The organism is Rhizobium sp. KDH_Rht_773_N, assembly GCF_052946295.1.
Window position 1 is genome coordinate 669,184 of sequence record NZ_CM129525.1, and the last position, 216,812, is coordinate 885,995.

At 64.0% G+C, this 216,812-nt stretch carries 227 protein-coding genes, 2 tRNA genes and 2 pseudogenes (2 of these 231 only partly in view); 104 read left to right on the top strand and 127 right to left on the bottom strand.

Annotation, left to right across the window (positions count from 1 at the left end):
• Window positions 1–1,142, top strand: partial view of a 3-oxo-tetronate kinase gene (otnK, locus tag ACU8HS_RS03475; protein WP_112705422.1) — the 3' portion only. It extends 121 nt beyond the left edge of the window; the window shows 1,142 of its 1,263 coding nt (coding positions 122–1,263); the start codon falls outside the window, past its left edge; it ends in the stop codon at window positions 1,140–1,142.
• The gene (gene otnC / locus ACU8HS_RS03480) at window positions 1,135–1,770 is read left to right on the top strand and encodes a 3-oxo-tetronate 4-phosphate decarboxylase (protein ID WP_113413643.1); all 636 of its coding nucleotides are present in this window, start codon (window positions 1,135–1,137) and stop codon (window positions 1,768–1,770) included. The genes otnK and otnC overlap by 8 nt, the downstream gene beginning before the upstream one ends.
• 38 nt (window positions 1,771–1,808) lie before the next feature.
• On the opposite strand, the gene ACU8HS_RS03485 is transcribed toward otnC, so the two are convergent.
• Window positions 1,809–2,618 (bottom strand): endonuclease/exonuclease/phosphatase family protein, encoded by an 810-nt coding sequence (locus ACU8HS_RS03485; protein WP_447015408.1) that lies wholly within the window; start codon window positions 2,616–2,618, stop codon window positions 1,809–1,811.
• Between the two features lie 58 nt (window positions 2,619–2,676).
• A complete protein-coding gene (locus tag ACU8HS_RS03490) occupies window positions 2,677–3,591 on the bottom strand; it encodes an SDR family oxidoreductase (protein WP_112568687.1) in 915 nt (304 codons plus the stop codon).
• Between the two features lie 98 nt (window positions 3,592–3,689).
• On the opposite strand from ACU8HS_RS03490, the gene ACU8HS_RS03495 reads away from it, so the two are divergent.
• On the top strand, window positions 3,690–4,259 hold the full coding sequence (locus tag ACU8HS_RS03495) for a TetR family transcriptional regulator (protein ID WP_447015409.1): 570 nt from the start codon (window positions 3,690–3,692) through the stop codon (window positions 4,257–4,259).
• Between the two features lie 126 nt (window positions 4,260–4,385).
• Window positions 4,386–5,894 carry a mechanosensitive ion channel family protein gene (locus ACU8HS_RS03500; RefSeq protein ID WP_113500519.1) on the top strand — a complete coding sequence of 503 codons (1,509 nt, stop codon included), beginning with the start codon at window positions 4,386–4,388 and terminating at the stop codon, window positions 5,892–5,894.
• Window positions 5,895–5,897: 3 nt separating this feature from the next.
• On the opposite strand, the gene ACU8HS_RS03505 is transcribed toward ACU8HS_RS03500, so the two are convergent.
• Window positions 5,898–6,383, bottom strand: a complete 486-nt coding sequence (locus tag ACU8HS_RS03505; RefSeq protein WP_112568681.1) for a YcgN family cysteine cluster protein — start codon at window positions 6,381–6,383, stop codon at window positions 5,898–5,900.
• A 190-nt stretch (window positions 6,384–6,573) separates the two neighbouring features.
• Between ACU8HS_RS03505 and ACU8HS_RS03510 the strand changes: the two genes are divergently transcribed.
• On the top strand, window positions 6,574–8,757 hold the full coding sequence (locus ACU8HS_RS03510; protein WP_112756526.1) for a PBP1A family penicillin-binding protein: 2,184 nt from the start codon (window positions 6,574–6,576) through the stop codon (window positions 8,755–8,757).
• Between the two features lie 13 nt (window positions 8,758–8,770).
• Here ACU8HS_RS03510 and ACU8HS_RS03515 read toward each other — a convergent pair.
• Both ACU8HS_RS03515 and ACU8HS_RS03520 read right to left on the bottom strand, forming a co-directional pair.
• Window positions 8,771–9,090, bottom strand: a pseudogene (locus ACU8HS_RS03515) (HigA family addiction module antitoxin).
• On the bottom strand, window positions 9,062–9,346 hold the full coding sequence (locus ACU8HS_RS03520; RefSeq protein WP_447015410.1) for a type II toxin-antitoxin system RelE/ParE family toxin: 285 nt from the start codon (window positions 9,344–9,346) through the stop codon (window positions 9,062–9,064). Before ACU8HS_RS03520 ends, ACU8HS_RS03515 begins: the two are co-directional and overlap by 29 nt.
• 150 nt (window positions 9,347–9,496) lie before the next feature.
• Between ACU8HS_RS03520 and ACU8HS_RS03525 the strand changes: the two genes are divergently transcribed.
• Together ACU8HS_RS03525 and ACU8HS_RS03530 are read left to right on the top strand one after the other, a co-directional pair.
• The gene (locus tag ACU8HS_RS03525) at window positions 9,497–10,084 is read left to right on the top strand and encodes a DUF1214 domain-containing protein (RefSeq protein WP_112568780.1); all 588 of its coding nucleotides are present in this window, start codon (window positions 9,497–9,499) and stop codon (window positions 10,082–10,084) included.
• Entirely contained in the window at window positions 10,077–10,625 is a 549-nt protein-coding gene (locus tag ACU8HS_RS03530) for a DUF1254 domain-containing protein (RefSeq protein ID WP_112568673.1), read from the top strand. The genes ACU8HS_RS03525 and ACU8HS_RS03530 overlap by 8 nt, the downstream gene beginning before the upstream one ends.
• A gap of 82 nt (window positions 10,626–10,707) precedes the next feature.
• On the opposite strand, the gene ACU8HS_RS03535 is transcribed toward ACU8HS_RS03530, so the two are convergent.
• Entirely contained in the window at window positions 10,708–11,106 is a 399-nt protein-coding gene (locus tag ACU8HS_RS03535; protein ID WP_112568671.1) for a VOC family protein, read from the bottom strand.
• Window positions 11,107–11,197: 91 nt separating this feature from the next.
• Between ACU8HS_RS03535 and ACU8HS_RS03540 the strand changes: the two genes are divergently transcribed.
• Complete coding sequence (locus tag ACU8HS_RS03540) at window positions 11,198–11,920, top strand: helix-turn-helix transcriptional regulator (RefSeq protein WP_112568669.1); 723 nt, start codon at window positions 11,198–11,200, stop codon at window positions 11,918–11,920.
• A gap of 118 nt (window positions 11,921–12,038) precedes the next feature.
• Here the strand turns inward: ACU8HS_RS03540 and ACU8HS_RS03545 are convergent, their stop codons facing one another.
• The gene (locus ACU8HS_RS03545; RefSeq protein WP_447015411.1) at window positions 12,039–12,458 is read right to left on the bottom strand and encodes a winged helix-turn-helix transcriptional regulator; all 420 of its coding nucleotides are present in this window, start codon (window positions 12,456–12,458) and stop codon (window positions 12,039–12,041) included.
• 110 nt (window positions 12,459–12,568) lie between these two features.
• Between ACU8HS_RS03545 and ACU8HS_RS03550 the strand changes: the two genes are divergently transcribed.
• From ACU8HS_RS03550 to ACU8HS_RS03560, 3 genes are all read left to right on the top strand, one after another.
• Window positions 12,569–12,721: an NmrA family NAD(P)-binding protein gene (locus ACU8HS_RS03550; RefSeq protein WP_447015412.1), complete on the top strand. Its 153-nt coding sequence runs from the start codon at window positions 12,569–12,571 to the stop codon at window positions 12,719–12,721.
• A 38-nt stretch (window positions 12,722–12,759) separates the two neighbouring features.
• Window positions 12,760–13,526, top strand: a protein-coding gene (locus tag ACU8HS_RS03555) for an IS5 family transposase (RefSeq protein WP_447014811.1) whose coding sequence is annotated in 2 segments (ribosomal slippage) — window positions 12,760–13,084 and window positions 13,084–13,526 — 768 coding nt in all. Because the reading frame shifts where the segments join, the coding sequence is not laid out codon by codon here.
• Window positions 13,465–14,298: an NmrA family NAD(P)-binding protein gene (locus ACU8HS_RS03560; protein WP_447015413.1), complete on the top strand. Its 834-nt coding sequence runs from the start codon at window positions 13,465–13,467 to the stop codon at window positions 14,296–14,298. Before ACU8HS_RS03555 ends, ACU8HS_RS03560 begins: the two co-directional genes overlap by 62 nt.
• Window positions 14,299–14,386: 88 nt before the next feature.
• Here ACU8HS_RS03560 and ACU8HS_RS03565 read toward each other — a convergent pair whose 3' ends face one another.
• Window positions 14,387–14,557, bottom strand: coding sequence for a hypothetical protein (locus ACU8HS_RS03565; RefSeq protein ID WP_377313153.1), 171 nt, complete (start codon window positions 14,555–14,557; stop codon window positions 14,387–14,389).
• 543 nt (window positions 14,558–15,100) lie between these two features.
• On the opposite strand from ACU8HS_RS03565, the gene ACU8HS_RS03570 reads away from it, so the two are divergent.
• Complete coding sequence (locus tag ACU8HS_RS03570) at window positions 15,101–15,307, top strand: hypothetical protein (protein WP_112568663.1); 207 nt, start codon at window positions 15,101–15,103, stop codon at window positions 15,305–15,307.
• Window positions 15,308–15,565: 258 nt separating this feature from the next.
• Entirely contained in the window at window positions 15,566–16,609 is a 1,044-nt protein-coding gene (locus ACU8HS_RS03575; protein ID WP_113500524.1) for a DUF2336 domain-containing protein, read from the top strand.
• Between the two features lie 73 nt (window positions 16,610–16,682).
• Here the strand turns inward: ACU8HS_RS03575 and ACU8HS_RS03580 are convergent, their stop codons facing one another.
• Window positions 16,683–17,603 (bottom strand): AraC family transcriptional regulator, encoded by a 921-nt coding sequence (locus ACU8HS_RS03580; protein WP_112756540.1) that lies wholly within the window; start codon window positions 17,601–17,603, stop codon window positions 16,683–16,685.
• 104 nt (window positions 17,604–17,707) lie between these two features.
• On the opposite strand from ACU8HS_RS03580, the gene ACU8HS_RS03585 reads away from it, so the two are divergent.
• Window positions 17,708–18,679 carry an oxidoreductase gene (locus tag ACU8HS_RS03585; protein WP_447015414.1) on the top strand — a complete coding sequence of 324 codons (972 nt, stop codon included), beginning with the start codon at window positions 17,708–17,710 and terminating at the stop codon, window positions 18,677–18,679.
• Here the strand turns inward: ACU8HS_RS03585 and ACU8HS_RS03590 are convergent.
• From ACU8HS_RS03590 to ACU8HS_RS03600, 3 genes are all read right to left on the bottom strand, one after another.
• On the bottom strand, window positions 18,666–20,288 hold the full coding sequence (locus ACU8HS_RS03590; protein ID WP_447015415.1) for an ABC-F family ATP-binding cassette domain-containing protein: 1,623 nt from the start codon (window positions 20,286–20,288) through the stop codon (window positions 18,666–18,668). The two genes, ACU8HS_RS03585 and ACU8HS_RS03590, sit on opposite strands and share 14 nt — an antisense overlap.
• Before the next feature lie 122 nt (window positions 20,289–20,410).
• On the bottom strand, window positions 20,411–20,749 hold the full coding sequence (locus ACU8HS_RS03595) for a DUF1491 family protein (protein ID WP_113413632.1): 339 nt from the start codon (window positions 20,747–20,749) through the stop codon (window positions 20,411–20,413).
• Window positions 20,750–20,786: 37 nt separating this feature from the next.
• The gene (locus tag ACU8HS_RS03600; RefSeq protein WP_447015416.1) at window positions 20,787–22,235 is read right to left on the bottom strand and encodes a methyl-accepting chemotaxis protein; all 1,449 of its coding nucleotides are present in this window, start codon (window positions 22,233–22,235) and stop codon (window positions 20,787–20,789) included.
• Window positions 22,236–22,564: 329 nt separating this feature from the next.
• On the opposite strand from ACU8HS_RS03600, the gene ACU8HS_RS03605 reads away from it, so the two are divergent.
• Window positions 22,565–23,494, top strand: coding sequence for a calcium-binding protein (locus tag ACU8HS_RS03605; protein ID WP_447015417.1), 930 nt, complete (start codon window positions 22,565–22,567; stop codon window positions 23,492–23,494).
• Window positions 23,495–23,550: 56 nt separating this feature from the next.
• On the opposite strand, the gene ACU8HS_RS03610 is transcribed toward ACU8HS_RS03605, so the two are convergent.
• Complete coding sequence (locus ACU8HS_RS03610; RefSeq protein ID WP_447015418.1) at window positions 23,551–24,525, bottom strand: oxidoreductase; 975 nt, start codon at window positions 24,523–24,525, stop codon at window positions 23,551–23,553.
• Between the two features lie 55 nt (window positions 24,526–24,580).
• Here ACU8HS_RS03610 and ACU8HS_RS03615 point away from each other — a divergent pair, with 55 nt between their 5' ends.
• Window positions 24,581–25,648, top strand: a complete 1,068-nt coding sequence (locus tag ACU8HS_RS03615) for an AraC family transcriptional regulator (protein ID WP_447015419.1) — start codon at window positions 24,581–24,583, stop codon at window positions 25,646–25,648.
• A gap of 72 nt (window positions 25,649–25,720) precedes the next feature.
• Here the strand turns inward: ACU8HS_RS03615 and ACU8HS_RS03620 are convergent, their stop codons facing one another.
• Entirely contained in the window at window positions 25,721–26,674 is a 954-nt protein-coding gene (locus ACU8HS_RS03620; RefSeq protein WP_112756553.1) for a peptidoglycan-binding domain-containing protein, read from the bottom strand.
• A complete protein-coding gene (locus tag ACU8HS_RS03625) occupies window positions 26,646–28,184 on the bottom strand; it encodes a sensor histidine kinase (RefSeq protein WP_112756555.1) in 1,539 nt (512 codons plus the stop codon). Before ACU8HS_RS03625 ends, ACU8HS_RS03620 begins: the two co-directional genes overlap by 29 nt.
• A gap of 450 nt (window positions 28,185–28,634) precedes the next feature.
• Here ACU8HS_RS03625 and ACU8HS_RS03630 point away from each other — a divergent pair, with 450 nt between their 5' ends.
• Both ACU8HS_RS03630 and ACU8HS_RS03635 read left to right on the top strand, forming a co-directional pair.
• Window positions 28,635–29,165, top strand: coding sequence for a DUF5330 domain-containing protein (locus tag ACU8HS_RS03630; RefSeq protein ID WP_112756763.1), 531 nt, complete (start codon window positions 28,635–28,637; stop codon window positions 29,163–29,165).
• A 209-nt stretch (window positions 29,166–29,374) separates the two neighbouring features.
• Window positions 29,375–29,797, top strand: coding sequence for a SufE family protein (locus tag ACU8HS_RS03635; protein ID WP_112568643.1), 423 nt, complete (start codon window positions 29,375–29,377; stop codon window positions 29,795–29,797).
• Window positions 29,798–29,886: 89 nt separating this feature from the next.
• Here ACU8HS_RS03635 and ACU8HS_RS03640 read toward each other — a convergent pair whose 3' ends face one another.
• From ACU8HS_RS03640 to ACU8HS_RS03685, 10 genes are all read right to left on the bottom strand, one after another.
• Window positions 29,887–30,312, bottom strand: coding sequence for a YciI family protein (locus ACU8HS_RS03640; protein WP_112568641.1), 426 nt, complete (start codon window positions 30,310–30,312; stop codon window positions 29,887–29,889).
• 385 nt (window positions 30,313–30,697) lie between these two features.
• A complete protein-coding gene (locus ACU8HS_RS03645; RefSeq protein WP_112568639.1) occupies window positions 30,698–31,129 on the bottom strand; it encodes a MucR family transcriptional regulator in 432 nt (143 codons plus the stop codon).
• A 437-nt stretch (window positions 31,130–31,566) separates the two neighbouring features.
• A complete protein-coding gene (mnhG, locus tag ACU8HS_RS03650; RefSeq protein WP_112568776.1) occupies window positions 31,567–31,899 on the bottom strand; it encodes a monovalent cation/H(+) antiporter subunit G in 333 nt (110 codons plus the stop codon).
• Window positions 31,900–31,901: 2 nt separating this feature from the next.
• Window positions 31,902–32,213 (bottom strand): cation:proton antiporter, encoded by a 312-nt coding sequence (locus ACU8HS_RS03655; RefSeq protein WP_112568637.1) that lies wholly within the window; start codon window positions 32,211–32,213, stop codon window positions 31,902–31,904.
• Window positions 32,210–32,689 (bottom strand): Na+/H+ antiporter subunit E, encoded by a 480-nt coding sequence (locus ACU8HS_RS03660; RefSeq protein ID WP_112568635.1) that lies wholly within the window; start codon window positions 32,687–32,689, stop codon window positions 32,210–32,212. The genes ACU8HS_RS03655 and ACU8HS_RS03660 overlap by 4 nt, the downstream gene beginning before the upstream one ends.
• Window positions 32,686–34,233 carry a Na+/H+ antiporter subunit D gene (locus ACU8HS_RS03665; protein ID WP_112756557.1) on the bottom strand — a complete coding sequence of 516 codons (1,548 nt, stop codon included), beginning with the start codon at window positions 34,231–34,233 and terminating at the stop codon, window positions 32,686–32,688. Before ACU8HS_RS03665 ends, ACU8HS_RS03660 begins: the two co-directional genes overlap by 4 nt.
• A 40-nt stretch (window positions 34,234–34,273) precedes the next feature.
• The gene (locus ACU8HS_RS03670; protein ID WP_112568631.1) at window positions 34,274–34,651 is read right to left on the bottom strand and encodes a Na+/H+ antiporter subunit C; all 378 of its coding nucleotides are present in this window, start codon (window positions 34,649–34,651) and stop codon (window positions 34,274–34,276) included.
• Window positions 34,651–35,070, bottom strand: a complete 420-nt coding sequence (locus ACU8HS_RS03675) for a Na+/H+ antiporter subunit B (protein ID WP_112756559.1) — start codon at window positions 35,068–35,070, stop codon at window positions 34,651–34,653. Before ACU8HS_RS03675 ends, ACU8HS_RS03670 begins: the two co-directional genes overlap by 1 nt.
• Before the next feature lie 184 nt (window positions 35,071–35,254).
• Window positions 35,255–37,612: a putative monovalent cation/H+ antiporter subunit A gene (locus ACU8HS_RS03680; RefSeq protein WP_112756561.1), complete on the bottom strand. Its 2,358-nt coding sequence runs from the start codon at window positions 37,610–37,612 to the stop codon at window positions 35,255–35,257.
• A gap of 122 nt (window positions 37,613–37,734) precedes the next feature.
• A complete protein-coding gene (locus ACU8HS_RS03685; protein ID WP_112756563.1) occupies window positions 37,735–37,938 on the bottom strand; it encodes a hypothetical protein in 204 nt (67 codons plus the stop codon).
• 215 nt (window positions 37,939–38,153) lie between these two features.
• Here ACU8HS_RS03685 and msrB point away from each other — a divergent pair, with 215 nt between their 5' ends.
• On the top strand, window positions 38,154–38,567 hold the full coding sequence (gene msrB, locus ACU8HS_RS03690; protein ID WP_112705446.1) for a peptide-methionine (R)-S-oxide reductase MsrB: 414 nt from the start codon (window positions 38,154–38,156) through the stop codon (window positions 38,565–38,567).
• A gap of 45 nt (window positions 38,568–38,612) precedes the next feature.
• On the opposite strand, the gene ACU8HS_RS03695 is transcribed toward msrB, so the two are convergent.
• The 6 genes from ACU8HS_RS03695 to ACU8HS_RS03720 all read right to left on the bottom strand — a co-directional run bounded on the left by ACU8HS_RS03695 (window position 38,613) and on the right by ACU8HS_RS03720 (window position 42,643).
• Window positions 38,613–39,680 carry an FAD-dependent oxidoreductase gene (locus ACU8HS_RS03695; protein WP_112756565.1) on the bottom strand — a complete coding sequence of 356 codons (1,068 nt, stop codon included), beginning with the start codon at window positions 39,678–39,680 and terminating at the stop codon, window positions 38,613–38,615.
• An 18-nt stretch (window positions 39,681–39,698) separates the two neighbouring features.
• Complete coding sequence (locus ACU8HS_RS03700) at window positions 39,699–40,397, bottom strand: pentapeptide repeat-containing protein (RefSeq protein WP_112705448.1); 699 nt, start codon at window positions 40,395–40,397, stop codon at window positions 39,699–39,701.
• Between the two features lie 105 nt (window positions 40,398–40,502).
• Window positions 40,503–41,012 (bottom strand): GNAT family N-acetyltransferase, encoded by a 510-nt coding sequence (locus ACU8HS_RS03705; protein ID WP_112568616.1) that lies wholly within the window; start codon window positions 41,010–41,012, stop codon window positions 40,503–40,505.
• Window positions 41,013–41,111: 99 nt separating this feature from the next.
• Window positions 41,112–41,780 carry a PAQR family membrane homeostasis protein TrhA gene (gene trhA / locus ACU8HS_RS03710; RefSeq protein ID WP_112568614.1) on the bottom strand — a complete coding sequence of 223 codons (669 nt, stop codon included), beginning with the start codon at window positions 41,778–41,780 and terminating at the stop codon, window positions 41,112–41,114.
• A gap of 120 nt (window positions 41,781–41,900) precedes the next feature.
• Window positions 41,901–42,221, bottom strand: coding sequence for a TraR/DksA family transcriptional regulator (locus ACU8HS_RS03715; RefSeq protein ID WP_112568612.1), 321 nt, complete (start codon window positions 42,219–42,221; stop codon window positions 41,901–41,903).
• 11 nt (window positions 42,222–42,232) lie between these two features.
• Window positions 42,233–42,643 (bottom strand): universal stress protein, encoded by a 411-nt coding sequence (locus ACU8HS_RS03720; protein WP_112568610.1) that lies wholly within the window; start codon window positions 42,641–42,643, stop codon window positions 42,233–42,235.
• A gap of 198 nt (window positions 42,644–42,841) precedes the next feature.
• Here ACU8HS_RS03720 and ACU8HS_RS03725 point away from each other — a divergent pair, with 198 nt between their 5' ends.
• Both ACU8HS_RS03725 and ACU8HS_RS03730 read left to right on the top strand, forming a co-directional pair.
• Window positions 42,842–43,822: a VOC family protein gene (locus ACU8HS_RS03725; protein ID WP_447015420.1), complete on the top strand. Its 981-nt coding sequence runs from the start codon at window positions 42,842–42,844 to the stop codon at window positions 43,820–43,822.
• A gap of 246 nt (window positions 43,823–44,068) precedes the next feature.
• On the top strand, window positions 44,069–46,891 hold the full coding sequence (locus ACU8HS_RS03730) for a phospholipase D-like domain-containing protein (RefSeq protein WP_447015421.1): 2,823 nt from the start codon (window positions 44,069–44,071) through the stop codon (window positions 46,889–46,891).
• Window positions 46,892–46,969: 78 nt separating this feature from the next.
• On the opposite strand, the gene ACU8HS_RS03735 is transcribed toward ACU8HS_RS03730, so the two are convergent.
• Window positions 46,970–48,043: an aldo/keto reductase gene (locus ACU8HS_RS03735; RefSeq protein WP_447015422.1), complete on the bottom strand. Its 1,074-nt coding sequence runs from the start codon at window positions 48,041–48,043 to the stop codon at window positions 46,970–46,972.
• A gap of 96 nt (window positions 48,044–48,139) precedes the next feature.
• Here ACU8HS_RS03735 and ACU8HS_RS03740 point away from each other — a divergent pair, with 96 nt between their 5' ends.
• Window positions 48,140–49,042, top strand: a complete 903-nt coding sequence (locus ACU8HS_RS03740) for a LysR family transcriptional regulator (RefSeq protein ID WP_447015423.1) — start codon at window positions 48,140–48,142, stop codon at window positions 49,040–49,042.
• Here ACU8HS_RS03740 and ACU8HS_RS03745 read toward each other — a convergent pair.
• Window positions 49,014–49,274, bottom strand: a complete 261-nt coding sequence (locus ACU8HS_RS03745; protein ID WP_112568601.1) for a LysR family transcriptional regulator — start codon at window positions 49,272–49,274, stop codon at window positions 49,014–49,016. The two genes, ACU8HS_RS03740 and ACU8HS_RS03745, sit on opposite strands and share 29 nt — an antisense overlap.
• 142 nt (window positions 49,275–49,416) lie before the next feature.
• Between ACU8HS_RS03745 and ACU8HS_RS03750 the strand changes: the two genes are divergently transcribed.
• The 3 genes from ACU8HS_RS03750 to ACU8HS_RS03760 all read left to right on the top strand — a co-directional run bounded on the left by ACU8HS_RS03750 (window position 49,417) and on the right by ACU8HS_RS03760 (window position 51,568).
• The gene (locus tag ACU8HS_RS03750; protein ID WP_447015424.1) at window positions 49,417–49,875 is read left to right on the top strand and encodes a MarR family winged helix-turn-helix transcriptional regulator; all 459 of its coding nucleotides are present in this window, start codon (window positions 49,417–49,419) and stop codon (window positions 49,873–49,875) included.
• Between the two features lie 41 nt (window positions 49,876–49,916).
• Window positions 49,917–50,321 carry a DUF1398 family protein gene (locus ACU8HS_RS03755; RefSeq protein ID WP_112568599.1) on the top strand — a complete coding sequence of 135 codons (405 nt, stop codon included), beginning with the start codon at window positions 49,917–49,919 and terminating at the stop codon, window positions 50,319–50,321.
• An 80-nt stretch (window positions 50,322–50,401) separates the two neighbouring features.
• A complete protein-coding gene (locus ACU8HS_RS03760; RefSeq protein ID WP_112568597.1) occupies window positions 50,402–51,568 on the top strand; it encodes an AI-2E family transporter in 1,167 nt (388 codons plus the stop codon).
• 36 nt (window positions 51,569–51,604) lie between these two features.
• On the opposite strand, the gene ACU8HS_RS03765 is transcribed toward ACU8HS_RS03760, so the two are convergent.
• On the bottom strand, window positions 51,605–52,390 hold the full coding sequence (locus ACU8HS_RS03765) for a polysaccharide deacetylase family protein (RefSeq protein ID WP_112568595.1): 786 nt from the start codon (window positions 52,388–52,390) through the stop codon (window positions 51,605–51,607).
• Window positions 52,391–52,540: 150 nt separating this feature from the next.
• Window positions 52,541–52,933 (bottom strand): DUF930 domain-containing protein, encoded by a 393-nt coding sequence (locus ACU8HS_RS03770; RefSeq protein WP_112568593.1) that lies wholly within the window; start codon window positions 52,931–52,933, stop codon window positions 52,541–52,543.
• Between the two features lie 232 nt (window positions 52,934–53,165).
• Between ACU8HS_RS03770 and ACU8HS_RS03775 the strand changes: the two genes are divergently transcribed.
• Both ACU8HS_RS03775 and ACU8HS_RS03780 read left to right on the top strand, forming a co-directional pair.
• Window positions 53,166–55,274, top strand: coding sequence for a S9 family peptidase (locus ACU8HS_RS03775; RefSeq protein ID WP_447015425.1), 2,109 nt, complete (start codon window positions 53,166–53,168; stop codon window positions 55,272–55,274).
• 51 nt (window positions 55,275–55,325) lie between these two features.
• Window positions 55,326–55,850, top strand: a complete 525-nt coding sequence (locus tag ACU8HS_RS03780) for a DUF1697 domain-containing protein (RefSeq protein WP_447015426.1) — start codon at window positions 55,326–55,328, stop codon at window positions 55,848–55,850.
• Here the strand turns inward: ACU8HS_RS03780 and ACU8HS_RS03785 are convergent.
• Window positions 55,847–56,524 carry a TetR/AcrR family transcriptional regulator gene (locus tag ACU8HS_RS03785; RefSeq protein ID WP_112568587.1) on the bottom strand — a complete coding sequence of 226 codons (678 nt, stop codon included), beginning with the start codon at window positions 56,522–56,524 and terminating at the stop codon, window positions 55,847–55,849. The two genes, ACU8HS_RS03780 and ACU8HS_RS03785, sit on opposite strands and share 4 nt — an antisense overlap.
• Before the next feature lie 219 nt (window positions 56,525–56,743).
• On the opposite strand from ACU8HS_RS03785, the gene ACU8HS_RS03790 reads away from it, so the two are divergent.
• Together ACU8HS_RS03790 and ACU8HS_RS03795 are read left to right on the top strand one after the other, a co-directional pair.
• On the top strand, window positions 56,744–57,691 hold the full coding sequence (locus tag ACU8HS_RS03790; protein WP_113500544.1) for a homocysteine S-methyltransferase family protein: 948 nt from the start codon (window positions 56,744–56,746) through the stop codon (window positions 57,689–57,691).
• Window positions 57,692–57,709: 18 nt separating this feature from the next.
• The gene (locus tag ACU8HS_RS03795; protein ID WP_447015427.1) at window positions 57,710–57,949 is read left to right on the top strand and encodes a hypothetical protein; all 240 of its coding nucleotides are present in this window, start codon (window positions 57,710–57,712) and stop codon (window positions 57,947–57,949) included.
• A gap of 15 nt (window positions 57,950–57,964) precedes the next feature.
• Here ACU8HS_RS03795 and ACU8HS_RS03800 read toward each other — a convergent pair whose 3' ends face one another.
• Window positions 57,965–59,419, bottom strand: a complete 1,455-nt coding sequence (locus ACU8HS_RS03800) for an MDR family MFS transporter (protein WP_112568585.1) — start codon at window positions 59,417–59,419, stop codon at window positions 57,965–57,967.
• A gap of 257 nt (window positions 59,420–59,676) precedes the next feature.
• On the opposite strand from ACU8HS_RS03800, the gene ACU8HS_RS03805 reads away from it, so the two are divergent.
• The 4 genes from ACU8HS_RS03805 to ACU8HS_RS03820 all read left to right on the top strand — a co-directional run bounded on the left by ACU8HS_RS03805 (window position 59,677) and on the right by ACU8HS_RS03820 (window position 64,799).
• Window positions 59,677–61,179, top strand: a complete 1,503-nt coding sequence (locus ACU8HS_RS03805) for a protein adenylyltransferase SelO (protein ID WP_447015428.1) — start codon at window positions 59,677–59,679, stop codon at window positions 61,177–61,179.
• A gap of 34 nt (window positions 61,180–61,213) precedes the next feature.
• Window positions 61,214–61,759 (top strand): glutathione peroxidase, encoded by a 546-nt coding sequence (locus ACU8HS_RS03810; RefSeq protein ID WP_447015429.1) that lies wholly within the window; start codon window positions 61,214–61,216, stop codon window positions 61,757–61,759.
• A gap of 121 nt (window positions 61,760–61,880) precedes the next feature.
• Window positions 61,881–64,220, top strand: a complete 2,340-nt coding sequence (locus tag ACU8HS_RS03815; RefSeq protein WP_447015430.1) for a glucose/quinate/shikimate family membrane-bound PQQ-dependent dehydrogenase — start codon at window positions 61,881–61,883, stop codon at window positions 64,218–64,220.
• Window positions 64,221–64,295: 75 nt separating this feature from the next.
• A complete protein-coding gene (locus ACU8HS_RS03820) occupies window positions 64,296–64,799 on the top strand; it encodes a hypothetical protein (RefSeq protein WP_447015431.1) in 504 nt (167 codons plus the stop codon).
• Window positions 64,800–64,895: 96 nt separating this feature from the next.
• Here the strand turns inward: ACU8HS_RS03820 and bla are convergent, their stop codons facing one another.
• From bla to dmeR, 3 genes are all read right to left on the bottom strand, one after another.
• Entirely contained in the window at window positions 64,896–65,780 is an 885-nt protein-coding gene (gene bla, locus ACU8HS_RS03825) for a class A beta-lactamase (RefSeq protein ID WP_112757949.1), read from the bottom strand.
• Between the two features lie 71 nt (window positions 65,781–65,851).
• Entirely contained in the window at window positions 65,852–66,808 is a 957-nt protein-coding gene (dmeF, locus tag ACU8HS_RS03830; RefSeq protein ID WP_112568573.1) for a CDF family Co(II)/Ni(II) efflux transporter DmeF, read from the bottom strand.
• Between the two features lie 23 nt (window positions 66,809–66,831).
• A complete protein-coding gene (gene dmeR / locus ACU8HS_RS03835; RefSeq protein WP_112568571.1) occupies window positions 66,832–67,104 on the bottom strand; it encodes a Ni(II)/Co(II)-sensing transcriptional repressor DmeR in 273 nt (90 codons plus the stop codon).
• 324 nt (window positions 67,105–67,428) lie between these two features.
• On the opposite strand from dmeR, the gene ACU8HS_RS03840 reads away from it, so the two are divergent.
• Both ACU8HS_RS03840 and ACU8HS_RS03845 read left to right on the top strand, forming a co-directional pair.
• Window positions 67,429–67,923 carry a GNAT family N-acetyltransferase gene (locus tag ACU8HS_RS03840; RefSeq protein WP_112568768.1) on the top strand — a complete coding sequence of 165 codons (495 nt, stop codon included), beginning with the start codon at window positions 67,429–67,431 and terminating at the stop codon, window positions 67,921–67,923.
• Window positions 67,924–67,963: 40 nt separating this feature from the next.
• Window positions 67,964–68,542, top strand: a complete 579-nt coding sequence (locus ACU8HS_RS03845) for a type 1 glutamine amidotransferase family protein (RefSeq protein ID WP_447015432.1) — start codon at window positions 67,964–67,966, stop codon at window positions 68,540–68,542.
• Between the two features lie 19 nt (window positions 68,543–68,561).
• On the opposite strand, the gene ACU8HS_RS03850 is transcribed toward ACU8HS_RS03845, so the two are convergent.
• From ACU8HS_RS03850 to ACU8HS_RS03865, 4 genes are all read right to left on the bottom strand, one after another.
• Window positions 68,562–68,840 carry a hypothetical protein gene (locus ACU8HS_RS03850; protein ID WP_447015433.1) on the bottom strand — a complete coding sequence of 93 codons (279 nt, stop codon included), beginning with the start codon at window positions 68,838–68,840 and terminating at the stop codon, window positions 68,562–68,564.
• Window positions 68,841–68,878: 38 nt separating this feature from the next.
• Window positions 68,879–69,793 carry a cytochrome c gene (locus tag ACU8HS_RS03855; protein ID WP_447015434.1) on the bottom strand — a complete coding sequence of 305 codons (915 nt, stop codon included), beginning with the start codon at window positions 69,791–69,793 and terminating at the stop codon, window positions 68,879–68,881.
• Between the two features lie 142 nt (window positions 69,794–69,935).
• Window positions 69,936–70,376: a cytochrome c gene (locus ACU8HS_RS03860; protein ID WP_112568563.1), complete on the bottom strand. Its 441-nt coding sequence runs from the start codon at window positions 70,374–70,376 to the stop codon at window positions 69,936–69,938.
• Window positions 70,377–70,508: 132 nt separating this feature from the next.
• Window positions 70,509–71,144, bottom strand: coding sequence for a LysE family translocator (locus ACU8HS_RS03865; RefSeq protein WP_112568561.1), 636 nt, complete (start codon window positions 71,142–71,144; stop codon window positions 70,509–70,511).
• Between the two features lie 127 nt (window positions 71,145–71,271).
• Here ACU8HS_RS03865 and ACU8HS_RS03870 point away from each other — a divergent pair, with 127 nt between their 5' ends.
• Window positions 71,272–71,973 carry a helix-turn-helix transcriptional regulator gene (locus ACU8HS_RS03870; RefSeq protein WP_112568559.1) on the top strand — a complete coding sequence of 234 codons (702 nt, stop codon included), beginning with the start codon at window positions 71,272–71,274 and terminating at the stop codon, window positions 71,971–71,973.
• A gap of 35 nt (window positions 71,974–72,008) precedes the next feature.
• On the opposite strand, the gene ACU8HS_RS03875 is transcribed toward ACU8HS_RS03870, so the two are convergent.
• The gene (locus ACU8HS_RS03875) at window positions 72,009–72,779 is read right to left on the bottom strand and encodes an SDR family NAD(P)-dependent oxidoreductase (RefSeq protein WP_447015435.1); all 771 of its coding nucleotides are present in this window, start codon (window positions 72,777–72,779) and stop codon (window positions 72,009–72,011) included.
• Window positions 72,780–72,944: 165 nt separating this feature from the next.
• Here ACU8HS_RS03875 and ACU8HS_RS03880 point away from each other — a divergent pair, with 165 nt between their 5' ends.
• Window positions 72,945–73,859 (top strand): AraC family transcriptional regulator N-terminal domain-containing protein, encoded by a 915-nt coding sequence (locus tag ACU8HS_RS03880; protein ID WP_447015436.1) that lies wholly within the window; start codon window positions 72,945–72,947, stop codon window positions 73,857–73,859.
• Here ACU8HS_RS03880 and ACU8HS_RS03885 read toward each other — a convergent pair.
• The 5 genes from ACU8HS_RS03885 to ACU8HS_RS03905 all read right to left on the bottom strand — a co-directional run bounded on the left by ACU8HS_RS03885 (window position 73,856) and on the right by ACU8HS_RS03905 (window position 76,532).
• Complete coding sequence (locus tag ACU8HS_RS03885; RefSeq protein ID WP_112704192.1) at window positions 73,856–74,701, bottom strand: metallophosphoesterase; 846 nt, start codon at window positions 74,699–74,701, stop codon at window positions 73,856–73,858. The genes ACU8HS_RS03880 and ACU8HS_RS03885 overlap by 4 nt on opposite strands.
• Window positions 74,702–74,775: 74 nt before the next feature.
• The gene (locus ACU8HS_RS03890) at window positions 74,776–74,997 is read right to left on the bottom strand and encodes a hypothetical protein (protein WP_112756602.1); all 222 of its coding nucleotides are present in this window, start codon (window positions 74,995–74,997) and stop codon (window positions 74,776–74,778) included.
• Between the two features lie 41 nt (window positions 74,998–75,038).
• A complete protein-coding gene (locus tag ACU8HS_RS03895) occupies window positions 75,039–75,443 on the bottom strand; it encodes an SRPBCC family protein (protein ID WP_112704193.1) in 405 nt (134 codons plus the stop codon).
• A complete protein-coding gene (locus tag ACU8HS_RS03900; RefSeq protein WP_447015437.1) occupies window positions 75,440–75,763 on the bottom strand; it encodes an ArsR/SmtB family transcription factor in 324 nt (107 codons plus the stop codon). Before ACU8HS_RS03900 ends, ACU8HS_RS03895 begins: the two co-directional genes overlap by 4 nt.
• A gap of 166 nt (window positions 75,764–75,929) precedes the next feature.
• Complete coding sequence (locus tag ACU8HS_RS03905; RefSeq protein ID WP_112704194.1) at window positions 75,930–76,532, bottom strand: superoxide dismutase; 603 nt, start codon at window positions 76,530–76,532, stop codon at window positions 75,930–75,932.
• A gap of 505 nt (window positions 76,533–77,037) precedes the next feature.
• Here ACU8HS_RS03905 and ACU8HS_RS03910 point away from each other — a divergent pair.
• The 3 genes from ACU8HS_RS03910 to ACU8HS_RS03920 all read left to right on the top strand — a co-directional run bounded on the left by ACU8HS_RS03910 (window position 77,038) and on the right by ACU8HS_RS03920 (window position 80,949).
• On the top strand, window positions 77,038–78,585 hold the full coding sequence (locus ACU8HS_RS03910) for a hypothetical protein (RefSeq protein WP_447015438.1): 1,548 nt from the start codon (window positions 77,038–77,040) through the stop codon (window positions 78,583–78,585).
• Window positions 78,586–78,716: 131 nt separating this feature from the next.
• A complete protein-coding gene (locus ACU8HS_RS03915; RefSeq protein ID WP_447015439.1) occupies window positions 78,717–79,403 on the top strand; it encodes a class I SAM-dependent methyltransferase in 687 nt (228 codons plus the stop codon).
• 316 nt (window positions 79,404–79,719) lie between these two features.
• On the top strand, window positions 79,720–80,949 hold the full coding sequence (locus ACU8HS_RS03920; protein WP_112568540.1) for an MFS transporter: 1,230 nt from the start codon (window positions 79,720–79,722) through the stop codon (window positions 80,947–80,949).
• A gap of 4 nt (window positions 80,950–80,953) precedes the next feature.
• Here the strand turns inward: ACU8HS_RS03920 and ACU8HS_RS03925 are convergent.
• Window positions 80,954–81,373: pseudogene (locus ACU8HS_RS03925) on the bottom strand (TetR family transcriptional regulator C-terminal domain-containing protein); the annotation flags it as partial.
• 40 nt (window positions 81,374–81,413) lie between these two features.
• The gene (locus tag ACU8HS_RS03930) at window positions 81,414–82,316 is read right to left on the bottom strand and encodes a LysR family transcriptional regulator (RefSeq protein ID WP_113414424.1); all 903 of its coding nucleotides are present in this window, start codon (window positions 82,314–82,316) and stop codon (window positions 81,414–81,416) included.
• Between the two features lie 137 nt (window positions 82,317–82,453).
• Here ACU8HS_RS03930 and ACU8HS_RS03935 point away from each other — a divergent pair, with 137 nt between their 5' ends.
• From ACU8HS_RS03935 to ACU8HS_RS03945, 3 genes are all read left to right on the top strand, one after another.
• Entirely contained in the window at window positions 82,454–83,659 is a 1,206-nt protein-coding gene (locus ACU8HS_RS03935; protein ID WP_112568532.1) for an HlyD family secretion protein, read from the top strand.
• Window positions 83,660–83,735: 76 nt separating this feature from the next.
• Window positions 83,736–85,358: an MDR family MFS transporter gene (locus tag ACU8HS_RS03940; protein ID WP_447015440.1), complete on the top strand. Its 1,623-nt coding sequence runs from the start codon at window positions 83,736–83,738 to the stop codon at window positions 85,356–85,358.
• 29 nt (window positions 85,359–85,387) lie between these two features.
• Window positions 85,388–86,614 carry an adenylate/guanylate cyclase domain-containing protein gene (locus ACU8HS_RS03945; protein ID WP_447015441.1) on the top strand — a complete coding sequence of 409 codons (1,227 nt, stop codon included), beginning with the start codon at window positions 85,388–85,390 and terminating at the stop codon, window positions 86,612–86,614.
• A 12-nt stretch (window positions 86,615–86,626) separates the two neighbouring features.
• On the opposite strand, the gene ACU8HS_RS03950 is transcribed toward ACU8HS_RS03945, so the two are convergent.
• On the bottom strand, window positions 86,627–87,514 hold the full coding sequence (locus ACU8HS_RS03950) for a branched-chain amino acid aminotransferase (RefSeq protein WP_112568526.1): 888 nt from the start codon (window positions 87,512–87,514) through the stop codon (window positions 86,627–86,629).
• A gap of 250 nt (window positions 87,515–87,764) precedes the next feature.
• On the opposite strand from ACU8HS_RS03950, the gene ACU8HS_RS03955 reads away from it, so the two are divergent.
• Window positions 87,765–88,805 carry a zinc-dependent alcohol dehydrogenase family protein gene (locus ACU8HS_RS03955; RefSeq protein WP_447015442.1) on the top strand — a complete coding sequence of 347 codons (1,041 nt, stop codon included), beginning with the start codon at window positions 87,765–87,767 and terminating at the stop codon, window positions 88,803–88,805.
• 160 nt (window positions 88,806–88,965) lie between these two features.
• On the top strand, window positions 88,966–89,892 hold the full coding sequence (locus tag ACU8HS_RS03960) for an adenylate/guanylate cyclase domain-containing protein (protein ID WP_113414475.1): 927 nt from the start codon (window positions 88,966–88,968) through the stop codon (window positions 89,890–89,892).
• 39 nt (window positions 89,893–89,931) lie between these two features.
• On the opposite strand, the gene ACU8HS_RS03965 is transcribed toward ACU8HS_RS03960, so the two are convergent.
• A complete protein-coding gene (locus tag ACU8HS_RS03965; RefSeq protein WP_112568522.1) occupies window positions 89,932–90,750 on the bottom strand; it encodes a sugar phosphate isomerase/epimerase family protein in 819 nt (272 codons plus the stop codon).
• A gap of 273 nt (window positions 90,751–91,023) precedes the next feature.
• On the opposite strand from ACU8HS_RS03965, the gene ACU8HS_RS03970 reads away from it, so the two are divergent.
• The 4 genes from ACU8HS_RS03970 (at window position 91,024) to zwf (ending at window position 95,216) form a co-directional block, all read left to right on the top strand.
• Complete coding sequence (locus ACU8HS_RS03970; RefSeq protein ID WP_112568764.1) at window positions 91,024–91,488, top strand: cupin domain-containing protein; 465 nt, start codon at window positions 91,024–91,026, stop codon at window positions 91,486–91,488.
• Between the two features lie 360 nt (window positions 91,489–91,848).
• On the top strand, window positions 91,849–92,619 hold the full coding sequence (tam, locus tag ACU8HS_RS03975) for a trans-aconitate 2-methyltransferase (RefSeq protein ID WP_447015443.1): 771 nt from the start codon (window positions 91,849–91,851) through the stop codon (window positions 92,617–92,619).
• 210 nt (window positions 92,620–92,829) lie between these two features.
• Window positions 92,830–93,555: a hypothetical protein gene (locus tag ACU8HS_RS03980; protein ID WP_112568518.1), complete on the top strand. Its 726-nt coding sequence runs from the start codon at window positions 92,830–92,832 to the stop codon at window positions 93,553–93,555.
• Window positions 93,556–93,707: 152 nt separating this feature from the next.
• A complete protein-coding gene (gene zwf, locus ACU8HS_RS03985) occupies window positions 93,708–95,216 on the top strand; it encodes a glucose-6-phosphate dehydrogenase (protein WP_447015444.1) in 1,509 nt (502 codons plus the stop codon).
• A 34-nt stretch (window positions 95,217–95,250) separates the two neighbouring features.
• On the opposite strand, the gene ACU8HS_RS03990 is transcribed toward zwf, so the two are convergent.
• From ACU8HS_RS03990 to ACU8HS_RS04005, 4 genes are all read right to left on the bottom strand, one after another.
• Window positions 95,251–95,541, bottom strand: a complete 291-nt coding sequence (locus ACU8HS_RS03990) for a hypothetical protein (protein ID WP_112568762.1) — start codon at window positions 95,539–95,541, stop codon at window positions 95,251–95,253.
• A gap of 161 nt (window positions 95,542–95,702) precedes the next feature.
• Window positions 95,703–97,883, bottom strand: a complete 2,181-nt coding sequence (locus ACU8HS_RS03995; protein WP_447015445.1) for a TonB-dependent receptor family protein — start codon at window positions 97,881–97,883, stop codon at window positions 95,703–95,705.
• Between the two features lie 350 nt (window positions 97,884–98,233).
• Entirely contained in the window at window positions 98,234–99,112 is an 879-nt protein-coding gene (locus tag ACU8HS_RS04000) for a MurR/RpiR family transcriptional regulator (protein ID WP_447015446.1), read from the bottom strand.
• A 109-nt stretch (window positions 99,113–99,221) separates the two neighbouring features.
• Window positions 99,222–99,617 carry a hypothetical protein gene (locus ACU8HS_RS04005; RefSeq protein WP_112704206.1) on the bottom strand — a complete coding sequence of 132 codons (396 nt, stop codon included), beginning with the start codon at window positions 99,615–99,617 and terminating at the stop codon, window positions 99,222–99,224.
• A 227-nt stretch (window positions 99,618–99,844) separates the two neighbouring features.
• Between ACU8HS_RS04005 and ACU8HS_RS04010 the strand changes: the two genes are divergently transcribed.
• Window positions 99,845–101,407 (top strand): helicase HerA-like C-terminal domain-containing protein, encoded by a 1,563-nt coding sequence (locus ACU8HS_RS04010; protein WP_112757969.1) that lies wholly within the window; start codon window positions 99,845–99,847, stop codon window positions 101,405–101,407.
• A gap of 111 nt (window positions 101,408–101,518) precedes the next feature.
• Here ACU8HS_RS04010 and ACU8HS_RS04015 read toward each other — a convergent pair whose 3' ends face one another.
• Together ACU8HS_RS04015 and ACU8HS_RS04020 are read right to left on the bottom strand one after the other, a co-directional pair.
• Window positions 101,519–101,821, bottom strand: coding sequence for an alkylphosphonate utilization protein (locus tag ACU8HS_RS04015; RefSeq protein ID WP_112568508.1), 303 nt, complete (start codon window positions 101,819–101,821; stop codon window positions 101,519–101,521).
• Window positions 101,822–101,931: 110 nt separating this feature from the next.
• Window positions 101,932–102,435: a GNAT family N-acetyltransferase gene (locus ACU8HS_RS04020; RefSeq protein WP_112757970.1), complete on the bottom strand. Its 504-nt coding sequence runs from the start codon at window positions 102,433–102,435 to the stop codon at window positions 101,932–101,934.
• A 379-nt stretch (window positions 102,436–102,814) separates the two neighbouring features.
• On the opposite strand from ACU8HS_RS04020, the gene ACU8HS_RS04025 reads away from it, so the two are divergent.
• Window positions 102,815–104,332: an ABC-F family ATP-binding cassette domain-containing protein gene (locus ACU8HS_RS04025; protein ID WP_447015447.1), complete on the top strand. Its 1,518-nt coding sequence runs from the start codon at window positions 102,815–102,817 to the stop codon at window positions 104,330–104,332.
• 206 nt (window positions 104,333–104,538) lie between these two features.
• On the opposite strand, the gene ACU8HS_RS04030 is transcribed toward ACU8HS_RS04025, so the two are convergent.
• The 3 genes from ACU8HS_RS04030 to ACU8HS_RS04040 form a co-directional block, all read right to left on the bottom strand.
• The gene (locus ACU8HS_RS04030; protein WP_447015448.1) at window positions 104,539–105,315 is read right to left on the bottom strand and encodes a VOC family protein; all 777 of its coding nucleotides are present in this window, start codon (window positions 105,313–105,315) and stop codon (window positions 104,539–104,541) included.
• A 112-nt stretch (window positions 105,316–105,427) separates the two neighbouring features.
• A complete protein-coding gene (locus ACU8HS_RS04035; RefSeq protein ID WP_112756639.1) occupies window positions 105,428–105,892 on the bottom strand; it encodes a DUF1579 domain-containing protein in 465 nt (154 codons plus the stop codon).
• Window positions 105,893–105,978: 86 nt separating this feature from the next.
• Window positions 105,979–106,707: a DUF899 domain-containing protein gene (locus tag ACU8HS_RS04040; protein WP_112568760.1), complete on the bottom strand. Its 729-nt coding sequence runs from the start codon at window positions 106,705–106,707 to the stop codon at window positions 105,979–105,981.
• Window positions 106,708–106,811: 104 nt separating this feature from the next.
• Here ACU8HS_RS04040 and ACU8HS_RS04045 point away from each other — a divergent pair, with 104 nt between their 5' ends.
• Window positions 106,812–107,258: a MarR family winged helix-turn-helix transcriptional regulator gene (locus tag ACU8HS_RS04045; protein WP_112704213.1), complete on the top strand. Its 447-nt coding sequence runs from the start codon at window positions 106,812–106,814 to the stop codon at window positions 107,256–107,258.
• A 101-nt stretch (window positions 107,259–107,359) separates the two neighbouring features.
• Here the strand turns inward: ACU8HS_RS04045 and ACU8HS_RS04050 are convergent, their stop codons facing one another.
• Window positions 107,360–108,904, bottom strand: a complete 1,545-nt coding sequence (locus ACU8HS_RS04050; protein ID WP_112704214.1) for an acid phosphatase — start codon at window positions 108,902–108,904, stop codon at window positions 107,360–107,362.
• A 211-nt stretch (window positions 108,905–109,115) separates the two neighbouring features.
• On the opposite strand from ACU8HS_RS04050, the gene ACU8HS_RS04055 reads away from it, so the two are divergent.
• A complete protein-coding gene (locus ACU8HS_RS04055) occupies window positions 109,116–110,414 on the top strand; it encodes a cytochrome-c peroxidase (protein ID WP_447015449.1) in 1,299 nt (432 codons plus the stop codon).
• Between the two features lie 60 nt (window positions 110,415–110,474).
• Here ACU8HS_RS04055 and ACU8HS_RS04060 read toward each other — a convergent pair whose 3' ends face one another.
• Window positions 110,475–110,897 carry an organic hydroperoxide resistance protein gene (locus tag ACU8HS_RS04060; RefSeq protein ID WP_007818814.1) on the bottom strand — a complete coding sequence of 141 codons (423 nt, stop codon included), beginning with the start codon at window positions 110,895–110,897 and terminating at the stop codon, window positions 110,475–110,477.
• A gap of 128 nt (window positions 110,898–111,025) precedes the next feature.
• Here ACU8HS_RS04060 and ACU8HS_RS04065 point away from each other — a divergent pair, with 128 nt between their 5' ends.
• Entirely contained in the window at window positions 111,026–111,502 is a 477-nt protein-coding gene (locus tag ACU8HS_RS04065) for a MarR family winged helix-turn-helix transcriptional regulator (RefSeq protein WP_112568491.1), read from the top strand.
• Between the two features lie 63 nt (window positions 111,503–111,565).
• On the opposite strand, the gene ACU8HS_RS04070 is transcribed toward ACU8HS_RS04065, so the two are convergent.
• Complete coding sequence (locus ACU8HS_RS04070; protein WP_447015450.1) at window positions 111,566–112,966, bottom strand: MFS transporter; 1,401 nt, start codon at window positions 112,964–112,966, stop codon at window positions 111,566–111,568.
• Window positions 112,967–113,089: 123 nt separating this feature from the next.
• Here ACU8HS_RS04070 and ACU8HS_RS04075 point away from each other — a divergent pair, with 123 nt between their 5' ends.
• Window positions 113,090–114,052 (top strand): LysR family transcriptional regulator, encoded by a 963-nt coding sequence (locus tag ACU8HS_RS04075; RefSeq protein WP_112704219.1) that lies wholly within the window; start codon window positions 113,090–113,092, stop codon window positions 114,050–114,052.
• A gap of 278 nt (window positions 114,053–114,330) precedes the next feature.
• Here ACU8HS_RS04075 and ACU8HS_RS04080 read toward each other — a convergent pair whose 3' ends face one another.
• From ACU8HS_RS04080 to ACU8HS_RS04100, 5 genes are all read right to left on the bottom strand, one after another.
• Window positions 114,331–115,056 carry a L,D-transpeptidase gene (locus ACU8HS_RS04080; RefSeq protein ID WP_112568485.1) on the bottom strand — a complete coding sequence of 242 codons (726 nt, stop codon included), beginning with the start codon at window positions 115,054–115,056 and terminating at the stop codon, window positions 114,331–114,333.
• Between the two features lie 277 nt (window positions 115,057–115,333).
• Window positions 115,334–116,146: a L,D-transpeptidase gene (locus ACU8HS_RS04085; protein WP_112568483.1), complete on the bottom strand. Its 813-nt coding sequence runs from the start codon at window positions 116,144–116,146 to the stop codon at window positions 115,334–115,336.
• 112 nt (window positions 116,147–116,258) lie between these two features.
• The gene (locus ACU8HS_RS04090; RefSeq protein ID WP_112568481.1) at window positions 116,259–117,182 is read right to left on the bottom strand and encodes an alpha/beta hydrolase family protein; all 924 of its coding nucleotides are present in this window, start codon (window positions 117,180–117,182) and stop codon (window positions 116,259–116,261) included.
• Window positions 117,183–117,296: 114 nt separating this feature from the next.
• Window positions 117,297–118,922, bottom strand: a complete 1,626-nt coding sequence (locus tag ACU8HS_RS04095) for a cisplatin damage response ATP-dependent DNA ligase (RefSeq protein WP_447015451.1) — start codon at window positions 118,920–118,922, stop codon at window positions 117,297–117,299.
• Window positions 118,923–119,028: 106 nt separating this feature from the next.
• A complete protein-coding gene (locus ACU8HS_RS04100) occupies window positions 119,029–120,039 on the bottom strand; it encodes a ligase-associated DNA damage response exonuclease (RefSeq protein WP_447015452.1) in 1,011 nt (336 codons plus the stop codon).
• 140 nt (window positions 120,040–120,179) lie between these two features.
• On the opposite strand from ACU8HS_RS04100, the gene ACU8HS_RS04105 reads away from it, so the two are divergent.
• On the top strand, window positions 120,180–120,776 hold the full coding sequence (locus ACU8HS_RS04105; RefSeq protein ID WP_112568477.1) for a DUF922 domain-containing protein: 597 nt from the start codon (window positions 120,180–120,182) through the stop codon (window positions 120,774–120,776).
• A gap of 5 nt (window positions 120,777–120,781) precedes the next feature.
• Here the strand turns inward: ACU8HS_RS04105 and ACU8HS_RS04110 are convergent, their stop codons facing one another.
• Window positions 120,782–121,348: a dienelactone hydrolase family protein gene (locus ACU8HS_RS04110; protein ID WP_113414441.1), complete on the bottom strand. Its 567-nt coding sequence runs from the start codon at window positions 121,346–121,348 to the stop codon at window positions 120,782–120,784.
• Window positions 121,349–121,486: 138 nt separating this feature from the next.
• On the opposite strand from ACU8HS_RS04110, the gene ACU8HS_RS04115 reads away from it, so the two are divergent.
• The gene (locus ACU8HS_RS04115; protein WP_447015878.1) at window positions 121,487–122,458 is read left to right on the top strand and encodes a glycerophosphodiester phosphodiesterase family protein; all 972 of its coding nucleotides are present in this window, start codon (window positions 121,487–121,489) and stop codon (window positions 122,456–122,458) included.
• On the opposite strand, the gene ACU8HS_RS04120 is transcribed toward ACU8HS_RS04115, so the two are convergent.
• Window positions 122,459–124,756 (bottom strand): putative bifunctional diguanylate cyclase/phosphodiesterase, encoded by a 2,298-nt coding sequence (locus ACU8HS_RS04120; RefSeq protein WP_447015453.1) that lies wholly within the window; start codon window positions 124,754–124,756, stop codon window positions 122,459–122,461.
• Between the two features lie 223 nt (window positions 124,757–124,979).
• On the opposite strand from ACU8HS_RS04120, the gene ACU8HS_RS04125 reads away from it, so the two are divergent.
• Together ACU8HS_RS04125 and ACU8HS_RS04130 are read left to right on the top strand one after the other, a co-directional pair.
• Window positions 124,980–126,362 (top strand): TIGR03808 family TAT-translocated repetitive protein, encoded by a 1,383-nt coding sequence (locus tag ACU8HS_RS04125; RefSeq protein ID WP_447015454.1) that lies wholly within the window; start codon window positions 124,980–124,982, stop codon window positions 126,360–126,362.
• Between the two features lie 95 nt (window positions 126,363–126,457).
• Complete coding sequence (locus tag ACU8HS_RS04130) at window positions 126,458–127,123, top strand: glutathione S-transferase family protein (RefSeq protein ID WP_112568469.1); 666 nt, start codon at window positions 126,458–126,460, stop codon at window positions 127,121–127,123.
• 2 nt (window positions 127,124–127,125) lie between these two features.
• Here the strand turns inward: ACU8HS_RS04130 and ACU8HS_RS04135 are convergent, their stop codons facing one another.
• Window positions 127,126–128,022 (bottom strand): LysR substrate-binding domain-containing protein, encoded by an 897-nt coding sequence (locus tag ACU8HS_RS04135; RefSeq protein ID WP_447015455.1) that lies wholly within the window; start codon window positions 128,020–128,022, stop codon window positions 127,126–127,128.
• Between the two features lie 191 nt (window positions 128,023–128,213).
• Here ACU8HS_RS04135 and ACU8HS_RS04140 point away from each other — a divergent pair, with 191 nt between their 5' ends.
• Window positions 128,214–128,387 (top strand): hypothetical protein, encoded by a 174-nt coding sequence (locus tag ACU8HS_RS04140; protein ID WP_447015456.1) that lies wholly within the window; start codon window positions 128,214–128,216, stop codon window positions 128,385–128,387.
• Between the two features lie 43 nt (window positions 128,388–128,430).
• Complete coding sequence (locus ACU8HS_RS04145; protein ID WP_112568463.1) at window positions 128,431–128,790, top strand: MmcQ/YjbR family DNA-binding protein; 360 nt, start codon at window positions 128,431–128,433, stop codon at window positions 128,788–128,790.
• Here the strand turns inward: ACU8HS_RS04145 and ACU8HS_RS04150 are convergent.
• Together ACU8HS_RS04150 and ACU8HS_RS04155 are read right to left on the bottom strand one after the other, a co-directional pair.
• Window positions 128,787–129,407 carry a glutathione S-transferase family protein gene (locus ACU8HS_RS04150; protein ID WP_112757978.1) on the bottom strand — a complete coding sequence of 207 codons (621 nt, stop codon included), beginning with the start codon at window positions 129,405–129,407 and terminating at the stop codon, window positions 128,787–128,789. The genes ACU8HS_RS04145 and ACU8HS_RS04150 overlap by 4 nt on opposite strands.
• 89 nt (window positions 129,408–129,496) lie before the next feature.
• The gene (locus ACU8HS_RS04155) at window positions 129,497–129,853 is read right to left on the bottom strand and encodes a DUF4406 domain-containing protein (protein WP_112568754.1); all 357 of its coding nucleotides are present in this window, start codon (window positions 129,851–129,853) and stop codon (window positions 129,497–129,499) included.
• Between the two features lie 123 nt (window positions 129,854–129,976).
• On the opposite strand from ACU8HS_RS04155, the gene ACU8HS_RS04160 reads away from it, so the two are divergent.
• A complete protein-coding gene (locus ACU8HS_RS04160) occupies window positions 129,977–130,732 on the top strand; it encodes a DeoR/GlpR family DNA-binding transcription regulator (protein ID WP_112568459.1) in 756 nt (251 codons plus the stop codon).
• Here the strand turns inward: ACU8HS_RS04160 and ACU8HS_RS04165 are convergent.
• Both ACU8HS_RS04165 and ACU8HS_RS04170 read right to left on the bottom strand, forming a co-directional pair.
• Complete coding sequence (locus tag ACU8HS_RS04165) at window positions 130,707–131,444, bottom strand: hypothetical protein (RefSeq protein ID WP_113498750.1); 738 nt, start codon at window positions 131,442–131,444, stop codon at window positions 130,707–130,709. The genes ACU8HS_RS04160 and ACU8HS_RS04165 overlap by 26 nt on opposite strands.
• Before the next feature lie 148 nt (window positions 131,445–131,592).
• Window positions 131,593–132,597 (bottom strand): asparaginase, encoded by a 1,005-nt coding sequence (locus ACU8HS_RS04170; protein ID WP_447015457.1) that lies wholly within the window; start codon window positions 132,595–132,597, stop codon window positions 131,593–131,595.
• A 196-nt stretch (window positions 132,598–132,793) separates the two neighbouring features.
• Here ACU8HS_RS04170 and ACU8HS_RS04175 point away from each other — a divergent pair, with 196 nt between their 5' ends.
• The gene (locus ACU8HS_RS04175; RefSeq protein ID WP_112568456.1) at window positions 132,794–134,005 is read left to right on the top strand and encodes an MFS transporter; all 1,212 of its coding nucleotides are present in this window, start codon (window positions 132,794–132,796) and stop codon (window positions 134,003–134,005) included.
• A gap of 15 nt (window positions 134,006–134,020) precedes the next feature.
• On the opposite strand, the gene ACU8HS_RS04180 is transcribed toward ACU8HS_RS04175, so the two are convergent.
• Window positions 134,021–134,644, bottom strand: coding sequence for a helix-turn-helix transcriptional regulator (locus ACU8HS_RS04180; RefSeq protein ID WP_112756662.1), 624 nt, complete (start codon window positions 134,642–134,644; stop codon window positions 134,021–134,023).
• Window positions 134,645–134,745: 101 nt separating this feature from the next.
• Here ACU8HS_RS04180 and ACU8HS_RS04185 point away from each other — a divergent pair, with 101 nt between their 5' ends.
• Window positions 134,746–136,203, top strand: a complete 1,458-nt coding sequence (locus ACU8HS_RS04185; RefSeq protein ID WP_447015458.1) for an MFS transporter — start codon at window positions 134,746–134,748, stop codon at window positions 136,201–136,203.
• A 10-nt stretch (window positions 136,204–136,213) separates the two neighbouring features.
• On the opposite strand, the gene ACU8HS_RS04190 is transcribed toward ACU8HS_RS04185, so the two are convergent.
• From ACU8HS_RS04190 to ACU8HS_RS04205, 4 genes are all read right to left on the bottom strand, one after another.
• Entirely contained in the window at window positions 136,214–137,209 is a 996-nt protein-coding gene (locus ACU8HS_RS04190; RefSeq protein ID WP_447015459.1) for an NAD(P)H-quinone oxidoreductase, read from the bottom strand.
• Between the two features lie 78 nt (window positions 137,210–137,287).
• Window positions 137,288–139,093 carry a GGDEF domain-containing protein gene (locus tag ACU8HS_RS04195; RefSeq protein WP_112568449.1) on the bottom strand — a complete coding sequence of 602 codons (1,806 nt, stop codon included), beginning with the start codon at window positions 139,091–139,093 and terminating at the stop codon, window positions 137,288–137,290.
• Between the two features lie 153 nt (window positions 139,094–139,246).
• The gene (locus ACU8HS_RS04200) at window positions 139,247–139,489 is read right to left on the bottom strand and encodes a ribbon-helix-helix domain-containing protein (protein ID WP_112568447.1); all 243 of its coding nucleotides are present in this window, start codon (window positions 139,487–139,489) and stop codon (window positions 139,247–139,249) included.
• A gap of 203 nt (window positions 139,490–139,692) precedes the next feature.
• Complete coding sequence (locus tag ACU8HS_RS04205; RefSeq protein WP_112568445.1) at window positions 139,693–140,241, bottom strand: HdeD family acid-resistance protein; 549 nt, start codon at window positions 140,239–140,241, stop codon at window positions 139,693–139,695.
• 155 nt (window positions 140,242–140,396) lie between these two features.
• On the opposite strand from ACU8HS_RS04205, the gene betI reads away from it, so the two are divergent.
• The 3 genes from betI to betA are packed head-to-tail and all read left to right on the top strand — an operon-like array spanning window position 140,397 to window position 144,188.
• Window positions 140,397–141,023, top strand: a complete 627-nt coding sequence (gene betI / locus ACU8HS_RS04210) for a transcriptional regulator BetI (RefSeq protein WP_113414446.1) — start codon at window positions 140,397–140,399, stop codon at window positions 141,021–141,023.
• A complete protein-coding gene (betB, locus tag ACU8HS_RS04215) occupies window positions 141,020–142,483 on the top strand; it encodes a betaine-aldehyde dehydrogenase (protein WP_112757986.1) in 1,464 nt (487 codons plus the stop codon). Before betI ends, betB begins: the two co-directional genes overlap by 4 nt.
• Before the next feature lie 52 nt (window positions 142,484–142,535).
• The gene (betA, locus tag ACU8HS_RS04220) at window positions 142,536–144,188 is read left to right on the top strand and encodes a choline dehydrogenase (RefSeq protein WP_113414447.1); all 1,653 of its coding nucleotides are present in this window, start codon (window positions 142,536–142,538) and stop codon (window positions 144,186–144,188) included.
• A gap of 213 nt (window positions 144,189–144,401) precedes the next feature.
• Here the strand turns inward: betA and ACU8HS_RS04225 are convergent, their stop codons facing one another.
• From ACU8HS_RS04225 to ACU8HS_RS04235, 3 genes are all read right to left on the bottom strand, one after another.
• Entirely contained in the window at window positions 144,402–144,872 is a 471-nt protein-coding gene (locus ACU8HS_RS04225; protein ID WP_113414448.1) for a DUF6644 family protein, read from the bottom strand.
• A gap of 10 nt (window positions 144,873–144,882) precedes the next feature.
• Window positions 144,883–145,269, bottom strand: a complete 387-nt coding sequence (locus ACU8HS_RS04230; protein ID WP_112568436.1) for a DUF6152 family protein — start codon at window positions 145,267–145,269, stop codon at window positions 144,883–144,885.
• A 101-nt stretch (window positions 145,270–145,370) separates the two neighbouring features.
• Entirely contained in the window at window positions 145,371–145,817 is a 447-nt protein-coding gene (locus ACU8HS_RS04235; RefSeq protein ID WP_112568433.1) for an RrF2 family transcriptional regulator, read from the bottom strand.
• Window positions 145,818–146,237: 420 nt separating this feature from the next.
• Between ACU8HS_RS04235 and ACU8HS_RS04240 the strand changes: the two genes are divergently transcribed.
• The 3 genes from ACU8HS_RS04240 to cysN are packed head-to-tail and all read left to right on the top strand — an operon-like array spanning window position 146,238 to window position 149,438.
• Complete coding sequence (locus ACU8HS_RS04240) at window positions 146,238–146,981, top strand: phosphoadenylyl-sulfate reductase (protein WP_113414449.1); 744 nt, start codon at window positions 146,238–146,240, stop codon at window positions 146,979–146,981.
• 17 nt (window positions 146,982–146,998) lie between these two features.
• A complete protein-coding gene (gene cysD / locus ACU8HS_RS04245; RefSeq protein WP_112568429.1) occupies window positions 146,999–147,952 on the top strand; it encodes a sulfate adenylyltransferase subunit CysD in 954 nt (317 codons plus the stop codon).
• 1 nt (window position 147,953) lies between these two features.
• Complete coding sequence (cysN, locus tag ACU8HS_RS04250) at window positions 147,954–149,438, top strand: sulfate adenylyltransferase subunit CysN (RefSeq protein WP_112704256.1); 1,485 nt, start codon at window positions 147,954–147,956, stop codon at window positions 149,436–149,438.
• A gap of 51 nt (window positions 149,439–149,489) precedes the next feature.
• Here the strand turns inward: cysN and ACU8HS_RS04255 are convergent, their stop codons facing one another.
• Window positions 149,490–150,542 carry a LacI family DNA-binding transcriptional regulator gene (locus tag ACU8HS_RS04255; protein ID WP_447015460.1) on the bottom strand — a complete coding sequence of 351 codons (1,053 nt, stop codon included), beginning with the start codon at window positions 150,540–150,542 and terminating at the stop codon, window positions 149,490–149,492.
• Window positions 150,543–151,061: 519 nt separating this feature from the next.
• Between ACU8HS_RS04255 and ACU8HS_RS04260 the strand changes: the two genes are divergently transcribed.
• Window positions 151,062–152,561 carry a DegQ family serine endoprotease gene (locus ACU8HS_RS04260; protein ID WP_447015461.1) on the top strand — a complete coding sequence of 500 codons (1,500 nt, stop codon included), beginning with the start codon at window positions 151,062–151,064 and terminating at the stop codon, window positions 152,559–152,561.
• A 161-nt stretch (window positions 152,562–152,722) separates the two neighbouring features.
• Here ACU8HS_RS04260 and pdxR read toward each other — a convergent pair whose 3' ends face one another.
• Window positions 152,723–154,129, bottom strand: a complete 1,407-nt coding sequence (pdxR, locus tag ACU8HS_RS04265) for a MocR-like pyridoxine biosynthesis transcription factor PdxR (RefSeq protein ID WP_447015462.1) — start codon at window positions 154,127–154,129, stop codon at window positions 152,723–152,725.
• 133 nt (window positions 154,130–154,262) lie between these two features.
• On the opposite strand from pdxR, the gene ACU8HS_RS04270 reads away from it, so the two are divergent.
• Together ACU8HS_RS04270 and yghU are read left to right on the top strand one after the other, a co-directional pair.
• Window positions 154,263–154,928 (top strand): GNAT family N-acetyltransferase, encoded by a 666-nt coding sequence (locus ACU8HS_RS04270; protein ID WP_447015463.1) that lies wholly within the window; start codon window positions 154,263–154,265, stop codon window positions 154,926–154,928.
• Window positions 154,929–155,076: 148 nt separating this feature from the next.
• Window positions 155,077–155,955, top strand: coding sequence for a glutathione-dependent disulfide-bond oxidoreductase (gene yghU, locus ACU8HS_RS04275; RefSeq protein ID WP_112756681.1), 879 nt, complete (start codon window positions 155,077–155,079; stop codon window positions 155,953–155,955).
• 336 nt (window positions 155,956–156,291) lie between these two features.
• Here yghU and ACU8HS_RS04280 read toward each other — a convergent pair whose 3' ends face one another.
• Both ACU8HS_RS04280 and ACU8HS_RS04285 read right to left on the bottom strand, forming a co-directional pair.
• The gene (locus tag ACU8HS_RS04280) at window positions 156,292–156,477 is read right to left on the bottom strand and encodes a hypothetical protein (protein ID WP_112568417.1); all 186 of its coding nucleotides are present in this window, start codon (window positions 156,475–156,477) and stop codon (window positions 156,292–156,294) included.
• 212 nt (window positions 156,478–156,689) lie between these two features.
• Window positions 156,690–156,766: transfer RNA gene (locus ACU8HS_RS04285), tRNA-Pro, on the bottom strand.
• Window positions 156,767–157,027: 261 nt separating this feature from the next.
• On the opposite strand from ACU8HS_RS04285, the gene ACU8HS_RS04290 reads away from it, so the two are divergent.
• Window positions 157,028–157,438: a hypothetical protein gene (locus tag ACU8HS_RS04290; protein ID WP_112568413.1), complete on the top strand. Its 411-nt coding sequence runs from the start codon at window positions 157,028–157,030 to the stop codon at window positions 157,436–157,438.
• A gap of 369 nt (window positions 157,439–157,807) precedes the next feature.
• On the opposite strand, the gene ACU8HS_RS04295 is transcribed toward ACU8HS_RS04290, so the two are convergent.
• Window positions 157,808–157,882 (bottom strand) — tRNA-Gln (locus ACU8HS_RS04295).
• A gap of 159 nt (window positions 157,883–158,041) precedes the next feature.
• On the opposite strand from ACU8HS_RS04295, the gene ACU8HS_RS04300 reads away from it, so the two are divergent.
• From ACU8HS_RS04300 to ACU8HS_RS04310, 3 genes are read left to right on the top strand one after another with little or no spacing between them, the layout of a single operon-like run.
• Window positions 158,042–158,338, top strand: a complete 297-nt coding sequence (locus ACU8HS_RS04300) for a cupin domain-containing protein (RefSeq protein ID WP_447015464.1) — start codon at window positions 158,042–158,044, stop codon at window positions 158,336–158,338.
• Between the two features lie 2 nt (window positions 158,339–158,340).
• Window positions 158,341–159,255 carry an MBL fold metallo-hydrolase gene (locus tag ACU8HS_RS04305; protein ID WP_447015465.1) on the top strand — a complete coding sequence of 305 codons (915 nt, stop codon included), beginning with the start codon at window positions 158,341–158,343 and terminating at the stop codon, window positions 159,253–159,255.
• 2 nt (window positions 159,256–159,257) lie between these two features.
• A complete protein-coding gene (locus ACU8HS_RS04310) occupies window positions 159,258–159,716 on the top strand; it encodes a thiol-disulfide oxidoreductase DCC family protein (protein WP_447015466.1) in 459 nt (152 codons plus the stop codon).
• Window positions 159,717–159,894: 178 nt separating this feature from the next.
• Here ACU8HS_RS04310 and ACU8HS_RS04315 read toward each other — a convergent pair whose 3' ends face one another.
• Window positions 159,895–160,800 (bottom strand): DUF1499 domain-containing protein, encoded by a 906-nt coding sequence (locus ACU8HS_RS04315; protein ID WP_112704270.1) that lies wholly within the window; start codon window positions 160,798–160,800, stop codon window positions 159,895–159,897.
• A 226-nt stretch (window positions 160,801–161,026) separates the two neighbouring features.
• On the opposite strand from ACU8HS_RS04315, the gene ACU8HS_RS04320 reads away from it, so the two are divergent.
• The gene (locus tag ACU8HS_RS04320; RefSeq protein WP_112704272.1) at window positions 161,027–161,416 is read left to right on the top strand and encodes a hypothetical protein; all 390 of its coding nucleotides are present in this window, start codon (window positions 161,027–161,029) and stop codon (window positions 161,414–161,416) included.
• A gap of 140 nt (window positions 161,417–161,556) precedes the next feature.
• Here the strand turns inward: ACU8HS_RS04320 and ACU8HS_RS04325 are convergent, their stop codons facing one another.
• Window positions 161,557–161,802: a hypothetical protein gene (locus ACU8HS_RS04325; RefSeq protein ID WP_447015467.1), complete on the bottom strand. Its 246-nt coding sequence runs from the start codon at window positions 161,800–161,802 to the stop codon at window positions 161,557–161,559.
• Window positions 161,803–162,049: 247 nt separating this feature from the next.
• On the opposite strand from ACU8HS_RS04325, the gene ACU8HS_RS04330 reads away from it, so the two are divergent.
• The gene (locus tag ACU8HS_RS04330; RefSeq protein WP_447015468.1) at window positions 162,050–162,325 is read left to right on the top strand and encodes a hypothetical protein; all 276 of its coding nucleotides are present in this window, start codon (window positions 162,050–162,052) and stop codon (window positions 162,323–162,325) included.
• Here the strand turns inward: ACU8HS_RS04330 and ppdK are convergent.
• From ppdK to ACU8HS_RS04360, 6 genes are all read right to left on the bottom strand, one after another.
• Window positions 162,319–164,985: a pyruvate, phosphate dikinase gene (ppdK, locus tag ACU8HS_RS04335; protein ID WP_447015469.1), complete on the bottom strand. Its 2,667-nt coding sequence runs from the start codon at window positions 164,983–164,985 to the stop codon at window positions 162,319–162,321. The two genes, ACU8HS_RS04330 and ppdK, sit on opposite strands and share 7 nt — an antisense overlap.
• A 599-nt stretch (window positions 164,986–165,584) precedes the next feature.
• The gene (locus ACU8HS_RS04340; protein WP_447015470.1) at window positions 165,585–169,043 is read right to left on the bottom strand and encodes a chromosome segregation SMC family protein; all 3,459 of its coding nucleotides are present in this window, start codon (window positions 169,041–169,043) and stop codon (window positions 165,585–165,587) included.
• 78 nt (window positions 169,044–169,121) lie between these two features.
• Window positions 169,122–169,814 (bottom strand): DsbA family protein, encoded by a 693-nt coding sequence (locus ACU8HS_RS04345; protein WP_112568391.1) that lies wholly within the window; start codon window positions 169,812–169,814, stop codon window positions 169,122–169,124.
• Between the two features lie 137 nt (window positions 169,815–169,951).
• Window positions 169,952–170,251, bottom strand: a complete 300-nt coding sequence (locus ACU8HS_RS04350) for a type II toxin-antitoxin system RelE/ParE family toxin (protein WP_112704280.1) — start codon at window positions 170,249–170,251, stop codon at window positions 169,952–169,954.
• Window positions 170,241–170,516: a type II toxin-antitoxin system ParD family antitoxin gene (locus ACU8HS_RS04355; protein ID WP_112758228.1), complete on the bottom strand. Its 276-nt coding sequence runs from the start codon at window positions 170,514–170,516 to the stop codon at window positions 170,241–170,243. The genes ACU8HS_RS04350 and ACU8HS_RS04355 overlap by 11 nt, the downstream gene beginning before the upstream one ends.
• Window positions 170,517–170,585: 69 nt before the next feature.
• Window positions 170,586–171,074: a DUF721 domain-containing protein gene (locus ACU8HS_RS04360; protein ID WP_112704284.1), complete on the bottom strand. Its 489-nt coding sequence runs from the start codon at window positions 171,072–171,074 to the stop codon at window positions 170,586–170,588.
• Window positions 171,075–171,171: 97 nt separating this feature from the next.
• On the opposite strand from ACU8HS_RS04360, the gene mutY reads away from it, so the two are divergent.
• From mutY to ACU8HS_RS04375, 3 genes are read left to right on the top strand one after another with little or no spacing between them, the layout of a single operon-like run.
• A complete protein-coding gene (gene mutY, locus ACU8HS_RS04365) occupies window positions 171,172–172,263 on the top strand; it encodes an A/G-specific adenine glycosylase (protein WP_447015471.1) in 1,092 nt (363 codons plus the stop codon).
• A gap of 2 nt (window positions 172,264–172,265) precedes the next feature.
• Window positions 172,266–172,880, top strand: coding sequence for an HAD family hydrolase (locus ACU8HS_RS04370; protein ID WP_113414458.1), 615 nt, complete (start codon window positions 172,266–172,268; stop codon window positions 172,878–172,880).
• A gap of 3 nt (window positions 172,881–172,883) precedes the next feature.
• The gene (locus ACU8HS_RS04375) at window positions 172,884–173,249 is read left to right on the top strand and encodes a nuclear transport factor 2 family protein (protein WP_112704292.1); all 366 of its coding nucleotides are present in this window, start codon (window positions 172,884–172,886) and stop codon (window positions 173,247–173,249) included.
• Between the two features lie 175 nt (window positions 173,250–173,424).
• Here ACU8HS_RS04375 and ACU8HS_RS04380 read toward each other — a convergent pair whose 3' ends face one another.
• From ACU8HS_RS04380 to ACU8HS_RS04390, 3 genes are all read right to left on the bottom strand, one after another.
• Entirely contained in the window at window positions 173,425–174,555 is a 1,131-nt protein-coding gene (locus ACU8HS_RS04380) for a DNA methyltransferase (RefSeq protein ID WP_447015472.1), read from the bottom strand.
• Between the two features lie 149 nt (window positions 174,556–174,704).
• Entirely contained in the window at window positions 174,705–175,064 is a 360-nt protein-coding gene (locus tag ACU8HS_RS04385; RefSeq protein ID WP_113414460.1) for an antibiotic biosynthesis monooxygenase family protein, read from the bottom strand.
• On the bottom strand, window positions 175,061–175,390 hold the full coding sequence (locus tag ACU8HS_RS04390; protein WP_113414461.1) for an NIPSNAP family protein: 330 nt from the start codon (window positions 175,388–175,390) through the stop codon (window positions 175,061–175,063). Before ACU8HS_RS04390 ends, ACU8HS_RS04385 begins: the two co-directional genes overlap by 4 nt.
• A 72-nt stretch (window positions 175,391–175,462) precedes the next feature.
• Here ACU8HS_RS04390 and ACU8HS_RS04395 point away from each other — a divergent pair, with 72 nt between their 5' ends.
• Window positions 175,463–176,149 carry an ArsR/SmtB family transcription factor gene (locus ACU8HS_RS04395; RefSeq protein ID WP_113414462.1) on the top strand — a complete coding sequence of 229 codons (687 nt, stop codon included), beginning with the start codon at window positions 175,463–175,465 and terminating at the stop codon, window positions 176,147–176,149.
• Here the strand turns inward: ACU8HS_RS04395 and ACU8HS_RS04400 are convergent.
• The 3 genes from ACU8HS_RS04400 to ACU8HS_RS04410 form a co-directional block, all read right to left on the bottom strand.
• Window positions 176,146–176,571 carry a DUF1284 domain-containing protein gene (locus ACU8HS_RS04400; protein ID WP_112568746.1) on the bottom strand — a complete coding sequence of 142 codons (426 nt, stop codon included), beginning with the start codon at window positions 176,569–176,571 and terminating at the stop codon, window positions 176,146–176,148. The two genes, ACU8HS_RS04395 and ACU8HS_RS04400, sit on opposite strands and share 4 nt — an antisense overlap.
• 4 nt (window positions 176,572–176,575) lie before the next feature.
• The gene (locus ACU8HS_RS04405; RefSeq protein WP_112758433.1) at window positions 176,576–177,157 is read right to left on the bottom strand and encodes a biotin transporter BioY; all 582 of its coding nucleotides are present in this window, start codon (window positions 177,155–177,157) and stop codon (window positions 176,576–176,578) included.
• A 192-nt stretch (window positions 177,158–177,349) separates the two neighbouring features.
• Window positions 177,350–178,021: a GntR family transcriptional regulator gene (locus ACU8HS_RS04410; RefSeq protein WP_112568367.1), complete on the bottom strand. Its 672-nt coding sequence runs from the start codon at window positions 178,019–178,021 to the stop codon at window positions 177,350–177,352.
• A gap of 160 nt (window positions 178,022–178,181) precedes the next feature.
• Here ACU8HS_RS04410 and ACU8HS_RS04415 point away from each other — a divergent pair, with 160 nt between their 5' ends.
• Window positions 178,182–178,871 carry an HAD-IA family hydrolase gene (locus ACU8HS_RS04415; protein ID WP_447015473.1) on the top strand — a complete coding sequence of 230 codons (690 nt, stop codon included), beginning with the start codon at window positions 178,182–178,184 and terminating at the stop codon, window positions 178,869–178,871.
• 256 nt (window positions 178,872–179,127) lie between these two features.
• Here the strand turns inward: ACU8HS_RS04415 and ACU8HS_RS04420 are convergent, their stop codons facing one another.
• Complete coding sequence (locus tag ACU8HS_RS04420) at window positions 179,128–179,805, bottom strand: hypothetical protein (protein WP_447015879.1); 678 nt, start codon at window positions 179,803–179,805, stop codon at window positions 179,128–179,130.
• Window positions 179,806–180,070: 265 nt separating this feature from the next.
• Here ACU8HS_RS04420 and thrC point away from each other — a divergent pair, with 265 nt between their 5' ends.
• From thrC to ACU8HS_RS04445, 5 genes are all read left to right on the top strand, one after another.
• Window positions 180,071–181,471: a threonine synthase gene (gene thrC / locus ACU8HS_RS04425; protein WP_112568361.1), complete on the top strand. Its 1,401-nt coding sequence runs from the start codon at window positions 180,071–180,073 to the stop codon at window positions 181,469–181,471.
• Between the two features lie 27 nt (window positions 181,472–181,498).
• Window positions 181,499–182,797 carry a M16 family metallopeptidase gene (locus ACU8HS_RS04430; RefSeq protein ID WP_112568359.1) on the top strand — a complete coding sequence of 433 codons (1,299 nt, stop codon included), beginning with the start codon at window positions 181,499–181,501 and terminating at the stop codon, window positions 182,795–182,797.
• 27 nt (window positions 182,798–182,824) lie between these two features.
• Window positions 182,825–183,439: a GNAT family N-acetyltransferase gene (locus tag ACU8HS_RS04435; protein WP_112568357.1), complete on the top strand. Its 615-nt coding sequence runs from the start codon at window positions 182,825–182,827 to the stop codon at window positions 183,437–183,439.
• Entirely contained in the window at window positions 183,436–186,348 is a 2,913-nt protein-coding gene (locus ACU8HS_RS04440; RefSeq protein WP_112568355.1) for an EAL domain-containing protein, read from the top strand. The genes ACU8HS_RS04435 and ACU8HS_RS04440 overlap by 4 nt, the downstream gene beginning before the upstream one ends.
• A 114-nt stretch (window positions 186,349–186,462) precedes the next feature.
• Window positions 186,463–186,771 carry a Dabb family protein gene (locus ACU8HS_RS04445; RefSeq protein ID WP_112568353.1) on the top strand — a complete coding sequence of 103 codons (309 nt, stop codon included), beginning with the start codon at window positions 186,463–186,465 and terminating at the stop codon, window positions 186,769–186,771.
• A gap of 11 nt (window positions 186,772–186,782) precedes the next feature.
• Here ACU8HS_RS04445 and ACU8HS_RS04450 read toward each other — a convergent pair whose 3' ends face one another.
• From ACU8HS_RS04450 to ACU8HS_RS04465, 4 genes are read right to left on the bottom strand one after another with little or no spacing between them, the layout of a single operon-like run.
• The gene (locus ACU8HS_RS04450) at window positions 186,783–187,682 is read right to left on the bottom strand and encodes a metal ABC transporter substrate-binding protein (protein WP_112758219.1); all 900 of its coding nucleotides are present in this window, start codon (window positions 187,680–187,682) and stop codon (window positions 186,783–186,785) included.
• A gap of 15 nt (window positions 187,683–187,697) precedes the next feature.
• On the bottom strand, window positions 187,698–188,570 hold the full coding sequence (locus ACU8HS_RS04455; protein ID WP_447015474.1) for a metal ABC transporter permease: 873 nt from the start codon (window positions 188,568–188,570) through the stop codon (window positions 187,698–187,700).
• The gene (locus ACU8HS_RS04460) at window positions 188,567–189,307 is read right to left on the bottom strand and encodes a metal ABC transporter ATP-binding protein (protein WP_447015475.1); all 741 of its coding nucleotides are present in this window, start codon (window positions 189,305–189,307) and stop codon (window positions 188,567–188,569) included. Before ACU8HS_RS04460 ends, ACU8HS_RS04455 begins: the two co-directional genes overlap by 4 nt.
• Window positions 189,304–189,432 (bottom strand): hypothetical protein, encoded by a 129-nt coding sequence (locus ACU8HS_RS04465; protein WP_377313229.1) that lies wholly within the window; start codon window positions 189,430–189,432, stop codon window positions 189,304–189,306. Before ACU8HS_RS04465 ends, ACU8HS_RS04460 begins: the two co-directional genes overlap by 4 nt.
• A gap of 132 nt (window positions 189,433–189,564) precedes the next feature.
• Here ACU8HS_RS04465 and ACU8HS_RS04470 point away from each other — a divergent pair, with 132 nt between their 5' ends.
• Together ACU8HS_RS04470 and ACU8HS_RS04475 are read left to right on the top strand one after the other, a co-directional pair.
• Window positions 189,565–189,810: a type II toxin-antitoxin system ParD family antitoxin gene (locus ACU8HS_RS04470; protein WP_112568345.1), complete on the top strand. Its 246-nt coding sequence runs from the start codon at window positions 189,565–189,567 to the stop codon at window positions 189,808–189,810.
• Window positions 189,811–189,812: 2 nt separating this feature from the next.
• Window positions 189,813–190,121, top strand: a complete 309-nt coding sequence (locus ACU8HS_RS04475; protein ID WP_112568343.1) for a type II toxin-antitoxin system RelE/ParE family toxin — start codon at window positions 189,813–189,815, stop codon at window positions 190,119–190,121.
• Window positions 190,122–190,171: 50 nt separating this feature from the next.
• Here the strand turns inward: ACU8HS_RS04475 and ACU8HS_RS04480 are convergent, their stop codons facing one another.
• Both ACU8HS_RS04480 and ACU8HS_RS04485 read right to left on the bottom strand, forming a co-directional pair.
• Window positions 190,172–190,657, bottom strand: coding sequence for a peroxiredoxin (locus ACU8HS_RS04480; protein ID WP_112568341.1), 486 nt, complete (start codon window positions 190,655–190,657; stop codon window positions 190,172–190,174).
• Between the two features lie 70 nt (window positions 190,658–190,727).
• Window positions 190,728–191,567, bottom strand: a complete 840-nt coding sequence (locus tag ACU8HS_RS04485) for a protein-disulfide reductase DsbD domain-containing protein (RefSeq protein ID WP_447015476.1) — start codon at window positions 191,565–191,567, stop codon at window positions 190,728–190,730.
• Window positions 191,568–191,708: 141 nt separating this feature from the next.
• On the opposite strand from ACU8HS_RS04485, the gene ACU8HS_RS04490 reads away from it, so the two are divergent.
• The 3 genes from ACU8HS_RS04490 to ACU8HS_RS04500 all read left to right on the top strand — a co-directional run bounded on the left by ACU8HS_RS04490 (window position 191,709) and on the right by ACU8HS_RS04500 (window position 193,757).
• Window positions 191,709–192,314 (top strand): YqgE/AlgH family protein, encoded by a 606-nt coding sequence (locus ACU8HS_RS04490; RefSeq protein ID WP_112568337.1) that lies wholly within the window; start codon window positions 191,709–191,711, stop codon window positions 192,312–192,314.
• A gap of 89 nt (window positions 192,315–192,403) precedes the next feature.
• On the top strand, window positions 192,404–192,595 hold the full coding sequence (locus tag ACU8HS_RS04495) for a CsbD family protein (protein WP_112568335.1): 192 nt from the start codon (window positions 192,404–192,406) through the stop codon (window positions 192,593–192,595).
• Between the two features lie 85 nt (window positions 192,596–192,680).
• The gene (locus tag ACU8HS_RS04500) at window positions 192,681–193,757 is read left to right on the top strand and encodes a zinc-binding metallopeptidase family protein (RefSeq protein WP_377313232.1); all 1,077 of its coding nucleotides are present in this window, start codon (window positions 192,681–192,683) and stop codon (window positions 193,755–193,757) included.
• On the opposite strand, the gene rnhA is transcribed toward ACU8HS_RS04500, so the two are convergent.
• The 5 genes from rnhA to ACU8HS_RS04525 form a co-directional block, all read right to left on the bottom strand.
• Window positions 193,758–194,210, bottom strand: coding sequence for a ribonuclease HI (gene rnhA, locus ACU8HS_RS04505; protein ID WP_447015477.1), 453 nt, complete (start codon window positions 194,208–194,210; stop codon window positions 193,758–193,760). It abuts the gene before it with no gap.
• Window positions 194,207–195,172: a homoserine kinase gene (locus ACU8HS_RS04510; protein ID WP_447015478.1), complete on the bottom strand. Its 966-nt coding sequence runs from the start codon at window positions 195,170–195,172 to the stop codon at window positions 194,207–194,209. Before ACU8HS_RS04510 ends, rnhA begins: the two co-directional genes overlap by 4 nt.
• 58 nt (window positions 195,173–195,230) lie before the next feature.
• Window positions 195,231–196,235 carry a 4-hydroxy-3-methylbut-2-enyl diphosphate reductase gene (ispH, locus tag ACU8HS_RS04515; protein ID WP_112568327.1) on the bottom strand — a complete coding sequence of 335 codons (1,005 nt, stop codon included), beginning with the start codon at window positions 196,233–196,235 and terminating at the stop codon, window positions 195,231–195,233.
• A 61-nt stretch (window positions 196,236–196,296) separates the two neighbouring features.
• Window positions 196,297–197,049 (bottom strand): SURF1 family protein, encoded by a 753-nt coding sequence (locus tag ACU8HS_RS04520; RefSeq protein ID WP_112568325.1) that lies wholly within the window; start codon window positions 197,047–197,049, stop codon window positions 196,297–196,299.
• Entirely contained in the window at window positions 197,042–197,422 is a 381-nt protein-coding gene (locus ACU8HS_RS04525; protein WP_112704307.1) for a DUF983 domain-containing protein, read from the bottom strand. The genes ACU8HS_RS04520 and ACU8HS_RS04525 overlap by 8 nt, the downstream gene beginning before the upstream one ends.
• Before the next feature lie 126 nt (window positions 197,423–197,548).
• On the opposite strand from ACU8HS_RS04525, the gene ACU8HS_RS04530 reads away from it, so the two are divergent.
• Window positions 197,549–198,190, top strand: a complete 642-nt coding sequence (locus tag ACU8HS_RS04530; protein WP_447015479.1) for a chloramphenicol phosphotransferase CPT family protein — start codon at window positions 197,549–197,551, stop codon at window positions 198,188–198,190.
• 78 nt (window positions 198,191–198,268) lie between these two features.
• Here the strand turns inward: ACU8HS_RS04530 and ACU8HS_RS04535 are convergent, their stop codons facing one another.
• From ACU8HS_RS04535 to coxB, 6 genes are all read right to left on the bottom strand, one after another.
• On the bottom strand, window positions 198,269–199,147 hold the full coding sequence (locus ACU8HS_RS04535) for a cytochrome c oxidase subunit 3 (protein ID WP_112704309.1): 879 nt from the start codon (window positions 199,145–199,147) through the stop codon (window positions 198,269–198,271).
• A 57-nt stretch (window positions 199,148–199,204) separates the two neighbouring features.
• Window positions 199,205–199,810, bottom strand: a complete 606-nt coding sequence (locus ACU8HS_RS04540; protein ID WP_112568317.1) for a cytochrome c oxidase assembly protein — start codon at window positions 199,808–199,810, stop codon at window positions 199,205–199,207.
• Window positions 199,811–199,814: 4 nt separating this feature from the next.
• On the bottom strand, window positions 199,815–199,952 hold the full coding sequence (locus ACU8HS_RS04545) for a hypothetical protein (protein ID WP_377313235.1): 138 nt from the start codon (window positions 199,950–199,952) through the stop codon (window positions 199,815–199,817).
• On the bottom strand, window positions 199,952–200,908 hold the full coding sequence (locus ACU8HS_RS04550; protein ID WP_112568744.1) for a heme o synthase: 957 nt from the start codon (window positions 200,906–200,908) through the stop codon (window positions 199,952–199,954). The genes ACU8HS_RS04545 and ACU8HS_RS04550 overlap by 1 nt, the downstream gene beginning before the upstream one ends.
• Window positions 200,909–200,972: 64 nt before the next feature.
• Entirely contained in the window at window positions 200,973–202,676 is a 1,704-nt protein-coding gene (gene ctaD / locus ACU8HS_RS04555) for a cytochrome c oxidase subunit I (RefSeq protein ID WP_112758205.1), read from the bottom strand.
• Between the two features lie 16 nt (window positions 202,677–202,692).
• A complete protein-coding gene (gene coxB / locus ACU8HS_RS04560; protein ID WP_113414469.1) occupies window positions 202,693–203,586 on the bottom strand; it encodes a cytochrome c oxidase subunit II in 894 nt (297 codons plus the stop codon).
• Window positions 203,587–203,899: 313 nt separating this feature from the next.
• Here coxB and ACU8HS_RS04565 point away from each other — a divergent pair, with 313 nt between their 5' ends.
• The 3 genes from ACU8HS_RS04565 (at window position 203,900) to ACU8HS_RS04575 (ending at window position 206,570) form a co-directional block, all read left to right on the top strand.
• Entirely contained in the window at window positions 203,900–204,565 is a 666-nt protein-coding gene (locus ACU8HS_RS04565; protein ID WP_447015480.1) for an invasion associated locus B family protein, read from the top strand.
• Window positions 204,566–204,645: 80 nt separating this feature from the next.
• Window positions 204,646–206,061 carry a metalloprotease TldD gene (gene tldD, locus ACU8HS_RS04570; protein ID WP_447015481.1) on the top strand — a complete coding sequence of 472 codons (1,416 nt, stop codon included), beginning with the start codon at window positions 204,646–204,648 and terminating at the stop codon, window positions 206,059–206,061.
• An 11-nt stretch (window positions 206,062–206,072) separates the two neighbouring features.
• Complete coding sequence (locus ACU8HS_RS04575) at window positions 206,073–206,570, top strand: GNAT family N-acetyltransferase (protein ID WP_112758201.1); 498 nt, start codon at window positions 206,073–206,075, stop codon at window positions 206,568–206,570.
• 110 nt (window positions 206,571–206,680) lie between these two features.
• Here the strand turns inward: ACU8HS_RS04575 and ACU8HS_RS04580 are convergent, their stop codons facing one another.
• The gene (locus ACU8HS_RS04580) at window positions 206,681–206,986 is read right to left on the bottom strand and encodes a pyrophosphatase (protein ID WP_112573390.1); all 306 of its coding nucleotides are present in this window, start codon (window positions 206,984–206,986) and stop codon (window positions 206,681–206,683) included.
• Between the two features lie 62 nt (window positions 206,987–207,048).
• Complete coding sequence (locus ACU8HS_RS04585) at window positions 207,049–208,335, bottom strand: D-alanyl-D-alanine carboxypeptidase family protein (RefSeq protein ID WP_112573388.1); 1,287 nt, start codon at window positions 208,333–208,335, stop codon at window positions 207,049–207,051.
• A gap of 232 nt (window positions 208,336–208,567) precedes the next feature.
• Between ACU8HS_RS04585 and ACU8HS_RS04590 the strand changes: the two genes are divergently transcribed.
• On the top strand, window positions 208,568–209,602 hold the full coding sequence (locus ACU8HS_RS04590; RefSeq protein ID WP_112758199.1) for a polysaccharide deacetylase family protein: 1,035 nt from the start codon (window positions 208,568–208,570) through the stop codon (window positions 209,600–209,602).
• Window positions 209,603–209,607: 5 nt separating this feature from the next.
• Here ACU8HS_RS04590 and pdxH read toward each other — a convergent pair whose 3' ends face one another.
• The gene (gene pdxH / locus ACU8HS_RS04595; protein ID WP_112573383.1) at window positions 209,608–210,228 is read right to left on the bottom strand and encodes a pyridoxamine 5'-phosphate oxidase; all 621 of its coding nucleotides are present in this window, start codon (window positions 210,226–210,228) and stop codon (window positions 209,608–209,610) included.
• 63 nt (window positions 210,229–210,291) lie between these two features.
• On the opposite strand from pdxH, the gene ACU8HS_RS04600 reads away from it, so the two are divergent.
• The 4 genes from ACU8HS_RS04600 (at window position 210,292) to ACU8HS_RS04615 (ending at window position 213,820) form a co-directional block, all read left to right on the top strand.
• Window positions 210,292–210,750: an RT0821/Lpp0805 family surface protein gene (locus tag ACU8HS_RS04600; protein ID WP_112758198.1), complete on the top strand. Its 459-nt coding sequence runs from the start codon at window positions 210,292–210,294 to the stop codon at window positions 210,748–210,750.
• Between the two features lie 294 nt (window positions 210,751–211,044).
• On the top strand, window positions 211,045–212,259 hold the full coding sequence (locus tag ACU8HS_RS04605; protein ID WP_112758196.1) for a DnaJ C-terminal domain-containing protein: 1,215 nt from the start codon (window positions 211,045–211,047) through the stop codon (window positions 212,257–212,259).
• Window positions 212,260–212,381: 122 nt separating this feature from the next.
• Entirely contained in the window at window positions 212,382–213,200 is an 819-nt protein-coding gene (fabI, locus tag ACU8HS_RS04610; RefSeq protein WP_112758194.1) for an enoyl-ACP reductase FabI, read from the top strand.
• Between the two features lie 29 nt (window positions 213,201–213,229).
• Window positions 213,230–213,820: a histidine phosphatase family protein gene (locus tag ACU8HS_RS04615; protein ID WP_112758192.1), complete on the top strand. Its 591-nt coding sequence runs from the start codon at window positions 213,230–213,232 to the stop codon at window positions 213,818–213,820.
• A gap of 14 nt (window positions 213,821–213,834) precedes the next feature.
• On the opposite strand, the gene ACU8HS_RS04620 is transcribed toward ACU8HS_RS04615, so the two are convergent.
• A complete protein-coding gene (locus ACU8HS_RS04620; RefSeq protein ID WP_112573373.1) occupies window positions 213,835–214,095 on the bottom strand; it encodes a DUF1344 domain-containing protein in 261 nt (86 codons plus the stop codon).
• A gap of 246 nt (window positions 214,096–214,341) precedes the next feature.
• On the opposite strand from ACU8HS_RS04620, the gene ACU8HS_RS04625 reads away from it, so the two are divergent.
• A protein-coding gene (locus ACU8HS_RS04625) for a bifunctional diguanylate cyclase/phosphodiesterase (RefSeq protein ID WP_447015482.1) crosses the window boundary here: on the top strand, window positions 214,342–216,812 show its 5' portion. 703 nt of this gene lie beyond the right edge of the window; the window shows 2,471 of its 3,174 coding nt (coding positions 1–2,471); the start codon lies at window positions 214,342–214,344; its stop codon lies beyond the right edge, outside the window.

Sequence of the window (216,812 nt, forward strand, 5' to 3'; positions counted from 1 at the left end):
AAGCCGGCGTCGTGGCGCTGAAGACGCGCTCGATTTCGGCCGAGGACGCCGTGTGGCAATCGATGGACGCGGCGCGCTGGCTGCTCGACCAGGGCTGCGAGCAGATCTTCTTCAAATATTGCTCGACCTTCGATTCCACGCCCGAGGGCAATATCGGCCCCGTCGCCGAAGCGCTGCAGCGGCTGACGGGTGCCAACGTGACCGTGGTCTGTCCGGCCTTTCCGGCAACCGGCCGGCGGGTCTTCATGGGCCACCTCTTCGTCAAGGACAAGCTGCTGAACGAATCCGGCATGGAGAACCATCCGCTGACGCCGATGACCGATCCGGATATCCGCCGCTGGCTGCGCCTGCAGACGCGCGGCGGCGTCGGCAGCATCACGCTCGACACGGTGCGCGAAGGCTCCGCCGCCATCCGCAGCCGGTTGCGCGACGAGCTGACCGACGGCAACCGCCTCGTCGTCGTCGACGCCATCGAGGATGCCGATCTCCTGACCATCGGCGAAGCGGTCGTCGACCATGCGCTGGTGACGGGCGGATCGGGCCTGGCGCAGGGGCTGGCGCGCAATTTCGCCATGCGCGGCAAACTGTCGGACCTTCCGCCTGACGTGCCGGCCGTCGACGGCCCCGGCGTCATTCTCTGCGGCTCCTGCTCGCTCGCCTCGCAGAACCAGGTCGCCTGCCACCTGCAGAACCATCCCGGCCTTTCCATCGATCCGGCCGCCATCGTGCGCGGCTCCATGTCGGTGGAGCACGCCGCCCGCTGGGTGGCCGCCAACGCGGCCGACAATCCGATCGTCTATTCCACCACCTCGCCCGATGTCGTCAGCTTCGTGCAGCAGCGTTTCGGCCGCGAGGAATCGGCAAGGATCCTCGAAGATTTCTTCGGCAGCCTTGCCAGGCGGCTTGCCGATTCCGGCACGCGCCAGATCGTCGTCGGCGGCGGCGAGACCTCGGGCGCGGTCGTCGAGGCGCTCGGCCTCAAGCAGATGACGATCGGCGCGGAGATCGATCCCGGCGTGCCGGTTCTCGTCTCCGAGCGCGGCCGGCCGATGCGGCCGATCGGGCTGGCGCTGAAGAGCGGCAATTTCGGATCGCCCGACTTTTTCGCCAAGGCTCTCGACAGGATTGCCGGCCATGAATGAGACAGAATTGCGCCAAGCCATCGTCCGCTGGGGAAAATCGCTGTTCGAGCGGGGGCTTACGGCCGGCTCTTCGGGCAATATCTCGGTGAAGACGGCGGACGGTTATCTGGCGACGCCGACCAATTCCTGCCTGGGCTTTCTCGATGCCGAGCGCCTGTCGAAGCTCGACGGCGACGGCAGGCACGTTTCGGGCGATGCGCCGACCAAGGAACTGCCGCTGCATTTCTCCTTCTACGAAAAGCGGCCGCAGACCGGCGCCGTCGTGCATCTGCATTCCACCTATGCGACCGCCCTTTCCTGCCTTGCCGATACCGACCCAAGCGACGCCATTGCGCCGCTGACGCCCTATGTCGTCATGCGCGTCGGCAAGGTGCCGGTCGTGCCTTATACGCGGCCGGGCTCGGCGGACGTGAAGCCGCTGATTGCGCAAATCGCCGGCGAACACAGCGCCGTGCTTCTGGAAAACCACGGGCCGATCGTTTCGGCCGCCACGCTCGATTCGGCCGTCTTCGCCATCGAAGAGCTGGAAGAGGCGGCCAAGCTTTCGATCATCACCCGCGGCATGAAAGTGCGGCATCTGAACGGCGCGCAGATCGCCGATCTCGAAAAGCACTTCAAGCTGCGTTGATTGCGGAGGCAGGGCCGCCGCGCACCTGCCGGAATAGTTCAGGCAAGCTCGATCAGCAGCGCCCGGTGATCGGAAACCTCGGGCGCTTCCACCACTTCGAAACGCTCCACCGTAACCTGCGGCGTCACCAGCATGTAATCGGCAAAGCGGCCTTCCTTCGGATAGAGCGAGGTGCGGGTATCGGTAAAACCCCGGCCGGTGACGAGATCGTCGAGGCCGAGGCGACCGAGCTTTTCGAAGGTTATGCTGTCGGGCAGCACGTTGAAATCGCCGCAGACGACGAGGCGTTCGTCACCCGGCCAGAGGCGTTCGATCAGCTCGACCAGCGCGTCGGCCTGGGCGTGGCGGGCGGGAATATCGCCCTTGCCGGCAGGATCGCGCAGGCCGTGCAGCTGGGCGATGGTGAGCGAAAAGCCGCCGGCACAATCGAACAGGCGGATGCAATGGGCGTTGCGCGAGCGCGGATGCTCGCCCCAGCCGTCGGGCGAAAAACGGCCGTGGATGAAATCCGCCGCCTGGCCGATCACCGGGTATGACCTGCGCACGAAGGTGGCGATGCCGAATTCGGTCGGGCAGGCCCTCGCGCCGTGGTAGAGATCGCCGCGCGCAAACGGGCAGAAATAGCCGTCGTGATCCGGAAGGACGGCGGCGATCTCGTCATAGAGATGGGCGCGCTGCGGCAGCACGATGCCGCCGTCGCGATATTCCAGCCAGTGCGGCGCATCGGCAGCCGAGCGCACCACTTCCTGCAGGCAGAAGACATCGGCATCGGCCGTTGCGAGATAATCGATGAGCGGCGCGTGGACGCTGCCGCCCCAGGCATTCAACGAAACGATACGCAGAGACATGCACACTCCCTTTCGGGCGGGAGACTAGCAGATTCGCCTGCGGATGCCTCATGGAGCATCAGCGATAGCCGGTATCGTCAGCCGGCCTGCCGGGTTCCTGCACCTCGGCGAGGTAACGCCAGCAATCCGGCCGGGTGCCGTCGAGATCGGTGAAGCCGTAGGCCTCGGCCAGCCGGAAGCTGGAGAGCGACTGGCCGTTCCACCGGCCGCGGTCGGGATCGGCGGCGAGTGCGGCGACCGCCCGGCCGGTGAAACGCGGCGTTTCCGAGATGACGAAATGCGGCTGGACCTTTGCGCCCTCGCGCCAGTTCTCCTCCGTCACGCCGAAGATTTCGAGCATCATTTCCGAGCGCATCCAGCCCGGCGACAGCGAGACGGCGGTGGCGCCGTGCGGCGCCAGATCCCTGGCATGCGCCCAGGCCATGCGGTTCGTGCCCGTCTTGACCAGATCGTAATAGGGGCAGAGCCGGTAATGGGTGGCGTTATAATCCGCCGTGCCGTCAGTCATCTCCACCAGCAGGCCGCCCGGCCGTTCGATCATCAGCGCCAGAGCGTAACGGGCGGTGATGAAATGGGTGTCGAGCGCAAGCCGCAGCATGCGCAGGCCCTTGTCGAGCGAATGTTCCCAGACCGGCTTGTCCCATTCCGTCAGGTGCTCGCCGCCCCAGATATCGTTGACGAGGATATCGAGCCTGCCCTCTTCGGCGCGGATGCGCTCAACCAGCGCCTCCACCTGTTCGGGCACCAGATGATCCACCTGCACGGCGATGCCGCGCCCGCCGGCCGCGTTCACCAGTTCGGCGGTGTCCTCGATCGTTTCCGGCCGGCCATATTCGGATTGCTGCGTGCGGGTGGTGCGGCCGGTCACATAGACGGTCGCACCCGCCGCGCCCAGTTCCACGGCGATGCCGCGCCCTGCCCCGCGCGTTGCGCCGGCAACGAGCGCCACCTTTCCCTTCAGGTCCACTGTCACTTCGCTCTCCTCCCCGCTAAAAACATCCGGCCGAACCGGCGAACTTGTATATAAACGAATGTTCGTTCATAAATACGGCGAAAGCAAGAGGAGATTTCATGCCGCGCCCGCGCACGCTTTCCGACGAACAGCTGCTGTCGATGGTTCTCGACGTGATCCAGTCCGAGGGGCCGGATGCGGCCACTTTTGCGGCGGTCGCCAGGGCGAGCGGCCTTTCCGGTTCGACGTTGGTGCAGCGCTTCGCCACCAAGGCCGGCATGCTGCGCGCCGCCCTGCTCCATGCCTGGGACCGGCTGGACGCGCAGACGGCACGGCTTGCCGCGACACTGCCGAAGACGGCGGACGGGGCGATTGCCCTGCTGAGCGGTCTTTCGCAGGACTATGGCGACAATCCCGCCTCCTATGCGGAAGGCCTGCTGCTGCTGCGCGAGGATTTCCGCGATCCGGTGCTGCGCGCCCGAGGTGCGGCCTGGGGTGCGGCGCTGACGGAGGCGCTGGCCGCGCGCTTCGAGGGGACGGCGCAGGCGCGGGCCATTGCCCGGCTGATGCTTTCGCAATGGCAGGGGTCGCTTCTGTGGTGGGGCTTTTCGTCCGAGGGCGCGGTTGCCGATTACGTGGAACGGGAGTTGCGGCTCTTTCTTGCCGCGCTTGAACCCCGGCCAAACTAGGGCCTGCTGCGGGTTTCCGCCCGTTTGCGGCCGGGCCGGTCGGCCCGGCAACCTATACGTTCGTGTCCGGGACAGGCCTTGCGCATTCGTGATATAGCGGCAGAGGCTCCAACCAGGAACGGATGCATGTCATCGCCAATGCTGGAAGATCCGCTGTTCCAGTTCGTCGTCCTCGTATTGTTCAGCGCGGCGGCACAATTCATCTTCAGGCGAAACCCGACCTTCCGGCTGATCGCCAACATCTTCTTCTTCGCGCTGCTGACCTCGCTGCTCGTCAAGCACAAGATCGCGCCCTATACGTCGGACATGGGCGAGGCCCAGGACCTGTTCCGGCGCATCTTCGTCGGGATCGCCAAGGCCGTCTGGTGGATCGGCGGGGCGATGGTGCTGGCAAGCTCGGTGCGGCTCTTCCTGATCTTCGAGCGCATACCGCGCGAAGGGCGGCTGCTGCAGGACCTGCTCGTGGCGATCATCTATGTCGGCGCGGCGCTGTCGGTCGTGTCCTATGTCTTCGACGTCCCGGTCGGCACGCTGATCGCCACGTCGGGCGTCTTCGCCATCGTGCTCGGCCTTGCGCTGCAGAGCACGCTGAACGACGTGTTCTCGGGCATCGCGCTCAATCTCGGGCGGCATTACAGCGTCGGCGACTGGATCGTCCTCGACGACGGCGTGCAGGGCCGCGTGGTGGAGACGAACTGGCGCTCCACCCACCTTCTGAACGGCACCAACGACCTCGTCATCGTGCCGAACAGCGCGCTCGCCAAGGCGCGGTTGACGAACCTGACGAGCCCCGAGGAAGCGCACGGCGTCTCGCTGAAGATCCGGCTGGTGCCCTCGAACACGCCGGCGGCGATCGAGGAAACGATGCGTGCCGTGCTGCTCAGCAGCAACGCCATCCTGAAATCGCCCGCCCCCGTCGTCAGCGTTACCGGGCTCGACAGCAATGCCGTCGAGTTCGAGCTTTCGTTCCGCGTTTCCGGGCTCGGCGAGGCGACCGCTGCCCGCAACGAGATCTACGATCTCATCTATCGCCATGCCAAGGCGGCGGGGCTGCAGCTGGCCTCGCCCGCCGGCTCGCCGGCCGCCCCCGTTGCCGATCCGGCGGAGGCGGCGGGCAAACATCCGAATTCCGCCTGGCGGCTGCTCAACGCCATCCCGCTCTTCTCGACGCTGACGGAAGACGAGAAGGAATCGCTGGCGGCCGACATGAAGCGGCTGAGCTTCCGCAAGGACGCGCTGATCGCGACGCAGGATACGTCTCTGACCTCGCTGATGATCGTGCGGCGCGGCGTGGCCGTGGTGGAGCGCAAGGAAGGCGGCGAGACGATCGAGCTCGCCAGGATCGCGCCCGGCGATCTCTTCGGCGAACGCGGCGTGCTGATGGGGGCGCTGGAGCCGGCCAATATCCGCGCGCTCACATCCGTCGTGGTCTACGAGATCGCCAAGGATCACCTGGCGGCGATCATGCAGGAGCGGCCGGCGCTGGCCGAAGAACTCGGCCTCTTGCTGTCGCGGCGGATCGAAGCCGAAAAACACCATTTCAGCGCCGGCGTGTCTGCCGAAGCCAGCCACCCGACGACGCTTTCGACGCGCATCCGGCACCTGTTCCAGATCCCGCACAGCAGCTGGCAGTAACCGTCAGCCCGCCTTTTCCACCGGCTCCCCGGCATCGTCCCCGACGGTCAGCGGCCAGTCGACGACGTAATCCTCGAAATCGTCGAGATCGACATCGTTCTCGCTGACGGTGCGGCCGCGGGCGGAAATGCCGGCAAGGTGGACGGTCTCGGGATCGCCCGAGACGAGCGGATGCCACCAGTAGAGATCGCGGCCCTCATTGACGAGGCGATAGCCGCAGGTCGGCGGCAGCCATTCGATCTCGGGCACGTTTTCCTTGGTCAGCTGCACGCAGTCCGGCACGAAATCCCAGCGGTTGGCATAGCTGGAACAGCGACAGCTTTCGCTGTCGAGCAGCTTGCAGCGGATCGAGGTGAAATAGACGTCGCCGGTATCCCATTCCTCGATCTTGTTGAGGCAACAGAGGCCGCAGCCGTCGCACAGGCTTTCCCATTCCTCGGCATTCATTTCGGCAAGCGTCTTGCGCTTCCAGAAGGGCAGATCGTTCATCGTTCGTTTCTTGCAACAGCCGCCCGCAAATTCGCGTGACGACCGTTCAACTCTCTTGTTCTCGTGCGCAAAATCAACCAATTATTCAACATGCTCCGGCTAACCGGAGAGTCAGGCGGCCCTTTCAGGCCCCGTTCCGGCGTCCGGGTTCAGAACGGCCGCCGAGCGCGATCAGGCGGGAATACAGGACGTGCAGGACCCAGACAACCCCGATAGTGGGACAGATAAACCCGAAGGCGGGCAAGGCAAGACGCCAGGCAGGCGGGAAGGCAAAAACCGCCACCTGCTGCTGCGCATCGATTCGTGGATCGATTCGACCGTCTGGAATGCCGGTTTTCGCGCCGCCGAGATCTGGGAAGACACGACCATCTTCTTCCGCCGCTTCCGCATGCGCGGCTGGAAACGCGCGGTTTTCGAACTGGCCGGCGAAGGGCTGTCGCTGGGCGCGGTCGGCATGGTGCTGATGCTGGCGCTCGCCCAGCCGGCCTTCGAGGCCACCAAGGAAGACTGGCGCAACCGCGGCGATTTCGCCGTCACCTTCCTCGACCGCTACGGCAACGTCATCGGCCATCGCGGCGTCATCCACCAGAATTCCGTGCCGATCGACGAATTGCCGGATTCGCTGATCAAATCGGTGCTGGCGACCGAGGACCGGCGCTTCTTCGACCATTTCGGCATCGACGTAATCGGCCTGTTCCGCGCCATGGTGACGAACGCCCAGGCCGGCGAGGTCGTCCAGGGCGGCTCGACACTGACGCAGCAGCTTGCCAAGAACCTGTTCCTTTCCAACGAACGCTCGATCGACCGCAAGATCACCGAGGCCTTCCTGGCGCTGTGGCTGGAGGCCAACCTCTCCAAGAAGGAGATCCTCGCCACCTATCTCGACCGCGCCTATATGGGCGGCGGCACGTTCGGAGCGGCGGCGGCGGCGCAATTTTACTTCGGCAAGAACATTACCGACGTGAACCTTGCCGAATCCGCCATGCTGGCCGGCCTGTTCAAGGCGCCGGCCAAATATGCCCCGCACGTCAACCTGCCGGCGGCGCGCGCCCGCGCCAACGAGGTGCTGACCAATCTCGTGCAGAGCGGGCTGATGACCGAGGGACAGGTGATCGCCGCGCGGCGCAATCCCGCCACCGTCGTCGACCGCAACGAGGTGGAATCGCCCGACTTCTTCCTCGACTGGGCCTTCGACGAGGTGCAGCGCCTGTCGCCGCGCTTCCACCAGCGCTCGCTGATCGTGCGCACCACGATCGACATGGGCATCCAGCAGGCGGCCGACGATTCCATCGAGACGTCGCTGCGCGAATATGGCGAGGCCTATCACGCCAAGCAGGGCGCGATGGTGATGATCGAGAACGGCGGCGCCGTGCGCGCCATGGTCGGCGGGCGCGACTACGGCGAGAGCCAGTTCAACCGCGCCACCAAGGCGCTGCGCCAGCCGGGCTCCTCCTTCAAGGTCTATACCTATTCGGTGGCCATGGAGAGCGGCATGACGCCGAAGACGACGATCATCGACGCGCCGATCTCCTGGGGCAACTGGAGCCCGCACAATTACGAAAACCGCTATGCCGGCCGCATCACGCTGGAAACCGCGATCGCCCAGTCGATCAACACGATCCCGGTGCGGCTCGCCAAGGAAAAGCTCGGCATCCAGCCGATCCGCGCCATGGCCAAGGCAATGGGCGTGGAAACGCCGATCCGCGACGACGTGACGATCCCGATCGGCACGTCGGAAGTGACGGTGCTCGACCAGGCGACGGCCTATGCCGTGTTTCCGGCCGGCGGCTACCAGTCGCGCCGCCACGGCATCACGCAGATCCTCGATTACGACGGCGATATTCTCTACGATTTCGACCGTGACGAGCCGCCCGCCCAGCGCGTGCTTTCCGAACAGGCAGATACCTACATGAACCAGATGCTGTCGCGCGTGCCCTATGTGGGCACGGCGCGCAAGGCGGCGCTCGACAACGGCATCCTCACCGCCGGCAAGACCGGCACGACACAGGCCTATCGCGACGCCTGGTTCGTCGGCTTCACCGGCAACTACACCTGCGCCGTCTGGTTCGGCAACGACGACTATACCTCGACCAACAACATGACCGGCGGCTCGCTGCCCGCCATGACCTTCAAGCGCGCCATGGACTATGCCCATCAGGGCGTGACGCTGCGCGCCATTCCCGGCGTCGACAACCCGTTCCCCTCCGAAAAGGACGTCGCCAAGGCGCAGGCCAACAAGCCGAAGGACGGCGTGCCGACGCTGATCCGCCCGCGCATGCTCTCCGTGCAATCGACGAACATCCTGAAAGGCATCGGCGAGAAGCTGAAGGATGCCGCGCCGCTCGAAATGCAGAAGGTGGCGAGCGCCGAGTAGGGATGCGAGCCGTTCAGGCGGCCCGCGAAGTGATCGTCGCCAGATCGCCGCCGATCCCGTGGCGCCTTTCCATCAGGTCGCAATCGGCCTGGAGGCCGAGGAAGAAACCTTCCGACAGGCCGAAATAGCGGGCCAGCCGAAGGTCGCTGTCGGCCGTGATGCTGCGCTTGCCCGGCACGATTTCATTGACACGGCGCGCGGCACGTGGATCGCGCGCGCCAGGGCGTTCTGGCCGAGGTTCAGCGGCTTCAGGAACTCCTCCAGCAGGATCTCGCCCGGATGGGGATTCGCAAGAAGAGCGTCTTCAGTCGTGATGATCGACGATTTCGACATGGTGAGCCGTCCCCTCTTCCCGGTTGAAGCAGATGCGCCATTGATCGTTGATGCGGATCGAAAATTGTCCGCGCCGGCTTCCCTTCAGGGCTTCCAGCCGATGTCCGGACGGCATGGGCAGATCGTCCACCCGCCTCGCCTGATTGAGCAGGCGCCGCCTGCGCAGCGCAACGGCCTGGATATCGGGCGGCAATTTCCGGCTTCTTGCGCCGCTCCGGATTCGTTCCGTCCCGGCGTCGGCGAAGCCCGCGATCATGGGCGTTTACAACGCCTTGCGCCATATGAAGCAAGGCGTTATAGCCTTTTGCGCCGGGGACACATCGCCTCACGGCATTCCACCCTGCCAGAATCAGTGATAACCCTTTCAACTGATTTGATCTTCAAGTTTGATCTTCAAGGGCGCAAGGTGTTTCGGTTTCCCCTTTTCATCCTGGTCACGCTGATCGTCGCCTTCGGCGGCGGCATCATGATCTCGCTTTACGCGCTGGATGCGACGCAAGGGTTCGGGGCGATCAAGCTCGGCGCCTGGGAGGCCTTTCCCGAACTCCAGACCGTCGATGCGGACCCCTATGCGAAATCGCACCGGGCGCGCGCCGGCAAGCTGCTCTACGGCAGCGCCGAGGGCCTGACCTTTACCGCCAGCGTGGACGACAGCGGCGAACGGCTGAACGCCGCCTGCCGCTACCGCATCGTCGGCCAGACGCCGCCGGCGCGGCTGTGGACGCTGTTTACCGCCGACAATTCCGGCAACCCCGCCTCGCTGCAGCAGACCCTGCCGGCGGCACTGAATTCGTGGACGGTGCTGCGCCAGCCCGACAGCAGCTTCACCATCGACATCGCCACGCGCGCGGCACCCGGCAACTGGCTGGCGCTGCCGCAGGCCGGCACGTTCCGGCTGGTGCTGACGCTGTTCGACACGCCGACGGCCGGCAGTTCCGGCGTGATCGACCTTTCCATGCCGAAGCTGACCAAGATCGGGTGCGGCAATGCTTAGGCTGTTCTTCGCGCTGCTGGCCGGGCTTTTCGGGGCGGCACTGCTGCATCTCGTCATCATTCTGGCGCTGCCGCACTTCACCGGGCGCGACGCGGCGACGCGGGTGGAGGCGGAAGGCGATCCGAACAATTTCTACCTGCTGACCGGCCGCTACGACGAGGCTGGGCTTGCCAACGGCGATCCATTCGTGCGCACCGCCGTCTGCTCCTTCGATGTCGGCGAGGCGCCGGTGCATTTCACCGCCAAGGGCAACGTGCCCTTCTGGTCGATCGCCATCTACGACAGCGCCTCCAACGAGGTCTTCAGCATGAACGACCGCACCTCCGTCGGCGGCGCGCTCGATGTCGTGGCGGCCGGCCCGATCCAGCTGACGGACCTGCGCAAGAACCTGCCGCAGGACCTGCAGCAGACGATCATGGTGGAGATGACGCATCCCGAAGGTTATGCGGTGCTGCGCACGCTGGCGCCGCAGGCAAGCTTCGACGAAGCCGCGCGCGCTTTCCTCACGGGGGCGGGCTGCGACGAACTCGACGTCCGCTAGACGCCACAAGGATCAAGGAATGACCGCCCCGCTATCGCACCGGATGCGCCAAAGCGGGGCCGCCGAAGTTCAGAACCGGAGTTCAGCGGTTTTCGAAACGGGCCTTGGCCGGTTCAGTCGCCGGCATGTAGAGGCTGACCAGCGTTCCCTCCGGATCGCGCAGCTGAAAGGTCTGGTTGCCCCAGGGCAAGAGCTTCGGCGGGTGGACAATCTCGACAAGCCCCTTCAGCCTTTCGAACTCCGCTTCCAGATCGGCCACCTGCAACTCGATGATGGCGGTGCGGTTGGCGCCTGGCTCGGCCGTCCCCTCCTGGAAAAGAGCGACGGTCTCCGCGCTGCCAATGGCGAGGGTCGCGGATGGCGTCACGATCTCGGCGAAGACGGGGGCCAACCACTCGGCCGTTAGACCCGTGAGCATTTCGTAGAAGGCGACTAGGCGGTTGATGTCCTGCGCGATGAGGCGAAGAGAGGCGAATTTCATTTTGGTCTCCTGTTTCGACCCGATCGATGATCGGAGCAGGAGCCTTGTAGGTGAATGCTGCTGCCAGCATTATGGCAACAGGAGTCAATGAATGCGCAGCGCCGACCGTCTTTTTCAGATCATCCAGATCCTGCGCCGCACATCGCGGCCAATCACGGCTGCGGCCATCGCGGCCGAGATCGAGGTGTCACGGCGCACGGTCTACCGGGATATTGCCGAATTGATCGGCCAGAGGGTTCCGATACAAGGTGAGGCAGGCCTGGGATACCTGCTGGCGGACGACTATGAGATGCCACCGTTGGCGCTGAGCCCGGAAGAGGCCGAGGCGCTCGCGCTCGGGGGGCAATGGGTCGCTCAGCATCCGGATCAGGCACTTGCCCGACTAGCGCAGGACGCCTTGTCGAAGATCCGGTTTGCATTGCCTGAAGGCAGCCGTTTCGTGCTGGAACAGCCGACGCTGGGCATACGTCCCGTCGACACCGCCGCTCAGGAGAAGCTGGATACAACGCCGGTGCGAGATGCGCTTCGGCGGGGACGCGTACTGGCCTTCACCTACTGCACGCTGGAAGGCACGGCCAGTCAGCGCTGCGTCTGGCCGATCCTTCTAGGCTACGATGACGTACATTGCCTGCTGATCGCCTGGTGCGAACGGCGCGAAGCCATCCGCCATTTCCGCGTCGAACGCATGTCCGACATCAGGGTTCTGGAGCGCAAACCGCCACGGCGGCGTCACGAACTGCTGCGGATATGGGAGGAGATGAGGCGCCGCGTCACGACCGACCTGGCGGCCACGCAGCCCGACGAGCCAGAGTGATCCCGTCTCTCTCGTACATGCGGTTCTGCGCGTCAGAACAATCGACGCAGGTGTCCGTTGCTCCCGCGTGCAATGGTTTGGCTCGCGAATTCGTGCATCGTGGATGCGCCGCGCGTCGTCACGTTGCTTTGCCGTTATGTTCCGCAGCCAGTTCGCCCTGATCGTAGATTCGCCTGCATTCCTCGATGCGCGGCAGATTATCCCATATCCAGGTGTTGACGCCCTCGAGTACACGCAACAGTTCCGCGCCCATATCGGTCAATTCATATTCAACGCGCGGGGGGACCTCGGGAAAGTAGTGGCGCGTCACCAGCCCGTCTCGCTCAAGGTTCCGCAAGCTGAGCGTCAACATACGCTGGGTGATCCCGTCGATCGCCGACTGGAGGGCCGAGAAGCGAAGCCTTCGCCCGCTGGCGAGCGACAGATGCCAGATCACTTGAGCGGTCCATTTGTCACCCAGTTTTGCGCAAATGCCGTTGGCCGGATACGGCTTGAAGCGACGGCCGTCATTTGTCTCGTTTCCTGCAGTGCTGACCATCGTCTTCTCCAAAACATACATCTTTGTGCCTGAGGCTCAGGAATGTGCCGTCTTCCGGCCCGGCGAAAACCGTATATATGGATAGCCCTTGTTCAACACGAGGGCATCCCATGTCACATGATCGACTTCCAATTCTGGTCTTCGGCGCCACCGGCCGGCAGGGCGGATCCGTTGCCAGGGCGCTACTGAAAGCCGGATGGCCTGTCCGAGCCTTCATACCCGATCCTTCTAGGGACTGTACTCATAAACGGGATTCCCTTTGAGGGTCGTTCATGATTCAAACTCCGAAGGAGGAGTTTGCATGGCACGATTCGACCTCACTGATCGGGAATGGGCGCTGATTGCGCCGCTTCTTCCCAACAAGCCCCGTGGCGTGGCGCGGGCGGATGATCGGCGCGTTCTGAACGCGATCTTCTACATCTTGCGAACCGGCTCGCCGTGGCGCGATCTTCCGGAGCGCTACGGCCCTTACACGACGGCCTACAATCGCTACAATCGGTGGGCCAAGGCGGGCGTGTGGCTGCGGGTCTTCGAGGCGCTTGCAGCCGCTTCGCCCCAGTCGATGCAATTGATCGATTCCTCCATCGTCCGCGCCCACCAGCACGCCGCCGGTGGTAAAAAGGGGGTCCGGATCACGCCATCGGCCGGTCTCGTGGAGGACTGACCAGCAAGATTCATGTCGTGGTCGACGAACGGGGCTTGCCGGTTCGGCTCGCGCTGACGCAAGGGCAGGCTTCTGACAAGGCCGCCGCGCCCGGCCTGCTCGAAAGGCTTCCTTCAGCGTCTGTCGTCATCGCCGATCGTGGCTACGACTGGCAGCACCTAGTCGACCTGGTTCGACAACGCGGCGGCGAGGCCCACATCCCAACCCAGCGCGACCGCAGGGTCCAGAGATCAGTCGATCCAAGCCTCTACCGACAGCGCAATCTCGTCGAACGCTTCTTCTGCAAACTCAAACACTTCAGGAGGGTTGCCACCCGCTACGACAAGCTCGCCACCAACTTCCTTGCTGCCGTCGCTCTCGCCTCGGCTAGGCTGTGGATGCGAATTTATGAGTCCACGACCTAAGCCCGCGTCGCTTGCCCTGCAGCAAGCCGGCGCCGAGCTGGTGCGCGGGTCATTCGAAGAGACGGCGACAATCGAGGACGCGATGAAGGGCATATTTGGCATCTTCAGCGTGCTGCCCGGCAATCTGTCGGCGGAAGACGAGGTCCGTTACGGAAAGACCATCGCCGATCTGGCCGCAAGGAGCCGGATCGATCACTTCATCTATTCCTCGGGCGCGAGCGCCGGTGACAAGTTGACCGGCGTTCCACGCTTCGATGCCAAGCCGCGTATCGAGGAGCATATCCGCAAGCTACCGCTCACCGCCACCATTGTCCGACCGATGATCTTCATGGAAATGCTCGTTCGGCCCGGCTTCGGGCTCGAGGATCGACGGCTGCTCTCCCTGATCCGGCCGGATCACGCGATACAGCTGATCGCGGTGGAAGACATAGGGAAAATCGTTGCGGCGACTTTCGCGGACACGGCCCGGTTTGGTGGCGTGACAATGAAAATTGCCGGCGACAGATTGACCGGCCACGATTTGGCCGCCGCCTTCACCGAGGTTGCCGGCGAACCCATCGTTTATGCCCGGTTTGCGGATGATGTCCTGGCCGCTAATGCCGACCTGGCGCAGATGGCTTCGAGCCTGGAAGACGGTCCGCTTGCCGAGCGCGTCGATTTGAACCTCATGCGCGAACTCAATCCGGAACTCCTCTCGTTCCGGTCCTGGCTTGCCGGCAGCGGCCGGGCCGCGCTCCGTGCCGTACTGCGGAAGCCTGGCGCGGCCGTGTAGAACCTGTCCCACGGTGCCTCTCTCCGAGCCGGCGACGGCAATGCGCCGCCAAAGGCTGGGGTCAAACACCTAGGGTTGTTTTCGTGTCTTACTTGTTCTTGACGCGCGGCGCAGAATGCGCCGGTTTCTTGTCGGACGTTTCGGCGATCCGTTCGTAACGAACGCCGGTGAACCAGAGGATTTTTGCTTCGCCGGGCTCCTTGCCCGTGCGGCGCGGCTCCTCACGCAGCCGATCCGCCAATGCGACTACAATTGCCATTCTCGTCTCCATGCACTGCCCGAGACGGATGAACTTGCGATGGATTTCACCCTGCCCGCCATGCTGCGGGCCAGCGCGTCCTCAGGCGCCGGGTGGACCGGACCGAGGGCATTCGCGCCTTTCTCACGGCACCTGACTGAAATACCGTGATGCTGCGGAGCTTCCACGATCCGTATTCTCCAAATCGCGTCGTTCCTGTCCGAATTGATACACACGACCGTTAACAGATTACTAATATTCAGCCACTGCTCTCAGCAGTCTGCTCGACGCTGAGATAACGCGCAGAACAGTTGTTTGGTTTCAGTCGCGGCCAAGAAAAGAAGGGCCGCAAGGGGCCGGATAAAATTAGAAACAATTCATATAGTTAATCGCACATACCCGCAGAATCGGCGGCTGCGGGGCCGCTGTTGCAAATATACGTCACAAAAATATTAATTGCGGCGGGGGCGGCTGCGTGTATTCTGCCCCCATCGGCCGAAAGTTTTCAGGCGTCGGCCGCTTGGGAGATCATACGCGCTCTTGCCGTCAGACGGAGAGCAACCCATGCCCTTTCTGTATAGTTCCGCATTCACGCCGGAAGATCTGGATGTATTGCGCGGCGCGCTGGATGCTTGGTGCGCGGAAAAACATATCGACATCGGAAGCGTCGAAGCGCAGTTCGCCGCCTCGACCGCACTCGACCTTTACGAATCGGGCCACGACAGTCACGACAAGCTGCTGTCGGCGCTGAGGGGCCGCAAGGGTCTCTAGATTCTTCGCCGGCTATTTATCCACATGGCTGATTGACGCAAATCGCCCCACTTCCGGGGTGCGCGGATTTATTTTGCCGGCTTACCAAGTGGCGACACGCGAAACGTGTATAATTCTGTTGCATTTTAATAGAATCTTCAGCATGCATTAACCCTGCCGGTGTAGGATTTGTTCATAACCGTATGGTCTGACGCGCGTCCCGCCAGCGCTTGTCGGCCTACGGTTTCCCGCTCGTTCTGCGTTTTTCAGGGTGTTCGTGTGCGTGACCGGTTTCGAGACCTAGAAGGCCCCATGGCCATCAGGAAGAAGGACGTGGTGTTAATGGCGACTGTCAGCAGTTTCGAGAACCTGTCGCATCCGACACGCTCCGAACTGCGCCAGTTTGCCGAACTCTTCATGCCGCTGTTCCAGGCCTCCTCGGAGGAGGCAAGGCGCCAGGCCGTGGCGGCCCTTTCCCAGTGCGAGAACATGCCGGCCGCCGTCGCGCTCTTCATCGGCAACCAGCCGATCGAGGTCGCAGCCCCCTTCCTTACCGCCTCCAAGGCAATCAGCGACGACACGCTGATCACCATCGCGCGCACCCATGGCGCGGCGCATGTGAAGGCGATCGTCAGCCGCGACGCGCTGTCGCCAAAGGTCATCGACGCGCTGGTGGCCCTGCGCCAGGCCGAGCCGCGCCCCTCGGCCGCAGCCCCCGCCGAGCCGCCGGCCATGCCGCTTTCGCCCATGCCGGCGGCAACCGAAGCCGACCAGGAGGAGGCACGGCGCCTTGCCGGTGAAGAGGCGCTGCGCGAGCGCATCCGCGGCCTTGCCGGCCATCTCGGCCGCGATGACGAGGACCGGCTTGGCCTTCGCACGCTCTCTCCCATTCAGGAGGCGCTGCTGGTGCGCTTTGCCCGCACGCGCGAGGCCACGCATTTCGCCACCGCCCTTGCCGATGCGCTGTCGGCCAGCCGGTGGCTGGCCGAGCGCATCATGCTCGACCTCTCGGGCCAGCAGCTCGCCACGACCCTGACGAGCCTCGGCATGGGCTTCCTCGATGCCGTCTTCGTGCTGGAAAAGCTCTATCCGCATCTTGGCGAGGTGCAGCACAATGTCAGCCGCGCCTTCCTCATCCTCGACGCGCTGGACCCGGAAGAGTGCCATGCCCGCGTGGAGGCCTGGCGGCGGGCCGACAGCTATACCTACAATCCGCAGAGCCCCGCCGCCGCCCAGCCGGCGGCCCCGCCGCAGGCTCCGGCCCACCGCTTCACCCGGCAGGCGCCGCTGCGCGATCTGAAGAGCGTCATCCGGGCGCGCTGAACGCATTTGAGGCGAAAGCGGTATCGCCTTCGATGCTCTGGCGCATTGTTTTCCCTGCAATTCTGGGACTGCTCTAGCCGTTTTGCCGGTCGCGCCGGTACTGCTGCGGCGCAATGCCGTTGATGCGCTTGAACGCATTGCTGAAAGCGCTTTCCGACCGATAGCCCAGCGAATAGGAAATGGCCGAGATCGGCTGCGCGCCCGAGCGCAGCGCCTTGGCGCCCAGCCGCATGCGCCAGCGCAGCAGGTAGTCGAGCGGCGACATGCCGGCAAGCTTGCGGAACCGCAGCGCGAAATTGGAGCGCGACATGCCGGCGGCTTCGGCCAGATCCTGCAGCCGCCAGTTCCGGGCGGGATCGCCGTGCAGCAGCCGGATCGCCGCGCCGATGCGCCGGTCGGCCAGGGCCTGCAGCCAGCCGGGCGTTGCCGCCTCCGCCTGATCGAGCCAGACGCGGATGAGCTCGACGAAGAGAAGCTGGGCCAGATGATCGGCTGCAACCGAGCCGCCGGGGCGCTTCTCGTCCCATTCCTCGCCCAGCCGCGCCAGCAGCCAGCGGATGGCGGCCGCCTGCCGCGACCTGCCGCTGACGAAGAGGATCGGCGGCAGCGCATCGAGCAGCAGGCCGGCATCGGCATCGTCGAAAGTCACGCGCCCGCCGACCGCAAACAGACCCTCGCCCGGCAGGTCGGGACGGATGCAGGCGGTGTGGTCGGGGCCGAACACCTCGGAGGGCGAAACAGGCGGCAGCGACGGGTCGCTGCACAGGACATGCGCGCCGCAATTGACGAGCAGGAAACAGTCGCCGGCCTCCAGCCGGCGTGCCTGCCCGCCCTCCGAGACGAGATAACAGCCGCCTTCCAGCACGGCGTTGAACTTCACCCCATCGGAGGCGAAGCGGATCGACCAGTCGCCCCTGGCCCGGAGACTGGCCGACAGCAGGCTCCTGGCCGAGAGCAGCGAGAGGACATCGGAAAGAGGGTCGGCAGCCAGCATTTAGGACGATCACGCAAGCAGATTGGATTTCATAGCATGGATCATCCTACATCCGATGGTCTAGGTCTAGCCTCGACCACTGACGAAACAGATGCGAGGATTTGATGCCGACATCCCAATATCCCCTTCCCTCCGGGTTCAGCCGCGCAACGACGGCAGCAGAAGCGCTCGGCCATGCCGATCTCACCGGCAGGCTTGCCGTCGTCACCGGCGGTTATGCCGGCCTCGGCCTGGAGACTGTGCGCGTGCTGTCGAAGGCGGGGGCGTCGATCGTCGTGCCGGCGCGCGATACCGCCAAGGCCGAAGCGGCGCTCAAGGGCCTGCCGCGGATCGAGATCCGCCCGCTCGACCTTGCCGACCCGGCTTCGATCGATGCTTTCGGGCAGGAATTTGCCGCCAGCGGCCGGCCGCTCGATCTTTTCATCGGCAATGCCGGCGTCATGGCCACACCGCTTGCCCATGACGGCAGAGGCTTCGAGCGGCAGTTCGCGACCAACCATCTCGGCCATTTCCAGCTTGCCGCATGGCTCTGGCCGGCGCTGAAACGCGCCGGCAATGCCCGCGTCGTGGCGCTGTCGTCGGGCGCGCATCGCTTCTCGGCCATCGATTTCGACGATCCGAACTACCGGCACCGCCCCTATGATGCCTGGAAGGCCTACGGCCAGTCGAAGACCGCCAACGCGCTCTTCGCGCTCGAACTCGACCGGCGCGGGGCGGAACACGGCGTGCGCGCCTTCTCGGTTCACCCCGGCTCGATCAGGACGGAACTGACCCGCTACGTCTCGGACGCGGATATGGAGGCGATCGGCTTCCGCGATGCCGACGGCAATATCCCGGCGCATATCGCCGCCCTCTTCAAGACGATCGAACAGGGTGCGGCGACCACGGTCTGGTGCGCGACGAGCCGCCAGCTCGACGGCATGGGCGGCGTCTATTGCGAGGATTGCGACATTGCCGAGGCGCTGCCGGCCGACACGAAGGAGCTGCGCGGCGTCATGCCCTGGGCGATGGACACCGAGGCGGCCGCACGGCTCTGGACGCTCAGCGAAAGGCTGCTCAGCATCACCTTCGCATGAGCCTTTCCCGGTCGGATTGATGCGCCCGGCCGGGCAGTTCCAGCCGGCGCGTGATGCCGACCATGTCCAGGAACACCGCGTCATGGCTGACGATCAGCAGCGCGCCGTCATAGGCCCTGAGACCGGCTTCGACGGCGGCGACGGAATCGATGTCGAGGTGGTTGGTCGGCTCGTCGAGGATCAGCAATGACGGCGGCGTCGCGCCGCCGAGAACGCAGGCAAGGCCGGCGCGCAGAAGCTGGCCGCCCGACAGGGTCGAGACGATCTGCAGCGCCGCATCGGCCCGGAACATGAAGCGGGCAAGTGCGGCGCGGCAGGCATTCTCATCCGATTGCGGGTTCAGACGCCGGAAATTGTCGCGGATCGAGGCAGCGGGATCGAGCAGGCTGACGCGCTGGTCGAGCATGGAGACGGAGGCCAGCACATGGACCGCTCCCTCCCACGGCTGCAGATCGCCGGAGACGAGCGCAAGCAGCGTCGTCTTGCCCGAGCCGTTGGGGCCGGTCAGGGCGATGCGTTCGGGGCCGGATATATCGAAGGAGAGTTTGCGGATGACGGGCTCGCCCGCCGTGTAGCCGGCCGTGACGGCATCGATCTTCAGCACCGTCCGCGCCGGCGGCAGGCCGGTCGACGGCAGCCTGACGGAGAGCGGCTGCAGGACCTCGATGCGCCTGCGCGCCTCCTCGGCATCGGCGAGCGCCTGCGCGTGACGCCGCTCGGCAAGTCGGGCATTCTCGCCGCTGGTATTCTCCGCCTGCCGTTTCAGGCCGCCGGCGACGATGCGCGGCATGTCGCCCCGCGCCGCCTTCCTCTTGCCGGCGCTGTCCTTGCGGGCCTTGCGCTCGGCCGTTTCCTGGGCGCTGCGGGCCACGTCCGCCACGCGTTTCCTGGCATCGGCCAGATCGTGCTCGGCGGCGGCAAGCTCCAGCGCCTTGCGGGCGCGGTAATCGCTCCAGTTTCCGCCGTAGCGGGTGGCGCCGAGCGTCGTCAGCTCGACGATGGCGTCCATCGTCTCCAGGAGCTCCCGGTCATGGCTGACGACGAGCGCACCCTGGCGCCAGCCGCCAAGAAGCGAAATCACCGCCTGGCGCCCGTCCCGGTCCAGATTGTTGGTCGGCTCGTCGAGGATGAGGAAGTCCGGCTCCTCGAAGATCAGGGCGGCAAGGGCTGCGCGGGTGCGCTGGCCGCCGGATAGCGCGGCCAGCAGCGTCTGCGGGCCGGCCGCAAGGCCCGATCGTTCCAGCGCGGCTGCGACGCGGGCTTCGAGCGTCCAGTCGGCAGCCGCAAGCTCGTCGGCGCCCGCCTGCCCGCTTTCGGCGCGCGCGAGAACGGCAAGCGCCTGCGTGGCACCGAAGAGATCGGCAACGGTCTCGTCCGGCCGGACCTGCACGCTCTGGCGCAGGATGCCGATCGTGCCGCTGACGGCAACGGAGCCCGTCTGCGGCTGCAGCTCGCCGGCGATCAGCTGCAACAGCGTGCTCTTGCCGACGCCGTTGCGGCCCACGAGGCCGGTGCGCTCGGCGCCGAAGCTCAGGTCGATATTGGAGAAAAGCGGCCGGCCGTCAGGCGTGGACCACGAAAGATCGGAAAGGGTAACGGATGCAGGCATGGAAATCCCCGATGGCAAGGCAAATTGGCGTTGCGATCAGGTTCGTATCCATGGAGCACCGTCCTGCTGGTATTGCGGATGGCGGCAAAATAGCCGGGAACCGGCGTCGATTCAAGGCGGGGTCAGCCGGCGAGCGGAATGAGGTCCGAGATCTCGTCCGCTTCCAGCTCGACGATCCAGAGGTCGGGATCGAACTTGCGCTCGCGCTCCAGCATCTCGCGCACGCTGTCGGGCTCGGCGCGTTCCAGCCTGATTTCGAACAGGCGCTCGCCGCTGCTCTCCTCGTCGAAGAAACTCTGCGGGGCCGGCGCATAGAGGGTTTCGAGACCGTCGCGGAAGCGCTGGCGGATGAAGATGGCGCCGGCTTCCTCCGCGCCCTTCTTCTCCACGGCGGCAAAATCGCCCGCCGAGAAGACCCTGCGGACAAGAGCGGAAACGTAGATATCGGCGCGCAATCTCATCGGCGCGGTATAGACCGCGCGGCCGGTGGCGGCAACGCTATACCTTCACCGCCAGCCGCAGCCCGCCCCAATGCCGGCCGCCGACGGTGATCGGGGCAGAAATATCCTTCATCATGACGAAATTGCCGCCGCCCATGTCCCGCCGGTAGGTCTGGACGAGGAAGGGCGCGGTGCTCCTGCCGGCGGCAAGGCCGACGCGATCGTTGAAGATGCGGCGATTGCGGCAGTTGGCCGTGTTCCAGACCGTATCGCCCGGCCGCTGCGGCTCGGAGAACTTGCGGTTATGGGTCGGCAGGTAGCCGTTTTCATCGACGGCGGCGCAGAAGGCGATGCGCTCGTGCGAGGCGGCGACCGGCTCCTGGATCGGCGGCAGAAGGCGGTCGGCAAGTTCGGTGAAGGGGGCCATCATCTGCACCGGGTCGGTGCCCGGTATCGGCTGGTACTGGCGGCTGAACAGGCTCTCCATGCCGATCGCGCCTTCTGCGACGGCCCGTTCCAGAACGGAGGATATCTGGCCGGCGACGGATTGGGCCTGTTCGATCCAGTGGCGGTCGGCGGTCTCGACGCCGGCGCTCGCGGTCAGCTGGATCAGCGTTTCCGACAGGCCGACGACGCTCTCGACGCGTTTTGCCGCCTGCTGCAGCCGGCCGTTGGAATCCAGCACCTCTGCGGACATTTCGCCGAGCGTGGCGACGAAGCCGGCGCAATCGCGGTCCACCGCCTCGGTCGTATTGGCCATGACGGCGGAGGAATCGAGGATGCGGGTGATGACATGCTCCATGCTTTCGAAGGCGCCGCGCATCGCCTCGGACTTTTCGCTGACGCCGGCAGCGCTCTTGCGCGCCCCGCCGCCGACGGCCGAGAGACGGTCGATCTTAACGCGCAGCTGCTCCAGCGTTTCCTGAATGGAGCCGGTCGCCTTGGAGGTCTGCAGCGACAGGGCGCGGATCTCGGAGGCGACGACGGCAAAACCCTTGCCCGCCTCGCCGGCGCGGGCGGCCTCGATTGCGGCGTTGAGCGCCAGAAGATTGGTCTGGCGGGCGATGGTGCCGATTTCGGCGGCCACCTTGTCCACGTCGGTCAGCGAACGGGAGAAGCCGGCAATTTCCGTGCTGATCTCGTCCGAAGACTGGACCATGTGCCGGATTTCCTCGACCGAGCCGGTGAGGCGAGCGGCCGATTCCTTCAGCATGAGCCGCGCCTGCGTGGCGGTGCTGTCTGTCTCGCGCAGCGAAACGGCGACGGAGCGGTTGGTTTCAGCGATGGAAAGGGCCGCGCGGGTGACGTCGTCGAAGGCGGCGGCATGGCGGGCCGACATCGCCGCCATGTCCTGGATGGCGCCGGCTATGTCGACGAGGTCGACGCCGAGCGTGGAGGCCTCTTCGGCAAGGCGCGAGAGGATATGGCGCAGCGCCGCGCGATCCGGCCCATCCGGCTCCTCGGCCGCATTTGCGGCATTCTCCCCCACCGCCTTCAACGCCTGCATGATCGAGCTCCCCCAAGCTACATTAGGGAAGCTTCAGACAACGTGGTTAACAATTGGCTAAGAATGTCGCGGCTTATACTTAGGTCGCATGGCCGCCGTGCTTCGGCCGTTCCTTCAGCTCGGCGTCAGGCGGGCCGCAATTCCAGCCCGCTGGACTAAATGACACCGGACAACCACAAGTGACATTCAAGATTCCGTATATCTCGTTTTGCGTTTATTAACGAACCGCCACCTAGAGTCGTATTGTTATTTTTGAAGCGAGCATGACGCTTTGCAATCAGCTGGCGCTCCAGGCTTATGATGGCTCCCGACGCCCTTGAGGAAGCACCATGACGTCGATTTCTTCGATTCATCATTCTGCTGCTTTAACCTTGCTGAAGGGCATGCGCTCCAATCAGGAACGGAACCCCGCATCCGCCAGCGGCATCCTTGACGCAGCGACCGTGGCGGGGCTTTTGCCCGACGCATGGGATGCATCTGGAAAGATCACCAAGATCCTGCTCGAAAGTGGTCAATTGATCGCCGGCGGTGCCGATACCGACCTTGTCGGAACGGACGGCGATGACATTATGAAGGGCGGGCTTGGCAGTTCGATCAGCGGCGGAGCCGGAAACGACTACATCTTTGCCGGCGGCTTCAACGCGGTAAGCGGCGGCGAAGGTGACGACAGGATCATCGCACGCGGCGGAGCCGACATTACCGGCGACGGCGGCGATGACCGCATCACCGCCTATACCAGACACAATACCGTCAGGAGCGGTGCCGGCAACGATACGATCGATGTCGGTTCGGACAGTGTCGTAGATGGCGGAGAAGGAGACGACTGGATCGTCGCACGCGCCAATAACGTCCTAACCGGCGGCGCGGGTGACGACACGATCCTGCTGACCGAAAATCGCTCCGAGACTGGTTCCGTCGTCAAATATGCGGCGGGCGATGGCAACGACAGGCTGAGACTCGCGGGATCTGACGCGACTCTGGAGCTGGGCGAAGGAATCTCTGCCGGCAACACGCATATTGAGATCGGCGACAACAAGGCAACCATCACATTCGATGGCAGCGAGGGTGACAGTATCACAGTTGATCTGAGGGATGGCTCCTCGCTGACGGTGAAGTTTGCCGACGGAAGTTCGCAGAAGATCAGCTCCGACCCCAACAAGGAATACCAGTCCCAGATCGAAGCGACGCAACTGCAGGCTGCTCAAAAACAGCCGGACCCGGCGGCCGTGGCAGCACTTCGGGCCTACAGCCACGACTAGCCGGCCGCAGATCCCCGGCGCGCGGCCGGGGATGGCGTGGAGCGCGGGCCGTTCCTTCAGCTCGGCGTCAGGCCCGTCAGTCTTTCACTCATCTGCCAGAGCCGTTCGGCAAGCTCCGGGTCGGTCGCCCAGGGGCGCACGCCGAGCATCGCGTCGGAATCGGCGGGCACGGCCGTCGCGATATCGCAGTTTTCGCAATAGACGCCGCCCATGCCTTCGAGCTTTTCGCTGACGGCGCACCAGATGGTGGTCGCCGCTCCCTGGGCGATGGTCTTCTTGTTGTTTTCGGGGTCGATGACCGGGTTGCCGTCGGCATCGACAAAGCCCGTCGATTGCAGATATTCGCGCGACTGGTGGCGGACGAGATCGGTCGTGACGATGCCGCCCGGATGCAGCGAGAAGGCGCGCACGCCCTCCCTCGCCCCCAGAGCGTCCAGGGAGACGGCAAAGAGCGCATTGGCCGTCTTCGACTGGCCGTAGGCCGTATAGGGCTGGTATTGCCGGTTCTCGAACATCGGATCGTCGAAATCGACGCAGGCGCGGATATGGCCGCGCGAGGAAACGGCGACGACGCGGGCGCCTTCCGCCTTCACCAGCGCCGGCCAGAGGCGGGCGGCAAGCTGGAAATGGCCGAGATGGTTGGTGGAAAACTGCGATTCGTAGCCGCGGCTGTCGCGCGTCAGCGGATTGGCCATGACGGCGGCATTGTTGATGAGCAAACGCAGCGGCTCGCCCCCTTCCAGGAAACGGTCGGCGAAATCGTCGATCGTGTCGGGGTCCATCAGGTCCATATAATCGAGTTTCAGACCCGGAACGATTTCGGCGGCCGCCCGCGCCTTCTCGATATTGCGGGCGGGAACGATGACCTTGGCGCCGGCTGCCAGCAATACACGGGCAGTTTCGAGGCCGAGGCCGGCATAACCGCCGGTGACGATCGCCACCTTGCCGGAAAGATCGTGGCCGGCAATCACCTCCTGCGCCGTGGACGCTGCGCCGAAGCCGGAGCCGATGGGAGCCTGGGGAGTGGACATGGACTGTCTCCTTTTCTGTCTGGAGAAGATCTATGTCCGGCAGGCGGGATTCTGAATGCTTGTAAATCCCGATTTCTTGCGCCATCGTACAAAGATGACAAGCGATCCGCTCTCCGAAATGCTCAACCTGCTCGACGCCCGCTGCCTGATGGCCGGGGGGCTGATTGCCGGCGGCGCCTGGGCGCTCGCCTTTCCGCAGCCGAACCGCATCAAGATCAGCGCCGTCGCCAAGGGGCGCTGCTGGCTGGCGCTCGACAATGGCAGCGCACCGATCCTGCTCGAAGCGGGCGACGTGATATTGCTGAACGGCAAGCATTCCTTCGTGCTGGCAACGGATCTGGCGCTGACGCCCACCGACGCCGTGACCGCCTTCCGGGAAAAGAGGGTCAACGGCATGGCGCGCCACGGCACGGGCGAGGATTTCCTCTATATCGGCGGGCATATCGCGCTCGGGCCGACCGGCACGGAGCTGCTGCTCGACGTGCTGCCGCCGGTCATCCATGTGCGGGCAGCCCTTGCGGAAGCCGGCGTGCTGCGCTGGCTGCTCGACCAGCTGGTGCGGGAAATGGCGGCGGGCAAGCCGGGCGCGTTGCTGGCCTCGGCCCAGCTTTCGCAGCTCATCTTCGTGCAGGTGCTGCGCGCCCATATCATGACGTCGGAGCCCTTGACGGTCGGCTGGCTGCGCGCCTTCGGCGACGAGAAGATCGCGCCGGCGCTGAGGCTGATGCATTCGGACCCGGCGCATGACTGGCAGCTGGGAGAGCTTGCGAAATCGGCCGGCATGTCGCGTACCAGTTTTGCGCTGCGCTTCAAGACGGTGGCCGGCGTCGCCCCGCTGACCTATCTCACCGCCTGGCGCATGCGGCTGGCCGAGCGCGCCCTGCGCGAGGGCTCCATGCCCGTCTCCTCGCTGGCGCTTTCGCTCGGCTACACTTCGGAAAGCGCCTTCAGCAACGCCTTCAAGCGCGTGACCGGCATCGCGCCGAAGCGCTACCGAACCTCGGCCGCCATCGATATCGGGCCGATCGAAGAAGTGGTCGATGTCGAAGGGCGGGCGCCGACGGCAGATTACCGGCCGCCGCGGCCGGCTGCCGCTTCGCCGGGGGCGGCACGGCAGGGCTGAGCCGGCCGCGCCGGCGCCATCGACGGCAAACGGGCGTTGCCGCAACAATCGGACGGTTTGCGGAGCCGCCGCTCAGAGCGCGCCGATTTCCTTGAGCTTCTTCAGCACGGCCTCGCTCGGCTCGCCGTTCTCCGGCAGATTGTAGTGCTTCTGGAAATGCCGGATGGCGGCACGGGTCTGTTCGCCGGCGACACCGTCAACGCCGACATTGGCATAGGCCATGTTGGTCAGGCCCTTCTGGATCTTCAGCACCAGATCGACACTGGAAACGCCCGACAGCGGAACCTGTTTCGGCGCGGCCGGCGCCGTCTTGACGCTCTTTTCGGCGCTGCGGATGGCGGCTGCGACCGGGTCTTCCTCCGTCGCCTTGGAGGTCACGTCCTCCGGCGGCTTCTCGACGGGAATGGTCGAGGCGCCGGCGGCATCGGTTCTGAGCGCGGCGAGAACGTCCGGCGTCGCTTCGCCGCTTTGGGCCATGCCGACCGTTTCCTCGAAGAAGAGAATGGCGGCGCTCGTGCGCGGGCCGATGACGCCATCGGCATTGCCGTTATAGAGGCCGCGGCGGATCAGCTCCTTCTGGATATCCATGACGAGCTGGCTCGGCTGCGGGCCGGCCGCGGCAGGCGGCGGCGTCGTCTGGGTCGTGGCGGCGGCATCGTCCGGCCGCTCGATGCGGAAGGTGGTGACATCGCCCTGCAGCCCGGCCTGCGGGCGGAAGCCGATGGCGTTCGGCGCGTCCGGATCGCGCGTGCGGAAGATCGGATGCGGATGCGCGCCCGGCTGATACCAGAGCGCGTTGGCGGCCACGAAGGAGAAGATGACGACGAAGGCGATCGTGCCGCCGGCAACGGAGGGATTGCGGCCGATGACGCCGCCGAGGGCGCCGGCGCCCTGAAGGCCAAGACCGCCCAGCGCGGTTGCGCCCTGCAGGCCGACGCTGCCGAGTGCGGCCGCACCGGTCATCAGAAGGCCCGGCTGCTGCCGGCCTTTCCTGCCCTTAGGCGATTTTCGCTTGCGCGCGGCCATCGAAAAGCCCCTCTTCCAGTTCTGCGGCACCCGGCGTGCCCTTCAGCCGCGGCGGGAACTCGACCGTTTCGGCGTGGCCGCTATCTTCTGCGGCCGGCGCTCCCGAACCGTCCGCCGCAAGCTCGATGGTGATGATCGTGCCCTCGCCCGGCTGGCTGGCAATGGCAAAATGGCCGCCATGCAGGGCGACAAGGCCCTTGACCAGCGAGAGGCCAAGACCCGTGCCCTCGAATCGGCGGGTATAATCGTTCTGGATCTGGACGAAAGGTTGGCCGAGCGTGGCGAGCCTGTCGGCGGGAATGCCGATGCCGGTATCGCTGACCGTCAGCTTGAGGATGCCGTCGCGCATGGCCGCATCGACCGTGACCACGCCGCCGGCCTCGGTGAATTTCACCGCGTTGCCGACGAGGTTGATGAGGATCTGCTGCAGCGCGCGCTGGTCGGCCACGACCTCGCCGATGCCGCGCTGGACGCGGCTCGTCAGCGTGACGCCCTTGCTCTTGGCCTGCAGCGCCAGCATCGATTCGCAGGAGCGGATCGACGCGCCGATATCGAAAGGCTCCAGCATCAGCTCGTAGCGGCCGGCCTCGATCTTGCTCATGTCCAGCATCGTGTTGACGACGGACAGAAGATGCGCGCCGGATTCGCGGATCAGGCCGGCATATTCGCGCTGGCGCTCGTTCTCGAACTTGCCGAAATATTCGCCGATCAGGATATCGGAAAAGCCGAGGATGGCGTTGAGCGGCGTGCGCAGCTCGTGGCTGACGGCGGCAAGGAAGCGGGATTTGGCGTCGTTGGCCGATTCCGCGTCAGCCGCGCGCGTCTGCGCCTCGGCGCGAAGCCGCTGCTCCACCGAAACGTCGTGCAGCTGGGCGATGACGGCCGAAAGCGTGCCGTCGATATCGCGCCGCGCCGTCATGTCCACCCGCAGGTAGGCGAACTGCCTGTTGTCGCGCGAGACGGAGGGACGCTCCAGCCGGAGATCGACGACCGCCTTTTCCTCGCCCTGGCGCAGCGCGTCCAGCGCCTGCAGGAAGAGGATGCGGTCGGAAACATGCACCTGCTCGAGAAAGCCGCGCCCCTTCAGGTCGCGCATCCAGCAGACATAGTCGCGCTTGTCGCGGCCGCCCGTCACCGTCACGCTGCCGTGCGGATCGAGGAAGAGCACGAGGCCGGGGCTCATCTCCAGGAAGAGATCGTCGGCACTGGCTGCGGCCGCCGCATGGGGAATGGCCTGGCGGGCGAGCGCGATAGAGCCGACGGCGGAAAAGAGGAAGGCGGCGCAGACGGTGGCGACACCGGCCGGCAGCGCCACAGCCGGGCTGGTGACGAGCGAGAGGCCGAGCGGAGCGGCAACAAGCGCGGCAGAGGAGAGGAAGACGAGACGGCGCAGGATGGCGAGCTCGCTCTGGCGCACGGCTTCGCCGCCGCTCGTGCGGGAAAGCCAGCCTGCCGCTGCCCGGTCCACGAGGGCTGTCGCCCGGCCGCCAATGTCACTCAATACACGCACGCAATACCTGCCCGAAAAGGCCTTTCACTACCCCGGACAATAGGCCCCCGCGGCTTAAGGAAAGGATAAGGCAAAGTCGCCTTCCACAGCCCAAAAACGCTAAAAGTCCCATTTTGGGCCATCCGCGCAGCTCTTTGAATTTTGTGGTTAATAGCAGGTAAGCGACGGATTTTCCTCATATTTCAGCATCGCGTTAACGCTTGTGGCAAAGCGGCGGGCCAAAAGCCCAGCAATTGCAGGCGGCGGCTGCCACCATGCTTAACGGCAGTGGATAGAATTTGAGTGAAATGCCCCGAAAATACCGATCATTAAAATTCGAATTAAATTTGCCGCAAATGCCGACAAGTTTCGAAAAGCGGCATTCGCAACTCGGCGGTAAGGTGCAGACACACCGGACAACCGGCCCGATTCGGCGACAAGACCGGACGGGAAAACAGGATGGGCAAGACAATGTGGTTTCTGATCAAAGGATCATTCTGGTTTGGCCTCGTGCTCGTCGCACTCTCCGTTTTCTCTTCGGAGAGCGCCGACAAGGACGGCCGCCCGCAATTGCAGCTTTCCGACGCCTTCACGGCGGCAAGCGGCGCCTATGACTATCTGACCGGCATGTGCTCCGAAAAACCCGAGGTCTGCGCCAAGGGCGGAGAGACCCTGACGGCGCTCGGCTACCGGGCGCGAGAAGGCGCCCGTGTCGCCTACGAGCTGCTCGACAGCCAGTTCAGCGACGACGCATCCAAGCTCGCTTCGGCAAGGACGGCCGTGCCGCCGGCCTCCGTGGCGCTCGCTGCCCCTTCCCTGCCGGAGGCCGTCGCCGGCACGGTGCGCGAGGCGCAGGCCGCGCTGAACCAGCCGATGCCGCACCTGCCGCAGCCCTACCGCCCGCCGGTCGACGACGGCGCGCAGGTCGTCACCGGCACGATTTCGGCCGGCGCCGTTCCGGCCCGTCCGATCCCGCTGCCGACGCCGAAACCGGCCATCTGACCGATATCGCGGGCGATCCGCCCGCACCCCAGCTTGCATCGGTGGTCCGCATGACGCGGAGATGCCCCATGCCTGACGTGCCTGCCCTGTTTATTTCAGCAGTTTGCTGCGCCGCGAGGATGCCCATCCCTCGCGGCGTTTCTTTTTAACGGTTCAAATCCGGGGTCGCTTCGCCTATATCAGACGGTAACAGCGAAAGGCCTGACAGAATGGCAACCCTCGACCAGATCATCGACGACTTCTCCTTCCTGGACGATTGGGAAGACCGCTACCGATATGTCATCGAACTCGGCAAGGCGCTGCCGGACCTGGCGGACGAGAAGAAGACGTCCGAGAACAAGGTCATGGGCTGCGCCAGCCAGGTGTGGCTGGTGACGCATACGGCAGGCAATCCGGACAATCCGGTCATGACGTTCGAAGGCGATTCCGACGCGCATATCGTGCGCGGGCTGGTGGCCATCGTGCTTGCCACCTATTCCGGCAAGACGGCATCCGACATCGCCTCGCTCGACGCTTTCGAGATCTTCTCGAAAATCGGCCTGACGGAAAACCTGTCCTCGCAGCGCTCCAACGGCTTGCGTTCGATGGTCAACCGCATCCGCGAGGAAGCGCGCGTGCGCGCCGCCGCCTGACAGGCGGATATTCCCGAGCTGCAATGCGATCGGGTCAGGCGCCCGCAGGAAACCCGCCGGGCGCCTGACGATAACGTCTGTCGACAGGGTTATTTGCCGTCGGCCATCCGTTCGCGCAGGCGCTCCTCCTGCTCGGCAAGCTCCGGCGTGAAGGCCTCGCCGAAATCGGCCGCTTCGAAGACCGGGCGGATCTCGATTTCGCTCGGGCCGGGCATCGGATTGGGGCAGCGCTTGATCCATTCGACCGCTTCATCCATGTCCTTGACCTGCCACAGCCAGTAACCGGCGATCAGCTCCTTGGTTTCGGCGAAGGGGCCGTCGATGACCATGCGCTTCGGACCGTCGAAGGCGACGCGCTTGCCTTTCGAGGACGGATGCAGGCCCTCGCCCGCCAGCATGATGCCGGCATTGACCAGATCCTCGTTATACTTGCCCATGGCTTCCAGAAGCTCGGTCGTGGGCATCACCCCCGCTTCGCTGTCTGCCGTGGCCTTGACGATCACCATTACGCGCATTGTCTCTTCTCCTCTTTTGGGCGGCGCATCAGCGCCCGCCTGTCGTCAACTTGCGCAATTCCGGACGCAAAACCGCTACGCACTTTTGCTGGAATTGCTCTTTCCCTCACGCAATTCCGGACGCAAAACCGCTGCGCACTTTTGCTGGAATTGCTCTTTCCCTCACGCAATTCCGGACGCAAAACCGCTACGCACTTTTGCTGGAATTGCTTATGAGACGGATGGGCAATCGCCGGGCCGACATTTCTGTCGCGTTTTTTGAAGATAAATGGCTTTGTTTTCTGACGACCGATGAGGCGGCCGAAAGTCTTCGCAAAAGGACCTGCCAGAGACGAAAAAGCCGGGCACCAGGCCCGGCTCTTCGTATCGTCGATCGTTATGATGGTCAGGCGCGGCCGCGCTTGCGGCGCTGGCCCAGACCCATTTCCTTTGCCAGGCGCGAGCGCGCTTCGGCATAGGCCGGGGCGACCATCGGGTAGTCGGCCGGCAGGTCCCACTTCTCGCGATATTCTTCCGGCGCGAGATTGTGATGCGTCATCAGGTGGCGCTTCAAGGACTTGAAGTTGCCGCCGCATTCCAGGCACGTAATCTGCTCGTCCTGTACGGACTTGCGGACAGAGACTGCGGGCTTCTGCTTTTCGACGACCGCTGCCACCGGCTGCGGTACGGATGTGTTGCTCAATGCCGAGTGTACGTCGGAAATCAGATTGGCCAGGTCGCTGACCGGGACAACGTGGTTGCTGACATAGGCCGCGACGATATCGGCCGTCAGTTCCACAAGCAGCTCCGGCGCATTGCCGGTCGCCATATCCGTCATATTCTTTCTCCTGTTAGCATGCTCAAACGGTCCTTCTCCCAAAAGACGAAGAACCCTCTTCGTAGAGCCAAACAGCAAAAGAGCAGACTACAGCCTTTGTTTCGAAAAACCGGAAATCCACCCCTAGATTCCGAAGACCGTACTCAGCGCCAATACTGCCTGAAGGTGAGCTACTACGTATTCTTCCAGGCCGCCACCCAGTTAGACATTGGCAATCAAGGCTAAGGGACTTGGAAGCAGTACGATTCTAATTCACAATCAGAACTCTACTTGAATTTTCAAATACCATCGTTTTCCCAAAAGGCCAATTATTAATTGCGATTTTCCTAGAAAAAAAGTCCATCACAAAGAATTGGTCAGCAGCTCCGCAAGCTTTACTCGTGCTTCCAGTGCATAAGTTTGCATAAATTGCTTGAACTTCCGAGTAGCCCTCGCCTTCAGCGCATTCGCATATCGTCACGTACTGAGATATCGGCCGGAAAATGCCCCGTTATATGCGATGCTCTCGCAAGAAGGTGAGCAGAAACGGGCGCCGTCAAGATGAAGAAAAGGAAACCGGCCAGCGCTCTTGCAAATACGGCAAGTTCGCCCGAGTAAAGACCGGCGGCAAGCAGCAACAGGCCGGAGCCGACCGTGCCGGCCTTCGAGGCGGCGTGCATGCGCGTGTAGAGGTCCGGCAGGCGCACGAGGCCGATCGCCGCCACAAGCGCGAAGAACGCGCCTGCCAGCAGCAGGGCGGCGGTGAGGACGGCGAGCGCGTAATCCGCCACCATCAGCGCCTCCCGCCCGTGCCGGCATCCTTTTCCCGGGCGCGCGACAGCACGAAACGGGCGAAGGCGACGGTTGCCAGGAAGCCGACGAGGCCGAGCGCAATGGCGATATCGATATAGAGCGAGAAGCCGGTGCGCACCGCCACGACGGCGATGAAGCCGATGGCGATGCCCGTCAGCATGTCGAGCGCCAGGATGCGATCCGGCAGGCTGGGGCCGGCAACGACCCTCCAGACGGTGACGAGCAAGGCGAGACAAAGGATGGCGAGCGCTGCGACGGCGGCGGCGGAAACGATGGCGGCGGGCGTTATCATCTGAAGGCCTCCATGATGCGGCGTTCGAAGCCGGCGGCGATATCGCGCCGGACCGCGTCCGGGTCGGCGCAGTCCAGCGCATGCACATAAAGCGTGCGCCGGTCGGCGGAGACATCGACCGAGAGCGTGCCGGGCGTCAGCGTAATGAGATTGGCAAGCAGGGCGATCTCGAAATCCGTCCGCGCCGAGAGCGGGAAAGCGAGGATGCCGGGCGCAAGCCGCATATGCGGCGAAAGCACCGTCAGCGCCACCCGCCAGGCCGAAAGCGCCAGTTCCTTCAGGAAAAGGCCGGCCAGCAGCAGCAGGGACAGGGGGCGGATGCGGCGCGGCAGCGAACGCCGGGCAAAAGCCTCGCGCATGACGGCAAGCGACAGCAGCGAGAGCGCAAGGCCGAGAACGAAATTATGCGGCGAGGCGCTGCCGGTGACGGCCACCCAGGCAATGGCAAGCGGCAGGCTGAGGAACAGGACGATCATCGCACGGTCCCTTCCGGAAAGACGGAGAAAATATAGGCCGAGGGATCGGCAAGCCCGTCGGCGGCCGAGCGGGCAAGCTGCAGCACCTGTTCCGGCAGGACGCCGAAGCCGATGACGAGCACGGTCAGCGCGGCAAGCGGCAGGCCGTCCGTCCAGCCGGTGCGCACCGGCGGCAGCGCGAGCGGGGCCGGCCGCCAATAGGCAAGCAGGAAGACGCGGCCGCAGGCGATCGTCAGCAGGAAGCCGCCGAGCAGCACCGCGCCCGCCAGCCACCAGGCGCCGACATCGAGCGAGGCCTTGACCAGCAGCACTTTCGGCCAGAAGCCGGAAAAGGGCGGCAGGCCGCAGGCGGCCAGAAGCAGCATCAGCGAAACCGCGGCAAACCAGCCGTTCTGGCGGTAGAGGCCGCCGAGCGCGGCCAGCGAGAAGGAACCGCCCCGCCGGCCCGCCTCGCCGGCCAGCAGATAGAGCGCCGTCATCAGCACCACCGAATTCAGCGCGTAGACGATCGCCCCGCCGAGACCTTCCGCCGTGGCGAGCGCGGCGCCGACCAGCATGTTGCCGATGCCCGAGATCACCACATAACCGAGCAGGCGGCGCAGGTCCGTCTCGGCGAGCGCGCCCAGCGCACCGACGACGATGGTCAGGGCTGCGACGATGGCGATCAGCAGGCTGAGTTCGTCGCGCTCGGTCGGCAGCAGCATGACGAGGACGCGCAGCAGCGCATAGATGCCGACCTTGGTCAGCAGGCCGGCAAAGAGGGCGGAAACGGCGATGCGCGGCGTGTGATAGGAGGCCGGCAGCCAGAAATTGACCGGAAAGGCCGCCGCCTTCATGGCGAAGGCGAGCAGGAAGAGGCAGGCGAGCGTCATCAGCGGCGCCGTGGCGCTCAAGCCCGCCGCCCGCTCGGCGATATCGGCCATGTTGAGCGTGCCGAAGCTTGCATAGAGGATGCCGACGGCGATGAGGAACAGCGTCGTGGCAATCAGGTTCAGCACCGCATATTTCAGTGCGCCGTCGATCTGCGCCCGCTCGGAGCCGAGAACCAGCAGGCCGAAGGAGGAGATGAGCAGGACCTCGAACCAGACATAGAGGTTGAAGATATCGCCGGTCAGGAAAGCGCCGGTGACGCCGGCCATCAACAGCATCAAAAGCGGGAAGAAACCGTATCGCCGGCCGCTTTCGGTCGTATCCGAGAGCGCATAGATGCCGGCGGCAAGGGCGGCGACGGCAGCGGCAAGCGCCATCAGCGCGCCGAAGACATCCACGGTAAAGGCAATGCCGAAGGGCGGCAGCCAGCGGCCCATGACCATGGTGAGCGGGCCGTGCCCGACCACCTGCCGCAGGAGGGCGGCGTCGAGGGCGAGCAGGAGAACGAGGCCGGCGATGGCGATCCATGCCTGCAGGCGGGGACGGCCGCGCAGCATGAGGAGCAGCGCGCCGAGACTGATGCAGAGCGCGACCGGCAGGATCGCCAGCCAGTGGGCCGCCGGGACCGGGGCGGTGAGCATGGCGGCCGAGAGGTCGGTGACGGGGGCCGCCATCAGGTTGTGCCTTCCTTGAGCATCCGAATCTTGCTCGCCATCAATACCCCACAGGCGGCAGCGGCCGCTCTTCCGGTTCGGCGTCGTGCATGCGGGTCGTATCGTCGGTTCCGAGTTCTTGGTAGGCGCGGTAGGTCAGCACCAGCAGGAAGGCGAGGAAGGAAAAGGAAATGACGATGGCCGTCAGGATCAGCGCCTGCGGCAGCGGATTGGCGGCCGCCGGCGGCAGCGTGTCGGCGCCGGCGGGGATGATCGGCGGCACTTGGCGCGTCAGCCGCCCTGCCGTGAAGATCAGCAGGTTCACGGCATTGCCGAGAATGGCGATGCCGAGCATGATGCGGATCGAGAAGCGCGACAGGATCAGATAGACGGCGGCCGAAAAGAACAGGCCGACGAGGATGGCAAAGAGCGCTTCCATCAATCCACCTCCCGTTCTTCCAGCGCCAGCGCAATCGAGACGACGGCGCCGAGCACGACGAAATAGACGCCGAGATCGAAGAGCATGACGCTGGAGAGCGGCACTTCGACGCCCGCCAGCACCGGATAGACCCAGAGCCCGGTCATGAAGGGTACGGCAAACAGAATGGAGATGAGCCCGGCAAGGCAGGAGAGCAGCAGGCCGAAGCCGGCAATCGCCAGCGGGTGGAAGCGGATCGCCCGGCGGACCGCATCCACGCCGAAGGCTATGCCGTAGATCGCCAGGGCCGATGCGGCAATCAGCCCGCCGATGAAACCGCCGCCCGGCTCGTTATGGCCACGCAGCAGGATGAAGACGGAAAAGAGCAGCATCAGCGCGGTGATGAACGGGGCGACCGTGCGGAAGATCAGGGTGTTCATCGGGCACCTCCGCGTCGCTGTGTAACAGACACGACGGACAGCGGAAGGCAGGTTCTCGCCGATCTTGCGCGCCTAGCCTCTCCTCTCTCATCCCTGTGACAAGCACAGGAATGAGAGAGGATGGTGGCTCGGCGCGCTGACACAACTGCCGCATTTGCAGCGAAGAGCTTTGAAAAAACCCGCCTCATGTCCCCTCCCCGTCAGGATCGTTGGCAGCAAGCTTGCGCTCCGTGTTCCCACGGATGCGGATGAGCGCGAGGATGGCGAGCCCCGTCACCGCCACGACGGCGATTTCGCCGAGCGTATCCGTGCCGCGGAAATCGACGATGATGACGTTGACGACATTGGCGCCGTGGGCGATCAGCTTCGAATGGGCGTTGAAGAAATCGCTGAGCGCCGTATCGAACGGGGCCTCGGTGGCGCGCATCAGGAGCAGCGCGAAGCCGAGGCCGCAGGCGAGCGAAAGGGCGATATCGAAAAGGCGGCGGGCGCCGTGGCGCGGATCGGTCGGCGACAGGCGCAGCCGCGTCATGACGAGCGCGAGAATGACGACGGCGAGCGTTTCCACCATGAACTGGGTGAAGGCGAGATCGGGGGCGCCGAAGAGCAGGAAGATCAGCGCGACGGCAAAACCCTGAATGCCGAGCGAGACGATCGCCGTCAGCCGGTCGCGGGCGATCAGCACGGCGACGAGGCCGAACAGGGCGATCAGCATGATGCCCGCTTCGTGGGCGCGCAGGCCCGCGGGCCAGGCGAAACCGGCCGGCAGTTCGGCGTAAGAGACGAGCGGCACGAGCAGGATCGCCGCGACGCAGAGGAAGGTGCAGGCAACGTAGACATCGAGCCGCCCCGGCTGGACGATGGCGATGACGCGGTGCGCGAAACGGACGAGCCCGGCAATGAAATGATCGAAACCGCGGTCCGGGCCACGAACGGAATGCAGGAGATAGGCGACCAGGGTCCTGATACGGTCGAGCTGCCAGTAGACGGCGATGCCGAGCAGGATCGTCAGCAGCGACAGGGCAAGCGGCACGCCGATATGCGGGACGAGCGAAACGGAGACCGCCCTGGGGGTGCCAGCGACGGCGGAGGCCATGGGCGCCGAAACCACGCCATGGGTGATGCCGGAAAAGAGCGCGGCGAGCGGGCCGGCCAGCGCAAGCACGGCCGGGCCGAGCCAGAGCAGGACCGGCGCCTCATGCGGATGTCTGGGCGTTTCCACCAGCCTGCCGGCGAAAGGTCTCAGCCCCACCGCAAAGGCGATCGCAAACATCAGGGCATTGCCGAAGACGGCGACGGCCGTCACCAGAATGGAATAGGGATCGCCGCCGGCAAGAGCGGTGTAGATTTCCTCCTTGGCGAGGAAGCCGAAGAAGGGCGGCAGGCCGGCCATGGACAGGGCGGCGGCCATGGCGATCGTGAAGGTCAGCGGCATGGCACTTCGCAGGCCTCTCAGCCGCGTGATGTTGCGCGTGCCGGTTTCGTGGTCGATGATGCCGGCGACCATGAAGAGCGCGCCCTTGAACAGCGAATGCGCCACCAGATAGAGCACGGCCGCCTCGATGGCACAATCCGAGCCGAAGCCGGTCAGCAGCACCAGCAGGCCGAGGGACGAGACGGTCGTATAGGCGAGTTTCAGCTTCAGGTCCGTCTGGCGGATTGCCAGCACCGAGCCTGTGGCGAGCGTCATGGCGCCGAAGACGGGCAGCAGGACTTCCCATGCGGGTGTCGCGCCCATGACCGGGTTCAGCCGCATCAGCAGGTAGACGCCGGCTTTCACCATGGTGGCGGAATGCAGGTAGGCGGAAACGGGGGTCGGCGCCTCCATGGCGTTCGGCAGCCAGAAATGGAAGGGAAACTGCGCCGATTTGGTGAAGGCGCCGCCGAGCACCAGCAGCAGCGTGGCGAAATAGAGCGGGCTGCCGCGGACGACATCGCCGAACTGCAGCAGGTCGGAGAGCTGCGCAGCGCCGGTCACGCCCCAGAGAACAAGCAGGCCGGCAAGCAGCAGCAGCCCGCCGCCGCCGGTGACGACGAGCGCCTGCAGGGCGGCGCGGCGCGCCGCCTCCCGCTCATGGTCGAAGCCGATCAGCAGGAAGGAGGTGATGGAAGTAAGCTCCCAGAAGACGAAGAACATCAGGAAGCTGTCCGACACGACGACGCCGAGCATGGCGCCCATGAAGAGGAAGATGAAGGAGAAGAACCGGCCCTGGTCCGGATGGCCCTTCAGATATCCGCCGGCATAGAGCACGATCAGCGTGCCGATGCCGGTAATGAGCAAAGCGAAGGTGAGCGACAGACCGTCGAGGAACCAGGAAAAGCGCACGCCCAGGGCCGGCACCCAGTCGTAACCGCCGGTTACGGCCTTGCCGCCGGCGACTTCCGGCACGAGGCGCAGGAAATGCAGGAAGGCGAGCAAGGGGGCTGCGGCGAGCATCCAGGCGCCGCCGGCGCCGAGGGCGCGGATGACGACGGGAGCGGCAAGAGCTCCGATCGGCGGCAGACACAAGGCCAGAAATGTCAGAGCCGTGACATCGGCCATGCCCCCTCCCCGTTTGCCGGTTCAAAGCCGGTAAAAACAGTCCGTTTCCATGACTTAGGCGAAACGGCAGGGCGCCTCAAGCAATTTCGGGCGCAGGAGATAGCCCGATCGGCGCCCAGGGCTCAGGACAGGCGCGTCGCAAGGCGGGAAACGGAACCGTGCAGGATGAAGAACAGGAGCGGCAAAGGCCAGAAAAGGCAGGCGATCAGGCCGGCAATACGGTGGACGGTCCAGCGGTCGTGGTTGACCCAGCCTTCCAGCAGGGTCACGCTGAAAGCGATCGCGGCAACGGCGCCGTAGAGAACGATCATCAGAGAGTGGAACACCGGTTGTCCCCGAAAAACACACTATTAAGCTTAATGGCACAGTAACGATAAGGCACGGGTGATTCGTCGTCTTCCCCCAAATTGGGTAGATGGCAAATTGGGCCTTGCGGCGACAGGCCCGCGCGCCAGGCCCGCTTGCGGACTTGATCAATCGTGCCCAAGGCACCACATTTGCGCACGAAAAGAGATTGCCCCATCGGCGAAAGGAGCACTCCATGGCCGAAACGACGACCACACCCAAAGTTCACAAGACCGATGCCGAATGGAAGGAGCTGCTGACCCCCGAGCAGTATCGCATCACCCGCCAGCACGGCACCGAACGCGCCTTTACCGGTCCCTACTGGGATTCCTTCGAGACCGGCCTCTACCGCTGCGTCGGCTGCAATGCGCCGCTTTTCCGCTCCGACACGAAGTTCGACGCCGGCTGCGGCTGGCCGAGCTATTTCGAGCCGGTCTCCGCCGATGCCGTGACCGAACATCGCGACACGACCTATGGCATGGTGCGCACGGAAATCCGCTGCGGCAGCTGCGAGGCCCATCTCGGCCACGTCTTCCCGGACGGGCCGCCGCCGACCGGCCTGCGCTACTGCATCAACGGCCATGCGATGGTTTTCGAGCCCGGCAAATAAAGGCCTGCGCATGACGGAAGAGCGGACCTCACCGGGTCCGCTTTTTCATTTCAGGCCGGCGGCCGGGACGAGCGGCGGGCGGCGCCCCTCCAGCACATGTTCGGCGGCAAGCCGCCCGAGCAGCGGCGCCAGAATGACGCCGGGATGACCGACGGCGACATAGGCGCCCTCGACATCGGGCAGGAAGCCCAGCCGCGGCAGGCCATCGGAAAAGACGGGACGATAACCCGCGGCGGCCTCCGCCAGCGCCACGCCTTCGGGCAAGATCAGGCGCTCCTGCATGACCTCCAATATCCGCTGGCCCATCCGTTCCGGCGCGTTTTCCTGCCGATCGTCGATATAGGATTTGGCGACGTGCAACCTGTTGTCCGGCGACTGGCGGATCTCGAGACCGGGACCGCGCAGGATGCGGGTTACGACAGGCGCCGCGCAACTGTAGCGCAGGATGATCGAGGGCGAGGCTTCGACGCCGGTCCGGAAACCGAGATTTTCGCACAGCCGGTCGACGGATGTTCCGCCCGCCAGGATGACGAGATCGGCCTCGATCGCGCCATCGGCCAGGCGCACGCCCCGCACCCGGCTGCCCGAAAGGACGAGGCTTTCGACCTTGCGGCCGAAGGTGACGCTTGCGCCGGCGGCGTCGATCAGGTCCCGCGCCAGCCTTGCCGGATCGAGCGCGAGATCGCGCGGCGAGAAGATCGCGCAAGCGGGAGGCTGGCGCAGCGCGGGCTCCCATGCGGCAACCGTTGCAGCATCGACCAGCTCGACATCGGCGCCCGCGCCGCGATGGGCTGCTGCGAAGGCTTCGGTCCCGGCGACGGTTTCAAGCCAGAACAGCGAGCCGGAACGTGCGGCGGCAAAGGCGCCGGGCAGATCGGCCTGCAGGCGGGCATATTCGGCGAGCGCCTCCCGCACGAGGGCATAATTTGCCGCTCCCGGCACGACATTGACGATATTCACCCAGCCGAAGGCGCGCGCCGTCACGCCGCTGCCCGCCTGCGCGCCCTCGTCCACCACATGGACGGCTGCGCCGCGGCGGGCGAAATGCAAGGCAAGCGCGGCGCCGACAATGCCGGCACCGACAATGACGACGCTTATCTTTGCGGATGCCATGGCAGACACTCGCCTGAGCTAATCCTGCTCCTGCGGGCAAGGCCAGCTCGAAGGGACCGAAAGGCCGGAAGGCAGTTTGGTGGAGGAATCGCCGCAGGCAAGGTCGATCTGCGCCTGCTGCAGGCCGATGGCGGCGGACAGGTCCATGCCTTCGATACGGGTCAGGAACATGAAGGCGCGGTCGAAGGTGATCGGGCCGTCATATTTTGCGCCGGTCAGATCGGCGCGGGAGAGATTGGCGAGCGCGAAGCTGACGCCCGTCAGGACCGCCTTGTCGAAATTGGCGCGGCCGAGCTCGGCTTTCTCGAAATTGGCCCCGGTCAGCCGGGCGCCGGTGAAATCGGCCCGCTGCAGCTCCGCGCCGACAAAGCTCGCGCCGTCGGCCACGGCCCCGGCGAAGGTGGAGCGGTAGGCCTCGATCTTGCCGAAATTGGCGCCCTCGACGCTGGCGCCGGCCAGCGAGGCGCGCACCAGGGTGGCCTTTTCCGCATTGGCGGATTTGAGGTTGGCGCCGCCGAGATCGGTCAGCGAAAAATCCGTGCCGGCAAGGTTGGCGCCCTGCAGGTCGCTGCCCTGCAGCATCAGGTTCTTCTTGTTGCATTCCTGCCAGTCGAGTTCGGGCGATGCCGTGCTGCCGCAGCTGGCGGCCATTGCCGGCAGCGAACAGGCCGCGACGGCCAGGAAAGCAGAAAGACCGAGCACCGAGCGTCCAAACATCAACCTCTCCTCCGCGAGTCGCGTCACCACAGATTCCTACAGGACGCAGACTAGGATAAAAATATGGTTAGTCCTTGCCGCCAATCAATCTGGAGGCGGCGGGGCTCAGGCTTTCGGCAGGCGCAGTTCCATGCAGGTCAGGTCCAGCCAGCGGCCGAATTTGATGCCGACCTCGGAAAACGTGCCGGCGATGCGGAAGCCGAGCTTTTCGTGAAGCTTGATGGAGGCCGTATTTTCGGCCTCGATGCCGGCGATCATGACGTGGATGCCGGCCGCCGTTGCCCGCTCGATCAGTGCGCGCATCAGCTTTTCGCCGATGCCGGCGCCGCGGCAATCCTTGTCGACGTAAACGGAATGTTCGACCGTGTGGCGGTAGCCGTCGAAGGCGCGCCAGTCGCCATAGGAGGCGTAGCCGGCGACCTTGCCGTCCATTTCGGCGACGATGACCGGAAAGCCCCTGCCCTTGCGCGCCCTGAACCATTCCAGCCGGTTGTCGAGATCGACGAGCGTCTCGTTCCAGATCGCCGTCGTATGTTCGACGGCGTGGTTATAGATATCCCTGATGGCAGGAAGATCGGCTTCGGCGGCGTCCCGGATGAGAAGGCTATCGGTCATGTGGCAGGCCCGGCTGGCAATGGTCTTGTTCGATTGATCGCGTCTGCCGGGGCATACGCTGCGCCGGGGCCGATGTAAACGCCGGATATCGGCCCGATGTCAGAAGCTTGCGACCGGCAGGCTGAAGCAGGTCAGCACGGCCGAATAATGCACGGCGGCGGCAGCCACCACGAAGCCGTGCCAGATCGCGTTCTGGAAGCGCAGCCGCTCCCAGACATGGAAGACGACGCCCAGCGAATAGATGATGCCGCCGATGACGATCAGCAGCATGGACGCATAGGGAATGCGCGAGGCGACGGGTTCGGCCACCAGCACGCCGCTCCAGCCCATGGCGAGGTAGAGCAGGATCGCCAGCCGGTCGTACCGGCCCGGAAAGACGCATTTGACGAAGATGCCGAAGGCGGCGATCGCCCAGATGAGGATCAGCATCCAGAACAGCAGCGGATCGTCGGCGCCGCGCTCCAGGAAGGGCGTGTAGGTGGCGGCGATCAGGACGAAGATCGCCGAATGATCGAACCGGCGCAGATACCATTTGGTGCGCGAAACCGGCCAGATATTGTAGGAAAAGGAAATGGCGAGCGTCAGCACCAGCCCGACGCCGTAGACCCAGGCGGCAGCGAGCGCGCCGGCGGGGCTCCAGAGGGTGGCGTAGAAGATCAGCACGGTCACGCCGATCAGGGCAAAGAACAGGCCGACGCCATGGACGATACCGTCGGCGATCAGCTCGTATCTGTCGTAGGCCCAGCGAATGCCGTTGAACTCGCCCATGCACGCGCCCTTACTCAGAGTAAGGGGATCGTCGCACCGAAACGGCCGGGGCGCAACCGGACGCCCGGCAGCACCAGGTTAAATCTTTGTGACAGGCGCTGCCCGTTCTTGATGGCGCGCCTATTTGCCGGCCGCACAATCCTCGCAGAGCGGCGTGTGCGGCAGTACCGCAAGGCGGGCCTCGGAGATCTCGGCGCCGCAGCGGGCGCAGGTGCCGTAAGTGCCTTTGGCAATGCGTTCGAGGGCGGCGTCGATGGCGCGCAGTTCGTCCTCGCCGGCCTGGCCGAGACCTTCCAGCACTTCGTCATTCTCGTTTTCGATGGCGCGGTCCTCGTCATCGGCCGCCCTGGTGCGGCTGAGATCCGTATCGATCCTGCGCAGCCGCGCCGTCAGTTCGTGCCATCGGTCGCGCAGGATCTTTTCCTGAAGTTTCATATCCATGGCTGCCTGCCCTAACGATCCACCAGCACGGAGCACTTGGCGTGGCGCACCACGCGGTCGGCGGTGGCGCCGATGAAGTAGTTGTAGAAATCGGGAATGTGCGAGGCGATCATGATCAGGTCGGCGCCGTGGCTTTCGGCAGCGGCAAGGATGCCGTTGGCGGGCGGGCCGTTGCGGACTTCGACGGTGGCCCGGATGCCGGTCTTGGCGACAAGCTCGTTCAGGCGATCGCGGCCTTCCTTCATGGCGTCCTCGACGATGTTTCCCGGCAGTTCGATCGCGACATAGGTCGGAATGTCCTCGACGACGTTGAGGAGGATGATCTCGCCGCCGGTGTCGAGCAGCTTTGCCGCCTTGCGGAAAATCCTCTCGCCTTTCTCGATGCCGCCGATTTCGATGGGAACGATGATCTTCCTGTACATGCGATCCTCCTTGAGGCGTTGCTCTTCACCGACAACTTCCTCCCTAGATAGATAAAGCGCATTGACTGATATCAAGTGGGGGACCCCCGATCGTCAACGTTCGCAGAACGCTTCATCCTCAAAAACGGGTCTTCTGTGAACAATGCGAATGCGCCATATAGGAGGCAAGTACAGCGGCCGAGGGGAGCTTGGAGGCGAATGGACCGGCGACAATTCCTCGCGCTCGCTACGGGCGGCACATTTGCCGCCACCGCCGGTACGCCTTTCAATTCCCGAGCCAGTTCGATGGCCGGTTCCAGGGCAGGAGATCCCCCGATGACATCGACCGAAACGTCCTATGCGCTGACGCGCCCTGCCTATATCGACCAGTCGCATCTGGTGGTCAAAGATCTGGCAGCGGTTTCCGGCTTCTATCAGAAGATGCTCGGCCTTTCGGTTATCGAAAAGACGGCGAGCGGCGAGGTTCTGGGTGTCGCGGGCCTGCCGCTCCTGACGCTGACAACGGATGGCAAGGCGCGCGAGGCCCCCCGCAACGCCGCCGGCCTCTTCCACACCGCCTTCCTGATGCCGGACCGCACCGAGCTGGCGCGCTGGCTGCGCCATGCCGCCAACAACAATGTCGTGCTCGACGGCGCCTCCGACCATCTGGTCAGCGAGGCGATCTATCTCTCCGATCCCGAAGGCAACGGCATCGAAATCTATGCCGACCGGCCGCACGACAGCTGGAAGTTCCACCCCGACGGCATGGTGGAAATGGCGACGCTGCGGCTCGACCTGCAGGCGCTCTACAACAGCGCGCCCGACGACGCCTGGACCGGCATGGCCGACGGCACCGCAATCGGCCACATCCACCTGCAGGTCGGCGATATCCCGCAGGCGGACGTCTTCTACCGCGACGTGCTGGGTCTCAAGCTGATGGCGCGCTATCCGGGCGCGAGCTTCTTTGCGAGCGGCGGATATCACCATCATCTCGGCGCCAATATCTGGAACAGCCGCGGTGCCGGCAGGCGGGCCGAACATATGACCGGCCTTTCCGACTACAAGATCCGCTTCAACGACAGGCAGACGCTCGACAGGGCCGTCGCCAGGCTCGACGAACTGGAGATCGCCAGCGAGAAGCGCGACGGCGGCGTCTTCCTGAAAGACCCGTGGGGCATCGGGCTCACGCTCTCCGTCTGAAAAACTGTCTCCCAAGGCGTCGAAAGGACCGTTCCGGCATCCCGCCGGGCGGTCCTTTCCCTTTTGCGCCTCTGCCCGGTTGAGCGCCGGCTTGCGTGTCCGGGGCGGCCGCAGGAGCCGGGCTCGACGCCATCATGCGCCTGTAATAAACTGGTCGTATCGTCCAAGATTACAACCCTCAATAGATTTCGCAGCCAATCCCATCGTATACCGACGAAATGTCCGCCAGCGGACGGAGGAGGCAGAATGACAGTGGAGGATTCCCAGCGCGTCCGGCAGGTCGCCGAGCAGGTCGCGGCCGCCAGCCCGCCGGATGTGCAGGCCGATATCAATGCGCTGATGCGCAGCGCGCAGAAGCCCGGCTGGCTGGACGAGGCCGGCCGCGCCATGAATGTCCGCTACGGCGGCATGCGCGCCTTGATGAACCGGGACCAGCCGGTCGAGGAAGGGGTCGATATCGGCCCGCCGCCCGTCGGCGACCTGGAAACGATCGTCTTTGCGGTGGGCACGCCGGTCTTCCTCGTCAGGAACAATGCCATCGACATCGACAGCGCCCGCGAGGAAGCCAGGGCCTGGCGCCGCATCCTGACCGACAACGCCGCCAACCTGAACCGGACCATGGTTTCGATCGGCCGTGTCGACGTGACCAATGCCGACCGCGACTATGCCGGGACGGCCTGGGTGATCGACGACGGTCTGGTCGTCACCAACCGCCATGTGGCCAACCTTTTTGCGGAAGCCAGCGGCACCGGCTTCAAGTTCAAGATCGGCTTCGACGCGCGCCACGAAATCGGCGTCAACATCGATTTCCTGGAGGAATACGGCAACCCCGCCAGCGACGAGGTGAAGATCGAACGCATCGTCTGGGTGGCGCCCGAAAGCGGGCCTGACGTTGCCTTCCTGAAGCTGGAGCAGGCATCCTCGCCGGTCGGCCGCATCAAGCTCGACCTTGCCTCGGAGGCGCCGGTGCGCAACCTGCCGGTGGCGGCGATCGGCTATCCCGCCAGCGATTCCCGCTTTTCCGACCAGCGGCTTGCCGAAAAGATCTTCGGCGGCGTCTTCACCAAGAAGCGGCTTGCAGTCGGCAACCTGCTGGCCGCCGACGAGAACCGCGTCACCCATTCCTGCTCCACGCTCGGCGGCAATTCCGGTTCGCCGCTGCTCGACATCGGCACCGGCAGGGTAATCGGGCTTCACTACAGCGGAACCGAATTCATCGAGAACGACGCGGTGCCGGCGGCCGTTCTGCGGCGCTGCCTGCAGCGCGCCCGCGGACTGCTTGCGCCATTGAACGGGGAGATCATCATGAGCACCAACGAGGGAAGCGGAAGCGGCGCAGGTGGCGGCGGCGGCAAGGTGACGTTCACGGTGCCGCTGAAGATCACCGTCGAACTGGATAGCGCCGCGCTGCAATCCCCGCTCGCAGGCGGAGCGGCCGGCTCCCCTTCGGGGCCGTCCGTCACCGTCAGCGCAGCCGGTCCCGGCGGCAATGCGCCGCCGCCCTCGCCGATCGCCATGCCGACCAGGGAGCAGGTGCTGGCGGCGGTGCGCACCGCACGGTCGCTGCTTGCCAACCGTGACGACGTCGTTGCCATCAAGCCCGGCTATCGCTTCGAGAAAGGCGAGATCACCGATCAGCGCGCCGTGGTGATCGCGGTCAACCGCAAGCTTGAACCCGGCGCCCTCGAAGCGCGCGGGCGCACGAAACTGCCCGACTATATCGACGGCGTGCGCACCGACATTACCGTCGCCTCGGCGGAGGATCTGTTCGGCCTCGGTATCGAAGAGGCCGGGCAACCGAGCTGGCATACGAATTACCAGCCGCGCCCCGACCTGCCGCTGACCCGGCGCCCGGTCAACGGCAAATTCGTCATCCATACCGGGCCTGACGCAAGCTGGCCGCAGCTCGGCCCCTTCCTGTCGAAGACGCGCAGGTCGCTGGTCGTCGCCATGTACGATTTCGGGGCGACCAATGTCGCCAACGGCGTGCTCAACGCCGTCAAGGGCCAGGCCGAGACGATCGCCATGGTGCTGCAGATGGGCGGCAAGGTGCATGAGGGCGACCTGACGGATGCCGAGGCGGTCGCGCAGATCCGCGACGCGAAGGGCAGCAAGTTCGATTTCGCGCCAGCGAGCGTCGGGAGAAACGGCATCTTCGATTCCGCCTACCATATCAAGGTCGCCGTGCGCGACCACAGTGCCATGTGGCTTTCGAGCGGCAACTGGCAGAGTTCCAACCAGCCGAACGTGGCGCCCTTGACGAACAAGGACGACGCGGCATCGGCGCTCAGGCTCTACAATCGCGAATGGCACGCGATCCTCGAAGATGCCGGGCTCAGCAAGCTCTTCGAGGACCATATCCTGCGCGACCTCGAAGAGGCCAAGACGGTGACGGAGGCCGGGCTGGTGGCCGAACAGCTGGTCTTCCTGCCGGCCAACCTCGCCGTCGACACGCTGGAAGCGCCGCAAAAGCCGCGTTACTTCGAGCCGCTGACCGGCGAACGGACGATCGACGTGCAGCCGATCCTGACGCCCGACAACTATATCGACACGGTACTGCCGTTCATCCAGTCGGCCAGGAGCCGGATCTACTTCCAGAACCAGAGCTTCAACACGAAGACGGTGGGCGACGGATATCGGCGGCTGCTCGACGCGCTGCTGGAAAAGCAGACGGGCGGGCTCGACGTGCGCATCATCTTCCGCAGCTTCGGCTCCGAGGACCGCGACGTCATCAGCAACGCCAAGGATTACGGCTTCGATACAAACAAGATCCGCAAGCAGAAGAACTGCCACACCAAGGGCATCATCATCGACAGCGAAGCGGTGCTGATGGGCAGCCATAACTGGACGACGGCCGGCACCGGCTTCAACCGGGATGCGAGCCTGATCTTCTACGATGCTGAAATCGCCAAATTCTACGAGGAGATCTTCCTCTACGACTGGAACCGTATCGGCCCGGCGAGAATAGACGAAAACCTGCCGCCGCCGGTGCTCGCACCGGCCGGCGGAGAGACGGCACCGCCCTCCGGCTACATCGCCGTCCCGCTGTCGATGGCGCTCGGGCGGTAAGGCCGGCGCCTTGCTCCGGACGGCAATGGCGCCGTTGCCGGCGCCATCGTCATTCGCCGCCGCGGCGCCCTGCCCGGTTCAGCGGCGGGGCTCGATCGTCACCTCGCCGAACATGACGCCGCGCGTCAGCGGCTTGGCGAGGAAATCGTGCGGGAAGCCGAGGACGATGGCGCTCGCTTCGGCAAGGCGGGCGCGATGTTCATCGGACAGCACGGTTTCGAGCGCGCCGAGATTGTCTTCGAGCTGGGCCATGGTCTTGACGCCCATGATCGGCGACGTGACCGCCGGATTGGCCAGCGTCCAGGCAAGCGCCACCTGCGCCGGCGTCCGGCCGGTTTCGGCGGCGACCTGCTTCACCACGTCGGCAATGGCGAGATTGCGCTCCGTCAGTGCGCCGTTGCCGGCGGCGACATTCTTGCGGGTGCCGACCGCACTTGCGGTGCCGGCGCCAATATCGAGATCGGCGCGGCTGTATTTGCCGGTCAGGACGCCCATGCCGAGCGGCGACCAGGGGATGACGCCGAGGCCGAGTTCCTGCGCCATCGGGATCAGGTCGCGCTCCACCGTGCGCTCGATCAGGCTGTATTCGATCTGCAGCGCCACGAGCGGCGCCCAGCCGCGCAGGTCGGCAAGCGTCTGCATGCGCGAAACCTGCCAGGCGGGCGTATCGGAAATGCCGGCATAGACGATCTTGCCGGCACGGACGAGATCGTCCAGCCCGCGCATGACCTCCTCGGCCGAGGTCGTGAAGTCCCAGGCGTGCAGGTAGAAGAGGTCGATGTAATCCGTGTTCAGCCGCTTCAGGCTGTCTTCCACCGAGCGGACCATGCTGCGGCGGTGGTTGCCGCCGGAATTCGGGTCCTTCGGGCGTGAGGTGATCGTGTATTTGGTGGCGATGACGAGTTCGTCGCGGCGGCCTTCGGCAAAGCGGCCGACGAGGGTTTCGGACGTGCCGCCCGTATATTGGTTGGCGGTATCGATGAAATTGCCGCCGCGATCGACATAGGCGTCGAACATGCGGCGCGATTCCTGTTCGTCCGCACCCCAGCCCCAGTCGGTGCCGAAGGTCATGGCGCCAAGCGAAAGCGGCGAGACGCGCAGGCCGGAGCGGCCGAGCAGGCGGTAGCGGTCAAGGGACAATGTAGCGCTCATGGGAAATCTCCTCTTGTTGCAGAGGGAAGATGCGCCTTGCCGATACTGACAACAATGCTACATTATCGGCATGGCTTCTTTAGAAAAGAGAGCATAATGCGCGGGAGCGACTATGCGGAACTGAAGGCTTTCGCGGCGGTTGCCGAACAGGGCAATTTTGCCCGCGCGGCCGCGCGGCTCGGCATGTCGCCTTCGGCGCTCAGCCAGACGATCCGCACACTCGAGGAGCGGATGGGCATCCGGCTGCTCAACCGCACGACGCGCAGCGTCGCACCCAGCGAGGCGGGCCGGCGGCTGCTGGCGCGGCTCCTGCCGGCGCTGGCCGATCTGGACCAGGCGGTGGCCGACGTTGCGGCGCTGCGCGACAGGCCGGCCGGGCTGCTGCGCATCAACGCACCGCGCGTGGCGATCGTCCACAGGCTTGCGCCGCTGGTCGCGCCCTTTCACGCGGCCTATCCCGACATCGCCCTCGACATTATCGTGGACGACAAGCTCTCCGATATCGTGGCCGAACGTTTCGATGCCGGCATCCGGCTGGGCGAGATGGTGGAGAAGGACATGGTGAGCGTGAAACTCGGCGACGAGATGCGGCTCGTCGTCGTCGCCTCGCCGGACTATGTCGCGCGCCACGGCATGCCGGAAACGCCGCGGGAGCTGCGCGACCATGCCTGCGTCGCGTCCCGCTGGCCGACGGACGGCAGCCTCTACCACTGGGAATTCGAGCGCGGCGACGAGAAGCTGGAAGTGGCGGTCTCGGGGCCGCTCAGCACCACCGACAACGACCTGATGCTGCGCGCCGTGCTCGACGGCGTCGGCATCGGCTATCTCTTCGAAGAGCATGTGACGGATCATCTCGCCGCCGGCCGGCTGGTGAGGATGCTCGACGACTGGACGCCGCCCTTCCCCGGCTTCCACCTCTATTATCCAAGCCGGCGCCAGATGCCGCCGCCGCTGCGCGCCTTCGTGGATTTCATCGGGCGCCGGCGATCTCGCTCCTGAGCTTCTGATAGTCCGACAGGATCTGCCGGCCCCATTCGAGCGCCTTTTCGCCATCGGGCGTCAGCCCGAGGTAGCGCCGGCCGCGAAGGATGAGCGTGGTGTTGAGGTCTTCCTCCAGCCGGCGGATCGCCGCCGAAAGGGTCGGCTGGGCGACGTTGCAGGCTTCGGCCGCGCGGGCGAAGTGCTTTTCTTCCGCAAGGGTGACGAAGAAGGAAAGGTGTCTGATCTGCATGGCTGGGGCATCCTCTTTATCGTTATATTTCTAGAAATATATCGACTGTGAATTCAAGCTTTTCGTTACGCGCCGCCGAGAAATATAGTTGACTAGGAAACAACACCAATGTAGTTTCCTAGTCAACAAAATGGAGCCCGTCATGACGCATCCGCCCGTCCCGGCGCTGACCACGCATCTCGGCTACTGGCTGCGGATGGTTTCGAACCAGGTGTCGCTGGCATTCGCAAAAAGGCTGGAGGCGAAGGACGTGACCGTCGCCGAATGGGTCGTCATGCGCGAACTCTACGATGTCGAAACGCTCGCCCCGAGCCGGCTTGCCGACCGACTGGGCATGACGCGCGGCGCCATCAGCAAGCTTGCCGAACGGCTGATCGCCAAGGCGCTCGTCGCGCGGGACGCAAGCCCCGCCGACGGGCGGGCGCAGACGCTGCGGCTGACCGGCGAAGGCCGGCTGCTGGTGCCAGAACTGGCAGCCCTCGCCGATGCCAACGATGCCGCTTATTTCGGCCACCTGACGCCTGCGGAAAGAAAGGCGATGGAAGACATGCTGAAGGCTGTCGCCAAGCGGCAGGACATACGCACGATACCGGTCGAATAGGCCGTCCACACCCGACTTAAAAACCGAAAGGGAGAGCGCCGATGAACGCGCAGCAGAGAGCTATTGCCGAAGATTGCACCAGGGCGTCCGAAGAGGACCGCATGAGCTTTCCGCAGATATTGGGCCTCCTTTCGGAGGCCGGCATCGAAAGCTATTTCGCCGACCTCAGACGAGGGGTGAAGGTCTATTACCTGCCTGCGGGTGAAACGCTTGAGATCGCCACCGGCGCGGCAAGGCCGCCGGTTGCCGAAGCCTTCGATGCCGCCGCGGTCGGCGCGGCCGTGCAATGGGCGCAGGCAGCCGCGGCCGACTATAGCTACAAGGGTTTCTGCGGAATGGTCATGGCCGCCGGCTGCATGGGTTATCTCGTCTCCCTGCCCGGCCGGCGCGCGGTTTATTTCGGCCGTACCGGGCAGACGCATGTCGAGCATTTCCCGGACCGGTAGCCCGTCCGCCCGCTCTGGAACCGGTGGCAACCCTTGCGCGTTGATTGGCGAAGCAATGGGGCTTCGGGGACAAACCGCACATGAGCATCGCCAATGGCATCAGAAAACAGGCCGACAGGTTCCGTCTCGACGAACGCCCCATGAGTTCATGGGCACGCACCTTTCAGGCGGCGGCGGAGGAGCTTCCGCCGGCTCCCGTGCGCCGCGTCGAGAAGGACGGGCTGGATATCACCATGGCCTGGGCGATCATCGGCATCTTCGGCATTCTCGGCCTTGCCGCCGTCTACCTGATGTCGCTGATCCTGATCCCGATCACGCTTGCCGTGGTCGTCGGCATGATCCTCGGCATGGCGGCGGAGAAGCTTTCGAAGATGGGCGTGCCCCGGCTTGCCAATGCGGCGCTGCTGTCCACCAGCGTCGCCTTCATCATCTTCATGCTCATCAATTCGCTCGCCGGTCCGCTGACGATGCTGGCCAACGAGGCGCCCGGCTTCATCGACCGCACGACGCAGCGCCTCATGCCTTATCTGGAACGGATCGAATGGCTGCACATCACGCCCGCGACCTTCCAGAGCGGCCCGATGTCGATCGACTCGCTGCTCGAAAATACCGGCAACGTGCTGCATGTGGTGACGACGAACCTGACGCCGGCGCTGGTCCAGGGGCTGATCTTCTTTGCCGCGCTGCTGCTGTTTCTGGCAAGCCGGGTCAGCCTGCGCAAGACGATCATCATGACCTTCCGCGAACGCTCGCAGCGGCTGGCGGCGATCCGCGTCATCAATGCCGTGGAACAGGCGCTCGGCTTCTATTTCGCCACGGCCTCGCTGATCTACATGGCGCTCGGCGTGGTGATGACCGTCATCGCCTATGTCGGCGGGCTGCCGACGCCGGTGCTCTGGGGCTTTTTCGCCTTCCTTTCGAGCTTCGTTCCCTATCTCGGCATTACGCTGATGACCCTTGCCGTGGCCGTGGCCGGCATCATGGCGCATGACGGCATCATCATCGGCCTCATCCCGGCCGCGGCTTTCTTCACCGTGCATCTGGTGATGGAAAACCTGATCTTCCCCGCGGTGATGGGCCGGAGGCTGGAGATCAACCCCTTCGTCGTCTTCCTGGCGATCATCTTCTGGACATGGATGTGGGGGGCGGTCGGCGCCATGCTGGCGCTGCCGCTCTCGCTGATGGTCATGACGATCATCGACGAACTGCTGATCGAGGAAAGACCGCAGCCGCAGCTGCCGAAGTAAGGATAGCGGGCGGCAACGAGCCGGGAGAAGCCGGCCCTATTCCGTCGTCCTGTCGTCGCCGGTATCGGCGACATCCTGCAGGCGCACGAATTCGGTGCCCTTGGCCTTGAGATCGACGAGCGCCCTTGCCACGCCCTCGCCCGCCGCATGGGTCGGCTGGTTGATGTGGGAGATGACCACGTCGCCATCCCTGGCGGCGGCAATGCGCTTTTCGGTGACTGCGGCGCCGAGCAGCGAGCCGCCGTCGCCGTTTACGGAATAGCCGGCGATGCGATAGCCCATGGCGCGGATCTGGCCGATGGCGGAAAGGTCGTATTTGGCGGTCGAGCCGCGGAACCAGCGGGGCGCGGGAATGCCCGAAGCGACCATGGCGGCCGCCCCGCCTTCCACTTCCTGCCTGACGGCATCGGGCGAACCGGCCGAGGGGATGCCATAGACGAGCACCGGCTTGTCGATTGCCGGAATGTGCTTCTCGCCGTGATTTTCCAGTTCGAAGAGATCGGGATTCTGCAGGAAGACGGCAAGCGCTTTCGGATTGCGCTTCAGCCAGCGGGCGGTGACGAAGACGGTGGCGGGAATGCGCTCGTTGACCAGCGTCGAGAGAATGCGCTCGTCGGCCTCGCCCATGCAGGCGTCGAAGGTCAGCGCGATGCGGGCATGACCCGCGATATTGGAACGGGCGATGTGCAGATGCGGCTCGACGAGCTTCGGTCCGGCGGCGGCCGGCGCACGGGCGGCAGGTGCGGCAGGCGGGATTTCCGCGGCGAATGCCGACGAGGCGGCGGCCAGCAGCAGTGCAGAGCCAAGAAGAAAGCGCTTCATGAAGAATCAGATTCGGTTGCTGTTTTGCCGCTTCTTAAAGCAAAGCATGAAGGCGGGCCATGTGGCCTGATGCCGCCCGCAAAGAGGCGGGCGCGGCCTCAATCCGCCCGCATTCCCGTGCCAGTCCAGAGGACGGAACGTGCTGGAGGCTCAGTCGTAGAGATAATATTTGGTCCACTTGTCCTTCGGAACCTTCTCGCCGATCTTGTATTTCAGGTCGCGCACGTTGATGTGCTGCGGGCCGGTGATGCAGGTATAGGACAGGTGGTACCAGTCGCCCTTGCTGCGGAAAACGGCGCCGGGGGCTTCCAGGCGGTCGTCGCTCGGGATCGGGTCCTTGAACGTGTAGGCGATGACCTTGTCCGGCCGGAAGCCGGTGCCGTCCTTGTTGATCCGGCTCATGGCCTCGGTATCGCAGCTCTGTTCGAGCCGGGTGGCGGGGTCCAGCTTTTCGAGCTGTTTCTTGATGGCGGGATCCACGGCATAGGAGGAAGTGGCGGCAAGGCCGATGAGCGACATAAACAGGACCAGACGTTTCGGCATGACGGAGAAACCTTTACTGCTATGCATTCTTCATACTGCCGCCGGCTGCCTGCCGGGGCCTGGCGCGGGTGTAGTTTTCGCGCGACGCTAGCGGACATTCTTAAACAATGTGGTGACATCAAGGCAACGCGGCGGCCATTTTGTCTCAAGACGGTTCACCGCCCGACGCTTGATCCGGACCGGCCGCACCTCTATCTCTTGCCGAGCGATACCGCCATATACGGAGCCTTCCTTGACCGCTTTCAAGAACCTGCCTGCCCCGCCCGCCGCTGAAAAAAGACCGGTTTCCGACACGCGCCACGGCATTACGCGGACCGACGACTATGCCTGGCTGCGGGCCGACAACTGGCAGGCCATGTTCAAGGACCCCTCCATTCTCGACCCGGATATCCGCGCCCATCTGGAAGCCGAGAACGGCTACATGAACGCGGCGATGGAAGACACCAAGCCGCTGCAGAAGGCGCTGTTTGCCGAGATGCGCGGGCGCATCAAGGAAGACGACAGTTCCGTGCCGATGAAGGACGGCGCCTATGCCTACGGCACGTCCTTTGTCACCGGCGGCGAGCAGCCGCGCTATTTCCGCATCCCGCGCGAAGGCAACGTCAAGGACGAGACGATCCGCACCGTCCTGCTCGACGGCGACAAGGAAGCCGCCGGCAAGGCCTATTTCCGCCTCGCCGGCCTCGACCATTCGAGCGACCACAGCCGCGGCATCTGGGGCTATGACGACAAGGGCTCGGAATTCTTCACGCTGAGGGTTCGCGATCTTGCAACCGGCGAGGATCTGTCCGACGTGATCGAGAATACCGGCGGCGGCGGGGTCTGGGCGCCCGACGGCAAGAGCTTCTTCTATTCGGCGCTCGACGAGAACCACCGCCCCTCGAAGGTTTTCCACCATATTCTCGGCACGCCGCAGAGCCAGGACCGGCTGGTCTACGAGGAAGAGGATGCCGGCTTCTTCATGGGCGTCGGCGGCTCGCTGCTCGACGACTTCATCTATATCGACATCCACGACCACGAGACCAGCGAATACCGGCTGCTTTCGACCAGGGACCTGACGGCGGAGCCGAAGCTGGTCGCCGCGCGCGAGGAAGGCATCGAATATTCGCTGACGGAGGGCGGCGACGTCTTCTACATCCTCACCAACGACGGCGGCGCCAAGGATTTCAAGATCATGGAAGCGCCGGTTGACAGACCGGGCAAGGAAAACTGGCGCGAGGTCGTGCCCCACAAGCCGGGCACGCTCATCATCAGCCACATGGCCTATGCGCGCCATCTTCTGTGGCTGGAGCGCAAGGACGGGCTGCCGCAGATCATGATCCGCGACCGGCGCAGCGGCGAGGAACATGCGATCGCCTTCGACGAGGAAGCCTATTCGCTCGGCCTTTCGGGGGCGGCCGAATACGACACCGACGTCATCCGCTTTTCCTATTCGTCGATGACGACGCCCTCGCAGCTTTACGACTACAACATGGTCACGCGCGAGCGCACGCTGCTCAAGACGCAGGAAGTGCCGTCGGGCCACAATCCCGACGACTACGTCACTCGCCGCGTCTTCGCGCCCGCCTGGGACGGCGAGAAAGTGCCCGTCACCCTGCTCTATCGCAAGGATACGCCGCTCGACGGTTCGGCCCCCTGCCTGCTCTATGGCTACGGCGCCTACGGCATCACCATTCCCGCCGGCTTCAACACCAACTGCCTGTCGCTCGTCGATCGCGGCTTCGTCTATGCCATCGCCCATATCCGCGGCGGCAAGGACCGCGGCTTTGCCTGGTACGAAAACGGCAAGATGGACAAGAAGACCAACACGTTCAAGGACTTCATCGCCGCGGCTGACTATCTGAATCAGGAGAGGTTCACCTCTTACGCCGGCATCATCGCCGAGGGCGGATCGGCCGGCGGCATGCTGATGGGCGCTGTCGCCAACATGGCGCCGGAGAAATTCGCCGGCCTGATTGCCGCCGTTCCCTTCGTCGATGTCCTGAACACCATGCTCGACGACACGCTGCCGCTCACGCCGCCGGAATGGCCGGAATGGGGCAACCCGATCGAGAGCCGCGAGGAATACGAGCAGATCGCCGCCTATTCGCCCTATGACAATGTCGGCGCCAAAGCCTATCCGCCGATCCTGGCGCTCGGCGGCCTGACGGACCCGCGCGTCACCTATTGGGAGCCGGCCAAATGGGTCGCAAGGCTGCGCGAGAAGACGACGGGCACGGCGCCGATCCTGCTCAAGACCAACATGGATGCCGGCCACGGCGGCGCCTCCGGGCGCTTCCAACGGCTGGAGGAAATCGCCTTCGAATATGCCTTCGCGATCAAGGTGGCGGGCAAGATGTGAGGTCCGGATGCGGCCTGCCCCGCGCGGGCCGCCTGCTCAAGGGAGGGAGAAATGGCGGTCTATGTCGCCCTGCTGCGCGCCGTCAATGTCGGCGGCACAAGCTCCCTGCCGATGAGCGAACTGAAAGCGCTCTGCGAAGAACTCGGCTTTGCCGATGTGAAGACCTACATCCAGAGCGGCAACGTGCTGTTCCGCTCGGATGAAGCCGAAAAGGCGGTCGAGGAAAAGCTCGACGCGGCCCTCGGCAAAAAGATGGGCAAACGGCCGGGCGTGATGGTGCGCGGCCGAAGCGAGCTTGACGGCATCGTCGCCGGAGCGCCCTTCCCGGACGCGAAGCCGAATTTCCTGCTCGTCTACTTCCTGCCCGAGGCCGCGCCTTCCGATGCGCTGGAGGGGATGGTGGCGCCCGACGGCGAAGAGGCGAAGCTCGCCGGCCGCGAAATCTACGTGCACTATCCCAACGGCTCCGGCCGCTCGAAACTCAAGCTGCCGGCGCTGAAACCGGGGACCTCGCGCAACCTCAACACGGTGCGCAAGCTTGCCGAGATGGCGGCGGAGATGGAAGCCGGCAACTAAGGCTGCCCGCTGCCGGCCATGCCATGGAGCTGGTCGTGCCTGACGGCGGCCAGCGGCGATTCGACCGCCGGCAGGAAGAGCATCCTGACGAAGGTGCGCAGCATCAGCACCTGTTCGGCGAGCGTGTTCGGCTCCTTCAGCGTCTTCGACAGGACGATGCCGCCTTCCAGCACCGAAGAGACCATGTCGGCCAGCTGGTCGACATCGACGGGCTCACGCGGCGTGTAGACGGCCATGATCTCGCGGAACATGCGGCCGAAGCGGCGGCGCCAGGCCAGCACCGCGTTCTTGTTGGTCTCCTGGATCTCGCGGTCGAACAGCCGCTCGTAATAGCAGACGGTCGCGACCAGGCAGCCGGGATGGCCGTTCGGCAGGTCGGCCAGCAGTTCGGAGAGCAGTTTCAGGCCGAGCAGGAAGGATTGCAGCGGATCGTCCATCAGATCGCGCGCGCGGCTGAAAATCTCGTCGTAGATGCGCTCGTCATTCTCGATGTAGCGGTTGAGCAGGGCTTTTGCGAGTTCGTTCTTGTCCTTGAAGTGGTAGAAGAAGCCGCTCTTGGTAATGCCGGTTTCGACGATCAGCTCCTCGATGGACGTGCCGCCGAATCCCTTCTGCAGGACCGCCGCCTCCGCCACATCGAGGATGCGATTCCGTGTTTCCTCGCCCTTTCGCATGTCTCCCTCCTGTACCCGCGGTACAGTTTTCAGTGCAGCAGGATCGAGCCCGCTTCCGCCCCCGGCAGCATCGGCCCATGCAAGGGATTGATTTCAATCCGCAAAATTCGAAACCCGGCCTAGTATACCGCAAGTCGCCTAGTTTGGCAGCAGAATAAGCGGCAGAACATGGCCATCGACGGCAGTCATTTCAGGCGCCGCGATTGGAGAGGTTTCACAATGGCAAAGTACAGGCATGGGCTGCCGCAGCTTAGAGGCGGCGCCTTCATTACCGATGGCGGCATGGAGACCACGATGATCTTCCAGGAAGGCATCGAGCTTCCGCATTTCGCCTCCTTCGTATTGCTGGCTTCCGAGGACGGAAGGGAGCGGACGAAGAATTACTATCGCCGCTATCTGGACATCGCCCGGCGGCACGGCACGGGCTTCGTGCTCGACACCGCCACATGGCGCGCCAATCCCGACTGGGGCCGGAAGCTCCACTATACGAGCGAGGCGCTGCGGGCGGCAAACGAACAGGCCGTCGAGCTGCTGGTCGGCCTGCGCGGCAGCTATGAGAGGCCGGAGCAGCCGATCGTCATCAGCGGCGCCATCGGCCCGCGCGGCGACGGCTACAAGGCCGGCAACATGGGCGCCGAGGAGGCGGAGGACTACCACGCCTTCCAGATCGAGACCTTCGCCGGCACCGAGGCCGATATGGTGACAGCCTTCACGCTGACCAATATCGACGAGGCAATCGGCATTGCGCGGGCGGCAAGGGCGCATGACATGCCCTGCGCCATCTCCTTTACGCTGGAAACCGATGGCCGGCTCGTGACCGGCCGCAGCATCCAGGAGGCGATCGAGACGACGGATGCGGCCACCGGCGGGGCGCCGGCCTATTACATGATCAACTGCGCCCACCCGACGCATTTCGAAGGCGCGCTCGATCACGGCAGCGCCTGGGTGAAGCGCATTTCCGGCATTCGCGCCAATGCCTCGACCATGAGCCACGAACAGCTCGACAATAGCGAGGTGCTGGATGCCGGCGATCCTGCCGATCTCGGCCGGCGCTACCGCGAACTCGTCCGCCGGATGCCGCAGGTGCGCGTGCTCGGCGGCTGCTGCGGCACCGACCACCGCCATGTCGCGGCGATCTGCGAAGCCTGCCTGCCGCAGGCGGCGTGACGGGGCAAACGGGAGGGCATGATCGTGACGATGGTGGGGGCAACGACGCGTCAGCGCAGCTGGCGCGATCTGTGGCTTGCGATAACAGGGCGGCAAACGCAAGCCGAACCGGGTGCGGCCGAGGAGGTGGCGCTGCTTGATCTCGATCTTGCAGCCTTCGAGGGCCTCGACGGCCGCATGGCCTACGGGCTCCGGGCGGACCAACGCGAGGGGCGGCCATTGCGGCGCAGGCGATTGCGGGAGTTCGTCGGTTTCTGACGATGGGAAGGCGCCTCAGCTTCCGGCTGCGGCGCCTTTCTTCTGCCTGGCCCTGTAACCGCTGATCTCCTCGCCGGCGGTCGGCGAGAAGCGCAGGTTCCAGAAGGTGGCGGTGATCGAAATGATCGTGACCACGATGAAGGCGATGGAGAAATCGCCGAGCTCGGGCGTTTCGACGCCGTTGAAGGCCATCGAACCGTGCAGCGCCAGCGCGCCGATGCAGATGCCGAGCGACAGCATGAGCTGCTGGAAGGTGGTGTAGAAGCTCGTGGCCGAGCTCATCCGCTCCTGGCCGATCTCGTCATAGGCGATGGTGTTGTAGGCCGTGAACTGGAAGGACATGAAGAAGGCGCTGAGCACCAGCGCGACGAAGATCAGCGGCATCGGCCAGTCCGGCCGGAAGGCGGCGCAGAGGCCGTAGCCGATCGTGCCGAGAATGCCGTTGATGACGAGGCTGCGGCGGAAACCGACGCGGCGGAAGACGGCCTTGGCGAGCGGCTTCATGAAGAGCGCGCCGAGGGCCGTGGAAATGACGATCTGGCCGGCGGCGGCGGCCGAAAGGCCGAAGCCGATCTGGAAGAGCAGCGGCAGCAGGAAGGGCTGCGCGCCCTGGGTGATGCGCGTCAGCGAGCCGGCGATGACCGAGGTGCCGAAGCTCGGCACCTTCATCAGCGAAAAATCCATGATCGGCGACGGATGCTTGCGGGCATGGCGCAGATAGGCGATGCCGAACAGCAGGCCGATGGCGATCAGGAAAATCGAGAAGGAGCCCTGCCCTTCATGGCTCGACAGTTCGAAGCCGAAGAGCAGCGAGCCGAGCGAAATGCCTGAGAGGATGAAGCCGATCGTATCGAAGGGGCCGGCGGCCTTGCCTTTCACCTCGTCGATATAGATCGACACGAAAATCATGCCGATAATGCCGATCGGCACGTTGATGTAGAAGATCCAGCGCCAGTCGAGATAGGTGACGATGAAGCCGCCGAGCGGCGGGCCGACGATCGGCCCGATCAGCGCCGGCACCAGCAGCCAGGACATGGCGCTGACCATATCCTTGCGGTCGACGCTGCGCATCAGCACCAGACGGCCGACCGGCATCATCATGGCGCCGCCGATGCCCTGCAGCAGGCGGGCGAGTACCAGGAAGGGCAAGGTCGGCGCGAAGGCGCAGAGAATGGAGCCGGCCACGAAGACGGCGATCGCCGAGCGGAAGACGGTGCGCGAGCCGAAACTGTCGGCGACCCGGCCGCTGGCCGGAATGAAGATCGCCAGGCTGAGCAGGTAGGAGGTGAGCGCGATCGACATGGCCGGGGCATCGACACCGAAATCGCGCGCCATCGTCGGCAGCGCTGTCGCCAGCACGGTGGCATCGACGTTTTCCATGAGCATGGCACTCGCGACAATCATCGCGATCACCCGGAAATTGGGTGCTGCGCGCCGGACCATCGGCGCATGATAAATCTGATCCGACATCGTCAGGGATCACTCGCAGTGGCGCGGCAGAGCACACGGGGGCGACGGGGCCGCGGAGATGACATGGCAAAATGCCAAGAGGAGATGATTTGCTATACGCCTGCAATCATGGCAGCGCTATGTCTTTTATGGCAAATCTGCTTTGACGATCGGTAAAGACGGATCACCATTCCTTGCACTCCATTGCCCTTCGTGAAGGGGCCGCCGCGGGCCAGAATCGGCTTGCGTGACCGCACCGGCGGGCCTACCTATGGAAGATGAGCTCCGCCCTGCAGAAAAACCGGCCGGATACGGCCTTTTCCTTCGACAACAGCTATGCGCGCCTGCCGCCGCACTTCTTCGCCAGGCAGGCGCCGACGCAGGTGGCGGAGCCGTGGCTCATCAAGCTCAACGAAACGCTGGCCGAGGAACTGGGTCTCGACGTCGAGATGCTGAAGCGCGAGGGCGCGGCGATCTTTTCCGGCAACCGCGTGCCTGACGGCGCCGAACCGCTGGCGATGGCCTATGCCGGCCACCAGTTCGGGCAATTCGTGCCCCTGCTCGGCGACGGGCGGGCGATCCTGCTCGGCGAGGTGATCGACCGCAGCGGCAAGCGCCGCGACATCCAGCTGAAGGGCGCGGGGCAGACGCCCTTTTCGCGCCGGGGCGACGGGCGGGCGGCGCTTGGGCCGGTGCTGCGCGAATATATCGTCAGCGAGGCGATGTCGGCGCTCGGCATTCCCGCCACGCGGGCGCTTGCCGCGGTGCTGACCGGCGAAGGCGTGCGTCGCGAGGAGATCCTGCCGGGCTCGGTGTTTGTGCGCGTGGCGGCAAGCCATATCCGCGTCGGCACCTTCCAGTACCTGGCCGCGACCGGCGACGAGGACGGCGTCAAGGTGCTCGCCGACCATGTGATCGAGCGGCACTATCCCGCCCTGAAGGCGGCGGAAAACCCCTATCTGGCGCTCTACGAAGCCGTCTGCGACCGGCAGGCGGCGCTGATCGCCCGCTGGCTGCAGGTCGGCTTCATCCATGGCGTGATGAACACGGACAATATGGCGATCTCCGGCGAGACGATCGATTTCGGCCCCTGCGCCTTCATGGACAGCTACGATCCGATGACGGTCTTCTCCTCGATCGACCAGCGCGGACGCTACGCCTATGCCAACCAGCCGGGCATCGGGCAATGGAATCTGGCGCGGCTCGGCGAAGCGCTGCTGCCGCTGATCGATCCCGACCGGGACAAGGCGATCGAGCAGGCCAATGCCGTCATCAAGGCCTATGGCGAGCGTTTCCAAGCCTTCTGGCTGCAGGGCATGCGCGGCAAGGTCGGCCTGGCCTCGGCCGAAGACGGCGATCTCGAACTCGTTCAGGCGCTGCTGGCGCTGATGCAGGCACAGGGCGCGGACTTTACGCTGGCGTTCCGGCGGCTTTCCGCGCTGGCCGGCGATCCGGAGGCGGAGGCCGCCTTCGTCTCGAGTTTCCGCGAGCCGGCCGCTGCGGTCGAATGGCTCGCCCAATGGCGCGAACGGCTGGCCCGCGATGCCCAGGCGCCGGGCGAACGGGCGGCCGCCATGAAGCGGGTCAACCCGGCTTTCATTGCGCGCAACCACCGCGTCGAACAGGCGATCGAGGCTGCCGTCGAGGACGGCGATTTCTCGCTGTTCGAGGCGTTGCTGGCCGTACTTTCGAAACCTTATGAAGAGCAGCCGGCATTTGCCGCCTATATGGACCCGCCGAAGCCCGAGGAACGGGTGCTGCAGACCTTCTGCGGAACCTGATTTCAGACAAATCCCATATCAGTTGGAGACAGTGATGACCGACCTTCTCGACATTCCGGTCAAGACCGTTCAGGGGCGCGAGACGACGCTCAGCGAATATCGCGGCCAGGTGCTGCTCATCGTCAACGTCGCTTCCAAGTGCGGCCTGACGGTGCAGTACGAGGGGCTTGAAAAGCTCTATGCCGACAAGCGCGAGCGCGGCTTCGTCATCGCCGGCTTCCCGGCCAACGACTTCAAGGGCCAGGAGCCGGGCACGGACGCGGAAATCCTCGATTTCTGCACCAGCACCTTCGGCGTCGACTTCCCGATGTTCTCCAAGATTTCCGTCAAGGGACCGGACAAGCACCCGCTCTACAAGACCCTGACGAATTCCGACGTGGAGACAACCGGCGAAGGGCCGATGCGCGAGCGGCTGAAGGGTGCCGGCCTTGCCGGTGACGACAACGAAATCCTCTGGAACTTCGAAAAATTCCTCGTCGGGCGCAACGGCAAGGTGGTCGCCCGCTTCGCTCCCGACGTGACGGCGGACGACAGCCGCCTCGTCTCGGCGATCGACCGGGAGCTGGCAAAAGCGATCTGAAACCGCAGCCGCCGCGAGCGCCAATTGTGGCGGTTGAAAGGCAGGCCTCCCGCTCTATCTGCCTGATCGGCGTATGTTTTTCGCCATCCTCCGATCCGGCTAACCAGCGGGAGACTGCCTTATGGCAATCGTCATAACCTCTATAGTTTTCGTCATTTTCGGACTGGCGCTCGGCGCCGGCGGGCTCTGGCTCGTCACGCTCGGCGGCAGCGTGTTCTATCTCTTCGCCGGCCTCATGTTCCTGCTGACGGCAGGCCTGCTTCTCCTGCGCAAGGCCGTGGCGCTCTGGGCCTATGCCGTGCTCGTGGTCGTGGCGCTTGCCTGGGCGATCTGGGAGGTCGGGTTCGATTGGTGGCAGCTCGGCCCGCGCGGCGGCCTGATTATTCTCCTCGGGCTCTGGCTGCTGACGCCCTGGATCCGCCGCCCGCTCGGTTTCCGCAGCCCGACCGGCACCTATTACGGCGCCAATCCCTGGCCGCTGGCGGTTCCGGTCGTCGCCGCCATGCTCGTCGCCCTTTATTCGATGACGACAGACCCGCATGACCTTGCCGGCGACCTGCCGACGCAATCGGTTGCGGCCAGCCCGGCCTTCGGCGGCAATGTGGCCGACGGCGAATGGCACCAATATGGCCGCACGCCCTACGGCCAGCGCTATTCGCCGCTCGACCAGATCACCGCGCAGAACGTATCCACGCTGACGGAAGCCTGGCGCTACCAGACGGGCGACGTGAAGAAGCCCGACGATGTCGGCGAGACCACCTACCAGGTGACGCCGCTCAAGGTGGGCAACACGCTCTATCTCTGCACGCCGCACAATTGGGCGATCGCGCTCGACGCCCGGACCGGCCGGGAGAAATGGAAATACGATTCCAATTCCGGCATGAACCCGGACCGGCAGCACCAGACCTGCCGCGGTGTCACCTACTATAACGACGAGGCCGCACCGGCCGGCGAACCCTGCAAGGAGCGCGTCTACCTGCCGACCTCGGATGCGCGGCTGATTGCGCTCGATGCGGCCAACGGGCAGGTCTGCACCGGCTTTGCCGATCAGGGCGTCCTGCATCTGCAGACCGGCATGGAGTACAATCCGGCCGGCTACTATTACTCCACCTCGCCACCGGTCGCCGTGGCGGGCAAGATCATCATCGGCGGGGCGGTCAACGACAATTATTCGACGCAGGAACAGTCCGGCGTCATCCGCGCCTACGATATCGACAGCGGCGCGCTGATCTGGAACTGGGATTCGGGCAATCCGGACCAGACGGCGCCGCTGCCGGAGGGGCAGCACTACACGACGAACTCGCCGAACAGCTGGTCTGTCTTCAGCGTCGATGAGCAGCTCGGCATGGTCTATATCCCGCTCGGCAACCAGGTGCCGGACCAGCTTGGCATGAACCGCAGCGCCGATGTCGAGACATTCTCCTCCTCGGTGGTGGCGCTCGATATCGATACGGGGCAGCTGCGCTGGGTGCAGCAATTCGTCCACCACGATCTCTGGGACATGGACGTGCCGGCCCAGCCGGTGCTGCTCGACCTGACGAAGCCGGACGGAACGGCGGTGCCGGCGCTGGTGGCCTCCACCAAGCAGGGCGATATCTACGTGCTCGACCGGCGCACGGGCCAGCCGATCATCCCCTTCAAGGAAATCCCGGCGCCGGGCGGGGCGATCCCGGAAGACCGCACGGCGCCGACGCAGCCGATCTCCGACCTCACCTTCTCGCCGGAGCCGCTGCAGGAAAAGGATATGTGGGGCGTCTCGCTGTTCGACCAGCTCGCCTGCCGCATCGCATTCCACCGCTACAGATACGAGGGCCGCTACACGCCGCCCTCGCTGCAGGGAACGATCGTCTATCCCGGCAATTTCGGCACGTTCAACTGGGGCTCGGTCGCCGTCGATCCCGAGCGGCAGGTGATGTTCGGGATGCCGACCTATCTCGCCTTCACCTCGCGCCTCGTGCCGTCAGCCGATATCCCGCCGCGCGGGCAGGACGAGAAGGGCAGCGAACAGGGCCTCAACCGCAATGACGGCGCGCCCTACGGCGTGTTCATGGGGCCGTTCCTGGGGCCGCTGCAGATCCCCTGCCAGGCGCCGCCATGGGGCTATGTCGCGGGCGTGGACCTGCGCACAGGGCGCATCGCCTACATGCACAAGAACGGCACGGTACACGACATGACGCCGCTGCCCCTGCCCTTCAAGGTGGGCGTGCCGGGCATCGGCGGGCCGATGCTGACAAGGGGCGGCGTCGCCTTCCTCGGCGCGGCCGTCGACAACTATCTGCGCGCCTATGACGTGACGAACGGCCGCCAGCTCTGGCAGGCGCGGCTTCCGGCCGGCGGCCAGGCGACGCCGATGACCTATACGGCCGACGACAACAAGCAATATGTCGTCATGGTTGCCGGCGGGCACGGTTCGGTCGGCACCAAGCCCGGCGACTATGTGATCGCCTACACGCTGCCGTAGTGCAGTCAGAAGGAGACACCAGCTCTGGGCAGGCTTGCCCCATCATGCTGCTGCCGTTTTTCAGGGGGATTTTTCATGGAAATCGGTAGCAGCCTTTCAATTTATTCCGGCCTCGGCATGCTCTTCGAGCAGGGCAAATCCAAGGCCACACTGGCCGACGAATTCGGCGGCAGCACGCGCAACCAGTCCGGCGCCGGCCTGCAGCCGAGCACGACCCCGCCGTCCATCGCCAATACGATGTGGGCGGTTCAGGCCGGCAACGAGACCTATATCAACCCGCCGTCGGATGCCGAGCGGGAAGCCAAGGCCGCGCATGAGAGCCTGGTCGACCAGTTCTCCGAATGGAGCAACATGGACCCGGCGGAATTCATCCGCGCCCGCTACCTGAAGGCCCATGGCCTGACCGAAGACGACCTGAAGGCCATGCCGGCCGATCAGCGCGAGGCCATCGAGAAAGAAATCGCCGAGCAGATCAAGCGCGAACTTGCCGGCATCGAAGATGGCGCAGACGCCAGCGAGGAACCCGCCGCCGCCCAGGCACCGGCCGCGCAGCCGGCCGAGGAAAATTCGGCCACCTGATCCCACCCCGGATCGAAAAGCCGCGGGCAGCGACGCCGCCCGCGGCTTCTGCGCGACTTGTACCCCGCGGGAGAGATTGCCGAACGCCCGGCCGCGCTACACCATCTCGGCAATCATCCTGCCGATTTCCGCAAAGACCGGGTTGAATTCGTCCATCTTCACGGTCGTTTCGGCCATGTAGACGGCGGCGACGATCGGGCCGCGGCCCGGCGGCCAGATGATGGCGATATCGCCGGCCGCGCCGTTGTCGCCCGTGCCGGTCTTGTCACCGATCCGCCAGTCGCGGGGCAGGCCCGCGCGCAGGCGCGCCGCGCCCGTCGTGTTCGCCACCATCCAGTCCACCAGCCGATTGGCCGAATCTTCCGCCAGAACCGAGCCGAGAGCGATATTGCCGAGAGAATCCAGCATGGCGTCCGGCGTCGTCGTGTCGCGCGGATCGCCCTTTGCGGCTTCGTTCAGCGCGGTTTCCATGCGGTCGAGCCGGGTCGTGCCGTCGCCGATGGAGCGCAGCCAGTCGGTGAGGGCCGCCGGGCCGCCGAAACTTTCCAGCATCAGGTTGCCGGCCGTATTGTCGCTCAGCGTGATGCCGGCCTTGCAGATATCGGCCAGCGTCATGCCCTCGCCGCCTGCATGTTTTTCGGTCTCCGGCGAATAGGTGACGAGCTTTTCCCTGCCGTAGGTGATGCGCCGGTCGAGCGTTTCGTCACCCCTGTCGACACGGGCGAGAACGAGGCCGGCGGCCAGGACCTTGAAGGTGCTGCACATGGCGAAAGGCTCGCTGCCGCGATAGCCGAAGGAGACGTTCGTGTCGCTGTCGAGAACGGAGACGCCGAGACGCCCGCCGATGCGCGCCTCGAGCGCGGCCAGCCGCTTGTCGATATCCTCGTCCTGCTGCCCGGCACGCGCGCGCCGCGCAAGGCCCAGCGCGGGCAAGAGCAGCGCGGAGCCCATGAAGCTGCGGCGGGTAAGGCTGTGATTCATGGCGACCTCCGGGGAATCAGGATCACAGGCCTAAGGGCCGATTGCGGCGGCATCTCGGCTTTCGGCCGGGATCAGGCGGCGCGCGTGACTTCCACCGTCACATGCGACAACTCGTCCAGACGCGCGAGCCGCTGCTTGTAGAAGGCGGTGTCGCGCGGCTGCGGCGTCAGCACCGCCACGATCGCCGCATGATGGCCGGGGCCGACCTGCCAGACATGCAGGTCGGTGATGCGGTCGCCGTCGCCTTCGATCACGTCACGGATCTCGTCCGGCAGCGTCTCCCCTTCCGAGAGCACGTCGAGCAGGACGGCGCCCGAGGATTTCAGCAGTCCCCAGGACCATTGGGCGATGATGACGGCGCCGACGATGCCCATGAGCGGATCGAGCCAGAGCCAGCCGTACAGGCTGCCGAGAGTGAGCGCGACAATGGCAAGCACCGAGGTCAGCGCGTCGGCGATGACATGCATGTAGGCGGCGCGGATATTGTTGTCGGCGTGATCGTGATGGCCGTCATGGTGATGGTCATGGTCATGGTGATGGTCGTGATGATGCGCGTGGCCGTGATGGTGATGGCCGCCGCCGCTCAACAGCCAGGCGCTGGCGAGATTGACGGCAAGGCCGATGACGGCGACCGCAATCGCCTGGCCGAAGCCGATCGGCACCGGCGACGCGAGGCGCAGGAAACTCTCCCACCCCATCAGCAGCGCGATCATCGCCAGGACGATGGCGCTTGCGAATCCGGCGAGATCCCCGAGCTTGCCGGTGCCGAAGGTGAAGCGCGGGTTGCGGGCCTGCTTGCGGGCGAAAAGATAGGCGAGCGCGGAAATCAGGAGCGCACTGGCATGGGTGGACATGTGCCAGCCGTCGGCCACCAGGGCCATCGAGCCGTAGACGGTGCCGGCACCGATTTCGACCACCATCATGAGCGCCGTCAGCGCGATGACAAGCCAGATGCGGCGCTCGTTGCGGGCATGGTCCTGCCCCAGAAAGACATGCTCGTGCCCGTGGGCATCCGTTCCCGATCTCATCGCCATCTCCTTGTCGACCCGGCTCAGCGGATATAGGTTCGCAGGACTTCCGATATTTCGCCGACCGCCTCTGCCCTCGCCTTCTCGTCGGCGGCGTGGAGCACGTGCTCGTGCAGATGATCGTCCAGCACCTCGCCCGTCAGCCCGGTCAGCGCGCCGCGCACGGAGGCGAGAAGCTGGAGGATCTCGCCGCAGGGGCGCTCGCCCTCCAGCGCGCGCTCGACGGCCTCAAGCTGGCCGCGGATGCGGCTGACGCGGGCGATCAGCTTCTTCTTCTGGTGGATCGTATGGGACATGGCAGTCTCTGCTATAGGATAGGGGGGTATCCTATACGACCTTGCCCAATAGGGGAAGCGGCAATCTGCGGCGCCTCGAACCGTTCGGCGCGGCGGTGCAATGCCCCGAACAGACCGGGCGCGACACATAGCCATTGACAAATACCCGGATTGGGGAGATTGATGGGCGCATGATCAAGAACGCGCACCATATCAGCTCGTATTTTTGGCTGTACCTGTAAAGGGCGGCCAAGACAGATCATCATGTCAACAAGCCGCCGTCAGGCGGCTTTGTTGTATCGGCAGCGTCCTGGCGGCATAAACTTCGAAAAGGACGCGAAGACCATGCTTGAAATCGAAGACAGCGAAATTTCGCTCATGCGCCCGCCGGTCGTGACCGTGCGCGCCGCAAAACCCCGCGACATAAGCGAGCTCAACGAGATGATCGGCCTGCTGGCGGCCCATCACGGCGACATTTCGGCCACCACGCCGGAACAGCTCGAACGCGATCTCTTCGGCCCGACGCCGTGGATTTCCGCCATTGTCGCCGAAGGCAGCGAGGGCCTGATCGGCTACGCCATTCTCGTGCCGCTCTACAGGGCGCAGGAAGGCAAGCGGGGCATGGACCTGCATCACCTTTTCGTGCGCGACGGCCATCGCGGCCACGGCACCGGCCAGCTTCTCGTCGACCGCGCCCGCGAAACGGCGCGCATTGCCGGCTGCGACTACCTCTCCGTCAGTGCCGCGACCGGCAATCTGAAGGCGCACCGTTTCTACGAACAGATGGACTTCACCCCTCGCCCCGTCACCGGCATGCGCTATATGCAGGCTCTTTCGTGAGCGGCTGCGGCCGCCCGGCCGTCTTGCAAGGGAGGAGAGCATGACCCGACTGGCGGTGGTTCTGACCGAAGGTTTCGCGGACTGGGAAGTGGGGCAGCTCGCTGCCTCCGCCCGCACCCATTTCGGCTTCGACGTGGTGACGGCAAGCCCCGGCGGCGAGGAGGTGCGCTCCATGGGCGGGCTGCGGGTATCGGCCGACACGGTCGCCGAAAACCTGCATGGCGACGCCTTCGACGCGCTCGTCATCTGCGGCGGCACGATCTGGGATACGGAAAGGGCGCCCGACCTTTCGCCCGTCATCAACGACTTCATCGCGCGCGGCAAGGTGACGGCCGCCATCTGCGGCGGCACGCTGGCGCTGGCGCGCGCCGGGGCGCTGAACGATATCGCCCATACCAGCAACGCGCCCGATTTCATCGCCGGCGCCGAGGGCTATCGCGGCCAGGCACATTATCGCGACGGCCCGCAGGCCGTGCGATCCGGCAGGATCGTGACCGCGCCCGGCTCGGCCCCGATCACCTTTACGGCGGAAATCTACCGCGCGCTCGGCTTCGGCAGCGAAGAACTCGACACCTATGTGCAGATCCTCGGCGCGGAACACCGGCCGAAGGCGGCGTGAGCCCCGCAAAACCGGCCGGTCATTCGGGCCTTCGAGCCGCTTTCGGCAGCTTGTCGCCGGGCGCCGCCTCATGCGCCGGGCGCGTCGCCCATTGATGCAGCGCCCGCTTCACGAAGAGGAAGGCGGCGGCCCGCGCCTGCGCCAGATCGGCGGGATCATCGAGACGGCCGGCGATTTTGACTTCCATCGCGGCGAGCGTATCGCTGAACCAGCGCGCAAGCACGGCGTTGCGCCCGGCAAGGCGCGCGCGCATGCGGGCAATCGCCGCGTCGGTTTCCTCGAGGGTCGGATGTTTCATGGGCGCAATTTGGCCTGCCGCGCTTGAGCGAGGCAGACTTACCTGCTCGGCACCGCCTTCAGATAGGCGGAGATCGCCTCGATATCGGGCTGCGGCAGATGGGCGATGTTCTGCTGCACGTCGACCATCTGGCCGCCGGCGGAATCGAAGTCGGGGGTGAAGCCGGTCTGCAGGTAGTTGGTGATATCGGCCTCGCTCCAGGAGCCGATGCTCTGCGAGCCGGGCGTGATGTCGGGGATGCGGCCCTGGCCTTCCGGGTTCGGGGCGCCGGCGAGCCACCGGTCGCCGACGAAGCCGCCGAGCTCATCGCGCGGGGTGTGGCATTCGCCGCAATGGCCGAGGCCTTCGGCCAGATACTGGCCGCGCTTCACCTTGTCGTCGGCATTGGCGAGCACGACACGCGGCTGGTCGTTGAAATAGAGCAGCTTCCAGCCGCCGAGCGCCAGGCGGATGTTGAAGGGGAACGGCAGTTCGTGCGGCGGGGCGACGTTACTGCTCTTCGGCAGCGTCTTCAGATAGGCGAAGAGATCGTTGACGTCCTTGTCGCTCATGCGCGCATAGGAGCCGTAGGGGAAGGACGGGTAGAGATGCTGACCATCCGGGCCGACGCCGCGCTTCATCGCGTTGCCGAACTCAGCCAGCGTCCAGCGGCCGATTCCGGCCTGCTCGTCGGGAGAGATGTTGGGCACATGGAAGGTGCCGAAGGGGCTTTTCAACGCAAGGCCGCCGGCGAGCGTCAGCTTCGCATCGCCCTGCGCCCCAGGGGCGGCGTGACAGCTGACGCAGCCGCCGGCCCAGAAGACCTTTTCGCCGTTCGCGACGTCAGGCGCGCCGAGATTGGCCCAGTGGCTTTCCGGAAACGGATCGGGCGCGGTGACGAAATAGAAAACTGCGCCGCCGATCAATACGACGCCGATGAGACAGAGCACAAAGCGGGTGAACCTGCGGACCATGCGCCGCCTCTCCTTGCTATCGATGTTCAGGGCTTTTCCCCGGTTCGCCGGCCCGGCCCCGCAGCCGGGGAGAATAAGGCCATCCGCACCGACGGCAAGGGCCGGTGCGGATCGTGGAAGCCTGCGGGAAACGCTCTATCGCTTATTCCTTGACGCGATAGAGCTGATGACAGCCGCCGCAATTGCCGCCGACCGTGTTCAGCGCAGCGCCGACTCCGGCCGCATCGGCCGGAAGCTGGGCGAGAACGGTTTCGGCGTCGGCGGACAGCTTGGCGGCACGCGCCTTGAAGTCGTCCATGTTTTCCCAGATCTTCGGGCTGGCGGCCTTGTCGCCCGTCTCGGTGCCCGGCTTGAACTGGTCCGGGAAGACCTTTGCCGTTTCGGCGATCGTCGTCAGCGCCACCTTCACCGCTTCGGCATCATAGGGCTTTGTGCCCTTGGCGATGGCGCCGAGAGAACCTGCTGCGCCGCCGATCTTCTTCATCAGCGCTTCGCGCGCCTCATGCGTGCCGTCGGCAGCCATGGCCGAACCGATGGCAATGCCGGCGAAGGCCACAGCCGCCGCTACTGTTTTCCAATTCATTCTTCTCTCTCCATTGTTCCGCCGGCAAAGCCGGCCGGGGCAATCTGCACCGCGATCATGACAAAATCCATGTGGCCGCATAGTCACTTTTGGCCGGATCCTCATAAAAACAATGTGATAAACTGGGCATGTTCAGGCCGTCTTCCAGCCTTGCCAGAGGCTGATCGCGGAGATGACGACCAGCAGAAGGCCCGCCAGACGGCCGATCACGGCGGTCGCGTTCGGATTGGAGACCAGCAGGTCGCGGCTGCGGCCGGCCGTCATGGCAAGCGTGCCGTAGATGGCGAACTGGGTCAGCACGGTCATGATGCCCATGACCAGACCCTGCAGCCAGATCGGCCCATATTCCGGCTTTATGAACTGCGGATAGACGGCGAGCACGAAAATATAGGCCTTGGGATTGACGAGGCAGGTGACGGCTCCCTGCCGGAAGGCCTTCCAGGCGGAGCGCGCCGTGCCGGGGCCGACCGCCTCGACGGTGATCGAACTCTTCATCAGCGAGATCCCGATCCAGATCATATAGGCGACGCCGGCAAAGAGCAGCAGGTTGAAGACGCCGGGCAGCATGGCGACGAGAATGCCCACCCCCGCCGCGCCATAGGCCGAATGCACGGCGCCGCCCAGCATGATGCCGCTGGTGGCGGCAAGGCCGCGCTTCGTGCCGCCGGTCAGCGCATTGGCGAGCACGAAGAGCATGTCCATGCCCGGCACGATGATGATGCCGAAGAGAAGGGTGAAGTAGAGCCAGAGGCTTTCGTGGTAATCCATGTCAGTTGTCCGTCCTGCTTTCGAGCGCACTTTTGACGAAGCGCATTGAATTTCAATTCGATAGACGGCTCTATACGGCAGGCCAACTGACAGTGTACTGTCAGGAGCGTTGGCGAAAGGGCGGCAGATGCGCAAGGCCTCCAGGCTTTTCGAGATCATCCAGATATTGCGGCTGGCGAAGAAGCCGATGACGGCGGCCGTCATGGCCGAGCGGCTGGAAGTGACGGTGCGCTCGATCTACCGCGACATCGCCGCGCTGCAGGCGATGCGGGTGCCGATCGAAGGCGGGCGCGGCATCGGCTATATCATGCGGCCGGGCTTCGACCTGCCGCCCTTGATGTTTTCGATCGAGGAGACGGAGGCGATCGTGCTGTCGCTGGCGCTATTGGAGCGCACCGGCGACGAGGAGCTGAAGCTTGCGGCGCGACGCGTCAACCAGAAGCTTGCCGGCGCCGTTCCGCCGCCGCTGCGCCAGGCGATGGAAAACAAGGCGCTCTATGCATGGGGCACGGTCGCACCCGCGCCGGCCGGGCTGGACCTTGCCATCGTGCGCCGCGCGATCCGCGACGAACGCAAGCTCGACCTCCGCTATCGCGACGAAATGGGCCGCGCGAGCGAGCGGACGATCCGCCCGATCGCGCTGATCTACTATTCCCAGACCGCCAATATCGTCGCCTGGTGCGAACTCAGGCAGGCGATCCGCAATTTCCGCAGCGACCGGGTGGAGGCCTGCACGGAGGCCGACGCCTTCTTCCGGGGCGAAGGCGACGGGTTGCGCATGCTGTGGACGCAGAGCTGGACGGAAAAGCCGACGGCGGCGAATGCCTGACGTTGCGCGCCGCCCCGTCCTCAGAGGCAGGCAATTCAGAGCGCCATGCCGCCGGAGACCTCGATGCGCTGGGCGTTGACCCAGCGGTTGGCCTCGCTCAGCAGCGAGGCGATCATCGGGCCGATATCGTCGGGCACGCCGGCGCGGCCGAGGGCCGTCATGGCGGCAACGCGGCGGTTGATTTCCGGATTGTCGCGGACCATGCCGCCGCTGAAATCGGTCTCGATGGCGCCGGGCGCAACCGTGTTGACGGCGATGCCGCGGGCGCCGAGCTCGTTGGCCATGTAACGCGTCAGCACTTCGACGGCACCCTTCAGCGAACCGTAGGCCGAGGAGCCCGGAACGGCGACGCGGGCAAGGCCGCTTGACAGGTTGACGATGCGGCCGCCGTCGGCAATGACGGGCAGCAGCTTCTGCGTCAGGAAGAAGACGCCCTTGAAATGGATGTTGTAGAGCTTGTCCATTTCCTCCTCGGTCGTTTCAAGGATCGAGGCGTGGTAGCTGGTGCCGGCATTGTTGACGAGGAAGTCGAAACGCTCGCGGCCCCAGCCCTTCAGCACCGAGCGGACATTTTCCACGAAAGCGTCGAAGGCTCTGACATTGCCGGTATCGAGCTGCAGGGCGGCGGCCTTGCGGCCGAGCGCTTCGACTTCGGCGACGGCCCTGTCGGCCTCGGCGCGGTTGGAATGATAGGTGAAGATCACATCGACACCGCCGCGCGCCAGGCTGACGACGGTATTGCGGCCGAGGCCGCGGCTGCCGCCGGTGACGATTGCGGTTTTCGGATTTGCAGTCTGATTGCTCATGTCGGTTACTCCTTGTCCGGATGGCCGGAATCTAGGTCCCGACGCCCCTGGGCTGAATGCCGAAAGCCTCGAACTTCTTGCCTATTCCTCCAGATGGGTTGCTGCCCGGTGCCCGTGGGGTAAGATGGCTGCAAGAGTGCGGCAGGGGCCGAACCGGAGAAAACGATGTCCGACGAAATCAGGAAAGCCATCACCGGCTACATGGCCAGCCATGGCGGCGGCGACGGGCTCTATGCGACGGCCCTGCCCGGCTTCTACCTGATGCGCTCCTCCACGCTCACCATGCCGAAGCCGGCGATCTACCGGCCGGCGCTCTGCATCATCGTCGACGGCGCCAAGCAGATCATGTTCGGCGAGCGGCTTTTCACCTATCAGGCGATGCAGGCCCTGGTGATCAGCGTCGAGATGCCGGCCTTCGGCCAGGTGATCAGGGCAAGCCGCGAGCAGCCGATGATCGCGCTCACGCTCGAGCTCGACGTGACCATCCTGCGCGAGGTCCTGGAGGAGATGGAAAGCCCGCCGAAACCGTCCGGCGACGGCGGCCCGGGCGTTTTCGTCCAGAATTTCGGGGCGGAGCTGCAGGATTGCGTTCTGCGGCTGATGCGCATGCTCGACACGCCGAAATCTATCCCGATCCTGCGGCAGGCGATCCTGCGCGAGATCAGCTTCTGGCTGCTGTCGGGGGAAAACGGCAGCGAAGTCTGCAAGCTGGCGCTGCCCGGAAGCCGGACGCGGCGCGTGGCCGACGCCATCCACCTTTTGCGCGACAATTTCACGGCGCCCGTTCGCGTCGAGCAGCTGGCGGCAGCCGCGAAGATGAGCCCCTCCTCCTTCCACCAGCATTTCAAGATGCTGACCTCGATGAGCCCGCTGCAATATCAGAAACAGCTCCGGCTTCTCGAGGCACGACGGCTGATGGTGGCCGATGGCCTCAATGCCGCCAATGCCGCCTATCAAGTCGGCTATGAAAGCGCCTCGCAGTTCAGCCGCGAATATGCCCGCATGTTCGGCACGCCGCCGAAAAGGGACGCGCTGGAGCACAGGGCGCAGCCGCAGGCGGTCACGAACGAAGTGGCTTAATATGCGAGCGTTCGGCTGTCCTCGCGGCCGAAACCGCGGATTTCCAGACGGTCGGCATGGACATCGACGACAGCGAAGGTGTTTTCGCTTTCGGTATCGACCACGCCCTTGAAATTGACGAAGTGGCAGCCGCCCGCCTTGCCGTAATTGCCGACATGGTTGTGGCCGTTGAGATAGGCGACGACGTTTTCCTGCGCCGACAATAGCGCGACGATACGCTCGCGGTCCCACATGTCGTGTTCGCAAGGCGGATGGACGGGGAAGTGATTCATGACGATCACCTTCTCGCCGGCGGCCTTTGCCTGCGCGATTTCGCCAGCCAGCCAGGCGAACTGTTCGTCGCTCAGCGATGCGTTCCACGCATGGGCGTTTTCGGCGCCTGCCGCAAGCAGGGCGGCCAGGCGCTCATGGCCGAGGGCGCGGAAAGGATGGCCCTGCGGCGGCGCGAAGGTGCTGACCTCGTTGCCGTTGAGCAGGACGAAGCGGAAACCGTGGCGGCGGAAGCTGTAATAGGGCGCCGGCATGCCGACCCGTTCGGCGACCCTTTCCAGATGCTCCGGCGCGACGCCGAAATCGTGGTTGCCGAGCAGGAAATGCGCTTCGTGGCGCAACCTCTCATAGACCGGCAATATGTCGTCGAAGCTTTTGAAATCGCGGTCGATAATGTCGCCGAGCGTGACGACGAAGCTCAGTTCCTCGCCATTGAAGGTCTCGATGGCGGCCGCGACCTTGGCGAGGCTGTTGGCGTAATAGCGCCCCATCTCGACCTGCGGCTCGATGGCGGCATATTGCGGGTCGGCGATGATGCCGAAGCGGAAAAGGGGAAGATCGGCTGAAGACATGCGGGGTGATGTAGAGGCCGCGGATGACAGCGATGTGACGGTACCAGCCAGCCGCGCCCCCATGACGAAGGGCCTCAGCCCGCGGCCGATGCCCGCTCCCGGCGGCCGCCGACGTAAGGCAGCGCGAACATATAGAGGCCGCTGAACAGCAGCAGGAACAGCGGCGGCAGCGGCGCGTAGACCACCCAGGCCGGCGGCGTGCCGAGCGCCATTGCGGTGAAGTTGGCAATGACCGCCAGCGTGAAGACGACGGAGAGCCAGCGATGAAACTGGCGGATCGATTTGTTCCAGTTCATTGATATTTCCTCCTCTGACGGGCTGTGCTCACCGATCGGGCTCAGCGCTCCAGAACCTGCTGCAGGTTGTCGAGGAAGCGCTGCCAGCCGAAGCTCGCGCCCTGATAGGCCTGTTCCTGATCCGGGCGGAAGCCGGCCTGCTCCATGCGCAGGCGGGTGCCGGCGCCGGCAGGCGTCAGCGTCCAGGTGACGGTGCTTTCCAGGCCGTAGGCATCCCAGGTATAGGCCAGCGTCCGGTTCGGCTCGACCTCCAGAACCCGGCAAGCGACGGAGCCCCATTCGGCGCTGAGCGTGAAACGGTGGTCGGGAACGGGCTTGAAGTCGTTCTTCATCAGCCATTCCGCGATCAGATGCGGCTGGGTCAGTGCGCGCCAGATCTTTTCCGGCGGGAAGGCGATCTCCCGTTCGACGACGACGGAGCGGATTTCAGTTGCGGTGTCGTTCATTGGTCCATCCTTTTGAGCAGGTCTTCGAGATCGTCGAACCGCTTTTCCCAGAAGCCGGCCATCTCCGTCGTCCAGTCCACCAGAGGCGCAAGCGCCCCGATCTCGGCGGTATAATGGGTCTGGCGGCCTTCGTGGCGGTCGCGCACCAGGCCGGCGGTCTTGAGCACGGCCAGATGTTTCGAAACGACGGGCTGCGAAACGCCGGCCCGCGCCGTCAAGGCGCCGACCGTCTTTTCGCCTTCGCGGCACAGGCGCTCGAAAATGGCGCGCCGGGTCGGATCGGCAAGCGCCCTGAAAAGCGCGTCATGGGCATTCGACATGTGAATTCATACCCGTTTGGCTATGGATTGATTTATAGCCATACGGGTATGAATAAGTCAAGCGCCTTTGGAGGCGCGATCCGACCTGCCGCAACCAGTCTGCCGCGCAAACGAAAACACCCGGCGCTTGCGGCGCCGGGTGCTGAAAACCGGATGGCGAATGTATTTACTTCGTTGCCGCTTCGTAGCGCTCCAGGACGTAGTCCCAGTTGATGAGGCTGTCGATGAAGGCTTCGAGATATTTCGGGCGGGCGTTGCGGTAGTCGATGTAATAGGAATGTTCCCAGACATCGACGCCGAGGATCGGGGTGGCGCCGTGAACGAGCGGGTTTTCGCCGTTCGGGGTCTTGGAGATTTCGAGCTTGCCGTTCTTGACGGAAACCCAGGCCCAGCCGGAGCCGAACTGCGTTGCGCCGGCATTGGCGAAATCGGCCTTGAACTTGTCGTAGCCGCCGAGGTCGGAGTTGAAGGCAGCTTCGAGCTTGCCCGGCAGCTTGTTGCCGCCGCCGCCCTTCTTCATCCACTTCCAGAAATGGATGTGGTTGTAGTGCTGGGCAGCGTTGTTGAACAGGCCGGCATTGGTGCCGAAGGACTTCTTGACCACCTCTTCCAGGGAGAGATCGGCCAGGCCGGCTTCCGCTGCAAGCTTGTTGCCGTTGTCGACATAGGCCTTGTGGTGCTTGTCGTGATGGAACTCGAGCGTCTCCTTCGACATGAAGGGAGCAAGCGCTTCGTAGTCATAGGGAAGTTCAGGCAATTCGAAAGCCATAACAGATCTCCTCTTGGCAATAGATTGCGTCATCGGCAGGTGAGGCGGAACATAGGAGGGGAAGCATTGCGAGGCAACCGGCGAATTATCAAAAAACAACCGCTTCGAGGAAAAATTGCCTCTCGTCGCGGGCTCGCCCGGCAGGCGCAAATCGCCGCGACACAACGCGCTTTCAGGCCCATGAAAGCAACACGGCGGCTGGACGGGGACTGCGCCCCACAGGAATAAAATCCCTCTCCTTGCCGGCGCCCCGCATCCCCCGATCGCGCCTGCAAAATGAGGCACGCTCGCGTCCCGCAGCCGCGCTTAGGGGCCGGCGCCGATATTTCAATAAAAAACTGTTAATTTCTTTTGGGCGCTTTTGACAGGCGATGAATAGCGCGTCTTAGATGCGATCCAAGGCCATCGGAGAGTGCTAGCGCAACCTCTGGTAGGAGTAGCTTAATTAGCATTGCATAAATCATTTCAGGGACTTCTGACATCAACTTCGGGGCGTGTGATGGTCATGAGCTTTTTTCGTCGCAGTGAAGAACCCGTCAAACCGGGTTTGAGAGTATCCAGCCATCGCCAGACGCTGTCCGTCACCGAACAGACGGCCCTCGTGGACAAGCCGCCGGTGCAGTACAACGTTTCGGAAGTCGATGATTTCCAGGCCTTCGGCACGGCAATCGAGGAAAACAAGCAGTCCTCCGAGGAGCTGCTCGTCAGCCTGACCTCGCTGCAGGAGCGGGTTTCCTCGCTGCTCGGCGCGCACAGCCAGTCGCTCAACGAAACGGGCGCGCTGCGGGCGGAATGCTCGCGTCTCGGCTCGCTGCTCGACTACGAGAGCAATGCGCGGCGCAAGGCCGACCAGGAAAACCAGCGTCTGACCGTCGAAAACAAGGAGCTGAAACTCGACAACAGCCAGCTGCGCGTCGAGGCCGGCACCTATCGCGAAGAACTGGTGAAGCTGCAGGGCGTGCACGAACTGACGCGGGAAGAATTCACCGTCGTCGAGGCACGGCTGATCGATGCCGAGCGCGAGATCCGCGAACGCGCGCTGCAGTTCGACGAGGTTTCCTCGCAGCTGCGCCGCACGCAGCAGGACCACGATGCGCGCGGCCGCGAACTGGCGAGCACGCGCGAGAAGCTGGAGCTGGAAACCACGGCCCACCAGCTGCTCGTCGAAAGCTCGCGGCGCGAAAACAGCATCCAGCTTCGCGAAATCGCCCGCCTCAACGAAGAGCGCAGCCATCTCAAGACCAGCCTTTCGGAACATGAGGCGCTGACCCGCAGCCTGCAATCCTCCGTGTCCAACCTGAAGCAGGACCTCGTCGCTTCCGAGGAGCGTTATCGCCGCCTGGAAGCCGAATTCGAGACGCTGGAAACCTCCTCGACGCTCGAAATCGCAAACCTGCGCACCAAGCAGGAAGCGATCGCATCCAAGTCCGAACTCGTCGAGAAGCTGCTGTCGACCGCCAACAGCCGCAACAAGATGACGGACGAGGAACTGCAGTCGACCCGCACGGAACTGAAGCGCACGAAGGGCGAGCTTGCCACGGCGCTGGCGCGGCTGGAGCGGATGACCGACGAGCTCAACCGCGTTCGCCTGAACGGCACGGAAAGCGAAGCCGCCCGCCGTGAGCTTGCCGCCCACAGCAACGATCTCGTCATGAAGCTGCGCGAGGCCGAAAGCCAGCGCAGCAAGCGCGACCGCGAGATCGAAGCCTTCAAGAACGATCTCGACACGCGCCTCGATACCGACCGCTACGAAATCAGCCAGCTGCGGACGAGCCTCGAAATCGCCAAGTCGGAAATCCGCCAGCTGCGCGCCGAACGTGCGATCCTCAACGGCCAGCTCGAAGTGGCGCGCGGCGAGCGCCCGAGCGTGGCCGAGGCCGCCCTGCCGGAAGAAGAGCCGCTGAAGGAAGAGGTCCGCATGCCGGCCGCCACCTTCGCGCCGATGATCGACATTTCCAGCAAGTCGCTGCGCGGCAACGGCATGGTCGCCGGCTCGGTCAATGACGAGCTTGCCGTCATCGAAGCCAACCTGCGCACGCCGCCGGCGGAGTGACCCACATTATTCTTCGGCGGGAAGAGGCCTTTCCGCCGAAGCAGATGCGGCCTGCCCGACAGGTCCTTGCCGTGCCGGGGAACCGGAGCCTGCCTTCACGAGTTTGAGAGCAGGGTCTGGAGGAGGCGCACATGGAACGCGTTCACGACAAGGAACAAGTTCAAAATCGGGGACAGGGCCGGCATCGGGCGGAAGATCAGCAGAAAATCTATCAGCGCTGGGCGCCGGTCTACGATCAGGTCTATCGCGGCATCCTGCGCGACGGGCACCGCACGCTGGCGCGGCTTGCGGCGGGCGCCGGGACGGAGATCCTGGAAATCGGCGTCGGCACCGGTCTGGTGCTCTCCCACTATCCGCGACGCTGCCGGGTGACGGGCATCGACATTTCCGAGCATATGATCGCCCGGGCGCGGGAAAAAATCGACCGCGACAAGCTCTTTCACGTGCGGCAATTGCAGGTGATGGACGCGCATGCGCTGGCCTTCGAGGACCGGTCCTTCGATGCCGTCTGCCTGCCTTTCGTCATCACCCTCATCCCCGAGCCGGAACGGGCGCTGGACGAATGCGCCCGCGTTCTGCGGCCGGGCGGCGAGATCATCCTTGCCAGCAAGCTCGGCGACGGCGCGGGCCTGCAGGGAGCGATCGAGGAGGCGGTGGCGCCGCTGGTGCGGCGCATCGGCTGGAGTTCGGCGTTCCGCATCAGCCGGATCACCGGCTGGGCGCAGGCGAGCGGCTTCGAGGTCGTTGAGATTTTGCCGGTTTTCCCGAACGGCTTCTTCAAGGTCGTCCGCCTCAAGCGGCGTTCGCCGAACGTCTGAGGCAAAACCTGTCATCCTGAACGTGCCTGCAGGCGTGTCTGACGCTCGGCGTGCTGGCCGCCAGGGCCAAGACGCCCATGGCGCAGCAATCGGCGGCACGATCGCCGCGCCCTCCGGCGCAATCCCCGTCTGGCGGCTGCCGGTGAGACCGCCGACGGTCGCGGTTTCCATCGTCATCATCGCCACGTCGGCGATACGGTTTTTCTGCGGCAGGTCGGATCGGGCCGAATCCGTCCTTGGCAGCCCCCGGGGCGCTGCGTAAAGTGAGGATCGCTTCATCTTGGCCGCGGCCAGACTGTACCGAAGAAGTTCCGCAATGACCGACACCCAATGGGACGCCGCAAAAGCGGTGCCCGGCTCCGCCTACTGGAAACGCAATCTCGTCATTTCGCTTCTTGGCTCGTTCACGACGATCGTTGCCATGACGCTGCTTCTTCCCTTCCTGCCGCTTTATGTGGAAGAGCTTGGCGTCAGCGACGATGCGGCGATCGTGCAGTGGTCGGGCATCGCCTATGGCGCGACCTTCTTTGCCGCCGCCTGCGTGGCGCCGATCTGGGGCCGGCTCGGCGACATATACGGGCGCAAGCTGATGCTGGTGCGCGCCAGCCTCGGCATGACGATCGCCATTTCGCTGATGGGCATGGCCGGCAGCGTCTGGCAGCTCGTGGCGCTGCGCCTCTTCGTCGGCCTGGCGGGCGGTTATGCCTCGGGCTCGATGGTGCTGGTGGCGACGCAGACGCCGAAGGACCGATCCGCCTGGGCGCTTGGCGTGCTGTCGTCCGGCATCATGGCCGGCAATCTCGTCGGCCCGCTGATCGGCGGCGTGCTGCCGCGCGTCATCGGCATCCGCGGCACGTTCCTGGCCGCCGGCGGCATGATCTTCCTCGCCTTCCTGGCAACCACCTTCCTGATCAAGGAGGAGAAATCGGCCGCCCGCAAACAGGCGGCGAAAGCCTCCGGCGGCTGGAAATCCGTTTCCGACAAGGGGCCTGTCGTCGCGATGCTGGCAACCGGCCTGCTGTTGATGCTGGCCAATATGTCGATCGAGCCGATCATCACCGTCTATGTGGCGCAGCTCGTGCCCGACCAGGGCCAGGTGACGATGGTGGCCGGCATCGTCATGTCGGCGGCCGCGCTCGGCAGTATCCTCTCGGCCTCGCGGCTCGGCAGGCTCGCCGACCGGATCGGTCACTGGCCGGTCATTGCCGGGGCGCTGGCGATAGCCGGCCTGCTGCTCATCCCGCAGGCCTTCGTGACCGCCTCGTGGCAGCTGATTGCCCTGCGTTTCCTGATGGGCGTGGCACTTGGCGGGCTGCTCCCCTGCATCGCCGCCGTCATCCGGCACAATGTTCCCGACAGCGCGGCCGGCAGCATTCTCGGCCTTTCCACCTCCTCGCAGTTCGTGGGCCAGGTGGTCGGGCCTGTTCTCGGCGGTTTCGTCGGCGGGCATATCGGCATGCGGGCCGTCTTTCTCGGAACCTGCGTGCTCCTGCTTGCCGGTGCCGCCTTCGCATGGCTGGTGCGCCCGAAGGAAGAGCAGGCCTGAACCGTCAGGCCCTGCCGCAGATCATGTCGACACCGGATTTCGCCAGGGCCTCCAGCATCTCGCGGCTGTCGCCGGCCCGGGCGCGCACGGCGAGCGAATGCATGACGGCGCTGGCAAGCCTTGCGAGCATCCCGGCATCCGTGCCTTCAGGCAGCTCGCCGCGCTCCACGGCAAGCACGATGCGCCGTTCGATCGCGCCGTCGAAATCCTTCAGGCTGCGGCTGAGGAGGTCGCGGACGCGTTCATGCTGGATCGCCTCGGCCGTCGCCGTGCCGATGAGGAAACAGCCGCGCGCGGCCGTTTCTCCGTGAAGATAGACGGCGAGCGCGCTGTCGTAGACGCGTGCGAGATTGTCGCGCAGGGGGAAGGACGGATCGAGCGCATCGGCCAGCGCATCCATGCTTTCGGCCCGATACCCTTCCACGCACAGCGTCCGGCGGGAGGAACAGTCCCGCCGGACGCTTTTATGCCATCCATTTGCGATGTTCGGCAAAACGCTCGACCAGCATGTCGAGGAACAGCCGGACCTTGGTCGGCAGATGGCTGCGGTTGGGGTAGACGGCGTTGATATGGATCTCGACGCCGCGATAGTCCGGCATCATCTGCACGAGACGACCGGCGGCGAGGTCTTCGAAGACGACGAAGCTCGGCGCCAGGAAGATGCCCTGCCCGTTCAACGCGAGGTAACGCAGGGTCTCGGCGCTGTTGGAAATGATGCTGCCGCCGACCTTGACGCTCTCCTGCCGCCCCTCGGCATTCTCGAAGCGCCATTCCTCGCCAAAGGGATAATAGGCATATTGCAGGCAATTGTGCTCGGCTACCTCGGCCGGCGTCGTCGGCATGGCATGGGTCTTCAGGTAATCCGGCGAGCAGACGAGGAAATGCCGCCAGGGCGTCAGCTTGCGCGCCACGAGGCTCGAATCCGGCGACGGCGTCGTGCGGATCACCAGGTCATAGCCGTCCTCGATCATGTCCACCGAGCGCTCGCCGATGTTGAAATCGATCTGGACGGCCGGGTAGAGCGTCATGAATTCGTTGATGACGGGCAGCAGGAAACGGACGATGGCGCTGCTCGTATAGAATCTGAGCGTGCCGCGCGGCGTCGAGCTCAAGGCGCCGGCGGCGCGGTCCGCCTCTTCGAGATCGGCCAGGATCTGCGACGAGCGCTCGTAGTAATATTTGCCGGTTTCGGTCAGGCTGACCTTGCGCGTGGTGCGGTTCAGGAGCCGCACGCCAAGGCGATCCTCCAGCGATTGCACATGGTTGCCCACCATGGTGACGGACATGTTCAGGCGCCGCGCGGCAGCGGAAAAGCCGCCGCATTCCACGACGCGACCGAAGACTGTGAGGCTGGTCAGCCGATCCATATTGTCCCTCGATTATCCGCTGAGAGTTGATGATCCTTCCGGAAAACAGCAGATTATCAGAAAGCATGTCCGGGTCCATCTTCCTGCCATCGAACAGGGCTTCGCACGAACGAAGCCGGCATGAATGGAGAAGGACAATGGTTGAACTGCCCCGCAACGACGCGTTCAAGCAGGCCGGGACCGCCCCGGCCGCTGAGACCGCAGCACCGGCAGCAGATGCGATGGCCGCAGCCGCAGCCGCCGTGGAAACCCCGAGGAAACCCGGCGGCAAGCTCGTCAAGCGCGCCGTCATCGCCGCCGCCCTGCTGGCCGGCGTCGCCTTCGCGGGCGATTTCGGTTACCGCTACTGGACGGTCGGCCGCTTCATCGAATCCACCGACGATGCCTATGTGAAGGCCGATTACACCACCGTCGCCCCGAAGGTTGCCGGCTATATCAAGGAAGTGCTCGTCAACGACAATGACACGGTCAGGGCCGGGCAGGTTGTTGCCCGTATCGACGACCGCGATTTCCAGGCGGCGCTTTCGCAGGCCAGAGCCGATGTGAAGGCGGCCGAGGCGGCCGTCACCAATCTCGACGCGCAGATTTCGCTGCAGCAGTCGATCATCGCGCAGGCGCATGCGACGCTTGCCGCCTCGCAGGCTTCGCTCGCCTTTGCCCAGTCGGACGCCGAGCGGGCCAGCCGGCTGATCACCAACGGCGCCGGCACGCAGTCGCGCGCCGAACAGAGCCAGTCGCAGAAGGATCAGGCGGCTGCCGCCGTCGAGCGCGACCAGGCCGCCGTCGTTGCGGCCGAAAACAAGGTGCCGGTGCTGCAGACGCAGCGCGAACAGGCGCTTGCCCAGCGCGACCGCGCCGCCGCCGCCGCCGGCCAGGCGGAACTCAACCTCTCCTACACGAATATCGTGGCTGCCGTTGACGGCACGGTGGGCGCCCGCTCGATCCGCGTCGGCCAGTATGTCACCTCGGGCACCCAGCTGATGGCGGTCGTGCCGCTGCATGCGGTCTATGTCGTCGCCAATTTCAAGGAAACGCAGCTGACCTTCGTGCGCCCCGGCCAGTCGGTGGAGATCAAGGTCGACAGTTTCCCCGGCGTTGCGATCAAGGGCCATGTGGACAGCGTCTCGCCGGCGAGCGGCCTCGAATTCTCGCTGCTGCCGCCCGACAACGCCACCGGCAATTTCACCAAGATCGTCCAGCGCATCCCGGTCAAGATCGTCATCGACGACGAACGCCTTGCCGGCCTGCTGCGCTCGGGCATGTCGGTCGTGCCCGATATCGATACCAAGGCCGCACAGACCTCCGCGGCCGCGGGGGAAGGATTGTCCAGTCCTGCCGGATGATCCTTCCGTTTCTTCCTTCGACATCTACCGAACAGCGTCATGAGCCGGTTTCCGCAGGACCGGAAGGAGACAAGTCATGGCTACGCTTCAGATCGCCGCAAACAGCAATCAGGCCGCGCCCCCCGCCGCTGCGGCCGCCCCTGCTGCCAGGCCGGCGATGAGCCCGCTTCGCATGTGGAGCGCCGTCGTCGGCTCCACGCTCGGCGCCTTCATGGCGATCCTCAACATCCAGATCGTCAACGCCTCGCTGGCCGATATCCAGGGCGCCATCGGCGCCGGCACCGACGACGGCGGCTGGATCTCGACCTCCTACCTGATCGCCGAGATCGTCGTCATTCCGCTCAGCGCATGGCTGGCCCGGGTCTTTTCGGTGCGCAACTATCTGCTGGTCAACGCCATGCTCTTCCTGGTCTTTTCGGTCGCCTGCGCCCTTGCGGCGAACCTGCAGCAGATGATCATCCTGCGCGCCATCCAGGGCTTTACCGGCGGCGTGCTGATCCCGATGGCCTTCACCATCATCATCACGCTGCTGCCCAAGCCCAAGCAGCCGATCGGCCTGGCGCTCTTTGCGCTTTCGGCCACCTTCGCCCCGGCGATCGGCCCGACCATCGGCGGCTATTTCACCGAAAACTGGGGCTGGGAATATATTTTCTACATCAACCTCGTGCCCGGCGCACTGATGGTCGGCATGCTCTGGGCCTCGCTCGACCGCGCGCCGATGAACCTCGGCCTGCTTGCCAAGGGCGACTGGCCCGGCATCATCACCATGGCGATCGGTCTTGCCGCGCTGCAGACCGTGCTGGAGGAAGGCAACAAGGAGGACTGGTTCGGCTCGGAATTCATCGTGCGCCTGTCGGTCATCGCCGCCGTCTCGCTGACGCTCTTCCTCGTCATCGAGCTGAAGGTCGCCCATCCGCTCCTGAACCTGCGCCTGTTTGCCCGCCGCAACTTCGGCTTCGGCATCCTTGCGAATTTCCTGCTGGGTATCGCGCTCTACGGCTCGGTCTTCGTGCTGCCGATCTACCTGACCCGCATCCAGGGCTACAATTCCGAGCAGATCGGCCTCGTGCTTGCCTGGACCGGCATTCCGCAGCTGCTGCTGATCCCGCTGGTGCCGCGCCTGATGAAGCGGTTCGACATCCGCCTGCTCATCATCGTCGGCTTTGCGCTCTTTGCCGCCTCGAACTTCATGAACGTGCATATGACGGGCGATTATGCGAGCGACCAGCTGTTCTGGCCGAATGTCGTGCGCGCCGTCGGCCAGGCGCTCGTCTTCACGCCGCTGTCGGCGATCGCCACATCGGGCATCGAGCCGGAAAATGCCGGCTCGGCCTCCGCCCTCTTCAACATGATGCGCAATCTCGGCGGGGCGGTCGGCATCGCCTCGCTGCAGACCTTCCTGTCGAAGCGCGAGCAGTTCCACTCCAACATCCTGACCAATTCGGTCTCCGTCTTCGAGGAAGCCACCCGCGACCGCCTCGCAAGGATGACCGGCTATTTCATGAGCCACGGCGTCAGCGACCAGGCGCTTGCCGGCCATAAGGCGGTCGTCGCCATCGCGCTGAAGCTGCGCAGGCAGGCCAATATCATGGCCTTCAGCGATACGTTCTTCCTGCTCGGCATCGCGCTCGTCGTCGCGCTGCTTGCCACCCTGCTTCTCAAGAAACCCGGCCAGATCGCCGGCGGCGGCGCGCATTGAGCGCCGCGCCGCAACGGAGGAGAACACCCATGAACGACCTGCTCGACATCGACTATGCCGTCGAAACCAGGGCTCCCGCCGGCAGCCGCAACACGACGGCCGTGCTCGACCTCATCGAGTGGCTGACCGGCGACGAATGCCATGCGCTCGACGAGGCCGGCCTGGTTTCCGGCCTCGGCCGCCGCCTCCGGGCGCTCGGCGTTCCCGTGGACCGGCTGACGCTGCATCTCATGACCCTGCATCCGGAATTCATCGGCCGCACCATCGCCTGGGCGCCGGGCGAACCGGTGGAGATCCACGACCGCGACCACGGCACGCGGCTTACCATCGCCAACACGCCGCTGCACAGGGTGTTCGAAACGCGCGAAATGCTGATCGTGGGGCCGGGCAAGAGCCCGCACGGCCGCTGGCAGCATCTCGACATCTTCACCGGGCGCGAGCTGGTGCAGCTGGTGATCGCCCCGCTCTGCAATGCCGACGGCCCGGTGAGCGCCGCCATCTTCGGCACCCGGCGGCCGGGCGGCTTTAGCGCCTCCGAAATCGAGGTCATCGAACGCATTCTGCCAGCGCTGCGCAACACGAGCGAACTTCGCATCCTGCGCCAGGTCGAGCTCAGCCTGCTCGACACCTATATCGGCCCGATGACGGCAAGCCGCATCCTTGCCGGCCGCATCCGCCAGGGCGAGATCGAATCCATGCAAGCGGCCCTGCTGCTCTGCGATCTCAGGGGCTTTACCGAACTGTCCAACCGGCTGCCCGGCGAAACGGTGCTCGGCCTGCTGAACGCCTATTTCGACCGGGTCATTCCGGCGATCACGCGGCAGGGCGGCGAAGTGCTGAAATTCATGGGCGATGCGGTGCTTGCCTTCTTCCCCGGCTACGATGCGGCCCGCACCTGCCATTCGGCGCTTTCGGCCGCCCGCGCAATCCTGGAAGCGCTCGACGGTTTCAGCCATGACGGCATCGGCGCCAAAGCCGGCATCGCGCTGCACCACGGCGAGGTCAGCTACGGCAATATCGGCTCCGGCCGGCGGCTGGATTTCACGCTGATCGGCGGCGACGTGAATCTCGTCAGCCGTATCCAGGGCGTGTGCAGCGAGCTTACCGAGCAGCTGCTGATGTCGGAGGCCTTTTTCGAAGAGGTGAAACCGGCCGATGCCGTCCCCATGGGAAGCCATCGGCTGAAGGGCTTCCCGGACGGCGTGGACCTCTACGGGCTGCGGCAAGGGCCGGCGCTGCCGCCCGCCCGTGAATGAGCGCGAAAGCCGCTATTCGTCGCTGCCGGAGCGGCCGTAAGCCCAGTCCATATAGAGTTCCAGCGCCTTGCGCGTGACCGGGCCTTCCTGGAAGTTGCGGCCGTCGAGCCGGTTGACGGCGACGACCTTGGAATAGTTGCCGCTGGTGAAGACCTCGTCGGCCCCCATGAAATCCTCGACGGAGAGCGTCGCCTCACGCACGTCGAAACCGGCCTTGCGCAAGAGGCCGATGACGCGCAGGCGCGTGATGCCGGCAAGGAAGGTGCGGTTGGCGACCGGGGTGAAGACCACGCCGTCCTTGACCATGAAGACGTTCGAGGAGGCGGTTTCGGCCACGTTGCCGTTCATGTCGCGCATCAGCGCGTTGTCGAAGCCGCGGCTTCTCGCCTCGGCAATGGCGCGGCCGCTGTTCGGATAGAGCGAGCCTGCCTTGGCATCGGTCATCGCAGTTTCCGGCGTCGGGCGGCGGTAGGGCGAGACCGTCAGCGAAGAACCGCCATGGCCGCCCATCGCGGCTTCGAACAGGCAGAGCGCGAAGCGGGTGGATTCGCCGTCGACGGTGACGACGCTGCCCGGCGAACCGTGCTCGCCCCAATACATCGGCTTGATGTAGATCGGCGTCTTGCCGTCGAATTTCTTGACGCCTTCCCAGGCGAGCGCCTCGATCTCCTCGGCCGTCTTGACCGGCTTCAGGCCCATGGCAACGGCGGAGCGGTTGACGCGCTGGCAATGCAGGTCGAGATCCGGCGCGATGCCGTCGAACCAGCGGGCGCCGTCGAAGACGGTCGAGCCCAGCCACATGGCGTGGGAGGTGGGGCCGATCAGCGGCGGGTTGCCGGCAATCCACTCGCCCTCGACATAGGTCCAGGTGGTCGTGCGGGGCGACGTATCGACGGTCATGACGGCTCTCCTTCTGAAGTCGGCAAAGCAAAATCCTCCCTGCCGGGCAGGGTCAAGCGCAAATTGACAGTTGCAACACCGAAGCAAGAAAATGCCCGATCGCGTGCTGCGATTGAAATATTGATGCGCGTGCCATCGCCTTGAGACGATGGGTTCATCAAGGAAAATGATGGAAGGCGACTGGATGAAAAGCCTCGCCCCATGCCATCATGGACGGGGACGCGCCGATGCCGGCTGAGGAGAAGAACAGATGAAAGCCATGTATTACGAAGCCTTCGGACAGGCGCCCGAGATCCGCACCGTGCCGGACCCGACACCGACGGAAGGCGGCGTGGTGATTGCGGTCGGCGCGACCGGGCTTTGCCGCAGCGACTGGCACGGCTGGATGGGGCACGATCCGGATATCCGGCTGCCGCATGTGCCGGGCCACGAGCTTGCCGGCAGGATCGTTGCGGCCGGCAGGGGCGTCGTGCGCTTCAAGGTCGGCGACCGGGTGACGGTGCCCTTCGTTTCCGGCTGCGGCCATTGCAGCGAGTGCCATTCCGGCAACCAGCAGGTCTGCCCCAACCAGTTCCAGCCGGGCTTCACCCATTGGGGCTCGTTTGCCGAATATGTCGGCATCGACTATGCCGACACCAATCTGGTGCATCTGCCCGACAGCGTGGACGACGCCACGGCGGCAAGCCTCGGCTGCCGCTTCGCCACGTCCTTCCGCGCGGTTGCCGACCAGGCGCGCACCGGCCCGGGCGAATGGATCGCCGTGCATGGCTGCGGCGGCGTCGGGCTTTCGGCGATCATGATCGCTTCGGCGCTCGGCGCCAATGCGATCGGCGTCGACATTTCCGAGGAGAAGCTTGCCTTTGCGCGCCAATGCGGGGCGGTGGCGACGGTCAACGCGTCCACGGTCGCCGACGTCGCGGAAGCCGTGCGCGAGATCACCGGCGGCGGCGCGCATGTGTCCATCGACGCGCTCGGCCATCCCGTCACCTGCTTCAACTCGATCCGGAACCTGCGCCGCCGCGGCCGGCATGTGCAGGTGGGGCTGATGCTCGGCGACTATTCGACGCCGCAGATCCCGATGGCGCAGGTGATCGGCCACGAGCTGGAAATCTACGGCAGCCACGGCATGCAGGCATGGCGCTATGACGCGATGCTGTCCATGCTCGCCGCCGGCAGGATCGCGCCGCAGAAACTGATCGGCCGGCGCATCAGCCTTGAGGAGGCGGTGCCGGCGCTGATGACGCTCGACAAGGCGGAAGGCACCGGCATCAGCGTGATCACGCAATTCTAGGGATCGCAAACAGGCGGCCCGCGCCGGGGCGGACTACCGAAACACGATTGCGATCCCACCTATAGGTTGACGAAACCGGCTTGAAGCGTGCCGCGATCTTGCGGATTCGCTTGCCATGCCTTGAGTTTGTTTTCGCATGCCGGCGGCGACGGGGGATTTCATGAGCGAGACGCAACGCAAGCTGACGACGATCTTTGCAGCCGACGTGCAGGACTATACGCGCCTGATGGGCGCGGACGAGGAAGGCACGCTCGCCATGCTCAAGCATTATCGCGACGGCATGTCCCGTCTCATCGCCGCCCATGGCGGGCGGGTGGTCAATACCTGGGGCGACGGGTTGCTTGCCGATTTCCCGAGCGTGGTCGAGGCGGTGCGGGCGGCTATCGACGTGCAGAACGAGCTTGCCGGCAAGAATGCCGCGCGGCCCACGGACGGGCGCATGCTCTTTCGCATCGGCATCAATCTCGGCGACGTCATCGTCGAGGGCGAGGATATCTATGGCGACGGCGTCAATATCGCCGCCCGGCTGCAGGCCTCGGCGCCGGCCGGCGGGATCGTGATCTCGAACACGGTCTACGATCAGGTGCGCAACAAGGTGGCGGTCGCGTTCGACTTCCTGGGCGCCCTGGAGATGAAGAACGTCGCCGATGCCGTGCCGAGTTATGCCGTGCGCATCGGCAATATCGGCAGCATCGGGGCGGAGCCGCAGACGCCCGCAAGTGTCGCGCCGCAACGGGCCGCCGAGATGACCGCGGCGGCGCCACCGGCACCGGCACCGCCGCGCGGCCGCCTGCGCAAGCTTGGCAGCATCCTCGCCGTCATCGGCGCCATGCTCGTCGTCATCAACATCGCCACCTGGGAAGGCGAGTTCTGGGCGGTATGGCCGCTGCTTGCCTTTGCCTTCGTGGCGGCGATGGCATGGGCGCGGATGCAGGACCGGTTCGACCGGCGCGTCACCCCCCTTGCCGTGATCGGGGCCGGCATCGTCGCCATCAACATGCTGACATGGCACGGGACGTTCTGGGCGATATGGCCGCTTCTGGGGCTGTGCGTCGCCGCGGGCATCCGCTGGGCGATGCGCGATTGAAGCGCGGCGGCGAGAGCGATATCCCGCCGCCGGCCGCGTTTACTGGGCGAGGCCGAGCGAGGCCAGGTATTCGGCCGAAGCGATGATCTTCGACTTGTCCTTGATCTCGATGATCAGGCGCGGATTGCTTTCCAGCCTGGCAAGGGCTGCGAAAACGGCGCGCCAGTTGACGGTGCCCTGGCCGAGCGGCCAGTGGCGGTCGGCATAACCGTCGGCATCCTGCAGGTGGACATGGCCGAGGCGGTTGCCGGCGGCGTGGACGTAATAATCGACCGGCGGAGCGCCGGTGGAGCCGTGGGCGTAATGCGCATGGCCGGTATCGATGGAAACGGCAACAGCCGGCGAATTGAAGCTTTCGGCAAGCGCCACGCGGATATGCGGGTCCTTGTCCTCGATGTTCTCGATGACGATCGTGCAGCCGATTTCCTCGGCGCGCCTGACCGCATCGCGCATCGTCTGATGGCAATATTCGACGATATTCTCGCGTTCGCCGGGATTGTTGTCGAGGTTGTTATAGCCCCAGGTCGTATAGGGGCTGTGAACGACCATGTGCGTGCCGCCGATCGCGGCGCAGACGTCGAGGCCCTGCAGCATGCGGCGGGAAACGACGGAGCGGATATCCGGGTCCTGCGAGGCGATGATGAAGCCCCAGAACGGACCATGGATGCCGACGCGGCCCTTGAAGCCGTCGAGCAGCTTGCGGGCGCGCTCGGCACGCGGCGTCCAGTCGCCGTTCAGAACGTCGGCGTTGATGAAGCTCTGCAATTCGAGATCGCGGGACTTTTCGAAAAGCCAGTCACGATGGGTTTCGAGTTCGTCGAGCGTCATGGCGGCGCCGACGACGGGAAGAGAAGACATGGGGTTGCTCCGCTGGTGATATGGCCGGATTGGCGGGGAAGGATCGGCGCGTTCTATGCACCTCTTCTGTGTCGGCGATATTACAGAAATGACGGTCGCCGGCCGACCGCCCTTGCGAAGCGGAGACGCCGTACCGATATGATCGCGGTCGGCCCGAGGGCTTCGAAGCGTGCAAAAGCCGCCTGTTTTCCGCCCCTCCCCGATTTTGCGGCGGTTGCCAAAGCGGCCGCGAAGGTCTATCGGACCGCCCCGCAAGAACAAGAAAGAGACATCATGTCCAACTCATTTGTGAAAACGGATGCCCGGACGGAGGCAAAAAGTTTCTTCGTGCTGGGTGACAAGGTCGAGCGACGGGCTCGCCTGACAGGCAACTGGCTCAACATTTTCGACGTGACGGTCGCGCCCGGCGGCAAGACGCCGCGCCACGCCCATGCAAGCCCGGAAGTCTTCCGCATCATCGAGGGCACGCTGACGATCTGGCGGCTCACCGATACCGGGCCGGAAGAGATCGAAGCCAGCGCCGGCGACATCGTCACCATCGCGCCCTTCATGGTGCACGGCTACGCCAATAACGGAAGCGTGCCTGCGGTCTTTTCAGCGGTCGTCGACCGCGACATGGCGGAATTCATCGAGACCGAAGGCGTCAGCGAACAGCCGCAGGGCAGCCCTTCGCCGGAAACGGCGGCGCGCATGCGCGCGGCGGCAAACGCCCACGGGATTACGATCCTGGCGGCGTGAGCGGGTCGGCCCTTGCGGCCGATCCCCCTCTTCTGAAAACTGTCATATAACGGATCTACAAGGATTTTCCTCCGGCGCGCCTTGCGCCGGCCCCGTTTCATCGACAGAATTGCGGCATGCCCAGCAGCGACCCGTCCACTAGCAGTTTCGCCCCTTTCAACAGGGGGATTCCTGAGAGGAATGGCGGCGAGAGCTATGGGCGGCGCGGTTTCTTCCGCCGCTCCTCAGCGTTCCAGGGGCTGCACGACAGGCGGCCGGTTTCCCGCTCACGACCGCCAAAAGCTTCCGGCGCCTCCGGAGGCCCGCGGCTGTTGCGCAGGCAATTGCCGGCACATTTCCCGCAACATCAGGAGAAAGACGATGGCATGGTCAGCCAGCCAATATGTGAAATTCGAGGATGAGCGCACGCGCCCGGCGCGCGACCTGCTCGCACAGGTGCCGCTGACGGCGCTGCGCCATGCGGTCGATCTCGGCTGCGGGCCGGGCAATTCGACCGAGCTCATCATCGACCGCTACGGCGTGGCCAACGTATCGGGCCTCGACAGCGACCTGAACATGCTGGAGGCAGCCCGCAAGCGCCTGCCGGGCACGGCTTTCGTGGAGGCAGACCTGTCCACCTGGCAGCCGTCCGAACCGGCGGACCTGCTCTTTGCCAATGCCGTCTTCCAGTGGCTGCCCAACCATCTCGATATTTTCGACCGGCTGATGGACGGGCTGGCGCCGGGCGGCGTGCTTGCCGTGCAGATGCCCGACAATCTCGGCGAGCCGAGCCATCTGGCGATGGAGGAGACGGCCCATGCGGGAGCCTGGAAGGCTGCGTTCGAGGCCAGGAGCGTGCGGCGCAACGTGCTGCCGCCGCCATCGACCTATTACAGCCGGCTGATTGCCAAATCCGCGCGGGTCGATATCTGGCACACGATCTACAATCACCCGATGGACGATGCGGCCGCGATCGTCGAATGGGTCAAGGGAACGGGCCTGCGCCCCTATCTCGACCATGCCGGCGAGGACCATCGCGAGGCGTTTCTCGCCGACTACCTGGAGCGCATCGACAGGGCCTATCCGAAGGCCGCCGACGGGAAAGTGCTGCTGAAGTTCCCGCGCCTGTTCATGGTGGCCGTGAAGGCCTGACCTGAAACCATCCCGATTTCCCGGACACCGGCGGCGATCGCTGCCGGTGCCGCTTTGTCGGCAATCGGCAAGCCACACGCAAAGTTTGAAGTGTAGCGGTTCGCCCTGGGGTTTCTCAATCCAGACGTGCGCCCGCGACATTCATGGCTTCCGTCGCTATTCATCAAACGCCCTTGCGCATCGCGCAGGGCCTGACAAAGAGATTTCGAGATGGTTACTTCCGTTTCCGACATGCGGCTTGCGTCAGCGCAGATCGCGCTGCAGGTGATCAAGGGCGGCTCCTCGCAGAGCAGTTCCGGCAGCAGCGCCGCCAGCGAACACGATTATTCCAGCCTTCCTTCGCAGTCCCGCTCGGCGCTGTCGGTCATGCTCGACAGGATCGATGCCGGCAAGGCCGGATCGACGGACGCTGACGGCAACACCGTTGCCAGCACCGATATCACCACCGCCTCCTTCATGGCGCTGCTCCGCCAGAACATGACGGCCGCGGCCGAGGCCAAGGGCGAAGGCAGCCAGGAAGCCGCCATGCTGGCCGCTTTCGAGAAGGGCCAGCTGACCGTGACCGATCCGACCGAGGGCGTTTCGATCAAGGCCTGGGACGTCACCGATCCCAAGGAAGCCGATATCGAGCAGAAGAAGGGCACCGCGATCGAGACCGACGACTGGAACGATTTCCTGCGCGACCATCTGCAGCGCGATTCGCACGGGCGCCTCGTCAGAAGCGAGAACGGCAGCTTCATCGAAAAGGGCACCGGCAACGAAGTCTATTTCGGGCAGGTGGGCACGCAGAACTATTACATCACCTGGCCGGTGAAGAGCGAGACGAAGCCCGCCGCACAGGCCGGCGGCGAGACGGGCACGACGACGACCGCGAATACGTCCGCCACCCAGCAACCGGCGGCCGACAGCAATACGGACGAGACGAAGAGCAGCTAGGCTGCCCTGGCAAGACAGGTTCCGCTCCGCAATATTGCGCCGCCACCGCGGCGCTCTGTCAAATGCTTGTTATCATTGGGCTGCAGGTTCCCTTGCGGTAAAGCGGAAGCGCTTTATATTCGGCCGGGACAATCCAGCAGGAGATGGCACGCATGGACGCTCACCCCACCCCGCCCGTCACTCTCGTCATCTTCGGCGCCACCGGCGACCTGACACGGCGACTGCTGGTTCCGGCCATCATCAACCTCACCCGCAGCCGTCTGGTCGGCGCGGATCTGAACATTCTCGGCGTCGGCATCGAGCCCGGCGACGACGAATTTCTGCGCCAGCGGCTGGATGCGTTCCTCTCCCATCTCGAGGGCGAGGAGGCGAGCAGCAAGGACGAGGCCTGGGAGAGCCTGCGCTCGCGCATCTCCTACCTGCAGGGCGATTTCACCAAGGACGACATTTTCCTCGAAATCGGCAAGCGGCTCGGCACGACCTGCAACGCGGCCTTCTATCTTGCGGTGCCGCCGAGTTTCTTCGGGCCGATCGTGGAGAAGCTTGCCGGCCTCGGGCTGATGGACGAAAGCGGCGGCTGTTTCCGCCGCGTGGCGATCGAAAAGCCCTTCGGCACCGATCTCGCTTCGGCGCGCGCGCTCAATGCGCGCATTCTTGCCTGCGTGGAGGAAAGCCAAGTCTACCGGCTCGACCATTTCCTCGGCAAGGAAACGGTGCAGAACCTGATGACGGCGCGTTTCGCCAACATGATGATCGAATCCCTGTGGAACAACCGCTATATCGACCATGTGCAGATCACCGCCTCGGAGATCGTCGATGTCGGCACGCGCGGCAAGTTCTACGACGCGACCGGCGCGCTGCGCGACATGATCCCCAACCATCTCTTCCAGCTTCTGGCGATGATCGCCATGGAGCCGCCGAACAGTTTCGACGCCGAGGCGATCCGCAACGAGAAGAGCAAGGTGCTGAAGGCGCTGCGCATCTATACGCCGGAGGAAGCCAGAGCGAACGGGGTGCGCGGGGCCTATACCGCCGGCCCGCTGAACGGCGTCGATCTGCCCGCCTATCGCGAGACGAAGGACGTTTCGCCCGCCAGCAAGACCGAGACCTATGTGGCCCTGAAGCTCTATGCCGACACTTGGCGCTGGGCCGGCGTTCCCTTCTATCTGCGCACCGGCAAGGCGATGACGGCGCGCGACACCGAGATCGTCATCACTTTCCAGCCCGTTCCCTTCGCGCAGTTCCGCGAGACGGAAGTCAACCGCCGCCTGCCGCCGAACAGGCTCGTCATCCAGGTGCAGCCCGACGAGGGCATGAGCATGGAGATTTCCATCAAGTCGCCGGGGCAATCGGTCGATACCGTGCCGGTCTCACTGGATTTCCGTTATGCCGACAAGTTCGACATCGGCAAGACGACCGGTTACGAATCCCTGCTCTACGACCTCTTCATCGGCGACCAGACGCTGTTCCAGCGCGCCGACGGCATCGAGGCCGGCTGGGCGGCGGTGCAGCCCTTCCTGGACGAATGGGCGAAGGACGACCGCATTCCCGACCCTTACGCCCCCGGCAGCATGGGACCGGCCTGCGCCGACGCGCTGATCCAGCGCGACGGCCGCGAATGGCATGAACTGGGCGTGATCCTGCACAGGAACGGCAAATAGCGTTGCTATCCTGCGGCTTTAGCCGCTGTTCCCGTCAGCGGCAGGCGGCGGCCAGCGTGCCGTCACGCTCGGCCGTGCGATAGGCGCGGGTGCCGGGCCGCGGGCATGCCGTCCGGTCGGACGGAATGACGACGGTCACATTGTCGCTTTCAACGGGTTCGAGCGGAATGGAGATACCGCCGCCGCTTGCATTGGCATCCGGCACGGTGCCGGGCGGCATGCCGCCGAAGCGGCCGGAATAATCCATGTCACCGAGGGTCTGGGACAAGACCGGGGCGGCAAAGCCGAGGAGAATGATCGAGGCTGCTGCAATGACCTTACGCATGACCATATTCCTTCCTATCCGGCCGATATGAAACGAGATCTGGCTATGCATCGTCCCAGCCGATCCGGCCGTCGGTGAAAAAAACCGGCATGGATTAATCTAGGAAGGCCGATGCGGATTTCCATCCGGCGACCGGCGCCGCCGGATGGATTCATTCGCCGTCAGAAGGCGACCGAGGCGTTGACGAAGAAGGTGCGCGGCTGGCCCGCGAACTTGCCGCCGTTATTGTCCGTCGAGCGGGTGAAATAGTCCTTGTCGAACAGGTTCTTCACGCCGAAGGCGAATTGCGGGGCATTCTTGTTGTCTTCCGGCTGGTAGGCGACGCGCAGGTTGACGGTGCCGTAGCCCGGAATGTCGCCGAGGCGGCCCGTCGCATCCTCCTCCGTCACGTAGGTCGCGCCGGCATCGGCCGAGCCCGGCGAATGCTGCTTCGACTGGGCCTGCAGGTCGGCATTGAAGATCCAGTCGTTGTAGCGGTAACGCGCGCCGAGCGAGGCGACCTGCCGCGAATAGAAGGGCAGATCGCGGCCTTCGAAGGCGCCCGCCTGATAGGTCGCTTCCGTATAGGTGTAGCTCGCGGACAGCGACAGGCCGTCCAGCGCCGGCACGACATCGCCGATGTCGTAATTGACGGCGGATTCGATGCCGCGGTGGCGGGTGGCGCCGAGATCGGTCCAGATGCCCTCGCCGACGATGGTGCGGCCGAGATAGAGTTCCTTGTCGAAATCGATGTTGAAGGCGGTCAGTTCGGCGCTCCAGCTGTCGCCTTCGTAATGCAGGCCGATTTCGTAGGTCGTCGCCTTTTCGGGGTGCAGGCCCTCGGTGGTGGAAGCGAGCTGGCTATATTGCTGCGGGCCGAAGGAAACGCCGACATTGGCGAAAACGGTCAGGTCGTTGGTGAGCCGGTAGGAGGCCGACAGCGTCGGCAGGGCCTCCTTGGCCTCGATCGACGGATAGAGCGCGCTGGTGACGCCGCCGCTGGCGTTGAGATTGACCACGTCATTATGCGTGCTGATCATCTCGTAGCGGATGCCTGGCGTGATCGTCCAGTCGCCGATCTCGATCTTGTCGTCGATGTAGAAGGCGTGCGCGATCGTGCCTCCGTCGCTCGTCTGGTAGGTCGGCGAGGCAAGCGTGGTCGGATTAACGCCCGACGCCCTGTCGTAGAAGGACGTGCGGGAGGCGACTTCCGAGCTTTCTTCCCAGAGGTAACGATAGCCGACCGTCACTTCCTGGGTGATGCCGCCGAGTTCGAAGAGCCTGGAATAACGTGGCTCGATGCCGAAATAGCTGTAGCTGCGCGGCGCCGACGTCAGGCGATAGCGGCCGGCATTGGCGCCCGTGCCCTGCTGCTCGACATGGCTGCCGCGGAAGGAATCGACGTAATAGGTCAGCACTTCGAAATTGTTGTCGCCGTCGTCATGCTGGTAACGCAGCGAGATGTCGTTGCGGCGGCCGCTGAAATCGTCGTAGCGGCGGGTGGATTGATAGGGATCGGCGTCATATTCGGCGCTCGTCAGGCCGCCCGGCATCCTGCCCTTGCCCTCGTAATGGTGGAACTGGATGCCGAGCTTGTCGGTATCGGAAAATTCGTAAGCGCCCTTGGCGATGATATCGTCGATATCGGTGCGGTCGTTGGCGTCGCGATAGCCCTCGCCGTGGATGCCGGAATAGAGGATGGCGGCGCCGAGCCCGTCGTCGTTGGTGCCGCCGATCAGGAAATTCGGCGTCGCTTTCACATGGCCGTTATTGCCGGCGACTTCCGCGCCCGAGGCGAAACGGGCGGTGAAATCCTCGGGGATCGGACGGGTGGCGAAATTGATGATGCCGCCGACATTCTGCGGCCCGTAGCGCACCGAACCGGCGCCGCGCACCACGTCGATCGTCTCGACATTTCCAAGCGTCAGCGGGAAGAGCGACAGCTGCGGCTGGCCATAGGGCGCATAGGCCAGCGGGATGCCGTCCATCAGCACGGTGGAGCGCGGCGACAGGCGCGAGGTCAGGCCGCGCACGCCGAGATTCAGCGACACGTCGCTGCCGCCGGTGCCGTTGGCCTCCTGCACCTGGACACCGGGGATCTGGTTCAGCGCATCGCGGATATCCTGCGCGCCCCTTTCCTCGAACTGCTCGCGATCGAGGATCGTGCGGGCGCCGGCATGTTTCAGCACCTTCTCTTCGTTCGGCTCTTCCAGCCAGTTGCCGGTGATCTTGATCGTTTCGAGTTCGGTGACGGGGCCGCTGGCGGCCTCCTGGGCGAGAGCCGACGTGGCGGATGCCAGAAGCGTGGCAGCGAGAGCGAAATGTTTTCCTTGGAATCTGGGGAGGAATCTGGGCGCGAACATGGAGGGTTTTCCGTAGGCGTTGGAGAAATTCGAACAACAGCCGGCCATGCCGGAAACGTCGAGGCATTCCGGGTGTAACGGACTGTTTTTGTTGAAGGATTATCGGATGATGTCAGCCGCTCTGCCGGTGTCGGCGTCTGGGCACGGTCTTATGGGAAAAGGAACGGTCTTCAGCCGTCCTGCAGCGAAGAAACAGGCGCGTCATGCAATAACCCCGACAGTCGACGCCGCTGCGGCACGGCGCCATGTCGTGGTGACTACAATATTGTAGTCTGCATTTCAATAAACATAACTCAATTTCTCATGTTTATTTTCGCGGGCGCGGAACGGCAAAGGCGTCGCCGTTGCGGTCAGTCGTTGCCGAGCGCCTGATCGCGCAGCTCGGCGAGGCGCTTCTTGGCGTCCGTCGCCTGCTGCTGGTTGCGGACCGCCACGCCATAGGCAAGAAGATCGGCCATGACGATGGCGCCGATGCTCCAGCTTGCGAGCTTGGAGGGCGAGCCGATGCAGGTCAAAACGGCCGAGACCTTGTCCGCATAACGGGCGCGCAGCTGCACGCCGCAGACCAGGACGACCTTGCAGCCGATGTCCCTGACCTGCCGGACGACGAGCTTGAACTCGGCTGTCTCGCGCACGGCATGGAACATGACGATGACGTCGGCGGGGCGCAGGTCGATCAGCTCGTTGGCAAGCGTGAAGCCCGATGCCCCGGTACAGCGGGTGCGCACGCCGGCACGGCTGAGCGCAATCGCGCAATGGCGGGCCTCGACCTCGGCCGTGCCGAGGCCGATGCACCAGACCGTATCGGCGCCTTCGACAAGCGAGATGGCGGTGGCAAGCATGGCGCCGTCCACCTGTTCCTCGGTGGAGGTCAAGACTTCGCGGGCGGTCGCAAACATCTGGCCGGCGACCTTTTCCAGATCGTCGCCGGTCGCCCGGAAACGCTGCTCCAGCCGCTCGCTGGTGGAAATGGTGCGCGCCATGACGCGGCCCGACACGCGTTTCAGCTCCGGCAGGCCGGAAAAGCCGAGGCGCTTGGCGGTGCGGATGACGGTCGCGTCGCTGGTGCCGGTCTCGGCGGCAATCTCCTCGGCGCTGCGGAAAATCAGGACATCGATCGGCATCCTGACCAGATGTTCAGCCACGGCCAGTTCCGACCGGCTGAGTTTGGTCCGGTGCTCTTCGAAATGCTCTCTCAGCACTGACGAGGATCGATCGCTTGCGTTCATCCGCCCTTCCCGATTTGATGTCCAGAAGGCCGAATAACCGACTTTGCGTCCCGGCGGAACAAAAAAGGCCCGCCATATGATGCCAGGCCTCACGAAGAGATGGGCCGTCTCAGACGAACTGGCTGAGGCCAGGAACGGAGGCGACGACCTGATCGACAACCTCTTCGCCGGCATGTTCCTTGGCAATCGCGATGGTTTCCCTGGCGAGCGAGGTGATTTCGCCCATGCCGAGACCTTCGCTCATCAGCTGCTGGCCGAGGCCCATGATGCCGCCGCCGCCGAGCGCGCTCATCAGGCCGCCGAGCAGGCCGCCGCCGGCGCCGGAGCCTTCGCCATTGAACTGGGCGACGAGTTCGGTCGCGCCGGGGATCTTCTCGATCATTACGGCGACCGGGCCGTCGGCCGCTTCGCGCTGCAGGAAGCCGAGCATCATGCCGAGCGCCTTTTCGGCAAGCTCAGGTTCAATGCCCACCCGATTGGCGATTTCAGTCACAATCTCATTCATCGTCTGCCTCCTGTTTTGACGTTAACGTCAACGTAATCGAATCGCGGCGGCAACTCAAGCGACCGTCTGTGCGCTGTCGGCTTCCGCTTTTCCTTTTAACGCAGACAGTTGTCCGTCTCCCGTCGCCTGCTTATAACAGAGAAACGATATTTGCATGAATGTGCGAAAAGAGGATGATCGCATATTCCGGCACTGAGCGGCGGCATCGACCGAGGAGACATTCTTACATGCTCGAGGACGGCAAGATTTTCATCGGCGCAAGCCGCAATCCAGACGACAGCATCAACAAGGGCGAATATCTCGACCTCAGGTTCGGCAACCGCCACGGGCTCGTGACCGGTGCCACCGGCACCGGCAAGACGGTGACGCTGCAGGTGCTGGCCGAAGGCTTTGCGAGGGCCGGCGTGCCGGTTTTCGCCGCCGACATTAAGGGCGACCTTTCGGGCATCGCCGCCAAGGGCGAGCCGAAGGATTTCCTGACCAAGCGCGCCGAGCAGATCGGCTTTACCGATTACGAATTCGACCAGTTTCCGGTCATCTTCTGGGATCTCTTCGGTGAGAAGGGGCACCGGGTGCGCACGACCGTCGCCGAGATGGGGCCGCTGCTGCTCGCCCGGCTGATGGATGCCTCCGAGCCGCAGGAAGGCGTCATCAACATCGCCTTCAAGATCGCCGACAAGGCCGGCCTGCCGCTGCTCGACCTCAAGGATTTCACCGCGCTGCTCAACTATATGGGCGAGAACGCCACCGAGCTTTCCAGCCAGTTCGGGCTGATCTCCAAGGCGTCCGTCGGCTCCATCCAGCGAGCGCTGCTGGTGCTGGAACAGCAGGGCGCGGAACATTTCTTCGGCGAACCGGCGCTCAAGATTTCCGATATCATGCGCACGTCGAACAACGGCTACGGGCAGATTTCCGTGCTTGCCGCCGACAAGCTGATGATGAACCCGCGCCTTTACGCCACCTTCCTGCTGTGGCTGCTCTCCGAGCTGTTCGAGGAACTGCCCGAAGTCGGCGATCCCGACAAGCCGAAGCTCGTCTTCTTCTTCGACGAGGCGCACCTGCTCTTCAACGATGCGCCGAAGGTGCTGATCGAACGCGTTGAGCAGGTCGTGCGCCTCATCCGCTCCAAGGGCGTCGGCGTCTATTTCGTCACGCAGAACCCGCTCGACGTGCCCGAAACGGTGCTTGCCCAGCTCGGCAACCGGCTTCAGCACGCCCTGCGCGCCTATTCGCCGCGCGAGCAGAAGGCGGTCAAGACGGCGGCCGATACGTTCCGCCCCAACCCGGCCTTCGACTGTGCCACCGTCATCACCAATCTCGGCACCGGCGAGGCGCTCGTCTCGACGCTGGAGGCCAAGGGCGCGCCGTCGATCGTCGAACGCACGCTGATCCGCCCGCCATCCGCGCGCGTCGGGCCGGTGAGCGATGCCGAGCGCCAGCTGGTCATGGACCACAGCCCCGTTCTCGGCGTCTATGACGAGGATATCGATCGCGAATCCGCCTTCGAGCTGCTTGCCGCGCGCGCCAGGAAGGCCGCCGATTCCGAAGCCGCCCGGCGGGCGCAGGAAGAAGCTCCGGCGCCGCAGGAAGGCAGCACCACATCCGGATGGACGCTGCCCGGCTTCGGCGGCAGCGACGACGAACCCGCCGCCCGCGGCCAGTCGCGCGGCCGCTCCGGCTACCAGCGCGAAACGGTGATGGAAGCGGCAATGAAGAGCGTGGCGCGCACGGTGGCGACACAGGTCGGCCGGGCGCTGGTGCGCGGCATCCTCGGAAGCCTCAAGCGGTAAGGCTCAGGCGGCAAGGCTCTGGCGCGGCACGGTCTTTCGGATCGCCTGCCGCGTTTCCATGTCCGACGCCTGTCGCGCAAGACCATACCGGCCCGGCGCGACAGGATTCGATCAGCGCTTGCGCACGAATTCCGTGCGCAGGACGAGACCCTTGATCGTATCGTGACGGCAGTCGATCTCTTCCGGATTGTCCGTCAGGCGGATGGAGCGGATGACCGTGCCCTGCTTCAGCGTCTGGTTGGCGCCCTTGACCTTCAGGTCCTTGATCAGCGTGACGGAATCGCCGTCCTTCAGCACATTACCCGAGGCGTCGCGAACCTCTGACGCGGCCTGTGCGGCTGCCGCCATCTCCGAGGCCGGGCGCCATTCGCCTGTCGCCTCGTCATAAACGTAATCGTCGTCATCGCCTGCCATAACATCATCCCCCGTTCGAGAGTTTCCACAATCTGTCGAGGCCGCTTACAACGATCGCCCGATGTTGCGCAACCATGATGGCAAACAGGCGCCACGCGATTGCGCCGGGATCAAAGCGGCCGCGACATGAAGACTTCGGTATGGCTGATTTCCGCCGGCACGCTGCGGAAGGGCGGGCAATGGGTAAAGCCGAAGGCCTCATAGAGGCAGACAGCGCTTTTCAGATAGGAAGCGGTGTTGACGAGCATGGTGGGGCGCCCGCTCTTCCTCGCTTCGCCGAATACCCTCTGCATCAGCAGATTGCCGATGCCCCGGCCGCGAAAGGCGGGATCGACGTAAAGCTTGTGGATCTCCATCGCGTCGGTCCGGAAAGGGGCGAGCGCGATGCAGCCCGCGGGCGCGCCCTGCCACCGGGCAAGGAACATCACGGCTTCGCCGGCACCGTATTTGCGGGCAAGGCTTTCATGGTTCTCGCCGTGGAAAAGCGCCATGACGATCTCGGCGGGCACGCCATGGTCCCGCCCGAGTTCCACGTCCAGGGCGCCGAGCGCCTCGCAGAAGCCGGCGGCGATGACGAAATCCTGTCTGCTGGCGGCCCTCGAAACGGAAATCATCCCTCGCCTCATCCCGAATGATGAAGGAATTTCATACCATCAGAGCGTGTTTTTCACCATCCGGAACCCTTGTGTGCGAGGGCAGGCAATGGTATTTCCATGCCCGCAACCGAGAAAGAAAGGAGGGCTGCGCGTGAATACCTATTTCCAGCATCATCGCCAGCGTGGCCCCGTCAACGCCCTGCAGATGCGTTTGCAGGGCTGACCAGAGACCGTTTCTCGCAAATCTCTTCCTGGTCCGCCCCTCGTGGCATTGCTGCGTCTTAACGCCCCCGTTCAAGCCGCATGCATTTCTCAATCCGCCAAGCAGAACGCGCTTTTCCGTCGATGGCTGAGGCCCCGGACAGGTGCGATCGCTTGGCAAGACCAGGATCCGATCATGACCCTCATCAATATCCGCAATCTCGGCATCGTGCTTTCCGCCCCGCTGTTTTCCAGGCTCAATCTCGTCGTCAATGCCGGCGACAGGATCGGCCTCGTGGCGGCCAACGGGCGCGGAAAATCCACCCTGCTCAACCTCATGACGGGCAGGCTGGAGCCGACCGAGGGCGAGATCACCAGGGCGCGCGGGCTCACCCTCGGCCATGTGGAGCAGAACGTGCCGCCCGATCTTCTCGACGCCACGTTCCGCGAGGCCGTTTTGCGCGCGCTTCCGGCCGAGCAGGCCGAGAGCGAAAGCTGGCGCGCCGATGTCGTGCTGGAATCGCTCGACGTGCCAGAGGAATTGCGCGAGCGGGCGCTCCGCCAGCTCAGCGGCGGCTGGCAGCGGCTGGCGCTGATCGCCCGCACCTGGGTGAACGAACCCGACGTGCTGCTGCTCGACGAGCCGACCAACCATCTCGACCTCGAAAAGATCGCGCGGCTGGAAAGCTGGCTGAACGCCCTGCCGCGCGACACGCCCGTCATCATTTCCAGCCATGACCGCGCCTTCCTGGATGCCACGACCAACCGGACGCTCTTCCTGCGGCCGGAGCAATCGCCGGTCTTTTCCCTGCCCTACAGCCGGGCGCGGGCCGCGCTCGACGAGGCGGACGCTTCCGACGCCAGGCGCTACGAGAAGGACATGAAGACGGTCGAGCAGCTGCGCAAACAGGCGGCGAAGCTCAACAATATCGGCATCAATTCCGGCAGCGACCTTTTGGTGGTCAAGACCAAGCAACTGAAGCAGCGCGCCGAGAAACTGGAGGAAGCGGCAAGACCCGCGCATCTGGAGCGTTCGGCCGGCGCCATCCGCCTCGCCAATCGCGGCACGCATGCCAAGGTGCTGGTGACGCTCGAGGATGCCGAGGTCAAGACGCCTGACGGCAGCCTGCTTTTGCGCACCGGAAGACAGTTCATCTGCCAGGGCGACCGCATCGTGCTGCTCGGCCTCAACGGTGCGGGCAAGTCACGGCTTGTCGCCATGCTGAAAGCGGCGATCGCCGAGCCGGAAACGGCAAGGGCCGGCATCAAGGCCACGCCCTCGCTGGTGCTCGGCTATGGCGACCAGCTGCTGGCCGATCTCAGCGATGCCGACACGCCGCTGCAGACGATCATCCGCCGCTTCGATGTCGGCGACCAGCGGGCGCGGGCGCTGCTGGCCGGCGCCGGCATGACGATCGAGATGCAGGGCAAGCCGGTGAAGCTGCTGTCCGGCGGGCAGAAGGCGCGGCTCGGCATGCTGGTGCTCCGGCTGACGCAGCCGAATTTCTACCTGCTCGACGAGCCGACCAACCACCTCGATATCGAAGGGCAGGAAGCGCTGGAAAGCGAGCTGATGGCGCATGAGGCGAGCTGCCTGCTCGTCTCGCACGACCGCAGCTTCGTGCGCGCCGTCGGCAACCGCTTCTGGCTGATCGAGCGGAAGAAGCTCATCGAGGTGGAGAGCCCGGAAGGGTTCTTTGCAAGCATGGGATAGCGAGAAAAGGGTCGCAAACCGGACCGTTTGCGACCCTATCGCCGGCGCCAGGGCATTTTCGGCGGAAACCGAGCGCCTTCAATGCTCTAGCTTATTGTTTTCTCTGCAATTCCGGACGCAAAACCGGTTCCCACTTTTGCTGGAATTGCTCTCTTTCCAGCGCAATTCCGCACGCAAAACCGGTTCCCACTTTTGCTGGAATTGCTTTAACGTTTGCCCGCCGACAGGCAGAAGAACGCCCCTTGCGGGTCCACCGCCTGGCAGATCCAGGCGCCGGGCACTTCCATCGGGCCGTTGACGACCTTGCCGCCGCCGGCGTTGATGCGCTCGATCGCGGCGTCGAGCGCCGGCACGGTGAAATAATAGGTCCAGAAACACATGTCGACCTCGGGCGGGCGGGTCATCATGCCGCCGGTCTGTTTTCCGTGCTCGGCGAAGATGTGGTAGATACCCATCGGACCCATGTCGAAATCCTGGTCCTTCGTCCAGCCGAAGAGCTTGGCATAGAAGGCGAAGGCCTTTGCCCCGTCATTGGCGTAGAGCTCGTGCCAGCCGATATGGCCGGGTGTGTCGGAAGGCAGTTCCGGCGGCGCGTTTTCCATCGGCAGCGGCGTCATGATGCAAAGCACCGCGCCGTCGGGATCGGCCACGACCGCAAAGCGGCCGATGGTCGGAATGTCGGCCGGCGGGCGGCGGATCGTGCCGCCGTTTGCCGCGAAGTCGCGCGCCGACTGATCGACGTCATCGACATCGACATAGCCGGTCCAGTTCGGCGGAATGCCCTGCCCTTCCAGTTCCGCGGGGAAATGCATCATGCCGGCGACGCCGACGCCATTCGCCTCGAAGATGATATATTCCGGCTGGTCGTCCACTTTCATCGGCTTCGTCGTCCAGCCGACGACGGAGCCGTAGAATTTCGCCGCCGCATCCGGGTCCGGCGTCATCAACTCGCACCATATGAACTTGCCATGCGTATCGGACATCGTGTTCTCCTCGGTCCACGCTTGAGTTCTGTCTCTCTGCCTTGCGCGATTCCGGGCGCTGAAGCGCTACAGGCTTCGGCCGGAACCGCCTGTCGAATATGCCCCGGCGATGTCAGCCCTTGCGGGCATATCTGGCTTCCATGAAGGGCTTCCAGCTGCCGTCCGGCTGCCGGGCGCTCGATGTGAAGGTTCTGGTGGCATCGTCGATGAAAGCGATCTGCTCGCGATAATCGGCAAGGCCATCGCCTTCGAAGGCCGGTCCCCTGGTGTAGAGCGACAGGACGTTGCCCGACGGCTCGACCTCGCCCTCATAGGTCCACATGTAGTCCATCATGGAGCCGATCCAGCTGCCGACATATTTGCCCTTGCCGGGGTCGTAGCCCAGGGTCAGGATCGTCGTCGCCTGTTTGCCGTCGGCCATTTCACCGGTGCCTTCGGCGACGAACCAGATGCCCTGCAGGGAGCGCACGGTCTCCTCCCAGGGCTTCTGGCCGGTCATGTCCGAAGCGGTGACAGTCCATCGACCGACCATTCTCTCCAGGAAAGCATGCTCCTTCAGCACTTGTGCAGTCTTCATCGTCCTCTCCTCCGGATGATGGTGGCTGGCTGGATGCTTCACGCATTTACGGACGCAAAACCGCGCAACCTCTTGCCGGGACCGCGTCAGTGGCAGCAGGATGAGGCCTGGGGGCTTTCCTCATATTCGTCGTGGCGCTTCACGAAATCCATGATCGAATCTTCGTTGCGGCCCTTGGGCGCGTGATCCAGGATCATCATCGTTCCCAGCGTTTCCTCCGCACCTCGGGCATAGCTCGAATAGGTATGAAACACCTCGCCCTTGTCATTTTTATAAAAGGCGGACAGTCCGGGCAGTTCGTCATTGGCCTCGGTGGGCGCTATCTCGGAGAAATTATAAAAGACCTTGTCCTTGGCAAGATCCTCCGGTGTGAAAGATACGTGATAGTCGAAGTTGAAGTCGTTGCCGAAGGACGAGACCCAGGGGAATTTCCAGCCCATGCGCTGCTTGTAGGCCTCGATCCTGGCCAGCGGCGCGCGGGCAATGGCGACCAGGGTGACATCGTGGTGGTTGAGATGGGGCAAGGTGCCGTCGAAATGATCGGCCTGGAAGGAGCAGCCCACACAGCCGGCCTCCCATTCGGGGCCGAACATGAAGTGATAGACCATGAGCTGGCTGCGGCCGTCGAAGAGGTCGGCGAGCGATTTCGGCCCTTCCGGCGTGTCGAAGATATATTCCTTGTCCACTTTCACCCAGGGCAAGGCCATGCGTTCGGCATTCAGCCTGTCCCTGAGACGGGTTGCCTCCTTCTCCTTCTGGAGCAGGGCGCGGCGGGCTTCGAGCCATTCCTCGCGGGAAACGACGGGATTCTGCATTACTTTGTTCAGCATGGTCTGCGCCCTCCTCCGGCGCGGCCGGATTCTCCGGCGGACAGTCTCCTCTTCTTGACTAAATACATTGATATCAATAGAAATAGATCATGTCAAACCTGATCGCGATTCCTTTTTCGACAACGCTTCTGGTGCGGGATACGTGCCTGTGCCTGCATGTGCAGCGCGCCGCCCGCGCGCTCGCAAGGCTGTTCGACGATGCGCTGCGGCCTGTCGGGCTGACCAACGGCCAGTTTTCCCTGCTCATGTCCCTGAACCGGCCGGAACCGCCGCCGATGGGGCCGGTCGCAAACCTGCTTGCCATGGACCAGACGACGCTGACGGCGGCGCTGAAACCGCTGCAGCGGCGGGGCCTCGTCGATGTCGTGCCGAACCCGAAAGACCGGCGCGGCCGCCTGCTGCGCCTGACGGATGAGGGACGGGCCGTGCTGCAGAAGGCGCTGCCGATCTGGGAAAACACGCATGCGGCGCTGGAGACGACATTGCCCGAGGGCAACGGCGACCGCTTGAGGCGGGATCTGCAATACCTGGCGTGAGCCTGCCCCGCCGGCAAATGCGCGCGCTCACGGATAAGGCATCCGCAAGGCACAATGTCTTCTCCCCGACATCCGGGGAGAAGACAGGATAGACGCGACGATCAGCGCGTCAGGTCGAGGGCGGCCGTCAGGTTGCCCATCGGCGGCTCGTTGTTGAGCGCCAGCGCCCTGTCGCGGGCAAGCAGGCCCGGCAGGACCGGCAGGTCGTAGCGGGCGGTGATCAGGCGCAGGATCGAGGTCGTGTCGTATTGGGTGTGATCGACCGTGCCGGCCTTGGCATAGGGCGAGATGATGAAGGCGGGAATCCGGTTGCCCGGTCCCCAGCGGTCGGCCTTCGGCGGTGCGACGTGATCCCAGAAGCCGCCGTTTTCGTCATAGGTGACGATGACGAGCATGTGGCCCCATTGCGGGCTCTTTTCGAGATGCGCAACGAGATCGGCAAGGTGCTGGTCGCCACTCGACACGTCGGCATAACCGCCATGTTCGTTGAGGTTGCCCTGCGGCTTGTAGAAGGAAACGGCCGGCAGCTTGCCGTCGTCGATATCCTTGATGAAGGCCTCGCCGCCGAGGCCGCCGTCCTTCAGGTGCTCGGCGCGGGCGGGTGTGCCGGGCGCGAAATTGGCGAAATAGTTGAAGGGCTGGTGATGGAACTGGAAGTTCGGCACCGGCGTGGCGTTCTTGCCGTCGAGGGCCGCCTGCCATGCGCCGCCATACCAGGCCCAGCTGATGCCCTTCAGCGACAGGAGGTCGCCGATGGTGACGGCGTGCTGCGGCGGCAGCGTCGTCGGCTGCGACGGGTCGGCATAGGCGGCGTCACCGTCCTTGGCCGGCGCGTTGGCGCTCGGCTGGTAGGGCGGCTGCATGGTGTTGACGGCGTAGAAGTCAGGCGTGAGATTGCCGTCGGAAACGAATTTCGGCGCGCCTTCGAGGGCCGATTTCGGGCCGTTCTCGGCAGGGGTCAGCGAGATGCCGTCGGCATCGACCTTGGCGATGGTAGGCTTGGCCGGGCTCTTGTCGGCATCGGCATAATAGGGCGCGCAGGCGCAGACCAGCGCGAAGTGGTTGAGGAAGGAGCCGCCGAAGGCGCCCTGGAAGAAATTGTCGGCGAGGACGTATTTCCTGGCGACCTGCCACATGGGCAGGATCGAGCCGTCATAGTGGCCCATGACGAGGCTGCCGGAATCGGCCCAGGCGACGAACTTGTCGTTCCTGCCGCCGTCGATCTGCATCTGCTCCTGATAGAAGCGGTGCCAGAGGTCGCGGGTGATCACGCTCGGCGCCTGCGCAAACCCCTTGGGATCGTCGATCGAGAAGGCGGCATTGGCAAGGTGGGCGGACTGCGCCTCGGTGACGGCGGGCGTGACACCCTTGGCGGTCAGGCCGCCCCAGGCCGGCGGCAGTTCGGCAAGCGGCGTGCCGTCGCGATCGAGCTGGCGGGTCTGGCTTTCGCTTGCATTGGCAAGGCCGTTGGCGCCGGGAAAGCTGCCATAGAGGTTATCGAAACTGCGGTTTTCGGCGTAGATGACGACGATATTCTGGATCTTGTCGATACCGGCGGGTGCGGCATGGGCCGCCGTGGCAAGCGCCAGCGGCAGCATGGCCGAGCCGGCCAGCGAAAGATTGCGGAGGAGATTCAGTCTGGTCATGGCGGGATACCTCATGGCTAAGGGGGCGTGGCTAGAGGAGCGCCCGGCGAATGTGGATGGGCCAGGCGCAGGCGCGACGCTATTACCGCCATCTATCAACTTTGTGACACGGGACGGCTTGCGCCCGCGGCCGGCAGGCGCGCGTCATCAATCTGTTGCAGTCAGGTTCGATCATGGGGGCATACAATGCTAACCCATTGGAATTCCTGACATGGCGACAAAGATTACCTGGCTCCTGCGATCCGGCCTGGCACTCGGTCTGGCCGCGACAGCGCTCGGTTTCAGCCTTCTGCCCCTGCGGCAAAGCAGCGCGGCCGTCACCGGCGGCGTGCATCCCGGCCCGATGTCGCGGGCGCAGGCCTATGCGCGGGCCGAGGCGCTGACGGAACTCGGCCGCAAGATGTTCTTCGATGCCTCGCTTTCGGCCTCGGGCATGCAGGCCTGCGCCTCGTGCCACGACCCGCACCATGCATTCGCGCCGGCTTCGGCCGCGCCGATCGAAACGGGCGGGCCGCATATGGACCAGCCGGGCCTGCGCGCCGTGCCGAGCCTGCGCTACCTGCAGGCGGTGCCCTCCTTCACCGAGCATTTCTACGATTCCGAGGATGAAGGCGACGAGAGCATCGATAACGGGCCGACCGGCGGCCTGACCTGGGACGGGCGCGTGGACCACGGCTACGACCAGGCGAAGATCCCGCTGCTGTCGCCCTTCGAAATGGGCAACAAGGATGAAGCGCAAGTCGTCGCCGCGCTCGCCAAGGCGGCCTATGCGGAGGATTTCCGGGAGATTTTCGGCCAGGACATCTTCGGCAATGCCAGGGACGCCTTCCAGGGCGCGGTCGAAGCACTCAGCACTTTCGAGCAGAGCGGCGCGGACTTCTACCCCTATTCCAGCCGCTACGACGCCTTCCTTGCCGGCAAGGGCACGCTGACGGCGCAGGAGCTGCACGGGCGCGAACTCTTCGAAGATCCGGCCAAGGGCAACTGTTCGAGCTGTCATCTGAGCGAGCCCGCCAATGACGGAGAGCCGCCGCAATTTTCCGACTTCGGCTTTCTCGGGCTCGCCGTGCCGCGCAATATGGCAATCCCGGCAAACAGCGATCCGAACTATCACGATCTCGGCCTCTGCGGCCCGCAGCGCACCGATTTCAAGGACCGGCCGGATTATTGCGGCCTGTTCCGCACGCCGACGCTGCGCAATGTGGCGCTGAAGAAGAGCTTCTTCCACAATGGCTATTTCCATTCGCTGCGCGACGTCGTCTCCTTCTACGCCACGCGCGACAGCGATCCGGGCCGCTGGTATCCGAAGAATGCCGACGGCACGATCCGCAAATATGACGACGTGCCGCAGGCCTATTGGGCCAATCTCAACCAGGACCCGCCCTTCGGCCGCAAGCCGGGCGACCCGCCGGCCCTGACGGATCCGGAGATCGACGATATCGTCGCTTTTCTCGGCACACTGACCGATGCGGACCAGCTGCCCGGCCCGGCGCAGCAGGCGGCGCATTGAGATCAGACGAAAAGGGCCGGAGCAATGCCCCGGCCCTTCGCGACGGATGCTGCAGATCAATCAGGCAACCGTGACCGGAACTTCGGTCGAGGTGCGCATGGCGTGGCTGTAGGGGCAGACGATGTGGGCGGCTGCGGCAAGCTTTTCGGCGGTTTCGCGATCGACGCCCGGAATGTTGACCGTCAGCGCGACTTCGATGCCGAAGCCGCCGCCGTCTTCACGCGGGCCGATGCCGACGGTTGCGGAAACGGTGGTTTCTTCGGGAATCTTGACCTTTTCCTTGCCGGCCACAAATTTCAGGGCACCGAGGAAGCAGGCCGAGTAGCCGGCTGCGAAAAGCTGTTCGGGATTGGTGCCGGTTGCGCCGTCGCCGCCGAGTTCCTTCGGCACGGTGAGCGTGACGTCGAGAACACCGTTTTCAGAAACGGCGCGGCCTGCGCGGCCACCGGTGGCGGAAGCTTTGGTCGTGTAGAGAATAGGCATGACAATCTCCTTTGGTTGGCCCCGATCGTTCGGGTTGGATTTTTAATATCGCGCAATTAAGTTGTACGCAAGTGAATTTTGCAAATTGCATTCCGAATTCGAAAGGAGGACAATAAGGGCCTCCAGGGATGGCAGCGATGAAAGCGAGAACAGCGAAAGTGATGGAAATACCGGAAGAGGAAAAGCGGCTGGACAAGCAGCTCTGTTTCGCAGTCTACGCGACGGCGCATGCCTTTACCCGGGCCTACAAGCCCATACTCGACAGGGTGGGCCTCACCTATCCGCAATATATCGTGATGCTGGTGCTGTGGGAAAAGGCGGAATTGCCGGTCAAGACGATCGGCGACCAGCTGGATCTCGATTCCGGCACGCTCTCCCCTCTCCTCAAGCGGCTGGAGCAGAACGGCCTCATCAAGCGCACCCGCGATTCGCGCGACGAGCGGCAGGTCATCGTGTCGCTGACGCCGAAAGGCCAGGCGATGAAGGGCGAGGTCAATACGATCATGTCTTCGATCGGCGAGGCGATCGGCTGCACGCTGGAGGAAATGACCGTCATGCGCGAGATGCTGACCCGGCTCAGGGGAAATCTCAACGGAAGCCTGTAGGCCGGGCTTTCCTCACGGGCTGGAAGAGGATGCCCGCGCCGGACCGGCGCGGGCCGTTTTCCCTTACTCCGCTGCCTGATAGGCGGCGGGGCGCAAGCTCGCCGTCTTCGGGCCGACGGCGGCAAGCAGGGTGATCAGGATCGCCAGCAGCGCCACGAAGACGATACCGCCGACATAGGGGTCCCAGCCGAAATGCGGGGCCGCGGCAAAGATCGCCGATGCCGCCGCCAGCACGATGCCGCCGCCGATCTGGAAGGAGGCGAAAAGCAGGCCGGAGGCAAGGCCGGACTTGTCCTCTTCGACATCCGACAGCGCCGCCACCTGGATCGCCGGGTAGGTCATGGCATAACCGACGCCCAGCGGGATCTGGTTGAGGGCAACCAGGATGATCGGGTCGATGTGGCCGACCAGCGCCACCCAGAGAATGTAGCTTGTGGCCTGCAGGCCGACGCCGACCGCCATCAGGCCTGTCGTGCCGCGGTTCTGCGCGACAGTGGCAAAACGCGGCGCGAGGAACATGACGCAGACGCCGCCGAAGGCGAAGCAGAAGCCGGTGGCAAGGGCCGACCAGCCGACGACATCCTGATAGTAGAGCGTGGCGATGAACTGGAAGCCGACATAGGCTCCCTGGAACAGGGCGGCGATCGCATTGGCATGGCTGAGCTTTGCCCTGCGGAAGATGTGCAGCGGCACCATCGGATCGGCATGGCGCGATTCCACGATCAGGAACAGCGCGATCAGCACCAGGGAGGCGACGAGCGAGCCCCAGGTGAAGAAATCACCCCAGCCGGCGGCCGCGGCATTGGTGATGCCGAAGACAAAGAGCAGGAGACCCGGCGTGATCGTCAGGGCGCCGGCCCAGTCGAAATGTTTGCGCCCGTCGTCGCGGCGTTCATCCGCCGGAAGCACGAAGGGAGCGATGGCGAGCGCCAGTATCGCGACCGGAGCGCCCATGACGAGCGTCGCCCGCCAGCTGAAGATGGTGGCCGCGCCGCCGAGGACCATGCCGAGCACGAAGCCGGTGGCCCCGGTCGAGGCGAAGACGCCGAGCGCCTTTGCCCGCTTCTCGCCCTCGCCGAAGACGGACAGCAGCAGGGCGAGTGCCGCCGGCGCGGTGAAGGCGGCGGCGATGCCCTTGACCAGGCGGGCGGCGATCAGGGTCGGGCCGCTATCGACGAAGCCGCCGGCAATGCTGGCGGCCGCGAAGATGCCGAGCGACCAGAGGAAGACGCGGCGGTGGCCGAAAAGATCGGCGACACGGCCGCCGAGCAGCAGGAATCCGCCGTAACCCAGCACATAGGCGCTGACGGCCCATTGAAGCGAGGTTGCCGGCATACCAAGTTCGCTCTGGATGGCCGGCAGGGCGACCCCGATGGTGGAAACATCCATGGCGTCCAGGAAGTTCGCGGCGCAGAGCAGCAGCAACGCCAGGCCGGCTCCGCGCGGAGATGGGGAATTGGTCATCGATCTCGGTTCCTTCTTTGCTGCCGCCTTCGCCGGGAGGCTGGCGGGCGGCAGGGAACGCGAAAATGTACAGGTTCAAACCCTATTGCAAATTGATAGTAGCCATGTCAGGTATTACTCATAATGATGAATGACGCTGTCCTTCGCAAAATCGACCTGAACCTCCTGCTCGCCTTCTCGGTGCTGATGCAGGAGCGCAACGTCAGCCGTGCGGCCGAAAGGCTGCTGCTCGGCCAGCCCGGACTTTCGGCCGCGCTCAAGCGGCTGCGCGAGGCGCTGGACGACGAGCTGTTCGTGCGCGTCGGCCGCGGCCTGCAGCCGACGGCGCGGGCGCTCGCCATCGCGCCGGCGATCGAGGATGCGCTCTCCGGCATCGAACGGGCGATCCGTCCGCCCACCCGCTTCGACCCGTCCACATGGCAGGGCGAATTCCGCGTCGGCATGTGCGACAATCTGGAGACCGCCTTTTTCGGCCCGCTGGCGGCCCGGCTGCGGCAGCTTGCGCCGGGTGCGCGGCTGGTCGGCGTTGCCGCCGACAAGCGCGATGCGGCGCAGATGCTCGACGACGGCGCTTACGAATTCAGCATTTCCGTTCACGGCGAACCGGCCTCCTGGCATGTCCGCCTGCCGCTTTTCGAGCAATGCTCGATCGCTATCTACGATCCGCAGCAGTTGAAGCTGAAGCCGCCGCTCAGCGTCGAGGATTTCGTCGCAGCGCCGCATATCGCCATCTCCTTTGTCGGCAGCGCGACGACGGCGGTCGATGCCGCGCTCGACAAGGTGGGCCTCAGCCGCAACGTGGTGGCGACGGTTCCGCGCTATTCGGCGGTGCCGCCGGCGCTCAGAGCCATGCCGTCGATCGCCATTGTGCCGGAATCGCTCGGCCGCTGCATGGCGCAGCTTCACAACCTCGAAATCTCGATACCGCCGATCGCGCTGCCGGCCGATCCGGTATCGATGCTGTACCGGCGGGTGGACAGGGCGGACGAGCGGGCGGCATGGTTCCGGCAGCTGTTTATCGAAGTGGCGGACAAGGCACTGCTTGCTTCGGGCTGCAAGGCGGGGATTTGCGCCGAGGCGGCTTGAGGGGTGGTGGCGTTTTGGCGGCGGTTGAGGGTGCGCCCGCCATGCTCGGCACCTGCACAATAAGATAAACCGCCCGTTTGACGAGCGGTTTATCTGCTTTCGGGTCAGGCATCACTCCAGCCCTTCGCTCGCGCTCCGGGCGTTCGTCGTTACAATCGATTCACTGGATCGATTGTTGCCGCTGCGCGGCATCACTCCAGCCCTTCGCTCGCGCTCCGGGCGTTCGCTGCTGCAATCGATTCACTGGATCGATTGCTCGGGCTACGCCCGACCGCAGCTCACTGCCAAACGACGATTGGGGTTTTGTTGGGGACGCGGTCGTAGAGGTCGATGATGTCCTGGTTGAGCAGGCGCACGCAGCCCGACGAGACGGCCTTGCCGATGGAGCGCCATTCGGGATTGCCGTGCAGGCGGTAGAGCGTGTCTTCGTTGTTCGAGAAGATGTAGAGCGCACGCGCGCCGAGCGGATTCAGCAGGCCGGGCTCCATGCCGCCGCGCTCGATCGAATATTTCGCGAGTTCCGGCTGACGCGCGACCATCTCGTTCGGCGGCTTCCAGCGCGGCCATTTCTGCTTCCACTGGATGACGCCGTTGCCCGACCATGCGAAACCTTCGCGGCCGATGCCCACACCGTAGCGCATCGCCATGCCGCCGGGCTGGACGAGATAGAGGAAGCGCGAGGGCGTATCGACGACGATGGTGCCGGGCGGCTGGCCGGTCGGGTCCACGACCTGCTGGCGATAGTAGCGCGGATCGATCTGCTGGTAGGGAACGGCGGGAATGAGGAAGCCGCCGTCTTCGATCGGGCCGTACATGACGGCAAGTTCTGCTTCGCCGGGCGCGCTCGTCGTCTGGAACGGACGGAAAGGCGAGCGGTAGCTGATCGACATGCCGCCATTTTCGACCGTGTTCGACGTGGAGGCACAGCCTGCCAGCGCGGAGGCCGCTGTCAGAGCCGAAAAGGAGAGAAAGCTGCGACGGGAGAGAGGTTTATCGAGGCTCATAACGCGGGACTGATTTCCTTCGTGATGCGGGGGCCTGCCATAAACGCAGCAGAACCCTGATTCGTCCAATGCCGATATCGACTACAGCGCCGCGCGTCTTCAGACGCGCAAAGGACGCTGTAGCACTTTAAATTGCTGCATAATTTTATCCTTAAAGCGATTCCGATTTAAGGAATTATGCAGCAGGGAAAATCTATCGGCTTATGCTAAATAAACCATAGCATCACGCAGACGTGTCCGGCTCCGGGCAAACGATCTCGCCTGCCCTGTTGCAGGCCTACATCACCACGATCTCGGACTTGGCCGGCACGCGGTCGTAGAGGTCGATCACGTCCTGATTGATCATGCGCACGCAGCCGGACGAGACGGCCTTGCCGATCGATTGCCAGTCGGGCGTGCCGTGAATGCGATAGAGCGTATCCTGGCCATCCTTGAAAATATACATGGCGCGGGCGCCGAGCGGATTGGTAAGGCCCGGATTCATGCCGCCGTTCTCGGCCGAGAAGGGACGGACCTCCGGCTGGCGGGAAACCATTTCGACCGGCGGGGTCCAGCGCGGCCATTTCTGCTTCCACTGGATGACGCCGCGGCCCTTCCAGGCAAAGCCCTCGCGGCCGAGGCCGACGCCGTAACGCATCGCCTTGCCGTTGCCTTCGACGAAATAGAGGAAACGGTCCTTGGTATCGACGACGATGGTGCCGGGGCGCTCGTTGGTCTGGTAATCGACCTCCTGGCGCAGATATTCCGGATGGATGCGGCTGGCGGGAATGGCCGGCAGCGTGAACTCGCCGTCCTTCAGCTGGCCGTACATGCCCATGTTGAGGTTCAGCGGATTGCTGACCGGCAGGCCGTAGGTCTGGTGGAACTGCGTCTGGTAGAGTTCGCGCGTCTGCGGCACCGGCTGGTCGGGGATCGGCTTGACGCGGCGCGGATCGACACCCGGCGGCTCGTAGAACACCGGCGAGATTTCCTGCACGAAGCGCGCGGGCGAATCGGCTGCGACATCGGGAACGAGAATGTTGCAGCCGCTGAGCGTCATTGCAGCGGCCGCGAGCCCGACAAAGGGAAAAGCCCGGCGCGGAAAATTCATGAAACCATCCTCATCAGCGATAGCAGAGACAGCATTATCTGCTCGCAGGATGGCATTCGCGGCTGGCGCGAGGCTGGTGGCGGAGACGCAAACCGGCCGGGGACGGCGGCGATCAGGCCGCCACGCCGTGGAAGAACTGGATGCTCTGCGCGATCTCGGCCGGCAGCGCCGAGGTATGGTTGCCGGCAACCGTGGCCGCGTCGATATGCGTGCCGGCCGCGCGGGCGCGCGCGACAAGCAGATCGGCGCGGTCGTTGAAGTGCGACTCTTCCGTGCCGTGCAACACGCGCAGCGGGCATTTGAAGCTGTGCGCATAACAAAGCGCGGTGCGCACCTCGAATTCGTGTGCGTTGGAATCGTCGAAGCGGATGTCTTCGGGATAGCGGCTGAAGAAGCGGAAAGCGTCGGCATTGCCGGAAATCGGCACGGCGGCCCGGAAACGCTGCGTGCTCATGGCCGTCAGCATGGTCAGCGTGCCGCCGATGCTGTGGCCGGCGATGAAAAGGCGCTCGGGATCAACGCCCGGCAGATGGCGCAGGCGCTCGGTGGCGGCCAGCACGTCGTCCACCTCATCGTAGAAGCCGGAGAAATTGCCCATCTGGCCGTTTTCGCCGCGCACGGAGGGCATCATCACGACGTAGCCGGCATCCATATAGGGCTTCATCAGCTGCCAGTGGCCGATGCCCATGGCATTGCCGCCGTGGAGAAAAAGGATGCCGGGCTTGGCCTTGCGCTCACGCTTGTACTTGGACACCCAGGCCGTCAGTTCCAGTTCGCCGCCATAGCCGGAGCGATAGAAGATCCGGTCGGCATCGGCGGGTGCCGTCAGCGGCTCGTATTTGTCCGGCGCCGGCCCCTTCTGCAGCAGCCTGGTGCGGAAGTGGCGGCGAACATGGGCATAATCATGCCTGGCAAGCCTCGGAACGTCGGGAATATCGAAGGCGTTCGCCAGCCGCGGCAGCACAAGCGCGCCGGCCATGCCGGCAAGCAGGCCGCGGCGTTGACGGAAAAAGGCATTTCGTTCTTGCGAGCTCATACGCAGCACCCATCATTTCCCCGGCGCAAAAAATCTGCACCGGAAGAGGCTGACCGCCAATACACATGCTGTTGAAAACGGGGGCCTGCGTCATTGTTGCGCAGGCCAATGTCATCAAACCGCCTTGGCGTCGATCATAGCGATGAGCGTGCGCAGCCGGTCGGCCTCATAGGAGGGCTTGTCGGGGCGCAATCTTGCGATGCGGGGAAAGCGCATGGCGACCCCGGATTTATGCCGGGTGGAACGGTTGATTCCCTCGAAGGCGACTTCCACCACGAAACCGAACTCCTTGTCGGCGCGCACGGCCCTGACCGGGCCGAAACGCTCGGTCGTATTGTTGCGCACGAACTTGTCCAGCACTTCCAGCTCGGCATCGGTGAAGCCGAAATAGGCCTTGCCGACGGGCACGAGCTCTTCGCCATCCTCTCCCTCCGCCCAGACGCCGAAGGTGAAATCCGAATAGTAGCTGGAACGCTTGCCGTGGCCGCGCTGGGCATACATCAGCACCGCATCGACATTGTAGGGATTGCGCTTCCACTTGAACCACGGCCCTTTCACGCGGCCGGCCTGATAGATGCTGTTGCGCCGCTTGATCATCACGCCCTCGATGACGGGATCGGGCGGGGCGGCGCGCAGATCGTCGAGCTCCGCCCAGTTGGAGAAAGGCACAAGCGGCGAAAGGTCGAAGCGGTCATGCGGGGCGCGGTCGACAATCTCCGAGAGCCGGTCGCGGCGCTCGACATAGCTCTTGCCGCGCACATCCCGTTCGCCGTCGAAGAGCATGTCATAGGCACGGATGAACGCCGGATATTCCTCCAGCATCCTTGCCGTCACCGTCTTGCGGTTGAGGCGCTGCTGCAGGTCGGAGAAGGTGCGGGTCGGGCTGTTGGAACGCGCCGTGCCGCCGACCAGAAGCTCGCCGTCGATGACGCCGGAAAAGCTGATCGATTGCAGGATATCGGGAAAGGCGCCGGAGATATCGTCGCCGGAGCGGGAATAGATCCGGCGCGTCTCGCCGGAACGGGACAGCTGGACCCGGATGCCGTCCCATTTCCACTCGGCGGCGTAATCGGCGGGGTCGAGGGCATCGAGATCGCCCTCCTCCACCGGATTGGCGAGCATGACGGAATGGAAGATGGCGGGCGTTGCCAGCACCGGCTTGTCCGCCCCGCCCTGCAGCCACTTGAAGAGCGATTCATAGGGCGGCTGCAGGCCGTGCCACAGGGTCTCGATCTCGGTCACGTCCTTGCCGCCGAGATCGGCGAGCGCCTGTTTGGCAAGGCGGGCGGATACGCCGATGCGCAGCGCCCCGGTCGCAAGCTTGATGAAGGCGAAGCGGCCGGAGGAATCGAGCCGGTCCAGCAGGTCGCGCACGAAGCTGCGCACTTCCGTGCGGCCAAGCGAATTCATCCGGACGACGACATCGCCGAGACGCGGCCGGGCAAATGCCGCACGGTCGATATCGCGCCCGTTGTCCCAGACCAGCGAGATGGTTTCGGCGAGGTCGCCGACATAGTCGTAGGAATAGCGGAACAGCACCTCGTCCATGCGCTCCAGCACCAGCTCGCGCAGCATGGCGGGCTTGACGTTGCGCACCTCCAGCGTGCCGGCAATCGCAGCAAGGCCGTAACCGCGATCGGGGTCCGGCGTGTTGCGGAAATAATCGGTCAGAAGCTTGAGCTTGCCGTTGCGGCTGGGGGTGAGGACGAGGCGGTCGAGCAGGTCGGCGAAGGCTTTCATGGCAAGCCTCCTGCCCTTCTCCCCGCTGGGGAGAAGACATGTTTGGTCAGCCGCTCGCTAAACTTTTCGGTTCGTGGGAAGGGGCTTTCAGCCACAGGCTCCATCCTCAATCCCCCTCGTCCTCATAACCCACCAGATGCAGCGGTCTGGCCCTGATGCCCTGCAGCTCGCACCAGCGCACCAGCGCCTCCTCGCGGCCATGCGTGACCCAGACTTCCTGAGGGCCAAGTTCCGTGATCGTCTCGGTCAGTTCCGGCCAGTCGCAATGGTCGGAAATGACGAGCGGCAGTTCGACGCCGAGCTGCCTGGCGCGCTGGCGCACCATCATCCAGCCGGAGGCGAAGGAGGGCAGCGGATCGTTGAAACGGCGCGCCCAGCGGTCGGCAAAGGCGGAGGACGGGCCGATGACAACAGCGCCCTTGAAGACGGACTTGTCGCTGCTTTCGACGGTGGCGGGCAGAAGCTCGCCGAGATCGATGCCCTGGCCGATATAATAGTCGCAGAGCCGTTCCATGGCGCCGTGGATATAGATCGGCTCGCTGTAGCCGCTGTCGCGCAACAGGCGGATGACGCGCTGCGCCTTGCCGAGCGCATAGGCGCCGACCAGATGCGTGCGCTCCGGGAACTGGCGCAGCGAGGCGAGCAGCTTGCCCGTCTCGTCGATCGGGTCGGGATGATGGAAGACCGGCAGGCCGAAGGTGGCCTCCGTGATGAAGACATCGCAGGGCACCGGCACGTAGGCTTCGCAGGTCGGGTCGGGGCGGCGCTTGTAATCGCCCGATACGACGATGCGCGTGCCGGCCTTCTCGATGGCGATCTGGGCCGAGCCGAGCACGTGGCCGGCGGGATGGAAGCTCACCTTCACGCCGTTGATATCAAGCTCTTCCCCGAAGGCGACCGGCTGCCGGGCGGCGGAGAAGCCGTCGCCGTAGCGGATGCCCATGATATCGAGCGTCTGGCGGGTGGCGAGCACGTTCCTGTGGCCGGGACGGGCATGATCCGAATGGCCGTGGGTGATCAGCGCCCGCTCCACCGGCCGCACCGGATCGACGTAAAAGCCGCCCTCCGGGCAATAGAGCCCTTCGGGGGCGGGATAGAGCAGCGCGTCAGGTCTCATGGCAGCAAAGATAGCGGGAAATGCGTTTTGCGCCAGAGGGATGGCAGGCGCCGATTTTATCGGCGCGGCCTGCCATTGCATCCGGACCCGAGCCCCGCTAGCTTCGCCCGCGCTGCAGCGGGCAAGCAGATGAGAGGCGCATGCGGACTGTTATCGGATATGGACTCCTGGCACTTTCGCTGACGCTGCCTGCGGCCGCCTCGGCAACCGGCTGGCAGCCGGGCGAGGAAGTGAAGGCTTACGCCATCACCGGCCGCACCGGCATGGAACTCTACCGCTCCATCGGCGAACGTGGGCCGCAGGTCGGGCCGGGACGGGTGATCGCGCATACGACCTTCAAGCTGACCTGGACGCGCAAATACGAACAACAGGGCAGCGCCTGCACGCTGACATCGGCAAGACCGAAGCTCACGATCATCTACACGCTGCCGAAGGCGCCTGGCGACCTGCCGGCGGCCACAAAGGCAAGCTGGGAGAGCTTCATCGCCGGCGTGCGCGCGCACGAGCGCTGGCATGGCGAGACGATCATCGAGATGGTCAGGGAAATCGAGGCGCTGAGCAACGGCTTCTCCGTGCCCGACGATCCCGGCTGCAAGAAGATCAGGCCCGCGCTGACGGTGCGCCTCGGCGAACTCTCCAACAAGCAGCGCCAGCGCGGCCGGGATTTCGACCGCGTCGAGATGAGCGAAGGCGGCAATATCCAGCAACTCATCCTGAAGCTGGTGAACGGTCCCTGACCGGTTCAGAGCGCGGCGAGGAAAGCGTCGACGCGGCTCCAGGTGGCTTCGGCGGCCGCCGCATCGTAATCCGGCAGCGACGGATCGGTGTAGAGATGGCCGACGCCGGGATAGAAGAAGATCTCCAGGCCGATATTGGCTCTCGCCGCATGCGCACGCCACGCGGCCACCTCGTCCGCCGGCTCGAAATCGTCGGGATCGGCAAGATGGACCTGAACGGGAATGCCTTCGCGCGCATTGGCCGGAATTTCCGCGATACTGTGCAGCAAGAGCATGCCCGACGCCATCGGCCGGGTCGGCCAGAGACTGGCCGCGATACCGGCTCCCATGGAAAAGCCGCCGAGCACGGCCGATGCCGGCAGGTCGGCGATCGCCAGATCGGCGCGCTTGCAGAGCCGCATCCAGCCGATCTCCTCGCGGATGGCGAAACCTTCCTCGATCGTCCGCCCTACCCTGCCCTCGTAAAGATCGGGCGTCACGACCTGATGGCCCGCCGCGCGAAGGCGCTCCGCTGCGTCCTGCTCAAGCGAGCGAAATCCATAGACCGAATGAAAAAGTGCAATCGCCGCCATCGCCACCTCCTGATTTGCGGGCTCAGCATAAGGTTTCCACAACGCAAAGGCGAGATTTACCGCACAAAAACCCCAAACGAGCCAAAGAACCACCAGAATCGCTTTCTAGCCGTTGCCGAGGCACGACCGGAGGGGATGATGGGACGGAAGCTCAAATATGCAGGCGTGACAATTCTCGCCTTTGCCGCCGCGGTTTATCTCAACAATAGCAGCCTTCTGGCCGAACATCGCGACGGCAAGCCGCTGCTTCTGGCGCATCGCGGCATCGCCCAGCGATTCGACGAGACCGACCTCAAGAACGATACCTGCACGGCCGCGCGCATGCTGCCGCCGCAACACGACTATCTGGAGAACACGATCCGCTCCATGCGGGCGGGGTTCGATGCCGGCGCCGACGTGGTGGAGATCGACGTGCATCCGACGACCGACGGGCAGTTCGCCGTCTTCCACGACTGGACGCTCGATTGCCGCACGGACGGGCATGGCGTCACGCGCGACCATTCCATGGCCGAGATGAAGCTGCTCGATATCGGTTACGGCTATACCGCCGATGGCGGCAAGACCTTTCCCTTCCGCGGCAAGGGCATCGGAGAGATGCCGACGCTCGACGAGGTCCTGTCCGCCTTCCCGGACAGACATCTGCTCATCAACGTCAAGAGCCGCGACCCTTCGGAGGGCGAGAAGCTCGCCGCCGTGCTGAACGGCCTTCCCGCCGAGCGGCGCGCCAGGATCATCGTCTATGGCGGCAACGAGCCGATCGACCGCATCCGGCACCTTGCGCCCGATATCCGCACGGCCTCGCGCGCCAGCCTGACGGGCTGCCTGACCGGCTATATCGGTTACGGCTGGACGGGCATTCTGCCCGACGCCTGCAGGAATGCGATGATGCTGGTTCCGATCAACTACGCGCCCTGGCTCTGGGGCTGGCCGGACAGGTTCCTCGACCGGATGCAGGATGCCAATACGCAGGTCTTCGTCATCGGCCCCTATCACGGCGGCGGCTTTTCCACCGGCATCGACGATGCCGGAAGCTTCACGCGGCTGCCGCGGAACTATTCGGGCGGCATATGGACGAACGAGATCGAGACGATCGCCGGTCTGGCGAAGTGATCAGCCGCCCCGCGCCAGCAGCATGACGACGATCTCTTCCGGCGCGACGGGTCTGGAGAAACGATAACCCTGCGCCTCCTCGCACCTGGCATGGCGCAGGAATTCCAGCTGCGCATCGGTTTCCACGCCTTCGGCCAGCACCGAGAGCTTCAGCGTCTGGGCAAGGGAAATGACGGCGGAAGCGATGGCGACGGCGGTCTTGTCGGCAGGCAGCGCCTCGACCAGCGAACGGTCCATCTTCAGCCGGTCGAAGGGAAAGGTCTTCAGCGCGGCAAGCGAGGAATAGCCGGAGCCGAAATCGTCGATCGACAGGCGCACGCCAAGCGCGCGCAGCGACAGCATGAGCGCAAGGGCGCGGGCGGCATCCTGCATGATGACGCTTTCCGTCACTTCCAGCTCCAGCCAGCGCGCATTGAGCCTGTGGCGGTCGACCGCCTCGGCGACATGCGAGGCGAAATCGGGATCGGCAAACTGCTTGGGGGAGACGTTGACGGCGATGGTGAGCGGCGTCAGGCCCATGTCCTGCCAGGCCCGCGCCTGGCGGCAGGCCTCGTTCAGCACCCAGAGGCCGAGCGGCACGATGAGCCCGGTCTCTTCGGCAAGCGGAATGAAATTGGCGGGCGAAACCATGCCCTTGACCGGATGGTTCCAGCGCACGAGCGCTTCCAGGCCGGTGATGCGGCCGGTCGCGACATCCACCTGCGGCTGGTAGAGCAGGAAAAGCTGGTTGGCGACGATCGCCTGGCGCAGCTCCTCCTCTTCGCTGAGCGGCAGGTCGACGGCCTTGCCGACGACGCCGTCGTGATATTGCAGCGTGTTGCGGCCGAGCTGCTTGGCGCGGTACATGGCGCGGTCGGCATTGGTGAGCAGTTCTTCCGGCGTGGCGCCATCCCGCGGGAAGGCGGCGATGCCGATGCTGGAGGTGACGGCGATCTCGCCGATCTCGGAGCGGACCGGCCGGGAAATCGCCTTCTGCAGCTCGCGCAGGCGGCGCATGATGCCTGCATCGTGGCTGGACTGGTGGACGAGCACGACGAGGAATTCATCGCCGCCGAGGCGCACGACCATATCGGAGGCGCGCACGCAGTTTGCCATGCGGGCCGCCGTTTCCTTCAGCACCTCGTCGCCGGCGGCGTGGCCGCTCGTGTCGTTGATCTCCTTGAAATTGTCGAGATCGATATAGGCGACCGTCACCTTGCGGTTGTTGCGGCGGGCCTGATCGAGGATCTTTGCCATGCGCTCCTTCAGGAAGGCGCGGTTCGGCAGGCCCGTCAGGTCGTCGTGATGGGCCATGAAATGGATGCGGTCATCGACGCGTTTGCGCTCGATGGCGATGCCGGCGATATGGGTGGCGAGCGCCACCAGCTTCGTCTCGTGCTCGCTCGGGCGCCGCACCTCCTTCGAATAGAGCGCGAACGTGCCGAGCACGTTCTTCTGCGAGGTGGAGATCGGCGTCGACCAGCAGGAGCGGAAGCCGAACTGGCTGACCATCACCCGGAAATCCTCCCAGAGCGGATCGGCCATGACGTCCTCGACGATGACGGTTTCGCCGCGCCAGGCCGCCGTGCCGCAGGAGCCCACGTTCGGGCCGATGACGACGCCGTCGATCATGCGGCTGTAGGCGCCGGGCAGATTGGGCGCGGCGCCGTGATAGAGCCGGGTGCCTTCGCCGTCGAGCAGCAGCACCGAGCCGGAAATGCCGGTCATCTGCCGCTCGATCAGCAGCACCAGCGCCTCCAGGATCATCGGCAGCGGTTCGTTGCGGGCGATCATTTCCAGCAGGTTCGCCTGGCCGCGATAGAGTTCTTCCTGCCGTTTGCGCTCGGTGATGTCGCGGGACAGGCCGATCAGGCCGACGACCTCGCCGCGGTCGTTGCGCAACGGTATCTTGGAGGTCAGGCGGTACATGGCGCCGCCGCCCGGCAGGGGCACGAGCTCTTCCATGTCGATCCGGGGTTCGCCGCCGGCCATGATCTGCTGCTCGATATCGAAATAGCGGCGGGCCGTTTCAAAATCGAACAGGTCGAAATCGCGCTTGCCGGCGATCTCGGCGGCGTTCTCCAGCCCGTGGCTGCGCGCCATGACCGCATTGGCAAAGACGAAGCGGCCGTCGCGATCCTTGACGTAAAGAAAATCGGGAAGCTCGTGGACGATGGCCTTGAGGCGAAGGTTCTCTATGCCCTCGGAAAGGTGATGGGCGGTCGCCGCCATCATCGCCTCGGTGGCGGCCACGATGCGCTGTGTCTCGGCCGTGAAACTATCGCCAGATTGCCAACGCCGGACACCTATTCCACTCATGACGCTGTTCTCCCGGTACTCGCAGGCCTGTGCACAATAGTCATAACTGAAACCGCTTTCCAAAATAGCGAGCATTTCCTTCGGGTTGTTTAAATGGAAAGGTGAATAAGACAAAAATATACGGAAGGTTGTGCTTGCCACTCGACCCACGGTTATTCCTCTCTTGCGGATATGTGCCGAAAAGAGGCATTTCGGCTGGCACGAATCCTGCGTCGGCGCCGGCATGAAAACGGATTTCGGCGAGATCTCCCGGCGGGATATGCTTGGCGCGCTGGCCGCCTCGGCAGCGGCCATGGCCGCGCCGCGCGCCTTTGCGGCTCCGCCCGGCGCCGGGCAGCCCGGCCTGCGCGGGGCAATCGATGCCGTGCAGTATCGCGCCGTTCCCGAAAGCGGCGACAGGAAGAACCGCGACCTGCAGCAGATGATCGACAAGGCGGCGCGCGAGAACGTGCCGGTCTTCCTGCCGCCGGGCACCTACCGCGTTTCCAACCTGACGCTGCCGGACAATACGCGCATATCGGGCGTGCCGGGCGCGACAAGGATCGTCTATACCGGCGAGGGCCATCTCTTTAGCGCCGACAACGTAGGGCGCATTGCGCTTTCCGATCTTGTCATCGACGGATCGAACCGCTGGCTTGCCGATTATGCCGGCGCCCTCGTGCAGTTTACCGGCGTCGGCGAGGTGCTGATCGACAATTGCGACATCGCCGGCAGCCGCAAGCACGCGCTGCAGCTCGAGGGCTGCGGCGGGCGGATCGAGCGCAGCAGGATCTCGGGCGCCGGGCAATCGGGCATCTATGCGGTGGAATCCTCGGGGCTTTCGATAACGGGCAACACGGTTTCGGATTGCGGCAACGGCGGCATTCTGGTGCATCGCTGGAAGAAGGCCGAGGACGGCACGATCGTGTCCGGCAACCGCGTTTCCAATATCCGCGCCAATGACGGCGGCACCGGCGAAAACGGCAACGGCATCAATATTTTCCGCGCCGACGGCGTGACGGTGACGAACAACCAGATCGCCGACTGCGCCTTCACCGCCGTTCGCGCCAATTCCGGCTCCAACATCCTGATCGGCAACAACCAGTGCCGCCGCTCCGGCGAGACGGCGATCTATGTGGAGTTCGAATTCGTCGGCGCTGTCGTCACGGGCAATGTGATCGACGGGGCGGCGAACGGCATTTCGATCGCCAATTTCGACCAGGGCGGCCGGCTGGCCAGCGTGACGGGCAACGTCATCCGCAACCTGACGCTCGAAGGTCCGTACAAACACGAGGTCGGCTTCGGCATCGGCATTGCGGCGGAAGCCGATACGCTGGTGTCGGGCAACGTGATCGAGGATGCGCCGCGCTGGGGGCTGCAGATCGGCTGGGGACCCTATCTGCGCAATGTCGTCGTCAACGGCAACGTGGTGCGCAAATCGCCGGTCGGCTGCGCGGTTTCGGTTGCCGAAGGCGCCGGTTCGGCCGTCATCACCGACAATATCTTCCAGGACATGGGCAAGGGCGCCGTGCTCGGCTTCGAATGGGAGAAGCAGGTCTCGGACGAGCTTGCCGGCGACAGTTCCCGCTACGGCCAGCTGACGGTCGAGCGCAACCGGATTTCCTGAGCGCCATCAAAAGCTTTCATCGACCTATCATCCGAAGGTGCTTTTTTCGCAGCCTTGCCGGCTCTAGGCTGCGGACAAAGGAAGGGGACATTGCCATGCTGACGATCTACGGGGTTTACCGCTCGCGTTGCGCGCGCGTCTACTGGATGGCCGAGGAACTGGGGATCGAATTCCAGTCCGTGCCGGTGCTGCAGGCCAGCCGGCTTGCCAATCCGCTGTCGCCGGATGCGCCGGTCAACACGCTCTCGCCGGATTTCCTGTCCATCAATCCGATGGCGATGATCCCGGCCATCAAGGACGGCGACCTCGTGCTCAACGAGTCGCTGGCGATCAACCTCTACCTTGCGCGCAAATATGGCGGCGAGCTTGGCGGCAAAACCGTCGAGGAAGACGGTTTGATGACGATGTGGACGGTTTGGGCGGTTTCCGAGCTTGACGGCAATACCGGCAAGATCGTCTCGACCTATGATAACGGCCGCGAAAACACCGAGGCGGGACGCGCGGTGATCGATGTCGCCTGCCGCACCATGAAGCGGCCGCTTTCGGTTCTCGAACGGCATCTCGAGGGCAAGGACTGGATCGTCGGCGGACGGTTCACGGTCGTCGATCTCAACATTGCGGAAGTGCTGCGCTACGCCCAGAGCGAAACCGCCCTTTTTGCCGCGCATCCGAATATCGATGCCTGGATCCGGCGCTGCCAGTCGCGCCCGGCCTATCTGGAAATGCAGCGCAAGCGCGCGCTGGAGCCGGTCGAGGTCTGACGCTATTCGAAGAGCGCCGCCGTCTCGGCCATTTCCTCCCGGATCCAGGCCTTGAAGTCGCGCACCTTCTTCGGCTCGTGGCCGCCTTCGGGTGTCACGAAATAATAGCCGTCGCCGGTATTGGCGCGGATGCAGAAGGGCGCGACCAGCCGCCCTTCGCGCAGCGAAAAGCCGGCAAGCGTCTGCCAGGCGAGCATGACGCCCTGGCCGGCGATCGCCGCATCGAGGCAGAGCGAGGCGTCGTTGAAGCTGTGGCGCACGACAGGCGGCGCGCCCGAAAGGCCGGCCGCGCGCATCCAGACATCCCATGTGAACATGGCATTTGCATCGATGACGGCAGGCAGTTTCAGGATATCGGCCGGCTCCTTCAGCTGTGCTGCCATTTCAGGAGAGCAGACGGGAAAGACGACCTGATCGAGCAGATGCTCGACCTTCACGCCCGGCCAATGGCCCTTGCCGACGCGGATGGCGACATCGATATCGGAGGCGGCCGGATTGACGAGCCTGGTCGTCGCGTCGAGGCGCAGGTTGATCTCCGGATGGCGCTCCATGAAGCGGTCCAGCCGGCAGACCAGCCAGCGGGCGGCGAGAACGGGTGCGACCGAAATGGTCAGGATGCATTCGTCCTTGCGCTGCGCCATCGCGACGGCTTCGGAAAGACGCAGGAAGCCTTCGTTGAGTGCCGCCAGAACAGGCGCGCCGGCTTCCGTCACCAGCATGCCCTTCGGCGTGCGCTCGAAGAGCAGCCGTCCGAGCTGGCCTTCAGCCTTGATGACCTGCTGGCTGACGGCGCCGACGGAGACGCCAAGCTCGTCCGCAGCCGCCTGGAGCGAGCCGAGGCGGCCGACGGCTTCCAGCGCGCGAAGGCCGTTGAGATGCACGGAGTTGAGATTTCTCATATAGTTTTCCTATAGCAGGAACCCGGTAATCTCAATTGAAAAACAGGCCTTCGCCGCCAATATTGGCATGGCGGGACGATGATGTCCGAAGCGCAGCAAGAACAGAGCGCGGGCGCCCGCGGGAATATGTGCGACGAAAGCCGAGCCCGCCCTCAGAAAGCGAGAGCAAGATGTCATTGCTGAAGTTTTTCTTGAGCCGGCCAGACCCTGCCGCCAGGGTCTCACAAGGCGAATATGACGGGGATGCCGATCTTCTCGCCCATCCCGACATTGCTTCCATGTCGCAGCGGGAGCTTGCCGACCTGCCTCTGCCGGTGCTTGCTCCCAAACCGCCGTTGCAACGACAACTAGAGAAATGCGTCTGAATATATGCTAGATTTCCGCCGGGGACGATTCAGGGCGGATACCATGACGGAGAGCGTGGAAGACATTCTGGCGCGGCTGAAGCGGCTGGCGAAGGAGGCCGGCCTGCCCGGCATCGAGGAAAGCACCTCCTACGGCAACCTGGCGCTGAAGGTCGGCGGCAAGAGTTTCGTGGCGGTCAAGAACGACGAGACGGTGGTGATCTCGGTCCCGATCGACCACAAGGAGCACCTGCTGACGATGGCGCCCGATATCTACTATCAGACGAACCATTATGTCGGCTGGCCGCACCTGCCGGTTCGCATCGCGGCCATCGGCGACGACGAACTCAGGCAGCGGCTGATCGACGCCTGGACCTACCGGGCGCCGAAGAAGCTGATTTCGGCCTATCGGGCCTGTGGCTAGGCTTTTTCGCGGGCCAGCGCGCGCTGGACGGCCGGGCGCTCCAGCATCCGGGCATGATGTTCGCTCACCTTCGGGAACCGGGCGGGATCGACGCCGTCGGAGGGCAGCCAGCCGGTCATGACGAAGAGATAGGGGTCGGCGACCGTATAGGCCTCGCCCATCACCCACGGTCCCGCAAACATCTTCGTTTCGATCAGCTCGAAGCTTTCCGCCATCGTCTGCGGCACCTTGGCCTTCATCGATTCCAGCGCCGCTTCGTCGTCGGCCCAGCGCGAGCCGCGCGGGCGGTGGGCATGGTTCACATGCACGGTCGACGAAATATAGCCGTTGAAGGCCTGCAGGCGGGCGAACTCGAAGGGATCGTCGAGAGGCGCGAGCCTTGCTGCCGGCGCCATCTGGGCGATGTAGGCGAGGATCGCCGTCGTCTCGGTCAGGACCCCGCGATCGGTCGCAAGCGCGGGAACGCGCCCCTTCGGATTGATCTCCAGATAGGCTTGCGAGCGCTGCTCGTTCTCGCGGGTGTTGACCTTCTTCGTCTCGAAGGAAAGGCCGGATTCCTCGAGCGCGATGAGGCTTGCGAGCGCGCAGGTACCGGGGGCGAAATAGAGTGTGAGCATGGTGGGACTCCCCTTTCGGGGAGCCTTATAGCGCGTGCGCCGCGGCGAACGGAAGACCGGGTTTCGTCATTCGCGCCGCCTTGTGCCCATCAGGCGCAGCCCGGCACGTCCTCCAGCCGGTGCCAGACGGGGATGCCCCGCTCCCTGGCGATGCGCACGTCGTTATCGGCGCCCTTGGAATCGCCCGGCAGGCGCAGCACGCCTTCGCAGAGCTGCAACAGGCGGCCGGCGACCGGATGAAAGATTTCCTCGTAGAGGTCGTCGCCGACCGCCTTGCCGCCGGCAGCGTGCCAGACGGGCAAGGCCACCCATTCGCCGATGACAGGCAGATGGCCCGCCTTGAAGAGCGCATAGGACGGCTCCTCCAGGCGTTTGAGATTGGCCGCCATCTTCGCCGGGTCATCGCCCGTTCCGGACCTGTAAGGCCCGGCAATCAAAATCAACATGGTCGTCTCCATCAACTCCCGGCTTCATGCACGGGATTTCACGAAAATGCATGATATTTCTTGAATGTCGAGTCGTATCGTGCATATTCACGATGTTTCGTAAATTTTCGTGCAGAGACCGCCATGCTGACCACGCAACGCAAAGCCCTTATCCTCGACATCCTGCGCCGTGACGGACAGGTGATCGCCAAACGCGTGGCCGAGGACTTCGCGCTGTCGGAGGACACGATCCGCCGCGATCTCCGGGAGATGGCGGCGGAGGGGCTGCTGAAGCGCGTGCATGGCGGCGCCCTGCCCGTTGCCCCCGACCTGCCTGACTTCACGGCCCGCCGCGACGTCGCTTCCGCGGTCAAGGCGCGGCTCGGCGCGAAGGCGGCGCAGATGGTGAAGGCCGGGCAGATGGTGTTTCTCGACGGCGGCACGACGACGGCGGAGGTCGCCCGCCAGCTGCCGCGCGACATTTCCTTCACCATTGCCACCCACAGCCCGACGATTGCCGCCGAGCTGGAGCATCACCCGACAGCGGAAGTGATCCTGTGCGGCGGCAGGCTCTACAAACATTCGATGGTGGCGACCGGCGCGGCGGCAATGGCGGCAATTTCGGCCCTGCGGCCGGATCTCTTCTTCCTTGGCGTCACGGCCGTCCATCCCGTGCACGGGTTCTCGACCGGCGATTTCGAGGAGGCGGCAATCAAGCGGCACATCGCGCGCTGTTCGGCGGAGACGCATGTCCTGCTGACGGCGGAGAAGTTCGATCTGGTTTCGCCCTGCCAGGTGCTTGCCGCAAGCGAGGTGGCGGGAATGATCGTGCCGGCCGAGATGCCGGCGGAGCGGCTTCGGCCCTATGCCGAGCTCAATGTCGCACTTGCCGCAGCCTGACCCGCTTGCGGCGGAGCGGCGGCACGAGGCCCGGCGGCAGCAGGGTGAGAAGCAGCGCGACGACGAAGACCGAGAGCACGAAGATGCCGGGCAGGATCGTGCCGAAGCCAAGCGCCAGCGCAGCCTGCAGGCGCGGCTGGAGATTGGCGATCACGGCCGAGAGCGCCGGCAGGGCCAGAGCCTTCGCCACCGCCCATGGCAGCCAGTTCATTTCGGCAAGAGCGGCGAGCGCGCCATAGAGGGCGGCGGCGCGGACAATGCCGCGCAGAAGCGGCGAGGCGCCGAAGGGCCTGGTGTCCCCCTCCTCGAAGGCAATGGCGAGATAGGCAAGCAGGCAGGCGAGGAAGAGGAAGGCGAGCGGCAACGCAGCCGAAATCGCCTGCCATTGCAGGCGTTCGCCGGTTGCGACGAACAGCAGGAAGGGCGCGCAGGCCATGAACCACAGGGCCGCCAGCGGTCCCCAAGACCGCAGAAGCGCGAGATAGCCAAGCCGCAGCATCACGGCGCCGAACAGAATGCCGATCGCGATCCAGGCGAGCGCGGTTTTCAGCGTACCGCCCATGAACCGCACCACCGGCATGCAGGACCCGGCCATTTCCACGCAATGGGAGAACTGCAGCACAAGCCAGGTGAGGTGGTCCAGGCAGATGGCAGAGAATATCAGGAGAATGATGCCGGTCAGCATCCACCATAAATAGCGGCCTGCGAACATCTTCTGCCCTCGCAGCTTCGGAGGAACCGTATTTTCGCTCCGTCACCGCGAAAGGCATGTCCGACCGCCGGGACGTGCCCCTTTTATATTAGGCAATTCTTATTTTTTTTATAACTTATATGTTTAACAATGCGCGGATCGGCGGCGATCAGGCAAGGGCATCCGTCACCCTGACATCGCCGACATGGATGCCGTTCCAGTTGCGCATCGACCTGTTGGCCAGCGCGCTCAGGGCGGCATGTTCCCTGCCGCCCCTGTCGAAGAAGCGGGCAATCGCTGCGGCGACCATGGCCTCGGCGGCGCGGGTCGCGCCGTCATCACATTTCAGCGCGATCGCGATGCCCTGTTCCGGAAGGGCTGCGCAGAAGACGCCTTCCGCGCCCGTCTTGCAGAAGATGCGGCCGGGGGCGATCTGCATCAGCTCGGTGCAGGCCCGCCCGGTGCCGGCCACATAGAAGGGTTCCGCCATGCAGGCCTGCAGGAGGCGGCGGGAAGCGGCCGCGCGCTCGCGGCCGAGGCCGTTGCCTGTCGCCATCTTCGCAAAACCGTGCGCCAGGGCTTTCAGCGGCACCGCATAGGTCGGGATGGAGCAGCCGTCGGTGCCGCAATTGTCATGGCCGAGTGCGGCGCCCGTCAGGCTCTCCATGGTCTCGCGGATCTGCTGCTGCAGCGGATGGCCGTAGCCGACATAGCCCTTGCTCTCGATGCCCTGATGGCAGCAGGCGCAGACGAAACCGGCATGTTTGCCCGAACAATTGTTGTGAAGCGCGGTCGGTTTTTCGACCGTGCGCGCCTGATGGATCAGCGTCTTCTGGTCGGAGGACCAGTGCGCGCCGCATTCCAGCGCCCCGACGTCACGGGAAGCACGCGCGAGCATGGCGGCGGCAAGCGCCACATGCTCGTCCTCGCCGCTATGCGAGGAACAGGCGAGCGCCAGCTCCCTGTTGCCGAAACCGTACGCGTCCGCCGCGCCGCTTTCGACCAGCGGCAGCGCCTGCATGGCCTTGCAGGCCGAGCGCGGAAAGACAGCCGCCTCGATATCGCCGAGCGAAAAGACGGTACGGCCATCGCCGTCCACGACCGCAACAGAGCCGTGATGGCGGCTTTCGACGAGCGAGCCCCTGGTGACTTCGACGAGGACGGGATTGGGCATGGGCATGAATCCGGATTATGGGCAATAGGACCGCAGCCATACCGCCTCGCTCTGCGAAAGCCAATGGAATTCGCTGCGTTATCGGCCAATCACAGTATCTGAACAGCCATCACACGAAGTGACTGTCGGTGCGGCAAACTATCGTTTTGCGTGTAGGCGCGATGGGGCTAAAGGTGGCGTGTCAGGACTCATTCTCATGCCATCCTCATTTTCTTCGATCATCCGCGACAGCCGCATCCGCATTCCGACCGTCACGCTGGTGGCGCTGGCCTTCACCTATGCCTCGACGGTTCCCTACCAGTCGATCATCGGCATCAGCGAACTCGGCATGAGCGACGGCGCCTATTCGGCGCTGGTCTTCTTTGCCGCCGTCGTCAACGTGGCGATCAGCCTGACGCTCGGCATATGGTCGGACCGGCTGACGGAAAGACGCCCGCTGGTGCTGGCGCTTTCCGTTGCCGGCATCATCGGCTTCGGATCGATCGCGCTCATCCACAGTCCCGCCGTCTTCATCTTCTCGGTGCTCTTCCTCGTGCCGATGAGCAATTCCACCTATTCGCTGCTCTTTGCCAGCGTCAGGGCGCGCACCAACCAGCTGGCCCGCAGTGAGGCGGTCGCCATCACGTCGACGGTGCGCGCGCTCTATTCCGGCTCCTGGGCCGTCGCGCCGGGCCTCGTCGGGCTGGCGCTCGTGACGTCGCCGTCGATGACGCCGGCCTATGGGGTGGCGGCGGCCGCAAGCCTCATCTGCTTCTGCCTCTATTTCTTCTTCGCGCCCGGCAACGGCCCGGTGCGCGAGACGGCGCCCAACCAGCCCGGTTTCTTCGCCTCGCTGAAGCGCGTCTTTGCGCCCGACGTTTTCCTGCGCGTCTTCGTCATGTCGCTGCTGCTCGGCCTGCAGCGGCTGAACGGCATGGTATCGCCGCTCATCGTCGTGCACTCGATCGGCGGCAGCGTCGTCGATGTCGGCTTCCTGTCGGGGCTGACGGCCTTCCTCGAAATGCCCTTCATGATGATGTGGGGGCTGGTGCAGCGGCGCTTCCATACCGTGCATGTGCTGGCCTTCGGCACGGCGCTCTACTGCCTCTATCTGGTGCTGCTCGGCTTTGCGACCGCGCCCTGGCAACTCTACGCGCTGCTCGGCCTGAACGCCTGCGGGGCAGCCGCCATCCTCAGCCTGCCGATCACCTATCTGCAGGACCTGATCGCCGACCGGCCGGGCCTCGGCAGCTCGCTCATTTCGCTCAATACCTTTATCGGCATCGGCGTTGCCGCCGGGCTTTTCGCACTGGGGACGGCGGTGACGAACTATTCCGGCACGGCCTTTGTCGCGGCAGCCACCGGCGTCGTCACCATCGTCATCCTGCTCTATCTGGAAAGCGGCGGCCGGGTGCGCCAGCCCGCCTAGCTGGCTCGTGTCCGGTCATCCGGCCGTGATGCGATAGGCGCAGCGGCGCGCCCCCAGCAGGATATGTTCGCTGCGCTCGACATTGGCCGAGAGCACGCTGCGGAAGGTTTCGAGCTCGGAGCGGCAGAAGCCGGCGCAGGTACTTGCCGCCGCGCAGATCGGGCAATGGTTCTCGACCAGCATCAACGAGCCGTCCTCCTCCTGCCAGCAATCGGCCATATAGCCCTCGCGGCTGCGGATGGCGGCAAGCCCTTCGACGCGGGCGGCAAGATCGGCCCTGTCCGCCAGTTCGTCGCGATAGCGCTCCAGCGTTTCGTTTTCGCGGGCGGTGATGACGGCATCGAGTGCCGCCGGGCCGAGCTGCCGGACAAGGGTCGTCAGCAGGCTCGCCGTCAGCTCGGCATGGCCGTCCGGGAAATGCCTGTTGCCCTCGGCCGTCAGATGCCAGAGCTGGCTCGGACGCCCCCTGCCCCCGGCGGCAACGGCCACGGGCTCCACCAGCCCCTCCTCCGCCATCTTCGCGAGCTGCTGGCGAGCGGCTTCGCCGGAAATGCCGAGCGCATCGCCGACCGCGGCGGCAAGCTGCGGCCCTTCTGTCTTCAACAGGATCAGGATACGATTGACGGGGGACTGGCGCATATTTTTCCAAGTTATCTCTTGTTTTAATTCGAGACCCATGCAATTTTCCAACGCATAACTTGGAAAATAATCACGGGTCAGGAAAAACGCAAGGATTCATCATGTCCGAAACCGCCCTGGAACCTTCAGGCTCGCCCACGTCCGTCTTCCGGCTGTTTTCTCCCGCGCTTCTGCCGGCAACGCTGATGCTGGGCGGCGGCATGACGATTTCCGCCGTCGAGAGCTACATCACGGCAACGATCGCGCCCAGCATCGTGCGCGACGTCGGCGGGCTGGAACTGTTTTCGCTGGTGACGACGCTTTATGTCGCCGCCACCATATTGGGTTCGATCTTCGTGGCGATGCGGCCGAGGAATATCGGGCTGCGCGGCGTCTATATCATCGCGGCCGCAATCTTCGGCGTCGGCAGCCTGATTTGCGCGGCCGCGCCGTCGATGCCGGTCGTGCTGATGGGCCGGACGGTGCAGGGTTTTGGCACCGGCGCCCTCGCCGCCCTTTGTTACGCCTTCATCCGCTTCGTTTATCCCGAGCCGCTCTGGCCCAAGGCCTCGACGCTCTATGCGGCGATCTGGGGCGTTTCGACCGTCATCGGCCCGACGCTCGGCGGCTTCTTCGCGCATGGCAGCGCCTGGCGCTATGCCTTTGCCGTGCTCGTGCCGCTCGGCGTGCTGATGGCGGCGCTGGCGCCGCGGCTGCTGCCGCAGGCCGAGGACGACCGTGAACAGACAAGGATGCCTGTCGCGCAGATCTGCCTGCTGCTTGCCGCAGTGCTGCTGGTCAGCACCGCGGGCACGACCGAGGTGACGGTGGCCAAGGCCGGGCTGATCACTGTCGCGGCCATCGCCGTCGGCGCCATGCTGGTGATGGAGCGCAGGGGCGGCAACCGGCTGCTGCCATCGGGCGCGGTGACGCTGGGCCAGCCGATATCGCGGGTCTACCTGACGATGATCGGCCTCAACTTCGTTCTCGTCAGCGACATATTCGTTCCCTATTTCCTGCAGGTCCTGCACGGGGTAACGCCGCTGGTTTCCGGATATCTCGTGGCTCTCGTCGCGCTCGGCTGGACGGTGGCCGCCTTCTTCAGCGGCTCCTTCTCCGGCCGGAAAGCCAATGCCGCGATCGTTGCGGGCTGCCTGACCGAAGCGGTCGCGACGGCCGTGCTTGCCGTCTTCCTCGCCCGCGAGAACCCGCAGGCGCATCTCGTCATTCTCGGACCGGCGGCCGTCGCCATGTTCATGATGGGTTTCGGTGTCGGCCTCGGCTGGGCGCATCTCGTCGCCAAGGTGCTGAAACTGGTGGCCGACAGCGAACAGGACAAGGCTTCCGCCGCCATCCCCACCATGAGCTCGCTCGGCAGCGCCTTCGGCGCGGCCTTTGCCGGCGTCATCGCCAACGGCGCGGGGCTGGTCGAGCCGGGCGGCATTGCGGGCACGCTTTCGGCCGCGAGCTGGCTCTATCTCGTCATGGCCCTGCCGGGGCTGATCGCAACGGGCGCTGCGCTGTCGCTTGCAGCACCGGCGCGGACATCACCGCCGGTTTTCAGACAGCCGGAGGCGTGAATGCAAGGTGTCAGAGCGTCAGCATGATCTTGCCGATGTGGCTGCCGCTCTCCATCAGCCGGTGGGCGGCGGCCACGTCCTCGAAGGCGAAGGCCCTGTGGATGACGGGGGCGACCGTGCCGGCTTCCAGAAGCGGCCAGACCTCGGAGAGAAGATCGTCGCGGATCGCCCGTTTCTCCTCCGCCGTGCGCGGGCGCATGGTCGAACCCGTCACCGTCAGGCGCTTGACCATGATCGGCGTCAGATTGACCTTTTCGGCCACCGCGCCCTGCAGGAAGGCGATAATGGAGAGGCAGCCGTCCTTCGCCAGCGAGGCGATGTTCTTCTCGAAATAGGCCGCGCCGATCATGTCGAGCACGATATCGACGCCCTGGCCGGTCTCCTGCCGGATGACGGCAGCGAAATCCTCTTCCCGGTAGTTGATCGCGCGCCTGGCGCCGAGCTTCTCGCAGGCCTCGCACTTCTCCTTCGAACCCGCGGTCGTATAGACCTCGGCGCCGAAAGCGCGGGCAAGCTGGATGGCGGTCGTGCCGATGCCGCTGGAGCCGCCGTGGATCAGCACCTTCTCGCCTTCCGTCAGCCCCGCCATCTGGAAGAGGTTCGCCCAGACGGTGAAGAAGGTCTCGGGAAGGGCCGCGGCCTTCACCGCGTCGTAACCTTTCGGGAAAGGCAGGACCTGACCGGCCGGCAGAAGGCAATATTCGGCATAGGCGCCGCCATTGGCAAGGCCGCAGACCCTGTCGCCCAGCGAAAATCCCGTCACGCCGGGACCGATCGCGATGACCTCGCCGGCAAGCTCCAGGCCGAGGACGGGGCTGGCATCCTTCGGCGGCGGATAGCTGCCCTGGCGCTGGGAAATATCCGGGCGGTTGACGCCGACCGCTTCGCTGCGGACGAGGATCTGGCCTTCCGAGGGCAGCGGCACCGGCCCGTTTGCGATGACCATCGCCTCCGGCCCGCCGAAAGAGGGCAGATCGACAAAACGCATATGCGACGGCAACGACATGACCCGGCTCTCCCGATTCCGAAGCTCTGGAGATAAATCAGGCTCCAGGGCTTGGGAAGGCCGGAAGTGGCAGAGGCGTCAATTCGCCTCGCCCAGCACGTGGAATACGAGGCCCTCGTTGCTCTCCTTGGCGCCGGATTTCACATGGGCGATCTCGGCGCTGACGCGGTTGATGTCGTCGATGACGAGACCTTCGGGCAGTTCCAGGACGCCGATCGAGCAGCGCATCAGCGGGAAGAAGGCTTCGGCGCCGGCGCGATCATGCCCGCGGATGCGGCCGGCGGCGCGGTCCTCGTCGGAATAGAGATCGAGCACGTCGTCGTGGAAATCGCTGATGAGCCGGTCGAGGATTTCCGTCAGCTCCTCCTTCGTCCAGCCGACGACGCCGATGAAGAAGTCGTCGCCGCCGACATGGCCGAGGAAATGGCGCTCGGCGAAGAAATAGCGGCGCATCAGCGCGGCAAAGAGCGAGATCGCGTGGTCGCCGAGATGGAAGCCGTAGGCATCGTTGAAGGGCTTGAAATTGTCGAAGTCGCAATAGCAGAAGTGGCGCACTTCATCGCCGTCGCGGCCGGCATTGCGCATGAAATCCCTGATGGCGCGGTTGCCCGGCAGGCCGGTCAGCGGGTTCTGGTCCTGCGCCGTCTTCAATTGCTTCTCGTTGATGACCTTGATCAGCGAGGCGGCGGAAACGACGCCGGCATAACGCATGTTGTCGGTCAGGATCAGGCAGTTGCTGCCTTCCATATTGGCGAAGATCGCCATCAGCTGGTCGGCGTCGCTGTCGAGGCCGACGATCGGGGCGCGCTCGACGAAATGCGAGATGGTGCGCTCGTAGACCTTGTTCTTCAGGAGGTCGCGGCCGAAGGGCTGGTAGATATATTCCTTGAGGTGGTGCTCGTGGATGATGCCGCGCGGCTCGCCATTGGCATTCAGAACCGGGAAATAGGCCTGGCGCGGATTGCGGCGGAAGAGTTCGAAGACCGTGTCGATGCCGTCGCTCTCATAGACGGTCGGCAGCATTTCGATCTGCTTGCGGATGAGGATTTCGTCGAGCGACTGGCTGTTGCCCTTGTTCTTGCCAAGCTCCTGCAGGTGCGGGAAGGCGGGCACGAGTTCGGAGAGATGCGTGGACGGGCGCGCGATGAACCAGCCCTGCACGAGATCGACGCCATAGTCGCGGCAGACGATGAATTCGGCTTCCGTCTCGATACCCTCGGCGATCACGCGGGTGCCGAGCACATGGGCCATGTTGACGATGCTTTTCAGCAGGTGGCGCTTGCGCGGGCTGCGGTCGATATCGGCGACGAAATGGCGGTCGATCTTCAGATAATCGACGGAATAGTCGCACAGAAGCTTCATCTCGCCGTGGCCGACGCCGAAATCGTCGATCGCCAGCTTGAAGCCGGCCTTGCGCAGGCGCGAGACAAGGTCTGCGAATTCCGGCACGCTGGTATTGTCGAAACGCTCGGAAAATTCGAAGCAGACGGAGGATGCCGGAATGTTGGCCGTCTTCAACTGCAGCAGCAGGTTTTCGACGAGACGATTGCCATGCGGGATGAGGCGCACATCGAGATTGAGGAAAAGTGTCGCGGTGGCGAAGTTCGAGAGCGTGGAAAACTTGGCGAGGGCACGGTTGGCGACCATCTGCTCAAGCGGCAGGAGCTGACCTGTCTCATGGGCTTCGTCGAGGATTTCGATCGGCGTTTCGAAGCCGATGCGGTCCTGCCCGCGCATGAGGGATTCGTAACCGAACACCGTGCCGGTGCCGGCTTCGACGATCGGCTGAAACGCATTTTCGATAACGAGCTTAGCGAGGGTGACGATCTGGTCGCTGGCGTAACGACGCACGACACCCGGTTCGACGCTGGCAGCCAAAGACATGCCAATCTCCACTGTGACCTTTTCTTTTTCGGTCGGACAATGGGGCAGAAGGGTCAACGAACCCTTTCGCCAATATGAAACTTTTGTGAAAGGCGCAGGCGTTCATACGCGCCCAACGTTTATTAGATTTTCCGTTTGCAATCAAAGGCCTATTCAGGCCGTGCGGCGGTGTTCCGCTTCATGATCTGCAAACATGTCGGCGACGCACCTGCCGCCGCTCGGTGTGCCTTCGTCGGCCAGAACATCGCCGCGATATTCGTTCAGCTTGCGGGCGGCATCCCACAGGCGCAATGCTTCGCGCACGACTTCGCTGCTCGACGCATATCCGCCCTGATCGACAGCGTCACGAATGCCTGCTGCCTGGAGCGGTGAGATGGAAACGGTGACCATCGGCATGGAATTCTCCTCCCATTCTATTTCGGCAGAGATTGCCTCGGGGGTCCATTTTCGGCTTCTCGTGGCGACGCGCACCAATGCCGAAGTGCCTCAGCACAGGAGGCGGCTCTTCTGCGGAGCCGGCCTTCAACCCCTAAATTTTAGTATTCCGTCACCCTCTTGTCAAAAAAGAAACGATCTCCGGTCGCCTCCCTGCCAGGGGCTCAAGAGCGGATACCTAGGCCGAAGGCAATCATTGTCCAGCCCTGCACGACGAGATCGACCGCCAGAAACAGGCCGAGGATCCAGAGGCTGTTCGCCGGCCAGCCGAGCGCAATCACGAAGCCCGCGAGCGCGGTGATGACGCCGCTTGCCACGATCCAGCCCCAGCCCTTGAGCGGCCGCATGCGCCTGCCGACGAAGAGACGAAAGACACCGGCAATGACCAGCGCGACCGCCAGAAGCATGGTCAAGGCAGCCGAGGTGAGGATGGGATTGAGAAAGGCGCAGATGCCGGCGAGCACATAAAGGATGCCGCTCAACGCCCAGAAGAGAACGTGATCCCAGCCGCGCACCTGGAAGGCGTGGATGAGATAGATGACACCGCCCGCCAGCATCAGCATGCCGACGTAAAAGACCGAGGCGACGGTCGCCATCAGCAGGTTGCTGAGGGCGACGAGGCCGCAGATGAGAAGCAGCACGCCGAGACCGACGAACCAGATCCATTTCGACCGCAGCGGGGATGCGGGCATTCCGTCATAGATATTGGCCATGGGCACACCTCCTGATTGCCGGAAATATGCTGCAGCAATTTCGCGCGGAAAGAGATGCGCGGCGTCAATTCGGCGAAAGATTTTTATTGATTGATCAGTCAATCAAAAATACGCTCCAGCTATTCTCGGGAGAATTGAGCTTGCCGAAGGTCGGAATGGAACCGGTGCGCCGCAAGGCGCTAGTGGATGCGGCGCTGCGGGTGATCGGCGATCACGGCTCGCTGACCGTCACCATGTCGGACATCGCCCGGCGGGCCGGCGTGTCGCCCGCGCTTGCGCATCACTATTTCGGCAGCAAGGAGCAGCTGCTGATCGAGACGATCCGTTTCCTTCTGCGCCAGCTGCGCAAGGACGCGGTGACGGCGCTGCGGGATGCCGCAACCCCGCGCGAGCGGGTCTCGGCCATCATCCGCGTCAGCTTCAACGCCGACCAGTTTGCCCCGCAGACGATCGCGGCCTGGCTTGCCTTCTATGCCGAGGCGCAGCGATCCGAAGAGACGCGGCGTTTCCTCGTCATCTACGCGCGGCGCCTGCGCTCCAATCTGCTTGCCGCCCTCAAGGCGCTCTGCCCGGCCGATGCCGCAGAACGCATCGCCGAGGGCGCTGCCGCGATGATCGACGGGCTCTATATCCGGCAAAGTCTGAAATCGGCGCCGATCGGCATTACGGCCTCGATCGCGCTGACGGAGGATTATGTGAATGCGCTCTTGGCAGCCACCTCCCCTTCTCCCCGAGGGGAGAAGGGACAACCAGATCGAACCATCCAAGGACAGATGACATGAAAGCCCAGCCGAAAGCATCGCATTTCATCGACGGGGAATATGTCGAGGATGAAAGCGGCACCCTCATCGAGAGCATCTATCCGGCAACCGGCGAGGTGATCGCCAGGCTCCATGCCGCAACGCCCGCCATCGTCGAAAAGGCGGTCGCGGCCGCCAGGCGCGCGCAGCCGGAATGGGCGGCGCTGAGCCCGATGGCGCGCGGGCGCATCCTCAAACGCGCGGCCGAGATCATGCGCGAGCGCAATCGCGCGCTTTCGGAGCTGGAAACGCTCGACACCGGCAAGCCGATCCAGGAAACGATCGTCGCCGACCCGACCTCGGGGGCCGACGCATTCGAATTCTTCGGCGGCGTGGCGCCGGCGGGGCTGAACGGCTCGCATATCCCGCTCGGCCAGGATTTCGCCTATACGAAACGCGTGCCGCTTGGCGTCTGCGTCGGCATCGGCGCCTGGAACTATCCGCAGCAGATCGCCTGCTGGAAGGGCGCGCCGGCGCTGGTGGCCGGCAACGCGATGATCTTCAAACCCTCGGAAACCACGCCGCTCGGCGCGCTTGCCATCGCCGAGATCCTGCATGAGGCCGGCCTGCCGAAAGGGCTTTACAACGTCATCCAGGGCGACCGGGACACCGGGCCGCTGCTCGTCAACCATCCCGACGTCGCCAAGGTGTCGCTGACCGGCTCGGTACCGACCGGGCGCAAGGTGGCGGCGGCGGCCGCCGGCCAGCTCAAGCACGTGACGATGGAGCTTGGCGGCAAGTCGCCGCTGATCGTCTTCGACGATGCCGATCTCGACAACGCCGTCGGCGGGGCGATGCTCGGCAATTTCTATTCGACCGGCCAGGTCTGCTCCAACGGCACGCGCGTCTTCGTACAGAAGAAAATCAAGGGCGAATTCCTCAAGCGGCTGAAGGCGCGCACCGAGGCGATCCTCATCGGCGACCCGATGGACGAGGCCACGCAGCTCGGGCCGATGGTTTCCTGGGCGCAGCGCGAGAAGGTGCTCGCCTATATCGAGAAGGGCAAAGCCGAGGGCGCGACGCTTGTTGCCGGCGGCGGCATTCCGAACCACGTGACGGGCGAAGGCTATTATGTGCAGCCGACCGTTTTTGCCGACGTGACCGACGGCATGACGATCGCCCGCGAAGAAATCTTCGGCCCCGTCATGTGCGTGCTCGATTTCGACGACGAGAGCGAAGTCGTCAAGCGCGCCAACACGACCGAGTTCGGCCTTTCCGGCGGCGTCTTCACCGCCGATCTGACCCGCGCCCACCGTGTCGTCGATCAGCTCGAAGCCGGCACGCTCTGGATCAACAGCTACAATCTCTGCCCGGTGGAAATCCCGTTCGGGGGCTCCAAGCAATCGGGCTTCGGGCGGGAGAACTCCCTGGCGGCGCTTGAGCACTATAGCGAGCTGAAGACGGTTTATGTCGGCATGGGGCCGGTCGCCTCGCCCTACTGAGCCCATCCGGAACCGAAGCATCCGTTGCACACGACAATCCAAAGGGAACAGCATGCAACAGGCAGATTTCGTCATCGTCGGCTCCGGCTCGGCAGGTTCGGCGCTCGCCTACCGGCTTTCGGAGGACGGCAGGAACACGGTCATCGTCATCGAGGCGGGCGGCTCGGATTTCGGGCCGTTCATCCAGATGCCGGCGGCGCTCGCCTGGCCGATGAGCATGAAGCGCTACAACTGGGGCTACCTTTCCGAACCGGAGCCGAACCTCAACAACCGGCGCATCACCGCGCCGCGCGGCAAGGTGATCGGCGGCTCCTCCTCCATCAACGGCATGGTCTATGTGCGCGGCCATGCGGAAGACTACAACCGGTGGGAAGAGCTCGGCGCCAACGGCTGGGCCTATGCGGATGTGCTGCCCTATTTCAAGCGCATGGAGCATTCGCACGGCGGCGAGGATGGCTGGCGCGGAACCGAGGGGCCGCTGCATGTGCAGCGCGGCATCGTCAAGAACCCGCTCTTCCGCGCCTTCATCGATGCCGGCAAGCAGGCGGGCTTCGAGACGACCGAAGACTATAACGGCTCGAAGCAGGAAGGCTTCGGCCTGATGGAGCAGACCATCCATCGCGGCCGGCGCTGGTCGGCGGCAAGCGCCTATCTGAAGCCGGCGCTGAAACGGCCGAATGTCGAGCTTGTCAAAGGCTTTGCGCGCAGGGTCGTCATCGAGAACGATCGCGCGACAGGCGTCGAGATCGAGCGCGGCGGCGCGGTCGAGATCGTCAAGGCCAATCGCGAGGTGATCGTCTCGGCCTCCGCCTTCAATTCGCCGAAGCTCCTGATGCTGTCCGGCATCGGCCCCGGCGGGCATCTGCAGGACATGGGCATCGAGGTAAAGGCCGACCGGCCGGGCGTCGGCGCCAACCTGCAGGACCATATGGAATTCTATTTCCAGCAGGTCTCGACCAAGCCGGTGTCGCTCTATTCCTGGCTGCCCTGGTTCTGGCAGGGCGTGGCCGGCGCGCAGTGGCTGCTTTCCAAGCGCGGGCTCGGCGCTTCCAACCAGTTCGAAGCCTGCGCCTTCCTGCGATCCGCGCCGGGGCTGAAGCAGCCGGATATCCAGTACCATTTCCTGCCGGTCGCCATCAGCTATGACGGCAAGGCGGCGGCCAACACCCACGGCTTCCAGGTCCATGTCGGCTACAACCTGTCGAAATCGCGGGGCAACGTGACGCTGCGCTCGGCCGATCCGAAGGCCGATCCGGTGCTGCGCTTCAACTATATGAGCCATGCCGAGGACTGGGAGAAATTCCGCCATTGCGTGCGCCTGACGCGCGAGATCTTCGGCCAGAAGGCCTTCGACCATTATCGCGGCCCGGAAATCCAGCCAGGCGAGAAGGTCCGGACGGACGAGGAGATCGACGCCTTCCTGCGCGAGCATCTGGAAAGCGCCTATCATCCCTGCGGCACCTGCCGCATGGGGGCGAAGGACGATCCGATGGCGGTGGTCGATCCCGATACGCGGGTGATCGGCGTCGACGGCCTGCGGGTCGCCGACAGCTCGATCTTCCCGCACGTCACCTACGGCAATCTCAACGGCCCGTCGATCATGACCGGCGAGAAGGCCGCCGACCATATTCTCGGCAAGCAGCCGCTCGCCCGCTCCAACCAGGAGCCATGGGCCAATCCGCGCGCGGCGGTGAGCGACCGGTAGAGCATTTCCGGCGAGGATCGAACGCCGGAAATGCCCTATCTCTTTGTTTTCAAGCAATTCCGGACGCAAGACCGTTTCACACTTTTGCTGGAATTGCTGTCGTCAGCGGTAGTCTTCTTCGCGCTGATGACGGGCGGCGAGCACGAGCGATGCAACATGGCCGATCGGCATGTCATATTCGACGGCGGGCTTGGGGAAAGAGGCGGCCTCGGCTCAGAGAAAGCCGATCCAGCGGCCGGCCACGACGGCTGCGATCCATATCGCTGCCGAAAGAGCCGCGGAAAAGCGGACGGCCGGGCGGACGAGGCCGAGCGTGATTGCGGTTCGCCACCCCTGCCCCATGTGGACGGCAAGCACGTTGAGGAGGCCGAAGGCGATCAGGCCGAGCTTGGCGAGGAAGGCCGGATTTGCGGCATATTGGACCGGCCGCACGCTGAAGAGGCAGAAGCCGGTGAGCAGGGCCAGGGCGAGGCCGAAGCCGGCCGAGCGGGACAGGAACGGGGCGACGACCTGCACCGGCACCTTGCCGAAGAAGCCGGCAAGCCGCAGATCGAGCGGCAGGATAGCGCCGACCAGAAGGCCGATCGCCAGGATATGGGCGGCATTGACGAACATGTAGAGCGTCGCGGAACGCCTGAGCCCGACCGCGAGCGTGGTGGCCGACAGCCATTCGAGAAGCTCCATGACGCGGGCGTCAGTTCGTGCGGATGCGTTCCGGATAAATGTCGTAGCGCTTTTCACCGATGGTGATGCGCACCGCCTTCATGCGCTTCTCGTTGCGATCCAGCGAGCGGTTTCCGAGCGCGACGACCTGATCGCCGGGCTTTGCGACACCTTCCACGAAGCCTGCGCGCTCCGTCTGGCGCGGATTGCCGAGCTCGACGCGCCAGACGCCGTCATCGGCGGTTGCGACGTCGAGGGTCGGATGCGGCCCGCCCATGGATATCTGCCGGATGGTGCCGCGAAGCTCGATCTGGTCGGCTTCCGCCCAGGACCAGCCGTGATGCGCCACGGCACCGGTTGCGAATGCCACCGAGAGCATGGCGGCCGCCAGCGCCCGTTTTCCCGAAAGTACAGACATGATGTTCTCCCTACCCGAATGCACGGACAGGTGGAGCATCGCCGGCATATGAAAAGGACACTCACCGATTTTTGAAGACCGGTGAGTGGGAGGAAAACGCATCAGGCGAGCAGGCGTGTGACTTCCGCGCCCTGCTTGCTGCCGACGGCGTCGGCGATCGTGGTGGAGAAGAGGACTTTGCGGGTGGCGTCCGCCACCCTGGCGAAGACGTGACGGATTTCGCAGGTCTGCTCCCCGTCGCAATCGTCGCATTTGCGGTAGGCGGTGATCGACAGGCACGGCAGCGGCGCGATGGGGCCGTCGATGATGCGCAAGATCTCGCCGAAGGTGATGCTGTGGGCCGGCTTGAGGAGCAGGTAGCCGCCCTGCTTGCCGCGACGGCTGACGACGATGCCGTGATGCTTGAGGTCGAGCAGGATCTGTTCCAGAAACTTCTTCGGGATCTTCTGCTGCACGGCAATGTCGGAAATCATGACGGGTTCGTCGGCCGCGGCTTCCGCCAGAACCGTCAGCGCCCGCAGCGCATATTTTGCCTTTTGCGTAATCATCTCGGACCGTCGACACACACAGAGCGGTGTCGAATCCCGACATCGCCAAGAAAGCTGATTGCCTCTATTGCACGGCCAGCATGAACGGAATTTGAACGCGCTGGAAAAAGCCTTGAGAGACAAGTGTTTTGGCCCTGTTTTTAACCCTCGGCCAACAGTTTGTATTTTACCTCAAAAAACGGCAATTTTCACCATTGCCGCCATCACTTCCGATTTCCAGTTGACAGGCGCCGTGTAACACTACTATTTCTATAGACATTAAGTTCGAGGCGCCATTCCGGCGTCGGCGGCTGCTTTTCTGCATTGCGGCAGGATGAGAGAGATATTTGCTCCGTCAGGCAGTCCTTTCGAAATCCCTTTTTCTGTCCGATCCGTCCTTCAGCTGCAATACTCCGGCCAACATCAAGGACAGGACCCCCCATGACTGTTATCAATCCGATCGAAGAAGCCGAGGCTTTGGCTGAAAAGCTGGCGGGCCTCGACCTCGCGGGCCGGCTTTCCTTCGTCGCCGGCCTTGGCGGGCGCGTGGTCTTCACCACCTCGCTCGGCATCGAGGACCAGGTCATCACCGCGGAAATCGGCACGCATCGCCTGCCGATCGACGTGGTGACGCTGCAGACCCGCCGGCTTTTCCCCGAGACCCTGGCGCTGATCGACGAGACCGAGAGCCAGTACGACATCCATATCACCCGCTACGAACCGGAGCAGGCCGATATCGACGCCTATGCGGCCAAATACGGCATGAACGGTTTCTACGAGAGCGTCGAAGCCAGACATGCCTGTTGTGGCGTGCGCAAGCTGAAGCCGCTTGCGCGGGCGCTGGCAGGCGCCACCATCTGGATCACCGGCCTGCGCCGGGGCCAATCGGCCAACCGCGCCGAGACGCCCTTTGCCGAATATGACGCCGAGCGGCACCTGCTCAAGGTCAACCCGCTGGCCGACTGGGATATCGAAACGATCAAGGCCTTCGTCGCCGACAATAGCGTGCCGGTCAATCCGCTGCATGCCCGCGGTTATCCCTCGATCGGCTGCGAACCCTGCACCCGCGCCATCAAGCCCGGCGAGCCGGAACGTGCCGGCCGCTGGTGGTGGGAACAGGACGAGAAGCGCGAATGCGGTCTGCATGTCGCCGAAGAGGCGGCCGCGATCGCCGTGCAGCAATAGGAAGTCTGGAGTACGAAATGGCCGATACCCGTCAGGATACGGAACTGACCAACCCGCAGAGCGCCAAGCCGCCGCTCGACCCGCATCTGAAGGCACTGGAAAACGAAGCGATCCACATCTTCCGCGAAGTTGCCGCCGAATTCGAGCGTCCCGTCATGCTCTATTCGATCGGCAAGGATTCCTCCGTGCTGCTGCACCTTGCCCGCAAGGCCTTCTATCCCGGCCGCGTGCCCTTCCCGCTGCTGCACGTCAACACCGGCTGGAAGTTCGCGGAGATGATTACCTTCCGCGACGAGATCGTGAAGAAATACGATCTCGACCTGATCGAGCACATCAATCCGCGCGGTGCGGCCGAAAACATCACGCCCTTCACCTATGGCTCGGCCCGCTACACGGACGTGATGAAGACGGAAGCGCTGCGCAACGCGCTCGATGCCGGCCAGTTCGACGCGGCCTTCGGCGGCGCGCGGCGCGACGAGGAAGCCTCGCGTGCCAAGGAGCGCATCTATTCCTTCCGCACGCCCGACCATCGCTGGGACCCGCGCAACCAGCGCCCGGAACTCTGGAACATCTATAACGGCCAGATCCGCAAGGGCGAGAGCGTGCGCGTCTTCCCGCTGTCCAACTGGACCGAAGTCGATATCTGGCGTTACATCCAGGCCGAGGAAATCCCGATCGTGCCGCTCTATTTCGCCGCCAAGCGCCCCTATGTGGAACGCGACGGCATGATGATCGCCGCTTCCGATCCGCGTCTGGAACTGCTGCCCGGCGAAACGAAGCAGGAAGATTTCATTCGCTTCCGCACGCTCGGCTGCTTCCCGCTGACCGGCGCGATCCGTTCGAACGCCACCACCCTTGAAGACATTATCGCGGAACTGGAAATCGCCACGGTTTCCGAGCGCCAGGGCCGCGCCATCGACCGCGACCAGTCCGGCTCCATGGAAAAGAAGAAGCGTGAAGGATATTTCTGAGATGACCGCAGCCGTTCCCGCAACCGCCGTCGCCGTGCCCGCCGCCGAGCCGCTGAAGGCCGTGCGCGACTCGCGCCCGTTGCGCCTCATCACCTGCGGCAGCGTCGATGACGGCAAGTCCACCCTGATCGGCCGCCTGCTCTGGGACACCAAGGCCGTCAAGGAAGACCAGGCGGCAACGCTTCGCCGCGATTCCACCGGCAAGCAGAACGACCTCGGCCTGCCCGATTTCGCGCTGCTGCTCGATGGCCTGCAGGCCGAGCGCGAGCAGGGCATCACCATCGATGTCGCCTACCGCTATTTCTCGACCGACAAGCGCTCTTTCATCGTGGCCGACACGCCCGGCCACGAGCAGTACACCCGCAACATGGCGACCGGCGCATCCACCGCCGATCTCGCCGTGTTGCTGGTGGATGCTCGCGCCGGCATCCTCGAGCAGACGCGCCGCCATGCCACGATCGCCTCGCTGCTCGGCATCAAGCAGTTCGTGCTCGCCGTCAACAAGATCGACCTGACGAACTACGACCGCGCCGGCTTCGACAAGATCAGCCACGAGTTCAAGGAATTCGCGCTGTCGCTGGGTGTCAAGCAGATCACCGCAATCCCGATGTCGGCGCTGAAGGGTGAAAACGTCGTCTATTCCGGTCAGGCCGCCATGCCCTGGTACAATGGCCCGACGCTGGTCGAGACGCTGGAACACGCAACCGTGCGCTCCGGCCAGACGACCGGTTTCCGCCTCTCGGTCCAGCGCGTCTCGCGCCCCGGCGAAAGCTTCCGCGGCTATCAGGGCACGGTTGCCGGCGGCTCCGTCAAGCCGGGCGACAGCGTCATGATCCTGCCTTCGGGCATGGTCGCCAACGTCACCAAGATCGTCACCTTCGACCTCGTGCGCAACGCGGCCGTTGCCGGCGACGCGATCACGCTCGTTCTCGACCGTCAGGTGGACGTCGCCCGCGGCGACATGATCGTTTCGATCGACAGCCAGCCGCAGACCGGCCTCTCCTTCGACGCGCAGGTCGTTGCCCTGCAGCCCGAGGGTATCGAAGCCGGCAAGCGCTACTGGCTGAAGAGCGGCTCGCGCCGCCAGCGTGTGCAGGTCGAGCCCGTCAGCCAGCTGGAGCTGAAGACCGGCACATGGAATTCCGCCCAGCGGCTCTACATGAACGCGATCGGCAAGGTGCGCCTGGTATTCGACGAGGCGGCGATCTTCGATCCCTACGAGCAGAACCGCGCCACCGGCTCCTTCATCCTGATCGACCCGGAGACAAACAATACCGTCGCCGGCGGCATGGTGACCGGCAAGCGCGCCGAAATCAGCGGCCTGCATGGCAACGACGCCCGCGTGATCCTGTCGCTGCCGGCCGACCTTGCCGAGCAGATCATGGCAAGCGAGCTCTTCGCCAACCGCCGCCACGAGGCGGAGGTGCGCCGCATGACGGCCTCGGAAGCGGCCGAGCTCTGGTCGAGCGCGGCAAGCGACATCTGAGACAGGCGATATCTGGGAAAAGGGACCGGTCGGTCCCTTTTCGTTTCCGCCTCACTGTTTCGGTGCGACGCGCGTGGAACCGCGCTCGATGATCGAAAAGCCGATATCGACCCGCTGCTCCTTCGGCGCCTCGTCCCGGATGGCGCGCAGCAGCATGTCGGCGGCGCGGTGGCCGATATCGTGGCGGGGAACATGCACCGTCGTCAGCGACGGCGAGGTGAACTCGGCGAACTCGAGATCGTTGAAGCCGCAGATGCCGAAATCGTCGGGCACGCGGATGCCGCGGGCGTTGCATTCGATCAGCGCGCCGAGGGCGAGATCGTCGCTCTGCGCCAGGACGGCATCGAGATCCCCCACCCGTTCCAGAAGCTCGACGAAGAGGTGCCGCCCGAGGCCGATGCTGGTGGAGCCGTCCTGACCATACGTCAGGGACGCATCGTCAAGGCCGGCCTGCCGCATGGCTTCCTCATAGCCCGAGCGGCAGCGGCGCGAACGGATATCGGTGCGCCCGCCGATGAAACCGATCCGCCTGTAGCCTTTCGACAAGAGGAAATGGGTGGCGGCGGCCGTTGCGACATGATGCGACATGCCGACAAGCAGGGTTTCCGGCGGCTGGCTGAGATCGGCGACATGGGCGACCGGAACGGCGGCCGTCTCCATCAGCAGCGCAAGCCCGTCGTAATATTCCGCGTTGACGAGGATGATGCCCGCCGGCTTCTGCGACAGGAAGGATTTGAACTGGTCGATCTCCTGGCCGGCATCGCTCAGCGTATTGGCATATTGCACGCGCAGATCGGTGGCGCGCAGCCGCTCCTCTATGCCCATCATCACGCCGGTGAAGCAGGGATGGTGCAGCGACGGCGTGATGACGCCGACGATGCCGCTGTGGCGGCCGGCAAGCGCGCGGGCGGCGAGATTGGGAATGTAGCCCATCTCCTCGACGGTGCGCAGGATGACTTCGCGCAGCTCTTCGGAAACGATATCCGGGTTGCGGAGCGCGCGCGAGATGGTGATCGGGCTGACCCCGACCCGCTTTGCGACATCACTCAACTTTACATGGGAACCGCGCTTCTTTTCCCGCCCCGGCTTCACTGAATCCCTCATCACTTCCCGCATACGGCGAGCCTCGCCCCCCGACGATTCGCAGTTTCACTTTTTTGAAGAAAATTTAATTTAGAGTCCACTAACATTTCAATGCCCAATTTCAACCAAAACTTGAAAAGCATGAACAAACGTCGCGAATTGTCCGGCCTGCTACGCAGCGCGCAGGCCGGCGGATCACAGAAAAGTGGAATATATTTTACTGTTGCGGCGCTTCGCGAAGCGGACAACAGCCGACGCCGGCAAAATTGCGGCAATGCTTGGTCAGCCAAGATTAAATTATAGTAATGTCTTACATTACCGTAATACAAACATGATCAATGTTTAATTTGTAAATCCCGCGGAACGGATCATATAGGTATCAAGCGCCAGTTCTTCCAGATCTCAGTATTCGTCGCATCATACAGACGAAATCAAAGTAATCAACGGCAATAACCGGCGACAATACTCATCGACGCCATGGTCCACGGCACGGAACCAGGACGCCATTCAATGCCAACGCTCTCGCAAGGGACTTCCACCATGTCACACATTCTTCGCAAGCACCGGGCCGCAGCACTTGTCGGAGCGGCCATCGTTCTCGGCGCGGCCGCCATGCCCTTTGCCGTTTCCTCTTCCTCGCCGGCTCTTGCCGCAGCGGCCGAGACCGGCGGTATTCTCGCCTCCGGCGGTTCGTTCGCCTCCATCGTCGACGCCGACAAGCCGGCGGTCGTGACCATCACCACCACGATGAAGGCCACCAGCGCCAGCGCCGACAATTCGCCGATGGACGAGCAGTTCCGTCGCTTCTTCGAAGAGCAGGGCATCCCCCTGCCGCACCAGGCACCGCAGCAGCAGTCGCAGCACGCCATGGCGCTCGGCTCCGGCTTCATCATCAGCCCTGACGGCGTGATCGTTACCAACAACCACGTCATCGACAATGCCATCGACATCAAGGTCACGCTTGACGACGGCACCGAACTGCCGGCCAAGCTGCTCGGCGCCGATGCCAAGTCCGACCTCGCCGTCCTGAAGGTCCAGGCGCCGCACCAGCTTCCCACGATCGCGTGGGGCGATTCCGACAAGCTGAAGCTCGGCGACCAGATCCTGGCCATCGGCAACCCGTTCGGCATCGGCACGACGGTCACGGCCGGCATCGTCTCGGCCCGCGGCCGCGACCTGCACAGCGGCCCCTATGACGACTTCATCCAGATCGACGCGCCGATCAACCACGGCAATTCCGGCGGCCCGTTGGTCGACCGCGACGGCAATGTCGTCGGCATCAACACCGCCATCTATTCGCCGAACGGCGGCAGCGTCGGCGTCGGCTTCGCCATCCCCTCGGACGAGGCCAGGACGATCGTCGCCAAGCTGCAGAAGGACGGCTCGATCGACCACGGCTATCTCGGCGTGCAGATCCAGCCGGTCACGCAGGATGTCGCAGACGCGGTCGGCCTCGGCAAGGCTGAAGGCGCGCTGGTGGCTGCCGTTACCGGCGGAACGCCGGCCGCCCATGCCGGCATCAAAACCGGCGATATCGTCACGGCGGTCGGCAGCGAAAGTGTCAAGACGCCGAAGGACCTGTCGCGCCTCGTCGCCGACCTGTCGCCGGGTGCGAAGGAGACGCTCACCGTCTGGCGCGACGGCAAGACGGTCGATCTCAACGTCACCGTCGGCGGCAATGACGACGGCCAGAAGCAGGCCGCAGCCGAAAGCAGCGACGACCAGGGCCAGGCTGCCGGCCAGCCGAGCCTCGGCATCGGCCTTGCCGACCTGACGCCCGACATTCGCGAGCAGCTGAACCTGCCGCGCAGCGTTGCCGGCGCCGTCGTTGCCAACGTCAACCCGGACAAGTCGGCCGCTGCCGCCGGCATCCAACCGGGCGACGTGATCGTCTCGGTCAACGACAAGCCGGTGCATGACGCCCGCGACGTCAAGACCGCCGTTGCCGATGCCGGCAAGTCCGGCCGCAAGTCGGTGCTGCTGCTGATCGAACGCGGCGGCAACAAGACCTTCGTGGCCGTGCCCTTCACAGCCGCTTGAAGGACACCCACGCAAGCGCTGCGCCTGGACCTCGTTCCGGGCGCAGTCGCGCGTGGGCTAAAAGCATTTCCGGCGAAAACGGGATCGCCTTCAATGCTCTGGCTCATAGTTTTCTCCGCAATTCCGGACGCAAACCGGTTCCCGCTTCTGCTGAAATTGCCCTAGCCAAACATCACGCCGAGATCGGCTGCCAGTTTTTGAACGGCAGCCGCCTGCGCCTGCGAGATGCCGAAGAGAATGCCGGGAGCGGCCCTGCCGATGAAGAAACCCGACATCGGCATCAGGCCATAACCTGACGCGTTCACCTTGGCGACGAGCGCCCGGTCGTCCACCCTCTCGTCGCGAAACCAGGCCGCAAGCTGCAATCCGCCATTGCCGCCCGAAACGGCAAGCCTTTCGCCAAATTGGCTCTCCAGCATCCGGACCGTGCGGGCCATGCGCTCGGCATATTGCTGGTTCATGCGCCGCAGATAGGCGCGCAGGCGGCCCTCGTTGATAAAATCGGCCAGTGCCGCCTGGATATGGGTGGAGACGGCAACACCCCTGCGATGCAGCGCCTCCGAGGCCTCCGCCACCAGCCAGCGCGGCACGACGGCATAGGCGACGCGCAGGCCCGGCGCCAGCACCTTCGAGAAGGTGCCGACATAGGCCACGGCCTCGGCCCGGTCGATGCCCTGCAGGGCGGCGATCGGCCGAGAACCATATTGAAAATCGCTGTCGTAATCATCCTCGACGATGAGGCTCTGGTGACGGCGGGCGGCCTCCAGCAGCGCCAGCCGGCGCGGCAGGCTGAGGGTTGCGCCCGTCGGATATTGATGCGACGGCGTAACATAGATCAGCGCCGGCGGCGGGCCTTGCGCCCTGGAAACGTCGATGCCCTGCCCGTCGCAGGGGACCGGCACGATGTCGGCGCCGGCATCGGCAAGCAGCAGGCGCGCCGCACCATAGCCGGGATCTTCCATCCAGGCGGCCCTGCGCCCGCTCCGCCTCAGCATCGATCTCGCCAGCATATCGATTGCCGCGCGCGTGGAGGGCATGATCATGACCTGCTCCGGCTCGGCGACCACGCCGCGCGTTGCAGAAACATGCCCGAGAATGGCCTGCCGCAATTCGTCGATGCCGGTCGGGTTCTCGTAGCCGAGATGATGGCTGCGCAGCGAGCGGCTGCGCGCCGCAAGGTGGCGGCTCCAGGCGGCATGCGGAAAATCCGACACGTCAGGCACGCCGGGCCGGAACAGGCCGCGATAGGACGGCAGGTCCGATCTCTTTTCCTCGACGGGCGCGCGCGCGTCGCGCTGCCGTTCCGGCCGCATGCGCTCCAGCGTGGCAACCCGCGTTGCGGCACCGGCGGTGGCCTCGATATAACCTTCGGACCGAAGCCGGTCATAGGCCTCGACCGTCGTGGAACGCGCGACGCCGAGCGAGGCGGCAAGGGCGCGGGTCGACGGCAGCCTGTGGCCGGCCGGAAGCTGGCCGAGCAGGATGCGCTCGCGCAGGCTTCGATAGATCTGGCCGGTCAGGTCGCCGCCGTTTCGATCGAGGCTCAGCCATGTGGGTGCCGAAGTCATATGCCAACTGGTCTGCCGCAAAGATCAAAACTGGACTTTTACTCCAGTCCATTTGCAAGGCAAGAGCAGGCGGGATCGGTGAGCGAAGTTCAGCGATCGACCTTCAATGCATCAGTTTGACGGAATGACCGATATGACAAAGGACCTTGCCGACTGGAAGGGTGTCGCCCGCCCCGCCCGCGCCCCGATCGAGGGCCGCTACGCCCGCCTGGAGCCGCTGGACGCGGCAAGACACGGCGCCGACCTGCTGCGCTCGGCGCAGGAGCCGGGCGCCGAAGACCGTTTCCGCTACCTCTTCGAGGCGCCGCCTGCCGATATGGCCGCCTTCACGCCCTGGCTGGAACGGTCCGCCGCCAGCGAGGACCCGCTGTTCTTTGCCGTCATCGACAAGGCGACGGGACGCGCGGAGGGCCGGCAGGGGCTGATGCGCATCGACACGGCCAATGGCGTGATCGAGATCGGCAACATTCTCTGGGGGCCGGCCATTGCCCGCACGCGGGTAGCAACCGAAGCGCTCTATCTCTGCGCGGCTTACGTCTTCGACACGCTCGGCTACCGGCGCTTCGAATGGAAGTGCAACAATCTCAACGAACCGTCGAAGCGCGCGGCGCAGCGTTTCGGCTTCGCCTTCGAGGGCATCTTCCGCCAGCACATGGTGCAGAAGGGCCGCAACCGCGACACCGCCTGGTTTGCCATGACGGACGGCGACTGGCCGAAGCTGAAGGCCGGATACGAGGCTTGGCTGGCGCCCGAGAATTTCGATGCCGAGGGCCGGCAGAAGAGCAGGCTCAGCTTCTAGTCGAACTTCAAAGCGTGGCGGCGGCGACAAAAGAGCCGCCGCGCCGATGACAAAAACTTCATTGCCACCAATATGTTCATGCGCCCCAATTGCCGTTAAGGATTGGGTTCTTCATTCAAAGCACGAAGTTATTCTGTCAGGAGCTCATATGACCAGTTCGTCCGACTATACGCCCCCCAAGATCTGGACCTGGGACAAGGAAAACGGCGGCCAGTTCGCCAACATCAACCGCCCGATCGCCGGGCCGACCCATGAGAAGGAACTGCCGGTCGGCAAGCACCCGCTGCAGCTTTATTCGCTGGGAACGCCGAACGGCGTCAAAGTCACCATCATGCTCGAAGAGCTGCTGGCGCTCGGCCACAGCGGTGCCGAATATGATGCCTGGCTGATCAAGATCGGCAATGGCGACCAGTTCGGAAGCGGCTTCGTCGCGGTCAACCCGAATTCGAAGATCCCGGCGCTGATGGACCGCAGCGGCGAAAAGCCGGTGCGCATCTTCGAGTCCGGCGCGATCCTGACCTATCTCGCGGAAAAATTCGGCGCCTTCCTGCCGACCGACCCGGCCAGGCGGGCCGAATGTTTCTCCTGGCTGTTCTGGCAGGTGGGCAGCGCGCCCTATCTCGGCGGCGGCTTCGGCCATTTCTACGCCTATGCGCCGACGAAGATCGAATATGCGATCAACCGCTTCGCCATGGAAACCAAGCGCCAGCTCGACGTGCTCGACCGCCGTCTGGCCGAGAGCGAATATATTGCCGGCGACGAACTCACCATTGCCGACATGGCGATCTGGCCGTGGTACGGCGGCCTCGTCAAGGGCTGGATGTACGGCGAGTCGGCCGAATTCCTGCAGGTGCAGGAATACAGGAACATGCAGCGCTGGGCCGACCTGATCGGCGAGCGCCCGGCCGTCAAGCGCGGCCGCATGGTCAACCGCGTCAGCGGCGAGCCGTCCAGCCAGCTTCACGAACGCCACGACGCCGGCGACTTCGAGACGAAGACGCAGGACAAGCTGCAGGCGGCAGGCTGACGGGATCGACGGGCGGGCAGGCCGTCACGGCGGCGCGCCTGCCCTGCCCTCGGAATCGCGACAGGCCCAGAACGCGTGTTTCCCACTAAAAATGACGGGTTTTGACGCAAACTGTACCGATTCGGGCAAAAGTGCCCTCGCCTCATCCTTTCAGTCTTGCTGAAATGCAAAAGCTCTCCTGCCACCTTTCGGAGAGCTTTCCCCATCTGCCCCGCCGAATGCCACCGGCGGGGATTTTTTTGTTTCGGGCATAGGGAACGAAGGGAAACCTGCCGGCCGCCGCGGCCGGACGACGCCGGCAACCGCATGCGCAGGATCGGGCAAAGGAGGTCCGGACTAGCGCCACTTCGGCTGCGGCGTCGGCGCGTTCGCCTGGATTTCATGAAGCGGTGCCCGATGGCCCAGGAGCTTCTTCAACTTCTTCTCCTCGGCCGGACCGATGCCGAATTTCCGGCAATGTTCCGCAATGTCCTGATCTTTCGGGCCGGGAATTCGAACCTGTCGATTGTTCATCTTCTTCATTGATCTTCCTCCTCCGAAGGAAACCAGCTTAGCGCCGATTTGTTCGTTAGCAACATCTAAAATTTGATGATCGCCGTTTCGAGGCGGACGCGCAGCGGAGAAGGACGGGGCCGCGGGGCGGCGATGGACTCGCGCCGCGGGGAAATCAATCGATGCGCAAAAAGGAGAGAAAGCCGCAAATGAAAAAACCCCGCCGAGGCGGGGTTTTCGGCTGGTCGGAGTGGAGTGATTCGAACACTCGACCCCCACGTCCCGAACGTGGTGCGCTACCAGACTGCGCTACACTCCGTGACCAGCGGCGCCTCTATAGACCGGCCTATTATGTTGCGCAAGCACCAAAATTCAAAAAAGCGCGGGAATTTTTGACAGGCTTGTGACAAGGCCTTTCGGCCGGCCATGCAGCAAAAAGCCACACCCCGCGCAAATTCTTCAGAAGCGGCCAAGTGGCAATTTTCTTTTGCCGGGTTACGCGCTAAAGGGCTCGGCGGGACAGGCGAAACCGTCGCGAAGGCGGCTTCGCAGCCACTGGCTAGATATCAGGGACGACACGATGAAATTCCGCACCATGACCGGGGCCGCCGCGCTTGCGATTGCGCTTGCCGGATGCACCACCATACCTTCTGCCGGCAACCCGATCGAGGCACGCTGGGTCGGCCAGTCGGCCGGCAAGTTCTTTGCCGCCTACGGCCCGCCGCTCAGCGACCGCGACGAAGGATCTTCCACGATCTACACCTGGAAGGGCGGCTACAAGACGGTGCGCGTTCCGGCCAAATATGCCGAAGGTGCCGACGGTAAGCGCGGCAAGCAGATTGCCAGCGCCCGCACGCTCTACCTGCGCTGCGCCGCCGAAATCACCACCAATTCCGATTATACGATCCGCGATATCCGCACCGTCACCGATCTTCCCGGCCTTAACGGTCCGTCCTACTGCGCCGAATTCCTGGCGCCGGAACAGAAGTAAATCGGACTGCTTGAGTTTTTTGACTTGCGGCCTGCCGGTGAAAATCGGCAGGCTTTTATTTGAAGCCATTCGCGGCAAAACTATTTCCCGAAAGGCCTTGGCCGAAGCGCTGGATTGATAAAGTATTCGCACTCGTCATAAGTGTCCGGCCCAAATAGGACGTTATCGTCCTCATCCACAACCACGTAGTATCCAGCCTTATTCGATTGAACTATTCGCAATGTATGCCCCATCAGTTGCTTTCGGACAGTCCATAGCAATCAACCGTAAATTATGGCTTGGAACGGATCCTAAAATGCCTTCGAAGCACCGAGCCTTGATATCCCTCGGACAAGGCTTCAATTATCAGCAAAAGAATACTGAAATGTGTGGCTGGGGCGCCTGGATTCGAACCAGGGGATGGCGGTACCAAAAACCGCTGCCTTACCGCTTGGCTACGCCCCACCAGAGCTGAAGCGGATGCCGCTTCGCCAAAACGTGGCCTGATTAGCAAAGGACTGTCTGGCCCACAATCACTAAGTTCACTGCGGCGTCATATTTGTATGCGCGGCCATGTTCGGCATGGTAGGAGTTTGGGGAACGACACAGCCAATGGAGATACCGTTGAGCCAATATCGCGCCCGTCCGCCAGCGCTTGCCACGCTGATCCTCGACGATGCCGTCGTGCGCATCACCCAATGGGATTTCGAGCCGGGTGCCGATACCGGCGTCCACACGCACGGGTTCGGCTATGTCGTCGTGCCGATGACGGACTGCCAGTTTCTGATCGAGGATGCGCAGGACAGCCGGCGGGTGGATGTCGCCAAGGGGGCCGCCTATCGCCGCGAGGCGGGCGTCGAGCACAATGTCGTCAATGCCGGCGACAAACCCATGTCCTTCATCGAGATCGAATATAAATAGTCATGTCCGGCGCGAACTTCGATCTCTTCTTCGAGCCGGCATACGGGCGCGCGATCAGCGTCGGCGACGGTATCCAGCGCCTGACGGCGAACAATCCGAACCCTTTCACCTTCCGCGGCACGAACAGCTATATCGTCGGGGGCTCGTCGGTCGCCGTCATCGATCCGGGGCCGCAAGACGAGGCGCATTTCAAAGCGCTGATGGCAGCGCTTTCCGGCCGGCAGGTGACGCATATTTTCGTCAGCCACACCCATCGCGACCACTCGCCGCTTGCAGGACGGCTGCAACAGGAAACCGGGGCGCTGACGGTCGGCGAAGGGCCGCACCGCCCCTCGCGGCCGCTGCGCGAAGGCGAGATCAATCCTTTCGCCGAAAGCTCGGACATGGATTTCGTGCCCGATATCGCCATTCGCGACGGCCAGACGATTTCGGGCGACGGCTGGGCGCTGACGGGCGTGCTGACGCCCGGCCACACCGCCAATCACGCCGCCTTCGCGCTCGAAGGCAGCGGCATCCTGTTTTCCGCTGATCATGTGATGGCCTGGGCGACGACGGTCGTCGCGCCGCCTGACGGCTCCATGGCGGACTATATGGCCTCGCTCGACAAGCTGATCGCCCGCAACGACGGCCTGCTGCTGCCCGGCCACGGCGGACCGGTGACGACGCCGGCGCCCTTCCTGCGCGGGCTGAAGACGCACCGGCGCCTGCGGGAGCGCGCGATCGTCGAGCGCATCCGCGCCGGAGACGGCACGATCGCCAAAATGGTCGAGGTGATCTATCGCGATGTCGACAGGCGGCTGCATGGCGCGGCGGCGCTTTCGGTGCTGGCGCATATCGAGGACCTGATGGAACGCGGCGAGGTGACGGCCGACCGGCCGCCCTCCCTCGTTGCCCATTATCGGCTGGCGGGAGGCTGAGCGTGGCGGCACGTCCGGATTACAGCTATCGCGACGACCCTTCCGTGCCCGCCTTTGCGGACGACAGGCCGCTGATCCTGTTTGACGGCGAATGCGTGTTCTGTTCCGGCTGGGTGCAGTTCCTGCTGAAGCGGGACAGGCAGAAGCGCTTTCGCTTCGTCGTCGCCCAGACGCCGCTCGGCGAGGCGCTTTACCGGCATTACGGGCTGGAGACCGGCGATTACGAGACCAATCTTCTGATTGATGGCGGGCGTGCCTATTACAAATCCGATGCGACGATCCGGATGCTGGAGGGGCTCGGCATGCCGTGGGCTCTGGCCGGTGTGCTGCGGGTGGTGCCGCGGCGGATTGCAGATGCCGCCTATGGGGTGGTGGCGCGCAACAGGCTCAGGATTGCCGGGCGGCGGGAGAGCTGCATGGTGCCGACGGCTGAGGTGCGGGAGCGGTTTTTGGAATCGTAAGTCCGCTGGTTGCTCGGCCATCGCCGAGGCCCAGATGCCGGATCGATCTTACAGGATAGGTTTGCGGCAAGGGCGATTTGGCTTGCCTCACCGCATTCCGGCCCTTCGCGCGGCTCAGGGCGTTCGGCCCTGTAGTCGATCCACCGGATCGATTACAGCCGCTTTGCGGCACCGGGCCTCACCCACCCGCAATCCCGAGGAGTTCGGAGTCCAGGGCGCCAAGATATTGCTCGGCCACTTCGGCGCTGAAGCCGAGGTCGTGCTGGCCGTAGCGGGAGGCGACGCGCACGTCGACGAAGGTGGTTTCGGCCTCTTCGCGCAGGCGGATGATGATGTCGAAACGCAGGCCGAGGATGAAGGTGCGCGTCGTGCCCTGCAGGATCACGCCGTTGGCGCCGCGGATCAGCTTGGCCACGTCGTCGTCATAGGGACGCGGCGTCGGCACGGGGATGACGTCGGGCGAATCGGCGACACCGCTTTCGGGCTGGGCCGGAACGGGCTTGTCCTCCAGTTCGCGGCCGGGCGTCGTGTCGCCCTCGCTCCTGGTGATGGTGATGCCGTTCTGCTTGGCGACTTTCTTGACGGCTTCGAGAACGCGGTCGAGCGCGCCGTCGTAACGCCGGCCGGTCAGCTCCGGATAGGCGGCAAGCTGCCTTTCGCGGTCGCCGGCGGTGACGACGGGATCGCGCGGCAGCCAGATCTGGTCGGCCTGCGGCGGCGAGAGCCAGTCGGGCGCGGAGGCCGTATCCGTCGTCACGTCATAGATTGCCGGCAGGTTGAAATAGCGCTCCGCCGCAAAGGCGCCGATTCCGAGGGGAAAGGCCGCGTAGATGAGTGCCGCCAGCGCATTCAGCCCACCCTCCGCCCCGGTCATCCAGAGGCTGCGAAGGCCGATTGCCGACAAGAGCGTCGCAAGGGCTGCGCAACCCACCGAAACGATCAGCACCAGAACGAGATAGGGGGTCGCCAGGCCGCCGAAGCGATGGGCAACCAGCACCGCCACCGACAGCACGAGCGCAAACGCCCCGAAATGCCGCGACAGGCGGGCAGCGCTGGAAACGGGACGATCGAAACGGATGGCCATCAAAACTACCGGTTGGTCGGCGGCGACGCTTGGGATGCGCCGGCTGCCAACGACTTTTCTAGTGCAAGATTCGTCTAAATTGAAACTCTTGTCTGAGCATTGCCAACGCAATCCACGTCAAAGCGTGAGGCCCGGCAGCGCCGCCTTCCGTAAGCTATTGCTGATATGCCGTAAAAAGGCCATTCTGCCGGGGTCTGATACGTGTCCCACGAAACAGGAGAGACAGATGATCTCGTCCGAAATGAGGGAAAGGCCGCAGGTAACCTCGCCTGGCGGCATCGAGCGTGCCGAACCGCTCCTACCGCTGGAACTTCTCGAACTGGAACTTTCGCTGGAAGGCTATGCCGATGGCGAGGCCGGATTCTGCGAGACGGTGCGCAGGGCTGCCGCCGAAAGCCGCGGCGAATTCCTCTTCGACCTGCCGGCGGCGGGGCTTGTCGAGGATTGCCGGCGAATCGCCGTGCTGCGCATTCCGGCCTCGGACAGGACGATGCGCGTGGTTCTGGCCCTTCTCGACCAGAACGGCACGGAAATCCGCATGCAGGCGCCCGACGAGGATACCGAACATCTGGTGCGTTTCGCCGATGCCTTCATCGAGGTTCTCGAACGGATATAAGTTCCGGGCATGTCGCGGACTCGACAGGCTTGAGCCCTCTTCTTGCGCAACCGCAAAACCGCTGCACACTTTTGCGCGGCCTGATCTTGTTTCACGCAGGCCGTAACCGCAAAACCGCTGCACACTTTTGCGCGGCCTGCTTAGTCCCGGCCGGCCGCCGCTTCCGCCAGCGAGCGGAAGGGAAACTTGCGGCCGCATTCGCATTTCAGCATGAATGTTTCCTGATGGACCGAGGGGCGCTGCACGAAGAAACCGCGCGGCAGCTGGTCCACCTTGAAGTCGGGGGTCTTGCGCCTGGCGTCGTCGATCTCGGAGGCTTCGGCAAAGCCGCTATTGCCGCATTGCGGACAGGTGAGTTTCTTCGAGAATCGGTCGTGGATCGCCATGGTGCTCTTTCCCGTGCTGCTGCTTCTGCTCTTACATAGGAACGCCTGAAGACGAAAGTGGAACCAGGCACCATCCTGCCGTTCCTTCCCCAAAGAAGGAGGCAACCATTCCGAACAGAGATGCGATTGCGCCATCCGGCGCTGCCGCCGACAGGAGACCGGGCGGGCGCGGCCTGATATAGTCAGGTTGACGACACTGGTCCGATGGATTTTCCTGGCCGGATGTCCATGTTCGAGGAAGAAACCGATGCGCCTATCTATTCTGCCGCTTCTTGCCGTTCTGGCAATTGGGCTTGCCGCCTGCCAGACGCTGACGCCCGAAGAGCGGCGGGCGCGTGACGAACAGACCTGCCTCGGTTACGGCTTCAAGCGCGGAACGGACGGGTTTGCCACCTGCCTGCAGCGCATCGATCTCGACCGTCGCGCCCAGGCCCGCTACGACAGCGACTGGGTGATGGCCGACATGGCCTATAACCTGAACGGTCCCTACGTCTATCCGCGCTATTACCGCTACCGTCACTGAGCGGCCGCGATCACCGCCTGAGCCGCCGCAAGCCGGGCAATCGGCACGCGGAAGGGCGAGCAGGAGACGTAATCGAGGCCGATCGTCTCGCAGAAATGGATGGAAGCGGGGTCGCCGCCATGTTCGCCGCAGATGCCGAGCTTCATGTCATTGCGCGTGCGCCTTCCGCGTTCGGCGGCGATGCGGATCAACTCGCCCACCCCATCGAAATCGAGCGAAATGAAGGGATCATGCTCGATGATGCCCTTGCGCTGGTAGGTGGGGATGAAGGCTGAGGCATCGTCGCGCGAAATGCCGAACGTGGTCTGCGTCAGGTCGTTGGTACCGAAGGAGAAGAATTCGGCGGCTTCCGCGATGACATGGGCGCGCAGTGCCGCGCGCGGCAGCTCGATCATCGTGCCGACCAGATAATCGATGCGCATTCCGGCTTCCGACATGACATCCTGCGCCACCGCATCGATCTTCGCCTTCACATAGTCGAGTTCGGAACGCAGGCCGACGAGCGGCACCATGATTTCGGGCACGACGGCTGCGCCCGTTTCCTGGGCCGCGGCGACCGCCGCCTCGAAGATGGCGCGGGCCTGCATCTCGACGATTTCAGGATAGGAGATGGCAAGACGGCAGCCGCGATGGCCGAGCATGGGGTTGAACTCGTGCAGCGCATCGACACGCTGGCGCAGTGCCGAAGGCTCCATGCCCATGGCATAGGCGACTTCGGCAATCTCCTCGTCCGTCTTCGGCAGGAATTCGTGCAGCGGCGGATCGAGCAGGCGGATCGTTACCGGCAGGCCGTGCATGACGCTGAACAGGCCGGTGAAATCGCCCCGCTGCATCGGCAGGAGCTTGTCGAGCGCGCCGCGCCTGCCCTTCTCGTCCTCGGCCAGGATCATCTCGCGCATGACATGGATGCGCTCGCCCTCGAAGAACATGTGTTCGGTGCGGCACAGGCCGATGCCTTCGGCACCGAAGGAGCGCGCGGCGCGGGCGTCGGCGGGCGTGTCTGCGTTGGTGCGCACGGTCATGCGGCGGGCGCGGTCCGCCCAGCCCATGATGCGGCCGAAATCGCCCGACAGTTCCGGCTGGATCATCGGCACTTCGCCCTTCAGCACCTGGCCGGCGGACCCGTCGATGGTGATGACGTCGCCCTTTTTCAGCGTCACGCCGACGCCGATCAGCCGCTCGTTGCGGGCGTCGATGCGCATGGTGCCGGCGCCGACCACGCAGGGGATGCCCATGCCGCGGGCAACGACGGCCGCATGGCTGGTCATGCCGCCGCGCGTCGTCAGAATGCCTTCGGCCGCATGCATGCCGTGAATGTCTTCCGGGCTTGTCTCGACGCGCAGCAGGATGACCTTGCGGCCTTCCGCTTCCGCCTCGACGGCCTCTTCCGCCGTAAAAACGATCTCGCCGGTCGCAGCACCGGGCGAAGCCGGCAGGCCGGAACCGATCACCTGACGCCTAACGCGGGGATCGATGGTCGGATGCAGAAGCTGGTCGAGCGTCGAAGGTTCGATGCGCAGGACCGCCTCTTCCTCGGTGATAACGCCTTCGTCCACCATGTCGACCGCGATCTTCATGGCCGCCCGCGTCGAGCGCTTGCCGGAGCGCGTCTGCAGCATCCAGAGCTTGCCGCGTTCGATGGTGAATTCAATGTCCTGCATGTCCCGGTAGTGGGATTCCAGCTCGGCGCAGATGCGGCCGAACTCGGCGAAAGCCTCCGGCATCAGCTTTTCCATCGAGGGCTTTTCGGAGCCCGAGGCGATCCGCCCCTCCTCGGTGATGCTCTGGGGCGTACGAATGCCGGCGACGACGTCCTCCCCCTGCGCATTCACCAGGAATTCGCCGTAGAGGATCTTCTCGCCCGTCGAGGGGTTGCGGGTAAAGGCAACACCGGTGGCCGAGGCATTGCCGAGATTGCCGAAGACCATGGCCTGGATATTGACGGCGGTGCCCCAGGATTCCGGAATATTGTGGAGCTGTCGGTAGGTGACGGCGCGTGCGCTCATCCAGCTCGCAAACACCGCGCCGACGGCGCCCCAGAGCTGTACCGCCGGGTCCTGCGGGAAGGCTTCGCCCAGTTCCTCCTCGATCAGCGCCTTGTAGAGCGAAACGACATGCTGCCATTCGGTGGAGCTGAGTTCGGTATCGAATTCGTGGCCGAGACGTGCCTTCTCATCCTCGAGAATCTCCTCGAACAGGTCGTTGCCGAGCCCCATGACGACATCGGCATACATCTGGATGAAACGGCGATAGCTGTCCCAGGCAAAGCGCGCATCGCCGGCATCGTGGCCGAGCGCCTGCACCGTCTCGTCGTTCAGCCCGAGGTTGAGCACCGTATCCATCATGCCCGGCATGGAAACGCGCGCACCGGAGCGGACCGAGAGCAGAAGCGGCCGGCTGCCGGCGCCGAACCGGCGGCCGGTCATCTCCTCGATCCCGGCAATGCCCGCAAGCACCTGCCGTTTCAGCTCGGGATCGATCCTGCGGCCGTTCTTGTAATAGGTATTGCAGGCTTCGCTGACGATGGTGAGGCCGGGCGGAACCGGAAGGCCGAGACTGCACATTTCGGCGAGATTGGCGCCCTTGCCGCCAAGGATCTCCTTGTCTCGCGCCCGGCCTTCAGCCTGCCCGTTGCCGAACGTATAGACCCACTTGGTCATCTTCCCCCCAACACCATTTCGGGGACCAGCTTAATCCCTTGGTGTTGAAATGAAAATCGACAAATGCGGCGAAATGTTGCGCTGCACAATAAATGCCTAACGGGATGCAAAATCAAACGATTGAAACTCTTGTTTTCGCATGTCGTTACCGCAAAACCGCTTCGCACTTTTGCGCGACATGCTTTGTTTCTACGCATGTCGTTACCGCAAAACCGCTGCACACTTTTGCGCGACATGCTTTGTTTCTACGCATGTCGTTACCGCAAAACCGCTGCACACTTTTGCGCGACATGCTTTGTTTAAGCGCATAAAAAAAGCTTTGCGGGACTGCAACAACGGTCCCGCAAAGCCTTGTTTCCGTCCGGCCAGGAAAACCGGACGGGGGGTCCCCACAATGCCTCGCGACTTTCAGCGTCTCACTCAACCCGAAAGCGGCATTGCAAATTCTACAGAACGCAACGACCGATTGCTACTTATCCGTAACGGCGCGGTTGCGATAAAACAACTTCTAATGCAATGCGCGCAAAAGAGCATCACCCAAATGGGGTACGTACCCGATGTCGGAGTGACCTTTTTTGGTCTTTAATTAAAATGCCGGCTCAAGCCGTTTCGCGCAGACGCTCCGCAGTCTGCAAATCGACCGAGACGAGCTGAGAAACACCCTGCTCGGCCATTGTGACGCCAAAGAGGCGATTCATGCGGGCCATGGTGATGGGATTGTGGGTGATGATGACGAATCGGGTCTCGGTCGAGGCCGCCATCTCGTCCATCAGGTTGCAGTAGCGTTCGACATTGTGGTCGTCGAGCGGCGCGTCCACCTCGTCCAGCACGCAGATCGGCGCGGGATTGGTGAGGAAGACGGCAAAGATCAGCGCCATCGCGGTCAGCGCCTGTTCGCCGCCGGACAGCAGCGTCATGGTCTGCGGCTTCTTGCCGGGCGGGCGGGCGAGGATTTCGAGGCCGGCTTCCAGCGGATCGTCGGATTCGATCAATTGCAGTTCCGCCGTGCCGCCGCCGAAGAGATGGGTGAAGAGGCGCTGGAACTGGGCGTTGACGACATCGAAGGCGGCGATCAGCCGTTCGCGGCCTTCGCGGTTCAGGCTCTGGATCGCGCCGCGCAATTTCCGGATCGCGTCGATCACGTCGTCGCGTTCCTTGATCAGCGCTTCCAGCTTATCGCTGAGTTCCTTCTGCTCCTCGTCGGCGCGCAGGTTAACGGCGCCCAGACGCTCGCGTTCGATGCGCAGCCGCTCCACCTCGCGTTCGACCTCACGCGGATCGGGCAGCGTCTGCAAGCCCGGCCGGCCGGCAAGGCGCAGCGCCTCATGCGGCGCAACGTTCAGCGTCTCGCGAATGCGCTGCTCGCTCTCCTGCCGCTTTTCGCGGGCGGAGACGAGGCGCTCCTCGGCGCGGCCGCGGCGCTCGCGGCTTTCGGCGAGTTCGGACAGCGCCGTTGCCGCCTTGTGGTCGGCATCGCGCTGCAGCAGTTCGGCCTCGGCCAGCAGATCGGCGGCGTGGCGGCGGGCTTCCTCGGCCTTCTGCAGTTCCGTCAGCAAGGCACGGCGCTTGTCGTCGAATTCGTCCGGCGCCATTTCCAGCTCGGCTGCCTCCTCGCGGGCCTCTTCCTCGCGATCGCGCAGCGTGGCGATATGGTCCTCGGCGCTGGCGGCGCGCTGGCGCCATGTCTCGCGCTCCTGGCCGATGGCGACGATGCGGCGCTGGCGGGCCTCGTTCTCCCGGTTCAGGCTCTCGTGGCGGGCGCGGGCCTCGGCAAGCGCGCCGCGATCCGTCGCCACCTCGGCCTGCTGGAAGCGCAGCCGATCGTCGAGCGCGGTCAGATCGGGCGCATCCTCCAGCTCGATGCGGGCATTTTCTTCCTGAACCGCGACATCCTCGAGCTGCGCCTGCAGCTGGCTGACGGCTTCGGCGATGACATCGCGGCGGCGAATGAGATCGCCGGAGGCGCGCTCGGCGGCGGCGAGCGCTTCGCGCGCCTCGGCCAGATGACGGGCGGACAGGCGGCTTATATCGCGGGCTTCGGCAAGCCGGCGCTCCTCGTCGCGGATGCTGTCTGCCGCAGAGGCCAGACGCTCCTCCGCTTCGGCCAGAACATCGCGCGCGAGCTCGGCCTCGCCTTCCAGCTCGGACAGGCGGTTCTTCTGGGCAAGGCGGAGCGCAGCCGCACTCGGCGCATCCGCGCCGGTGACGTGGCCGTCCCAGCGATAGACGGCACCTTCCTTCGTGACGAGGCGCTGGCCTGCCTTCAGGTCCTTCACCAGATTCGGTGCGTCGGCGGCAGCGACCAGACCGATCTGGCGCAGGCGGCGGATCAGCGCGGCGGGCGCACGGACATGGTTCAGCAGCGGCTCGGCGCCAGGAGGCAATGCCGGATCGCCAGCCCCGTCGCCATTTTCCGACCAGTGGGCGGGCGCGTTCGGATCGAGCGGGGATTCGAGATCGTCTCCAAGCGCGGCTCCGAGCGCCGTCTCGAAACCGCGATCGACCTTCAGCTCTTCGGCAACCGGCGGGAACTCGCCGGCCGCAGCGCCGGCCAGCATGCGCTGGATGGTGCGCGCTTCCGTTTCCAGCGCATTGAGCCTGCTGCGCGCCTGCTCGACCGGCGCGCGCGAAAGCGCTTCCGTCTCGCGCGCCCCGGCAAGCGCCTGTTCGACCGCCTGGATCGTCGCTTCGGCATCTGCGACGGCAATCTCGCCGGCCTCGACCATGGCGCGCTTTTCTTCCGGGTCCGGAAGGGTTGCGATCCTTTCTCCGATGCCGGCGAGTTCGCGGCTGGCATCGTCCATCTGGCGTTCCAGCCTGAGCTTGCGGTCGGCGAGGTCGCGGATGGCGCGCTCCAGCTGATTGCGTCCGGCTGCGGCCTCGGCGCGCTCTGCGGTCAGGGCGGTGAAAATGCGTTCGCTGTCGGCGAGTTTGGCGGCCGCCTCTTCGAAAGCCTGCCGCGTTTCCTCGGCATAACGACCGGAATCGGCCAGGATTTCGGCGATGTCGGCCTCTTCCGCATCGAGCCTTGCAAGGATTGCGGCGTTGTCGGCGACAAGCCGCTCTTCACGCCGGATGTCTTCGGCGAGCTGGGCGAGACGGCGGGTGAGTTCGTCGCGGCGACGCAGGATGCGGTTGGCATCCTCCTCGAGCTGGCTGCGGGCGATCTGCAGGCGCTGCAGGGCAGCGGCGGCGCGCGCCTCGCCTTCGCGCAGCTCCGGCAGTTTCAGGCTGGCAATGCCCTGGTTCTTCGCGGCATCCATCTGGATCTGCGCCTTCTCGGCAACGACGACGGTTGCCTGGTTGAGCGCACTGTCGGCTTCGGCCTCGGCCTCCTTCGCCTGCACCCAGCGGATATGGAGCAGCATGGCCTCGCGGGCGCGGATGTCGGCGGAGAGCGTCTTGAATCGGTTTGCCTGGCGGGCCTGGCGCTTCAGGCTCTCGATCTGGCTTTCAAGCTGCGAGGTGACGTCATCCAGCCGCTCCAGATTGGTCTCGGCGGCGCGCAGGCGAAGCTCGGCCTCGTGGCGGCGTGAATGCAGGCCGGAAATGCCGGCCGCCTCTTCCAGGAGCTGGCGGCGGGCCTGCGGCTTTGCGGCGATCAGTTCGCCGATGCGCCCCTGCCCGACCATGGAGGGAGAACGCGCGCCGGTGGAGGCATCGGCAAAGAGGAGTTGCACGTCCTTGGCACGGCTTTCCTTGCCGTTGATGCGGTAGATGGAGCCCTGCTCGCGCTCGATGCGGCGCGTGACCTGGATTTCGTCGCTGTCGTTGAAGGCGGCGGGGGCGACACGCTCGCTATTGTCGAGATAGAGCGCGACTTCGGCCGTGTTGCGCGCCGGACGGTTTCCCGAACCCGAGAAGATCACGTCGTCCATGCCGGACGCACGCATGTTCTTGTAGGAATTCTCGCCCATCACCCAGCGCAGGGCCTCGACGAGATTGGACTTGCCGCAGCCGTTCGGGCCGACGACGCCGGTCAGGCCGCGCTCGATGACGAATTCGGTCGGTTCGACGAAGGATTTGAAGCCGACAAGGCGGAGCTTGTTGAACTTCATGCCGCAGCCTCGCGCTGCACATACGAAAAAGCGGGCGCACGGCCTTGACCGTCGCCCGCCTTCTTAAAACGGTACGGATCAGAGGAGGCTGTCGATGAGGGCCGACATGGTGTCAACCGGCATATCTCCAGAATAGCGCTTGCCATTGATGAGGAACGTCGGCGTGGCGTTGACGCCAAAATCCTTGGAACCCCTTTCCCGCGTGGCGTTCACTTCATCCAGCAGTTTCTGGTTCGTCAAGCACTTCGTGAAGCTATCCTCAGTAAATCCGGCGAGCTTGGACATCTGCAGCAGCGCCGCACGGCCATCATCGGCAGCGGCCCAGACCTGCTGCTGCTTGAAGAGCATGGCGACCATCGGGAAATACTGTTCCGGCGTCGCAAGCTCTTCCGGCTTCTGCGGGTTGCAGCGGGCGAGCATGAAGGCGGCGGCGGCGCGCGGATCGAAAGGGAATTCGCGCAGTACGAACTCGACCTTGCCGGTATCGACGTATTTCTGCTTGATGGCATCGAAGGTGGTGTTGTGGAAATGGGCGCAATGCGGGCAGGTCATCGACATATATTCGACGATCTTGACCGGGGCATCGGTCTTGCCGAGCGCCATTTCCGGCAGCGCGCCGGGCGTCATGACCTTGGCCATGTCCACATCGCCATCCGGCTGCGGGATTTCCGGGGCTGCCTGCGCCGTCCCATAGACCGCGATCGACGCGGTTGCGGCGGCGACACCGCCCAGAAGCTGGCGTTTCGTCAATTGCATTTCAGAGATGCGCATGGGTTCCCCATAAACAAGTGTGGCAGCTGCTTGTGCGATATAACGGCCAAGAGCCGCTAACAAGGCACGCTTCGCCAACTTTCTTCAAAGAATTGTGACCTGCGAAAGACGAAACCGCAGATCAGCGAACAAATCAATCATTCGCGAAATGCTGAGGGGACGTTTCGCCCGGCATAAAAGAACCGGACGATCTGTATTTCATCCTGCCGGACGCGATAGGCGATCGTAACCCGCTGTTCGAAGACCAGGATCCGGATACCCGGGGCGAATTCATCGCGCCTGGCACCCCGCTCCGGCATGGCTTCCAGCGACATGCAAAGGCTTCTCAGTCTGCGGATGAAGCCGATGGCGCGATCCGGGCTGTCGCGGGCGATGAACTCGTAGATGGCAAGAAGATCACCTTCCGCCTTGGAGCGAAAGACGACCTTAATCGCCAATGCGGCCAGTCCCGATCCGGTCGGCATGCAGCCGTTCGATACGGTCAAACACCGTTTCCGCATCGATATCAGGACTGGGTTCCTCGAGCGCCTCGAGGATCTTTTGCCTCATGATCTCGTTGACCGCTTCCTCCTCGCGGTCAAGCGCCCGCAACGCGGCACGCAGGACCTCGCTGGCGGAACTATAGGCTCCCGATTCCAGACGAGCATCGACACTTTTCTGCTGGTTACCCAATGTGACCGTAATTGGCTTGCTGCTGCGCATGGCCTGACCCCTGTTCGGTGCATTACAGTGTAATGCACTATCCGGTTGGCGCCAACAGAACGGGGACTATTATCGAGGCTTTTTTCCGAGAACCGCCGTGCCAAGCCGCGCGATCGCCTGCCTGATCTTTTCGTCCTCCAGGCCCTGCATCATGCCCTCCAGCCTGCGGGCGGCCTCGCCCTTCAGCGGCGGGGGAGTGCGGGAGCGTTTGACCGGCTGGTAGACCGGCTTCTGGACGATGCGGAGCTGGTGGACGGCGGCGAAACCGAAGAAGCTGTTGATGCGCTGGATCAGCTCGCCCTGCGCATGGGTGAGGAAAAGCGCACGCGCGCCCTCGCAGGCAACCGTCAGCACGCCGGGGCGAAAGCTGCCGTCATCGCCGCCGCGCGCCCAGGCGATCTTTTCCGGCCGGGTGCAATCGGCAAAATCCTCGCCGGCGATTTCGTCCCAGGAGCCGAGCAGCGCGCTGTTGATGCCGGCGCGGCGGGCGAGAACGGGATCGATGATGCCGTTCGTCAGCTCGGAAATCTGCTTCTCACCTTTGCGTGGATAAGTCATCTAAACCCTGATAAGCGACGTCCGTTCGAAGCCGCCGGCTTGATCGCGCCGCTTTGCTTCGCCAAGTATAGAGCACTTCCCCCGACCGCGGCAAATAATGAGCACACGCACACCGGACGCGCCCACCGCCTCCCCTCTTCTCCAGTGGTACGACCGCCATCACCGCGACCTGCCCTGGCGGGTTTCGCCGCCGATGGCAAGGCGCGGCGTCAGGCCCGATCCCTATCATGTCTGGCTGTCGGAGGTGATGCTGCAGCAGACCACGGTGCAGGCGGTCAAACCCTACTTCGCCAATTTCCTGGCAAAATGGCCTTCGGTCATCGATCTCGCACGGGCGCCGGGCGAAGAGGTCATGGCGGCCTGGGCGGGGCTTGGCTATTACGCGCGGGCGCGCAACCTGAAGAAATGCGCCGAGGCCGTTGCCAGCCAGCATGCCGGCGTTTTTCCCGATACCGAAGAGGGCCTGAAAGCCCTGCCCGGCATCGGCGACTATACGGCGGCGGCGGTGGCGGCGATCGCCTTCAATCGGCAGGCGGCGGTGATGGACGGCAACGTGGAGCGGGTGATCTCGAGGCTCTATGCCATCGCCACGCCGCTTCCGGCCGCAAAACGGCTGATGCGTCAGAAGGTGGCGCTGCTGACGCCGGACGATCGGCCCGGCGATTTCGCACAGGCGATGATGGATCTCGGGGCCACGATCTGCACGCCGAAGCGTCCAGCCTGTTCGCTCTGTCCTTTCAACGGATCGTGCGAGGCGCTGAGGTTGCACGATGCCGAACGGTTCCCGGTCAAGGCCGCGAAGAAGGAAAAGCCGGTCCGCCGCGGCGCGGCCTTCGTGGCGGTCACGTCCGATGGGGATATCCTGCTGCGGCGGCGAGCCGAAAGCGGGCTTCTCGGCGGCATGACGGAAATCCCGACGACGGCGTGGACGGCACGGCAGGACGGCGAAACCTCTGCGGAAGCGGCGCCTTTCAAGGCCGGATGGGAAAGCGCCGGCACCGTCACCCATGTCTTTACCCATTTCGAGCTCAGGCTTTCGATCTTCCGCGCGGCGATTGGCGAACGCGTTCAAACCGATGACGGATGGTGGGAGCCGGTTACAAATCTTGAAGCCCAGGCGCTGCCGACTATCATGAAAAAAGCGATCGCAGCCGCTATTCCTCTCGCGTTCAAAACAGCCAAGGGATGATTATGGCAACCGACATCAAGCATATCGTTTTCGATATTGGCAAAGTTCTTATTCATTACGATCCGAATATTCCTTTCAGCCGCCTTATTCCCGACGAGGCCGAGCGCAACTGGTTCTTCGCCAATGTCTGCACGCACGACTGGAACATCGAGCAGGACCGCGGCCGCACCTGGGCGGATGCCGAGGCATTGCTGATCGCGCAGCATCCGACCCGCGAAGAGCATATCCGCGCCTTCCGCAAGAACTGGCACGAAATGGTGCCGCATGCCTATGAGGACAGCGTTTCGATCATGGAAGGCTTCATAAACGAAGGCCGGGACGTGACGATGCTGACGAATTTCGCCTCCGACACGTTCCGCGAGGCGCAGGAGCGCTACCCCTTCCTCAAGAAGCCGCGCGGCGTCACCGTTTCCGGCGATATCGGCCTCATCAAGCCCGATATTGCGATTTATGAAACGCATGCGAAGAGCTTCGGCCTCGATCCGGCCGCCACGATCTTCATCGACGACTCGCCGGCCAATGTCGAGGGCGCCAAGGCGGCCGGCTGGAACGCCGTTCTCTTTACCGGCGCCGACAAGCTGCGGGCGGATCTCGCAACCTTCGGGCTGAAGGCATAAGCCATGGCCTTCGATCCCGCAGCCGCCATCGACCGTTTTCACGCGGCCATCAACGCGCTCGATTTTCCCGAGATCGAGAACTGGTTCGCCGAAGACGCGACCTATGTCTCGAACGGCGTCGGCAGCCTTGCCGGCCGGGCCGCGATCATGGCCGCCTTCCGCCGTTACTTCGACGACTACCCGGATCAGACGGCGGAAAACTCGCTAGTGGAAACGCTGACGCCGCTGTCGGGCCGGGCCGTCTGGTCGGTGCGGGCAACGCATAGCAGGACCGGCAAGCCGCTGATCCGCGAAGGCGAGGAAACGATCACCTTCAACGAGGACGGCAAGGTCACGCGCGTCGACGTGACCGATTACCGGGACTTCTGAGGCGGGATCGGAGCTCTGTCGCCATTCTGCAATTCGCACGCAGACCTGCTGCGTTGCCGAAATTGCCCTGAAACAAGAAGCCCGGGGTCTTCGGCCCCGGGCATCCTTTGTGCGTCTTCCGTAACTGGAGGTACAAACCGGAAGACGCTTCGTCCCGTCCTCGCAAGGATGTGGCTCAATCCACCTTTGCGAGGTCGCTGCGGATGATGGACCGCAATTCGTCGATCGGGCGCAGGGATTGCCCGTCGTCGAAATGCCAGAAGGTCCATCCGTTGCATGCATCAAGGCCCTGCACTTTCGCGCCAAGGCGATGAATGGAGCCGGCCTCGCCGCCGGAAGCGACAGTGCCGTCGGCGCGCACCACGGCGCTGTAGCGGCGTTTCGCATCGGTCAGCACCTGACCGGGCTTGATGAGACCGCTTTCGACCAGCACGTTGAAGGCGACGCGCGCTTCGGCCTTCTTGCCGGTCATGACGGTCAGTTCCGCCTTGCCGAGCGGCTCGACGGCGGCGATGCGGGCGGATGCCGCATCGATATATTCCTGCTCGCGCTCGATGCCGACGAAGTGGCGGCCGAGACGCTTGGCGACGGCGCCGGTCGTTCCCGAGCCGAAGAAGGGGTCGAGGATGATGTCGCCGGGTTTCGAGGAGGCCATGATGACACGGGCAAGCAGCGCTTCCGGCTTCTGCGTCGGATGCACCTTCTTGCCGTCCTCGCCCTTCAGGCGCTCATTGCCGCTGCAGATCGGGAAGAGCCAGTCCGAGCGCATCTGCACGTCGTCATTGGCGGCCTTCATCGCATCGTAGTTGAAAGTGTAACCCTTGGCCTTGGCATCGGGGCTTGCCCAGATCATCGTCTCATGGGCGTTCTGGAAGCGGCGGCCCTTGAAATTCGGCATCGGGTTGGTCTTGCGCCAGACGATGTCGTTCAGGATCCAGAAATTCAGGTCCTGCAGCGTGGCGCCGACGCGGAAAATATTGTGATAGGAGCCGATGACCCAGATCGTGCCCGTCGGCTTCAACACGCGGCGGCAGGCGAGCAGCCAGGCGCGGGTGAAGGCGTCATAGGCTTCGAACGAGGCAAACTGATCCCATTCGTCGTCGACGGCATCGACCAGCGACTGGTCCGGCCGGTGCAGCGTGCCGCCGAGCTGGAGGTTGTAGGGCGGATCGGCGAAGATGACGTCAACCGACTGGTTCGGAAGAGCCTCAAGGGCTGCAACGCAATCACCCTTGATGATCGTGTCGATCCAAGAGCCCGGCTTTACGGAAGTCTTGAGATCGGCAAGCGGGAAAACAGACGCCATGTAGATACTCGCTCATACGCTTTACGCTTAACTCTCCGTTATGGTTACGCAAGTTGGTTACTAAAGCCTGAAGCGCCGATCCGTTTCGGGAAAATATTCCGCTTCGGGTTCGAACGGGAGGCGGGCCTGAGGTTCGGCCCGCCCCGGTTTCACTCCGCCGCCTGCGGCCTGTGCGCCTGGCGGCTGTCCTCGGGCGCCCCGGCCCGTTCGACCATGCCGTAATCCCTGACGATATGGCCGATGCGCAGGCGGTAATCGGCAAAAATGCCGCTGCGGCCGGCCATCTGGGCTGCCCGATGGGCTTCGCGATTGCGCCATTCCTTCACCGCCGCCTCGTCGCGAAAGAAGGAGAGCGAGAGGATCTTGCCGCGCATCGTCAGGCTCTCGAAACGCTCGACAGAGATGAAGCCGTCGATCGTCTCGAGTTCGGACCTGAGTTCGCCGGCAAGGTCCAGATAGCGATGGCGCTCGCCGACATAGGGGATGACCTCGAAGATGACGGCGATCACGGCAGCACCAGCTTCGCATGCGGTGCCGAGACATTCGTCAGGAAGATGCGGTCTTCCTTGAGGATGAAGTGTTCGCGGCGGGCAAATTCGTAGTTTTCCCGGCCGAGCGGATCGGCGGCAAGCCTTGCGCGATAGGCCTCGTAGGCCGCGAGGCTTTCGATATTGTAGACGCCGTAGGCCGTCGTCGCCGAGCCCTCGTGCGGACCGAAATAGCCGATCAGGTCGGCGCCGTTCCTCGGGATCGCCTGCCCCCAGTTGCGGGCATATTCGGCGAAAGCCTCCTTGCGGAAGGGGTCGATCTCGTAGCGGATGAAGCAGGTGATCATCGGTTTTCTCCTTTCGTGTCAAAGGCGTTTTCGCACATTGCGGCACGAGAATGCTTCGGTTACGATCGAAGTATGAAAGAAGGACCCGACATTGCGCAGATCGGCGCGCTCATCGGCGACCCAGCGCGGGCCAACATGCTGGCGGCGCTGACCGGCGGCCGGGCGCTGACGGCAACCGAGCTTGCGGCGGCCGGCGGCATCACGCTGCAGACGGCCAGCACCCACCTGTCGAAGCTGGAGACCGGCGGTTTGCTGGCGCAGCGCAAGCAGGGGCGGCACCGCTATTTCACGCTGGCCGACGAGGCCGTGGCCCGGCTGATCGAAAGCATGATGGGGCTTGCCGCCAGCCGCGGGCATCTGCGCCACCAGCCCGGCCCGAAGGACCCGGCGCTGCGCAAGGCGCGCATCTGCTACGATCATCTGGCCGGCGACTACGGGGTGCGCATGCTGGACAACCTCGTCGCTTCCGGATCGATCGACGCCATCGGCGACGGGCTTGCGGTAACGCCCAAGGGCGAAAGCGAACTGCAATGTATCGGCATCGACGTCGGCAGCCTCAAATCCTCGCGCCGTCCGCTCTGCCGCTCCTGCCTCGACTGGAGCGAGCGCCGCGCCCATCTTGCCGGCAGCCTCGGCAAGGCCCTGCTTGCGAATTTCATGGAAAAGGGCTGGGCGCGGCGAGTGCCGGAAAGCCGCTCGGTGGTCTTTTCACCGGAAGGCGAGCGGCAGTTTCTGAAGCTGTTTCCGCTGGAGAGCTAACAGGGCGCGACCAGCGTGTTCCTGAAACGGTCGCGGGCGACCGTGCTGCAGAGTTCGCTCCATTCGCAATCCTCGCAGGCCTTGCGGGTGAGGTCGGCCGCGAAGCCGCGGCGCAGCCTTTTCAGGAGGGCCTTGTCGGGAATGAGGCGAGCGCCCTGCTCTATCCGCACGCCGAGAAACTTTGCGACGGCCTCAGCGGCCGCTTCGTCCCTGGCCTTCGGCCCGGGCAGAAGGCAATGGGCCGAAGACTGCGACATCAACGGTGCGCAGATATCGTCGGGGCCGGAGACGATTTCGATCTCCTCTCCGGCCGAGAGGCGCTCTGCGATGCGGCGGTAGTTGGCGGTGAAGGCCGGAGTGTAGCCTTCACCGACGAATGTCAGCATGCAGAGCAGATGGTGGGCGCGCAGCCTGACGGTCAAGGCACTATGCCCGGCCGCCATAGATACGGATGCCCTTGAGCACGGCTGCGGCAAGCGCGGATTTCAGCACGCCGCCGAGAATGAAGGGGGCGACGCCGAGCAGCCAGCCCTTTTCCGCGCCGATCAGGGAGGCGAGATAGAGGCCGCCGAGCGCGAGGCAGAAAATGTTGGCGGCGAGATGGGCAGTGAAGCTTCGGACGATGTTGTCGCCGGTCCAGCCACGTTCGGCGAGCCAGCCGACCATCAGCGCCATCAGCGGAAAGGCGACGAGATAACCGGCCGTCGGGCCGGCAAAGGGCGCAAGTCCGCCGGAACCGTTTGCCAGGACCGGTGCGCCGAGCATGGCTTCGCCGAGCCAGGCAAGAACCGTGAGCGTGCCGAGGCGCCAGCCGTAGAGCGCGCCGATCATGGTGACGGCGAAGGTCTGCATGGTGATCGGAACAGGCACCATCGGCACCGCGATCTGCGAGGCGGCCGCCAGCACCAGCGTGCCGGCGAGAACGAAGAGGTACTTGACCGCAAGCGACCGGGCGGAAAGGCGCAGCGGATCGAAAACGATGGTACGGGGCTGGTCAGAGAGGGACATGAATTTCTCCTTTCAAAATTATAGATAATTTTTGATTCCCATCTATTTGATGGCGGAGTTTTTTCGGCAACGCAAGAGAGGGCACGCGAATTTCGATTATGAGCAGACAACAGCCGAGCGCGGGCCTGGATGAAAACACCTGTAGATCAGGACATTTCACGCATTCCAAAATTATCTATAATTTTTCGGGTATCAGCCGACGATGGCAAAAGCTTCGCGCTCGCCGCCCTTCTGGGCGGGCTGCGGCGCGCGTCCGATCCACTGCACGTGCTTCTGCAGGATAATGGCCGCCTCCTCCGCCTTGCCCTGGCGAAGGGCGGCAAGGATGGCGCGGTGGTCGTGATCGGTGCGCTTTTCCCAGCCCGAACGCCAGGCCGAGAAGAGGAAGCGGGCGCTTGCGGCATGCAGGTCGTCGATTGCAGCCAGCAGGCGCGGCATGGCGCAGGGGGTGAGGATGAGGCGGTGGAAACGGCGGTTTGCCTCCTCCCAGGCATGCACGTCGGCGGCGGCATCGCCTTCGCGCGTCGCCTCTTCCGCAGCGTCGAGGATGGCGGGCGTCAGGTGGCGGGCGGCATGTTTGAGGGCGAGCACTTCGAGGGCGGCACGCATTTCCGCCACCTCGCGCACTTCGGCGAGGTCGAAGGAGGCGACACGAACGCCGCGGCGCGGCTCGCTGATCGCCAGCCCCTGCGCCTCCAGCCGGCGGAAGGCCTCGCGCACCGGCACATGGCTGGTCTCGAATTCCTCGGCAATATGGTCCTGGCGAAGACGGGCGCCGGGCGCAAGCTCGCCGTGAACGATTCGTTCGGCAAGCACGCGGGCGATACGCGCGGCGATGGTGTTGTCTTCGGGTTCCCTGCTCATTGCCATCCAGTAGCGAGCGCCGCCGGCCTTGTCGAGGTGGGATGACAGTCGCACCCCGCAAAGCTGCCCGCAGCGCGCATTCCAGCCATGCCCCGCCATCGGTTGAGCTTTCGGCCGCCATCGTGTAAAGCCGCATCATCCCCGAACAAGGCATGAGTATATGGACGGCTTCGACCTCATCATCTTCGACTGCGACGGCGTTCTGGTCGATTCCGAAATCATCGCGGCAAACGTGGAATCGGCACTGCTGACGGAAGCGGGCTACCCGATCAGCGTCGAGGAAATGAACGAGCGCTTCGCCGGCCTGACCTGGAAGGACATTCTCTTCCAGATCGAACGCGAAGCCAGCATCCCGCTCTCGGCCTCCCTCATCGACCAGTCGCAGAAGCTTCTGGATATCCGGCTCGAACAGGAAGTCCAGGCCGTTCCCGGCGTCGAACTCGCCATCAGCCGCCTTGCGATGAAGCGTTGCGTCTGCTCGAATTCCTCAAGCCAGCGGCTCGACATGATGCTGGGCAAAGTGGGACTCAAGAAACTCTTTGCGCCCAATATCTTCTCCGCCAAGGATCTCGGCCCCGACCGGGCCAAGCCGAAGCCGGATATCTTCCTGCACGGCGCAAGCCAGATGGGCGTTTCGCCTTCCAAGACCGTCGTCGTGGAGGATTCCACCCACGGCGTCCATGCCGCGCGCGCTGCCGGCATGCGGGTGATCGGCTTTACCGGCGGCTCGCACACCTATCCCTCGCATGCCGACAAGCTGACGGATGCGGGTGCGGAAACGGTGATTTCGCGCATGAGCGACCTTCCGGGCGTCGTGGCGGCATTGGCCGAGTGGGAAGGCGTGCTCTAAGGGCAGCGGTCTTGCCGGATGCCGCCTCCAGGGGGGGGGGGGGGGGGGGGCGGCAGGCCTATTCTTAAAAAACCGACCCCTGCCTGCAAAAGCGGGCCTTGCCGTCGCAAAGAGCCGAGAGCCAAGAGCCGAGCCTGTATCAGCGCCTGGCGCTCAGAGCATTTCCGGCGAGGATTGAAGCGCCCGGGATGCTCTATCTCTTTGTTTCCAAGCAATTCCGGACGCAAAACCACTTCACATTTTTGCTGGAATTGCTTTAACTGCTCTTCTTCTTGGAATTCTTGGCGGGCTGATTGTCGAAGCCGACATTGACGCGCACCAGCGCGCCCGAGCCGACCGGCATCTTGACGCCTTCGTGGCGGAAGATGACCTGCGTGGCGGGCGAGCCCGGCGGAATCTGCGTCGGGAAGTTGACGACTTCCGACGACAGAACGTCCTGGCCGTCCAGCACGGAGATGCGGATCGGCAGCGTGACCGGACCCGGCGTTCCGCCCGGACCGGCGACGAGGCGAAGCTGGGCCACGACGGTCATCGACAGCGCCGTATCGTTCAGCGTGCACTGGCGGGTATAATCCCCGAAAGAGGCCTGGAAGACCACCTGCTGCGGGTCGCCTGTCTTTGCGCCCTTCGCATAGGTGCGGTAGATCGCGTCCTGATCGCGCATGAAGATCTGCGGGCAGGCGCCCTGGACGACGGGAGCGACATTGCCCTGCGCCGTGACGCCGGTGCCGATCGGGGTCTGGTTCGACGACGGATTGGCCGGAGCGACCGGCATGATCTGGGCGTTGCCGTTCGGCTGCAGCGGCGCCGGGCCGCTTGCCGCTGCCGTCGCATCAGGCTTGCTGTCGCCGCCGAGGCCGAGCGAATTGCATCCGGCAAGAGCGGCAAGGAGCGATGCGGAAACGATGAGACGAGAGACCTTGCCGAGCACGATATTCCACCCCTTGCGAACGCTTTTCTTCTAGGCGCCTGCGACTTTCGCGCAAGGCCTTTCATGACAGTTGGCGATGGTCTATATCAGCGGCGCAAAGAAAAATCGATTGGGTAAGCACCGTTTTGATGCACTTTTCGGCGCCGGATGCGGGCAACTTCAATAGGATACCTGCGACAATGCCCCGGCAGGCCGGCAAGCTCCCTCTTTTCGGCGGCGCGACGACAGGCCGTTTTCCGCCCGAAAACTCTCCAGCCATAGATCAAGGATGACGAACGTGGACTATATCTCGACCCGCGGCGAGGCCCCTTCCCTCGGCTTTTGCGACGCCCTTCTGGCAGGGCTTGCGCGCGACGGCGGGCTCTACGTTCCGCGCAAATGGCCGAGCTTTTCCAAAAAGGAAATCAGGGCGCTGCGCGGCAAGACCTATCAGGAGATCGCGTTTGCCATCCTTTCACCCTTCACCAACGGCGAAATCCCTGACGATACGTTCCGGGCGATGATCGACGAGGCCTATGGCACGTTCCGCCACCCGGCGATCGCGCCGCTGGTGCAGACGGGCCCGAACAGTTTCGTCATGGAACTGTTCCACGGCACGACGCTCGCCTTCAAGGACGTGGCGATGCAGCTTCTCGCCCGCCTTATGGATTATGCGCTGGAAAAGCGCGGCGAGCGTGCCACCATCGTCGGCGCCACCTCGGGCGATACCGGTGGTGCCGCAATCGACGCCTTTGCCGGGCGTGAGCGCACCGATATCTTCATCCTCTTCCCGCACGGCAAGGTTTCGCCGGTGCAGCAGCGGCAGATGACGACATCCAGGGCCGCCAACGTGCATGCGCTGGCCGTCGAGGGCAATTTTGACGATTGCCAGAACCTCGTCAAAGCCATGTTCAACGATGCCGCCTTCCGCGACAGGGTGAGGCTTTCCGGCGTCAACTCGATCAATTGGGCACGCATCATGGCCCAGATCGTCTATTATTTCACGACGGCAATCGCGCTCGGCGGGCCGGACCGGAAGATCTCGTTTACGGTGCCGACCGGGAATTTCGGCGACATATTCGCCGGCTACTGCGCCAAGCGCATGGGCCTGCCGATCGACAAGCTCGTGATCGCCACCAACGAGAACGATATCCTGGCCCGCACCCTCAAGACCGGCCGCTACGACATGAAATCGGTCAAGGCGACGACCTCGCCGTCGATGGATATCCAGATCTCCTCCAATTTCGAGCGGCTGCTGTTCGAGGCCTACGGCCGCGACGCCTCCAAGGTGCGCGCCGCCATGGAAAGCCTCAAGCAATCCAACGGTTTCGAGATCGCGCCCGAAGCGCTGAAGTTCATCAGGAAGGACTTCCGCGCCGGCCGCGCCAGCGAGCGCCAGGTGGCCGAAACGATCCGCAAGACCTATGCCGAGACCGGCTATCTGCTCGATCCGCATTCGGCGATCGGCGTCTTCGTCGCCGCCAAGCGGGAAAAGCCTGATACCCCGATGGTGACGCTTGCCACCGCCCATCCGGCGAAATTCCCCGCCGCCGTAAAATCCGCCTCCGGTATTGACCCGGCGCTTCCGACGTGGCTTGCTGATCTGATGCACAGGGAGGAGCGCTTCCAGATCATTGAGCCCGAGCTTAAAGCGGTTGAAACCTTTATCGGCAAGCATGCCCGCAGCTAGATGACGGCAGGCGCAGAAAGATAGCACATGACAGTTGAGTGCACCCGGCTCAAATCCGGGCTGACAGTAGTCACACAGACCATGCCGCACCTGGAAAGCGTCGCGCTCGGAGTCTGGATCAAATCGGGTTCGCGCAACGAAACGGAAGACGAGCACGGCATCGCCCACCTGCTCGAACATATGGCTTTCAAGGGAACCGCGCGCCGTTCGGCCCGCGAAATTGCCGAGGAAATCGAGGATGTCGGCGGCGAAGTGAACGCGGCGACCTCCACCGAGACGACCTCCTACTACGCCCGCGTCCTGAAGGATCACGTGCCGCTCGCCGTCGATATCCTGGCCGATATCCTGACGGAATCCGCCTTCGAGGAAGACGAGCTGGAGCGTGAGAAGCAGGTCATCCTGCAGGAGATCAACGCCGCCAACGACACGCCCGACGACGTCGTCTTCGACCGCTTCTCGGAAGTCGCCTATCGCGGCCAGACGCTCGGCCGGCCGATCCTCGGCACGCCGGAAACCGTCGTTTCCTTCACGCCGCAGCAGATCCGCGCCTATCTCGGCCGCAACTATACGACCGACCGCATGTTCGTCGTCGCAACCGGCGCCGTCGATCACGACGAATTCGTGCGCATGGTCGAAGACCGCTTTGCGGGCCTGCCGAGCGAGCCCACGGCGCCGCCGGTCATGGAAACCGCCCGCTATATCGGCGGCAATGTGCGCGAGCCGCGCGACCTCATGGACGCGCAGATCCTGCTTGGCTTCGAGGGCAAGGCCTATCATGCCCGCGATTTCTACTGCTCGCAGATCCTCGCCAATATTCTGGGCGGCGGCATGTCGTCGCGCCTGTTCCAGGAAGTGCGCGAATTCCGCGGCCTCTGTTATTCCGTCTACGCCTTCCACTGGGGTTTTTCCGATACCGGCATCTTCGGCATCCATGCCGCAACCGGCGGCGAAAACCTGCCGGAACTGGTGCCCGTCATCATCGACGAGCTGCACAAGTCGGCAGATACCATTCACCAGAAGGAAATCGAGCGCGCCCGCGCGCAGATCCGCGCCCAGCTTCTCATGGGCCAGGAGAGCCCTGCCGCCCGCGCCGGCCAGATCGCCCGGCAGATGATGCTCTACGGCCGCCCGATCTCCAATCCGGAGATGATGGAGCGGCTGGAGGGCATCACCATCGAGCGGCTGACCGATCTTGCCGGCCGGCTGTTCTACGATACCGTGCCGACACTTTCGGCAATCGGCCCGCTCGAGCAGCTTGCCCCGATGGAAGACATCACCGCCTCGCTTTCGGTTCCGGCACCGAAGACGAAGCAGGCAAGCCGCTGACCGCATCCGTTGCGCCGGGGGTTATCGATGCCAAAATCGGTTTTTCGGTTCCTGTCGCGACAGCCTGAAGCAGTCGAACTCGAAAACGACACATATATCCTGCGCCTGCCGCGCTACCAGGACTTCAACCAATGGCACCGGCTGCGCGCCGACAGCCGCCGTTTTCTGGAGCCCTGGGAGCCGACATGGCGGCGCGACGAGCTGACCGAAGGTTCGTTCCGCGCCCGCGTGATCCGCGGCAAGCAGGAATATGCCTCGGGCCAGGCGATCCCGCTTTTCATCTTCCTGAAGAAGGACATGACGCTCGTCGGCGGCATCACCATCGGCTATATTCGCCGGGGCGCGGCCCAGAGCTGCATGATCGGCTACTGGATGGGCGAACGTTATGCCGGCCAGGGCCATATGTTCGCCGCACTTGAACTGGTTATTCCCTATATCTTCGCCGGGCTTGAGTTGCACCGCATCGAAGCAGCCTGTATTCCAGACAACGCACGGAGCATTCGCCTGCTTGAGAAAGCCGGGTTCCAGCGGGAAGGCTACCTGCGCGGATATTTGAAGATCAACGGTCAGTGGCACGATCACGTGATGTTTTCACGCCTCGCCACCGACGCGGATACAGGCAGGAAACCCAACAGCCGATGACCAAAGACCGCATGCTGCTGACGTCACCGTCCGGACGAATGATCGCGGTGATCGCAGCCCTTCTCCTGTCGCTGTTCGCGCTTGTCGCGGGCAGCGCTCGGGCGGCCGAACCGGTCAAGATTTCCCGCGACGACACGGCGCTGGACCTGACGGCCACGACGGAAATCTATGCCAACCAGGGCGAAGCCTTCCAGGTTTCCACCGCCGCCGGCGCAGACGGCATTCGCCGACGCATCGAGGTGCGCGCAAGCTCGGAAAACCATCAGGGCGACTGGGCGGTCTTTGCGCTCGCCAACGTCTCGGAAGAGCAGCTGGAGCGCGTCATCGTCGCGCCGCACTTCCGCCTCGTCAATTCCAAGCTGTTCTGGCCCGACCTCGGCTCGCAACGCATCATCGCGATCACGCCGAGCGAAGGTTTCGCGCTCGACCGCCAGCCGAGCGACGAGGCCGACGTCTTTCGCATCACGCTGAACCCGGGCGCCGTCATCACTTTCGTTGCCGAGCTTGCGACACCCGACCTGCCGCAGATCTATCTGTGGGAGCCGGACGCCTACAAGGATACGATCAACGCGTTTACGCTCTACCGCGGCATCGTGCTCGGCATTGCCGGCCTGCTGGCCGTATTCCTGACGATCCTTTTCGTCGTCAAGGGCACCTCCATGCTGCCGGCGACGGCAGCGCTCGCCTGGGCGGTGCTCGGCTATATCTGCGTCGACTTCGGCTTTCTCGGGAAGCTCATCAGCGTCGCCTCGGCGGATCAACGAATATGGCGCGCCTGTGCGGAGGTGGCGCTCGCCTCCAGTTTCGTGATCTTCCTGTTCACCTATCTCAATCTCAACCGATGGCATGTGCATCTGGGTTATGCCACGCTTGCCTGGGTGCTGGGCCTTGCGCTGCTCTTCGGCGTCGCGATCTACGATCCGTCGATTGCGGCCGGTATTGCGCGGCTCTCCTTCGCGCTGACGGCAGCGACGGGCCTGCTGCTCATCATCTATCTCGGCTTCAACCGCTATGACCGCGCCATCCTGCTGGTGCCCGCCTGGGCGCTGACGCTGGTGTGGCTGTTCGGCGCGTGGCTGACGATCACGGGCCGGCTCGACAACGACATCATCCAGCCCGCACTTGGCGGTGGCCTCGTGCTCATCGTGCTCCTGATCGGCTTTACGGTCATGCAGCATGCCTTTGCGGGCGGCGCCTTCCAGCAGGGGCTGTTTTCCGATCTCGAGCGCCAGTCATTGGCGCTGACGGGCTCCGGCGACATGGTCTGGGACTGGGACGTAGCGCGCGACCGTGTCGTCACCATTCCCGACGTTTCCGTCAAACTCGGCCTTTCGCCGGGGACGATGCACGGGGCGGCGCGCAACTGGCTGCCGCGGCTGCATCCGGACGACCGCGACCGTTTCCGGGCGACGCTGGACGTACTCCTCGAGCATCGCCGCGGGCGCCTGAACCACGAGTTCCGCATCCGCGCCGAAGACGGGCATTTCCACTGGCTGCTCATCCGCGCCCGGCCGGTTCTCGGCTCGAACGGCGAGATCATCCGCTGCGTCGGCACGATCGTCGACGTGACCGAGCAGAAGAATTCGGTCGAGCGGCTGCTGCACGATGCGCTGCACGACAACCTGACGGGCCTGCCGAACCGGCAGGTCTTCCTCGACCGCCTGCAGTCGGTGCTGACCCTCGCGCCGGGCGGCGAGACGCTGCGCCCGACCGTGATGGTGATCGATATCGACCGCTACAAGCTGGTCAACGATTCCCTCGGAGTGGCCGCCGGCGACAATATCCTGATCGCGCTCACGCGGCGCCTGCGCCGCCTGCTGAAGCCGCAGGATACGCTGGCGCGGCTTTCCGGCGACCAGTTCGGCCTCATCCTCGTGTCCGAGCACGATCCGGCCAAGGTTGCCGATTTCGCCGACGCGATGAGCAAGGCGATCATGGTGCCGATCAATTTCTCCAACCGCGAGATCATCCTGACCGCCTCGATCGGCCTCACCTCCTGGGTGGACCAGCAGGAAAGCGCGTCGGGCCTGCTCAGCGATGCCGAACTTGCCATGTACCGGGCCAAACGCGCCGGGGGCAACCGCGTCGAGCCCTTCCAGCCTGCCTTCCGCGATTTCGGCACGGACCGCCTGCAGCTCGAATCCGATCTGCGCCGCGCCATCGAGCGCAAGGAGCTTTCGATGGTCTACCAGCCGATCGCCCGGCTGGAGGATGTCGAGATTGCCGGATTCGAGGCGCTGATGCGCTGGGAACATCCCAAGCGCGGCAATATCCCGCCGTCGGAATTCATCCCGATCGCCGAGGCCTCCGACATTATCGGCGCGCTCGGAATCTTCGCGCTGGAACAGGCGACCAACGACCTGATGGCATGGCAGAACCAGACCGGCGAACTGCCGATCTTCGTTTCCATCAATCTGTCGAGCGTGCAGCTTCTCAACAACGAGCTCTACGACGACGTCCGTTCGGTGCTGGCAAAGACCCATTGCGATCCGGCACGGCTGAAGCTGGAACTGACGGAATCCATGGTCATGGAAAATCCGGAACAGGCGCGCCTCGTGCTGCAGAAGCTGAAGGAAGCCGGCCTCGGCCTGGCGCTCGACGATTTCGGCACCGGCTATTCCTCGCTCGCCTATCTCACCCGCTTCCCCTTCGACACGATCAAGCTCGACAAGGCGCTGGTGCGCGACGACAGCGACAAGAAGGCAACCGTGCTGAGATCGGTCATTTCGATGGCGCGCGAGTTGGAGATGAAGGTGGTCGCCGAAGGCATCGAATCCAACGAGGATGCGATCGAGCTTGCCAAGATGGGCTGCAGCTATGGCCAGAGCTATCTCTTCGGCCCGCCGATGCCGTCGGAATCGGTGCTGCGGCTGCTGCGGGAACGCTTTCCGCTGACCAAGCGGGCCTGAGCGGATTTCGCTCAGGTCTGCGTCCTTGGGGAATGTGGGCAGGAGGCGGCCTGCCGCCTTGCCCTCACCGCCGTGACCGCTATTCTGCCAAAAAACACAACCGGGAGGCACCCTATGATCCTGCACTGCGTATTCATGCGGCTGAAAAGCGCCATGACGCCTGATGACAAGCAGGCGCTGTTCGAGGCCATCGTGGCGTTGAAGCAGGTGATACCGGGCATCCTGGATATCAAATACGGGCCGAATGTCTCGCCCGAGGGGCTGCATGGCGGTTTCGTCGACGGCTTTGCCGTGACTTTCGAGAGCCCGCAGGCTCGGGACGCCTATCTCGTGCATCCCGAGCATGTGGTGGTCGGCGAACGTATCGTTACGTCGACGGATGGAGGCCTGGCCGGCCTGCTGGTCTTCGATCTCGTGCTTTGAGGCCCCGGAGATCAGCTCGATTTCGCCATGGCGGCGGCGAGCTGGTCGACATTGTAGCGGAACATCTTCTCATAGGTCGGGGCAGGCCCCTTCGCGTCCGACAGCGATTCGACGTAGAGTTCGCCGCCGGGCTGCGCGCCGGTTGCGTTGGCGACCTGCCTGACGAGGCGCGGGTCGTTGGAATTTTCGAAGAAATAGGTCTTCACATGTTCCTGCCTGATCTGCTCGATCAGTTTGGAAACGTCGGCGGCCGATGCTTCGCTTTCGGTCGAGAGGCCGAGGGGGGCAAGGAAGCTGACATTATATTCGCGGCCGAAATAGCCGAAAGCGTCGTGGCTGGTCAGCACCTTGCGGCTGCGATCGGCGATCCTGTCGAATTTGGAATGGGCATAGGCGTCCAGTTCGTCGAGCTTGGCGGCATATTTTTCGGCATTGGCCTTATAGGCCGCAGCATCGGCCGGATCGGCCTCCGACAGTGCCTTCTCGATATTGGCGACCCAGACTTTCACATTGACGGGGCTGTTCCAGACATGCGGATCGGTGACGGTCTTGCCGTCCTCCTCCATGGTGCGGGTGTTGATGCCCTCTGAAACCGTGACCGGCTTGCCCTTGTAGCCGGACGCGGTGATGAGGCGATCCATCCAGCCTTCCAGCCCCTCGCCGCTGACAAAGGTGACTTTGGCGGCGTTCAGCGCCTTGGCATCGGCGGGCGACGGCTCGAATTCGTGGGGGTCGCCGTTCGGGCCGACAAGGCTCGTGACCTTGACGTGATCGCCGCCGACCTGGCGAACGACGTCGGCAAGCACGGTGAAGGAGGCAACGACTTTCAGTGTTTCGGCCGAGGCCGGCACGACCGAAAACGCCATCATCAGGGGCAAGGCGGCGGAAAGAAGCAGTCTGCGGGGTATCATTGGTATCTCCTGGTATCAGCCCTTCACATGCGGGCGGGGAAAGAACCGTCGGGCGAGGCCCGACGGGGCGAAGAAGATGGACAGGCCGTAAAGCAAAGCCGCCGTCATGATGATGGTCGGTCCGGATGCGAGTTCGAGATGGTAGGAGGCGATGAGGCCGAGATAGCCGGACGCCACCGCACTGGCGGCAGCGATGACCATCATGGCCGGCAGGCTGCGCGACCAGAGCTGGGCGATCGCGGCCGGCAGCATCATCAGGCCGACGGCCATCAGCGTGCCGAGCGCCTGGAAGCTCGCAACGAGGTTCAGCACCACCAGCAGCAGGAAGAGGAAGTGATAGACAGGCCCGCGCCCGCCGACGGCGCGCAGGAAGCCGGGATCGAAACATTCCGCGACCAATGGCCGGTAGATGAGCGCAAGTGCGAGCAAGGTCACGGATGCGATGGCGCCGATCTGCGTCAGCGCCGGCGCGTCGATCGCAAGGATCGTGCCGAAAAGCACGTGCAGCAGATCGATGTTGGAGCCGCGCAGCGAAACGATGAGGACGCCGAGCGCCAGCGACGCGAGATAGAAGCTTGCGAAACTCGCATCCTCCTGCAGCACGGTCATGCGGCTGACGACGCCTGACAGGAGCGCGACGGAAAGACCGGCGACGAGCCCGCCAATGCCCATGGCCGTCAGCGACAGCGAGCCGGCGACGAGATAACCGACCGCAGCCCCCGGCAAGACGGCATGGCTCATGGCGTCGCCCATCAGGCTCATGCGGCGCAGCAGCAGGAAGACGCCGATGGGACCGGAGCCGAGCCCGAGGCACATGCAGGCGACGAGCGCGCGGCGCATGAAACCGTAATCGGCGAACGGGGCGAAGAAGATATCGTAGGCCGTCATGCCGCGGGCTCGCAGGCTTGCGCATCCTCGTCCCAGCGTTCGGCCATGGCGCGGGCCTGCAGCAGGTTGGCCGACGACAGGACCTGGTGCGTCGGCCCCCAGCCGATCAGCCGGCGGGCGAGCAGAAGGGTGTGCGGGAAATGCGCCCTTACCTGCTCTAAATCATGCAGTACGGCGATGACGGTGCGGCCATCGCCGTGCCAGCGCGCAACGATGTCGAGCAGATCCCTGGTGGTGCGGGCATCGATGGCGGTAAAGGGTTCGTCGAGCAGGATGACGCGGGCATCCTGCAGGAGGAGGCGCGCGAAGAGCACGCGCTGGAACTGGCCGGCCGAGAGCGCGCCGATATGGCGCGTCTCGAAACCTTCGAGCCCGACGGTGGCGAGGGCGGCGCGTGCACGCATCCGGTCCCGCTTGGCGACGCGGCCGAAGGCGCCGGCCGAGCGCCAGCTGCCGAGCAGAACCGTATCGAGAACAGAGATCGGAAAACGCCTGTTGATGTCGGCTGCCTGCGGCAGATAACCGAAATCGGCGCGCTGCAGCCGGTGCTCCACCCGCCCCTCGGCCGGACGCAGCTCCCCCATGATCGCCTTCAGCAAGGTGGATTTTCCCGCACCGTTCGGCCCGGCGATCGCCGTCAGGCTGCCGGGCTGGAACGTGCCGGAGAGATGATGGACTGCCGGATGGCGATCATAAGAGACCGTCAGGTCGTCGAGGCGGATGACCGGCGCGCTCATGGCAGCAGGATCGCCCAATGGATGGCAAGCCAGAGGAGCGCGGCGACGGCAATTGCGCTGCAGGCGCGCAGGAGCGCCGATTGCCCGAGCAGGCTGGTGGCGAAACGTTCGGGGGCGGTCGGCATCTCTTTTCCTTTATGTAATAACATTACGGTTATGTTATAACAATTGCGGCAAGAATGAGGCGCCGAGCTTTCTTGACGCGATGCTATCTAATGCGCATATTTTGTTATCAGGCTTGAACGGAGACGATTGCCATGAACGTATCGATTGGTGAACGCTGGGAGAAATTCGTCGAGCAGGCGGTCAAAGACGGCCGTTACGGCTCGGCAAGCGAAGTCGTGCGCGAGGGGCTGCGGCTGGTGGAGGAGCGGGAGGCGAAGCTGAATGCGCTGCGCCGGGAAATCGCCGAAGCAATCGAAGCCGGCGGCGCTGTGAGCGAGGAAGAGTTGCAGGCCTCGCTGGACGACGTAGAGGCTGAACTGGCAAAGCAAGGTTATTGATTATGCCGCAACTCCGCTTTCTGCAGAGCGCGAAGGCAGATATCGGCCAGATCTTCAGATTCATTGCCGGGGAGAGCGGCAACCGGGCTGTTGCACGCAATTTCACGGATAAGCTCATCCAGAAATGCTCGGAACTTGCATCGCTTCCCGGGCAGATGGGACGGCCGCGCCCGGAACTGGGCGATGGCATCCGCAGCTTTGCCTACAACAACTACGTCATCATATTCCGCTACGCCGGCAATGACTTCGAGGTCGTGAAAGTTTTCGAAGGCCATCGCGATATCGATGCGCATTTCAACGTCCAGCATTGAAAAAGGCGCCCGAGGACGCCTTTGACGCAAACATGGAAAGGCTTCCGGGCTCAGAGCTGTTCGAGCATCGCAGCCGCGCCGGAAACGGTTGCCTGACCGGGCGTTTCCTCGACATTGAGCGACTTTACGACGCCGTCTTCGACCAGCATGGAATAGCGCTTGGAACGGACACCGAGCCCGCCGGCGGAAAGGTCGGCATCGAGGCCGACTGCCTTGGTGAAGGCGGCATCCCAGTCGGCAAGGAAATGGATCTTGCCGAGGCCGCCGGAGGACTGCGCCCAGGCACCCATGACGTGCCAGTCGTTGACCGCCAGAACGGCGATATCGTCCACGCCCTTGGCAAGGATGGCGTCGCGGTTTTCCAGATAGCCCGGCAGGTGATTCAGCGAGCAGGTGGGCGTGAAGGCACCCGGCACGGCGAAGAGCACGACGCGCTTGCCGGCAAAGAGCTGTTCGGTGGTGGTTTCGACCGGGCCGTCAGCCGTCTTTTCCTTGAATGTGGCGGCAGGAAGCTTGTCGCCGATCGCGATAGTCATGGATTTTCTCCTCGGTTCTGGCTGGCTGCGGCAGGGCCGCAGGGGGATCGAGGGGGACTATAAGATGCGGTCACTCAAAGGCAAGCGTGCCTTCCATCGCGCGCGTACCGTCGATGACGAGCACCCCCCATTGTTTGCCGCGGATGTCGTAATTCTTCGGCAGCTTGCCGATGGCGATGTCGGCGGAATAGGCCCTGCCCGCGCGCGCCGCATTCGTCTGCCGGGTAAAAGCATAGCCCGCCGGCCCGGTGACGATGATATCGGGCGTGCTGGCGCCCTCCTCCGGCAGAGTGATCTTCAGGGAAAGCTGCTTCATATCGGGAGACAGGATATGGGCGACGACCTTAAAATCGGCGGACGGCGCCTCGGGAAGGCGGGCGGCGGCACTCTGGAGGATCGTTTCCTCCTGCGGGCGCGACTGGGCGGCACCACCGAGTTTCAGGGAAAGCTGCGCCTGGAAAGGAATGCAGATATCCTTGCAGATGCCGATGAAGGCGGTAGCGTCGAGCGTGACAGGGCCAGCCTTCGGCGCGGTCAGCGACAGCGGCAGGGTGACGGGCGCATCGTAGCCGATATCCTCGACCTTGCCGCTCACGATATGTTTGGGAACGGGATAGGAAACGACGTCGAGCGTCACGCCGCTTTGCGGCGCGATGGTGATCTGCGGCGGGATGCCGTTGTTGCCCGGTTCGCGCCAATAGGTGATCCAGCCCGGTTTCGGCTCGATCTGCAGGCCGGCCCTGATATGGCCGTCGGCGTCCGGCGACAGCGCCACGAGCCGCATGCGGCCGCCCTCGTTCTGCGCCCAGTCGCTCATTTCGGCCTGCGCCGGATGCGACAGTCCAAGCATGGACACAGCCGAAACGACCGCAATTATTAAGGACCCCGCGCGCAATGAAATAACTCTCATGGAACAAGGGTTTACAGAAACTTGCCTGTTGCCGCCAGAAGTCCCGGCCATTTAAACCTTCATTTTCGGTTGATTGATTTGTGACATTGGCCCATGTTTCTCTTGTCGGAGCCTTTGTGCGGTCTGGCGGCAGGAGGAACCATGTCCCTAGCAACGCTGAAGAACAGACGGGAACGCGGATTTTTCGACGGTCAGTTCCTGATCGCCATGCCCGGCATGGAAGATCGCAACTTCGCACGCACGGTGATTTACATCTGCGCCCATTCGGACGCGGGGGCCATGGGCTTCGTCATCAATCGTCCGCAGAGCCTTACCTTCACCGATGTCCTGCTGCATCTCGACATGATCAAGCAGGAGGATTCCATCGTGCTGCCGAAGGATGCGCGGGAATTTCCGATCCAGACCGGCGGGCCGGTGGAGAGCGGCCGCGGTTTCGTGCTGCATTCCGACGACTATGTCAGCGATTCCTCCATCCCCGTCAGCGACGATATCTGCCTGACGGCAACGCTCGATATCGTGCGCGCCATCTCCAGGGGCGGCGGTCCGAAGCGGGCCACCATGCTGCTCGGCTATTCCTCCTGGGGTGCAGGCCAGCTCGAAAACGAGGTCGCCGCCAATGGCTGGCTCAACTGCGCGGCCAACGAGGAGCTGATCTTCGACCGCTGCCTCGACGACAAATATGAACGGGCGCTTGCCAGCATGGGCATCACGCCGGCCATGCTCTCGGCCGAAGCCGGCCACGCCTGACCGCATCATTCCGGAACGAAACCCGCTCACTGGCGTTTCCTGTCGGCAAGCGCGGACACCCCGTCCGCCATCCGAGAGGAGAGATCGATATGGGTAGCACTGGCGACAAGATTTCCGGCAAGGTCAACGAGATGGCCGGCAAGGCGAAGAAGACGGCCGGCAAGGCCACCGGCAACCGTGAAATGCAGGCCAAGGGCGGCATGCAGGAAGCCAAGGGCAAGGCCCAGGTCGCAACCGGCAAGGCCAAGGACAAGCTGAAGGGCGCAGTCGACCGGCTCTGACGCCGTCTTCATTCGCGCGTATGATGCCTGTCGCACCCGCCTGCGGCGGGCATTTTCCGTCCCATCCTGCCTGTAGGGGGCTGCCATGAGGTTGTTTGCCTGCGACAATTGCGACCAGGTCATCCATTTCGACAACAGGCAGTGCGTGCGCTGCAACCACCGTCTCGGCTTCCTGCCCGGCGATCTTTCCATGCACGCACTGGAATCGCGCGACGAGGTGAACTGGCAGCTCGTTTCCGATCCGAACCGGCTCGTGCGGTTCTGCGCCAATGCCGGTCTCGACATCTGCAACTGGCTGGTCGACGACGGCAACGATTTCTGCCTCGCCTGCCGGCACAACCGGTTGGTGCCGAATACCGATACGCAAGAGGGCATCGACCGCTGGCGGCGCATCAGCCAGGCGCAGCGCCACCTCTTCTATTCGCTGCTGCGCTGGTCGCTGCCGCATCCCGACCGGCAGGAGGATCCGCAAGGCGGGCTCGTCTTCGATTTTCTCGAAGACGCCGTGCAGACCGACGGCAATGTCGTGCCGGCCATGACCGGGCATGAGGAAGGGCTCATCGCCATCCGCGCGGCCGAGGCCGACGATGTGACCCGCGAGCAGGCGCGCACGGCGATGGACGAACCCTACCGCACGCTGCTCGGCCATTTCCGCCATGAAACCGGGCATTTCATCTGGAACAAGCTGGTGCGCGACCGCAATGGCCTCGACGCATTCCGCGCCGTCTTCGGCGACGAGCGACAGGATTATGGTGCGGCCTTGCAGGACCGTTATGCCAACGGGCCGGCGCCCGGCTGGCAGGACAGTTTCATCAGCGCCTATGCCTCCGTCCATCCCTGGGAGGATTTTGCCGAATGTTTCGCGCATTACCTGCATATCGTCGATACGCTGGAGACGGCCCGCAGTTTCGGCATGGCGATCGACCCGCGCGGGCACGAGGAGATTGCGGCCGAGGTGGATTTCAATCCCTACCGGGCGCAGAGCGCCGAACAGCTTGTCAGCGCCTGGGTGCCGCTCAGCCTTGCGATCAACGCCATCCAGCGCAGCATGGGACAGCCGGATTCCTATCCCTTCGTCCTGTCGCCGCCGGTCGTGGCAAAACTCGAATATATGCACCAGCTGATACGGAATGCCGCCGCCGAAGAGCGGCAGGCGGCGTGATCAACCGGCCCGCCTGGTCTTCTTGAACGGCTCCATGCCCTTGCGGGCGAGTTCGTCGGCGCGCTCGTTCTCGGGGTGGCCGGCATGGCCCTTGACCCAGTGGAGCGTTACCTTGTGGCGGTTGCGGGCCTCTTCCAGCGCCTGCCACAGCTCGGCATTCTTCACCGGCTTGTTGTCGGATGTTTTCCAGCCGTTCTTCTTCCAGCCGAAAATCCACTTGGAAATACCGTCCTTGACATAGGCGCTGTCGGTATAGAGATCGACCTCGCAGGGCTCCTTCAGGGCGCTGAGGGCGGAGATGGCCGCAAGAAGCTCCATGCGGTTGTTGGTGGTTTCCGCCTCGCCGCCGGAAAGCTCCTTTTCCACCTCGCCGTAACGCAGCACCGCGCCCCAGCCGCCGGGGCCGGGATTGCCGGAGCAGGCGCCGTCCGTGAAGATATCGATGTGTTTCATAGGCTCAGTCCATATTCCGCCGGCGAGGAGATCTGGCGGTGGAAGCGCAGCTTGCGCAGATATTCCAGCGGATCCTTCTTGGTGACCATCGCGCCTTCGGGCGTCGTCAGCCAGTCGTAGAGACGGGTCAGGAAGAAGCGCAGGGCCGAGCCGCGGGAGAGGATCGGCAGGGCACCGATTTCGGCCTCGCTCAGCGGGCGCACGCTCTGATAGCCTTCCAGCAATTGCGTGCCCTTGGTGACGTTATAGGCGCCATCCTTCTCGAAACACCAGGCGTTGAGGCAGATCGAGACGTCGTAGGCGAGCAGATCGTTGCAGGCGAAGTAGAAATCGATGAGGCCCGAAAGTTCGTCATCCAGGAAGAAGACGTTGTCGGGGAAAAGATCGGCGTGGATGACGCCGGCGGGCAGATCCTTCGGCCAATAGGCCCGCAGGAAATCGAGATCGCCGCGGATTTCGTTCTGCAGACCGGGTTCGACCTCGTCGGCCCGCGCCTCGGACTTGTCCCAGAGCGTTTGCCAGCCGTCGAGCGACAGCGCGTTCGGCCGGCTCAGGGCGAAACCTTCGCCCGCGACATGCATCTGCGCCAGCGCCTTGCCGACTTCGCGGCAATGTCTGGCTTCAGGCTTTCTCAGCCACATGCCCTCCAGAAAGGATATGAGCGCGGCGGGGCGACCCGAAAGCGTGCCGAGCAGCGCGCCGTCCTTGCGCGGCAGCGGCAGCGGGCAGGACAGGCCACCGGCCGACAGATGCTGCATGAGGCCGAGGAAGAAGGGCAGATCGCTCTTTTCCACCCGCTTCTCGTAAAGCGTCAGGATGAGCGGCGCCTTGGACGTGTGCAGCAGGAAATTGGAATTCTCCACACCTTCGGCAATGCCCTTGTAGGAGAGCAGCGTGCCGGCGTCATATTCGGTGAGGAACCATCTCAGATCGTCTTCGGCGATATCGGTGTAAACTGCCAAGGTGGGTCTCTCACTGTAGAGGCGGTATCATCGGATAGGCAGGGCAGCCGCCCTCGCCTCATTCCCCGTTCACGAATGCCATGTCGGCCGTGGTCAGTTCAAGGCTGCGCAGTTCGCGGTTGACAAGGAAATGCTCGTTTTCCTGCACGGTTTCGGCAAGCTCGACGCGGGCATCGAAGCGGGTGCGGAAGGCCTCGATGATCTCGTTGACGATCACTTCCGGGGCGGAAGCGCCGGCGGACAGGCCGAGCGTGGCAATCGGGCCGATCTCGTCCCAGTCGAGTTCGGAGGCGCGCTGCACGAGGATCGACTTCTTCGCCCCGGCCCGGAGCGCCACTTCGACGAGCCGCTTGGAATTGGAGGAATTCGGCGCGCCGACGATGATGAAGAGATCGCAGCCGGGGGCGGCTTCCTTGACCACTTCCTGGCGGTTGGTCGTGGCGTAGCAGATGGAATCGGCAGCCGGCGCCTGCAGCTTGGGGAAGCGCTCTTCCAGCCGCTTGATGACGCCGGCGGTATCGTCGACCGAGAGCGTCGTCTGGGTGACGTAGCCGAGATTGTCCGGATCGGCCGGTTCGTAGGCGTCCACGTCCTCCACCGTCTCGATGAGAGAAACGGTACCTTCCGGCAGCTGGCCCATGGTGCCGATCACTTCCGGGTGGCCGGCATGGCCGATCAGGATGACGTGGCGGCCGAGGCGGTTGTGGCGCATCGCCTGTTTGTGGACCTTGGAGACCAGCGGACAGGTGGCGTCGAGATAGAAGAGGTTGCGGGCATTGGCATCCTCGGGCACGGATTTCGGCACGCCATGGGCCGAAAAGACGACCGGCTGGGCGCGGTGTTCGGCCGGGATCTCGTCAAGCTCCTCGACGAAGACGGCGCCCTTGGCCTCCAGGCCTTCCACGACATAGCGGTTATGGACGATCTCGTGGCGGACATAGACGGGCGCGCCATAGGCCTTCAGCGCCAGCACGACGATCTGGATCGCACGGTCGACGCCGGCGCAGAAACCGCGCGGACCGCAGAGCCTGATCGTCAAAGGAGGTTTTGCCGCAATGTTCATGACATATCCAGGTTAAGCTTCAGGGACCTCTAACCCAATATGGGGTGGAATTGAAGCGATACTATTGCGCCGCACCCTTGCGGGGGCGGAACCAGGAAATGGCGACCACCACGACGAGCACCGCCGCCAACCCATACCAGGTGAAGGCATATTGAAGATGGTCGTTCGGCAGATCGACCTGCGTGACGCCGCCGATCGGGAGGCCCGCCGGGTTGGGCGTGGAATCGGCATCGACGAAGAAGGGCACGACGCTGGCCTTGTCGAGATCGACGCTGGAAGCCATCACGTCGAGATCCTTCCAGTAGAAGATGTTTTTCGCCACGTCATTGTCGGGCACCAGCCAGGAGGGTTTTGCCGGAAGTCTGGCGCGCGCAAGGCCGGTCACTGTCTGCTGGTCGGTCAGCTGGCCCTGCATGCGCATTTCCGGCTCCTTGTTCTCAAAGGGAACGAAGCCTCTGTTGACGAAGAGATAGCGCCCGTCGGCAAGCTGCAGCGGCGTGTAGATGTAATAGCCGGTCTGGCCGCGCCAGGTGGCGAAGAAGTGGCGCTCCTTGTTGTTGACGTAACGGCCGGTGGCCGTGACCGTGCGGTATTCGATATCCCCGCCCTTGGCCGCCAGCGCTTCGATATCGGCGAGCGGAACCGGCGCGGCGGCGCGGCGCGCGGCGATATCGGCAAGCAGCCCCTCCTTCCAGTGAAGGCGCTCCACCTGCCAGGTGCCGAGCGAAATCAGGATGGCAAGCGCGGCGAGAACGGCGATGCCGGTGAAGACCGGCAGCCTGCGGCGCGGAGCCGGACTTTCGATGTCAGTCACTCAGGCGTCCCTCGCGGGCATTGTGGCGGTATTGCATGGCGATGAGAATGCCCTTGCACCAGCGCAGCGCCAGCAGCGAGAGAACGATCGTCAGCGGGCCGAAGAGCAGGATGTGAACCCAGATCGGCGGAGCGTAGTTGACCTGCAGCCAGAGCACCGAGCCGATGACGATGAAACCGACGATCAGGATGACGAAGACGGCGGGACCATCGCCGGCATCGGCAAAGGAATAGTCGAGCCCGCAGGCGGCACAGCGCGGCTTGAGGCCAAGCACGCCATCGAAGAGCTGGCCGTGACCGCAGCGCGGGCAGCATCCCTTGATGCCGGTCTTGACCGGATCGACCGGCGGAAATTGCGCGCTCTCTTCGTTCATGCCCACCTCCTTTTGGACGGCTTTTCGGCTTCTGCCTTAACTCTCCCATAAAGTATTCGCATCCCGAAAGGAAATACCTGCGCGATTTCGCCTCGGTGATTCGCGCCAAACAGAAGAAGAAGACTGATGAGCAACGATAGCCATGCTGGACAGATCATAATCCTGAACGGCGCGCCGCGAAGCGGCAAATCGAGCATTGCGCGCGCAATCCAGAACGAATTCTCGGGGCCGTGGATCAACCTCGGCGTCGATACCTACAATGCCATGACGCCGGAGCGCTACCTGCCCGGCATAGGCTTAAGGCCCGGCGGCGAGCGGCCGGACCTCGAGGAGCTGGTGCCGTTCCTCTATGCGGCGCTCTACGAATCGATCGCCATCCATGCGGGATTGGGCCTCAATGTCGTCGCCGACCTTGGCCATCACGACAGCTATTCGCAGCCGCTCGGCATTCTCGGCGATTGCGCCCGGCGCCTGGAGGGCCTCTCGGTGCTGTTCGTCGGTGTCAGATGTCCGCTGGAGACGATCATGCAGCGGCGGGAGATCGTTCAGGAGGGACGCGAGGGCCTCTATCTGCGCGCCAGCGAGGAGATGCCCGTACCGGAACCGGTGCAGCGCTGGCAGGACGAGGTGCATCGCCCCGGCCTCTACGACATGGAGGTCGATACGTCCGTGCTGACGGCGCTCGAATGCGCCGAGGCGATCCGCCACCAGCTGGACCTCGGCATTCCCGAGCCCTCGGCCTTTGAGACGCTGGCCGGCCAGCGATAGGCCGGAGGATCTTTTCAGGGCAAAGAAAAAGGCGGGGCCGACGGCACCCGCCTTTTTCGATTTCTTGTCCGGCCTCGATCAGCCCGCGGCGACCGGAGCGCCCCAGCCGCCCCAGACGTAGATGCAGAAGAACAGGAACAGCCAGACGACGTCGACGAAATGCCAGTACCAGGCAGCCGCCTCGAAGCCGAAATGCTGCTTCGGGGTGAAATCGCCGCGCAGCGCACGGATGAGGCAGACCAGCAGGAAGATGGTGCCGACCAGGACGTGGAAGCCGTGGAAGCCGGTGGCCATGAAGAAGGTCGCGCCATAGATCGAGTTGCGGAACTCGAAGGGAGCGTGGGCATATTCATAGGCCTGCACGGAGGAGAAGAGTATGCCGAGCAGGACGGTCAGGGTCAGTCCCTGAACGAGACCCTTGCGATCGTTGTGCAGCAGGGCATGGTGCGCCCAGGTCACCGTCGTGCCCGACAGCAGCAGGATGACGGTGTTGTAGATCGGCAGGTGCCAGGGATCGAGAACCTCGATGCCCTTCGGCGGCCAGACGCCGCCGGTATAGGCAAGGCGCGAGGCCTGGATGGCTTCGTGCGGATAAAGGCTGGCGTCGAAATAGGCCCAGAACCAGGCGACGAAGAACATCACTTCCGAAGCGATGAACATGATCATGCCGTAGCGCAGGTGCAGCGACACGACGCGCGTATGGGCGCCCTCGTGGGCTTCCTTCACGGTATCGGACCACCAGCCGTACATGACGTAGAAAACGACGGCCAGGCCGATGAAGAAGACCCACGGATGAGCCCATTCGATGCCGAGAACATGCAGCGAGCCGCCGTTCAGGTAGCGCATGTAGCCGACGCCGCCGAAGGCCATCAGGAATGCGCCGAGCGAGGCCAGTATCGGCCACGGGCTCGGAGCTATGATGTGATAGTCGTGATTTTTCTGATGAGCATCGGCCATGTCAGATCCCCGGTGTCTTCCTTCTCCGCTTCCGGCGCTGCCGGAAACACTCCTCAATCAAAGTTTCTTTTCAGCCTGTCCCGCACTACCCTCATTCGAAGCCACCGGCTTCGGACCCTCTTTGGGATAGAACGTGTAGGACAGCGTGACCGTGCGAATGCTTTTCGATTCAGCGGCCTTGGTAATTTCCGGATCGATGTAGAACACGACCGGCATTTCAAGCTTTTCGCCCGGCTTCAGGTCCGTTTCATTAAAGCAGAAACATTGCACCTTGTTGAAATAGGCGCCCGCCTCGCCCGGCGTCACGTTGAAGATCGCCTGGCCGCGCTGGGTCTCGTTGGAACGGTTCTCGGCGATGAAATTGACCTGGATCGTTTCGCCGATCCTCGGATTGACCTCGCGCTCGACCGGCTTGAACTCCCATTGCAGGCCGGGAGCGACATTGGCGTCGAAGGTGACACGCATGGTGCGGTCGAGAATGACGCTCGAGGCCTGATCGACGCGCTGCGTCGTGCCGTTATAACCCGTCACCTGGCAGAAGAGCCGGTAGAGCGGCACGGCGGCATAGCTTGCGGCGCCCATGCCGACGACGAAGCTCAGGCACATGAAGACGACGGCGGCATTGTTGCGCGGCTTCTTCGGTGCGTTGACGGCGTCGCTCATCCCATCAGCCTCCATGCGCCAGGAACTTGATGATGGTGATGGCGTAGAAAAGGATCACCAGGCCGGCGAGCACGACGCCGAGTGCGATGTTGCGGTTGCGGCGCGACTTGCGCTGCGCTTCCGTCAGCTTGACCAGCTCCATCAGAACGAGCCTCCTGCATACGAGACCAGCACGGCGACCAGCCGGTCGAGCATCAGCGCGGAGAACACGGCGAAGAGATAGAAGATCGAGAAGCCGAAGAGCTTCTTCGCCGGGATCATCTTCAGGTCGCCGTCGGGCATGCGCCAGACGGCGATGGAACAGTATATGAAGACCGCACCGAGCGCCGCAGCGACCACCCCGTAACCGGCGCTGGCAAAGCCGAGGACCGTCGGCAGCACGGCGCAAACGGCCGTCAGCACGGCATAGGCGACGATCTGGTGCTTGGTGGTGCGTTCACCCGAAACGTTCGGCAGCATCGGCACGCCGACGGCCTCATAGTCGCGCATCTTGAACAGCGCGAGCGCCCAGAAATGCGCCGGCGTCCACAGGAAGATGATGAGGAAAAGAACCGTGCTTTCGATCGTGACGGAATTGGTCACGCAGGCCCAGCCGATCATCGGCGGGAAAGCGCCGGCGGCGCCGCCGATGACGATGTTCTGCGGCGTCGAGCGCTTCAGCCACATCGTGTAGATGACGACATAGAAGAAAATGGTGAAGGCGAGGATGAAGGCCGACAGCCAGTTGACCGCCAGACCCAGGATCGTCACCGAAAAGCAGGAGAGCACGAGGCCGAAGGCCAGCGCTTCCTTGGGCATGATGCGGCCGGCCGGGATCGGGCGCTTGGCAGTGCGGCTCATGACGGCGTCGATATCGGCGTCATACCACATGTTCAGCGCGCCCGAGGCGCCGGCGCCGACGGCAATGCAGAGAATGGCGATCAGGCCGAGGATCGGGTTGATGTGGCCCGGTGCCAGCACAAGGCCGGCAAAAGCCGTGAAGACGACGAGCGACATGACCCGCGGCTTCAGAAGCTCGAAATAATCGCGCGCGCCGGCTTCCGACAGGCGGAAGTCGCCGTCTTCAGCAAGAGCCTCGTGATTGTCGAAAACCGTCATCATTCCGTCCTGATTTATCAATCGTCAGACGCCGCAGGAGCCTGCGGCGTCTGGACCCGGCATCTTACTTGATGCGCGGAAGCTGTTCCCACTGGTGGTAGGGCGGCGGCGAAGGCAGCTGCCATTCGAGCGTCGTTGCGCCCTCGCCCCAGGGATTGTCACCGGCAACGCGCTTCCTGGCGAAGGCTTCCCAGACGCCGACGAGGAAAATGATCACGCCGACGAAGGAAATGTAGGAGCCGACCGACGAGACATAGTTCCAGCCGGCGAACGCATCGGGATAGTCGATGTAGCGGCGCGGCATGCCGGCGAGGCCGAGGAAGTGCTGCGGGAAGAACACGAGATTGACGCCGACAAACATGACCCAGAAGTGCAGCTTGCCGAGGAACTCGTTGTACATGTAGCCGGTCATCTTCGGGAACCAGTAGTACCAGGCAGCGAAGATGGCGAAGACGGCGCCGAGCGACAGAACGTAGTGGAAGTGCGCCACGACGTAATAGGTGTCATGCAGCGAGCGGTCGAGGCCGGCGTTGGCGAGCTGGACGCCCGTCACGCCACCGACGGTAAAGAGGAAGATGAAGCCGATCGCCCAGATCATCGGGGTGCGGAAGGTGATCGAGCCACCCCACATCGTCGCGATCCAGGAGAAGATCTTCACGCCCGTCGGAACGGCGATGACCATCGTCGCGAAGACGAAGTAGCGCTGCGCGTCGAGCGACAGGCCGACCGTGTACATGTGGTGCGCCCAGACGACGAAGCCGACGGCGCCGATGGCGACCATGGCATAGGCCATGCCGAGATAACCGAAGACCGGCTTCTTCGAGAAGGTCGATACGATATGGCTGATGATGCCGAAGCCCGGCAGGATCAGGATGTAGACTTCCGGATGACCGAAGAACCAGAACAGGTGCTGGTAGAGGATCGGGTCCCCGCCGCCTTCCGGCGCGAAGAAGGCCGTACCGAAGTTACGGTCGGTCAAAAGCATGGTGATGGCGCCGGCCAGAACCGGCAGCGACAGCAGCAGCAGGAAGGCGGTGATCAGAACGGCCCAGGCGAAGAGCGGCATCTTGTGCAGCGTCATGCCCGGAGCGCGCATGTTCAGGATCGTGGTGATGAAGTTGATCGCGCCGAGGATCGAGGACGCGCCGGCGATATGCAGCGCAAAGATCGCAAGGTCGACCGCAGGCCCCGGATGACCGCCGACGGCAAGCGGCGGATACATGGTCCAGCCGCCGCCCGCGCCATAGGCGCCGGCCGGGCCTTCGACGAACATCGAAATGACCAGCAGCAGGAATGCCGGAACGATCAGCCAGAAGGAAATGTTGTTCAGGCGCGGGAAGGCCATATCCGGCGCGCCGATCATGATCGGCACCATCCAGTTGGCGAAACCGCCGATCATCGCCGGCATGACCATGAAGAAGATCATGATCAGCGCGTGAGCGGTGGTGAAGACGTTGAACATATGCTTGGCGCCGTCGATCGCCGCATCGCCTTCGTAGCCGTAGACCATGGAGGCCAGGCCGTGGAAGATCTGGATGCCCGGCTCCTGCAGCTCCATGCGCATGGCAACGGAGAGAAGGCCGCCGATGATGCCAGCGAAGATCGCAAAGATCAGGTAGAGCGTGCCGATGTCCTTGTGGTTCGTGGAGAAGAACCAGCGGTCGGCAAAGCTCGGCGCATGTGCGTGATCGTGATGGTCGTCATGCGCATGGGCGTCATGAGCGTGGTGATCATGAGAATGATCGTCGTGAGCGGAAGGTCCAGCCATTGTCCCGATCCCTATCTTACTTTGCGACGTTTTCAGCGACATCGACGGTCTTTGCAGGACCATCGACAGCGGCGATCAGTGTCTTGTAGGCGCCGGGCAAGTCGGTGGCGGCCGTGGTCAGCCACTGCTTGTACTTGTCCTCGGAGACGACGCGGATGGCGATCGGCATGAACGCATGGTCCTTGCCGCAAAGCTCGGAACACTGGCCGTAGAAGAGGCCTTCGCGCTCGGCGCGGAACCAGGTCTCGTTCAGGCGGCCCGGAACGGCGTCGATCTTGATGCCGAAGGACGGCATGGCGAAAGCGTGGATAACGTCGGTCGGCGCGGCTGTGACGAGCACGCGGACGGTCTTGTTGACCGGCAGAACGAGTTCGTTGTCGACGGCGAGCAGGCGCGGATAGACGGAAAGATCGGTCTTGCCGGCAGCGGCGCGATCCGGCTCCTTCAGAAGATAGGAATCGAAGGCGACGGGCGTTTCGCCAGAACCTTCATATTCGTAGTTCCACTGCCACTGGGTCGCGGTCGCCTTGATGGTGACATCGGGGTTCTCCGGCAGGGTGAGCTGCGCAGTCAGCAGGTTGAAGGAGGGAACGGCAAGGAAGAGAAGCACGAGGACCGGCCCCACGGTCCAGATGACTTCGATCAGCGTGTTGTGGCTCGTCTTGGAGGGAACCGGGTTCGCCGAAGCGCGGAACTTCACGCAGACCACGACGAGCAGAACGAGAACGAACAGCGTGATCGGAACGATGAACCACAGCGTATATTGTTCGAACCAGTGGATCTCCCGCATGATCGGCGTTGCTGCCGGCTGCAGGGTCGCCTGCCACGGCATCGGCTGATCGGCATATGTGCCGGAAGCAAAAAGCAGACAGACCAGCGCGGTCAGAGCTGCAAAAGCCTTCTTTATCACCTTAAAATCTCCCTCGAGCGCTGATCTACATCAAATAGGACGCAGAATCTTGCCATCTTCTGCGCTTCAAACCACAGTTTGGCATCCGCCGCAACAGGCAGAAGCAATTGTCTATGCGGCATTTTTGCTCAAAGGCCGCCTCCCCGCCCGCGACAAAACATTGCAAGCTTTTCATCAGCATACGAAAAACGCGCCCGAGGGCCAATCCGCCCGCTGCACATTCTTTTGGCGAGGTCCTATTTCTGCCGCAGTCCCCCGGTTTTCACGGGGTGGGGCTTTTCATTTTCTGTGGGCAGCTTCACAAATAGCGGCAATGATTCGATATCCAGAGGTTTTCATGGGTTTCCGTTCCCTCTCGCGGTCGCTTCTTCTGACCGCAGGCATCGCGGCCGCCGCGACGAGCCCCGTTTTTGCGCAGCAGACGCCGACGCCGGCACAGTCGCGCCCCGCCACGCCGGCTGCGAAGCCCGCCGCTCCGGCGCCGCAGGCCGCCCCGTCCGCGACCCCGAATGTCGAGCAGGTGACGCCCAGCCAGACGCAGCCGCAGGCTCCCGGCACGGTCCGTTCCAACCACGGCGCATGGTCCGTCGTCTGCGACAAGCCGGCCGGCGCCTCGACCGAGCAGTGCGCGCTGATGCAGAACGTCATCGCCGAAGACCGTCCGGAAGTGGGCCTCTCCGTCGTCATCCTGAAGACGGCCGACCGCAAGTCGAAGATCCTGCGCGTGCTGGCGCCGCTCGGCGTGCTGCTGCCCAACGGCCTCGGCCTCAATGTCGACGGCAAGGATATCGGCCGCGCCTATTTCGTGCGCTGCTTTGCGGACGGCTGCTATGCCGAAGTCGTGCTCGAGGACGAACTGCTGAAGACCTTCCGCAGCGGCGCGCAGGCAACCTTCATCGTCTTCCAGACGCCGGAGGAAGGCATCGGCATCCCCGTCGACCTCAAAGGCTTCGCGGAAGGCTACGACGCCCTGCCCTGATCGGCAGGGCTTGCTCGCGCAGCACAACGGACCTACATCGGCTATTGAGCATTCCCGCTCTTCCTGCGGAGCAAACAAGCATGACCACCGATCTCCTGACGCTTTTCGATGCCGATGAAGCGACGATGCGCAAGCATGTCGCCGAGGCGCTCTCCGGCGCCGACGACGGCGAGCTTTTCATCGAGCACGCGCAGGCGGAATCGCTGAGCTTCGACAACGGCCGCCTCAAGGGCGGCAGCTTCAATACCGAGCAGGGTTTTGGCCTGCGCGCGGTGGCCGGCGAGGCCGTCGGCTATGCGCATGCAGGGGATCTCTCCGTTTCGGCGCTGAAGCGGGCGGCCGATGCGGTCGGCGCCGTCACGCGCGGCTATTCCGGCTCCTACGCCGCCGCCCCCCAGGGCACCAACCGCAAGCTCTATACCGACGAGAACCCGATCGGCTCGCCGACCTTCGAGGAGAAGGTGAAGGTGCTGACGGATATCGACGCCTATCTGCGCAGCAAGAACGACAAGGTGCGGCAGGTCACGGCATCCGTTGCCGCAAGCTGGCAGGTGGTCGACATCCTGCGCGCCGACGGCCATCGCGTGCAGGATATCCGGCCGATGACGCGCATCAACATCTCGGTCGTGGTCGGCGAAGGCGACCGCCAGGAAAGCGGCTCCTACGGCCAGGGCGGCCGCATCGGTTTCGGCGATTTCATCGCGACCGGCAGCTGGCAGCACGGTGCGGACGAGGCGCTGCGCCAGGCGCTCGTCAATCTCGAAGCGATCGATGCGCCGGCCGGCACGATGGATGTGGTGCTCGGCTCCGGCTGGCCGGGCGTCATGCTGCACGAGGCCGTGGGCCACGGGCTTGAAGGCGACTTCAACCGCAAGAAGACGTCCGCCTTTGCAGGCCTGCTCGGCCAGATGGTGGCCGCCCCCGGCGTCACCGTCGTCGACGACGGCACGATCGACAGCCGCCGCGGCTCGATCACCATCGACGACGAAGGCACGCCGTCCGCCTACAACGTGCTGATCGAAAACGGCAGGCTCGTCGGCTACATGCAGGACCGGCAGAACGCCCGGCTGATGGGCATGGCGCCGACCGGCAACGGCCGCCGCCAGGGCTACGCCCATGTGCCGATGCCGCGCATGACCAACACCTATATGCTCGGCGGCACCAAGACGCCGGAAGAGATCATCGCCTCGGTCAAGAAGGGCATTTACGCCGTCTCCTTCGGCGGCGGCCAGGTGGATATCACATCGGGCAAGTTCGTCTTCGGCTGCACCGAGGCCTATCTCATCGAAAACGGCAAGATCGGCGCGCCGATCAAGGGCGCCATGCTGATCGGCAACGGCCCGGATGCGATGAAGCGCGTATCGATGATCGGCAACGACATGAAGCTCGATACCGGCATCGGCAATTGCGGCAAGGCCGGCCAGTGGGTTCCGGTCGGCGTCGGCCAGCCGCATCTGCGCATGGATCAGGTGACAGTCGGCGGCACACAGGCCTGAGAGGTGCTGCCATGGTCGAAATCGAAATCAGAACCTTTGCGCCTGATGATGCCGACGGCGTGATCTCCGTCATCCTGCCGATCCAGCGCGAAGAGTTCGGCATCGACATCACCGCCGACGCGCAGCCGGACCTGCGCGTCATTCCCGACTTCTATCAGTCCGGCAAGGGCCAGTTCTGGGTTGCGGTGAAAGACGGCGCCATCGTCGGCACGCTCGGCCTCAAGGATATCGGCAACAATCAGACCGCCCTTCGCAAGATGTTCGTAGCGTCCGAGGTGCGCGGGCGCGAGCACGGCGTCGCCGCCCGGCTGCTCGAAGCCCTCTTTGCCCATGCCGGCAAGGTCGGCGTGACCGATATCTTCCTCGGCACGACGGACAAGTTTATCGCCGCGCACCGGTTTTACGAAAAGAACGGCTTTACAGAGGTTTCCGAGAGAGACCTGCCCCGGTCGTTTCCGCTGATGGCCGTCGACAGCAAGTTCTATCGGCGCAAGGTGGTCGCAAACTAGAGCATTTCCGGCGAAAACGGAGTCGCCTTCAATGCTCTAACTCATTGTTTTCCCGAAATTCCGGACGCAAAACCGGTTCCCACCTTTGCTGGAATTGCTTTAGCGGCGGATCAGGCGTCAGGCCTGAACTTCCATTTCCGCTCGATCGCGGCGGCGAGGTCTACCTCATGGCGCCGGGCAAAGAGCAGCACGTGGCCCAAGATATCGGCGGTCTCGTCGGCGAGGTCGCGCTCCATGTCCTCGGGCGAGCGGCCCCTGGTACGGCCGCGGCCGGTCAGGCGGTTCCAGGCCTGGGTCAGTTCGCCCATTTCCTCCTGCAGCTTCAGCAGGAACCAGTCGGCATCGCGCTCGATGTCGTTGGCGGCGGCGTAGGCGGACGACGAGATCTCGAACTGGTCGGCGAGGCGTTGCAGCATGGCGTTCTCCTTTTGTTTATGAGGAGAGCGCCGATTCCCCGATATTGTCCAGAGCCGGCAGATCAGCCCTGGTTCGGCAGGAGCATGCAATCGTACGAGCGCTTCCTCAGCGCATCGCAGGCAGAGGTCGCGTCTTCCTTGCTCTGGAAGCCGACGAAACGGGCGCGGTAGACCGCATTCGCACCCTTGCCGACAGCTTCCGTATAGGGCGAAGCCGACAGGAGCGGCGCGCCGGCCTCGGACTGCGCCTGGGCAAGAAGCGCGCGGGCGGCATCGGCACTCGGGGCGGCGGAAATCTGGATCTGCCAGCCGCCGGCCTTGCCGGCCGGCGCCTTTGCCGTCTTGCCGGCATTCATGATCTCGTCCATTGCCGCCGGGCGCTCCAGCGGGACAACGCCGCCATCGGCAAAACCGAGCGCCTTCGGCGCCGGTGCTGCCGCATCGTCCGCAAGGCGCGGCGCGTTGGCCGGGACCGGAACATCGGCATCGTCAGCGGCGGAAGCGACCTCGACCTGCTGCTTGGCGTTGACGCTGGCGGTCAGCCCGGCGCTGCCGGAGGAAGCGCGTCCCATGTAACGGTCCAGCAATCCGGCCATCTTGGCGTCGCGGGCGCGGGCGGTGCGCCCGCCGAGCACCACGCCGACGAGGCGGCGGTTGCCGTCCCTGACGGCGCTGACGATGTTGAAGCCGGAGGCATTGGTATAGCCGGTCTTGATGCCGTCCATGCCCTGATAGCGGTACATGAGATTGTTGTGGCCGCGGATGGTCTTGCCGCGGAAATTGAAGCTGGCGATGGAGAAGAGGCGATATTCGTTCGGATAGTTCCTCATCAGCGCCACGGCGAGCGTGGACATGTCGCGTGCCGTCGTGACCTGACGCTTGTCCGGCAGGCCGGAGGCGTTGAAGAAACTGGTGCGGCTCATGCCGAGCTGGCGAGCCCTCTGGGTCATCAACCGGGCAAAATTGCTTTCCGAACCGCCGAGCTTCTCGCCCATCGCAGCGGCCGCGTCATTGGCGGATTTGACAATCATGCCGTAGACCGCCTCGCGCACGGTGATCGTACCGCCTGCCCTGACACCGAGCTTCGTCGGCGGACGGGAGGCCGCATATTTCGACATGGTGATCGGCGTGTCCCAGGTGATCTTGCCGCGGTTCAACGCCTCGAAGGTGAGATAGAGCGTCATCATCTTCGTCAGCGAAGCCGGATAGTTCAGCACATCGCCGTTTTCGGAGGCGAGGACCTTGCCGGTGCGGGCATCGAGCACGAGAGAGGCGCTGCCGGCGAAGGCCGCAACGGGTGCAGAAAGTGCCAGCGTCGCGGTCAGAATGGCAGCCCAAAGCCTTCTCATGCACTTCCCCTCATTATTTCCGGCGAACCGATGCAACCGGAATATGTCCCGTATTGCGACAGATGCCCACAATCTGTCGCGACTTTGAGGCAACGGCCAAGATTTTTCCAAGCTTTTGTTCCGCTTGGTTAATGGCCGATAAAGAAACCGTTTTTCCAGCCGGATTCAGCAAGGTTTAACGGCGCCATTGCTAGCCTGTGTGACACGAATACAAAGCGGGGTCACGGAAAAAATGGGGCAGTGGAAGCGGCGCCTGAAACGCATCGCGATCGGCGGCGGGCTGGAAGCGGCGTGGCTGGCAAGTGCTGCCGGGCTCATGAAAGAGGCCCGCGGACGCGGCGTCATCTTCACGCTCCATCATGTCCGCCCGCATGTGGCGCGGCCGTTCGAGCCGAATCAACATCTTGAAATCACTCCTGAATTCCTGGATTCGGCGCTGCGGCGGCTGAAGCGGGCCGGCTATCGTTTCGTCCGGCTCGATGCGTTGCCCTCCCTCCTGTCGGCCCCGCAGGACGACCGCCTGTTCGCCGCTTTCACGCTGGACGACGGATATCGCAACAATCTCGCCCATGCGCTGCCGGTCTTCGAGCGGCATGGCGCACCCTTCACCGTTTTCATAACGCAGGGTTTTGCCGAGGGCTCGCACAGCATCTGGTGGGAAACGCTGGCGCTGCTGCTCGGCAGGGAAAACAGCATCGAGTTCAATTTCGGCCGCGGCAGGGAGAGGCTGGCGCTGGATACGCCCGTCCGGAAATGGGACGCCTTCGACCGGTTCGCCGAGTTTATCCACAGGCAGGACGAAAGCCGCGCCGTCTCCGACGTCGATGCGCTGGCGCGGCGACATGGAATCGAGCCGGTCGACGTGACGCGCGAACTGGTGATGGGGCCGCGGGACCTGCGGAAGCTTTCGGCAAGCCCGCTTGCCAGTCTCGGCGCGCACACGATCAGCCACAGGGCGCTCGCCCGCCTGCCGGATGCGGAAGCGCGCATCGAGATGGAAATCTCGGCGGACTACGTCGAGGAGATCACCGGCATCCGCCCTCGGGCGATCGCCTTTCCCTACGGCACGCCGGAGGCGGCAACGGGCCGCGACGCCGGCCTTGCGGCAAAGCTCGGTTTCACGGTGGCGGTGACGACGCAGCCGGGTTTTCCGGCGGCGGGCCAGCCCACCTACATGCCGCGCATCTCGCTCAACGGCTTTTACCAGAAGCCGCGATACGTTTCTGCGCTCGCATCAGGCATTCCATTGAAACTGCTCGGAAAATAAGGTCCCTACGGGTACATCCGCACCTTGTCCCAGGCGCCTTCGGGCGTCGGCCGGCGAAACTCGATCCGGTCGTGCAGGCGGAACTTCTGGTCTTTCCAGAACTCGATCGAAGTCGGGCGGATGCGAAAGCCGGACCAATAGGACGGGCGCGGAATGTCGCCGATGGCGTAGCGTGCCGTATATTCGGCGACGGCCTTTTCCAGGGCAAAACGGCTTTCCAGCGGGCGCGACTGCCTGGAAGCCCAGGCGCCGATGCGGCTGCCGCGGGCGCGGGTGGCAAAATAGGCGTCGGCCTCGGCCTCGCTGACGATTTCCACAGGGCCGCGCACGCGCACCTGCCGGCGCAGCGTTTTCCAGTGGAAACACAGGGCGGCTTTCTTCTGTCCCAAAATTTCGCGACCTTTCTGGCTCTCGAAATTCGTGTAGAAGACGAATCCGTTGCTATCGAAACCCTTCAGGAGAACCATGCGGACATTGGGCAGCCCCTCTTCATCGACCGTTGCCAGCGCCACAGCGTTGGGGTCGTTGAGTTCGGAAGCCTCCGCCTCCTTCAGCCATTCTCCAAAGAGCTTGAAGGGCTCCTCACTTTCAGTAAAGTCACCACCTGTTAACCCGTTTGCCGACATATTAATTCAAATCCCGAGGTTTTTTAAACTGACCCAGCCGCTCGGACTGGGGAAGGATACAGGGTGGAAGTCATAGCAAAGACACATCGCCATACAAAGGGTTCGCTGCGCCGCAGCGCCAAACTCTCCATCGTCGGTATCGCGATCCTGTCACTTTCCGGCTGCGTGGCCGGAGGGTTCGATTTCCTGAGCTCGGCAAAGGTGGATCGCTCGGTCGCAACCGGCACGGTGCCGCAGCCCGCCCCCAGCACCGATACGCTTTCCGACGAGATGACGGTGCGCAATGCCGTGACCTCGGCCGATATCCAGAAGCTCGAAGGGCAGCCGCTTCCCTGGGCGAACGCCTCCACCGGCAGCGCCGGCGTGATCGACACGATCGTGGAAAATACCGATTCCGGCCAGGTCTGCCGCCAGTTCCGCACGACGCGTCACTCCTATGTCGGCATCGCCAAATTCTACGGCAAGACCTGCCTTGTCGGCGGCGGCAACTGGCAGCTCCTGAGTTTCCAGCCGGAAAGCTGATCCCGCCCGCCCCTTTAGCCTGTTTCGCAGCGATGCGAGCCCTGGCGCCTCAGGGTTAATGCACCGTGCCGATTCGCTTCAATGTTTAGTGAAAGACTAACCATTCGCGGCAAAACACCCCATATCCGGCTCCGGAAATAAGAAGTGATTAGCAACTCTCCCGCACGATCGCCTTTCGAGCGGGCTTTCCTGTCGCCAGAGCGGACGGGAGGGCATGCCATGAGTTGAGTTTCGGTTTCCGGGAACGGCCACGAGGTACATGCCTCCCGGATTGCGACAGCGGCGGTGCGAACAATGCGTGATCCATACAAGGTGCTGGGCGTCAAGCGCGACGCGGGTGCGGACGAAATCAAGGCGGCCTGGCGCAACATGGCCAAGGCCGTGCACCCCGATCACAATCAGGGCGACCCGACGGCGAGCGCACGTTTCGCCGAGATCGGCCGCGCCTACGAAACGCTGAAGGACCCGCGCAAGCGCAATCTTTTCGACAATGCCCTGCGCATGGCGGAAGCCAAGAAGCAGGAACAGACGATCATGCAGCAGCGCCAGGCTGCCCGCGAGGCCGCCGCCCGCGCCAAGGCGGCGCAGGCCAATGCCGAGCGCGTGATGGAAGAGCTCGCACGCGCCAACGCCAGCGCGCAGAAGGCCGCCGCCGCCGGCGCAAGACAGCAGCAGGCCGGCGCATCCGAAGCCGCGGAAGAAATGGTCGAACGCATTTTTGGCGCGCAGGCCGCCCGCGCCGCCGGCGCACAGGGCCAGTCGCAGACCCATTCCCAGCAGGCGCACGCTCAGCAGGCCCATCCTCAGCAAACGCAGGCCAAGCCGCATGCGGCCGACGCGGCAAGGCCGCCTGAACACGAAACGACGGACTCCGAAGCCGCCAGGGCGGAAGAGGAGCACATGGACGCCGCCGTTGCCGCCGGCGCCAACATGTCGCTGCCGCTCAGCCTGCTCACCTCGCTCGTGCGCCGCTTCACCGGCGCCGGCCAGCCGGGCCTGGAGAAGGCTCCCGACGAGGTGGCGACCGCGACGGTGACGATCGAAGACATCATGAACGGAAGCTGGACGACGGTTTCCCTTCCCGAGGGACGCGAAGTGGGCTTCGCCCTGCCCGCCGGCACGACCGAGGGCCATCAGATCCGGCTCAAGGGCCAGGGCTTCAAGCTGCCGGGCATGCAGCGCGGCGATGCCGTCGTCAATATCCACATCGCGCCCGATGCGCGTTTTTCCGTCGACGGTTTCGACGTGCATGCCGTGCTGCCGCTCAACATCGAAAACGCGGTGCTCGGCACCGAGGCGCGCGTGGACGGCCCGCTTGGGCCGGTCAACGTGACGGTGCCGGCCTGGTCCGGTTCCGACAAGACGATCCGCATCCCCGGTCAGGGCCTGCCCAACGACAGCGGCGGAAAAGGCGATCTCGTCGTCGAGTTGCGTATTATGTTGTGGGAAAAGCCCGACGCAAAAGTCACGGACCTCATGCGCAGCATGCGTGAAGGGCTGTTTTTATGAAATTTCAGTGACAATCGCACCCTTTGTTACGATCCCTAACAGTTGATGATCTTTGGCCTGCTTGAACCGATTAACGGCCTATGCCATAGGCAGGATCATCAGAATTCCTAGGGAAGCGAAATATGGCTCAAGCATCCGGCCTCATGGCAGGCAAACGCGGCGTCATCATGGGTGTCGCCAACAATCGTTCGATTGCGTGGGGTATTGCCAAGGCCATTCATGCGCAGGGCGGAGAAGTTGCATTCACCTATCAGGGCGATGCCCTGAAGAAGCGCGTGGAGCCGCTGGCCGCTGAAATCGGCGCCGTCATGGTCGGCCATTGCGACGTGAGCGACGAAACCACGATCGATGCGGTGTTCGAGAATGTCGAGAAACTGTGGGGCAAGATCGATTTCATCGTGCATGCCATCGGCTTCTCCGACAAGGACGAACTGACCGGCCGTTACGTCGATACGACGCCCGACAACTTCGCCAAGACGATGCAGATCTCCGTCTATTCCTTCACCTCGGTCGCTCGCCGCGCCGAGAAGCTGATGACGGAAGGCGGCTCGATGCTCACCCTCACCTATTACGGTGCGGAAAAGGTGATGCCGAACTACAACGTCATGGGTGTCGCCAAGGCTGCCCTCGAAGCGAGCGTCAAATATCTCGCCGTCGATCTCGGACCGAAGAACATCCGCGTCAACGCCGTTTCGGCCGGCCCGATCAAGACGCTTGCCGCCTCCGGCATCGGCGATTTCCGCTACATCCTCAAGTGGAACGAATACAATGCGCCGCTGCGCCGTACCGTGACGATCGAGGAAGTGGGCGATGTCGGCCTCTATCTTCTCTCGGACCTGTCGCGTTCGGTGACGGGTGAAGTGCATCACGCCGACAGCGGCTATCATGTCATCGGCATGAAGGCTGTGGACGCGCCGGATATTTCTGTCATCAAGGACTGATCGTCCTTCCCCAAGCGGAGCCGATCCCCGTGCTTATCTATGTGATCAGACACGGCCAGACCGACTGGAATGCGGAACGCCGCCTGCAGGGGCAGAAGGATATTCCGATCAACGCGATCGGCCGCGAACAGGCAAGACAGAACGGGATCGCCCTTGCGGCGATCCTGAAGGGCAAGGACGGCGAATTCGATTTCGTCGCCAGCCCGCTCGGGCGCACGCGCGAAACCATGGAGATCATGCGATCGGCCATGGGGCTGCCGCCCAAGGACTACCGCACAGACGAACGGCTGGTCGAAGTCTCCTTCGGCGACTGGGAAGGCTATACGCTCAAGCAGCTCAGGGCCTCGCAGGCCGAGCGCGTGAGCGAACGCAACATCAACAAGTGGGATTTCATTCCGCCGGGCGAGGATGCGGAAAGCTACGAGATCATGTCGTGGCGCACCGGCGCCTGGCTGAATTCGGTCGACAGGCCGACCGTGTGCGTCACCCATGGCGGCGTCATCAGAAGCCTGTTCAAAATGATTTCCAACCTGCCGAAGGACATCGCCTCGGAGGGTGAAATCCCGCAGGACCGGATCTTGAAGATCGAGACGTCGCAGGGCCAGATCGGCTGGATCTGAGCCCGTGCGGCCGCTTACTTGACGATGTCGAGATCGTTGATGACGCGCTTGCCGTCGACTTCCGTGTAGAAAATCACCACCTTGACGCCGGCCTTCAGCCCCTCGAAATCGAATTCGGCAGGCGCCTGATAGGTCTTGCCGTCATCGAGCGTCAGCACGAGATTGGTCGTGTCGACCTTCTTGATCGTCGCCTCGACATCGGCGCTCTCGGCAAAACTGTTCATGGGCGACAGAAAGTTTGCCGTGGCCAGAAGCGTAGCAATAACGAAACGCATGTCGGCAATCCCTTTGAAACGCTGCCGTAGATATCGAATGGCCACAGATAAACTCCTGAATATGGCGAAAATTGCCCGGAAGAATGGCTTTGCGCGCCCAATTGATGAATAGGATTTTACGGATAATCAAGAGGCTCTGTTCACCGTCTTTTTCTCTCTGTTTGCGCGATTTAGCAGGCCCGAATTCGCGCAATCGTAAATTAACTCCTGCACCCTACAGTCAGCCCGAATGTAGGGGTGGGTGATTTGCAATCTCGGCTGAGCAACGGCAACCAGCTGCGGCGTATTCTCAAGAATACGCGCGTTTCCCTGCTGGTTTCCGCCCTGGTGGCGGTCGTCGTTATTGCCGTCGGCTTCGCCCTCGACAGAGCCAATACTGCCGCCTACCTGCGCGAGCTGCAAATCCGCACGGAAAACGAGACGAACCTGATCCGCGCCCGCATGACGGCGCAGATCAACATGGACATTACCGCCGTCCGCGACCTTTCCAACCTGATCTCGCTGAGCACGCAGGCGAACGAGGTCGAGATGGAGCGGCAGATCAACTGGCTGCTGATCCAGAACCCGCATTTCATCCATATCGCGCTCGCGCCGGATTTCATCGTCCGGTCGGTCTTTCCGGCGCAATCGGGCAAGGACAGGATCGGCAAGGACGTGCGCGAGCGGCTGATGGAACGCATGTCGATCAGCCGCAATTCGGGCGACCAGTCGGCCCGCTTCTACGGTCCCTTCAGGACGACGGACGGGGAAGACGCCTTTGCGATCTTCTTTCCTGTCTTCGTCAAGCAGAACGGCCAGCGCCGCATCTGGGGCGCGGTCGAAGTGGTCATAGACCAGGACATGTTCTACGAGGCGACGGGCCTGAAGCCGGCGCGCAACAGCGAAAACCAGGAGCGCTACCCGCATCTCGACCATCTGTCGATCGCCGTGCGCGACATCGGCGTGCCCGACGAGACGGCCGCGCCCTTCTTCGGTCCCGCCGATATTTACGGCATGGAACCGCTGCGGCGCAAAATCAGCTTCGCGGGCGGGCGGTGGGAACTGGCGGCGGTGCCGAACGGCGGCTGGCATGCCGTGCCCGAAAACCAGACCGAACTGCGGCTGATCATCGTGGCCGCGGGCTGCGTGATCATCATCCCGATTTTCTTCGCCACCCTGCTGCTTGGCGAGCGCAACCGCAATATCGCCGAGCTCGAGGCCCGCGAGGCCAAGCTTCTGGAACTGTCGCAGCGCCTCAACCTGGCGCTGGAATCCTCGCGAATCGGCATATGGGAACTGCAGGAAAACGCCACCAGCCTTGCCTGGGACGCCCGCGCCTCCACCCTTCACGGCCTCAAGGCCGTCGAAGGCAGCCGGCCGCTGGAAGTGTGGCTTTCGACGATCGTGCCCGAGGACCGGGAAATCGCCGAGGTTCATTTCCTGGGCTGCAGCATCGCCGGAGAGGCCTGCACGGCGCAGTACCGGGTAACGCGCGAGGACGGCCGTATCCGCCACCTGCGCTCCATCGGCGCCTTCTATACCGATGCCGGCGGCACCGGAAAGACGATCGGCATCGTCTGGGACGTGACGGCGGATGCGGAAGTCACCAACACGCTTCGCCTCGCCAAGGAAACGAGCGAACTCAAGAATGCCGAGCTGGAACTGGCGCTGGAGGAACTTTCAAGCCGCGAGGCGGAGCTTTCCGAGCTTTCCGGCAAGCTCGACCTGGCGCTCGATTCCTATCAATGCGGCATCTGGGAGGCCGTTCTCGGCAAGGCCGGCTCGATCTGGGACGAGCGCATGCACGAACTCTACGGATTGAAGCAGAGCAATGCCTTCGTCACCGAAGAGACCTGGCTCTCCCGCATCCACCCCGACGACCGCGGGCTGGCGCTCGAAAGCGCACGGCATTTCAAGCAGGTCGGGGATACGCATACGCTGGTCTGCCGCGTGCCCGACGAAAACGGCGGCGTGCGCTATGTGCGTTCCGTCGGCAAGGTGCACCGTACGCCGACCGGCGAGATGAAGATCATCGGCATCGCCTTCGATTCCACCGAGGACGCCCTGATGACCCTGCGCCTCAAGGCCGCCAAGGACGAGGCGATCGCGAATAATATCGAACTTGAACTCGCCAAGAACAGGATCGAGCACAATTCGCTGCACGACCCGCTGACTTCGCTCGCCAACCGCCGCAAGCTCGATATCGCGCTGGAAAACCTCACAGACGCCGGCCGCAGCGAGCGGCAGAAATTCGCGATCCTGCATATCGATCTCGACCGCTTCAAGGAAATCAACGACACGCTGGGACATGCCGCCGGCGACGCGATGCTGGTGCATGCGTCGCGCGTGCTTTCCAGGAACCTGCGCGACAGCGACGTCGTCGCCCGCATCGGCGGCGACGAATTCGTCATCCTCTCCTTCGACGCGGGCGATGGGGACATGGCGGAGCTTGCCGGCCGCATCATCGAGGAAATGCGCCAGCCGATCGATTTCCAGGGCTTTGCCTGCCGCTGCGGCGTGTCGATCGGCATTGCGCTGGCAAACGGCATCCATGTCGACGCCCGCAAGGTGCTGATCAATGCCGATATCGCGCTCTACCGCGCCAAGAGCCTCGGCCGCAACCGCTTCGAATTCTTCAATCACAATCTGCAGGCCGATATCATCAACAACAAGCGCACGGCCGACGAGATCCTCGCCGGCATCGACAATGGCGAGTTCACGGCCTGGTACCAGCCGCA

Excerpts from the sequence above, each read along its gene's own strand:
- otnC (WP_113413643.1), top strand. The coding sequence starts at position 1,135 with ATGAATGAGACAGAATTGCGCCAAGCCATCGTCCGCTGGGGAAAATCG.
- ACU8HS_RS03485 (WP_447015408.1), bottom strand. The coding sequence starts at position 2,618 with ATGTCTCTGCGTATCGTTTCGTTGAATGCCTGGGGCGGCAGCGTCCAC.
- ACU8HS_RS03495 (WP_447015409.1), top strand. The coding sequence starts at position 3,690 with ATGCCGCGCCCGCGCACGCTTTCCGACGAACAGCTGCTGTCGATGGTT.
- ACU8HS_RS03500 (WP_113500519.1), top strand. The coding sequence starts at position 4,386 with ATGTCATCGCCAATGCTGGAAGATCCGCTGTTCCAGTTCGTCGTCCTC.
- ACU8HS_RS03505 (WP_112568681.1), bottom strand. The coding sequence starts at position 6,383 with ATGAACGATCTGCCCTTCTGGAAGCGCAAGACGCTTGCCGAAATGAAT.
- ACU8HS_RS03520 (WP_447015410.1), bottom strand. The coding sequence starts at position 9,346 with ATGATCGCGGGCTTCGCCGACGCCGGGACGGAACGAATCCGGAGCGGC.
- ACU8HS_RS03530 (WP_112568673.1), top strand. The coding sequence starts at position 10,077 with ATGCTTAGGCTGTTCTTCGCGCTGCTGGCCGGGCTTTTCGGGGCGGCA.
- ACU8HS_RS03535 (WP_112568671.1), bottom strand. The coding sequence starts at position 11,106 with ATGAAATTCGCCTCTCTTCGCCTCATCGCGCAGGACATCAACCGCCTA.
- ACU8HS_RS03540 (WP_112568669.1), top strand. The coding sequence starts at position 11,198 with ATGCGCAGCGCCGACCGTCTTTTTCAGATCATCCAGATCCTGCGCCGC.
- ACU8HS_RS03545 (WP_447015411.1), bottom strand. The coding sequence starts at position 12,458 with ATGGTCAGCACTGCAGGAAACGAGACAAATGACGGCCGTCGCTTCAAG.
- ACU8HS_RS03550 (WP_447015412.1), top strand. The coding sequence starts at position 12,569 with ATGTCACATGATCGACTTCCAATTCTGGTCTTCGGCGCCACCGGCCGG.
- ACU8HS_RS03565 (WP_377313153.1), bottom strand. The coding sequence starts at position 14,557 with ATGGCAATTGTAGTCGCATTGGCGGATCGGCTGCGTGAGGAGCCGCGC.
- ACU8HS_RS03570 (WP_112568663.1), top strand. The coding sequence starts at position 15,101 with ATGCCCTTTCTGTATAGTTCCGCATTCACGCCGGAAGATCTGGATGTA.
- ACU8HS_RS03580 (WP_112756540.1), bottom strand. The coding sequence starts at position 17,603 with ATGCTGGCTGCCGACCCTCTTTCCGATGTCCTCTCGCTGCTCTCGGCC.
- ACU8HS_RS03585 (WP_447015414.1), top strand. The coding sequence starts at position 17,708 with ATGCCGACATCCCAATATCCCCTTCCCTCCGGGTTCAGCCGCGCAACG.
- ACU8HS_RS03590 (WP_447015415.1), bottom strand. The coding sequence starts at position 20,288 with ATGCCTGCATCCGTTACCCTTTCCGATCTTTCGTGGTCCACGCCTGAC.
- ACU8HS_RS03595 (WP_113413632.1), bottom strand. The coding sequence starts at position 20,749 with ATGAGATTGCGCGCCGATATCTACGTTTCCGCTCTTGTCCGCAGGGTC.
- ACU8HS_RS03600 (WP_447015416.1), bottom strand. The coding sequence starts at position 22,235 with ATGCAGGCGTTGAAGGCGGTGGGGGAGAATGCCGCAAATGCGGCCGAG.
- ACU8HS_RS03605 (WP_447015417.1), top strand. The coding sequence starts at position 22,565 with ATGACGTCGATTTCTTCGATTCATCATTCTGCTGCTTTAACCTTGCTG.
- ACU8HS_RS03610 (WP_447015418.1), bottom strand. The coding sequence starts at position 24,525 with ATGTCCACTCCCCAGGCTCCCATCGGCTCCGGCTTCGGCGCAGCGTCC.
- ACU8HS_RS03615 (WP_447015419.1), top strand. The coding sequence starts at position 24,581 with ATGCTTGTAAATCCCGATTTCTTGCGCCATCGTACAAAGATGACAAGC.
- ACU8HS_RS03620 (WP_112756553.1), bottom strand. The coding sequence starts at position 26,674 with ATGGCCGCGCGCAAGCGAAAATCGCCTAAGGGCAGGAAAGGCCGGCAG.
- ACU8HS_RS03630 (WP_112756763.1), top strand. The coding sequence starts at position 28,635 with ATGTGGTTTCTGATCAAAGGATCATTCTGGTTTGGCCTCGTGCTCGTC.
- ACU8HS_RS03635 (WP_112568643.1), top strand. The coding sequence starts at position 29,375 with ATGGCAACCCTCGACCAGATCATCGACGACTTCTCCTTCCTGGACGAT.
- ACU8HS_RS03640 (WP_112568641.1), bottom strand. The coding sequence starts at position 30,312 with ATGCGCGTAATGGTGATCGTCAAGGCCACGGCAGACAGCGAAGCGGGG.
- ACU8HS_RS03645 (WP_112568639.1), bottom strand. The coding sequence starts at position 31,129 with ATGACGGATATGGCGACCGGCAATGCGCCGGAGCTGCTTGTGGAACTG.
- ACU8HS_RS03655 (WP_112568637.1), bottom strand. The coding sequence starts at position 32,213 with ATGATAACGCCCGCCGCCATCGTTTCCGCCGCCGCCGTCGCAGCGCTC.
- ACU8HS_RS03660 (WP_112568635.1), bottom strand. The coding sequence starts at position 32,689 with ATGATCGTCCTGTTCCTCAGCCTGCCGCTTGCCATTGCCTGGGTGGCC.
- ACU8HS_RS03665 (WP_112756557.1), bottom strand. The coding sequence starts at position 34,233 with ATGGCGGCCCCCGTCACCGACCTCTCGGCCGCCATGCTCACCGCCCCG.
- ACU8HS_RS03670 (WP_112568631.1), bottom strand. The coding sequence starts at position 34,651 with ATGGAAGCGCTCTTTGCCATCCTCGTCGGCCTGTTCTTTTCGGCCGCC.
- ACU8HS_RS03675 (WP_112756559.1), bottom strand. The coding sequence starts at position 35,070 with ATGAACACCCTGATCTTCCGCACGGTCGCCCCGTTCATCACCGCGCTG.
- ACU8HS_RS03680 (WP_112756561.1), bottom strand. The coding sequence starts at position 37,612 with ATGGCCGATGTCACGGCTCTGACATTTCTGGCCTTGTGTCTGCCGCCG.
- msrB (WP_112705446.1), top strand. The coding sequence starts at position 38,154 with ATGGCCGAAACGACGACCACACCCAAAGTTCACAAGACCGATGCCGAA.
- ACU8HS_RS03695 (WP_112756565.1), bottom strand. The coding sequence starts at position 39,680 with ATGGCATCCGCAAAGATAAGCGTCGTCATTGTCGGTGCCGGCATTGTC.
- ACU8HS_RS03700 (WP_112705448.1), bottom strand. The coding sequence starts at position 40,397 with ATGTTTGGACGCTCGGTGCTCGGTCTTTCTGCTTTCCTGGCCGTCGCG.
- ACU8HS_RS03705 (WP_112568616.1), bottom strand. The coding sequence starts at position 41,012 with ATGACCGATAGCCTTCTCATCCGGGACGCCGCCGAAGCCGATCTTCCT.
- trhA (WP_112568614.1), bottom strand. The coding sequence starts at position 41,780 with ATGGGCGAGTTCAACGGCATTCGCTGGGCCTACGACAGATACGAGCTG.
- ACU8HS_RS03715 (WP_112568612.1), bottom strand. The coding sequence starts at position 42,221 with ATGGATATGAAACTTCAGGAAAAGATCCTGCGCGACCGATGGCACGAA.
- ACU8HS_RS03720 (WP_112568610.1), bottom strand. The coding sequence starts at position 42,643 with ATGTACAGGAAGATCATCGTTCCCATCGAAATCGGCGGCATCGAGAAA.
- ACU8HS_RS03725 (WP_447015420.1), top strand. The coding sequence starts at position 42,842 with ATGGACCGGCGACAATTCCTCGCGCTCGCTACGGGCGGCACATTTGCC.
- ACU8HS_RS03730 (WP_447015421.1), top strand. The coding sequence starts at position 44,069 with ATGACAGTGGAGGATTCCCAGCGCGTCCGGCAGGTCGCCGAGCAGGTC.
- ACU8HS_RS03735 (WP_447015422.1), bottom strand. The coding sequence starts at position 48,043 with ATGAGCGCTACATTGTCCCTTGACCGCTACCGCCTGCTCGGCCGCTCC.
- ACU8HS_RS03740 (WP_447015423.1), top strand. The coding sequence starts at position 48,140 with ATGCGCGGGAGCGACTATGCGGAACTGAAGGCTTTCGCGGCGGTTGCC.
- ACU8HS_RS03745 (WP_112568601.1), bottom strand. The coding sequence starts at position 49,274 with ATGCAGATCAGACACCTTTCCTTCTTCGTCACCCTTGCGGAAGAAAAG.
- ACU8HS_RS03750 (WP_447015424.1), top strand. The coding sequence starts at position 49,417 with ATGACGCATCCGCCCGTCCCGGCGCTGACCACGCATCTCGGCTACTGG.
- ACU8HS_RS03755 (WP_112568599.1), top strand. The coding sequence starts at position 49,917 with ATGAACGCGCAGCAGAGAGCTATTGCCGAAGATTGCACCAGGGCGTCC.
- ACU8HS_RS03760 (WP_112568597.1), top strand. The coding sequence starts at position 50,402 with ATGAGCATCGCCAATGGCATCAGAAAACAGGCCGACAGGTTCCGTCTC.
- ACU8HS_RS03765 (WP_112568595.1), bottom strand. The coding sequence starts at position 52,390 with ATGAAGCGCTTTCTTCTTGGCTCTGCACTGCTGCTGGCCGCCGCCTCG.
- ACU8HS_RS03770 (WP_112568593.1), bottom strand. The coding sequence starts at position 52,933 with ATGCCGAAACGTCTGGTCCTGTTTATGTCGCTCATCGGCCTTGCCGCC.
- ACU8HS_RS03780 (WP_447015426.1), top strand. The coding sequence starts at position 55,326 with ATGGCGGTCTATGTCGCCCTGCTGCGCGCCGTCAATGTCGGCGGCACA.
- ACU8HS_RS03785 (WP_112568587.1), bottom strand. The coding sequence starts at position 56,524 with ATGCGAAAGGGCGAGGAAACACGGAATCGCATCCTCGATGTGGCGGAG.
- ACU8HS_RS03790 (WP_113500544.1), top strand. The coding sequence starts at position 56,744 with ATGGCAAAGTACAGGCATGGGCTGCCGCAGCTTAGAGGCGGCGCCTTC.
- ACU8HS_RS03795 (WP_447015427.1), top strand. The coding sequence starts at position 57,710 with ATGATCGTGACGATGGTGGGGGCAACGACGCGTCAGCGCAGCTGGCGC.
- ACU8HS_RS03800 (WP_112568585.1), bottom strand. The coding sequence starts at position 59,419 with ATGTCGGATCAGATTTATCATGCGCCGATGGTCCGGCGCGCAGCACCC.
- ACU8HS_RS03805 (WP_447015428.1), top strand. The coding sequence starts at position 59,677 with ATGAGCTCCGCCCTGCAGAAAAACCGGCCGGATACGGCCTTTTCCTTC.
- ACU8HS_RS03810 (WP_447015429.1), top strand. The coding sequence starts at position 61,214 with ATGACCGACCTTCTCGACATTCCGGTCAAGACCGTTCAGGGGCGCGAG.
- ACU8HS_RS03815 (WP_447015430.1), top strand. The coding sequence starts at position 61,881 with ATGGCAATCGTCATAACCTCTATAGTTTTCGTCATTTTCGGACTGGCG.
- ACU8HS_RS03820 (WP_447015431.1), top strand. The coding sequence starts at position 64,296 with ATGGAAATCGGTAGCAGCCTTTCAATTTATTCCGGCCTCGGCATGCTC.
- bla (WP_112757949.1), bottom strand. The coding sequence starts at position 65,780 with ATGAATCACAGCCTTACCCGCCGCAGCTTCATGGGCTCCGCGCTGCTC.
- dmeF (WP_112568573.1), bottom strand. The coding sequence starts at position 66,808 with ATGAGATCGGGAACGGATGCCCACGGGCACGAGCATGTCTTTCTGGGG.
- dmeR (WP_112568571.1), bottom strand. The coding sequence starts at position 67,104 with ATGTCCCATACGATCCACCAGAAGAAGAAGCTGATCGCCCGCGTCAGC.
- ACU8HS_RS03840 (WP_112568768.1), top strand. The coding sequence starts at position 67,429 with ATGCTTGAAATCGAAGACAGCGAAATTTCGCTCATGCGCCCGCCGGTC.
- ACU8HS_RS03845 (WP_447015432.1), top strand. The coding sequence starts at position 67,964 with ATGACCCGACTGGCGGTGGTTCTGACCGAAGGTTTCGCGGACTGGGAA.
- ACU8HS_RS03850 (WP_447015433.1), bottom strand. The coding sequence starts at position 68,840 with ATGAAACATCCGACCCTCGAGGAAACCGACGCGGCGATTGCCCGCATG.
- ACU8HS_RS03855 (WP_447015434.1), bottom strand. The coding sequence starts at position 69,793 with ATGGTCCGCAGGTTCACCCGCTTTGTGCTCTGTCTCATCGGCGTCGTA.
- ACU8HS_RS03860 (WP_112568563.1), bottom strand. The coding sequence starts at position 70,376 with ATGAATTGGAAAACAGTAGCGGCGGCTGTGGCCTTCGCCGGCATTGCC.
- ACU8HS_RS03865 (WP_112568561.1), bottom strand. The coding sequence starts at position 71,144 with ATGGATTACCACGAAAGCCTCTGGCTCTACTTCACCCTTCTCTTCGGC.
- ACU8HS_RS03870 (WP_112568559.1), top strand. The coding sequence starts at position 71,272 with ATGCGCAAGGCCTCCAGGCTTTTCGAGATCATCCAGATATTGCGGCTG.
- ACU8HS_RS03875 (WP_447015435.1), bottom strand. The coding sequence starts at position 72,779 with ATGAGCAATCAGACTGCAAATCCGAAAACCGCAATCGTCACCGGCGGC.
- ACU8HS_RS03880 (WP_447015436.1), top strand. The coding sequence starts at position 72,945 with ATGTCCGACGAAATCAGGAAAGCCATCACCGGCTACATGGCCAGCCAT.
- ACU8HS_RS03885 (WP_112704192.1), bottom strand. The coding sequence starts at position 74,701 with ATGTCTTCAGCCGATCTTCCCCTTTTCCGCTTCGGCATCATCGCCGAC.
- ACU8HS_RS03890 (WP_112756602.1), bottom strand. The coding sequence starts at position 74,997 with ATGAACTGGAACAAATCGATCCGCCAGTTTCATCGCTGGCTCTCCGTC.
- ACU8HS_RS03895 (WP_112704193.1), bottom strand. The coding sequence starts at position 75,443 with ATGAACGACACCGCAACTGAAATCCGCTCCGTCGTCGTCGAACGGGAG.
- ACU8HS_RS03900 (WP_447015437.1), bottom strand. The coding sequence starts at position 75,763 with ATGTCGAATGCCCATGACGCGCTTTTCAGGGCGCTTGCCGATCCGACC.
- ACU8HS_RS03905 (WP_112704194.1), bottom strand. The coding sequence starts at position 76,532 with ATGGCTTTCGAATTGCCTGAACTTCCCTATGACTACGAAGCGCTTGCT.
- ACU8HS_RS03910 (WP_447015438.1), top strand. The coding sequence starts at position 77,038 with ATGAGCTTTTTTCGTCGCAGTGAAGAACCCGTCAAACCGGGTTTGAGA.
- ACU8HS_RS03915 (WP_447015439.1), top strand. The coding sequence starts at position 78,717 with ATGGAACGCGTTCACGACAAGGAACAAGTTCAAAATCGGGGACAGGGC.
- ACU8HS_RS03920 (WP_112568540.1), top strand. The coding sequence starts at position 79,720 with ATGACCGACACCCAATGGGACGCCGCAAAAGCGGTGCCCGGCTCCGCC.
- ACU8HS_RS03930 (WP_113414424.1), bottom strand. The coding sequence starts at position 82,316 with ATGGATCGGCTGACCAGCCTCACAGTCTTCGGTCGCGTCGTGGAATGC.
- ACU8HS_RS03935 (WP_112568532.1), top strand. The coding sequence starts at position 82,454 with ATGGTTGAACTGCCCCGCAACGACGCGTTCAAGCAGGCCGGGACCGCC.
- ACU8HS_RS03940 (WP_447015440.1), top strand. The coding sequence starts at position 83,736 with ATGGCTACGCTTCAGATCGCCGCAAACAGCAATCAGGCCGCGCCCCCC.
- ACU8HS_RS03945 (WP_447015441.1), top strand. The coding sequence starts at position 85,388 with ATGAACGACCTGCTCGACATCGACTATGCCGTCGAAACCAGGGCTCCC.
- ACU8HS_RS03950 (WP_112568526.1), bottom strand. The coding sequence starts at position 87,514 with ATGACCGTCGATACGTCGCCCCGCACGACCACCTGGACCTATGTCGAG.
- ACU8HS_RS03955 (WP_447015442.1), top strand. The coding sequence starts at position 87,765 with ATGAAAGCCATGTATTACGAAGCCTTCGGACAGGCGCCCGAGATCCGC.
- ACU8HS_RS03960 (WP_113414475.1), top strand. The coding sequence starts at position 88,966 with ATGAGCGAGACGCAACGCAAGCTGACGACGATCTTTGCAGCCGACGTG.
- ACU8HS_RS03965 (WP_112568522.1), bottom strand. The coding sequence starts at position 90,750 with ATGTCTTCTCTTCCCGTCGTCGGCGCCGCCATGACGCTCGACGAACTC.
- ACU8HS_RS03970 (WP_112568764.1), top strand. The coding sequence starts at position 91,024 with ATGTCCAACTCATTTGTGAAAACGGATGCCCGGACGGAGGCAAAAAGT.
- tam (WP_447015443.1), top strand. The coding sequence starts at position 91,849 with ATGGCATGGTCAGCCAGCCAATATGTGAAATTCGAGGATGAGCGCACG.
- ACU8HS_RS03980 (WP_112568518.1), top strand. The coding sequence starts at position 92,830 with ATGGTTACTTCCGTTTCCGACATGCGGCTTGCGTCAGCGCAGATCGCG.
- zwf (WP_447015444.1), top strand. The coding sequence starts at position 93,708 with ATGGACGCTCACCCCACCCCGCCCGTCACTCTCGTCATCTTCGGCGCC.
- ACU8HS_RS03990 (WP_112568762.1), bottom strand. The coding sequence starts at position 95,541 with ATGCGTAAGGTCATTGCAGCAGCCTCGATCATTCTCCTCGGCTTTGCC.
- ACU8HS_RS03995 (WP_447015445.1), bottom strand. The coding sequence starts at position 97,883 with ATGTTCGCGCCCAGATTCCTCCCCAGATTCCAAGGAAAACATTTCGCT.
- ACU8HS_RS04000 (WP_447015446.1), bottom strand. The coding sequence starts at position 99,112 with ATGAACGCAAGCGATCGATCCTCGTCAGTGCTGAGAGAGCATTTCGAA.
- ACU8HS_RS04005 (WP_112704206.1), bottom strand. The coding sequence starts at position 99,617 with ATGAATGAGATTGTGACTGAAATCGCCAATCGGGTGGGCATTGAACCT.
- ACU8HS_RS04010 (WP_112757969.1), top strand. The coding sequence starts at position 99,845 with ATGCTCGAGGACGGCAAGATTTTCATCGGCGCAAGCCGCAATCCAGAC.
- ACU8HS_RS04015 (WP_112568508.1), bottom strand. The coding sequence starts at position 101,821 with ATGGCAGGCGATGACGACGATTACGTTTATGACGAGGCGACAGGCGAA.
- ACU8HS_RS04020 (WP_112757970.1), bottom strand. The coding sequence starts at position 102,435 with ATGATTTCCGTTTCGAGGGCCGCCAGCAGACAGGATTTCGTCATCGCC.
- ACU8HS_RS04025 (WP_447015447.1), top strand. The coding sequence starts at position 102,815 with ATGACCCTCATCAATATCCGCAATCTCGGCATCGTGCTTTCCGCCCCG.
- ACU8HS_RS04030 (WP_447015448.1), bottom strand. The coding sequence starts at position 105,315 with ATGTCCGATACGCATGGCAAGTTCATATGGTGCGAGTTGATGACGCCG.
- ACU8HS_RS04035 (WP_112756639.1), bottom strand. The coding sequence starts at position 105,892 with ATGAAGACTGCACAAGTGCTGAAGGAGCATGCTTTCCTGGAGAGAATG.
- ACU8HS_RS04040 (WP_112568760.1), bottom strand. The coding sequence starts at position 106,707 with ATGCAGAATCCCGTCGTTTCCCGCGAGGAATGGCTCGAAGCCCGCCGC.
- ACU8HS_RS04045 (WP_112704213.1), top strand. The coding sequence starts at position 106,812 with ATGTCAAACCTGATCGCGATTCCTTTTTCGACAACGCTTCTGGTGCGG.
- ACU8HS_RS04050 (WP_112704214.1), bottom strand. The coding sequence starts at position 108,904 with ATGACCAGACTGAATCTCCTCCGCAATCTTTCGCTGGCCGGCTCGGCC.
- ACU8HS_RS04055 (WP_447015449.1), top strand. The coding sequence starts at position 109,116 with ATGGCGACAAAGATTACCTGGCTCCTGCGATCCGGCCTGGCACTCGGT.
- ACU8HS_RS04060 (WP_007818814.1), bottom strand. The coding sequence starts at position 110,897 with ATGCCTATTCTCTACACGACCAAAGCTTCCGCCACCGGTGGCCGCGCA.
- ACU8HS_RS04065 (WP_112568491.1), top strand. The coding sequence starts at position 111,026 with ATGGCAGCGATGAAAGCGAGAACAGCGAAAGTGATGGAAATACCGGAA.
- ACU8HS_RS04070 (WP_447015450.1), bottom strand. The coding sequence starts at position 112,966 with ATGACCAATTCCCCATCTCCGCGCGGAGCCGGCCTGGCGTTGCTGCTG.
- ACU8HS_RS04075 (WP_112704219.1), top strand. The coding sequence starts at position 113,090 with ATGATGAATGACGCTGTCCTTCGCAAAATCGACCTGAACCTCCTGCTC.
- ACU8HS_RS04080 (WP_112568485.1), bottom strand. The coding sequence starts at position 115,056 with ATGAGCCTCGATAAACCTCTCTCCCGTCGCAGCTTTCTCTCCTTTTCG.
- ACU8HS_RS04085 (WP_112568483.1), bottom strand. The coding sequence starts at position 116,146 with ATGAATTTTCCGCGCCGGGCTTTTCCCTTTGTCGGGCTCGCGGCCGCT.
- ACU8HS_RS04090 (WP_112568481.1), bottom strand. The coding sequence starts at position 117,182 with ATGAGCTCGCAAGAACGAAATGCCTTTTTCCGTCAACGCCGCGGCCTG.
- ACU8HS_RS04095 (WP_447015451.1), bottom strand. The coding sequence starts at position 118,922 with ATGAAAGCCTTCGCCGACCTGCTCGACCGCCTCGTCCTCACCCCCAGC.
- ACU8HS_RS04100 (WP_447015452.1), bottom strand. The coding sequence starts at position 120,039 with ATGAGACCTGACGCGCTGCTCTATCCCGCCCCCGAAGGGCTCTATTGC.
- ACU8HS_RS04105 (WP_112568477.1), top strand. The coding sequence starts at position 120,180 with ATGCGGACTGTTATCGGATATGGACTCCTGGCACTTTCGCTGACGCTG.
- ACU8HS_RS04110 (WP_113414441.1), bottom strand. The coding sequence starts at position 121,348 with ATGGCGGCGATTGCACTTTTTCATTCGGTCTATGGATTTCGCTCGCTT.
- ACU8HS_RS04115 (WP_447015878.1), top strand. The coding sequence starts at position 121,487 with ATGGGACGGAAGCTCAAATATGCAGGCGTGACAATTCTCGCCTTTGCC.
- ACU8HS_RS04120 (WP_447015453.1), bottom strand. The coding sequence starts at position 124,756 with ATGAGTGGAATAGGTGTCCGGCGTTGGCAATCTGGCGATAGTTTCACG.
- ACU8HS_RS04125 (WP_447015454.1), top strand. The coding sequence starts at position 124,980 with ATGAAAACGGATTTCGGCGAGATCTCCCGGCGGGATATGCTTGGCGCG.
- ACU8HS_RS04130 (WP_112568469.1), top strand. The coding sequence starts at position 126,458 with ATGCTGACGATCTACGGGGTTTACCGCTCGCGTTGCGCGCGCGTCTAC.
- ACU8HS_RS04135 (WP_447015455.1), bottom strand. The coding sequence starts at position 128,022 with ATGAGAAATCTCAACTCCGTGCATCTCAACGGCCTTCGCGCGCTGGAA.
- ACU8HS_RS04145 (WP_112568463.1), top strand. The coding sequence starts at position 128,431 with ATGACGGAGAGCGTGGAAGACATTCTGGCGCGGCTGAAGCGGCTGGCG.
- ACU8HS_RS04150 (WP_112757978.1), bottom strand. The coding sequence starts at position 129,407 with ATGCTCACACTCTATTTCGCCCCCGGTACCTGCGCGCTCGCAAGCCTC.
- ACU8HS_RS04155 (WP_112568754.1), bottom strand. The coding sequence starts at position 129,853 with ATGTTGATTTTGATTGCCGGGCCTTACAGGTCCGGAACGGGCGATGAC.
- ACU8HS_RS04160 (WP_112568459.1), top strand. The coding sequence starts at position 129,977 with ATGCTGACCACGCAACGCAAAGCCCTTATCCTCGACATCCTGCGCCGT.
- ACU8HS_RS04165 (WP_113498750.1), bottom strand. The coding sequence starts at position 131,444 with ATGTTCGCAGGCCGCTATTTATGGTGGATGCTGACCGGCATCATTCTC.
- ACU8HS_RS04170 (WP_447015457.1), bottom strand. The coding sequence starts at position 132,597 with ATGCCCAATCCCGTCCTCGTCGAAGTCACCAGGGGCTCGCTCGTCGAA.
- ACU8HS_RS04175 (WP_112568456.1), top strand. The coding sequence starts at position 132,794 with ATGCCATCCTCATTTTCTTCGATCATCCGCGACAGCCGCATCCGCATT.
- ACU8HS_RS04180 (WP_112756662.1), bottom strand. The coding sequence starts at position 134,644 with ATGCGCCAGTCCCCCGTCAATCGTATCCTGATCCTGTTGAAGACAGAA.
- ACU8HS_RS04185 (WP_447015458.1), top strand. The coding sequence starts at position 134,746 with ATGTCCGAAACCGCCCTGGAACCTTCAGGCTCGCCCACGTCCGTCTTC.
- ACU8HS_RS04190 (WP_447015459.1), bottom strand. The coding sequence starts at position 137,209 with ATGTCGTTGCCGTCGCATATGCGTTTTGTCGATCTGCCCTCTTTCGGC.
- ACU8HS_RS04195 (WP_112568449.1), bottom strand. The coding sequence starts at position 139,093 with ATGTCTTTGGCTGCCAGCGTCGAACCGGGTGTCGTGCGTCGTTACGCC.
- ACU8HS_RS04200 (WP_112568447.1), bottom strand. The coding sequence starts at position 139,489 with ATGCCGATGGTCACCGTTTCCATCTCACCGCTCCAGGCAGCAGGCATT.
- ACU8HS_RS04205 (WP_112568445.1), bottom strand. The coding sequence starts at position 140,241 with ATGGCCAATATCTATGACGGAATGCCCGCATCCCCGCTGCGGTCGAAA.
- betI (WP_113414446.1), top strand. The coding sequence starts at position 140,397 with ATGGAACCGGTGCGCCGCAAGGCGCTAGTGGATGCGGCGCTGCGGGTG.
- betB (WP_112757986.1), top strand. The coding sequence starts at position 141,020 with ATGAAAGCCCAGCCGAAAGCATCGCATTTCATCGACGGGGAATATGTC.
- betA (WP_113414447.1), top strand. The coding sequence starts at position 142,536 with ATGCAACAGGCAGATTTCGTCATCGTCGGCTCCGGCTCGGCAGGTTCG.
- ACU8HS_RS04225 (WP_113414448.1), bottom strand. The coding sequence starts at position 144,872 with ATGGAGCTTCTCGAATGGCTGTCGGCCACCACGCTCGCGGTCGGGCTC.
- ACU8HS_RS04230 (WP_112568436.1), bottom strand. The coding sequence starts at position 145,269 with ATGTCTGTACTTTCGGGAAAACGGGCGCTGGCGGCCGCCATGCTCTCG.
- ACU8HS_RS04235 (WP_112568433.1), bottom strand. The coding sequence starts at position 145,817 with ATGATTACGCAAAAGGCAAAATATGCGCTGCGGGCGCTGACGGTTCTG.
- ACU8HS_RS04240 (WP_113414449.1), top strand. The coding sequence starts at position 146,238 with ATGACTGTTATCAATCCGATCGAAGAAGCCGAGGCTTTGGCTGAAAAG.
- cysD (WP_112568429.1), top strand. The coding sequence starts at position 146,999 with ATGGCCGATACCCGTCAGGATACGGAACTGACCAACCCGCAGAGCGCC.
- cysN (WP_112704256.1), top strand. The coding sequence starts at position 147,954 with ATGACCGCAGCCGTTCCCGCAACCGCCGTCGCCGTGCCCGCCGCCGAG.
- ACU8HS_RS04255 (WP_447015460.1), bottom strand. The coding sequence starts at position 150,542 with ATGAGGGATTCAGTGAAGCCGGGGCGGGAAAAGAAGCGCGGTTCCCAT.
- ACU8HS_RS04260 (WP_447015461.1), top strand. The coding sequence starts at position 151,062 with ATGTCACACATTCTTCGCAAGCACCGGGCCGCAGCACTTGTCGGAGCG.
- pdxR (WP_447015462.1), bottom strand. The coding sequence starts at position 154,129 with ATGACTTCGGCACCCACATGGCTGAGCCTCGATCGAAACGGCGGCGAC.
- ACU8HS_RS04270 (WP_447015463.1), top strand. The coding sequence starts at position 154,263 with ATGACAAAGGACCTTGCCGACTGGAAGGGTGTCGCCCGCCCCGCCCGC.
- yghU (WP_112756681.1), top strand. The coding sequence starts at position 155,077 with ATGACCAGTTCGTCCGACTATACGCCCCCCAAGATCTGGACCTGGGAC.
- ACU8HS_RS04280 (WP_112568417.1), bottom strand. The coding sequence starts at position 156,477 with ATGAAGAAGATGAACAATCGACAGGTTCGAATTCCCGGCCCGAAAGAT.
- ACU8HS_RS04290 (WP_112568413.1), top strand. The coding sequence starts at position 157,028 with ATGAAATTCCGCACCATGACCGGGGCCGCCGCGCTTGCGATTGCGCTT.
- ACU8HS_RS04305 (WP_447015465.1), top strand. The coding sequence starts at position 158,341 with ATGTCCGGCGCGAACTTCGATCTCTTCTTCGAGCCGGCATACGGGCGC.
- ACU8HS_RS04315 (WP_112704270.1), bottom strand. The coding sequence starts at position 160,800 with ATGGCCATCCGTTTCGATCGTCCCGTTTCCAGCGCTGCCCGCCTGTCG.
- ACU8HS_RS04320 (WP_112704272.1), top strand. The coding sequence starts at position 161,027 with ATGATCTCGTCCGAAATGAGGGAAAGGCCGCAGGTAACCTCGCCTGGC.
- ACU8HS_RS04325 (WP_447015467.1), bottom strand. The coding sequence starts at position 161,802 with ATGGCGATCCACGACCGATTCTCGAAGAAACTCACCTGTCCGCAATGC.
- ACU8HS_RS04330 (WP_447015468.1), top strand. The coding sequence starts at position 162,050 with ATGCGCCTATCTATTCTGCCGCTTCTTGCCGTTCTGGCAATTGGGCTT.
- ppdK (WP_447015469.1), bottom strand. The coding sequence starts at position 164,985 with ATGACCAAGTGGGTCTATACGTTCGGCAACGGGCAGGCTGAAGGCCGG.
- ACU8HS_RS04340 (WP_447015470.1), bottom strand. The coding sequence starts at position 169,043 with ATGAAGTTCAACAAGCTCCGCCTTGTCGGCTTCAAATCCTTCGTCGAA.
- ACU8HS_RS04345 (WP_112568391.1), bottom strand. The coding sequence starts at position 169,814 with ATGCGCATCTCTGAAATGCAATTGACGAAACGCCAGCTTCTGGGCGGT.
- ACU8HS_RS04355 (WP_112758228.1), bottom strand. The coding sequence starts at position 170,516 with ATGCGCAGCAGCAAGCCAATTACGGTCACATTGGGTAACCAGCAGAAA.
- ACU8HS_RS04360 (WP_112704284.1), bottom strand. The coding sequence starts at position 171,074 with ATGACTTATCCACGCAAAGGTGAGAAGCAGATTTCCGAGCTGACGAAC.
- mutY (WP_447015471.1), top strand. The coding sequence starts at position 171,172 with ATGAGCACACGCACACCGGACGCGCCCACCGCCTCCCCTCTTCTCCAG.
- ACU8HS_RS04370 (WP_113414458.1), top strand. The coding sequence starts at position 172,266 with ATGGCAACCGACATCAAGCATATCGTTTTCGATATTGGCAAAGTTCTT.
- ACU8HS_RS04375 (WP_112704292.1), top strand. The coding sequence starts at position 172,884 with ATGGCCTTCGATCCCGCAGCCGCCATCGACCGTTTTCACGCGGCCATC.
- ACU8HS_RS04380 (WP_447015472.1), bottom strand. The coding sequence starts at position 174,555 with ATGGCGTCTGTTTTCCCGCTTGCCGATCTCAAGACTTCCGTAAAGCCG.
- ACU8HS_RS04390 (WP_113414461.1), bottom strand. The coding sequence starts at position 175,390 with ATGATCACCTGCTTCATCCGCTACGAGATCGACCCCTTCCGCAAGGAG.
- ACU8HS_RS04395 (WP_113414462.1), top strand. The coding sequence starts at position 175,463 with ATGAAAGAAGGACCCGACATTGCGCAGATCGGCGCGCTCATCGGCGAC.
- ACU8HS_RS04405 (WP_112758433.1), bottom strand. The coding sequence starts at position 177,157 with ATGTCCCTCTCTGACCAGCCCCGTACCATCGTTTTCGATCCGCTGCGC.
- ACU8HS_RS04410 (WP_112568367.1), bottom strand. The coding sequence starts at position 178,021 with ATGAGCAGGGAACCCGAAGACAACACCATCGCCGCGCGTATCGCCCGC.
- ACU8HS_RS04415 (WP_447015473.1), top strand. The coding sequence starts at position 178,182 with ATGGACGGCTTCGACCTCATCATCTTCGACTGCGACGGCGTTCTGGTC.
- thrC (WP_112568361.1), top strand. The coding sequence starts at position 180,071 with ATGACGAACGTGGACTATATCTCGACCCGCGGCGAGGCCCCTTCCCTC.
- ACU8HS_RS04430 (WP_112568359.1), top strand. The coding sequence starts at position 181,499 with ATGACAGTTGAGTGCACCCGGCTCAAATCCGGGCTGACAGTAGTCACA.
- ACU8HS_RS04435 (WP_112568357.1), top strand. The coding sequence starts at position 182,825 with ATGCCAAAATCGGTTTTTCGGTTCCTGTCGCGACAGCCTGAAGCAGTC.
- ACU8HS_RS04440 (WP_112568355.1), top strand. The coding sequence starts at position 183,436 with ATGACCAAAGACCGCATGCTGCTGACGTCACCGTCCGGACGAATGATC.
- ACU8HS_RS04445 (WP_112568353.1), top strand. The coding sequence starts at position 186,463 with ATGATCCTGCACTGCGTATTCATGCGGCTGAAAAGCGCCATGACGCCT.
- ACU8HS_RS04450 (WP_112758219.1), bottom strand. The coding sequence starts at position 187,682 with ATGATACCCCGCAGACTGCTTCTTTCCGCCGCCTTGCCCCTGATGATG.
- ACU8HS_RS04455 (WP_447015474.1), bottom strand. The coding sequence starts at position 188,570 with ATGACGGCCTACGATATCTTCTTCGCCCCGTTCGCCGATTACGGTTTC.
- ACU8HS_RS04460 (WP_447015475.1), bottom strand. The coding sequence starts at position 189,307 with ATGAGCGCGCCGGTCATCCGCCTCGACGACCTGACGGTCTCTTATGAT.
- ACU8HS_RS04465 (WP_377313229.1), bottom strand. The coding sequence starts at position 189,432 with ATGCCGACCGCCCCCGAACGTTTCGCCACCAGCCTGCTCGGGCAATCG.
- ACU8HS_RS04470 (WP_112568345.1), top strand. The coding sequence starts at position 189,565 with ATGAACGTATCGATTGGTGAACGCTGGGAGAAATTCGTCGAGCAGGCG.
- ACU8HS_RS04475 (WP_112568343.1), top strand. The coding sequence starts at position 189,813 with ATGCCGCAACTCCGCTTTCTGCAGAGCGCGAAGGCAGATATCGGCCAG.
- ACU8HS_RS04480 (WP_112568341.1), bottom strand. The coding sequence starts at position 190,657 with ATGACTATCGCGATCGGCGACAAGCTTCCTGCCGCCACATTCAAGGAA.
- ACU8HS_RS04485 (WP_447015476.1), bottom strand. The coding sequence starts at position 191,567 with ATGAGAGTTATTTCATTGCGCGCGGGGTCCTTAATAATTGCGGTCGTT.
- ACU8HS_RS04490 (WP_112568337.1), top strand. The coding sequence starts at position 191,709 with ATGTCCCTAGCAACGCTGAAGAACAGACGGGAACGCGGATTTTTCGAC.
- ACU8HS_RS04495 (WP_112568335.1), top strand. The coding sequence starts at position 192,404 with ATGGGTAGCACTGGCGACAAGATTTCCGGCAAGGTCAACGAGATGGCC.
- ACU8HS_RS04500 (WP_377313232.1), top strand. The coding sequence starts at position 192,681 with ATGAGGTTGTTTGCCTGCGACAATTGCGACCAGGTCATCCATTTCGAC.
- rnhA (WP_447015477.1), bottom strand. The coding sequence starts at position 194,210 with ATGAAACACATCGATATCTTCACGGACGGCGCCTGCTCCGGCAATCCC.
- ispH (WP_112568327.1), bottom strand. The coding sequence starts at position 196,235 with ATGAACATTGCGGCAAAACCTCCTTTGACGATCAGGCTCTGCGGTCCG.
- ACU8HS_RS04525 (WP_112704307.1), bottom strand. The coding sequence starts at position 197,422 with ATGAACGAAGAGAGCGCGCAATTTCCGCCGGTCGATCCGGTCAAGACC.
- ACU8HS_RS04530 (WP_447015479.1), top strand. The coding sequence starts at position 197,549 with ATGAGCAACGATAGCCATGCTGGACAGATCATAATCCTGAACGGCGCG.
- ACU8HS_RS04535 (WP_112704309.1), bottom strand. The coding sequence starts at position 199,147 with ATGGCCGATGCTCATCAGAAAAATCACGACTATCACATCATAGCTCCG.
- ACU8HS_RS04540 (WP_112568317.1), bottom strand. The coding sequence starts at position 199,810 with ATGAGCGACGCCGTCAACGCACCGAAGAAGCCGCGCAACAATGCCGCC.
- ACU8HS_RS04545 (WP_377313235.1), bottom strand. The coding sequence starts at position 199,952 with ATGGAGCTGGTCAAGCTGACGGAAGCGCAGCGCAAGTCGCGCCGCAAC.
- ACU8HS_RS04550 (WP_112568744.1), bottom strand. The coding sequence starts at position 200,908 with ATGACGGTTTTCGACAATCACGAGGCTCTTGCTGAAGACGGCGACTTC.
- ctaD (WP_112758205.1), bottom strand. The coding sequence starts at position 202,676 with ATGGCTGGACCTTCCGCTCACGACGATCATTCTCATGATCACCACGCT.
- ACU8HS_RS04565 (WP_447015480.1), top strand. The coding sequence starts at position 203,900 with ATGATTCGATATCCAGAGGTTTTCATGGGTTTCCGTTCCCTCTCGCGG.
- tldD (WP_447015481.1), top strand. The coding sequence starts at position 204,646 with ATGACCACCGATCTCCTGACGCTTTTCGATGCCGATGAAGCGACGATG.
- ACU8HS_RS04575 (WP_112758201.1), top strand. The coding sequence starts at position 206,073 with ATGGTCGAAATCGAAATCAGAACCTTTGCGCCTGATGATGCCGACGGC.
- ACU8HS_RS04580 (WP_112573390.1), bottom strand. The coding sequence starts at position 206,986 with ATGCTGCAACGCCTCGCCGACCAGTTCGAGATCTCGTCGTCCGCCTAC.
- ACU8HS_RS04585 (WP_112573388.1), bottom strand. The coding sequence starts at position 208,335 with ATGAGAAGGCTTTGGGCTGCCATTCTGACCGCGACGCTGGCACTTTCT.
- ACU8HS_RS04590 (WP_112758199.1), top strand. The coding sequence starts at position 208,568 with ATGGGGCAGTGGAAGCGGCGCCTGAAACGCATCGCGATCGGCGGCGGG.
- pdxH (WP_112573383.1), bottom strand. The coding sequence starts at position 210,228 with ATGTCGGCAAACGGGTTAACAGGTGGTGACTTTACTGAAAGTGAGGAG.
- ACU8HS_RS04605 (WP_112758196.1), top strand. The coding sequence starts at position 211,045 with ATGCGTGATCCATACAAGGTGCTGGGCGTCAAGCGCGACGCGGGTGCG.
- fabI (WP_112758194.1), top strand. The coding sequence starts at position 212,382 with ATGGCTCAAGCATCCGGCCTCATGGCAGGCAAACGCGGCGTCATCATG.
- ACU8HS_RS04620 (WP_112573373.1), bottom strand. The coding sequence starts at position 214,095 with ATGCGTTTCGTTATTGCTACGCTTCTGGCCACGGCAAACTTTCTGTCG.